Genomic DNA, 230,686 nt, shown 5'->3' on the forward strand with positions numbered 1-230,686 from the left:
TCCTAGAATTTGCAGTCCTGTTGAGATTGGAACGGTTTTCGATACCCCGATTTCCTTGACGCTATTGAATTGAAATAACTGCCCGAATGCCCAGCCTATCCCGGAAATGATGCCGACAATCCACACTAGACTGCTCCATTCCGGCGGATTGATGAAAGTCATCATGATGGCGAACAGTAATGAACCGATTGTAATGCCAAGTGTTTGATTATAAGAGTTGCCTCCGAGTTTTTCGGAAACAAGCACTAAGCTGCCCCATGTCAATGCAGGGAGTAGCGCAAAGAGAAAGCCTTCCACAAAATTTCATCTCCTAAACTAGAAAACAATGTTTCTATCAATATAAAATAGTTAGTAAGCTATTGAATGTAAGTATAGTTTTCCCTTTACACGGGAAAGAAAACATGGATTTAATTTACCAATTTGTCATTTTATTTTTCGGGATGGAAACAATGAAATAATAAGTGGTTTATGGTACTTTTAATTTAAAGAATAGTTAGGAGAAATACGATGACGACACTGAATGAATGGTTTGAAAAGGGGATTCCTGCTCAAGAATTTGTATCTTCGATGAAAGTTCATAAAGAAAACTTACAATCGATCCAGCAAGGTTTTTCCACTTCTGCAGAGGACCAAGACTTTTTTGATGCATTAAAGAAGAAGGAACTTCGAGTTATTGTCATTACTGAAGACTGGTGCGGGGACGCGATGATGAATATTCCTATTCTGCTGAATATATCTGAAGCGGCAAATATCGAAACTCGCATGATTTTACGAGATCAAAATCTTGAACTGATGGATCAATATTTAACGAATGGAACAGCGCGTTCGATTCCCATTTTTATATTCATTGATAAGGATGGTGAAGAAAAAGCTGTTTGGGGACCTCGTGCACCAAAGGTACAAGAGTTCGTAATGGAGTTAAGGTCTGACCTGCCTGCCAAGGATGATGAACGTTTCGAGGCAGAGCAAAAAGCAGTTATTAAAAAGATAACTGAGGCTTTTGCTGAAGAAAAACACCTGTGGGACGTAGTATACAGCAGTATCAAGGAAACATTGGGGAACTGCTGATTGCGGGTACATCACTTTTAGTCATGTCCCATAACGGGTGGTAAGCCCATTATGGAATTATTGGGCTGTTTCAAAACACGGACTGCAACCTGACTGGTTGGTGAATATACAGATATGTTTCCTAACGGTTTTTTCTATAATATTCGTTTTTGAGTCCAAGGTTTTGGAACAGCCTTTTCATTTTTATGATTCTGGAATAATTGTAACGCCGATTGTTCGAATAGGAGAGTCTTGTTTGGCACTTTGATTCGTTGCTTTGTAGTATTTTAACATTAGATCGTTCAATTCATTTTGGAAGTTAAGGAAGCTTTCATCATCAAGCTTTAGTTCTAAAAGGGAAAAGGTTGAACCATCTTCTGCGCAGTCTCTTTCTTCCAATTTAGTAAGATAGTTTTGATATTGGGTCATAAGGGATAATTGATAATAAGAAAAATAGTTCACCTTTTTTTCATTAGAGGATTTTTTCCATTCTTCCCCGCTAAGTCGTGCTTCTTCTTCATTTAAAACGTAGTATTTTTCGGAAACGGACCTCACTTTTTTTTCTTTTACTATGCGAATGACCCCTGAATCCAAAAGAACCTGTATATGTCTATATAATGTTGCTTGGGGTACATCTTTAATGATTTTTAACATTTCTAATGGTGTTAAACCATTTTCCCTATTTCTCATTAAAGCTTGGGTAATCTTTATTCTTACTGGGTGCATTAAAATTTCAGCTTTATTAATCATCGTATTCTCCTCACATTGGAAATTATAACTGGATAATTTTTAGTGAACTTTCCTGTTGGTCATGAATAATACGTTTAATTCTTCATATATTGTAATGTTTGAATCATTGTCATTTACATGAAAATGACACGGTTCGAAAAATAATAGTACCGAAATATTTTTTCTAAGTAAATAATAAGGTATTTTTTAATTATTTTAATTTTTAAAAAAATGTCTACATTTAATGAAAATTAATAAATATCGCTATATTTTTATTATTATTCATTATGATAATATTATCATTATAAATAACAATAAAAACTAAAACAATATTTTGTTAAGAAAAAAATAGGTGCAAAATTCCAAATTAGATGTTATCATTATCGATAATGATAATAATATTTCGTTACCAAAGGAGTGGTATATATGGAATTGCATTATGGATGGAACGAATTGAAAGATATTGATTTCATGTCTATTCTGCCGATCATTTTACCGGTAATTGCAATTGGAATGATTTTAGTGCTTATAGCATTAATTGATTTATACAGAAATCGAAAGACGAGGAAAAATGTTTTATTGTGGACACTCATCATTATTTTTGCAAATACTATCGGTCCAATTCTGTACTTCGTTATCGGTAGAAAGGACAGTGAAAGAATATGAAATTAGAAATTAAAAATGTTACAAAAAAATTCAAAGAAAAAACAGCGGTCAATAATTTTTCAATGGAATTGCAATCAGGGGAATGTGTTGGATTGATTGGGCCAAATGGGGCTGGTAAATCGACACTGATAAAAGTGATTGCAGATATTATAGATCCAAGTACGGGAGAAGTATTGCTTGATGGTAAGAAAATTTCAAAAATGAAAAAGGAAATAGGCTACTTACCACAATACCCTAACTTCTTTCAATGGATGACAGCCAAAGAAACCCTTACTTTCATGGGGCAGCTTTCGGGTATCAAGAGGGAAGAATTATTAAACGGCATCCCAGAGATATTGTCGAAAGTTGGGTTGAGCGGGGAAGAGAATTCAAAGGTACGGACTTTTTCGGGCGGAATGAAACAAAGGCTTGGTATTGCACAGGCGCTGTTACATAAACCGGCATTGATTGTCATGGATGAACCGGTTTCGGCATTAGATCCCATCGGCCGGAGAGAAGTGTTGAATATCATAAAAGAGATAAAGCAAGATACGACAATTTTATTATCGACGCATATATTAAGCGATGCAGAAGAAATATGTGAGAGGTTTGTCATTATAAAAAGCGGTAAAAAAATTGAGGACACAACGATGTCAGAATTATTGAACAGGAATAGCGGAAATAAAATCAATGTCGACATAACCTCTAAAAGTCAAAAATGGATTGAAAACGTTAAAAGCTTGAACTTCGTCAAAGGTGTAGAGGTAATGGGGAACAAATTAAAGATAGAAGTGGAGGATATTGAGTCAAACAAGAATATGCTACTGGCGAATGCTTTGGAGCATAATGTTGATCTTGTCAGGTTCGAAATAGATAACGATACATTGGAAGAGATATTCTTAAAATTGGTGGTGGAAAAATGAATAACTTTGCCGTTTTAGCTAAAAAGGAATTTGTTCAGATAGTACGTGAATTTAAAGTGATTTGGCTGCCGCTCGTATTTATATTTTTAGGAATAACTCAACCAGTTGTAAGCTATTATTTACCTTCAATATTAGAGGCACTGGGCGGGGGCCAAGGGATCACCATTGATCCAAGCATGGCTGCCCAAAAAGGCGGCGAAGTTCTTGCCAGTACTTTAGGGTCTCAATTTGATCAGTTAGGGGTCATGATCATCATCGTTTCCATGATGGGAGTCGTTCAATCCGATAAAGCAAATGGGATGCTTGCTTTCATACTTACAAGGCCTGTGACGGTTGGATCTTATATAAGCGGGAAAATCATTTCCAATTACCTGTTTGTTGCCTGCAGTGTGGCATTGGGATATTTGGTTTCATATCTGTATGTAGTTTTTTTGTTTACGAGTGTTGATTTTGGGGATTTAATAGTGGCTTTACTGTTCTATCTGCTATGGATCCTATTCATCGTTTCATTCACGACGATGATCAGTACCATTTTTAATAGCCAGGGTATCATTGCATTAATTTCGATAGTATTTCTCCTCGGCTGCAGAATCATAGTTGGATTAAGTCCGGTAATAGACAATGTGAATCCGGCAAGCATGAGTAAGCATGCCATGGAAGTACTGATTTTAGGCACAGTCAATTCACAAGCGGTTTGGGGTGCATTAGCTGCACTTGCATGGACGGCAGTAGCGATATTGATAACGAACATATGGATTTCTAAAAAGAAATTCAATAATGAATAAGTTGAGGATGGAAATGTGTTAATCATGAAGTGATGGGAGGATGATAACTTTGTTAAGCATCACAGATTTGGAGAAAAGCTACTCGGCCAAGAAGATTTTGAATGGTGTAAATCTAGAAATCAAAAAAGGGGAAACCTTAGGTTTTATAGGAGCAAATGGTGCAGGGAAAACCACGACGCTGAACATCATTACAGGCATTTTAGATTCAGAAAATGGAAAGGTTGAAATAAATGGCCTGACCAAAGAAGACGGCATAGAATATAAAAAACAATTTTTCTTCATTCCTGATACTATAAATGTGTTTAACAATGTTTCGGGATTTGATTGGATTCGTTTTTTGATGAACCTATATGGAAATGATGACAAAGAACGGTTGGGGAAATATATCAATCGGTTTGGGATGCAGGAGTCCATTAAAAAGCCAATGGGAAGTTATTCTTATGGAATGATGCATAAGATATCCCTGATAGCGGCTTTTACCATTAATCCCCCGATCATCATTATGGATGAACCATTGAACGGATTAGATCCAAACGCCGTTTTAGTTTTTAAGGGTTTAATCAAACAATATGTTGAAATGGGCGGTACAGTGTTTTTCTCGACGCATCTGCTGGATGTGGCAGAGAAAATTTGTAATACAGTGGCTATTTTAAAAGAGGGAAAAATCATCCTGCATGATGAGATACAAAATATAATAGGTGAAAGTTCATTAGAATCTACCTTTATGGAGGCTCAGGTATATGAAGGAAAAACTTCAGTTAACTAGATTTTTCGTTTCTTCCTTCTATAAAATGCCCAAGCAGACAATGTTGCAGGCTGTCCTGATAATAGCCATTTTTTATATGTTTTTGCAGCTGACTGTCGTTAACGCCTTTGTTTATTTTCTTGGAGATACCCAGGTCTTCCTGTTTTATAATTTAACGATTTCCAGCATTCTGGTCTTTGCGTTGGTTTGCTATTTGTCCACATCACAAATATTTTCTTATGATGAATTTAAAGTATTGGCACCTCTGCCACTCACCTATAAGGAAATATCAAGGGCCAAAGTGTTAAGTAGCTTATGGGTCCCGATCATCTTATCAATGATGATCCAAGTGCCAACATTAGGCTTCCTGATAGTCGATCTAAAGTTTATCGAAGCGATTAAATTAATCACGTTTTTACCAATTGTCAATGGTTTAACGGCCTTGTTCCTGCTTTTTATCCTATCGTGCATGAATAGGCATTATTATAGATTCAAAAGTAAAGTAGCATACTTAATGGTTAACATTGCTATCATCCTAACGCTTATGATTATTTCCATTGTATATTTTGCAGGAAAATCATCAGTTGCCATTTCAAAGGTCATCACGGAAATAGATTTGAATTCTTTTGAAGGGCTAAAAAACTCGTTGGAATTGTTGATGAGACATATATTTGAAACCGCAAATATGATTCCAGTGATCAAATGGATATTGGATGCTTTTGTATCAAATGAAATAACCGTTCAATTTTTCATTATTTATATTTCGATAATGGTAATAGGTTTCCTTTTGTATTCAATGATTATAGAGAACATTTCTGTTCATTACTTTAAAAATGGGATATTGGGAAACAACAAAACGAATATGAAAAACTCAAAGGTTAATATATCAAAAAATCAATGGAGTAACTATTTACAAAGAGAGTTATGGATCATTAAGTCTGAAGCATATTTTAAGATGCAAATCGCTTTAGGTCTTCTTTTGCCTCCGATCTTTTCACTTGTCATGTTATTGCTGATTCAGAATGAAGTATTCCCGAATAATTTGAATATAACGAAAGAGGGAGTCTTCGATAAATACTTTTCCTATTCGGTCCTTTTCTTATGTTGTATAAATAATATAAGCGGAACCCCATATTCAAGAGAAGGTAAATACCATTATTTACTGAAAAGCGTACCGTTTGATGAAAAATATGTGTATTTTTCTAAAGTGATATTTTCATCAATCATCAGTATTATAGCCGTGGTGATCAGCTTTTTGATATTTGCCCTATTTGGCTATTGGGAAATGGAAAATGCAGTCATGTTATTAATCACTTCTTGTTTGGTGGTTTGCTATAATCTTCTAACACCATTATATGATATGAAAAATCCTAGTATTGAATGGGAGAACCCATCTGCTGCAATTAAATCCAACCCCAATGTATTAATAAGCCTGCTTTATGGATTGCCATTATTGATCTTGGTAACAGCGATTCATTTTGGCTTGGTTTGGTTCAGTGTCCACCCCCTGATTGGAGCGCTAATGATTTTAGTGATCGCAATAGCGATCAATTCCATTTTGATTAATAGATTGAAATTAAATTTATGAAAGTCTTTATATTAGAAAAACATTTTCGTTTGATAAAGGAAGTACAGAAAATCGGCACTAAATAAATTTAAAAAAGGAGTGTCTTATTATGGGGAAGCACCATGATAAAGATTTTAAAATTTATGCTGCTCGATTAGTATTGGAAGAAGGCAGAAAGCCTAGAGAATTGGCCGAAGAACTTAACATATCCATACCTACATTAAGAAATTGGATCAATATCTATAAAGAAACAAATGAAGTTGGCTCGGCGGACTCCAGTAATGGTTTTTCAGGGCTCAGTATGAAAGAGGAAAAGGATAAAATAATTAAAGATCTACAGGAAGAGAATGAGATATTAAAAAAGGCCATGCACATTTTCATTAAACAACCAAAATGATTGAACAGTATTAAAGCCATATTTTATTTTTCACAAATTATAGTGAAAAATAAAATATGGCTTTTTTAATTAGAAAATTTCAAGTTGATTTTTTCATTCTAAATTTCACACGATAAGTCCTATGAAAATACTACTAAAGTAGAAAAATAATAAAAAATGGTAAAGTTATTATGTAATGTAGATAATTTACAAATTTTTAATGGACTCGGCAAAATTGTTGTGATAAAGTGTTATCGATAATGATAATAGGTAATATTTGACCCAAAAAATGAAATATTTGTTTAAAAAAAGAAATTTTAGAGGGAAAAAATGGAGAAAAAATGCGGATTTCTAGAAAAAAGAGGGGAGGAAAATTATAAATGATTGAATACTTTATGAATAAGAAAAAAATTTATAAATCTTATATCAAGTATTATGAAGCGAATTCAGTCAATTTGGACTATATTGATGATATTTTTAACGAAAAAGAATGGAATTATTTAAATTTGCAAAATGGTCCCAAAAGATCCATCGAAGCAAAGAAAAGTTTGTACTTTGGAAAAAAAGCAATTATGGAGTTTTTTGGTATTGGTTTGGATGAAATAAAAAATGTATCCCTGTTGAAAGGAGTCTTTGGACAGCCGGTCATTGTTACAAGCTTGTTCTTTTTAATGAACATAGGTATATCCATCACACATACGGATAAAACATTCGGAATATTGCTTTTTGATCAACTGCATCCAATGGGAATCGATATTGAGACTAAAACGAAGTCCGATTCTGAATTTTTAGAAACCTACTTAACGGAATCCGAGAAAAAAATGATCAAGGAAAGCGATGGTGTTTTAAGTAAAGAAGTTTTCTTTAGTGCAAAAGAAAGTCTATCAAAGATACTAAAAACAGGATTGACCTCTCCACTTGAAATCTATGAAATATCCAAGGTTGACATGGATCATGATAACATCTCACTTTTCTATAAAAATTTCACCCAATATAAATCAACGGTTGTACTCGTGAATGATGAAATAAGAAGTGTTACCTTTCCGATAAATTCTACGAAAATAATTGAGGGGGAATACCAATGGAATTAAAAATGGCAGCAAATGCTGAATTAAAAAACAAAAACAAATTAGTACAATATCTTTTTAAAAAAGAGGATAGAGTTCACAAGTTAATCATTTCGTTATTGATACTCAGTTTAATAGCAGGTATCGAAACGACGCTTTTGTTATATTCTGCAGATCAAAAAGGGATGAACGTATTAAATGGCATGTCCATTTCAGAGATCGGAGCCCTTAGTTTTGCCATTAACACAATTGTAATGGGAGCTCTTGGATTATTGGTTACATTCATCATTCAAATATTAATTGTGTGCCTATTATTTTTAGTTTTAAAAGAAAGACCGGTAAATATAAAAGGGGTTTGCCAAGCTGTCATAAATGCAGGGGTATGCATCGTGATTGGATCCGGTGTTAATGCAATCATCGCATTATTGGTTAAGAGCAAGGAAACGACATTCACTAGTTTATCCTTACTGGTGCATGATAAAAGCTCCATCCTTCACACATTCATGGCTGAGTTTGAGTTGTTTTACATTGTCAGTTTAATTCTATTCAGCTATAGTCTGGAAAAATTGGCGCTCATTAAGAGAAGAAATGCATGGATCATAACGATTGTAATCGCTTTGGTTTCTTTGGTTTTTCATATGTTGACAGTTGCATCAGGCACATATTTAAAATAATGGGGGAAAATGATGAATATGAATTCTTTAGCGAATTTATTTGAAGAAAGTGTCAGGAAATATGGAGACAATATTGCAGTAAGAAATAAGGGTATGCAATTTACATATAAAGAAACGAATATCTTAGCAAATAAAATGGCAATGTACATAAAGGACAAAGGGATAAATAAAGGAGACAATGTCGGAATCTATATTGAAAAATCCGAGCAGGTTTTATTTTTGATCATAGCCCTGCTTAAATCGGGTGTTACTTATGTACCTATCGACCCTAAAAGTCCTGATGAAAGAGTAAAGCATATAATAAAGAATTCAGAATTGAAGTTATTAATTGGGGATAAAAGCCGGATTAGCGACATTGGTTGTAATTATGTATCCATTGATGAAGTGATGGATAAATCAAAAGGTATGACAGGTGAGAATGTACATACTTTAATTGAACCAGAAGATCCAGCCTATATCATTTTTACATCGGGCTCAACAGGAAAGCCTAAAGGAGTTTGTGTTTCACATGAAAACGTCATGAACTTGTTTTATGGCTGCGACGATTTGTTCGAGTTTACTAATAAAGATAAATGGACATTTTTCCATTCCTACGCATTTGATTTCTCCGTATGGGAGATGTGGGGGGCTTGGATATATGGCGGAGAAGTTGTTGTGGTTTCATTTGAAGAAAGCAGAAATCCAATATCCTTTGTTGAGTTATTGATAAATACACAAACAACCGTTTTTAATTGTACGCCAAGCGCTTTCTTCGAAGTGAGTGGTGAGCTCATAAATCGTCAAAATGAATTAAGTTTAAAATACATTATTTTTGGAGGGGAAGCATTAAACTTCAAGAAATTGGCGCAGTGGTTTTCACCCGAAAATGGCAGGCTGCCAAAGCTAATAAATATGTATGGAATAACTGAAACCACCGTTCATGTAACCTACAAAGAAATCGCTAAGGGTGATGTTGAAAAAGGAATGACCAATATCGGAAAAGTCCTGCCTCATCTTGGGTTCAAAGTGATGAATCAAAATGGAGAAGAAGTAACTGGAGATGAAGAGGGCGAGTTATACGTTTCAGGAAAAGGTGTATCGCTTGGCTATTATAAAAACCCGATGATGAATGAGATGAAATTTACGGATATCGATAATGTCCGCTACTATAAGTCAGGGGATATAGTGAAACTGTTGGATGATGGTGATCTGCAATATATCTCCAGAAATGATGAGCAAGTGCAGCTAAGAGGTTTCAGGATTGAATTAGGGGAAATTGAGAGCGCGTATAATGAATTGCAAAACATCAAGAACGCAGTTGTTACGATGGATAAAGCGTTTAATGATGATATGCATTTATTTTTATACTATGTTGCTGATGAAGAATTAGCTGCTGATTATTTGAGGGAAAGTGTAAAAAGCTCATTGCCAGCGTATATGATACCAAGCTTTTTTATCAAGGTGGACAACATCCCCCTAACTGTAAATGGAAAACTGGATAAATCTTCATTACCAAAATTCATAATAAAAGACCGTGAAACTACACCGAATTTCAAGAATCCAGCAGATGAAACAATAAGCGAAAAAGTAAGGGAATTAGTGGTTAGCATCATAGGCAATGGGGTTATAAAAAATAATCAGTCGCTACTTGAAAGTGGAATGAACTCATTATCGATAATGAGATTGATTGTCAATATTAATAATCAATTTCATATTGAAATTGCTCCTTCCGTTTTATTGGAAAACGATACGATTATGAAATTATCCGAAGTCATAGAAGCTCGTCAAAAAGAAGAGGTAAAGCAAGATTATACACCTATCCATATCAATGCCAGAAATACATATCCTTTAACATATGAGCAAGAAAATTTGTGGTTCATTCATCAAACCAATGTAGACAAATCATTATATAACATCGTTTTTTCGTATGAAATAGCAGGTGAAGTGAATGAAGGAAACCTGGAATTATCGTTAGATAAGCTAAGCAATAAACATCAAATCTTAAAAAGTGTCATTAGGGAAGAAGCTGGAGCGGGCATCTTGGTTTTCGATGAGTCGATTCATCATGATATTAATTATTTCGATGTTTCGGATCTTCCTTTAGACATGCAGGAAGAAAAAATGAATCACTTTGTGAAGGAAGAAACGGAACGGCAATTTGATTTAGTAAATGGTCCCCTCCTATCAATGACGTTAGTGAAGAGGAATGAAAGTGAATATCAATTATTATGTAACATCCACCATATTATTTTTGATGGTTGGTCGATTCCATTATTGATCAATGATTGGTTTGCCATTTATGAGGAAATCGAGAATGGCGACCGAAATGATAGAGATAACCAATCAATCCAATATGGAGATTATGCTTTATGGCAAAAAAACTCACCAAATTATGTAACAGATAAAGATAATGAGTTCTGGAGTAATGAAATAACGGCATTACGGCAAAAGTCTTTTTTACAAAATGATCATCAAAAAACCGGAGAAGGTAAAAGCACGTCCGATATTATCAGCTTTTTGTTACCTAAAGAAATTCAAGACAACCTTAAAAGTCTTCATAAAAAAACGAAATCGACTTTGTTCATGAGTTTACTTACTGCCTATCAAACCTTTTTATCAGTTTACTTTGATGAAGAGGAAGTTGTCGTCGGCAGCCCTTTGGCGAAGAGAAACCATGTGGATACTGAACAATTGATAGGATATTTCGTCAACACTTTGCCCTTTAAATTACATGTATCCCAGGAAGATTCATTTGAAGGGATTTTGCGAAAAAACATAAAAAATATTGCAGGTGTTTTTGACCATCAAAATTTACCTGCTAAGGAGATTTTGAAATATTTATCGGCAGAAAGAACCATGGAAAATACGCCATTGTTCGATACAGTATTCGTCCTGCAAAATAACCAAAAAGAAAAGCTGGCATATAGGAATTTCAAGTTAAAACCGAAAAAAATCAATACCTTTAAAGCTAAATTTGATTTGGTTGTTCAGGCAGAAGAAATGGATGAGGATGAATTACTCATTTCGTTTGAATTCAACAAAGCATTATTCAGTAAAACGACTATTCAAAGGATGGCTAGTAATTTTCAGCATTGGCTGTTAGAGATTACAACCAAGGAAAGCAAGCGGATAAAGGACATTACCTACTTAGAGCCTGCACAGTTGCGATCATTAATCGAAATGGGGACAGGCAATGTAACTCAAGAAGTGGAAGATCATCGTTTTGAAGATGTAATAACCAGGTTTGAGAATAAAGTGAGTACAAATTTCAATGATGTTGCCATTGTCCATGGTGATGATCAAGTGACGTATAGCGAATTAAATGTCCGGGCAAATCAGGTGGCACAACGCTTATTCCTAAATCATGTAGGTGTAGAGGATAGAATTGGGATTTTTATGGATCGATCGATCAATATGGTTACGGCCATTTTAGCCATTTTGAAAGTTGGGGCGGCATATGTGCCTTTGGACCCTTCACAGCCAGTGTCACGGTTGAAACATATGATTGAGGATTCTCAAATCACATATTGTTTAAGTAATGAAGAAGGACTTCCAAAGTATCCCGGTGATGAAGAAAAACTTTTATGTATCGAAGACATACTAAAAGAACCAGAAATTGAATGCACAGTATTCGATTCAACAAAGATATCGGAAAGTGATCTGGCCTATATCATCTACACTTCAGGAACAACGGGAAAACCTAAAGGGGTCATGATTGAACATGGAGGGTTGGCCAACCTTTGTAATTGGCATATCAATTATTATTCAGTAGATGGAAAGGATGCAGCAGTACTGGTTTCGAATACATCTTTTGATGCTTCCGTTTGGGAGATATTCCCTTATCTGACGAATGGGAATAAACTCCTGATACTGGATTACTATGATTTATTGGATGTAGAGATCCTTTCGGAGAAGATGGAAAAGGAGAAGGTCACACTCGCGTTTTTTTCAACGGGGCTGCTCGAGCAATTATTTATTAACGATATGAAATTTCCAGAATCAATCAGAGCTATTTTGACAGGGGGAGATCGTTTAAAAACGATACCCGATCGTTTGAGCTTTGATTTATATAATAATTATGGTCCAACGGAGGGCACTGTCGTTGCAACAGCATATAAGGTACTTCCAAGTGATGATACAGTGATTCCGATCGGAAAGCCAATCTTAAATGCAGAAGCATACGTGTTCAATTCCAGGATGAAGCCTGTTCCCAAAGGTCAAATAGGCGAGCTGTATATCGGCGGGAAAGGCATTGCAAGGGGATATATAAATAATCCGGGGAAAAACGATGAAAGCTTCATTCAAAATCCGTTCAATCCCTCAAGGAAACTATATAAAACTGGAGATTTGGTTAAGTATGCCGAGGATGGAAATCTACTCTTTGCAGGCAGGGCTGATGACCAAGTGAAAATACGCGGATATCGTATCGAACTTGGGGAGGTAAGTGCAGTTCTAAATAAATGCCATGGTATAAAGGATTGCTTTATAGCGATAAAAGATGAATCTAAATCGAAGAAATTCATCATAGCCTATTATATCTCCGACAATGACCTTGAAGAAAATTATATCCGGGATTATATGAAGAATCATCTTCCCCATTATATGATTCCTTCTTATTTCATTAAAATGGAGTCTTTTCCGCTAACCGTTAACGGCAAAGTGGATGCGAAGAGCTTGCCGGATACAAAAATGAACCCGGAAGGAACTAACAGTAAAAGTGTCATGAATGGAACGGAACAAAAATTGTTAAAGATATGGAAAGAGGTACTGAATAATCAGGAAATAACCATCTTTGATAACTTTTTTGAATGTGGAGGAGATTCCATCCTAAGCATTCAAATTTGTTCACTTGCCAAGAAAGAAAATCTTCTCATCACATCAAAAAACATCTTTGAAAAACAAAGTATCGAAGAGCTGGCAAAGGTTGTGGAATTGACGGGCGATGTAACGATAAATCAGTCTGATGTTTTTGGAAAGGCACCATTTACACCTATTCAAAGTTGGTTTTTTACTCAACAAATAAATAATTTTAATCATTGGAATCAATCTGTAACGTTAAAGGGCTACCCGCAATTGAATGAGAAACGGCTGCAAAGAATCATGGCCTATATCGTCAGACATCATGATGGGCTCAGATCAAGGTTCAATAGAGAAGAATCATTTTCGCAGGTGGAAAAGCAAATCGGCCCGTCTGAAAATTGGACTTTGAATTACGTGAATCTATCAAACCTGAATAAGGACCAGCAGGGACGGGAAATAGCTAGACTCGGGATCGGTGCACAACAGGGCATCAACATTTCAAACGGACCACTAATGAAAATAGTATGCATCAATACTGGGCAAAACGAGCATGTAATCATTTGGATCATTCATCATTTACTTGTTGATGGGGTTTCCTGGAGAATCTTGATCGAAGATTTTGACCGGCTATATATTCAAGATATAAACAATCAGGAACTAAAACTGGATAATAAAACGACATCATATAAGGAATGGGCGAATAACCTCAATGAATATAAAAATAGCATTCCTTTAGGCATTAAAGAGTACTGGCTGAATGAACAAGAAACGGTATATGAAAATGCCCTGGTCAAAACAGGAAATGTTTACGATGGAAAATCATTTGAAATGAAGCTGAATAAAGAGATTACAAGCAAAATCTATAATGATATGACAAAAGCGTATAAAGCATCTATCGATGAAATATACTTATCCATTTTCGCAGCGCTAATCGGGAAATATTTCAATAAAAAAGATATTCATTTTACTTTGGAGGGACATGGCCGCGAAGAGTTATTTCCAGGTGTCGATCTGTCCAGGACAGTAGGCTGGTTTACGACCATGTGCCCGGTTTATATAGAAAATAAAGAATCGATTTCGAACACGATTCAAGGTACAAAGAAAAAGTTGAGGACCCTGCCTAATAAAGGGATTGAGTATGGGATCATAACCGAATTATGCGGCGAGACACATATGAAACAAAATAGGCCGATAATCAGTTTCAATAATCTAGGTAGATTTCACCAAAACAATGAATGGGCTGTAAAAGAGGTCACCTTTTTTAGTGAACAAGATATTCAACATAATTCCTATACCGAACATGAAGTCGATATCGAATTGCTTGTAGTGAATGAGGAGCAAACCATAAAAATAAACTATAACAGACATTTCGTAAGAGAAGATTTTGAGCAATATATGCAACTCAATATGCAGGAATTGTTACGGACATTGGAAGAAGAAACAAGGGGAAAACAGATGTACCGTCCGGAAGACTTTCCATTGGTGGATATGCCCGAAGAGGAACTTAACCAACTCTTGCACAACGAAACTGGCATTATTGATATTTATGAATTGACGGATTTGCAAAAAGGGATGTTGTACCATAGCTTGTTTGATAGTGAAAGCAGCCAGTATAAAGTGCAGCTCATTTTTGATATTAATGGTTTCCTGGACGTCGATAAATTAACCAATGCCATTGTGACAACTGCAGGGAAACATGACATTTTAAAAACCAAATTGTATTCAAGCAGAAAAGGGGTATTCTACCAACTGTTAATGAGTTCCATGGGTACCGAGATTGAATATGAAGAAATGATCGATCATCAAGAGAAGTTGGAAAAGCTGTTAGCTGATCAATATAAGATCATAGATATCGAGAATAATAAGCTGAATCGCTTCATGATCGTTAAGCTTGCGGAAAATCAATACCAGTTAATATGGACATTCCATCATATTATTATGGATGGCTGGAGTTACTCTATGGTGATTAATGACATTTTTGCTGCTTATCATTCAATAACACCAACATCATCCGTGAGTCCTTCATTTAAAAAGTATGTTGAATATATGAAAGATTATACAAGTAATAAGGAACTGCGGGACTATTGGGCAGGAAAGTTGGAAGGTGCTCGAAATTCCGGATCCAGTTTAATGGGAGGGCAAGAAGGCGAGGGGTACATTGAGGATAGCTATTTGAAAGTATTGGATGAGGAATTAAGTGATTCCATTCAACGATTCTGTCAGGAATACAAGATTACCATGAATACTTTCTTTCTAACCGTTTGGCTAGCCACTTTGAAAGAAGTAAAAGGTACGGAAAATGTATGCTGCGGCGTAGTGACATCCGGCAGGAATATCCCTATCCAAAATATTGAGGCAATGGTTGGTCCATTTATCAACACTGTGCCGTTCATCAAGCGTATAAGCCACGAAAAGACCTACATGGAAATACTGGATGAGGTTCAAAATGAATTTTTGGAATTAAGTGCCTATGAGAATACACCTTTATCAGAGATTTATGAGTGGGCTAATTTGGAAAACCAACTATTTGAATCATTATATGCCTTTGAAAACTATCCGATGAAACTAGCTAATAATGATGAAATCAATGTGAGTTTGAAAGAAGGACGGGAAACGACCCATTATCCAATCGTCATCATCATCACCCCTGGTTCAAGTGTTCAAATTAAATTTAATGAGGCAGCGGTCAATCCAAAGTTAAGGTCATCCGTACTTTCTATATTTAATCAAATCTTAAGTGAAATGCTGGAAAAATCGAAAGTGAAATGAGGGGAAATATATGGAGACAACAATTGCGGTGAAGGAAAGGTTAATTGAGGAAAAACTTATTGGATTTTGGAAAGAAATTTTAGAACAAGAGACAATAGATACAGATTCCAACTTCTTTGACTTAGGTGGGAATTCCCTTTTAGCAATGCAATTTATTCAAATGGTGAAGAATAACCTGGGAGTGAGATTACCAATCAAGGTGATGTTCGAACAATCCACCATAAAGGAACTATCAGTACTCATCAAACAATTGGACGATATGCATAGGTTAAGTTGAATGGAAAAGAATTGAGGTGTTTTTCTATGAAAAGGATGATCAGTGAAACGGAAGATAGGCTATTAAACATGATTTCAATTGTTATTGAACCTTTAAAACTATCACTAGTAGAGGACATGAATGAATCACTAAGGACAAATGAAAAAAAAGATGAGTTTTTGTCTTCGATAAAACAGGAGTTTGGTATTCAATTAACACCGGAAATCATTTCAAGTCAATGGAATATAGAAAAACTGGCAAGTTTTCTGGACATGCTCCTCGACATGAGGGAAGACGAGGTAAATAAGCCTTATAAACGTGGGAAAAGTGAAGGAATGCTTTCTCATAATCAAGATAGAATGTATCTGTTCGACAGCCTGGGTGAAAGGAAAATGCTCTATAATATGCCATTTAAATTCATTTTAAATGGCGTTGTGGACATTGATGACCTGCAACAGGCATTAGATTTCATGATTGAACGCCATGAAACTTTGCGAACTAATTTCAAAGGAGAAGAACATCAAATCCTTCAATTCTTATCAAAAAAAAGCCGAAACATGATTGCCTATGAAGACTGTCGGGGATTAGGTCCAGAAGTCAGCGATATAATGGTCACCTCCCATCTTACTGAAGAAATGGAAAGATGCTTCGACCTGGAAAATGATCATTTATTTAATATGAAACTATTTCGAGTTGATGAAGAAAAACATTATTTGGTATGCAATTTTCACCATATCATTTTTGATGGAGTATCGTTTGTCACCTTTTTCGAAGAGTTATTGGAGATTTATGAAAGAATTCAAACAGGCAGGGTTGGGGATATTCCCCCTTTGGACATGCAATATTTAGATTATGCTGTCTGGCATAAGGAGTGGGTCAAGGAAAGTACGCCAAGCCAAAGGAGGTTTTGGGAAAGTTATTTAGATCAAGAGGAAGAAGCATTAGAACTTCCGTTTGACTTTCAACGTCCAAAATCACCTTCTTACTCAGGCGAAAGACTGGAAATGGCCATAACGAATGAACTTCGTACATGGATTGACAGGGTTTTAAAGGAGAATGGTACGACTTTATATGCTTTTATGATGACTGCCTATCAAGTGTTTTTAAGTCGGTATACCGGAAAGAAGCAAATCATTGTCGGGAGTACCGTGGCAAACCGTGGCCAAGAAGAATTTGCCCGGACAGTTGGATGCTTTGTCAATACGCTGCCATTGAAGCTGACCGTTGATCCATCAGAATCATTTCATGAAATATTGAACCGGAATCGTAAAGTGATTTTGGATGTATTGGAACATCAGGCTTTTCCATTTGAAAAAATCGTTGAAATCATTAATCCAGACAGGGATCTCAGTCATTCCCCATTGTTCCAAACAGCTTTGGCAATGGAAGAAAGCTTTGATGGGAACTTTAGCAACGCATTCTTCACTCTTGAACAAGACAAATTCGAAATTCCTTATTCAAATTATGACCTGACTATAAAGGTGAAGGGTTCTCATGACATAATCCTGGAATTCGAGTATTCCGATGAACTTTTCAGGCGGGAAACAATTGAAAGACTCATGCTGAGTTTCGAAAAATGGTTATTCCAAATTTGCAGAAATGCGGATAAACCTATCTGTCATTTGGAGTATTTAGATGACAATCAAATGAATCAATTGTTATTTGAGTGGCAAGGTGAGGATTCGGATGCGCATCAAAATGAGACGATCACCTCCATATTCAAAAAAATCGTCAAGAAGCATTCAAACAAATTAGCCGTAGCTGATAATGGTCAGGCCATTACTTATTCGGAATTAGATCAAAGATCGAATGTGATTGCGAAATTGGTCAGAAATCATACCGAAAATGGTTCTAATAAGGTTGGCCTGCATGTAAACAGATCGATTGATATGGTAATCGGCATGTTGGGAATCATTAAAGCCGGGTGTGCATACGTTCCGCTTGATCCTATGATGCCAGCTGAAAGATTGGAATATATCGTCAATGATTCGAAAATGGATATATGCATTACGAATCAAATTGAGGCTCCTGCCATTAAAAAAATAGCTAAGGTGATTGATCTTGAATCCGTACATTACGTGGCTACCAAGTGCTGTAACGAATCTATTGCACCTTCCGATCTAGCTTACATAATCTATACTTCGGGAACGACAGGAAAACCAAAAGGTGTCATGTTATCCCATAGAGGCGTAGTGAATTTAATAATAAGCCAAAACAAGTACTTACAACTTGATGAGACCTCAAAGGTATTACAATTTGCCACTTTTAATTTTGACGCTTCTATTTATGAGATTTTTGGAAGCTTATTAAATGGTGCAGAGCTGCATATCGGGAATAATAAGGAGGAAATGTTTGATTTATTCGCATTGGAAAATCAAATCAAAAGTGAAAAGTTAACGCATCTAGTATTGCCGCCAGCAGTATTACAAGAGCTCAATATAGAGGGCTCCCATGTGAAATTCGTCGGTTCAGCCGGGTCTGAATGTCCATTAACCTTGCTGGATCGCTATCAAAGTATAAATTTCTATAATGCCTACGGTCCAACGGAATATTCAGTATGGACCACGATTGAAATGTTTAAAGCGTATGAAAACAATGGGACTACCAATAATAAAGTCTCGATAGGCAAACCCATCCTGAATACTGACGTTTATTTATTGAGTCCTGAGCAAAGACTCGTACCAATCGGTGCTGCAGGGGAAATATATATTGGTGGTGAAGGGTTAGCTGTTGGATATGTGAATAATGATGATTTAACAAAAGAAAAGTTCATTGAACATCCTTTTAAAGCTGGAAAGCGTTTGTATCGCAGCGGTGACCTTGCAAAATTCACGAGCGATGGTGAGTTGATTTTTCTGGGGCGTAAAGATAATCAAGTGAAAATCAGAGGTTTCCGTGTCGAAGTGGATGAGATTTCGGTCAACCTCAATGCGTATCCGCAAGTAAGTGACTCATTCATTAAGGTTCAGGATCAGCCAAACTTAAATAAACAAATAATCGCTTATTTCACATCCAAACAACAAGTTGATTACGATCACTTAAAAGCATTTTTAAAAGAGAGATTACCAAGCTACATGATTCCTTCATTCTTTATGCAAGTGGACAAATTTCCGTTAAATGCAAATGGGAAAATTGATTCAGCACTTCTTCCGGTACCCGTAACCAGAAGCAATACATTGGAAGAACCTGAGACGTTCAATGAGAAAGTGCTTCTTCAAATATTCAAAAGTGTCTTAGGGTTGGATGACATCAGTATCCGGGATAACTTTTTTGAACTTGGCGGCGATTCCATTCAGAGCATTCAAATATGTTCACTAGCAAGGAAGGAAAATATAATCATCAGTCCAAAATCAATTTTTGAAAATCAAACGGTAGCAGAGCTGGCAGCGATAGCGAAAACTGAAAACAAGGTCATGATTCAACCTATAGCCACTAGAGGGAATGTGGAACTGACCCCCATCCAAGAATGGTTCTTTGCGGAGCACACTGCTTCCATCAATCATTGGAACCAGTCCATTGTTTTTAGTAAAGATTCCTGTGCTCAAATGGAGGACATTGAAAAAATTCTATCACATATCGTGGAACATCATGATGGATTGTTAACCCTATTTGAAAAACGTGACGATAAATATATCGGGAATATAGACTCCGAACACAAAACATGGGAGTTAGTCTATAAGGATATACATCATTTGGATGAGGAAACGCGAATAAGGGTGAGAGATGAATGGGAAAGTAAGGCTCAAGGTTCATTGGACATAAGTAATGGACCGATCATGAAAATGCTTGTTTTAAAAGAACAGCCGAACAAGTATCGCTTCTTTTGGGTAATCCACCATCTATTGATTGATGCCGTTTCCTGGAGGATCTTACTTGAGGATTTCAATACCCTCCATGATCTCGCATTAAACAATCAAACAGGAAGGCTTGCTCATAAAACGTCATCATTCAAAGACTGGTCAAACTTCTTGAAGAAATACAATGAATCGTTGATGGACCCTGAAACACTCCGTTATTGGGAACACAAAACAAAAAGTGAAATAACGGATTTTAAGATAGCGGAAGACTTTATAGCTAAAGAAGAAAGAACGATGGAGAAATCATTCAGTGAGGAAGAAACTGAATTCTTGATCCAGGAATTATCAAGGCAATCAAAAGCGACTGTGGAAGAAGTATTGTTGTCATTAATCGCAAAGGGTTTGAAACAATCTTTTGAAGTGAAGAACTTCTGGTTGGAAGCAGAAGGGCATGGCAGGGAAATGGTGGATGAAACAATCGATGTTACTAGGACCGTTGGCTGGTTTACTGCGATGTATCCAATATTGCTGCATTCAGATGGGACGTTTGACGATACTTTAAAAAACACGAAGAATGCTATAAGGGAAATCCCGAATAAAGGTTTTGATTATGGAGTCATCAAGTATTTACGGCCTGGGGTCATTCAGGAGCCGGATATCTACGTTACTTTTAATTACTTAGGAAGATTGGATTCTCAATTTGAATCATCCAATAGCAGGGACTTTGGTGAGTTTGAAAATAAACCAAAATTGCATTTCCTGTCATTTATCCAGGATGGAAAACTAACCATAAAAATAATTTCAAAATTAGCCGAAGAAAAGATGAATCTAATAATGGAAGCTATTGGTGATGTTGTCATGGAAATCAAGGGAACTGAATTTGACCAAGGTTCTTTAATAGAAAGTGATTTCCCGGATGCGATGCTCACTGAGGAAGATTTGTTTCATATATTGAATTCTAACAAATAAGGTGATTACTGGTTTAATAGAATGATTGTGGTCAGCGGGTATGGATGACACGAAGATAATGGAATCGGGAGGCGCAAAATTGGAGAAATCTATTCAGAATATCTACTCATTAACTCCGCTTCAAGAAGGAATCCTTTATGAACTGGAAATGAACAATTCAACAGAGAACCTTTACATTTCTCAAATGCGAATCAGGATAACGGGCGCTCTTGAAGTAGATGCATTGTTCGAGGCGTGGAGTCAGGTTGTAGAACGACATGAAGCATTAAGAATGAAGGTCATCTCTAAAAATATTGAAAATAATGTTCAGGTTGTCTTCAATACAATGGAATATCAACCAGAATTGATCGATATGACAGAGTTGAGTGAGCATGAACAATTAATGGAAATTCAAAGAGTGACTTCCGAATCCCAGGAGATGGATGTGAATAACTCCAATTTGATGAAACTCCAGTTAGTGAAAATTGAAGAAAATCAGTTTAACTTGATTTGGACTCATCACCATATCATTTTGGATGGCTGGAGTACCAGTATAGTCATCGATGAACTCTTTGTTATTTACAGCCGAATTGTAGGAAAAGACTCCAAAGAACTTATTGAAAAGCCAAAGCAATATGGAGATTTTATCCGGTATATGAATAAAACAGATGCGGAAGATTTAAATCGTTTTTGGAAAGAGCTTGCAAAGGATATTGAGCAGCCGACGATCACATTTCCCGTCTTGAAACATGTGAAGGAAAACCACCAGGACAATGATCTCTTCTGGGAGCTGGATAAAACACAAAGTAAGCTTTTAAGAGAATTTGCCGCTAAAAACCATGTAACGCTTAATGTATTACTGCAGTTAATTTGGTCAATTGTCCTAAAGGAAATGTCCAATCAAAATCGAATCGTCTTTGGAATCGTCAGCTCTGGCAGGTCGAACAACTTATTCAAATCGGAAGAAATCGTTGGGATGCTCATTAATACGATTCCTATGATAGCTGAAATAAACGATACAGACAGCGTTACCGATTTACTGAAACGATTCCAGGAAACATTGAACAATATGCTGGATTACTCTCAAATTTCTTTAGTGGATATCAAACGGCATACGAAATTAAAGAAGGAAGATCCGATTTTCGAAACTTTATTTGTTTATGAAAATTATCCGGAAGCGAAAGATGAAGGCTTTAGCATTAACTGGGAGGTCGAAGGCGGAAAAGAGTCACATAGCTTTCCGTTATCGTTACAAGCCCAGGATAATAAAGAAACGATTACATGCAAATTGTACTTTAATACCTGCTTCTTACAGCGTTCACTAGTATATGATATCCAATCAGCCTTCATGCAGATTGCCCATCAAATTACTGAAGCTCAGCAAATTGATGAAATATATGTGGATATTCACTTTTCAAAACTAAAAAATAATGTGAGTAAAGACGATCAAGCAACGGATGCCCATTCGATGACATCCACATCCGTTAATCAAGGACTTAAAGAAATTTGGCAAGAGTTTTTCTTGAACAGCGATATTAATGGTGATTCTGATTTCTTTCAATTGGGCGGGCATTCGATAACAGCCATGAAAATGGTGTCTAAAATAAATAAAAGACTTGATGCGAATATGAAATTAGCTGATTTGTTTGAAAATCCTACATTGAAAATGCTAAATCATAAGATCTTTCCGGAAATGAGTACACCTCCAAGAAATGAAACGCAGGTCGTTTCATCTTTCGTGGAAAAGACATTTTTGGAAGTCTTATCAACAAGTCAAATCGATAAAGATGCCGATTTTTTTGAAATGGGCGGACACTCGATTTTAGCCATGAAGTTATTGACCAAATTAAACAAAGAATACAATCAAATTCTAACTTTGAAAAATATTTTTCAAAATTCAACAATCGATTCGTTGACAGACTTCATCATTAATGAAATTTCAGATCATGACAAAGAGCACATAGAAGCGCAACAAGAAAATCATGTTTTATCCAGTAACCAAGAGGCTTTATGGTTCAACGAAAAACTAAACGGTAAGACAGCCAATTATAATATCCCTCAGAAATATAAAATTACTGGAAGAGTGGATACTTCAATGCTGGAAAAAGCCTTAAATCAAGTCGTTACTAGACATGAGATTTTGAGGACCACCGTCCGTGAAAAAGCCGGTAAAGGCTATCAGGAAATCAGGGAAGATTTGTACATAAAAATAGATGAAATCGATCTCTCTGCGTTAAAGCCCGAACAGCAAAAGACTCGTATGCTGCAAATTGAAGACGATGTCCAATCAGAAATCTTTGAAATTGAAAAAGGTCCTCTCCTGACAGTGAAACTTGTTAAATTGAGTGAAAAGGATTTTGTTTTATTTGTGAATCTCCACCATTTCGTTTTTGACGGATGGTCAGTGAGTATATTTTTAGATGAATGGTTATCGTTTTATGACAGTGAAGTGAATGAAAAGGAACTTATCCTTGGAAATGACTTTAAACAATATAAGGATTTTGCATTAGAGCAGAAAAACTGGTTGGAAAATAACATGAAAGAAGAATCGCAATTTTGGGAAACAAACTTATCTGGGGAATTACCTAAATTGGAGCTTCCTTTAGATACGGTTCGTACAAAAGAAAATCGCAACGATGGCAGTAGTTTTATAGTGGAACTATCAAGGGAAGAGCTCCAGGGTTTAAAGCGGATGTCCCTGGAAAAAAACTCGACATTATTCATGACACTGCTAACGATGTACCAGTCTTTCCTAGCAAAATATACAGGCCAAAACGATATCATCGTTGGTAGTCCTTTGGCGAATAGAATGATTGAAGGGACAGAAAAATCGATAGGTTATTTTGTCAATACACTGCCCTTTAGATTAAAGCTGGGACATGAGGAAACATTTGAAGAGATACTTCAAAGAAATACAGGCCATATCATCGACATCTATGATCATCAGCAAATGACATTGGAGAAGATCGTTGAAGTCATTAACCCTGAAAGAAATTTAGCAAGCACTTCTTTATTTCAAACCGTCTTCATTTTACAAAATAATGCCAAAGCTGCATTGGAAAGTGAATACATAAAGATAACGCCTGAAGTATTAAAATCAAAGGCAGCAAAATTCGATTTGAGTTTAGCTGCAGAAGAATATGAAGATAAGCTATTATTCGCCTTTGAGTATAATTCAGGGATCTTCAATGAACAAACCATTCAATCATTAGCTGAAAATTTCCTGGAGTGGATCAGGAAGATTACTTATCAGCCTGAACAATCCATTGACAAGGTATCCGTCGTGAGTAAGAAGCAGGAGAAAGTATTATTGGAAGAATGGCAGGGAGAAACCATTCGCTTTGAGGGGATCAATGACACAATCCCACAAGCCTTCCATAAAATTGTTGAGCGATTTCCTGATAAGGTAGCCATTGTTGATGGTTCCAAAACCATTACATATCGCGAATTGAATGATAAGAGCAATCGGCTTTCACACTATTTACTAAGCAAAGGGATTTCTAAAGAAGAAAGAGTCGGAATTTATGTGAATCGATCAATTGATATGGTGACGGGGATGTTGGCAGTAATTAAAGCAGGTGCTGCGTATGTTCCATTGGATCCTCATTATCCTAATGAACGATTAAGCTACATGGTTGAAGATTCGTCCATTTCCTATTGCTTGAGTCACAAAGAACTCGGAAAGAGTGGTTTGATTGACCCATCCAAAATAATATATTTTGAAAATATTGAAAATGAATCGGATTTGTCAATGACAGAGAATCTTCACATTGCGGATCAGCGGGACTTAGCATATGTCATTTATACCTCTGGAACGACAGGCAGGCCAAAAGGAGTCATGTTGGAACATAGAGGAATCATTAACTTGGTTCATAACCAAAATAAAATGATGTGTTTAGATACATCAGCTAAAGTGCTGCAATTCGCTACGTTTAATTTTGATTCATCCGTCATAGAGATTTTCAGCACACTATTGTTCGGTGCGGAGCTGCATATAAGCGTAGATAAAGAAAATCAATTTGACATGAATAAACTTGTTGAACAAATTAAGCGTGAAGGAATTTCTCATATCATTTTACCGCCTGCTGTGTTGAAGGAACTGCCAATCAATGAATTGAGCACGATTAAAGTGTTGGGATCTGCAGGTTCTGAATGTCCAGTCGAGCTCGTTTCGAAGTTTAAGCATATATCGTTTTTCAATGGCTACGGGCCTACTGAATATTCGGTGTGTACAAGTTTTAAAATGTTTCCCCCCAATGAGGATGCAACAGATGAATTCGTTGTTTCAATTGGGAAGCCACTGACTAACACGGTTGCACTTGTGTTGGATGAAAACCGGAAACTAGTGCCGGCAGGAGCGGTTGGTGAACTTTATGTCGGAGGAATTGGGTTAGCGAGGGGATATCTGAATAATGAGAGCCTGACAAATGAAAGATTCATATCCAATCCATTCAACCCTGCTGAAAAAGTATACAGAACCGGGGATTTAGTTAAGCATAATAAAGCTGGGGAATTAGTTTATATAGGCAGAGCGGACGACCAAGTGAAAATAAGAGGATACCGTGTTGAACTATCGGAGGTTAATGTTTCATTACGAAAACTAGCAGAAATCAAAGATAGTTATGTAACGGCAATGGAAGATGGATTTGAGAATAAAAGGCTAATTGCTTATTATACGGTGAATGATGAGGTTTCGGTGGATTCAATCAGAAGAAGACTGAAAGAAACACTGCCTGCTTTCATGATTCCTGCTCATTTTATGCAACTGGATAAATTCCCTTTGACGCCGAATGGGAAAGTTGATCGGAAATCCCTGCCGAAATGGAAGGAACAGTTGGATGAGAGGAAGAAAAAAGTGCCGGATGTGCAAGAGCTGTCCAAAACTGAAACAGAGCTTCTGACAATATGGAGAGATGTATTAAACGATCCCGCTATAGGACCAGAAGATAACTTCTTTGAATGTGGTGGTGATTCAATCATCAGCATTCAAATATGCTCGGCTGCAAAAGAAAAAGATCTATTTATAACGCCTAAAGATTTATTTGAATACCAAACGGTCCGTGAGCTAGGGAATATTGTAAATGAGCTGGAACAAAAACAAGTGGTCCAAGAAAAAATATCAGGTTATGTTCCGTTGACGCCTATTCAATCTTGGTTTTTTAATGAAAATCATGACAATATCCATCATTGGAATCAGTCAGTCGTTTTGATGAAGGATCACGCATTGGCGACCGAACAATATAAACAAATCATCATGAAATTAGTTGATCAGCACGACATATTAAGGACATTATTTGAAAAACATGGTGATTCTTATATTGGCAATATATCAAATGCTGATACGGCATGCGGTTTTCATGAGTATCATGTTTCCAGTTTTACAGATGAAAATAGTCTGAAAGTAATTAAGGAGCTGGAAGAAAACGCCCAACAAAGTTTAAACATACACAACGGCCCCATGATGAAGTTCCTTCTATTCAGGAATCAAAAGGAGGTAAGGATTTTTTGGGTGATTCATCACCTTGTGGTTGATGGTGTTTCGTGGAGGATACTTCTTGATCATTTCGAAAGATGCTATCAACAGATAAAGAATGGACAAGAACCATCACTGCCTTTAAAAACGACTTCTTATAAACAATGGTCCGAGAAACTGAACGAATATCAGAACACTGGCCTCCCGGAAGATGCCGTTCAATATTGGGAAAAGGAAATGAATATTCCAGTTTCTCCGCTGACGCATAGCTTAGGAGAAACATGTGATTTTGAAAACATGTACAAAATACAAGTGGATGAGGACCAAACACAAAACCTCATTAAAACCACTTTAAGAAAACATAAAACGACGATTGATGAGGTTTTATTATCCGTTATTGCCCATTCAATTTCCAATATAATGGGAATTGATGAATTTTGGCTCGATTTAGAAGGTCATGGCAGAGAGGATATTGAAGATGATATTGATCTATCAAGGACAGTAGGGTGGTTCACCTCCATTTATCCAGTAAGGATTAAAGGAATGCCGTCTTTGGGCTCAACCTTGAGAAATACAAAAAACAGATTAAGAAGTGTGCCAAACAAAGGGTTTGACTTTGGAATCCTAAAGTATATTTCCACTCGGAATCATAACTATCCAGACAGCCTTGTGAGTTACAACTATCTAGGTCAATTTAATAACACTGGTGATATGGAACAAACCAATAGCAGCAATATCGATTTGAACTATACATTTCCATATAAGCTCAATTTTGTCGCCAGCATCGTAAACAATAGGCTCATGCTGAATATTATTGGCGATAGCAACAATGAAAACTACCAAATGATATGTAAAGAAGTTGAAGTACACTTAAACAATATTTTAAGTGGAAGCGCAGATTTGAATGACTCCATTGTCGAAACGGACTTTCAAGCTGAGAAGATAGTCGATGGAAGTACGATTACCCATTTCATTAATAAGTTTAATAACATTGAAGAGATTTACCCAGTGACATCACTTCAAGAAGGGATGTTATTCCATAGTGAAGTAACTCAAAGTCCTGAATATATTTCACAGCTATCCATTGATTTAATAGGTGATCTGGACTTGGACAAATTGGAAGAAGCATGGAATGAAACCTGTAGAAAATACGACGTTCTTAGATCCGTTTTCAGGCGCAATCAATTGGGGGACCGTTACCAAATCATCCTAAATGACATTTATTATGTGTTCAATCATGTGGATCTAACGATGTTTAGTGAGGACGAATCGGCATCCAAGATAGAAAATCTTTTAGAGCATAGCAAAAACAGACAAATGGATTTAGAGAATGGTCCGCTCATGAACATCACCTTGATCCAGCTATCGGATCATCGCTATAAATTCATATGGACACATCATCATGCTTTAATGGATGGCTGGAGCCTGCAAATCGTCATTAATCATTTTTTGAATAATTATCGAAACCCATCCAATATGGTAAAAGACAGTGATGAACATAAGATTGCCTATAAGCAAGTCATGAATCATGTCAGGAATATGAATAAACAGGATGAAGCAGCTTTTTGGAATGAAGAATTGAGGGATTTTGAACAAGTAAAAGCACTAATAGGTAAGAAAACGGATAAGGAAGCTTTTACAGCGGATAAAGTTATTGAATATAGCCTGCCTGAAGAGCTTACCGATAGATTAATAGAATTATCCAAGCGGCATAGAAAAACGATCAATACCGTTGTTCAAGGAGTTTGGAGCATCGTTCTATCGTGCCTAAGTGAGAGCGACTCAGTATGCTATGGGGTGACAAGCTCAGGAAGGAACCTCAGCATTCCGCATATTGAAAAAGCTGTAGGCTTATTGATCAATACTCTGCCATTCTCGTTGAAAATCGATTGGGAAGATGATTTGCAATCCTATCTTACTGCGATTCAAAACAAGCAATTACAAATGAGGGAGTATGAGTTCAGTTCACTTACGGATATAAAGCGATACGCTGAAATTCCTTGGGATAAGGAATTATTCCAACATATATTTGTATTCGAAAATTATCCGAGCACAGAATCGGCAGAGGATTCGCGAATCATGATCGAAAATTCAGTCGGAAGTGAATCGACCAATTTTGATCTTACGTTCTCTGCGGCTGTAATGCAATCCAAGCTGCATTATAAGATCATTTATAAAGACAGTAAATTCACCGAATATGAAATTTTACGTTTTATGGATTCCATGCAGGAAATATTCTTAAAACTAACAGAAAATGAAACACTGCCACCTATTGGAAAATTAATAAATCACTTGAAAGTTGGGGCCCGATGATAAGTAAATCGATGACGACGAATAAATTGATGTCAATAACTGAAGCTTTTAAAAAAATCGTGGAAGATAATCAATCAAAAGCGGCACTTTGCGAAAATGAACGTCAAATTACTTATAAAGAACTAGACATGCTTTCAGATAAGCTTGCCAAAAGGATCATAGATCTGGGGATTCAAGAAGAAACAATGATCGGTATTCCAAGCAAAAGGTCCATGGAACTGATCATAGGGATGCTTGCCATAATAAAGTCAGGCTGTTGCTATGTTCCAATCGACGAAAAGTACCCATTAAAAAGATTGGAATATATGCTTGCAGATACGGATATGAAGTTCTTCTTATCGTTTAATGGTCAAGAAGGGAAGCTCCGGGAATTGAATATTGAACCAATTCCATTTGAGATGAATGAACTAAGCAGGGACGGGCATATCCCCGTGAACCGTTCCTCGGAGAAGGGTCTCGCATACGTCATCTATACATCAGGTACGACTGGAAAGCCAAAAGGTGTAATGATAGAGCATAAAAGTGTAGTCAATTTAGTACTGAACTCTGAAATACTAGAAATTAACGAAAATAATAGAGTGGCCCAATTTTCCAACCCATGCTTTGACGCCGCAACCTTTGAAATATGGGGAGCTTTATTGAATGGAGCGACTTTATTCCTGATGCCGAATGAGTTCACTTCTTTTGATGATTGGAAAGAAGCGATATCGATTGGAAAGGTGGATGTAGCCTTTTTTACGACAGGTCTTTTCAATGCAATGGTAGATGAGGATCCATTAATTTTTGAAGGATTAAAGAAAATTGTGGTTGGCGGAGATAAGATCTCGGTTTCCCATGTGAGAAGATTGAAGCAAACAATCGGTCACTTCTCCTTGATTAATGGGTATGGACCAACTGAATGCACAACTTTTGCCATTTGTCATGAGGTCGAAGACAAAGATGCAGATGTTATTCCCATTGGAAAACCATTGAGCAATGTAGAAATCAAGATTCTATCTGAAGGACTAGTCGAGGTAGCAGATGGGGAAATAGGCGAAATCTACATTGGCGGTCAAGGGGTCATGAGAGGCTATTTAAATCAGCCGCAATTAACGGAGCAAGCGTTGATCAAGGGTGATTTGAATCAGACGAAGTGGTATAAAACAGGTGATCATGGCATCCGGTTACAAAATGGTGAGATTCTGTATAAAGGTCGGAAAGACAGTCAAGTGAAAATTCGCGGTTTTAGAATTGAACTGAATGAAATTCAAGACAAGCTTGATCAATACATGAAGATTGAAAGTTCAGTCGTTGCTGTTAAAAACATCAATGATGAAAATTATGTGATCGCTTATTACAAACATGAAGATAAAAAAGCGGAAAACGCTGAAAAGGATATTAAAGATTATCTGAACAATGAATTGCCGAAATATATGATTCCCCACTTTTTTGTAAGGGTGGATGATTTCCCGCTTAATGCCAACGGTAAAGTCGATAAAGAGAAATTATTGGAAATGGAGATCGTGCAAAATAAAACTTCCTTAGCCAATCAAGAAACTGGAAAGAAAAAAGAAGTATTGGAGATTTGGAGAAATGTATTGGGAAATCAAAGTCTAGGATTGGACGACAACTTCTTTGAACATGGAGGCCATTCCATTTTAGCTACCAAACTGGTCTATGTAATGAAGGAAACGGTACTTCCTGAAGCCACTTTACAAATCTTATTGGAAAATAATACAGTGAATAAATTTGTTGAAGCACTTGAAGTCGACTATTCTTGCAGCATGGAAGAGGTGATGGAAAAGGATTCCGTGCTCGATCGAGTATTGATGGAGAAAATAAGGGAAATATCCGCTAAACCCGTTCAAATTGAAAAAAATATGATGATTACAGGTGGAACAGGTTTTTTGGGAGCACACCTATTAAACAAATTATTACTGGAATTGGAAGATGTCAAAATCTATTGTTTGGTTAGATTTCCTTCAAGAAATAGATTGAAAGATACTTTAATGAAATATGGTCTTTGGCAGGATGAATTCGTAAGTCGAATCGTTGTCATTGAAGGGGATCTTAGTAAACATCATTTCGGTCTGGATGATGTGACATATGAGAAATTAAGCAATGATGTTTCTCATGTGTATCATGTCGGTGCTGAAACGAATTTCTTCGAGCCGTATAGCAAATCAAAAATATCGAATGTGGATGGTGTAGTGGAAGTCATTAAGTTTGCTTCATCATGCAATCGTAAAAACATTTATTATGCATCAACGCTTTCTGTCTTGACCGGAGAAAGGAAATGGGACGAGGAAGACGAATTGGTTTATTCCCCCGATTTAATGATCGGATACAGCCAGTCCAAATGGGTTGCCGAGAAATTGCTTCTACAAGCAAGGGAACTTGGACTGACAATCGATATTTTCCGATTAGGCAGGATTTCATCTAATTCAAATGGGGTTTGGAACGAGAAGGATATGTTGTACAAGGTTTTTGAATCATTTATTGAACAAAGGATTTTGCCATTTAAAGAGGAAATTCATTTCGAATTGATGCCAGTCGATTTTGTAAGTGAGTTTATTTACAAAATATCAAGATTGAAAGAGAATCAGAAGCTCGGGATCTATCATATGTTCAATGATCAGAGAGTTTCAAGTGAATTCGTGACCTCCTTCTTCGAAAAAAATGAAATACCTTACTCCAATATGGATTTGGAAGAGTGGTTACAATCTTTAAAAGAAAAGACACAATCTAACGAGATTCATTCATTAAGTGCTTTGTCCCAGTTAATAGATGAATCAACAAAATTAAAAGAGTCGGAAATCCTGCAAGGAAAAACCAAGAAGGAAATGGAACTGCTATCAATGAAAATGCCGGAAATCGATTCAAGGTATGTTGAAAGCTTTATGAAGTACATGTTGAAATAATGGATTGTAAGAGAAGGGGGATGGAAGGACTGAAGAAAACACTTTTTTGTTTCCCTTATGCTGGGGGAAGTGCATCTTTTTATAGAGAATGGAAATTTGAGGATGACGTGATAGAGGTTATTCCGCTGGAATACCCTGGACATGGCAGTAAATATAGTGAACCATTATGTGAACATATGACGGATTTGACGGATATATTATTGAAGGAAATGGAAACGAAACATCAAATGAATTCACTGGAAAACATCTCTTTGTTTGGACATAGCATGGGTGCGATCGTAGCCTATGAAATTGCGGCAAAATTAGAAGAAAGAGATGATAATAAAGTTGAACATTTATTCATTTCAAGTAAGTCATCCCCAGAATATAAAGTAGACCAAATCGATTGCTCTAATACAAAACATTTAAAACAATCGCTTGAAAAAATCGGGGGAACAAACAAGGAACTCCTGGAAACGGAAGATTTCATGAATATATTCCTTCCGATAATCCAGTCCGACTTGAATGTATTATCCAACTATCACCATGAAAAAAAACGCGATAAAAAGGTGGGAAACAAAGCCGTTTTGCTATTGGGATCGAATGATACCGTGACGAAGGAAAGTATCGAAAGCTGGAATGAATACATTGAACATATTGAAGGCTTGCATATATTAAAGGGTGATCATTTCTATATAAAGCAAAACCAGGATATCGTTTTAAAAATCATTCAAGAGTATGTACTCAATAATCGTTGTGGAGTCTTGATTTAAGAGAGCGGACTGACTGCCTTGCACCAAAACCTGCTCTAATGTAAGCATCCGTTCGGATACCAATGAAACCCAATCTTCATCTAAAAAAGGACTGATTTATTTCAGTCCTTTTTACTGTAGACAAATTTATAAAGCTCCAGTTATTTTCAGAAATCCACTCCCACGGCCGACTGTCTGCTAAGCTTCCTCGACAGAAGCACCTGTGGGGTCCCGGCTAGCCAGTTATTCGGCAGGAATGTCGCTAATTTCTTCGATCAATGATGGGTCCATCCTTATAAAAAAGTAAAAAACAATCGAACCTCCTTTTAGGAGTCCACACAAATCGGCGCAATTCGATTAAATGAGAAACATCGCTACTATTGTAGTCACTGCTAAACCAATGGTTACCGGAAGCAGATTCCGGCGGGCAAGTTCAAAGGGACTGACATTACATATGGCAGCTGCCGGAATCAGTGCCCATGGAATGAGGGTACCTCCGCCAACCCAAATCGCTGTTATTTGCCCGAGTGCAGTCAAGGTGGCGGTTCCTCCTCCGATTGCCGTGCCAAAGAGTTTAGCGACAGATCCCGCTAAAGAAATGCCTGAGAAGCCCGATCCATCCAAGCCGGTGATGGCACCGATGCCGGTTAATGTGACGGCGGCTATTTCTTTCGTTAAAGGAACGGAGGCGGCCAATGCGGCACCGAGGTCATTGACGATGCCGAGGGATGTTTTAGGTAAGTAGTCACCGATGATCTGATTGAATCCAGAATCACCTAAATAGAAGAATGCGGCGATCGGAATGACTGGTCCGAATACTTTGAAGCCAAATTGAAAACCCTGGATCAAATAGGCCGTTGATTTTTCAAGCCCTTGCTGCTTATGTGCGACAAGGGATAAAATCAGCAAAATGAAAACGGCTGTACCGCCAACCAACGCGGTGGCATCTCCGCCTTGCAACTTCAAAATCGACAATGCCACAACATCCAACAGAAAGGCGATCGGAATGAAGACGGCAAAAAATTTCTTTTGTCCCAGTGTAAGCAGATTTTCACTCATTGTTTGATCTTGGACAAATCCCACATTATCCGCCTTGATTCTTCCAAGCTTCATATCCCGCTTTAAAAGGATAAAGGCGGAGAGGGTGGTGACAACCCCCATCGTAATGACAAGGGGTATGCTCGCAGCGATGACATCACCGACTGGTATCGAAGCCGCATCACCCGTAAGTTTAGGGGCAGCCTGAATGATGAAATCCCCTGATAATGCGATTCCATGACCAAAAAGGTTCATCGCCATCGCCACGCCGAGTGCAGGTAAACCAGCCCGTAAGGCAACTGGGAGAAGGACTGCACCAAGTAAGGCAACGGCAGGTGATGGCCAGAAAAACCAGGATATCACCATCATGACGATTCCGATTACCCAAAAGGCGAGTGTAGGGTTCTTAATGAATTTCGCAAATGGTGCAATCATGACATCATTAATGCCCGACTTCGTCAAAACCGTACTCATGGCAACGATGATGGAAATGATTAAAATCGTTGCCATTAATTCCGTTATTGCGAAAATGAAGCTGTTGAATATCCCGCTTATGGAAGAGGCTAAACTGCCTGTAGCCACTAAAGCCAAAAGGAAAATCCCAATTATGCAGATGAGGGTAGTATCACGACGTTTTACCATAAACCCGATTATCAATGCAATAAAAACAACATAAATCCAATGGAGTGCCGTTAATTCCATCTCCATGATTCGTCCCCCTCATAAATGTGCCTAGTTACAGATTATGAAGGAGGTATGGGGTGGTGAGTTGTTTCAAAAATTTTAAAGGCTTATCTTATTTACAACTTATGATGTGAATATCGAATTTAAGAGGAGATTACATGGTGTATTTTTTCTTTGCTTAAGGCTTAATTGAAATAGGGGAATGTTGTATAAGATAATTCTACTGAATCAGTTATCATCCGTACAAAGTAAGTAAATGAACTTTACAAATCTTCCACAATTAGTTGATATGAGAGGCAAGTTAAAATCAAATGGTACTTACTCAAAGCGAACAAAATCAATTACTCACCGTGTATGGCATCATTCATTAACAAAAAAGAATTTGGGTGGATCTGATGCTGCAAGCTTTGCAGATTACCATGTAAATACACTCGGTTGGCCTGGATGTGGCTATACGTTTGTAATAGAGCCTAAGAATCTAATTAATACACCGAATGGTAAGAGGGCCAGGATTGTATATGCAAATGACATTAACCAAAGGACTTACCATGTTGGAAACAGCAATCAATTCTCACTTGGAATTTGTGTTGCTGGTGATTATCGCTATGACAAGATGGACGATGGCACACTTGCGAGTATTGCAGATCTACACGCTGCACTTGTTAAAGATGGGATTGGGAAATAGTATAAGGCCCATAATGAAATGCCAGGTTATAGTTGGAAAGCTTGTTGTCAGTATAACTACAGAGATGCTTTTGATTGGAAAGGTTCAAAAACTCCAGCCAAACCAGCACCGGCTCCTGATGTTTATACAATCCAAGAAGGCGATACTTTATGGAGCATTGCACATAAAGACGGTGCAGGCGGAGTTCAAGTTGAAGATTTAATTAAAGCGAATCCTGGTATTGATCCAACTAAATTAAAAATTGGTCAGAAAATCAATTTTGGAAATGCTAAAGAAATTATTGTACAACCTGATAAAAAAGAGGATGATGAATCTTCAAACAGTGGAGATGAAGTAGTTAAGTCCATTCAAATAACGTTAAATAGCCGTTATAATGCTGTTCTTATTGTGGATGGATTCAATGGCCCTAAAACCAAATCAGCACTAATCAAAGCTTTACAAACGGAACTCAATAAACAATTCAATAAAAAGCTTGTTGTGGATGGTAAATGGGGAGCTAAAACTAAGGCTGCCATTGTTACTGTTGAAAAGGTGCAAAAGGCAATCTCACATGGATCCTACAAGCTGCACTTTATTTGGAAGGATTTAACCCTGGATCACTAGATTCAACCTTTGGCAAAGGTACTGAGTCGGCATTGTATAAGTTTCAGCAGGCTAAAGTGATAACTGCAGATAAAAAGGCTGGTAAAGAATCTTTTAAACAATTGTTTTATGCATATTAAAAAAAGTAAATATGAAAGATAGCTGTCGACTTGGCGACAGCTATCCCTAAAACTTTTGATAACATTAATTTAATATAGCTATGTTAGTTCTTTCTTCTTGTAAAATGATATATCAAAAAAATTAATCCTATAATGATTGTCGCAATTGGATAAATCAGGTTATCCATAGTGAAAAAGTTTCTAAGAACTTCTTCATCCCCTACTAAAACATTAGAAGGAAAAGCCTGAGAAAATAAATTAATTAAGAGTAACATTAACAAAGCTATAATTATACAAAAAACTCCTAGGGCTAATAACATGTTGGATCCTCATTTCATTTTAAGTTTTGACTATATAATAATAACGTTTAAATTAGCTATTTACAAAATTGGAATATTATTGTTATTATAGTATAGAAATTAAAGAGGAGGAAAATATTGTTAAATTATTTAAGTTTTTGGTTTTATCAATTGGCTTGGTTCTATCATTATCTATGTTTAGTAATTCTGCTTCTGCTAGTGGGGTTGAAACTAAAGTTTCTACAGATAATAGAATGAGTGCTTATTCGTCACTCTGGTATTTAACATTTAATCAGGGGTATCAAAGTAAAGCTTACGGTTCATGGAAAAATGGAACAAGTGGATCAGGTCCTGCAAGTCTAACACTTGCTAAATCTGTTACAGTTGCTAATACATATTCTGGAACATTATCTATCCGAAGAAATATGATTATTTAGACTACAGATGGATTGTAATGTAAGTGATTTTCCTAATTACTGAAAGAAATCCTTCTCTTAACCGGAGAAGGATTTTTTCTGTCTTTAATAGGAACAAATGCTCGTGTATAAAGGAACAGGATTAGATTTACGCACGAGCTAAAACCTTTGATGGTGATGGTTCTTTAATCAAAACTAAATCGGCAAGTTACAAAGACGGACTCTATTGGAGTTAAAACATTGAACGGTTCAACATACTTCAGGAATGATTTTGCTATTGGTAGTAGAAAAATAATGAAGAGATATGCTCATTGCATATCTCTTTTAATTAGGGGAAGATTGGTTTTATGAAAAAATACTACATAGCTGCATTATCTGTTTTGATATTGCTTGGGGTTTTTTACTGGTTTTATGCTTCATCTCCACCTAAAGAATTAAGATTAAGCACGTCTAATAATGATGATATTGAAAAAGAAAGCAAAGAAACGAATGCGGCTGAGTATGGTTCGGTTGGGTATGGTTTGAAAGATTTGAATGGTAAACTTATCGATGAAGGAAGTGCACTTAATAGTAAAAACAATGAAGTGACAGTTGTTGCCTCAGTAGACAATGACATTGATGAGGACAGAAAGTATGCTTTACTTATTTTTGAAGATTATAAACAAGTAAATTTCAAAGCTGAAAATAAGGAGCAGGAAGTAGATAAATTTTTCTTTGATGCGAAACCTAACTCCTCCATAAACTTCAAAGTTTCTGTTCCCATTCGTTCCGATTCCAGTGAATTGACTTTTGTAATCGTTCAAAAGCCAGAGTATAAATTGAAGGAGCTCGACCTAAATAGGGCAGGGATTTTAGAACAAGTTTTAAGTATGCGGTATTCTATCAACAAAGCTGACAGCGGGAAAGATGCAAAAAAAGTAAAGCAAGTAAAACCTGATGCTATTGTAAAGGATGGATTCAATGAAAATATATCTATCACAAATAGTCAGGAAAAGTTGTAATCAATTATGACTGAAAAAGAAGGCAAGGAACTTAAGTTCTCTGCCGGAAATGAGACAAATGCTGAGATCAGATATGCAATCATAGCTTTAAAAGATTGGGAACAAGTTGCAGTTAGAGATAACACAGACGTCTTATATACCACTGTTCCACCAGAAACTAGACATCTTTTTGATTTTAATCTACCCGACGTTGAAAGAGAAAATAATTTCCAAATCATCGCCTTCCCATTTCCTTATGAAGTAAATGCTGATAATTATGAGAGTCAACAAACTTTTGGTTCCTTTAGAGTTGTGATTCAAGATAGAGAATAAGATTATCCACAGAGTCGATAGAACAGGAAAATTAAAGTAAATAGGAACTTATTCAATGCGCACGAAAACAATTATCCACCGTGTATAGCATCATTCATTAACAAAGAAGAATTTAGTATGGATAAAACAGTTAAATATACTGGATTTGCATTCGTATACACATATACCGATGCGTATGTACAAGTTGCTACTAAAACTAAAACTGGTACATTTAATAAATACGCATTTTAAGGAGTGGAAGACATTGCACAGTATTAATATAGTAAATGGTATAATTGATATCATTATTCTTGTTGTAGTGGTATTTATTATTGCGAAGATCGTAAAAACAGTCAGTAGAAAATTAAAGAAGAAAAAGTGATTGAAAGGTGAACTGAGAAGTTCGCCTTTTTTATTTATACGTTTTCATTAGTCTGAGCCCTTACTCATCTAGAGTAGGGGATAAATTATAACAAATTAAATAAATTTAGCTTATTCCGTAAGTAAGAAGTTTGTTGTGAGGAATTGACTATCAGGGTACAGCAATACTCAGATGGTTTAAACAGGGTGGGGAGATATCCCCCAATTGTATAAGGTGGGGCATGATTTTTATATTTTTTCATTTGGATTTTTAATATATTGTATTAATGATGACAGTAATATAAAAATGGCAACGATACTAACTATTATATGAACAAGTATAAATTCTCTTGTTGGATAGTAATTGTCAAAATTGGAAAAAGACCAAAATAAAAGGCTAATTGATAAAAGTATTGTTCCAATGAGTACTTTCAAAGTAAGACCCTCCTTTAATTCGAAAATTAAAATTATAACTAATATAGCACAAAAAAAACCGCTTATTTTCCTAATTTATGAAGATGCTTTTTACCGTTACACTGCCTTTATTCGTGTCTCCATCAATAGTAAGATAACGGGAAGATACTTCTCAACTAATGACATGATTCAAGGCTTATCTTCTTTATTTTCAACAATACTTCAAGTATCCTTAATTTGAATAGCTACTACTGTAAATGAGGGATAAGCCGTGAAGCAAATATATAGTGATGTCATACAATTTCGGGGTACACATTATGAGTTTGGATACATGCAAGGGGAGGAATTAAAAGATTCACTAACGGTAAGGAACCGTGAAGATCAATGGAAGATCAGGCAGCCGAGGTTTACGGTTGAAGAAGAAGAGGTCAAGAGAGCCATTACACAATTCGCCCCTGGAGTTTGGGAAGAATTACTCGGATTGCAAGAAGCGTTGAAATGGCCAATGGACCGCGTGCTGCAAGAGTTCGGTGGATACCGATTGGATTATGTCCGGTCGGGCTGTTCAATCATGACAGGCAATGATTATCTCATTCGCAATTATGATTACCACCCGAAGACTTATGAAGGACGCTATGTCTTATTCCAGCCAACCGATCAAGGGTATTCAAGTATCGGCCCTAGTCAGCGAGGGACTGGCCGGATGGATGGAATGAACGAAAAAGGGTTGGTGATAGGCTATAACTTCATGAATCGCAAGAACCCTGGTGATGGTTTCATCTGCTGCATGATTGGCAGACTGATTGTTGAATCTTGTGCGGACGTTCAGGAAGCGGTGGCGATGCTGAAGGAAATCCCGCATCGTCATTCTTTCACTTACGTCGTCTATGATAAAAGCGGAAGTACCTATATTGTGGAGACCTCCCCAAGAAATGTAGAGGTGCGCACGTCAAATGCCTGTACCAATCACTTTGAAATCATGAAAAATGAAAACCGTAACCATCTTATCGATTCGAAACGCCGATTGGAGATCATCCAAGATCATGAAGGGAAACTTTCTTCAGCCTACGATGCTTATCGGTTGTTTAATGATACCAATCAAGGTGTCTTCTCGGATTTATATAGCAGCTGGGCGGGAACGATTCATACATCCGCTTATTTACCTAAAGAGATGAAAGCTTGGATTGCCTTGGGAGGGAACCAAGAGCCGACTTCCGTAGATTTTGCGAAATGGCTCGAAGGGGAAGATGTTGATTTAGAACGAATCAAAGGTGTAATTGATACGGATATTCCTTTCGTGCACATGGATGAGGGAGCGAATTGGTTTCGGAATTGAACATCTTTAAGTAAAATTTCACCTACTTTGTTAAGGGCCCAATCCTTTGATTGGGCTTCTTTTGTTGTTCTACTTTTAGGAAAACCTGGTACTATTTATTAGTGAGTGTCACCGTAATATTATATGATAGAGTAACGGGCTTTGGATTGGGACAGGAAGCTGGATTTGTATGCCATACTTGTACAATAAGGGGATGAGAGAATGTTTTCGACAGCTATTGGATGGTTTCGGTTTATTACAATAATTGAGGGAATCTCATATGTTTTATTGCTTGCCATTGGTATGCCCATTAAGTACATATTGGATATTGGGGAAGCAACACTCATTTTAGGCAGCATCCATGGTTTCCTGTTTGTCGTGTTTGGGCTTTTATTACTTTATGTGAGCATCATATCAAAATGGTCCTTTTTAAAAATGGCGATGATTTTCATCGTTTCATTCATTCCATTTGGTAATTTTGTTATCGACCGCAGGCTTCTGAAGCAAAGTTAAATACTTTTACTTTAACGTCTTCCATAAGTGGAAGGCGTTTTTTTGATGGATTTAAGCTTGCTGTAAGGTTGGCACAAAGATGCTGTAAGAATGAGCATGTAAGATAAATGTATCAACCATACTGAAGAGGTGAAACAAATGGAACCATTATTAAAAGTGGAAAATATAAAAAAAACATATGGTAAATCAAGCGCTGCCTATACGGCGTTGGAAAATATATCTTTTGACATTCATGCAGGGGAGTTTGTAGGAATCATGGGACCTTCTGGAGCGGGGAAATCGACTTTGCTCAATATGTTGGCAACTATCGACTCGCCGACTGAGGGGAAAATTTATATGAATGATACGAGCATTCACGATATGAAAGGGGCGGAATTAACGGATTTCAGACGTGAAAATCTGGGTTTCATCTTCCAAGACTACAATTTGCTAGACTCATTGACTGTGAAGGAAAATATATTATTGCCACTGGCGATTGCGAAAATTCCAGCGAAAGAAATTACTGCATTGGTGAATCGTATTGCTAAAGTATTTGGGATTGAAGATTTATTAGCTAAATATCCATACCAAATCTCCGGTGGGCAAAAGCAAAGAACAGCTGCAGCCAGAGCGCTTGTGACAGAGCCGGCATTGATCCTGGCAGATGAGCCAACAGGTGCACTTGATTCAAAATCTGCAACAGGTCTGCTGGAAAGCTTAAGTGAACTAAATGAAAATAATAATTCCACCATCATGATGGTGACACATGATGCATATGCCGCAAGCTTCTGCCGGCGGATCATTTTCATCAAGGATGGTACACTTTCAACAGAAATTTATCGTCGTGGCCAATCACGTAAAGCTTTCTTCCAAGAAATCATGGATGTCCTTGCAACAATTGGAGGTGAGGTAGATGACGTTATTTAGTCTGGCGAGAAAAAATATTGCCCGGAACCTTTCCCAATATTTTTTATATATCGCATCCATGGTATTTAGCATTATCATCTACTTCACATTTGTAACATTGAAGTATAGTGATGCAGTTGCAGAACAAACGGCTTCATCACAGAAATTAGGTTCATTAATGAGTGGTGCGGCCGTCATCCTGATTTTTTTCGTTGCCATTTTTATTGCCTATTCCAATTCATTTTTCATGAAAAAGCGAAAAAAAGAAGTGGCATTATATGCATTGCTTGGCGTACGTAATCGCCAGATTGGCTTTATGCTCTTCTTTGAAAATCTATTGCTAGGCTTGGTTTCATTAGTTGTAGGGATTTTACTTGGATTTCTATGTTCAAAAGGGTTCATGACGATCTTGATCTATTTAATGGGCTATGATGTCATCGCACCTTTTACATTTTCAGGATCTGCAGCTTTGAACACCTCTATCGTATTTCTTATTATTTTCTTGGTGACATCATTCCAGGGCTATCGTTTAATATACCAATTTAAACTAATTGATCTTTTCCATGCATCGAAAAAGGGGGAAGCGGCTCCGAAGCCATCTATGATTGTAGCCTTTCTGGGAATTTTCCTGATGGTCATCGGATATTGGTTGGCGATGCAAGATCTTTTTACTTCTAAAGTGTGGGAAAAGATTGGATTTTTGATGACGGCACTCATTATTTTGACAACTGTTATTGCCGGTACATTTTTATTGTTTCATAGCGTGACAGGCTTTGTGTTAGCCGTGATCAAGAAAAATGAAAAATGGCTATGGAAAGGCCTGCATCTGATGACGGTCTCGCAATTGCTTTATCGCATTCGGGGGAATGCAAGGACATTGACCGTAATTGCGGTGTTAAGTGCTACAACGGTAACGGCTGGAGGTGCGGTCTATGGTCTTTATTACAACGCGAATGACCAAGTTATGACCGTTGATCCGAATACCTTCATGTATCAGCAAACGGATGTAAAAAGCGATCATCAAGTCACCGCCATATTGCCAGATACAAAGTATGATGAAAATGTTGAAGCACTATCTATCACATTTAATACGAAAGAACTTAGCGAGGAATCAGCATTCGATAACTCGGATAAAAGGATTTACACGGTAATCGATGAAAGAACATATAACAAATTGGCAGATGTACAAGGTAAGGAAGCATTGCATGTGAATCATGGCAAAGCAGTCATTTTAGATATTGGATATGACAAAAGATTCTCACCTGAATACAAGGACAAGACGATAAGGACAGAAGACAACACGGCGATAACATTCCAAAGCTTTAAAACACAAACGGTTTTAAATGCCAAAACAGCAGGCATTGCATTGGTTGTATCGAATGATCAATTTAAATCATTGCAAAAAGAAGGGGAAGCCCTGAACTATCGTGCTATCGGTGTTGATCAAGCCTCCGTGGATTTATCTGAAAAAATATCAAAACAAATACCTGAAGAAGCTCTATTTTCCAGTGCGCCTCAAGATTTTCAAGCAAGCATTGAAAGTGTAGGGTCATTGCTCTTTATCGGCAGTTTTCTTGGTCTGGTTTTTTTAGCGGCAACAGGCAGTATCATTTACTTTAAAGTTCTAACGGAAGCTGAGGAAGATAAATCACAATACAATATGCTTCATAAAATGGGCGTTAACGCAAAAGAAATGCGGAAATCCATTGCATCCCAAGTGTTTGTAATCTTTTTCGTCCCGCTGGCAGTCGGGCTATTGCACAGTGCGGTTGCGTTAAAAGCCTTCTCGAGGTTATTGATGATGAATCTGGCAAAACCTGTATTAATCTGGATGATCGCTTATACGATTATTTACGGTCTGTATTATATCTTAACGGTAGCTTCTTATAATCGTATTATCACACAAAATAATAAAACAGAAGGATGATCTAAATGAAGAAATTTTTTATGGTAGTTGGCATATTGTTCATACTTGGAGCGACAGGAGTATTCGCGCTTACTAAAATTGACTTTAATCGCATGAATACCGATAATTATTATTTGCAAATTACAGAGGATGGGGTGCAGCATGAAACCAAACTGGATGATGGTACAGTGATGACTTCCTATTCTTATAAACTTGACGCCAAAAATGCAGATGGTAAAACGATACCGCTTGAATTCACGGCACAAAAAAATCTTCGAAAAGATGCTTACTTAAAGATGTACGTGAAAAATGGTGATGAAGTTTCGTCATATGATGAAGTGAAAATTGAAGATATTCCAAAAAAGGCACAACCAAAATAAATAGGAAAGAAGGGCTGTCTGTTATGGACAGCCCTTTCTCTGTAGGAAAAATAAGTTATATAAGTATCGTGATGGTTGTTCCCTTATTTTCAATGCTAGTCAAATCCAGTTTACCTTTATGAGCCAGGATAATGTCCCTTGCAATGGCCATTCCTAAGCCGGTCCCATGTTTACTGGCAGTATTCGTACCTCGATAGTAGCGTTCAAAAACCTGATCCAAATCTTTGGAGGGAATACCGCGGCCATTATCGGCAATGGTAATCTGGGTATGATGTTCTGATTGTAGATGAATATCATCAATTTGTATTTTCACGACGACATTTTCATCATTATGTACGAGCGCATTGTAGATAAAGTTAAAAATTGCCCGTTTCAGTAAATTTTTATCGACTTTATGCATTGCTTTATCCACATTTGCCTCAAATTCGACCTGTCGATCACCAAATTGTGAATCATTTAAGAGCTCTATCGTCATTTCTCTTATAAACCCAACGATATCAACATCTTCAAATTGCAAGGGAAGTCGTTGGTTGCGTAAACGCATCGTTAAATTGAGATCATCCAACAGATTTTTCATATATACGGACTGTCTATTAATAATGGATGTAAACTCATACAATTCTTGTGGTGTTAATTCAGTGGCATTGTCTTTCATCAATTCTGTATAACCATGGATGGATGCAAGTGGTGTCTTCATGTCATGAGAAACATTGCTAATCCATTCCTCACGCATTTGGTCGAGTTGATCACGTTCTTTTTCATACTGATCTAACTTTACCGATAGTTCATTCATATTGTGAAATACATCTTCATAGACGCCTTTTGGTATACTCATCTTTTTAAAACGTCTTTCACGAAGCTGCTGAATTCCCTCTATTAAAGTGTTAAGTGGTGTCGTTAATCTTTTACCAAATAATAGTCCAATGACTAGGGCAATAATGATATCCACCGTTAAAAACAGTAAAAGTATGATGTTGAAGTACTTTAAAATGTGAACATAATTATAGGACAGTACATATCGGCCTATTCCTCGATCTTTAACCCCTACAAAATAGCTGAAATCATGAGCTTCGCCGGCAAAAACAGTCGTCTCTGCATCAATTTCTTTATACTTATACATTTGGACGATTTCAATTGGAGAATATACGGTTTGCAATTTTTGAGGTGTGTAATAGGCTGCAACTTGTTCACCCTTATTATTCAAAAATTGTATCCAGGCGTTCGTGCTCCGCAGTTTTTCCAGCCCTTCTTCATTTACCATTGGTTTGTCATCTATTAGTTCTACATATTGTGAAAAAGATCGGCTAAAGTTTTCCGCAGATTCCTCTTCCGTGTCGAAATGAACAAAGAGTAAGCATAAAAGTAAAATTGTATTTACGATTCCTACGATTACAACAATTGTCACAACGGATCCTAAAAAGCGCCGTGTCAATTTCCACTTCATCTTGTTTCACCCTTGGTCTGTAATTTATAACCAAGCCCTTTAACGGTTATTAGAAAAGATGGCTTTGAAGGATCTGCTTCGATTTTTTCGCGTAAACGGCGAATATGGACCATCACTGTATTATCAGAGCCAAAGAAATCATCGCCCCACACATGTTCAAACAAAGTTTCCTTGCTCAAGATCTGATTCGGATGATGCATAAAACAGCTCATCAGACCGATTTCTTTAGCTGTGAGCTCAAGGGTTTTGCCATCCTTTTTCACTTCATTTTCATTTGAACTAAGCTCAAATGGACCAATTTGCAATCTTTTCGGTGAGGTTTTTTCCTCTGTATAGCCCGCCCGCCTAAGCTGCGCCTTTACTCGATAGGCAACTTCTTTCGGACTGAATGGTTTGGTAATATAATCATCCCCTCCAATCGCCAACCCTAAAAGCTTATCAATTTCCTCATCCTTTGCCGACAAAAATAAAATGGGCACATTCGACACTTCACGAATTTGCTTGCATAAATCATAGCCTTCACCATCTGGCAGCATGATATCCAGCAAGACTAGTGATGGATCGAACTTTTGAAACTTTGCCCACCCATCCGCAATCGTCCCCGCCGTAATAATATTGGGGATACCTTCTTTATGTAAAACTGTCTCCATGAGACGTGCCAAATCTTCTTCATCGTCAATAATTAAAATCCACTGATCATTAGACATTCTTCTACCTCCCAAACATCAATCATACCCTACAGTATAGAGTACCTCTTAAGAAAAAATAAGGGGAGGAAAAGATTTCTAACGAACTCATGCCATTGATTTCACGAAACACAGTGAAAATAACGAAGTGCCATTACATGAGAAATGCCTAAAGAGTTGAGGATATTTATGCCTGGTTCTTATTTATTTAAGGGAGTTTCCGAAAGAAGGTCGTGCTTCATACTGATTTGGTAAAGGTTGTATGATAAACTGTTTAAAGAATTGCTAGGAAGATTATGCTAAGTAATGGGATTTTCGGAATTCGTTCCAATGTACGTAGCGAATGTGGAAGAATAAAAGGAGAAAAATATAATGGAAACAAAAAAGGTGTTACCCGTACTTTTTTTAGTGATGTTTTTAGTCATGGTCGGATTTGGGATCATCATTCCCGTCATTCCGTTCCTTGCTGAAAAGGTTGGTGGCAGTCCTACAGAGCTAGGCCTTTTAATGGCTGTTTATTCACTGATGCAATTATTTTTTGCCCCGATATGGGGACGTATATCTGACCGGATAGGGCGTAAGCCTGTCATGATTATCGGGATTGCTGGACTGGCCCTTTCGTTTTTCATCCAGGCTTCGGCAGATTCCTTATGGGTATTATTTGCAGCCAGAATCATTGGCGGGATTTTGTCATCGGCAAACATGCCAACCGCAATGGCTTATGTGGCTGACATCACGACGCCGGAAGATCGGGGAAAAGGGATGGGAATCATCGGGGCCGCCACAGGGCTTGGATTCATCTTTGGACCGGCGATTGGCGGGGTATTCTCCAAATCAAGTTTGAACTTGCCGTTTTACATTGCTGGAATATCCTCTTTGATTACTTTATTCTTAGTGATTGCAATACTGAAGGAATCACATACAGTAGAGAAGAGGGCCCAACAGTCAAAAAATAAAGAGTCCATGTGGAAAGCCTTTAGAGGGCCTCTTAAAACCATGTTCTTTTTGCAAATGATCGTCACCCTTTCAATGGCAGGACTAGAAACGACTTTCGCCTATTTTGCAGCCAAAAAGGCTGATATAAGTCTTGTGCAATTAGGCTATATCTTTATGATCATGGGGTTTGGGAGTGCGATCGTTCAAGGTGGATTAGTGGGCAGGATGACAAAGGAATATGGGGAAGGCGCGGTCATTCGAATGGGAATCATCGTCTCGGGAGTCGGTTTCATTCTCATCTTGTTTTCTTCCGGGTTCTGGACATCGGCGGTCTTCCTGACGATTTTCGGAGTGGGTAATGGGTTCATTCGGCCTGCCATTTCGGCACTGCTTACCAAAAGTTCCATGTCGGGCCATGGCAGTGTCACGGGATTGCTATCTTCCTTCGACTCGTTCGGCAGGATTGCCGGTCCTCCGATTGGCGGTTGGTTATATTCGATTTCGATTGATTTACCATTTATATCGGGTGCCATCCTTTCCGTTTTTGCTTTGATTCTTTTTCAGTTATACCATGCACGGACACAGACTAAACAGGTCCAAGCATCTCATTGATATAATGATGGGCAAAACCCCCCATTTCTAAAAATGGGGGGGCAGTTGCGAGCGGTGCCTGAATAGCACCGTTTTTTTATTGAATCATATTGAGGAATTTTCGTGTGCGCGCTTCTTTAGGGTTCGTGAAAATCTGCTCTGGTGTTCCCCGCTCCATTATTTTTCCTTCATCCATGAAAATGACTTCATCGGCGACTTCGCGGGCGAAACGCATTTCATGGGTTACCACGATCATTGTCATGCCTTCATCTTTCGCCAAGTCTTTCATGACCTGCAGGACGTCCCCCACTAGTTCGGGATCCAAAGCGGATGTGGGCTCATCGAATAGCATCACCTTAGGCTCCATGGCCAGGGCCCTTGCAATTCCGACCCGTTGCTGCTGTCCGCCGGACAATTGAAATGGATAAAAATCGATTTTTTCCCCTAAGCCCACTTTTGTAAGCAGGGCAGCCGCCGTTTCTTTCGCTTGATGTTTGGCTATGTTTTTTACAATGATGGGGCCTTCCATTACATTTTCCAATGCTGTTTTGTGAGGGAAGAGGTTATAGCTTTGGAAAACCATCCCTGTCAAACTGCGAAAAGAAGTAATCGAATTTTTTCTAACCGGTTTTTTGAAGTCCATTACCGTTTCATCGATTTCAATCGTCCCGTCCGTGGGCACCTCAAGGAGATTCAAACACCGAAGAAAGGTTGTTTTACCTGAACCGGAAGGACCGATCAATACAATGACTTTACCTTGCTCCACTTCCAAATCGATGCCCTTTAATACTTTAAGGTCACCAAATGATTTATGAAGATTCTTAATGTTGATCATTTTAAAATCCCCTTTAACTACTGCGGTTCTTATTTTGCTACATAACGATTAAGTCTCTCCTCTAAACTTCCTTGAATGAAAGATAGAATGGTGCACAAAATCCAATATAAAGCAGCTGCTTCCATGTAAAGTAGTAAAAATTCATAGTTTTTTGCAGCGATTTCCTGGGCTTTACGGAATAATTCCGTTACAAGAATGAGTGATGCAAGCGATGTATCTTTCAAAAGGCTAATGAACGTATTGGATAATGGGGGAATGGATACCCGTGATGCCTGCGGCAAAATGATCCGCTTTAACGCTTGGGTATATGACATCCCGATCGAATAGCCTGCTTCCCATTGCCCTTTTGGTATCGATAAAATGGCCGCTCTTATAATTTCCGAAGCGTATGCTCCAACACTTAGTGAGAATCCGATAATAGCCGATATGAAAGGATCGATGGTTACACCTAAATTTGGAAGTCCATAGAAAATGATAAATAATTGCACAAGTAATGGTGTCCCGCGGATGATCGACACATATACTCGCGCAATTATTTGAAGAATCCTCATGGAAGATAATCTAGCCAATGCTGTGAGTACAGCAAGAATAAGGCCGAGAACAAATGAAATTAGTGTTAGTGGAATCGTATATTGAATAGCTCCCTCTATCATTGGATAGAGGGAGGTTTGAGCGATGGAAACAAGCTGGTTCATACGCTCGGGGTCGGTGAAAATATTACTTAGGAGAAACATCTTCACCAAACCATTTATCCGAGATTTTCGCGTACGTGCCGTCGTCTTTCATTGCTTTAAGTGCTTTGTTTACTTCTTCCACTAATTTGCCGCTGTCTTTTCTGAACATTAAACCACTGGCAACTCCGGTTTCTTCCTCATCAGCCACTTTGATAGGTGCATCCGGGTGTTGCTTTTTATAATCAAGGTACGATAATTTGTCATTGATCGTCGCATCTACACGTTTAGAACCAATAAGCTGTACGGATTGAGAAAATCCTTCAATTCCTGTAACTTCAGCACCATGAGATTTGGCTAGATCATTGTAATTACTCGTTAAAGATTGTGCAGAGGTCTTGCCTTTCAAATCATCGAAGGATTTAATATCCGAATTATCTTTGTGTACAAGCAATACGGCCCCTGATTGAATATATGGGTCAGAGAAATCATATTTCTTTTGACGGTCTTCATCGATGCCCACTTGGTTTGCGATCATATCAAAACGTTTAGCATCCAAGCCTGCGAACATGCCGTCCCATTGTGTTTCCTTGAATTCAGCTTTCACTCCAAGGCGTTTTGCCACTTCTTTGGCAATTTCAACATCAAACCCCGTTAGTTTATCTGAATCATCGTGGAATGTGAAAGGTGGGTATGTACCTTCTGTTCCAACAGTTAATACGCCATCTTTTTTGACTTTATCATATAGACTTTCTTGTGATGAAGATTTATTGTCGGTATCGTTTGCCTCATTTTTGGTATTGGTACCACAAGCGGTAAGTACAACCGTGAAAGCTAACAATAGCGATAAAAGTGCAACCATCTTTTTCATTTGGGTAAACCTCCTAGTAATCTGATAGGGATTGATACTCTGTGATACTATACAAGAAAAGGAAAAAAGTCAATGAAAATAACTTACACCATTAGTGTTAATGAAACTTGGTGAATTATACGGATTTTCACGCATTGAGGTAAAATAATACTAAAAGAAAGGTGTATTCGTTATCCGAGAAAGGATTTTAAAGAAAGGGAAGTGATCATTAAGAATCAAGGTGAAAAAAAGCCCCATCCACGTCAATTATTAGCAAAGTGGAAAAGGGCGTTTTTGGGGCCGGCCAGAACTATTGCAGTATTCTTTTTAACTTAGTGTTTACCATGATTATTTATCCTCTACGCTGACGAATATAGGGTTTGAATAAAACCAAAGGTCTTTATAGTTACGATTGTTTATTTCTGAAAAACGCGTTTCGTTATCCTCGATTTCAGTCTTTTTATCGATCAGCGGTTCACCGTCCATCGTTTCTCCAGAGACATTTTCCCCTAGGTTCGTGCCGCGCAAACGGAAATATTGATCCTTATCGGCTTTGACTTTGTAAGTGATGGCATGAAAACCATCGCGATCGGTTTTCCAGTCTTTACTTGTAAAGCGTTTAACCACTTTTGTCGTATCATTGGTGGCTTTATTGTAAGCAGGTGTTCCAGGCTCTGCTTTCCCGGTTACTTCACCGGAAATCAGATCCACGTGATCTACCTTGACGGGGTCCCCGTTATTGTTCTTTTCGGGGCTCTTAAATCGGACGGTGATCTTGACCATCTGTCCTTCCTTCACTTTAAGGTCCCCGCCCATATCCACCGTATTGTTTCCGTTTTTAGCTTGGAATTCAAGGGCATCGATCAAATCACCAAAAACGGAGAAGGATTTTCCGGATCGCATGCCATCAAGGACAGATTTTATTGATGAGTCATTTACCCATGTATAATTCTTGGAATATTCTCCTGGCCAGTAACCGCTTGAGTATAGGCGGTTTTCACTGATTTCAAAATGGGAGTCCGAATTGGAAAAATTCCAGAACTTACGACCTTCCCCAAGTAGCGCATCCCATGCACCTCCTACCTTAGCAAGCATGTAATCGGAACCGCCATAGGTCCGGTTTTCCGGTGTTGTCAGATTTAAACCGCCTCTATCCGGCTCCAACTGGTTACCTGGCATACCTTCAAATCCGAACATGACATCCGGGGCGATATTGTTGAAGTCGCGAAAATCAGATATGCTGTACACCCTCTTTCTTGATGGATGGTTCAATATGGCATAACTTGTATTCTTATAATTTTTTTCGAGCCATGCCAATGCCGTTCGGGCATCCTCGGATGTTTTATTGGCTCTTTGATCCTGTGACTTCCAAATGACTACATCCTTAGGATCAAACATCTTTTCATCCTGGTTGGTGAACAGATATTCGAACTGATTGCCAGCTTTCAGACTTTTAGGCGAGCCCGGCTGATCTCCCAAAATGCCTATGCCGACATGCTCGTATGTGGGCATGTCCCATTCGAAGCCTGAAAAGATGACTTTATTTTTAAATTTGCCCTCTTTTTGCAGTTGTTTTATTTTTGGGGCTTGATATTGAAAGATTCCCTGAGACAACGGTATCGGCCCTCCTGGAATCAAATTACCTTCATCATCCCTTGAAGACATCCTCAAGTGATCGGAAATTCCCATCCAATCCATGCCATAATTATCAAATGCGTTATTCAGCAAGCTTTCAAGGCTCTGTGATCCCTCGGCATCATCGGACTGAGTGGTATGGGCATGATATTCCCCCTTCATCCATCTGCCTCCTGGATTTGTCTGATTGTCTTCTGCATCTTTTGCTGAAATCGCCGGAAGACCCTGAAAAAGGATGGCCAGGCTTAGAACCGATACTGTGAAAGTCCTGAACTTATTAATCATTTTACTGACACCCTCCATATATTGAAATAATATTGAACAAGCTAATTTTATTGTAAAAATATTAAGAATCCGTTTGGAGTGAGTATGGTTTATGTAAATGAATGAAATGATTGCTTCAATTATATGCTTTGGTGCAGTGACAGCGGTTGGAAGTTGAAGGGGAAGGGGGTAAGCAAAAAAAGGCTGTAGAGAAAATTTTCTTTCTCTACAGCCTGCGACACCTATTTTATCGTACATATTATTTAGCTTCGAGTAGATTGATATGATCTACAGTTTGATTTTCACCGACAATGAATTGCAGTTCATAATTCCCTGTCTTGTAAATGTAGTTGATTTCATTCGTACTGGAAATATGGCGAATTTCGTCAGCACTGCCGAGTTGATTTCCTAATACTTTAGGTGTGATGCTTCCTAGATTATGGTCCCGTTCCACATTTGTCCCGAAATATCGGATTTGTGAGATGGTCTTGTCAGCGTTATAGGCAAATGCAAAACCTGGATGCCCCATTTCTGCATGGTAATAGTCGAAAGTTTCATCTGTGTTACCTGGTTCTGGGGGAGAACCAAATGTCTCATATACTTCTTTTTGGGTGTTTTCATTAATTTTCAAACCCATGGCTGTATAAGGCATTTCTCCTGAAAAAGCTTTGTTGTAGATTTCATGTAAGGTGGTAAGAGCGTGATCCTTAGCTATGGCAGAAGCGGAATCCATTGTGGATGCAGCCTCAACAGGTTCTGTTGAAAACGATGCACCTGCCCCTAAAAGAGAACCGGTCAGAATAAAGGCGCTGACCATTTTGGCCGCCGGTTTTTTTGATAACATTTCTTATCCCTCCTCTATCATTACTTTTCCACAATTTTCTTGCATGAAACATTTTCTTGAAGATAATTGGATTGTTTGATCATGGTGGAGCATCAGGGGATTTATAAGCTGCATCTGCGGCAACAGTTGATTTAAAGTAAACATATCAAGTTGATCTCTAGAATCATGCTTAGCAAGCATCCTCATCACCACAAGTTTAAATACTTCCATTTAAAACAATAAAGAGTGCCTGAAGCGGAAATCAACATCCAAATCGTACAAGCAATAAAAACTGCAGTCCATGCAGACCGGTCCCCGCAGCTTGTAGGCGGAAAACAAATCTTTCATCAAATCAACCCTCAACTCCCGGGTATGGGTTCTAACTAAATGCTAATACAAAGTTGATTGGTGCGGAAGGTACGAGACTCCTGCGGGAAAAGCGTGTCTAGGGGAGACCCCGCAGGCTTAAGCCGAGGAGGCTCCCCGACTGCCCGCGGAAAGCGAGTGCCTGAAGCGGAAATCAACGTCCAAATCGTACCAGCAAAAAAAACTGCAGTCCATGCAGACCGGTCCCCGCAGCTTGTAGGCGGAAAACATATCTTTGATCAAATGATGTTCTCAAACCAACCTACAACTCCCGGGTATGGTTTCTAACTAAATGCTAATACAAAGTTGCTTGGTGCGAAAGGTACGAGAATCTGCGGGTAAAGCGTGTCTGGGGGAGACCCCGCAGGCTTAAGCCGAGGAGGCTCCCCGACCGCCCGCGGAAAGCGAGTGCCTGAAGCGGAAATCAACGTCCAAATCCGTACAAGCAAAAAAAACTGCAGACAAACACGATTTTCATCGAGTTGCCTACAGTGTGGTGCTTCAGGATGATGAAACACCTTTGAAAATGATTTGATTAATCCCAAACGCTTATTCTAGGGACTCCAGCAGTTCTTAAATAGTCCAATAATTGACCAGTATGTACAGACTCATGATAAGCGATTCTTAGCAACATGTCTCCTAAATCCCTGATATATCCAACATCAGAGCGATCAATTTTAATAGTGGATAAGTCGTCTTCGCTGAAGGACATGATTGTTTCCAAAAAATCACGCCTGTATGGTTCAGCAAAGTTTAATTCCGCTTCCACGGAGATAAGCGGCTGTTTTTCATATGGTGATTCATAAACTGGTAAGCTGCCTTGATTTTTAATGGATAAATGATAATAATGCTCACTATCAAGGACATGTCTAACCATTTCTAAACAGCTCATTGCCTTGTCGTCCGGTTTCCAATGGAGTGTGCCTTTAGGTATTGAAGTCCATAGTTTAATGTTTCTTCTTCTAACCTCTTCCAGATTTAAGATGATTAGTTCTATCGATTTCATTATATCTCCCCTTTTAGAAGGTATACACTCACTATACAGGAATGGGTTTATTTTGAAAATATAGAAAAATGTTATGACAGGGTAATGAATTATTGCGATTCCTTCCAATATAGTACCGCTCCAGTTTTATTCAAAAAGATAAACATATGATAGGTTCACTAGTGTTTACTGGTTGACCTTTTTAATGGGAACTCTACGATCAAGCCTAGGAATGACAAACGTTGCATACTGTTTTTTTAATAGAGTTGCCTTGAATATATGAAATGTTGCAGAAAAAAGAAGCATCGGAGAGTGGAGTAAGATTATAAGTAAGGTTGAAGAGACTGCAGGGAAAATGCCTATGAATCCGTGTAGAATTTACAGGCTTTCCTTCCCTAGTTATTCATTGCATGGAGGAACAGGGAATTCATATATCCCTATAATCCTATTCCCGCTTATTTGCATTGGTATCAGGAATTAAATTCCAGTTAATAGGGGGTGAAACAGAATGTATTTTGATCGATCTTTCTTCTTATTTACGCTATAAGCTTCAAGAGAACCTTCTTAAATCAGTGATTGAATTAGAATGTCATCATGATAAATAAAAATCGGTTTAAAACCAAGGGCTCTAAACTTTTGCAATGCTTCATGGTTATTTTTGTTCACGAAACCGGACACTACAAGGATTCCTTTATTTCCCACATATTCTACCAATTCGGGTAAAAGGGCTTGCAGAATTCCCTTTCCTCTATATTTTTTGTCAATGACTACATAATTAATATGAGCCACTTTATATAAATAAAGATTATAACAAATGAAACCCACTACTTTACCTTTATCATTACAAATCACAAGTACCTTGTGTGACTTTTGCAGAATTTCATTCACTTTATCGGAAGAAACCCGAAAATTTTTTACGGTGATATCCGTTAATTTCTTTATATCCTTTTTAGGTTTCCAGTCTCGAAAAAAATACATCATAACTTCTCCTTTATCTCTATTAGATATAACAGTTATTCACTAGACATATATAGCTGGTACATGTAAATACATAACACGGAATCCCTTTAGATCAGTCCAAAGGGATTCCATGTTAATCTCAAAAAAGCAACCTTCTAATTTTCAAATTCTTTGACAGAAGTGGGTTGCTTGATGGAAGTAGGTTCCTTAATTGAAGTACCTCTATTATTGTTTAATAAATTTTGTAAGACTTTTCTCAAGGCAGACCTAAGGCTGCTATTGCCAGTTCCGGAATTACCAGTTCCAGAATTAACAGCTCTTCTTAGCTTTTTGTTTGACACTGAAATCATCCCCTTTGTTTTATAAATTTCCACATTACTAATTTATGTGTAATTTTCCCTTTTGCTTGGACAAGTTCACCAATTATTGCACAGCGGCAGGAGTTGCTACCATTTAATGTAATAACATGGTGTGATTTATGTGAATTACTTCACATAGAATGCGCTCGTTATTATTCATACTATTAACTCATAAACGAAAGTGGTTGGTTATATGCGAGATGGGGGAGTGATGACCCCATATAGGAATTTGGTTAAATTCGGACTGGGAGGCCATAAAGGATCAGGAAATCAGAAATTCAGTTGGATACATATAGAAGATTGTCCATTTTCTAAGAAAGAATCAGGAGCTGAGCGGGGTGTTCAACTGTTCATCGCTGCATCCAGTTACAAATCGTGAATTGATGGCTCATTTGAGAAAGCTCATGAATATTCGGATTGGACTTCCCTGTCCAACTCCCATTCTTGAAATGGGGACCGAAACGGAATTGATATTAAAAAGACGGTGGGTCATACCTGAGAGATTGGAAAAGGCGGGGTATGCATTTAAATTCGATCATCTTGATGAGGCTCTCGAACAGATACTGATGAAGTCTTAAAATACTCGTGAAAGATTGCTATAATGATAGATAGAAAATCATTAATGGAGGGGAAAGGCAGAATGAATATGACTCCATCTGAAAAAGTCGGAAGATTCACAACAGGAATATTTTCAGAGTTGGCGGCCCGCAAGCAGGATGCAATGAAACGGGGGCAGGATGTTATCGATTTGAGTGTAGGAAGTCCGGATTTACCCCCGCCTGATTTTGTAGTGGATACGCTTGTGAAATATGCGCAGGATCTCAATTCTTACGGGTATACGTTAAAAGGTACGCCTGAATTCAATGAGGCAGTCCGGTATTTTTATCGGATGCGTTATGGAGTGGAGCTGGATGCAGAAAGGGAAGTCCTCCAACTGATGGGGTCACAGGATGGCCTTGCACACTTGGCAACGGCGATGATAAACCCTGGAGATTATGTACTGGTGCCAGATCCGGGATATCCAATTTATGAAGCGAGTGTGGAACTTGCCGGCGGAATCATTCATCCGATGCCGCTTACTGCCGAAAATGGATTCCTGCCGCAGCTCAACGAAATTCCGGATGAAATACTGAAAAAGACGAAAATGATGATCATCAGTTATCCAGGAAATCCTGTCACGGCCCTTGCTGATGAGACTTTCTTTTCGGACGTTATATCGTTTGCGAAAAAGAATGAAATAATGGTGGTTCACGATTTTGCTTATTCGGAATTGATTTTTGATGATCATCCGCAAATTAGTTTTATGTCCATTCCTGGTGCAAAGGAAGTGGGGATTGAATTTAACTCACTTTCCAAAACTTTTAATATGGCCGGCTGTCGCATTGGGTATGCAGTGGGCAATCAAGAGGCGCTGAACATCCTGGGAACGCTGAAATCACACATCGATTATGGGGTTTTTTATCCTATTCAAAAAGCTGCCGAAATGGCGCTAACTTCCAATCTTTCGCTGCTATCCGAACAGGTTAAGGAATACCAGTCCCGACGTGATGCCTTGATTTCAGGTCTTGCGGAAGGGGGATGGCATGTACCGAAAACAGCAGCTACGATGTTTATTTGGGCCCAAATTCCTGCTGGCTGGAAATCACGGGATTTTGCCTATGCATTGATTGAAAAAGCAGGGGTAACGGTCGTTCCAGGCGATGCTTTTGGGAAGCAGGGTGAAGGGTATGTCCGGATGGCCTTGGTCCAGCCGGCCGAGAGATTGACTGAAGCTGCTGAACGGATCGGAGTGTTTTTGCAGGAAAAAATGGAGTGTGAAAAATCTAGCATTTAATATATTCAGGTTTTAAGAACGTTCGATCACGGGCACGCTAAGGAATATATAGAGCCTGAGGAAGCTGTTACTTACTTGTTAAAGTGTGGCGCTCTCTAGTGTTTTTAAGAACTACTTTGAAGGTCCATCCTCTGATGGGCTTTTTTTATGTTTATGGGAAACTAGCGTGATAGATTATGAATGGAATTTCCGAACGTAAGAAGGACAAGCCGCATAAAATATAGCAGGTCCGCGACAATCTTCCATGAAGCGGACTTAATAGGATAGAGAGGGGGAAAAGCAATGATCAACTGGAAAGTGCGTCTTAAGAACCCTACGTTTATATTCACTGTACTCCTTCCTGGGCTTTTAATATTGGCGCAGATGGTTGCCGCGTTCATAAACAATTTCATTACTCCTATAGGCTTTACCATTACTGATGATGCATTGAACGGCGCTTTAGGCATCATTAACTTCATAGCGCTTACATTCTTTGGGGTCGGCGGTGTGGTCGATCATACAACTAAAGGTTTAAGTGACAGTGAAAATGCACGACAATACAAGGAACCTAAGTAATGGACACTATTCTTTCAGTTACTGAAAAGTAGAGTATACCAGATAGCCCCGTATTAGCTAGACAACGGCGTTATCTGGTTATTTTTTTTGCAGGGATGACGATCGCCGAAAATGATTTGGTCTAAAAACCGTAATGTAACATACATTTAAAATTGTGGTTCATTTTCAGTTTGGGGAGGAAAAAGGATGAGTTATCGTTTACCAGTTTCAAAATGGTTTGCAGCCATAGTTTTAGTAGGGGCATTATTGACGGCATTCATATTCAGTCCGGCTAATGCTTCAGCCTCTATCAATTATGGTGATGAAGTTGCCGCTTTGGCAAAGAAGCAGGTGGGAAGCAAATATAAATATGGGGGGACGACCCCTAAAGGGTTTGATGCTAGCGGTCTTACCCAATATGTATATAAAAATGCCGCCACAGAAATGAAGATTCCAAGAACGAGTGCGGACCAGTATAAAACCGGAAAGGCCGTGAAGCAAAAAGATTTGAAAGCGGGCGATTTGGTCTTCTATGCGACAGGTAAGAAAGGGCAGGTCTCTTTTGTAGGAATCTATTATGGAAATGGCACATTTGTCGGGACCACCACCAAAGGGGTTAAAGTGGTCAAAATGAGTGATGAATATTGGAAAGAAAAATATATAGGGGCAAAACGGGTCATTAAGTAACAATCTGAATTCCACATGATAATAGTCCAGAAAACAAAAGAGCATCGAAAAACCGATGCTCTTTTTGCTAGTCATATCCGGGGGCCATTCATTCAATGATGATATCGGTTAAAACAACATGGCCATTACGAACTTTTACGACGGCCACTGAAGGATTGGCCAATGCTTCCTTCTCCATTTCCTTTGCCTTTTCTTCGGATGCGAAATAATTGTCCAGACCGTATCTGATCTGAATGGTTTTAGCATTTTGCAGGTCATAAGGGACTTCCAGTTCCCCTTTTAGGTACACGCCTTCGCTGGGTTTTTCTTTCGTTACGTAATCGACAACATATAGTCCATCCTTATTTTGTTTTAAACGTACATATACCTTTTTATAATCACCCATATTCCTTATATTGAACTCGGTTTTAATCGAGTCATCGACTTGCGACGGCTTTACTGATTCAATTTCGTATTTCAAAGCCACATAGCTTCCCCTAAACAAATCAGTCGGGTCGACCGGGGCTGTTTTGATTTTGATTACATCTCCTGTCATTGTTGTCCAGACCGGGGGAAATGCCAAGATTAACAAAATCAAGACTGGAATGGAAAATACGATGAGTGGCCGGAATGATGGATTACTCATTGAGTTCCCCTCCTTTTTTTCGTTGGTTTTCAAAGAAGAAGCCAAAACCGATGAGCATGATTCCACCGATGATGAATGTAAGCGATTTTGGCAGGAAGTCAAAGGAGTAGATGTAATATCTGAAAATCAGTGCACATAATATCACGATGCTGGTCAAACTGCCTTTTAGAATCAGATAAAGCAGAAAAACGAAATAAGCTATAGGAAACCAGATTGAAAAATCAAAGGTAAGGAAGAGTGCGGTTAAACCATGTAAGATATGCCCTTGTATGTGTGTGATGTTTTGTAATTTTGCTCTTACCGGAATATAGGCAAGCACGATACCCAGTACAAACAAGATGGAAAGGACAATCGTATTCGAATTTTCAAACCCTAGTTTCGGCACGAATTCCATAAGAAATAAGGCAATTGTATTGATGGCTAAAGCGTTAATGAAAAAGGTCAGATAATTAGGGTAATCGAATTTCTTTAACAGAATGTATAAAGCCGGTAGAAACACAAGAATGGCAAGCGGATAAGATGTTTCATCAACAAATATACTTCCATTCAAATAAATGAAAAGCAGGAAAGATGTAAAAAGGAGGATGAAAACATCCTTCAAATAGTATCCAATGAATACCGTTCCAATCGCCCATAATAAAAAGGAATTGTTGAAATTGATGCTAATGTTAAACATCTGCTCGACTAGAAATATCCCTGCACCAAAGATCAGGATACCTGCATAATGCAGACTTCGTGACGTTTTGGGAAAGCGTGCCTGCACCTTCACGCCAGCAAAGTTCACTCCGATTAGGCATGCAATGATAAGCAGGAATTTAACCGCTTTACTTAAATAGATCCAGTTGCTGGCTACGAAGGTCAATACGCCTAAACCTAAAAGAAGTGCCCCAATGGATAATAGAATCGTGATGAAGTTCAAATTGCCTTTTACATCATAGGAACCTAACATCCTCACTTTCTCTTGCCGGGAGATGACTCCTTCCTTTTCAAGGTAATTAAATTCATGTTCAAGAAAATCGAATTGCTTCTTTGTTATTGCTTTGTTGGCCAAAGTAACTCCTCCTTCCACATTTTACTATTATACATCGTATTCTCTTGCGGCTTTGAATATAATGCTAATTTTCTTCTACCCTTATTAGAATGCGTGTAAGACATAAAAATATTTATAGTACCTTGCAATGAACAGTACCATGTGGTAAATTATTCACATAAGATGTATTGTTCGGTGTTCAGTACTGTTTATTAAACTATACTGAAAAACTCTTGGAAGGAGTGAAGGTGCTATGAATGTACAATTTAAGAAAGGTGTCCTGGAACTGTGTGTTCTGGTGTTACTGGATAAGCAGGATCGCTATGGGTATGAACTTGTACAGAAGATTTCGGATCAAATTGAAATATCGGAAGGGTCGGTATATCCACTTTTAAGACGATTGACGAAGGAAGAGTATTTTACGACATATTTGCAAGAATCAACAGAAGGGCCTCCGCGCAAATATTATACATTAACCGAAAAAGGACGGAGATACCTTCAAGAACTGCTGATGGAATGGAATGAATTTTCCAATGGGGTCAACCAATTAATCAAGGAAGGTGTGAACCAATGAATAAAGAACAATTTTTAAAACAATTGAATGCCTCTTTAACCAGACTTTCCTTAGAGGAACGGGAAGATATCCTTCAAGATTACGAAGAGTATTTCGAAATTGGAATGGAAGAAGGGAAGTCAGAGCAGGAAATCTCCAAATCCCTTGGGAATCCTAAACAGATCTCCAAGGAACTGATGGCAACCTATCATCTTGGTCAGGTTGAACAAACGACTTCTGCAGGTAATGTTATGCGGGCAGTTTGGGCAGTCATTGGTTTGGGGTTCTTTAATTTAGTGATCGTTTTGGGACCATTTATAGCCTTGATCGGAGTTGTCATTGCAGGGTGGGTTTCGGCGATAGGGTTCATTCTTGCTCCGCTTGGCGCTCTGTTTAACCTTGTGTTAGGTAACTTTCAATTATTCGATCTTTTCTTCGCATTGGGACTATGCGGGATTGGCATTTTCATTGCCATGGGAATGTTTGTCGCTACGAGTGCTTTAACTAAAGGATTCATTCGCTATTTAAAATTTAACGCTTCCCTTGTGAAAGGCGGTTTGAAAAATGATTAATGTAAAAAAATTATCGATCATTGCACTTGTATTGTTATTGATCGGGGTAATAGGAAGTCTGTTTACGTTTTCCCAAATGACGAATAAGGAAACGACTACAGAGGAAAAAACGATTTCGGAAATCGTGACGGACATTCAGATCGACGCTGACAATGCAGCTGTGGAGATTGTGCCAACGAAGGATAAGGAGACCAGGATAGAGTTGGTTTCAAAAGGGATGGATGTTTCCAAGTTGGATTTCACTGCAGATGTGGAAGGGAAGAAGCTTTCGGTACAATTAAAGGATCGACGTACGTTTAGCTTTGGTTTTCATATTCAATCCTTACATTTAAAGGTGTATGTGCCTGATGAATCTTATAAATCCTTTGTCGCCGAATCCGATAATGGAAAATTGCAAATATCAGGATTGAAAAGTGAAAATCTAAATGTGAAATCTCAAAATGGCCGGGTAGAATTAAATGATATAATAACCGAAAAAGTTGAAGTGAAATCTGCTAATGGAAAAGTAGAGCTTAATAATGTGGAGGGAAAACTAGTTGGTTCATCGAATAACGGTAAAATCACATTAGTCACGAAAGACTTGGATAGGCAGATCGAACTCGAAAGTAATAATGGTAAAATCATGATCAAAACGGAGAATGAACCGACGAATACAACTTTCGACGTTCATGTTGACAATGGGAGAGTGGATATCCTTGGTAAGTATGAGGGCGATACTGTCATTGGCAAAGGTGAAAATCTAGTTAAATTGGAAACGAATAATGGGAAAATCGAGATAACGAAATAGTCGTGAAGCATGAAAAGCCGATCCAATTGGGATTGGCTTTTTTCAGTTATGCATCCCCTTTACTTAAGGAGATAAGGAAAAACATTTAAAGTTTTTCCTTTGAGATGTTTTTGGAATTTAATAAGATAGGGTGTAGAACCATCCTTCACTTGCAGAATGGTTGTTTCAGGGGATGTTTTATGAAAATTTGAATGTAAGGAAAATCCATTATGCTGGAGGGATGCGTTTCAGCTAAGAGCCGTTACGGATGAATAGAGGCAATGGTTTAATGCATTACAGCATGGAGAATCTAAATTATTGGTTCGCATACGGAAGGTAAGTGGACGGAAATGATCATGAAAGTTAAAGGGGGAGCCCTATGTCATATTGGGCTTTTATTTATATATATATATTTAGGTACACGAAATAAATCATTCGCTTATTTTAACCAATTTTAGTAAACTGGCAATGACTATTATAATTAGAAGGTGAAGGAATATGAGGGAAACCTTAGTGGGTGAACGGGTAAGAGGGACTGATAAAATCTGGACACGTGATTTCATCATGATCTGTTTGGCAAATATGTGCATCTTCATGGGTTTTCAAATGACGATGCCGACCCTCCCGTTGTTTGTGGAACAGCTTGGCGGTGATGATCGTCTTGTGGGGGCTGTCCTTGGAATCTTCACTTTTTCGGCCTTGCTTGTCCGGCCAATTGCCGGAAGATTATTGGAGACGAAAGGAAGGCGCATCGTTTTTCTTGCTGGGTTAGCCATTTTTGCATTGTCAGTGGGTTCCTTCGGTTTCATGGGGAGCATCGGCTTGTTATTCATGATGCGGATTGTACAGGGCGTCGGCTGGGGATTTTCTTCAACGGCTTCAGGAACGATTGCTTCCGATATAATCCCTGCGAAACGGCGGGGTGAGGGGATGGGGTATTACGGATTATCGGGTAACTTAGCACTGGCATTCGGGCCATCATTGGGTCTTTTCCTAGTTACGGTACTTCCGTTTCAAGAGTTGTTTTTGATCTGCTCTTTATTAGGATTGCTTGCCATCATTGCAGCATCACTTATTCGGTATCAAAAAGTGGAAAGTGATCCTTCGGCGGCTGTAAGAGCCAAAAGGTTTGATATTTATGAAAAAAGTGCCCTTCAGCCATCTTTGCTCATTTTCTTCATCTCCGTTACATTTGGTGGAATTGCAACCTTCCTTCCCCTGTATACAGCGGAAAAAGGTGTAGATGGAATTCAGTGGTACTTTTTAGTATATGCAATGGCCCTTATGGTCACGAGATTATTCGCGGGCCGACTATATGACAGAAGGGGACATCGAGCAGTATTCGTGCCTTCAACGGTACTCATCATGGCTGGAATGCTGCTGCTTGCATGGATGCCGAGTGAAGCAGTACTTTACATTGCGGCAGTGCTTTATGGATTTGGATTCGGTTCTGTTCAGCCGGCGCTGCAGGCATGGTCGATTGAAAAGACGGCACCCAATCGGAAGGCGATGGCGAATGCCACATACTTTTCATTTTTCGATCTTGGCGTGGGCATAGGTGCCATCGTGTTCGGGCAGATTGGCTTCCTCTTCGGATATAGGAGCATCTATATCACGGCAGCCGCCTCGATTTTCATTTCGATGATCGTTTATTTATTCATCATCAGGAGCGTGGATAAAGGAAAATCAATATAAGGATGTTGAATGGCTTCAATGGAAGTCATTCTTTTTTTTGAGTCAGCAGGAACACGCTTGGTGCATTATCCTAAATATTTTAAAAATGGAAAAACTTTGTTATTATCGAAAAGAGATTATACATAAGCTGGTAGAAGGTCTATTTGAAGGAAGGGGAAGCTTGGAATGAATGACTCTTCAAATGAAGAAATGACATTAGAAAGAAGGAAGCGTATTTTCCAAGAAGAGCTGGATGTTTTATGGGAAAGGCGGCTCATCCCTAAATCAGAATATATCCGGATTAGCAGGGCTTACAATCGGCATTTCCAATTAGCCCTCCATAAACAAAAGCGCTTAGAGCAAGAAAAGAAGAAATCCACCCATGGAACTGAAACGATAATCGGTGAAAATGCCGATAAGAGGATTCAGGATAGCCTGATCGAAGAATCTTCATTCCAATTAAGGGAATCCAGTGGATTGAATGAAGTGCCTACTGAATCTGGTTTCGAGGAGAGCCTTGAACCTGTCAAGGAGAGCAATGTTAGGAAACCGGTTATTCAAAAGCAGGCCATCAAGCGGGAGAAACCGGTAAAACCGGCAAAGCCGAAGAAAACACCTGAACAAATCAGGGAACGGAATATTTCTGTCATCCTGCTCACTGGGGTCATATTGCTTCTGTTTGGCGGGTTGATTTTAGCAACCACTTCATGGGGGGATCTGAATGCGGTCTTGAAAGTTCTCTTCATTGGAATGGTTTCCGTCATTTTTGCAGGGATGGCCTTCATCGCGTCGAAGCTGAAAATTAAACAAACCGCTTTTGCATTCCTGACGCTAGCGGGGCTGTTCATTCCGATTACGATATTATCAGCTTCATATTATCGGATTTTTGGAGAGTACCTTTCACTTAATGGTGATGGGCGGGGGCTTCTGGGGTTTCTTGGGGGATTACTTTGCTTAGCCATTTATTGTAAGATTGCTGACTACTTCAAGTCGAAAATATTCATTTTCATTTCAATATTCACTTTTGCCATTACCTGCTATTTCGGATTGGCTTTTGTGACGCCAACTATCGAGTGGATGTTTTTGGCGATTGGCATTCTTAATTTAATATTAGTATGGAATATGGAGCAATTGAAAAATCAAAAAGCCTTAACGCTATTCAAACCATTCATTTTTCAATTCATCCAGTTTAAGCTCATCGTGGAAGCCTTTGTGATCCTGACGTTATTTTCAAGCAACTTGGTGTATTCGCTAACGTTGATGGTCTTTTCTGTTTTGTTTTTAATTTTTTCGGTCAAATTCAAAAAAAAATATTATGAAATGGCTTTTAGCGCCATTTTCACGTATGGATATATCCATCTAGTTTATAACACGTTTATAAGTGAATACATGATCATTGCATTTGCACTTGTTCCAATCATTTTTACTATGCTATCGAAATATCTGGCTAAAGTCAAAAGGACTAACCTTTCGAAGAACTTCATGATTACCAGTTTGATTGAGAGCGGGATCGTTTTCTTATATAGTAACGCGATGGTGTACCAGGATAACTATGCGCAAATATTCATCGCGCTCATGTTAGTATCCGCCCAGCTTGCTTATGTTTCCCTTCATTCAGGAAATTCAAGCTTAACGTACCCGGCTGTTGTTGTTTTCGACTTAGCGTTCCTATATCTTTTCTTTGCCTTGCCAATCTCTTTTTCTACCATTTTAAATCTGTTATTTGTTGTTCAGGTCATTCAATATCTTGGAGTATATCTATATAACCGTCACCCAAGGTACAGCCTGTTTAAGAAGAGTATCTTACTTATCTCCCCAATGATCATGCTAGTGATCCTGACCAGTAAATTGAGCGAAATGGCTTGGCTTGCTGTTAGTGCAGAGCTCGCCATGATCTCTGGGCTTTTCTTCATCACCTATATAAAAGACGAATCAAAGCATATGAAGGAAAACGCCATATACGGATTTCCGATCACTTTCATACTGGCTTTGGTTGCTTTCTATCCATATTTGACGGAAAGTTTAGAATGGGTTCGGTCAAATATCCCGCTCAGCGTCTATTTAATGGGTGTTTCACTGATTTCCATCGGTGCAGCTTACACATTTAAAAAGGGATATCATAAATTGTTTCCAGTTTTTGCGTATAGCGGACAGATTCTTTCCTTCCTTTCCTTGATATCGATTCCCTTCGATTCAATGAATCCTTTGGAGGTAAGCGGAGTGATTGCCGCAGCTACTGCAATAAACAGCTGGTCCGTCCATATACATCGGAAGCAAATATTCTGGGTGCCTGTCGTGATTACAAGTGCCGGCCTATATGCCTCACTCTACGATGTTTTTGATTTTGCTTCAATGGAGCTGAGGATTGCGTTCGTGTTGCTCGGCCCCATTATCTTTTTCCTTTTAGGAGAATGGCTTGGGAAATATTCAAAAAATGGGAAATTGTACTTCCAATATACGAGTCACCTTGCCAATTTACTGGCGATTCCCGTTGGATATTTGCTCATCTTCCATACGGAAAGTTCTCCGTTCCTTTATGTTGCACAAATCTTGATTTATATTTTGAGTGCTTTAAGGGCACATGTGAAATGGGAAAAATACGTTTTTACTTACCTAGGGTTTTCGACCCTTTTCCTACAGGTCCATTTATTTGTGGTAAACATCGAGCAAATAGTATTCATTACATCAATATGCATGATGATTACAGCAGGACTCATAACCATTCTGTGGGGGTTATCCAATAAGAATTGGAAAGGCATCATGGAGTATTACCTTATTCCATTCATTCATTTAGGGATAAGCATATCCATTTTGGAAACGGCGATCCGGGACTTTCCACTTAACCGCGAGTTAGTCTGGGTAGGAGTGATGACTGTACAGCTCTTGTTTGCCTGGTATCTGCTCATTCAAAGGAACTGGCGGAACTATGTTGCCGCTCCTCTAAGCCTGGCGTTCATCTTCTATAATTTGTATGTAAATACATTGCCTCTGGTTATGGCGTTTATCGTATTGCTTGTATGTATGGTTGAGATGTTGATGGCTAGCAGACACCTTTTCAAAGGATTGCTCAACGAAGAGGGAACGAAGAGAGTCATTGATTATTATCGGATTTTTGGCTTGCTATATCTATGTACTCTGAATCTGGAAGTGTTTACGAGTGACTCAGATTCTGTGATTTTGGAGATTTTTGTTTCCCTGCTGTTGCCTAGCTACTTCATCCTGATAGGAAGATTCACAATCTATAAGAAAGAAAAAAGCATTTACTCGGGAATAGCGGCCATTATCGGCCTTTTCCCGTTCATCAATATCATCGATTATGCCCATACACTTCCAATCGTCATGAGTTTGGCTGTTCTTTTTGGCTGTATGGCAGGAATGTTGTTGTTAAGCAGGCTGTATTCCAGCGGATTACTCAAGAAAAACGGATCAGGCATCATCAGCTTTGATCCTTTCAGGATTTATGGTTTATTCTTTTTGATCGATATGAATGCAGAGGTTTTTAATGATACTAAACATCAGTTACTCCAAGTCTTTGTATCGCTGCTGTTAACCGCTTATTTCATTTTCCTGAGAAGCTTGACAGCGGAAAAGCTAGAAAGGAAAATCTATTCCAATATTGCTGCACTAGTCAGTCTGTATCCCTTCCTGATCATAGTTGGCTATGCCGACAGCTTATCTGTTGTAATGGGCTTGCTATTCCTTTTTGGCTGTATGTCAGGGATGCTGCTTTTAAGCTGGCGTTATTTCGATGGTTTAATCAAAAAGGAAGAAACAGGAATTACCTTCGATGCATACAGGATATATGGCCTGCTGTTTTTACTGGCCATGAATAGGGGAATCCTAGCAACTGAAACATCAAGCCAGTTACTTCAGGTTTTCGTCTCGCTCTTGATCACGGTTTACTTCATCTTGATTGGAAGTTTCTCAAAGGATGTAAAAGAAAAGGGCATCTACGTTTGGCTGACGGGAGTTCTCAGTTTGTATCCGTATTGGATCATCATCATGTACGCGGACACATTACAGCCTTTCGTTGGAACGGCAGTCCTTCTTGGATGTACGGCCATAATGGTCTTGCTAAGCAAGAAATACTTTAAAGGCTTGCTTGATAAAGGCGGGGCAGGACAATTGGATTTTTACAGAGTCTATGGTCTGCTGTTTCTTATTGCCATGAACATGGATGTTTTGACGGGGGGACCGACACATTTCATTTTGGAAATCATCGCGGCACTTCTGATTCCGGCCTATTTCATTTTGATGAGAAGCACGACGACAGGCATGCTGGAAAGAAAATCCCAGATGGCAGCAGCGATTTTGTTCAGCCTATATCCGTATTGGGTCATTGTCGATCAGCTCACGATCCCTCCTGTATTTGAGGAGGAGGTGAATATTCTGCCGCTGTTCATTGTCAGCACCACTCTGCTGAGGAAAATATTTGTTAAAGGCAAAATCACACAATATATCGAAAGCGGGATTGTTTTCCTATTGTTTTTAGCCCTGATCATTGATGCAATGGCAGGAAACACCTTATATGATGCCCTCATTATCGGAACCGTGTCATTGGCAGCAATGCTCTTTGGATTCATGATGAAATACAAATCCTATTTCATCGCTGGGACTGGGACGATTTTATTCAATGTCTATATGAATACCAATTCGATGTGGAGCGAGATGCCATGGTGGCTATATTTAATCATCGGCGGAGGGCTGCTTATCGGAATTGCATCTTTCTTTGAATGGAAAAAACAAAAAGACAACCGGACATCGAAGGAGGTTCTTGAGAAAAATAAACAAAGGATCAAGAATTGGTTCAATCGGTGGAATTAATGAAGAAGGAAATGGATTCCGTCAGATACCAAAGCTCAAAACCTTGGACGAAAATTCAAAGGGGTTCGGAATTTATTAATTCCGAACCCCTTTTGCCTGTAAATCGAGAGCACTTAAAAGCTCTCTTTCCCTGCTTCTATTTTTTTTATTTCCTCATCCCAATCATGAATTTCTATTTCCCACTGATCTATATTAGTTTGCAAAACATTAATTAAAAATGGTGAAAGGACATTTCTGTATTTTTCCAGTTCTTGAATCAATTTCACTCGATCTTCAGTTAAACCTTGTACTAATTTTTTTTTACTTTCCAAATTTGCATATACAAAAACTGGCCTGAATTTTCGAATCTCATTATCATCCATATCAGTTGTAACTCCTTTAAAATCGAGTAAAAACTAAGCACGATCAATCAGTTCATCTAATGCTTGTGTATACAAAAACGCTTGGATTTCTCTAAGCGAAAAGCTCAAGACGAACAAGAACTGCATGAAGAACAGCTGGAAGAGGAATCAGAACTGCTGTCATGGGAACCGGTATGGCCACCATGATCGGCATGGCCGGATCCGGAGGAAACTGTGTTCGATTCATTCCCGAATATATCTTTAAATTCGCTGTCAAAATCATCGGTGCTTGCATAAGTGAAATAGGCAGAAGCTGCGTAGTCAGTCTGATCGTACGTTTTCCGCCCATTCAATTCTGTCATGGGGCGATTTTCTTTAAATTGGGAAGTGAAAGCTTCAAAGGTCCGTTCCGCCTGTATACTGGTCGGTTTCCGCATATATTTCTCTTTTAACTGCTCCAGCTCCAACGTTTCAAAATCACGGAGATGTGTTAGCCCTTTATCATGTTTGAAAAATTTGCCCCATTTTTGAATGGAATGGGAGTCCACCGTAAATAGCTGTACATAGTAAAAGTCAAAAAGAGTGCGCTCATCGGGTTTGAAAACGGGTTCTGAATGAGGATGGTGCTGAATCGTCCTACCGATGAAAACCTGGCAAAACTCATCATATTCCTGACTATAGTTCAGCATGATATGCCATAACTCATCAATGACTGAATTAAACATTTCAACTTTTCCAAACACTGCAGCCATAATCAAATAGCGTTTCAATTCACGCCAGGCCTGATTGACCTTTAACTGTGAGTACCGTGGATGCTTCAGGCGGAATTCAGTATTGACCTTTTCCATATAATCGAAATCCAGTGCTTTATTAAGCTTTTCTATCAATGCTTCTGAAACGACTTCAGTTGCATGAAGATTTAAAGTTTCTTCACGGTATTTACGGAATTCATTTTGATAGCGTTCCATTTTAGCCGGTTCACTTAGCCCTTTAACGAAATTGACAAGTAAAACAGCAAAAATTGCCGCAAGAATGACATAAAAGAAGGTCATTTTTGTCCACTCCTCTTAATCTATGGATATATTGCTTTAACATTATCTTACATGTTAATGGAAGGGATTGTAAGTTGTTTTATCTAAAATGTTCCATTGGCTGAAATTAATTAATCTCGTGAGGTTGCAGGACAATCCCCTGAATCGGGTATCGTCCTTTCCTTGGCATGTAAGGGATTTTCATTTAAAAATCAAGCGCTTCAAATAATGCCTCATATCTAGTATAGTTAGAGGGGAAAAGGGGTGAAGGCATGTACTTGACAGTAAAAGAGACTGCGGAATATCTATCGATGCCGGAATCTTATATAGAAGGTTTGATCATTCAAAATAAAATTCGCACCGTTCATGATGGTGAGCAGCATTTGATTTTTAAAGATCAGTTTAATATGCATCTTGAACAGATGGAGAAATATAAGAAGGATTTAGCGGATTATTATAACGAACCCATCCCCGAAGATATCGATGTGAAGGATGAAGATTAGCATCTGTCCATTTAGCAGATGCTGAGTTTCAAAAAGGAGGAAGGTACGAGAACTCCTGCTTAGAAAAGCGCGGTTTAGGGGAGGCCCCTGCAGGCTCAAGCCGGGGAGGCTCCGCGACCGCCCGCGGAAATCAACGCCCAAATTGTACAGCCATAACAAAAGCTGAGGCCATAGCCTCAGCTTTTGTTTGTAGATAGAAGGGGGCTGGAAAACATATCTTTCATTGAAGTTCCCGAACCAATTGACCCAAAGTAACACCTTCAATTCCAAAGGTATGGTTCTAGCTCAATTTTATACAATCGTACAAGCCAAAGCGGAGGCAAATGGGGGTCGGAAAACGTAACGTACCTTTCATCAAAAGAAGTTCCCGAATCATTTGCCCCAAAACAACACCTTCAACTCCATAGGTAGGTTCGTTCTAAATTTAAGAACAGAGTTGATTGAAGTGAAAGGTACGAGACTCCTGCGGGGAAAGCGTGTCTAGGGGAGACCCCACAGGCGCAAGCCGAGGAGGCTCCCCGACCGCGCCCGCGGAAAGCGAGTGCCTGGAGCGGAAATCAACGTCCAAATAGTACAAACCAATAAAAAACCTTAGACATACTCGATTTTCATTGAGTTTGTCCAAGGTCTGGCATCTGCCGATTTGTCAGATGTTTTTTCATGCAGAAATGGCTGTCAAAGTAATGGTCGAATTTCCGAAAAAGGTCTTTAAATACGTCTGCATCATGGGCCTTACTGATCATTCAAATAATTTTGTTGTCAATGCAAGGTAATTGTAGTAGAATTCCTCAATTCCGTGTAAAATGAAAGGTAGATGGAATTATCACGGCAGAATGGTAGTTAGGAGATAGGTAAGTGGTAAAAGAGTATTTGCAAAGCGAAGGTTTTTCAAGGTTAATTACATTAATTGTGTTAGTCCTCTTTTTAATAAGCATCGGCAGTATGGTTAATATCGTGTTATTCACATTTGTTTTCACTTTCCTGATGGGAAGGCTGGAGCAATTTATCATGATTCGGCTGAATAAAGTGGTGCATATCAACTCTAAGGTTGTCATAAGCTTTTTATATGTAGTCGTCATTTCTTGTTTAGCCATCGTACTTTATAAATATCTACCGGTCATTACGCTACAATTCACGGAATTAGTGACACAGATCGTTTTCTTCTTTCAACATCCACCAGATAGCAGGGTCATTCAATATGCCATTAATATAATGAACGAGCTGGAATCGCCGCTCGATCTTCAAAAACAGATGAATACACTCTATCTTTATATATCCGATTTCGGTAAACTGGCATTTCAAATTTTCATTTCCATGTTGCTTAGTCTATTTTTCTTATTGGAAAAAGATAAAATCATTCGCTTCACTTCTAAATTCAAGCGCGCCAAATTCAAGTCTTTCTTTATAAACTTAAGCCACTTTGGCGTCAAATTCATCAATTCATTCGGGAAGGTGATCGAGGTCCAGTTCTTGATAGCCATTACGAATGCCGTCCTATCCGTAACTTTCTTATGGATTCTTGGCTTCCCGCAGTTGCTTGGTCTAGGAATCATGATTTTCTTCCTTGGTTTGATTCCGGTTGCAGGGGTCATCATCTCCCTCATCCCGCTTAGCATGATTGCCTATAGCATCGGCGGCATGCCCAAAGTGATTGCTGTATTAATCATGATTGTTGTGATCCATGCAATTGAAAGCTATATTTTAAATCCGAAATTCATGTCGGCAAAAACGAATCTTCCAACATTTTTCACCTTCATCATCCTATTGTTTTCCGAGCATTTCCTTGGAATATGGGGATTGATCATCGGAATACCGATATTTATCTTCCTGTTGGATATGTTGGATATTGAAGAGGGGAATACGGAAGTACCATAATAATCATTTGAGCAGCGGCCGCTAATATGGCCGCTGCTTATTTTTGTTCCATTAAATCTTTTGAACGGTGGCACTATCTGTTTTCAATATAATATCCATTAATTCGAGTGAAGGGAAGAAAGTTGCCTCTTTCCCCATTAGAGCACAGTTGCGTTTTTAAGTTACCGAGTTAATTGATTAAAATTTTATTTTACTAAAGTTATTTATCGACTTTTTATTGCATAAAAAAACAAATAAACGTATAATATTCTTAAAAGAATAAACTGAAAGTTCTCTAAAGTTAGATTTATCTGTTTTTTTAAAAAAAAGAGAGTTTACGAGAGAGAAGAGGGGATTATTTTGAAAAAGGTTTCTTTTTTAGTGTTTGCCATGGTTGCTTCTTTGTTACTAGTCATGACAGGATGCGGGAAGGATAAGGAAGTCTCGACAACTGGTAAAGAAGAAGAGTCAAATGGGAAAACACTCAGGATCGTGACTGACGCCAACTATGCTCCATTTGAATATCTTGAAGGCGATAAGATTGTAGGATTCGATGTTGATTTCATCAATGCCGTTGCAAAAGAAGCGGGATATGAAGTTAAATTGGAAAGTGTTGGCTGGGATCCGATTTTTGTTGAAATCGAAGGTAAGAGAGCGGATGTCGCCATATCTGCGATTACAGTGAATGACGAAAGAAAACAATCTTATGACTTCTCGGTTCCGTATTTCTTATCCACAAACAAAATTCTCGTTCCTGAGGATAGTGATATAAAATCTGGAGATGAATTGAAAGGAAACGTCATTGCCGTTCAGACCGGTACTACTGGACAGGAAGCGGTAGAGAAACTCCTTGGAAAGAATCACAAGGATATCAAAAAATTCGAAAATAATAACCTGGCCATTCAGGAATTACTGAAGGGCGGAGCATCGGCTGTCGTCGCTGATAATACGGTTGTTGAAGAATATGTGAAAAATAACCCCGATCAAAAACTGAAAGTCGTTGAAGACAGCAAAAGTTTCAATGAGGAGTTTTATGGTCTTATGTTCCCAAAAGGCAGTGAATTGAAATCGGAGTTCGATAAAGCCGTGAATGCCATTTATGAAAATGGGAAATATGCAGAAATTTATAAAGAGTGGTTTGGCACTGACCCAGATATTGAAACGTTGAAAGCACAACAATAAAACAAATGGATAGTAAAAGATTGCGTAACTTTACGTATGAAGTTACGCAGTTTTTTTGGCCTTTAGGAGGGGAACGAAATGAGTTTTCGCTGGGATATTATTTTTGAGTATGCTCCTTTCTTATTAAAAGGGACATTGCTTACTATTGGGCTTTCGGTTTCCTCCATCCTGATCGGAACTTTTTTGGGGTTATTGATCGGTTTAGGGAAAATCATGAAAAACAAAGTGCTTGCCTTTCCATTTTACGGTTATGTCACGGTTTTTCGCGGAACACCGCTTTTAGTTCAAATCTTTTTAATCCATTTTGGAATCGTGCCCTTTTTTACCGGGGAAACGAATGCAGTAACCGCCGGTGTCATTGCTTTATCGTTAAATGCAGCCGCGTATATCGCAGAAATATTCCGGGCGGGCATTCAATCCATCGATAAAGGGCAAATGGAAGGGGCGCGTTCATTGGGGATGACCCATGCCCAAACAATGATACATGTTGTATTGCCACAAGCTTTCAAACGAATGATTCCTCCGTTAGGAAATGAATTCATCGTATTATTGAAGGATTCATCCCTGCTTTGTGTCATTGCTGCCCCGGAATTAATGTACTGGGGGAAAGCGATGGGGAGCCAGTACTTTAAAGTGTGGGAGCCATACTTGGCTTGTGCCTTCATCTATCTATTCCTGACCCTCATTTTAAGTTTCGTATTAAATAGACTCGAAAGAAGGTTGAAAACAGAATGATAAAGGTGGAGAATCTAAAGAAGTCATTTGGCGAAAATGATGTATTGAAAAATATCAATGCAATCGTTTCCCCTCGGGAAGTAGTCGTGGTAATTGGTCCTTCTGGATCGGGTAAATCCACTTTTCTCAGATGCATCAATCAACTTGAAACGATTACGGGGGGCCATATTTTCATTGAAGGGCTTGATACGACAGACAAGAAGGTCAATATCAATAAAGTCCGGACGGAAGTTGGCATGGTATTTCAGCATTTTAACTTATTTCCGCATAAGACTGTTCTTGAGAATATAATGCTGGCGCCTATAAAGGTCCGCAAGATATCCAAAGAGCAGGCTTCCCAAAGAGGGATGGAACTGCTTAAGAAAGTGGGACTTGCAGAGAAAGCGAACGCATATCCGGATTCATTATCAGGTGGACAAAAGCAACGCGTCGCAATTGCAAGGGCGTTGGCGATGGAACCCAAAATCATGCTATTCGACGAGCCCACTTCCGCCCTGGATCCGGAAATGGTCGGTGAAGTCCTTGAGGTCATGAAGCAACTGGCCAAGGAAGGCATGACCATGGTAGTTGTGACCCATGAGATGGGATTTGCAAAAGAAGTTGGAGATCGCGTGATCTTCATGGACGAAGGTTATATTATTGAAGAAAATATTCCTAGTGAGATTTTTAATAATCCCCAGCAGGAAAGAACTAAAGCCTTTTTGAGTAAAGTCCTTTAATTACACGTAAAGAAAAAAACCTTCCATTATGGGAGGTTTTTTTTCGGGGCATATCAGGGGGCTTCATTTTATGCATGAAGCTCCTAAAAGCGATTCAGGGCTTTTACCGAGCACAAGCATACTGATTTTTGCATATCCAATATTTTTACTTTGGGAGAAGGTCTGAAGTAATACCTGGATATTCGGATCATCCTTTAACTTTTGAACTTCCTCAATATATAATTCGATAACGGAGGGCATAACGAATTCAGGGGTGTATTCGTTAGGGTTTTCATCCATGATTAATGTGCCCATAAATTGATATTTAAATTGGAGAGCCCGTGTTAAGGCAACGACATGGAGCAGTTTATTAAATAGTTCGGGGTATGAATATTTAATTTTCTCCAGAGCTGCTTCTGATGCCTGTAACTCATCGACATTAGATAAAGTGATCATGAATATCTCCTTTTTAGAACATATGGAATCCATCAGCATTCAACGTGCTTTTTACTCATACTAGTCTACCCCCGCCGTAACTCATTGTAAAATGGTTAGATGTTATCACGTGCATAACCCAAATCTATGATAGTGCTTTCATCAATCTTGCTGGATAATCCACTACTTATGGGACAATGCTTCCCTAGTATATTTCAGCCATTCTTTTGCAGCGTATGAAAGGTAATGGTCCTTACTCCATATAAATCCTAAATTCCAGCTAATGGAGGGGTTTCTAACCTTGATTGTCTTTACGCGATCATCATGACGGCATAAACTTTCAGGTAATAGAGCAACGCCAAGTTTACAATAAACCATTTCCTCAATAAAATCCCATCGTGAACTTTCCGTGACGATATGTGGAGAAAAACCAGCTTCACTACAGGATGAAATGATGAGATCTCGAAGGACGTAATCTTTATTGAATAAGATGAAAGATTCCTTTTCCAGGTCGGCCAAATCAATTTCTTCCACACAAGCATGGGGGTGGGAGGGATGAACTATCAAGTTGATGTCTTCTTCCAAAAAAGCAAAATGGTGAAAAAGCGCGTTGTTGGTTGGCAGGACTATTACGCCTATATCGATTAAATCATTTTGGACGGATTCTTCTATTTTCTTTGAACCATCCTCCACTAATTGAAAGGTGATATTGGGATAGTCCTGGTGAAAACGGCTAAGAATTCGGGGGAAGAAAGAAGCGTCGATGATCGGCGGCAGCCCGATGCGTATATGTCCCTTTTTTAAACCTAATAAATTGTCCATTTCCGTTTCTAAATTGTGAAAGGCCTTATCGATCAATTTTGCCTGGTCTAAGACAACCCTGCCTGCATCGGTCAAGATCAGTTGCTTACGTGAACGATCAAAAAGCTCAACACCTAGCTCGGTTTCCAGGTTTTTAATCATCTTGCTGATGGTCGGCTGTGTAATGAATAAATGATCGGCAGCCCGAGTGAAGCTATTGAAATTGGCAACCTCTATAAAGTATTGCAAATGTTTAATATCCATTGCGTCACCTGTTATCCTCGTTTGAAATTAGTTTCATTTTACCCGTAAACGGAAGTGTTTGTAAAACATGATAAGTTTGGAGTTCATGCACGCATAAATAAGCTGGATTCCAAAGGGGAACCCAGCCTATGAAGGGGCTGGCCATAACTGCCGTAAATTTCATTTGACCAACAAGACAGGAACTGGAGAATGTTGAACGATATAGTGGCTCACGCTGCCCAGGAATTCCTTGAAGCCGCTCAATCCGCGGCTGCCCATGATAATAAGGTCACAATTCTCGGATTTTACATGTTCCAATAAAGTCGTGATGGCTGAACCTTCTACGACAAATGTTGGGGATGCATTCGGGATTTCGGATAAAAGGGCTTCCGCTTTTTTAATCACTTCCTTGCCATACTTAAGCATGGATTCTTCAATTTCCTGAAAAGCACTGCCATATATACTTGGCTTGATTGGCAGTGTAACAGCGTGAAGCACCTGGATTTCGATAGCGGGATCCAGCTTTGCTAATTCAATCGCTTTTTCTAAAGACTTTAGTGCCAACTCAGATTCATCATAAGCAACTAATATTTTTGAACATAGCATTAATCGATCATTCCCTTCTATAAAAAGAATATACCCATAGTATATCAATATAAATCTTCCATGCAGATTCATATATTATAAATTTTGTGAATATTTCATTGAAGTTTACGTTAACGTTAATGTTAGAATAAAGGTAAATAATCCCTTTGCAAAGTGTGGTTTTAACATGTATACCATTTCTGAGTTAGCAAAAGAATTCGAATTGACGACAAGGACCCTCCGTTATTATGAGGAACTGGGTATGCTTAGGCCAATGCGTACCGAAACGGGAAAAAGAGTTTATGGAAAGAAAGAATATGCACAGCTCAAAATCATAATGCGCGGTAAGAAGTATGGTTTTTCGTTAGTGGAAATAAAGGATATAGTCCTTTTATTCGATAAGGATAGGACAGGCATTAAGCAATTGGAAAAAACGATTGAAACTGCAGGACAGAAGTTAATCGAACTTAATGAACGAATTAAAGAGCTGGATGGTTTGAAGCAGGATTTTGAACAGGTAATCAAAGGCTTTACCGAAACCCTTCTTGAGTTGAAAATGAGCGATAAAACAGGCAAGCGGTGAAATTAATCTTGAAAATAGGTTTTGATGATAGTGAAAGATGAATATATATTCTAGAAACAGATGGGGTGAGAATTTGGAAATTCAAGAAACCATTGCAGTTGTGACAGGCGGGGCTTCAGGTCTGGGAGCGGCGACAGTAAGAAACATCATTAAAAAAGGTGGAAAAGCGGTCATATTCGACCTCTCGGAAGAAAATGGCGCTAAAATGGCTCAGGAGTTGGGCGATTCGGTCCTGTTTATTAAAACGGATGTAACTAGTGAAGATAGCGTATCTGTAGCATTGGATGAAGGAATAAAAAAATTCGGTAGCATCAATACTGTCATCAACTGTGCAGGCATTGCCATTGCAGAGAAGGTCATAGGCAGGAAAGGCATACATGAATTGAAAGCGTTCTCAAAAGTCGTGCAAATCAATTTGGTCGGTACATTTAACGTAATCCGGCTTGCAGCTGAAAAAATGGTCGAAAATGAACCGAATCAAGAGGGGGAGCGTGGAGTCATCATCAATACAGCTTCGGTCGCTGCCTTTGAAGGACAAATCGGACAAGCCGCATATAGTGCCTCCAAGGGAGGGATTGTCGGTATGACTCTGCCAATCGCAAGGGAGCTTGCCATCAAAGGGATACGTGTCGTATCGATTGCACCGGGTCTATTCCATACACCGATGTTCGATTCATTACCTGAAGAAGCCAGGACGTCATTAGGGAAAACCGTGCCATTCCCATCAAGGCTCGGGTATCCAGAAGAGTACGCTAAACTAACGGAAAGCATCATAACGAATCCAATGCTGAATGGGGAAACAATCAGACTGGATGGGGCCATTAGAATGTCACCAAGGTAAGTTGTCAATCAAACCATTGTAAATCTAGAAAAAGAGCCTCCGACAAAGGAATGGAGAGGAGATAAAACAGATGAAGCATCCGTACCTAAGTGAAGAACATGAAATTTTCCGTATGTCCTTCCGAAAGTTTTTAGAGAAAGAAGCAGTTCCCCACTATGAACGTTGGGAAGAAGAGAGGATCATTCCCCGGTCTTTTTGGGTGAAAATGGGGGAACAGGGTTTTTTATGTCCGGACCTTGAAGAAGATTATGGGGGTTCCGGGGTAGATTGGGGCTTTGCCGTTATCATTAATGAAGAATTGGAAAGAGTTGGTTCTGGGTTCATTGGTTTCGGACTTCACAGTGATATCACCGTACCGTATATTTCCGCCTACGGAAATGAGTCGCAGAAACAGCGCTGGCTCCGAAAATGTACGACAGGGGAAATCATTACAGCCATTGCCATGACAGAGCCTGGTACAGGTTCGGATTTGGCCAATATTAAAACGACTGCCATTTTGGATGGAGATCATTACATATTAAATGGTCAAAAGACATTCATCACAAATGGCATTCATTCGGATTTGATCATTGTTGCCTGTAAAACGGATCCCAGCGCCGTTCCGAAACATAAAGGCGTTAGCTTAGTCGTGGTCGAAAGGGATACACCCGGATTTTCCAGGGGAAGAAAACTGAAGAAACTTGGCTTGCACAGTCAGGATACAGCAGAACTCATCTTCGAGGATTGCCGTGTTCCAAAGGAAAACCTGCTTGGTGAAGAAGGCAAGGGGTTTATTTATTTAATGGAAAAACTGCAGCAGGAACGCCTTGTGGTGGCAATTTGTGCTCAAACCGCGTCTGAGGATATGCTGGCCGATACGATTGAGTATGTGAAGGGCAGGGAAGCGTTCGGAAAACCTGTAAGTCAGTTTCAAAATACTCAATTCAAAATCGCGGAAATGGCTACGGAGATAAAAATGGGGCGTGCTTTCCTAGATCAATTGATCACCAAACATATGGCTGGTGAACAGGTTGTAACGGAAGTTTCGATGGCAAAATGGCGTTTGACGGAGACTGCCAGAAAAATATCCATTGAATGCATGCAGCTCCATGGCGGCTATGGATATATGGAGGAATACAAAATTGCCAGAAGGTATCGGGATGTTCCGGTAGCAAGCATCTATGCCGGCACAAATGAAATCATGAAGAAAATCATCGCTAAGAATCTGGGCCTATAGTAAAGATGAGAAGGGAAGAGAGTATATGCGGGAAGTGGTTATCGTTGAAGGAATTCGCACGCCGGTAGGCAGAAGGAACGGTGTCTTGAAAGACGTTCGCCCTGATGATCTGGCAGGGGAAGTATTGAAGAAGCTGATTGAAAAGGCGGGCATCGATCCTGCTATTGTCGATGATGTCATTTTAGGTTGTGTTTCACAGTCGGGCGAACAGGCCGGTGATATAGCACGGGTTGCCGCACTGATAGCCGGATTTCCGATTGAAGTGCCGGGAACGACGATTGACCGTCAATGCGGATCAAGTCAGCAGGCAGTCCATTTTGCTTCCCAGGCCATCCTGTCGGGTGATATGGATGTGGTAGTGGCAGGTGGAGTGGAAAACATGTCACGAGTTCCCATGGGGTCAAATCTTCAAGGTGCTGTAACAAGCCAAAAGTATATGGACCTTTACGAGGTGATCAACCAAGGTTTATCAGCTGAAAGAATCGCAGACAAGTGGGGAATAACACGTGAAGATTGTGATCGGTTTTCCGTTGAAAGTCATGCCAAGGCAATACGTGCTCAAAAAGAAGGACATTTTAACCGTGAACTGATATCAGTAATGGGTACTGATAAAGAAGGAAATCAAATCGAAGTTACGGAAGATCAAGGCCCAAGGGGCGGAACTACGCTTGAAGTGCTGGCTGGATTGAAACCGGCATTTCAAGAAGGCGGTTTAATCCATGCAGGGAATTCTAGTCAGATCAGTGACGGTGCTGCCGCTTTATTATTGATGGAACGCAGTAAAGCAGAAGAACTTGGATTGAAACCGCGCTTTAAAGTGCATACACGGGTTGTTGTCGGGTCGGATCCCACCCTGATGCTAACGGGACCGATTCCCGCCACCCAAAAAGCTTTGGAAAAAGCGGGTCTTACAATTGATGATATCGATATCTTTGAAGTGAACGAGGCTTTCGCTCCTGTACCGATTGCATGGCTAAAAGAAACGGGGGCAGACCCAAAGAAGCTGAATCCAAATGGCGGGGCGATTGCATTGGGGCATCCTCTTGGCGGCAGCGGGGCCCGTTTGATGGTGTCCATGATCCATGAATTAGAAAGGACGGGCGGCCGTTATGGGCTGCAAACGATGTGTGAAGGCCACGGCATGGCGAATGCCACCATCATTGAAAGAATGGACTGAAGCGGGACTATCCATTTATGAATATTCGTAATTCGCACGAAAGTAAAAGCTGAAAAAGGGATGAAGTCGACCATCGGCAGGCTTTGCTGAATTCTTCCTGTTGATGGTGGTTACTTGAGGAGGAGAATGATTTGTCAGTAACGATTAAAAATATCTTTGATCAGACGGTTCAGAAATTCCCCATTAAAGAAGCTATCTACGACGTGAGAAGAAATATCCGCTATACGTACATCCAATGGAATGAACAGGTGAATAGGTTGGCGGCGGCCCTTCAAGCGGAAGGGGTGCGAAAAGGGGACAGGGTATCTACTTACCTTTACAACAATGAAGAGCTTGCAACAGCGTTCTTTGCCTGTGCAAAAATCGGTGCAATCTTCAATCCGATCAACTTCCGTTTAATGCCGGAAGAGTTGGCCTTCATTTTGAACGACGCTGCTCCAAAGGTCGTTCTATTCGAACGCGAATTGGAAACGAACGTCGCCGCGGTTGAAAAGCGATTTCCGGAAACGGCCTTCTGGTATATAGATGAGGATGTGCCTGGGTATGCCAAAGGTTACCGCCAAAAATTGGCCAGTATCTCCTCAAAACCAGATGAAGTTGAAGTTCACGAAGATGACATTTATGCCATCATGTATACGAGCGGAACTACCGGACGTCCCAAAGGGGTCATTCACCTTCATAAAGACATGGTCAAACAAGCCGAGATTTTAATAGAGGCCATGAAGTATGAACGCTCTGATATCGGTTTGATTACTGCACCGATGTTTCATTGTGCTGAATTGCACTGCTCTTTTTTACCTCGTGTACAGGTCGGTGCAGCTAATGTCATATTACATCAGTTTCATCCCAAAAAGGTCATGGAACTGATTGAATCCGAGGGGGTCACCAAGTTTTTTGCTGCACCTACGATGTGGAACATGCTCATTCAGGAAAAATTGGAGGAGTATAAATTCCAGAGCTTGAAGTTAGGGCTTTATGGAGCAGCCCCCATGGCTCCATCCCTTGTACGTGCCTGTCAGGAGAAACTCGGCATCCAGTTCATCCAGGCCTATGGAATGACTGAAATGGGGCCGGCCATAACTCTCCTATTGGAGGAAGATCAAATTAGGAAAGCGGGTTCTGCCGGCAAGGCATGTTCCGAACATGAAATCATCATTGCCCGTCCGAATGACGATGGGCCATCAGATCCCGAGGATATGCTGGAACCTGGGGAAACAGGGGAAATCCTTGTAAAGGGTCCGTGTATCATGCAGGGTTACTTTCAAAAAGATAGAGAGACCGAAAAGGCGCTTTACAAAGGCTGGTACCATTCCGGTGACATCGGTTTCCTAGATGAAGATGGATATCTGTGGGTCAAGGACCGTGTGGACGACATGATTATTTCTGGAGGGGAAAATATTTATCCGCGTGAAGTGGAAGATACACTATATGAGCATCAAGGAGTTCTCGACTGTGCGGTACTTGGTCAGCCAGATGATCAATGGGGGGAAACGGTAACGGCATTCATCGTAGCCAAAGACCCAATGCTTGCCGAAAGCGATTTAGAAACTTGGTGTAAGAACAGTAATAGTTTGGCGAACTATAAACGTCCAAGGAGATATATCTTCTGTAATGAGCTGCCTCGGAACGCAAGTGGGAAGATACAAAAGTTCTTGCTTCGTAAACAGTTGGAAGAAAATGTTGATGGCAAAGGTTTGGGGAACCTTCTTTAAATGCCGGGGTCAGCAGCCGATGAAATACCAAGATAGGGTTTAGAATTGCTGGAAAAAGATTTGGATAAATTATTTTATAAATAATAACCTTGTGGAACAAATGAAGGAGAGAGAATAGTTATCCACAACGAAAATGTAGCGTGTTAGCCCAATCTCTCCTTTATCCACATAATCCACAGGGTTATCCAGAAATAACATTATTTTCATGTTGATAAGGTGAGTTAATGGACTTATTTTTTGTCAGTATTTTCAGAATATATCCACAATATACACAGGGTTGTGGATAAGCTATGTAAATAAAGAGGACCAAGGGGCTAACTTACAGCCCCTTGGGTTGGTTTATTCTGCTTATCGGCGATTATGAGCACGGCGGTCAGCCGCATTTGCACGGGCTTGTGCCTCGATATCTTCCTGGTCAGCCAGTTCGGAAGAATATTCAACGTCAAGTCCGTCACTTTTCAGGTTTTTGGGAACCTGAGGAAGTTTCTGTGTGTTCTTATCTCGATTATGGTGTATGTTATTTCGTCCCATGTTATCGCCCCCTGGAATATAAATAAGCTGGAGATGAATTTCACTAATCATCTCCAGCTTATTTTGTGTTGAGTGGCTGTTCAAAATGTAAGGGAAAAAACTCCAAACCTAACGACGGGATTTCTTCTCGGTATATCCACCAGCTCGATCTGCTTTTTTAAATTCGCGAGCATAAAGGATCGCTTGTGTACTAGTTAAGTTACTTTTTTCTTTATCGTGTTTTTTGAGCAATTAGATCATCTCCATTCACTTAATATCCCTATTTTTTCCTAAAATGACCCTTTCATACGTGGGAATCTTCTTTTAAGATATTTTGTAAGGCTTCTTTAAGGGTTGGAAAGGAGAAGGTGAATCCTTCTTCTTTAAGTTTAGTGGGAAGGACATTTTGCCCTTCAAGTACAAGGATGCTCATTTCCCCCAACAATTTCTTGAGGAAGAAAGGGGGGACAGTTAACCAATGGGGCCGGTGCAGGACAGTTCCTATTGTTTTTCCGAATGTATCCATCTGGACGGGGTTCGGTGCTGTAAAATTGACTGGACCTTCTATCCTAGCATCATTCATGCTAAAGATGATTGCACGGACCGCGTCATGGATATGAATCCAGGAAAGCCACTGATTCCCTTTGCCAATCTTTCCTCCGCCAAATAGTTTATAGGGGAAGGCCATCATTGGCAGTGCTCCGTCTTTTTCTCCAAGAATCACCCCGAATCTTGTTAAGATCAACCTTTTACTGTAAGAGCGTGATTTAGCCGCTTCCTTTTCCCATAGTTGAACAGTACGGGCCAAGAAATCATCACCAATGGATTCAGAGGTTTCGGTAAAGGTCTCATCGTCCGAAATACCATAATATCCGATTGCACTTGCATTAATGATGACGGACACTTTGGAGGGCAGTATGGAAATGATCCGGTTCATCTCTTTGGAAGCCTCGATCCTGCTTTCGACAATCCGGCGCTTTCGTTCAGGTGTCCAACGGCCGCTGTTCAGAGATTCACCAGCAAGGTTAATGAACACATCGAGCCCCTCCAAGTGCATTTCCGGCGTTGCCTCCTCGGTCAACCAGCCGATATATGTCAAATTAGTCTGTTTCTTAAATTTTTCGGGATGACGGGTCAAAATATATATATCATGATTTTCTTTTGATAATTCATCAATTAGGGCTGTGCCGACAAAACCGCTTCCACCAGCAATGGCTATTTTCATGAAAACCACTTCCTTTCCCTGTCTTTCCTTCACTTTAACATGCCCATGTTCTTTTTTCATTTTTAGGCATGCTATATATAGAAATGATAAACGTAAAGGGGTAAAGTAGGTGTGGGGGGTGGATTTATGCCAAACATAACAAAAATAACAACCCAAAAGAAACGTAAAGATCGTTATAACATCTTCGTTGACGAAAAATATGCCTTCAGTGTAGACGAAGAAGTGCTATTGAAATTTCAGTTGAAAAAGGGTATGGAACTTGATGACCTGCTTTTGGCCGAAATACAATTCCATGATGAAATCCAAAAAGCATTTACCGATGCACTTAATTATTTATCATACCGGATGCGCTCGGAATCGGAAATTCGCCTTTATTTAAAAAAGAAGGAAACGGAAGAGCCGATCATTAAGGAAGCGATACATAAACTATACAGCTTTAACTATTTAGACGACCTTGAATTTTCCAAGGCTTACGTGCGGACCCATGTGAATGGAGGGAATAAAGGGCCCACTACCCTTAAGCTTGAGCTTAAGGAAAAAGGGGTGCAAGAGAAGTTGATTGTCGAGGCATTGAAGGAATACCCTTATGACATTCAAATTGAACATGCAAGGAATCTGGCTGGAAAAGCGGTCAAAAAGGAAAAAAACATTTCCGAACGAGCTTTAAGGCTGAAGGTTGAACAAACCTTGTTACGGAAAGGTTTCCCAAGAGATGTCATCCATGAAGCACTTGAAGATGTGACGGTGGAAAAGGATGAGGATGAACAATGGGATTCCCTTTGCCACCATGCCGAAAAAATGCAACGCCGATATAAAAACCATGAAGGCTTTGAATATGAACAAAAAATGAAGCAGGCATTATACCGAAAAGGTTTTCCAATAGAATTGATTGAGCGTTATCTTTCCAATCCTGATGGTGATTAAGTGCATCAATAGCCAAATCACAAAATTTTGTTTAATATAGAAGTAAATTAATTATTTCATTTGAGGAGTCATATATATGAGCGACGTAAGATACAGCAAGCTATCTGCCTATGAACTGCAACAGGAAATCGCAGCGTTGACTGAAAAAGCGAGAAAAGCAGAGCAATTGGGAATGGTTAATGAATATTCAGTATTGGAACGAAAAGTGACGATGGCCAAGGCCTATTTGTTAAATCCTGATGATTTCAAAAAAGGTGAAATATATCAAATTGACGGAGATCCCGGTGTCTATTTCAAAATTGATTATATGAACGGCGTATTCGCTTGGGGTTACCGCTTGGGCGGTAGCGGTAAGGAAGAAGCACTCCCGATTTCAATGCTGAAATAAAAAGGAACCGGGGAAGTACCCGGTTCCTTCTGATGTACCTTTTAATTCGATCGCTCGTTTGAAGCTTTCATTCTTTCTTGAGGGTGTGTATTAATACTTCCATCTGCACGCTTTGAAGCATATCTTGCCTTTGCACGAGGCTCGCCTTGGAATTTGTTATTGTTTTGGTTGGGGAATCCTTTTTGTTTATTTCGCAAATTTTTTCTCCTCCAAGCATCAGATTAAGAAAGAAGCGTTTCCGCTTACAACTAGTATGGGTATGGGACAGTATAGTTCATTCTGTAAAAATATTGGCAATGAGGTGGTTCTAATGAATGATTACCATGAAAGATTAACCAAGATACTGCTTGAGAAAAATGAACACATCACGTATGAGCAAGCTTTGACTTGGGTGGAATTATTATGGGAAGATTTCGAAGCGACCTATGCAAAGGCTGGGCATGAATATGCCGGTGAAGAAATGACATCGCGCGTTGTAAGGACCTGGATTGATAACTACGGTGAGCAATTCCACGAATTCATTGCAAAGAACCCTAAATATCAGCAGTTATTAAATCAGCAGAATCGACTGCATTAAAAAAGCTGATTCCAGAGGAGTTCCCTGGAATCAGCTCTTTTTCAATATACTATAAAATAATATTCAATTTCTTCTGCAGCTTCGCTTCACTAAAGATCCAGCCGGTATAAGAATTCAAGATATTCAATTCGCTGTCTAAATGGACCACTGCCACAAACGGGTAATATCCATTGCTGCGATATCTTAGATCGATAAAACGGACTTCGTAATATTCTTTTATCTGTTCGATTTCGAATCGGTAAACCGGAGAAAAGGACAGAAAGGCTGCCAAGTTGATATCCTTCTTGGCGGCTTCGAGAATTTCACTTTCAGGCAATGGCACCCGATCGAACGTATCAAGAATCTTCACATATCCATTATCGGCTCGTGCCACATAATAATTCTTTTCGGTAATCACCGCAATTTTCCAGCGGTGAAAACGCATCGTCGGTGATAAAAGAATTTTCCTTGCTCCAGGAATTTGCTGTTTGACCACTCTTTTTATAAAAGCTTGTTCCCTGAACCTGGAAATGTAATAAATGACGAGTATCCCGTAAATGGAAAGAAATAAATAGCCTGGAGGAAATCCGAAGCCCCATAATATCAGGCCTGCAACATGTATTCCAAAAATGAATGGATCGAATGTATTGATGACCCCTAAAGCTACCCATTTTGACGAAATCGGCCTAAGAGCCTGGGTCCCGTAAGCATTGAATATATCCACGAATACGTGAAGGAATACGGCTAAAAAGGTCCAAAGCCAAAGATGAAGGTAATTTGCTTCAGGTATGATGGCGAAAATTGCTCCGCTAATAATCAAGGGCCAAAGTAAAACAGCGGGAATGGAATGCGTGATTCCACGGTGGTTGCGTATATATACAGCGTTATTCCTTAATTTTAAAACGGTGTCAATGTCCGGAGCTTGTGATCCCAATATCGTACCTGCTATGACTGCACTTGCAGTAACTGGGCTCTGCGCAATGACGGGATCTAATGTGGCAAGACCTCCAAGAGCAATTCCCATGACAAAGTGAGTACCTGTATCCAAAAAACTAACCTCCCTGCCACAATTTGAAAAAAATGGTCTTCTTTCATCATACCGTATTTATATATTAACCATCAAATGAATATAATTTTGATTTATTTCAAGTGACCCGTTACAAATAAATGGATATGAACATGATATTAAAAAAAGAATGGCCTACTATAGGTATTCCCAATTTTGATTAGAGTGTAACATCTTTGGAGGAACTGATGTGAAAGAAATAACGATCCCGACAATAGAAAAAATAAAAATCGATGAATTTCAAAAAGATTTGGTTTCCTGGTTTCTCGAAGAACAAAGAGAATTGCCATGGAGGGAAAATAAGGACCCTTACCGCGTTTGGGTTTCTGAAATAATGCTGCAGCAAACGAGAGTGGATACGGTGATTCCTTTTTTCAACCGGTTCATCGAATGGTTCCCGACACTCGAGGACTTTGCCAATGCAGATGAAGAGAAGGTCCTGAAAGCTTGGGAAGGGCTGGGATATTACTCGCGTGTAAGGAATCTGCATAGTGCCGTTCAGGAAGTGAAGGCATCCTACAATGGGATTGTACCGGATGATCCCGAGGAAATCTCCAAATTGAAAGGTGTCGGCCCATATACTGCCGGTGCGATTCTAAGTATCGCATACGGCAAGCCGGAGCCAGCCGTTGATGGAAACGTCATGCGTGTTTTATCAAGGATATTAATGATATATGAAGACATAGCAAAGCCAAAGACAAGAAAAACATTCGAAGCTGCCGTCAGGAAGCTGATCGATCATGAACATACCTCTGCCTTCAATCAAGCCTTGATGGAACTTGGAGCATTAATCTGCACACCTGGTAAGCCTGCCTGCCTATTATGCCCCGTTCAAAGTCATTGTCTAGCATTTGAAGCAGGGGTTCAGTCGGAATTGCCGGTAAAAATCCAAAAGAAAAAAACAAGGGATGTACCAATTGTAGCCGCCGTTTTAACGAATGGAAAAGGTGAATTTTTAATTCACAAGCGAGCGTCAGAAGGATTGCTAGCTAATCTTTGGGAATATCCGAATTTCGAAAACCATACATCCCTCTTGCATAAGAGGGAATTCTTCGAGAGTCGGTTTAAGGAAATGTATGGCGTCAAACCGGAAATCACTGAATCACTTGTGAGAATTGAACATGTTTTCTCACATCTCGTTTGGAAAATGGACACGTATATCGGCGTGGTCAAAGAGGACATCGATGAAGAGACGCTAAAAGAACAGCAACTTAAGTGGGTGAGTGAAGCAGAGATGGAGCAGTTGGCATTTCCGGTCTCCCACCAAAAAATGATAAAGGCGTATAAAGAAAAAGGAGTGCATTGAATAAGCGAATGAAATCGTGATATATGCATAAAAGAGGATATCCGATAAGATATCCTCTTCCTTTTGTTGATTTTCAAAGCAATAACCGTATAAAATCATTCGTAACTGGTTTTCGTTCCATGAGTATAATCGGCTTCTTGCCTGTTAAGTCCGCCTCTATTTTCAATTTCTTTGACGATTTCGCTATGGATACTCTGTCCTTCTTGGTTTAAATAAGGTACCATTTGTTGAAGGGAGTGATGAAAATAGGCAAGTTCACTATTTTCCCAATCCGATTTTTTCATCATCGACAACTCAGTCATATCACGTCCAACATACATAACAGTAACACCCCTTAAAAAATGATTTTTATTACTCGGTGTTTACTCAGAAAGGATGAATAAACGAATGGAACAAAAAGTGGCACTCGTTACAGGTAGCAGTAAAGGTTTAGGCAGAAGCACGGCAATAAAGCTTGCAGAGGAAGGTTACGACCTCGTTATTAATTATGCCCGGAGCAAGTCGAAAGCATTAGAAGTGGCAGCCGAAATTGAAGCGTTGGGGCGAAAAGCCCTTGTAGTCAAGGCAAATGTCGGTGATGTTGCGAAAGTGAAAAGCATGTTCGAGGAAATCGATGCTTATTACGGACGTTTGGATATTTTCATCAATAATGCGGCCTCTGGTGTCCAGCGTCCATTGATGGAGCTGGAGGAATCCCATTGGAATTGGACCATGGACATTAATACAAAAGCCCTCCTTTTCTGCGCACAGGAAGCGGCGAAATTAATGGAGAGGAACGGCGGGGGGAAAATCGTCAGCATCAGTTCACTAGGATCCATTCGCTATTTGAAAAATTATACAGCTGTTGGAGTTTCCAAAGCTGCGCTTGAAGCCCTGACAAGATATTTAGCGGTCGAATTGGCTGCTAAAAATATTTGTGTCAATGCCGTTTCAGGCGGTGTGATCGATACGGATGCCCTGAAGTCTTTCCCGAATCGGGATGAAATGCTTGCTGAAGCGGCAGAACAGACTCCCGCTGGACGCATGGTCGAGGTGGAAGATATGGTGAATACCATCCTGTTTTTAATTTCCGATGGGGCCAGGATGATTCGTGGACAAACCGTAATAGTTGATGGAGGCATTTCATTGCTTGTTTGATGTAACTGGAAAAATTTAAATGATTTTTGTTGGATAGCACTCCTGGATAATGGTTATCTTATTATTTGTGGAGGTGATATCAATGGCTAAAAACAACATGAATAAATCACAAGCAGGTACTAATGTTCAACAAGTGAGACAACAAAACGCGCAATCTCAACAAGGCCAAGGCCAATACGGTACAGAGTTTGCTTCTGAAACTAACGTTCAAGAAGTGAGACAACAAAACGCGCAATCTCAACAGAAAAAAGGCCAAGGTCAAGCACAAGGCCAATACGGTACAGAGTTTGCTTCTGAAACTAACGTTCAAGAAGTGAAACAACAAAACCAAAAATCTCAAAGCAATAAAAGCCAAGGCTAATTGCGATGAAAAGCATCCTTCTTATGAAGGGTGCCTTTTTTTTTGCCTTCCATTGGATTCGACAAATGTTTCGTCGTGTTTACATTTTATGTCAAAGGAGAAAGCTGATAAAAATAGAATATACATACTATAGAAAAAATACAGATTAGGAAGGTGCATTCATGGAGGAATTTAACCGGCTTATAAACAACCAGTTGAAAACGATGGATAAGCTTTTACTTTTACAATCCGAAATCGAAAGATGCCAAGATATAGAGAAGCAACTCCTTGCCCTTGAAGAGGAGAGTGAAGCGGTCACCATTCAGGAAGAGATTCAACTTAAAAAGCAGGAATTGAAAAGTATCCATGATATGTTCGAAAAGCAAACGGAAGAAGTCATCCGTTATTTTCAGCAAGGACAGGCAGCCATACGATAAATAACCGGCTAATTTCTTAGATGAAATGGGTGGATGGTCAGACTTTTTCGACTTATTTACACATTTTCACTGGGAGATTAGCCACTTTTGTTTTAAATTTATAAATAAATCGCTATAATATAGGAATATAGGGTAAATGGAAAAAAGTATATATTTTAAATACACACAACAACTGCAAACGGAATAGGGCACAGTACGCTGTCAGGGTGTCTATAGAAAGTAGGGAGAGATAAATGGGGATTGTTCCTGCCGAAGGAGGAAAAATCCAAATCCATAGCTATAAACATAATGGACATATCCATCGTATCTGGGAAGAGACAACCGTTTTAAAAGGGACCCAAAATCTGGTGATAGCAGCGAATGACCGTACTATGGTAACGGAATCAGATGGAAGGACCTGGATTACGAGAGAGCCGGCGATTTGCTATTTTCATTCAAAGTATTGGTTTAATGTTATTGGTATGTTGAGAGAGGACGGGGTTTATTATTATTGCAATATCAGTTCGCCGTTCACATACGATTCGGGAGCATTGAAATACATTGATTATGACCTGGACATTAAAGTATTCCCAGATATGACGTTTAATTTGCTGGATGAGGATGAATATGAAAGGCATCGGAAAGAAATGAATTACCCGGATGCCATCGATTCAATATTGAAACAGAACGTAGACTATTTGATTTATATGATACGCCAGCGAAAAGGACCATTCTCCGCAGAGTTTATTGATAGTTGGTATGAACGCTTTTTAACCTATCGATGATAGAAAAGGCCTGCTGCATAATTGGCAGGCTTTTTCATTGTGTATCGTATCTACACCATCTGATTCAATCTTTCAAGGCGCAGGAACCATTAAACCTCCTACAAATGTTTATGAAAGTGATCCTTTTGATAGTTAATTACCGAAAAGGAAAATATAATTGAATAGTGCATATAAGATTCCCAATTGACCGTTATGGGCTTTTTTAGCATTTGGATTTATTGATTAAGAAAAGGAGGAATTCCGTGGGGAGCATTAAGAGATATTTGCAATTCGTCAAACCATATAAATGGCAGATAATCGGAACGGTACTGATTGGACTGCTAAAGTTCGCGATTCCGCTTTTGCTTCCATTGCTCAGTAAGTATATAGTGGATGACATCATCGGAAACGGTGATCTGTCCAAAGCCGTGAAGTCCGAACGCCTTATATGGGCGATGGCCATCATGATATTCATTTTTGTTGCAGTTAGACCGCCGATTGAGTATTACAGACAATATTTCGCTCAATGGACCGGAACGAAAATCTTATATGATATTCGTAATGATTTATTTACTCATATACAGAAACTGAGTTTTAAATATTATTCCAATACAAGGGTGGGCGAGGTCATTTCAAGGATGATCACGGACGTGGAACAAACGAAGAACTTTGTCATCACGGGTTTAATGAACCTTTGGCTCGATATCGCAACGATCATCATAGTGATAGTCATCATGTTTACGATGGATGTGAAATTAACCATTGTATCCATCATCATGCTTCCATTTTACGCATTTTCGATTAAGCATTTCTTTGGCAAGCTGAGAACGTATACAAGGATTCGGTCCCAAGCCTTAGCAGATGTACAGAGTCACCTTCATGAACGGGTTTCAGGGATGTCAGTCATCAAAAGCTTTGCGATAGAAGACCGGGAACAGGAATTGTTTGCGAAGCAGAACAAGAATTTCCTCGATAAGGCCTTAAAGCATACGAGCTGGAATGCCAAGTCATTTGCTGTCGTGAATACGATCACGGATATTGCCCCCTTGCTCGTGATAGGATTTGCCGGTTATCAGGTCATTCATGAACAATTGTCACTGGGTACCATGGTTGCTTTCGTCGGTTTCATTGACCGGCTATATAATCCCCTCAGACGTTTAGTTAACTCTTCGACGACAATGACCCAGACATTGGCGTCCATGGACAGGGTTTTTGAGTTTGTGGATGAGAAGTATGATATCGATGATGAACCAGGGGCGAAAGAGCTGAAGCATGTGGATGGCCGAATAACCTTTCAGGATGTATCGTTTGCTTATGACGAGAAAGAGGCACCCGTTTTGAAACATATAAACTTGGATGTTAAACCAGGGGAAACCATTGCACTTGTCGGTATGAGCGGCGGCGGGAAATCCTCGATCGTCAGTTTGATTTCCCGTTTCTATGATGTGACGGAGGGAAGGGTATTATTGGATGGGACGGATATCCGTAAATATCAAGTCCGCAGCCTAAGAGATAAAATAGGAATGGTACTACAGGATAATATCTTATTTAGTGAATCGGTTAAGGCCAACATCCTTATGGGACGACCTGATGCAAGTGATGAAGAAGTATTTGAAGCGGCAAAGGCGGCGAATGCCCATGACTTCATCATGGGTCTAAAAGAAGGATATGAAACGAAAGTAGGGGAGCGGGGAGTTAAATTATCCGGGGGCCAAAAGCAACGGGTGGCCATTGCGAGGGTATTTTTGAAAAACCCGCCAATCCTTGTACTCGACGAAGCCACCTCCGCATTGGATTTGGAAAGTGAACACTTTATCCAGGAGGCGCTGGATATTTTGGCGAAAAACCGGACCACGATCATCGTCGCCCATCGGTTATCAACCATCACCCATGCCGATCGGATCATTCATATCGATAATGGGGAAATTACGGAAATGGGAACACACGAAGAACTTATGAAAAAGCAAGGGCATTACTACAACCTATTTCAAGTACAACAATTGGATTCTTAAGGAATAAAAGATAAAAAAGAAGACCATTCCGCTAAAGGAATGGCCTTCTTTTTTATTCTGATACGAACTTGTGCATGCACGTTATGAAATCCTTTTTTCATGCAGCGTTTTTTTTCCAGGAAGGAAATGCGGCAGATGCTTTATTCCCTCAGGCAAGGCGATGCCGACGATGATCAAGCACATCCCGAACCATTGCAGTGACGTTACCTGTTCATTCAAGAAGATGACGGAAACGACCATCGCTGAAGGCAGTTCCGCAGCACAAAGAATCGTTCCAAGCCCGACCCCCACTTTCGGTAAACTGACAGCAAAGAAAAAGAAAGGAACTAAAACACCCAATGTGCCGAGCAGCAGACCGTAGTACCATAGGTTCGTTTGGACAAGATTCGTTACAAGTGTGACGGGGTTAGTTGTGAATACAGCAGTCAGCATACCACCCGTTGCAATGAAAAACAGCCGTTTCATGGAAGATTCCCCAACAGCGAATTGAGAGTTGCAGTACATATACAGCGCAAAAAGCAATGCAGACAATAGTCCGAACAATACGCCTTTTAGGCTTAGGCCAGATAGAGGCTGACCGAAGATTGCCCCTGCCAATAATGTACCGATGAAAAGAACGAAAATGGCAAAGAGTTTATTTTTATCCGGGCGTCTTTTATTTAAGAAGCTTTCAATTAGGACGCCTATCCAGGTAAATTGAAATAAAAAGACTACGGCAATCGAAGCGGGAAGCTCGGATACGGAAACGGCATATGCCTTTCCGACGAAAGTGGACATCATGCCCGTGATTAAAAGTAATCCGGCACTCTTCCATGAAACTTTATATTTAAACGAAAAGAGAAATATAACGGAGACAATCAGCCAACCGACAAGATATTGACTGCCGACCAGTTCTCCAGAAGAATGGCCATCCATGAATCCAAACTTCATCATGGTGGATAAAGTGCCATATGAAATCGAACCGATTAAGACCATTATGGAATACTTCAAAAGTTGCATATTTTTCACCCCTATAAAAATAAAAATCGCCACCTGCCAAAAAGGCAAGTGACGAACGAAAAAAGGAAATCCTTTTAAAATTCCGTCTCTCAACAAAAGCTGAGTTTAACAAATTGTATGCGTTGCATTACCTTAGCTTAAAGTCTTTGTGAATATTTGTCAACCAGAAAATAAAGTTAAAGACTGCACGTCGATCACTAAGTTGAGGGTGGCCGCAAAGGTAGGAGAAGATCCTTCAATGGCATATAAAACAAAACCCCCAAATGGCAAATTAGCCTAATGGGGGGGTGTTTTAATCGCCATTCTGTCGGAAGTCCTCCAATGTACCACGGTATTCCTTGTCTTTCATTTTGCGAATATCAGGCTTTTTTTCTGCAGTTGGCTCATCATTTGGTTTTTGTTTATGAAGCTTGGAAAGAGCCAAACGATAATCCTGATCTTTCATTTTCAATTCATCATTGTCTGTAGGGGAGATGATTTCGGTAATGGAATCATCTGCAGTCGGGAAAGCGGACTCTTCCGACGAATTCTCTTCCTCGACTGCAGTCGGCTTACCTTCAGGTGATAAGGCTTTGATATTGAATGTGATCAAGCCCGTAACCGCTAATATGGCAACGATGATAATTAGAATTATGCCCATTGAATCAAGCCTCCTAGAGCCCGTTTATGAATGAACGGGTGACATGGGCTACCCGTTTTCCTAATGCTTCTCCAAGCTTCAAGTCATTTTTGGTGATATTGTCATCCACACCGGGCGGACAGCTTATCCCTACTCCATAGTAGGAACCATATAAGGCATTTTCCGGGACAGTGCCGGGCAAGCCGACAATGATCATGCCTTGATGAAGCATAGGGGTGATTAAGTTCAGCATGGTAGCCTCGAGTCCGCCATGTACGGTGGCCGTGGTACAGAACACAGCACCCACTTTATTGATCAGCGCACCTTCCGCCCAAAGATACCCAAGTTTATCGATCCATGTTTTCAAACTCGAACTGATGGTTCCGAAATGACCGGGACAGCCCCAAATGATCGCATCCATTTCCTGAAGCTTATAAACATCCGCCTCGTTTACATGGTCAATGAGAACCTCAGCCCCAGGAACCGCAGCGGCTCCTTGAGCTATTGATTCGGCAAGTGCTTTCGTATGGTTACCTTCACTGTCGTAAACAACATAGATCTTCATTTTAATTCCTCCATTTAATTAAACCGATTTTTTTACTGGCGAAGGAAGCAAAGGTACATCCAAAGGTTCTTGTTTAGCTTGTTTCATTGCTTTATCCTTCCGAACGTCGCGCAAAAATAGTGAGAGAACGATGCCTGCAATTGCGAAGCCTGTTGCCCAAAAGAATGCATCATTGATTCCCATCACATTTGCTTGTCCCTGGATTTGAGAAGAAATCAGCGACATGGCAGTTTCCTGTGCCTGTTCACTAGTTTGATTCATCGAAGTCATGATGGATTGAACGATAGTTTGGAAATTCTGAACAAAACCGGGATCACTTGTACTCATTTCCGTTCCTAAAGCAGTTCCATGGAAAGAAGCACGGGTTGTATAAATGGTCGTCACGAAGCTCGTACCAATGGCTCCGGTCACTTGTTTCAGCGTATTGCTCATTGCCGTACCATGTGTATTCAAATGCTTAGGTAGCTGATTCATCCCAGCAGTCATGATCGGCATCATCAGTAAAGACATTCCAAGTGCGCGGATGGCATAGATGATGACCAAAGTCGAATAGGTTGTTTCCGTAGTCAATTTAGCGAATTCGAAGGTTGTGACGGCAGTGATCGCCAACCCAATTAGTGCTAATGGACGAGGTCCGATTTTGTCAAATAATGCTCCTGAAATGGGTGACATCACCATCATCACAAGGGCTCCGGGTAGCATCAACAGGCCGGATTGAACTGGTGTGAAGCCTCTTAAAGTCTGCAAATATATAGGCAATAAGAATATCCCGGTAAACATGGCCACTGTGACGATTGCAGAAATGATATTGGATAATACGAACATGTCATACTTAAATACACGGAAGTCGAGCATAGGTGTTTCCGATTTTAGCTGTTGAACAACAAAAAGCGTCAAAAGGATCAGCCCAATGATGATCGTTCCCAGAACAATTGGATCCGTCCAGCTTTTGGAACCTGCTTCACTGACACCGTATAGTAATGATGCAACACCTAGCAAGGATAGAGAGGCACCCAGCAAATCCAATTTGATTTTCCTTGGTTCCGCTACATTACGCATACTTAAAAAGGCGAGTGTCATGACGATCATGCCTAATGGCACCATTGCGTAGAACATGACCCGCCAGCTATATTCCTGAATGACCCAACCTGATAAAGTCGGGCCGATTGCAGGGGCAAACATAATGGCAAGTCCAAAGATCCCCATCCCTTTCCCGCGCATTTCCGGAGGGAAGATGAAAAGAATGATCGTCATGACCAAAGGCTGCAGGATTCCGCCGCCAGCGGCCTGAATCAGCCGGCCTGTAAGGATGACGGGGAAATTTGGTGCGATGCCGCAGATGAATGTCCCGACGGTGAATAGAAACATGGCAGCCAGGAATAAAATGCGCGTGCCAAACCGTTCTATTAAAAAAGCGGAAAGTGGGATCAAGGCTCCATTCACGAGCATGAATCCAGTTGATAACCATTGAATCGTAGTCGCAGCTACATTGAATTCTGCCATCATCCTTGGCATGGCGACACTAAGCAGGGTTTGATTCAAAATGACCATGAACAAACCTAGCATTAGGATAATTAACATGGGGGCAAACTGTTTCATTCCCTTGTTTTCATTTACTGTGATGGTTTGAGAAGCCATGTAAAGAAAAGCCTCCTTTCTGTATAACTGTGTAGCCGGTTTATTTAGTCGAAATTTTCACTTCTGCGTTCATTCCAGGCAGAACTTTATCGGATGGTGCTTTGATGGAAATTTTCACTGGTACTTTTTGAGTGACTTTCGTATAGTTCCCGCTGCTGTTTTGATTGCCCATCACTGAAAAGACAGACGTTGTAGCATAACCGATCTGTTCCAATGTACCTTCGAAGACCGTATCGGGATCTCCATCGATGATAATATCGACGCTGTCACCTTTTTCGATATCCTTCAATTTATTTTCTTCAATATTAGCCGTTATGGACAGATCTTCCATATTGATGGTTTGAGCTAGCGTTTGACCTGCTTGAACAAGCTGCTCATCATGCACTTGTGTTTTAACGATCGTACCTTGTGCTGCGGTTTTTACCGCTTCTTTACCGTCTAAGGTGGTTACATTGGCAACTTTGTCATCCTTACTTACACTGTCTCCTTCGTGTAAGTCCCAATCTGCTAGTTTACCGGCAGCGGGGGCAACGATGGTATATAGCTCACCTGACACTTTCGCTTCATCCGTTTTAATGAAATTCGTGCTTTCATAATAGTAATAAGCCCCACCGGCCAATGCCGCTATTATAATAACCAAACCAATGACATTGATTAAAACTAAACGTCCTCTATTCACTTGTTTCGCCTCCAAAAATATATTGATGATGTGTTCCTTTTTTTTGATTTACGTTCATTAGCTAGAAATGAAATAACCTCCTATTCTAATGTTTATTTATTAATTTTAATAAATATTAATTTTTATAAGTATTAATATTATTAAGTAAAGAGTTTACCAGTTTAATTATTTTTTGTCATGTAATTTATTCGGAAAAATGGTGGGAAATAAATACAGTGAAATAGTAAAAATTTGAATTTTTTTTAGTTTTAAGGATATATGGAAAGTAAAGTTGACATTGGAATGCCATTTAATTAAATTTAAGAGGTAGGATTGTCCTATATAAGGAGTGAGAAGGCTGGAATTTAAATGGGAAGTAACTAATAGTATAGAGATGCAGATTTTTCGGATTAGGAAGAAGCTTAGGGCCATCGTAGCAAAAAATCTTCAGCCTTATGGATTAACATCGCCCCAGTTTTTCATTTTATTGATATTGAAAAAAGAGGGGTCGATTAAATCGACCCAGCTGGCTGACTTCTTAACCGTAAAGCCAAGTGCGATTACAGTATTTGTAGATAAGCTGGTGGAAATGGATTATGTGAAACGGCAGCCCTCTGATAAGGATCGCAGGGTCATCAACCTAGAATTGAAAGAGGCTGGGGAAGCGATTTTGGGGAGAGTCCTTGCGGATCATAACAAATTGATGGGCAAGAACTTCAATTCATTCTCGGAAGATGAGCTGCAGGATCTTTTGAAGAAATTGGATACGATTGAAAAGGCTGCTGATAAGAACCTTTTGGATGATTGAATGAGGGCATGCTCTAAATAGAGACGAAAAAAAGACGGTTCCCGGGAACCGTCTTTTTTAATCTTCTTCGTACTGGACAGATATTTCGTTATCTTCCTTATGGAACGACTGGAAGCTGACGATCAGCTTTTCAAGGTGTTCCAATTGTTCGTCATATTCTATGACTGCAGAAATCAATGGTACAAGGCGGGCAGAGAGGTGGCCTAGGTTATCATGCATTTCGTCCACTTGATTCTGCTGTTCGAAAAAATGGGCGAGCAGCTCTTTACGACTTAAACAATCCTGGTCCCAATCTTCAATCTCCTCGATTGACTTGATTTTTTCGATATGCAGTAATATCAACTGCTCATGCTTGCGGATCAATGAATCAAGCTGCTGTAAGATGCTCCGTTGGAAATCTTCAGGCATTTGATATACTTCATTCTCGAATTTATGGATTCTCTTCAAGGTTTCAAACGCTTTTTTCGTCGTTATGATCATTTGCCGATAAACGACAAGCTTTCTTGCTTTAGCAACACTGTTCTTCTTGAAATATTCCCGTTCCTCTTTGTACATGGAATAGATATGTTCCAAATCGAGTAACTCCGCCTTCAACCGGCTGATGTCCTTTTTCAATAAAGTGTGTTCTGTAGCATGTCTTGTGCTGATTCTGATCCATTTCAAGATGTCTTCCGTTACATCTGTAATGCGTGTATAAAGCTTTGCTTCGTACTTTGGAGGAATGAAAACAAGATTCACGATAAACGAAGAAACGATTCCAAGCAAAACGGATGAGAGACGAATAAAGGCAAAATTAAGGAATTCCCCGTCCTGGCTTTCCATGATGGCAATGACCGTCACGATGGAAAGGACAATCGTTTTATCCATTTTCAGTTTTAAATTGATGGTTATGACAACCATTACGGCAAGACCGATTATAAAAATATCATTTCCGAACAACAAAACGAAGGAGACAGCAACCAATGCGCCAATGATATTTCCTTGAATTTGCTCCAATACCGTTTGATATGAACGGTAAATGGTCGGCTGTATTGCAAAAATTGCAGCAATCCCAGAAAGGACAGGAGCAGGAAGGTTAAGCAGTTCCGATAGGTAAAGCGCTAAAACAATTGCTATTCCTGTTTTGAGAATGCGGGCACCAAACTTCATATATGGGTTAATCCTTTCTTTGTGTTGTAATGGGTCTGGCAAGAAAAGGCTCTATTAATATATAGGCCTTTGCTTAAAATTGTATTCTAACTTATTTGTTAGTACTTTACACTAAAATAAGATGATGTAAACAAAAAGTAATATACAGGATTTTCCTAAGAGATACAATAGTTAAAATCAAGTTTAATATATAAAGAAACGTTAGGCAATTTCTTGATTGCTTTCAGCATTGTTTTTCAATCGTTTGAAGACGATCCCAGAGGTATATGACGGGAAAAGGCTGATGCTCGAAATGAAGAGCATCAGCCTTTTTTAATATATATTTTCGGCATCACTCCGTGGATACAGCAGGATCCGCCTGTTCTTTAACTGGAACGACCTGAAGGAAATGCTCTCCAGGATTCTGAAGCAGTGTCTCTAAAGAGGCCGCTTCTTCGGTTTGGCCATGGTCTTTCAAGAGGGCCGTGTATTTGCCAAGGAGTTCAGCCACATCCTGCAGGCCTTTTGCAGATAGGGACTCAATGGATATCTTTGCCCCTTTCGCAACCCGTTTCTTAATGACCTCTTTGGTTAATCCAGATTCAGGCTGTTGCCGTAAATAAACGACACCCCCTGTCATCCCTGCGCAAATCCATGGACCGGGATCACCTAGAACTAAACCTCTTCCATTTGTCATGTATTCAAAAGCGAATCCCTTAATATTGGATGTTACCGCTATATTCCCGTGTTCCTTTTTAGGAAGCGGTTGTTTCAATAATCCGCCAATGATCATATCCGCTCCGGAAAGCCGGATTCCCGCCCTGGCATCGGCATCACCCTGGGCAATTAGGAGACCATGCTGTGCACCGTAACCAAAGCCCTTACCGACAGAGCCATTGTAGAACTTCCCATCTTTTCCTGGAGATTTAAAGATGGCAATGTTACCGCCAATCGATGTTTTACCGATACCATCCTGGGCACCGCCATTCACGCTGATTGAAATTCCTTCCGTATTGTATGCCCCAAGTCCATTACCCGGAATGGAACCATCCTGGTAGGATAGGTGAACGGGAGGAAGTTTTTTGTATGACCCATCCAATCTGCCCCTAACGCGGTGACAGGAGACCCTGCTGCCGAGTACACGCTGCTCGGATGTAATCGAGCTATAGCTGCGGGATTGCTGCAGTTCATCTACATGCGAATCAAGATATTCTGCGCCAACGGCTACCTGCATGGAGCCTTCATTCAAATATGCCGCCGCTTCCTTATGCGAGAACGGTGTTATATCCAGATTTTTTAATAAATAGGTTAAATCCAATGATTGTTGACCTTTAACTTGCTGCAGCAAATCAGAACGCCCGACGATATCCTGAAGATTCTTCACCCCAAGTGATCCGGTCAAAGATTTGAGTTCTTTTGCAAATGCACTGAACATATTCGTTAACCCCTGTACGGCTAAATCAAATTTACGTGGAACAAAACGGCGCAGCCCGTGTTCTTTCGCCTGAGCTTCCGATTCAATTTGGGTGGCGATGCCCACATGGCAAGTATCAAGGTGACATCCGCGGCACGTTGTGCAGCCGACTGCAATCATCGAAAGGGTCCCAAAGCCTACACGATTTGCCCCAAGCAGCATTACCTTCAAAACATCCATCGAGCTTTTTAACCCACCGTCAGCCCAAATTTCAACGTTCTGCCGGATACCTGATTCAAGCAGTGCATTATGGGCCGCTTTCACACCTATCTCAACTGGCAGGCCGACATGTGAGAGAGCATGGATTCTGGCAGCACCCGTTCCGCCATCAAAACCGGAAAGCGTTATGATATCGGCCCCTGCTTTTGCGACGCCGACAGCAATCGTACCGATGTTTGGAACAACTGGTACTTTGACGGCAACTTTTGCCTTGTCATTTGCCGTTTTTAGCTCATGGATCATCTGGGCCAAATCTTCAATTGAGTATATATCATGGTTATTGGAAGGGGAGATCAAGTCGGAACCGATTGTAGCATTTCGGGCTTCTGCGATTTTCGCTGTGACCTTGGAACCGGGAAGGTGACCGCCTTCACCGGGTTTTGCCCCTTGACCAATTTTAATTTCCAATAGATTTGAAGAGTTCAGGAGTTCTGCATTGACACCGAAACGTCCGGAAGCTATTTGCTGTCCGCGGGATTTCGGGTACTTGCCCAGCATATCCTTTATTTCCCCGCCTTCGCCATTCATGCTGATCATGCCTAGCCTCTCGGCAGCTTCTGCATAGGCCCGGAAAGCAATCTCATTTTGTGATCCAAAGGACATGGAGGCTATGACGAACGGCAATTCCTGTTCACCGACCGAAAGGCTGACTTCTTCAGAAGGGACGGAAGCATCTGAAGTTTTTAATGATGTCAAGTGGCGGATCGTCGTCGGATTGGATTCTTCCTGTTCAGTGATCTTTTCGCGATAAGCATCATAGTCCCCTGTTGAAGCAACTTCCCCGATAGATTTCCAGATTCTAGGGAATAGATGGAAGGTCTTCCCCATCCGTTCTCTTTCATTGTCGTAATCCTCTGCACGCTGGATGGCATCTGCCTTGATTTTATCAAAATTATAGTCAAGATCATTGGATCCGAAGAAATTAGCCACATTTAGATATTTCGCGATTTCCTCATGTAAACCGATGCTTGAGAAAAGTCTTCCATAGCCGCGCAGCTCATGAATGCCAATGGTTGAGATGACCTTCTCAAGCCCTTTCGTCAAGGAGTTATATAGATTGGTAACCCCCTTATGGTCATCTGAAGATAAGGAAAGGAACATATAATAGGGGCTGATTAAGTTGGCCCCAAGACCATAAGAAACGATGATATCATGCAGTGACCTTAGCGATGCTGAACGTAAAAGGATGGAACAATCACGACGCTTGCCTGTACGGACCAACGCTTGGTCGACGGCTGAAGTGACCAGGTGTGGATCAAGCCAAAGGTTGCCGTTTTGATGGGCAAGGGCATCATCCAGAACGAGAAGCGTTTTTCCTTCATCCACAGCATTGACACTTTCATCCGTAATCCTGGTCAGGGCATCCGTGATGTTTTCATCCTCTTTGAATGTGCTTGAAATGATGTGCACGAGTTTTTGATCTTGGTTATATTTAATGAACTGGTCATAGCTTGGCTGCGATACGATGGATGAGCACTCATAACCCGTTGATCCTTCGATCAATAAGGGAGTCAGCAGCTCCGTCACCTTTCCTGCCTTATTCGCTTCGAATAGGGAAGGGCGCTTTCCTATGATCGTCCTTGTTGAGAAGTGCTCGGTTTCCCGGTCCCGGTCGATCGCCGGGTTGGTTACAACGGCCACGCTTTCCTTGATGAAATCAGCAATGTTGGTCCGTTGGGGATTAAGTGCTGCCAGCGGCGCATCATGACCAAGTGAACGAATTGGCTCAGCGCCTTTTTCGGCCATCTGTTCCACTAATTGGACATGCTCCCTTTCCCACCCAAAGGCTTTATACTGACCATTATGAATGGCTTGCGTGTTTGTCATGGAGACAACCTTTTCAAAAGCCTGTGGCTGTAAGCGGACTCGGTCATTGGAAAGGACGAAACGATCATTGAATAGTTCAAACACTTTATCCTGGTAATCCTTGTATGTGTACAATTCAATTCGGTCGCCGTTCCATTTCAAACCGATTTTTTCCCCTGGACCCATCGGTTTCGGATCTCCGGTATATTCACTGGAAGGAATGATTCCTGGTTCGGAAGTGAACATATAGGATGATTCCGTTTCAATATTCCAAAGCGGTCGCAAGCCTAGAGAGTCGACAGAGAATACGGCTTCATCGCCGAAACGGGAGATGATGCCTGCAGGACCTTGTGCAAAATGACCCCATGCTTCCCTTAAATACGTATATAAGTCTTGTAAGTGCTCGGGATATTCCTTGATTTCATTGATGATTGGCGGAAACATAAGATCGACAGCTTCGAATAAAGAGTAGCCATGACGGCAGATGAAAGTTTCGATCGTCTTGTTTAAATCCTGAGAGTCGCTTCCATCTTTAGCGATGGGAACTCCGATCATTTTCGCTTCATCACGCAATTTGGCGATGGTATTGATTTCGCCATTATGACCAAGCACGCTGAAAGGCTGGACCCGGAAGAAGCTTGATAGAGTATTGGTTGAAAAACGATTATGTCCCAGTGTCATGGTGGAGGCAGCCAAAGGATCGGCAAGATCAAGATAATAGGCAGGGAGCGTATCCCCCGCACCCATCACTTTGTATACCGCATGATGCTGGCTTAAAGAGGCAACATGGATGAAATCGCTTTTTTCGATGTCGGAAGTCAGCTCAAAAAGAACATTTGAAAGCTCCTGGTTGTTATTGATGGTTGAGGAACAGGCAAATTGCCAGAACACTGGGTCTTCTTGAATGGCAATCGGTCCCAATGCCTCGGAACGGTAGGCTTTATCCGTTTCGAATATCAATGAGAGACCATGTTGGAGCAGTTTCTCCTTAACTTCGACCTTTAAGTCGTTCGCTTCTGTTTTTTTGCTTAGAAATAAGTGGCCGACTATGAAGGTATCTTGATCGACGATGCCTGAATCGACATTTGCCGCTTCAAGTTTCTTTTTCCAAAGAGCCCGGGGAATATCGATATGGATGCCGGCGCCATCGCCCTCACCATTGATGAAGCCGCAGCGATGGTTCATTTTAACCAGGGCGTCGATACAGGCAAAGATGTTTTCGTTAGTAGGGATCTTCTTTTTTTCGATGCAGGAAACGATTCCGCAGGCATCATGTTCTTCCTTGTGAAATTCTTTGAATGTAGCAGGTGTCCATTGTTGGGCCATATTTGTGGCTTGAATAAGGGTTACCCTTATTCTCTGCCTTTCACCTCCTGTAGCATATGTTTAATGGGGGAAATATTAGTAAACCCGAACAATAGTCCAAGTTTTGATAGATTGAAAGAAAGTGTATAAATGTATATAAATGTATCCATATCATATCATTTAAATATTCAGAAATCAATTTTTTATACAATGGGATGGATGCTGTGATTGATGGGATTTTTTTGAGGATTGGCTTCAAATGCTAATATTAAAGATTTGTTACAGGGAAATAAGAAACCCTCAAGATAGATGTACATCCTGAGGGTGTATAAAAAATGCATAATTATGCTGATTCAATTTATTAAATTAGGTTTTTGAATGCATGTTCAACCGCTTTTAGAGTATAAGCGATATCATCATCCGTGTGAGCGATTGTCAAAAACCAGGCTTCGTATTTGGACGGTGCCAAATTGATTCCCTGATTGAGCATGAGTTTGAAGAACTTGGCGAACATTTCGCCATCCGTATTTTCCGCCTGCTCATAGTTTTCAATTTTTTCAGTCGTGAAATAAATCGTCAATGCCCCTTTAAGGCGGTTGATGGTGATCGGAACATTATATTGGCCAGCCGCTTTCAGGATACCTTCTTCAAGGATTTTCCCCAGGCGGTCAAGTTCTTCGTAAAGCCCCTCTTCTTTAAGTACCTCTAAGCAAGCTATCCCGGAAAGCATGGAAGCCGGATTTCCTGCCATCGTACCAGCTTGGTAGGCTGGTCCCAGAGGTGCGACAGAATCCATGATCTCTTTTTTACCGCCATAAGCACCAATGGGAAGCCCGCCCCCGATGATTTTTCCAAGCGCGGTCAAATCGGGTTGAATTCCCAAGTAGTCCTGTGCCCCTCCATACATGAATCGGAACGCTGTGATGACCTCGTCGAAAATGACGAGTGATCCGGCTTCATGAGATAATGAAATGACTTCTTCCAGGAAGCCAGGACTTGGTTCCACGATTCCAAAGTTGCCGACGATCGGTTCTACCAACACGCCTGCAATTTCATTGCCCCATTTATCAAGTGCTTCTTTAAATGAATCGATATCATTGAAAGGTACCGTTATGACTTCTTGTGCAATGCTTTTTGGAACGCCTGCAGAGTCCGGTGTACCTAGAGTGGACGGGCCGGAGCCTGCAGCGACGAGAACAAGGTCGGAGTGTCCATGGTAACAGCCTGCAAACTTGATGATCTTATCGCGCCCTGTGTAAGCGCGGGCAACACGGATGGTGGACATGACTGATTCGGTGCCTGAATTGGTGAAGCGGACTTTATCCATGGATGGTATGGCTTCTTTCAGCATTTTGGCAAATTTGACTTCATGTTTTGTCGGAGTGCCGTATAAAACGCCGGATTCCGCTGCTTTAACGATAGCCTCCGTAATATGTGGATGCGCATGCCCTGTGATGATCGGGCCATATGCAGCTAAATAATCGATATATTTATTGCCATCAACATCCCAGAAATAAGCCCCTTTGGCATGATCCATCGCAACTGGCGAACCGCCGCCTACAGCTTTGTAAGAACGGGATGGGCTGTTAACCCCGCCAACGATATGTTCCAATGCCTCTTTATGTAAAAGCTCCGAATTTCTAAAATCCAATCTTAAAACCTCCTATAAATATAAACATATTTCCCCTTAATCATAGCACTTTTCTCTCCGGAAATCTGGGGTGGAAGGCTAGGAAATGTGATTCGTACCCTGGTGGAAACGCATCACCCCCAGAAGAATCAGGATTCCGGGCCAACATTTTTTTTGGGGGATCCCAAAACTCCTGTTATGAAAGTGAGGATGGCCAAGATGGTGTCAGGATTTTCGATGTCGAAGGATTGGCGGTTCATTTCGCCCTGGGCTTGGTAATAGATCAGCTGCCCGGTTCCTTTCTCTTCATTAATGCGAAGGTGGAAACTGATGGGTGTGCTTTCGATCGACCCGCTGGAATCCCTTTGGATGACCTGGCATAATAATTCACCGTACTCATCTTCATAAAGGAAGTCATATCGAAGGTCGAAAACGACCTTTTCAATTTGGGATAATAATAATTTTTTGATATTCATAGCATACTCGTCTCCTTTATATATGTATCTGGTACAACGGCCATTTCCTCCCTGAAAATGGAATATGGCATCCAAGCATTTTTATTGTCTAAAAAGGTTGGTTTGGATAAACTAATTCATTAGGACAAGAGATTACGGAGGATGTAACAGGATGAGTGATGCAATTCAAGTGAAACAGCTTCGGAAGGAATTTAAGTCGGCATCAAGCCGTTCAGGGCTAAAGGGTGCCTTCCGGGATTTACTTACCAGAAATTATAAGGTCGTCCCTGCCGTCAATGATATCAATTTTACTGTAAAAAAGGGTGAGATGGTAGCTTATATCGGGGAAAATGGTGCAGGGAAATCGACCACGATCAAAATGCTGACAGGTATTTTGGAACCGACAGCAGGCGAAATCACGGTCAATGGCATGAATCCACATAAAGAGAGGGAAAAGTTCACTCAGACTATCGGAGTCGTATTCGGTCAGCGCTCACAGCTTTGGTGGGATATTGCGGTTCAAGAATCGTTTAGGCTGTTAAAAAAGGTCTATAAGGTAACGGATGAACAATATAACGATCATATGGAACATGTCATCAAGACGCTTGATATCGGTCCTTTGCTGGACAAACCAGTGCGTAAACTCTCGCTTGGTCAGCGAATGCGCTGCGAGCTTGCGGCAGCCTTGATCCACAATCCGCCTTTGCTGTTCCTGGATGAGCCGACAATTGGACTTGATGTGCTCGTGAAAATGAAGATTCGTGAGTTCCTGAAAGAAATCAATGAGAAATATAATACGACAATCCTTTTGACCACCCATGATTTAGGGGACATTGAAGCATTATGTGAGCGTGTAATCATGCTGGATGAAGGGCAAATCATCTATGATGGGGAATTGCAGAGTTTGAAAGATAACTGGGCTGAGGAAAAACAGATCCATTTTCAATTCATCGAGCCGATCGCATTGAAGGAATTGCAATCATTACCGCTCCCATTTACCGCTAACTGGGTTCATGATGAGAAAAATCAAACATACATTGCCTTGTTGAAAGAAGAAAGTGATCATATTTCACAGCTTGTTTCAGCTGTCGTATCTCATTTTAAAATAAAGGACATCAAAATTCATGAAACGTCCATTGAAGAAATTGTTCGCAACATTTACGAAGAAGGCACTGTCTGACTCTCTTATCATTAAGAAACAACGTGTCTATCAAGAAGGGGGAGGGCTATGGGGAAGTATCTTGCCATGATCCGCATGCGTTTTTTAATGATGCTTGCGTATCGAACGGATTATTATACTGGCATTTTAATTTATAGCATTAATATCGGTGCTTATTATTTCTTATGGAATGCGATATATGGAGAAAAAAGCTCCATCGAAGGACTTTCAAGCATGCAGATGACAACCTATGTTGCGGTTGCATGGATGGCGCGCGCTTTTTATTTCAATAATATTGACCGCGAAATCGCCACTGAGATTAAAGACGGCAAGGTTGCCATTGAGATGATCCGGCCTTATAACTATTTAGGCATGAAAACGATGCAAGGACTTGGGGAAGGGATATTCCGTTTTTTCTTCTTCTCGATTCCGGGAATGCTGCTGGTAGCTTTCATTTTTCCTATTGAATTGCCGCGCGATCCGGCTGTATGGGGGATCTTCGGCATTTCCTTGCTGTTCAGTTTCATCATCAATACACAAATTAATTTATTGACGGGAATCACTACCTTTTTCTTATATAATAATGCCGGATTAATCCGCGCTAAAAGGGTTATCATTGATTTATTTTCCGGTCTGCTGCTGCCCATCAGTTTCTATCCTATATGGGCGCAGGAAGTGATGAAATATTTACCCTTTCAAGGGATCAGCTATGTACCAAGCATGATTTTTACGAACGGTTACAGTTCAGGCGAAATTGGCATGGCGCTTTTACAGCAGTTAATTTGGTGCATCATTCTCATAATACCGATTCAGCTTTTATGGATAGTCGCAAAAAAACAGCTGATTATTCAAGGAGGTTGACGGGATGTTTTATGTATCGATGTTTTTTCAATATGTGAGTCAATATATGAAGACAAGACTGCAATATAGAGCCGATTTCTTCATGGAAATCCTATCAGATCTGCTGAATCAGGTCGTGAATCTGGTATTTATCTTGGTCGTTTTCGGACATACGCAATTTTTAAGCGGCTGGAGCCGTGAAGAAATCATATTCATTTATGGATTCTTCCTTATCCCTTTCGCCCTTTTTTCGGCCTTTTTCAACATCTGGGATTTTAATGACCGCTATATCGTCAAAGGTGAAATGGACCGGATATTAACAAGACCGATACATAGCCTGTTTCAAGTCATTTTAGAAAGAATCGAGCTTGAAGCGTTATTTGGTGTTGTGACCGGTTTGATCATTATATTCTATTCGGCGATTTCATTGGATCTTCAGCTTGCGTGGTATGACCCGATTCTTTTCATCATTTTTGCAATAGGCGGGGCACTTGCCTATGCAGCCATATTCGTTGCGATAGCAAGCATTGGGTTCTGGTCGGATGCGAAAACATCCATCATGCCAATGATGTACAATATCGGGAACTACGGGCGCTATCCTGTTGATATTTATAATAAGGTCATCCGTTTTGTCCTTACATGGGTGCTGCCATTCGCGTTTGTCGGTGTCTATCCGGCATCTTATTTCCTAAGAAAAGAAGAGTGGTATGCATATGCATTTGCCACACCTGTAATTGGAGTTGCCTTTTTCGTGATATCCGTTTTCATATGGAATCAGGGAGTGAAGAGATACCGCGGGGCAGGGAACTGAAAGAACCCCTTCAACAGCATTCATGTTGAAGGGGTTTTTGTTTAGTTCCGTTTTTTCTTTCTTTCGATATATCTTGCTTGGGCTTGAACATATTGCTGTTTTTCCTCTTCCGTCTCCGGAATGACCTGAGGTACGTTTGTCGGCTTACCGTCTTCATCAATGGCAAGCATCGTTAAAAAAGCGCGTGCCGTAAGCTGTTTTTCCCCTGTTAATAGGTTCTCTCGCTCCACTTTCACGTATACCTCCATTGATGTGCGATGAGCACAGGTGACATAAGCTTCAAGGTTGATCGCGTCCCCTGTTTTGATGGGGGCCAAAAAATCAAAAGAGTCGCTTGAAGCAGTCACAACGGGTTTTCGACAATGTCGCATAGCGGAAATGCAAGCTATTTTATCAACATAGGCCATTACTTTTCCGCCAAAGATGGTATTATGATGATTTGTATCCGGTGGAAAAACAAGGTCGGTTAAAAAAGTCCGTGACTGCTGTGTTGGATGGGCAGCGTTCTTTTCAATCATTTGCCTGCTGGTTTACTAAAAGGTTTTTACGGACGACTTTTGCTGCTTCGACCATGTTTTTCAGGGAAGCGACGGTTTCCGGGATACCCCTTGTTTTCAGGCCGCAGTCGGGATTGATCCAAAACTGGTCTTTATCCAATACCTTGATGCCCCGTTCAATCATATCGACCATTTCTTCCACTGCCGGCACACGCGGGCTGTGAATATCATACACCCCCAGGCCAATGCCTTTTTCATATGTTTTTTCCTCGAATGCGGAAGCGAGCTCCCCATGACTGCGGGATGTTTCGATGGAAATTACATCGGCATCGAGGGAGGAGATGACATCCATGAAACTGTTGAAGTCGCAATAGCACATATGCGTGTGAATTTGGGTTGTATCCTCCACGCTAGATGTGGATATCAAGAATGAATTCACTGCCCAGTTCAAATACTCGTCGCGATCGCTTTTTTTCAATGGCAGACCTTCTCTAAGTGCAGGCTCATCAACCTGAATCATTTTAATTCCAGCAGATTCCAAGGCAATGACTTCTTTTTCTAAAGCGAGCGCCAGCTGAAAGCAAACATCCTCCCTGGAAATATCATCACGGACAAAGGACCAGTTCAAAATCGTAACAGGACCTGTCAGCATTCCCTTCACCGTCTTCTTCGTCAGTGATTGTGCGTATACACTTTCCCTGACTGTCATCGGTTCGATGAAATGGATGTCGCCGTAGATGACTGGCGGTTTCACGCAGCGGGATCCATAGGATTGTACCCAACCCTTTTCTAAAAAGACGAATCCGCCTAATTTATGACCGAAGTATTCAACCATATCCGTCCGTTCGAATTCCCCATGAACGAGAACATCCAAACCGATTTCTTCTTGGATTTCGATCCACCTGCCGATTTCTTCGTTAACGAATGTTTCATATTGCTTGGCTGTCCATTCTCCTCTATTGAATTTCCCGCGTGCTTGTTTAACTTCAAATGTCTGCGGAAAGCTGCCGATCGTAGTCGAAGGGAGAAAAGGCAATTTGAAAAATTCCTGTTGTTTTTGGTAACGGTCTTTAAATGGAAGCTGACGGCCGGCGGTCCTGTTTTTAACCTTTTCGACATTGGATTGTACAGACCGGTGATTTCGGACATTTGAATTGGCTAACGTTTGAATCGTAAATTTATTGACATCGACTTTTTCGGCGATTGCTTCAATGCCTTGATTATTCCCTTTGACCAAAAGTGTGATTTCCTCAAGTTTCTCATCAGCGAAAGCAAGGGCCTCTTTCACTTCTTTTGAAAGGGCGGTTTCATTACGAACGGTCACCGGGACATGAAGCAGGGAGCAAGAGGGCTGTAGCCAGATTTGGTCCTCGGCTACCTGTTTCTTAAGTGTCTCGATCAATTCGATTTTTTTGGATAAATCGGATAGCCAAATGTTTTTTCCGTCAATCACACCCGCTGCAAGCACTTTGTCCTTTGGGAAGCCGAACGCCTCAAGATTACTTAAATTCCTCCCTTTATCATGTACAAAATCAAGACCGATTCCTTGGACTTTTAATTCGATGACTTCTTGATAGTGTTCCACGGCATCAAAGTATGTTTGTAGCATGATGTTAAGGTTTGGTGCTGCTTCATTCAGTTTATCATAGAGGTAAGTAACGGTTTGCATATCATCTTTGGAAATGGATGAAACAAGGGAAGGTTCGTCCATTTGAACCCACTTCACGCCTTCTTGCTCCAACTCCCGCAGGATTTGCGTGTATAGGGGAAGCAGTCTCAGGATGATGCCAGGGATTTCCTGTTTATTGAAGCCTTTTGAAAGGGAGAGGAAAGTATAAGGTCCGATCAAAACGGGCTTCGTTTCGATCCCTAGCTTTTCCTTGGCTTCCCGATATGCTGTAAGTGGTTTATTTTCTGTTAAAGTAAGCTGTGCCAGTTTTAATTCAGGGACAATATAGTGATAGTTTGTATTGAACCATTTCGTCATTTCTGAAGCGACTTCATCATTGTTTCCCCGGGCCATTGAATAATAAACGGAAAGGGGGACACTTCCGCCTTCATAAGCTGAATAACGTTCAGGAACAAGACCGAACATGACGGACATATCGAGCATTTGATCATAGAAAGTGAAGTCGTTGACAGGGATGATATCAATGCCCCGTTGCTGCTGTTTTTGTAAGTTGCCTATACGGATTGCCTTTAGTTGTGCCGTAAATTCCGCTTCATCGATTTTACCTGACCAGTATGCTTCCAATGTACGTTTCCATTCACGATTTTCCCCGATTCGAGGGTAACCCAAACTGCTGCTCTTCAAAATTCCCATCCTCCTACATTCAATTAATCGAACAAAAAAAGCATTCCTAACCGTCAAAAAAGAAAGTTAGAAATGCTTAAAATAAAGAGGCATGCAAAATGCCCCTTACAATTATAAGGTCCCTAACACCTCCCTATTTCCCGTAGGTTAAAACAGTGTTGTCGAAATAGGCAGGTCTCCTGACTTAGGGAATATCATTAGCGGCTGGCCTTCCCAATCCGTTGATCAGTGGCATATTGATTGACGCTAACATTCCCATTACAGTGGCGGGACCGTGCCGGAATTACACCGGACTTCCCTTTTAATCCTAATGAAATTAGGAACCTATTTCCACATATGAAATTTTGCAAAACCTGCCTTGTTAACTGTTTGCAGGTCAAATATTTATAAAATAAAAACTATTATAAAAATTTAGACAATCTTAACATATCCGACCAAAAGGGTCAACATGGAAAAAGGATTAGGGAAAGTTTCCGTTTAATGCGTTTGTCGGTGATAAGGCTGATTCCTAAAAAGAATATATTGTTTGGACAGGGAGTATGTATAGAGGAAGTGGCGTTTTGAAATGGGGCGTGGGGGATGACTTTCTACATCTTGATTGCAGGGATCATTTTTTGCATGGTGATGAGCATTCGTACGTTATTTCTTGTTGAGTCGGGAGGAAAGAAATTTTCTCTTGAGGATATGCTGTGGCTTGGCAATTTATATGCGACGATATTAGTTGGATTTGCACTGATTTATTTATTATACGAGCTTCAGAATCATTCGGTGATTCTTGATATGGGCAATCGGTTGGATGGGACTTTCTATGAGCAATTGAAGACTTCTTTTTATTTTAGTGCGATGACGATGTTTTCTGTAGGGTATGGAGATATAGCCCCAATTGGCATGGGAAGGATGATAGCTACCATTCAGGCCTTCATTGGGTATACACTGCCGGCAGCGTTCGTGATTCGTACGGTGATCGATCTGGAGCAGAAAGATAGGAAGGATAAATGAAAGTTGTGTTTCTTTCGATTATTGGGTACTCTTACCATAATGAAAGAAATGGAGGGTTCAATATGACTGTTAAAATTGGCGAAAAAGCACCTGATTTCAAACTCCCTGCAAACAATGGTGAAATGGTTTCCCTATCGGATTTTAAGGGGAAAAACATTGTTTTATATTTTTACCCAAAAGACATGACGCCAGGTTGCACGACGGAGGCCTGTGATTTCCGGGACCATAATGAGCAATTCGAGGAATTGAACGCGGTCATCCTTGGTATCAGCCCAGATCCAGCGGCACGTCATGAAAAATTCATCGAAAAACATGGATTGCCTTTTCTGCTGCTGGCTGACGAAAATCATGAAGTGGCTGAATCATTTGATGTTTGGCAATTGAAAAAGAACTTCGGCAAGGAGTATATGGGCATTGAACGTTCAACTTTCCTGATTGATAAGGCTGGAAATGTAGTCAAAGAATGGCGAAAAGTAAAGGTTAAAGGCCACGTCGAAGAAGCGCTTGAAACTCTTCGCGAACTCGAAAAATAAGGGATAGGCAGATGAAGGATGAGAGGATAACGAAGCTTGCAGCCAGGCTGGTTCATCATTCGATACAATTACAGCCTAAAGAGAGAATCCTCATACGGGGGCATATCAACACGAAACCATTATTGAAAGAGTTGATTGATGAAATATACAGAGTGGGTGCTTATCCATATGTGGAACTCGAGGACGATGAGATAAGCCGCCACCTGTTACTAGGGAATGTGAAGGAGCAGCTTGACACAGCTTCGCAATGGGCCTTGAAGAAATATACGGATATCGATGCGGTCATCATCATCACTGGGGAAGAAAACAATGCGGAAATGACTGATGTTCCCATCGAGAGGCACCGTCTTCAAGGGGAGGCCATGAATTCCCCTACACTTTTTTATGTAAACAACCGACGTTGGGTCTTACTTAATTATCCCACCAAGGCAGCAGCGCAAAAAGCCGGCATGACCTTCAATAGGTACGAAGACTTTCTTTTGAACGTATGCACAATGGATTACGGGAAAATGGAGACGGCTTTGAAGCCGTTAAAACAATTGATGCAACGTACTGACAAAGTCAGGATTGTTTCACCAAGGACAGATTTGACCTTTTCCATCAAAGGCATGCCAGCCGTCATATGTGCCGGAAAAAAGAATTTACCGGATGGGGAAGTATTTACGGCACCCATAAAAGATAGTCTTAATGGAAGGATATCCTTCAACACACCCACAACCTATGAAGGAATCACCTTTAGTGACATAGAATTGAACTTGAAAAAGGGGAAAATCATTAAAGCGACTTCCAATCGTGACCCTGAAATGAACCAAATTCTGAATATTGATGAAGGGTCCCGGTTTATAGGGGAGTTCGCTATTGGAATCAATCCATACATATTGGAACCTATGGACGATATTTTGTTCGATGAGAAAATAAGCGGGAGCCTGCACTTGGCTCTCGGACTTGCCTATGATGAAGCGGATAATGGAAACCGGTCATCGATACATTGGGATATGGTCTTGATCCAGCGTCCGGAATATGGGGGCGGTGACATCTATTTCGACGACGTCCTGATCAGAAGGGATGGCTTTTTTGTTTTGCCGGAATTACATGCATTAAACCCAAATTCTTTAAAATAAAGCCTTTTTTAATAAGGATGAGGCTTTTGTCCAACTCAAAAAGGGGACACCCGAATATGCTTTATTAAGGGAATACCTCCTCAGAGAAAGTTGCGCGGGACACATAGAGCCCGTGTTTTTTTATGTTAATTAAAAGGGGGAGATATACATGTTAATACTTTCGACTGTCATTCCGAATGAAGGTATCCAAATGAAAATGATGAAAGCTTTTCCTGATTTGAACTTCATTTATCAAAAAGGATGGAAAGATGGGCCGCTTCGTGAAGCGGAAATCTTAATTACATATGGTGAAGATTTAACTGAAGAAATCATTGAGAAAGCAGCGAACTTGAAATGGATCATGGTCATGAGTGCAGGGATGGAACTAATGCCATTTAAAGCCATCGAGGAACGAGGCATTATGGTGACCAACGCAAGAGGCATACATAAAATCCCGATGGCCGAGTATACGATAGGGATGCTTTTGCAATATGAAAAGAAATTGAAGCTGCTTATGAAGAATGAAAAGGAAGAATTGTGGGATAGAAAGATTGAAGTAGGGGAATTGAATGGCAAGACCATGCTCGTATTGGGTGTAGGTGCAATAGGAGGGGAAGTGGCTCGTCTTGGGAAAGCCTTTGGCATGAAGACGATAGGAGTGAACCGGAGCGGGAAACCGGTGGGATCCATTGATCACCTGTATGACCTGGATCATTTATTGGAAGCCATACCGGGAGCCGATTATATAGTATCCGTCCTGCCAAGTACGGATGAAACGAAGGGCCTTCTGCAAAAAGAACACTTCAAAGCCATGAAAGAATCTGCAGTATTCGTGAATATTGGCCGCGGCGACCTGATTAAAGATGAAGTGCTGATCGAAGCCCTGGATGCCGGGGAATTGTCTCATGCCATCTTGGATGTATTTGATCCGGAGCCTTTAGGAAAAGGGCATCCGTTTTGGAGGATGGAGAATGTTACAGTCACACCGCATCTTTCAAGTAAAAGCGGAGAATATTTACCAAGGACCTTTGCCATATTCGAAAAAAATATGCGTGAATACCTGAAAGCTGGAAAAGACTTCACCAACGTAATCGACTTATCTAGGGGATACTAAGTTCAATGCAAAAATGGGAAAGAATCAAGTCTTCATGAATAAACTAAAAAAGAATGGTTAAGCCATTGAATTATTGACAAATTCAACTTATAAAAGGTACACTATTTATAAACATTATAATTTAAGAATGCATACTTAATGAGAAAAAGAGGTGGATGACGGTGTCTGAAGTTCAGTTAAAAGAAGCGTTGGATTCCTTAAAAGATACCGGTGTAAGAATAACTCCTCAACGCCATGCGATACTTGAGTATTTGATAAGCTGCATGTCCCACCCTACCGCTGATGATATATATAAAGCGCTGGAAGGCAAGTTTCCGAATATGAGTGTGGCAACGGTTTATAACAACCTGCGTGTGTTCCGTGAGGTAGGTTTGGTAAAAGAACTTACGTATGGGGATTCTTCGGCAAGGTTTGATTTTGTGACGACGAATCATTATCATGTAATTTGCCAAACTTGCGGTAAAATTGTGGACTTCGATTATCCTGCATTGGATGAAGTCGAGCATTTCGCAGCACAAGTCACTGGTTTCAATGTTAGTCACCATCGGATGGAAATCTACGGCGACTGTATGGATTGTGCGAAAAAAGAATCGCATTAAAAAAAGTTCCTCCACTTGGTTGGAACTTTTTTTCATGTTTATGAAGAAATGATACAATTGTTAAAGACTTCGTGAAAGGGAATTCAGCTAATCGACTTAATCATGCAGGCTTTTCCGGTTATATTTTTCATTGAATTCTTCGCCTTCCAACTTTTTGTCAAGTGTCAATGGTTCTTCACAATGCATGCAAATATCTACACGTCCTAGTATTTTTGTAGGTTTGCTGCAGTTAGGGCAGACAACCTGGATCGATTTTGTAGAAAGCATTCCAATCCAGAAATAAACCCCTGTGCTTGCGATTATGAATAAAAGGCCCAGCCCCATGAAAATCGTCATGACAACAGGATGTGTTTTGAAGAAAAGCCCAAGGTACATTACGATAAAGCCAATGAAAATCAAACTCAAAGCAAAAGTGCGTATTTTATTGATTTTGCTAGAATATTTAGCCATGGATTGTCCCTCCTAAAATATAACTTTAACTATAACATAAACAATGGATGGAACAAAAAAGAAATAAAGGATACATATTACTTTTGAATTGAAATGGTTTGGGGTAAGGGAACTAAGCAGGAATTTGAAGAGTTTTGTCGAAAATCTAAAAAAAAGGTTTTGGAGGAATTTATGATGGAAGATATCCTTCGCCCGATTTATCAAGAGCGAGCAAGTTTAAAATCTACACTTGGAATCTTGTTAGTAGAAAAAAGAGATGATAATAGCCCGATTACCGATACGTTTGACTACATCCTTTTTGTAATTGCAGACGAAGCAGAAGAGGCCGTGTTTTTAAAACACTACACATACCTGGATAAAAAGGCGGCCCTGCATATCGTAAAGGAAGACCAATTAAAAGAATGGCTCCTATTAGGCACGAACCGCAAAGTGGTTGACTGGATATATAACGGGAAGGTCCTTTTTGACCGGAACGAATATCTGGACCGTTTGAAAACCGAAATCCGGGAGTTCCCCTTCTATGGAAGGAAGTTAAAGATGGGGATGGAGTTCGCGAAGTTAATTCGCAGGTACATGGATGGGAAAAGCTTCTTTGAAAAAGGCCATCATCTTGAGGCATACAATCATATCGTTCATTCCCTGCATCATTTGGCCCGTTTGGAGATAATAGAACAGGGCTTTTATCCGGAGGTTACTGTCTGGAACCAAGTGAAGCATATGGAACCTGAAATTTACAAGCTGTATAAAGAATTGATCAGCAGTGAGGAAACGCTCGAAAAAAGATTGGAGCTTTTATTCCTTGCGAGCGAATTTCTTATATATTCGAGGACGAATGCAGGTTCACAGCATTTGGTCGAAATAATGGGAATGAAAGAAGATCCGTGGACGATTGCAGAGCTTATGGAGCATCCGGAAGTTAAGTTTTATTCAGTAGACCTAGGCGTTTTATTGGAATATTTGATAGAGAAGAAGGTAATCGATGTCATCAAAGCGGAGACAAAAGGGCACGAGGTATATCATCGGTTTTATCGTGTATCAAAAAACTTTTAAAAAAATGCATTTTTATTGTTGACCAATAATAATATAGGTGTTATATTAATACATGTCGCTGCGGGACATCAGCTTTCGCAGCTTCATCAAAACAAAAAAAATAAAAAACATGTTGACAACAGAGTTGAAAACATGATAAGATGTAAAAGTCGCTTACGAAGTAGACGACATCGAAATTGCTCTTTGAAAACTGAACAAAACAAAGCGCCAACGTTAAATTTTAAGTGAGCACACACTATCAAAAAAGCAAATGAGCAAGTCAAACATTTCTTCGGAGAGTTTGATCCTGGCTCAGGACGAACGCTGGCGGCGTGCCTAATACATGCAAGTCGAGCGAATCGACGGGAGCTTGCTCCCTGAGATTAGCGGCGGACGGGTGAGTAACACGTGGGCAACCTGCCTATAAGACTGGGATAACTTCGGGAAACCGGAGCTAATACCGGATACGTTCTTTTCTCGCATGAGAGAAGATGGAAAGACGGTTTACGCTGTCACTTATAGATGGGCCCGCGGCGCATTAGCTAGTTGGTGAGGTAATGGCTCACCAAGGCGACGATGCGTAGCCGACCTGAGAGGGTGATCGGCCACACTGGGACTGAGACACGGCCCAGACTCCTACGGGAGGCAGCAGTAGGGAATCTTCCGCAATGGACGAAAGTCTGACGGAGCAACGCCGCGTGAACGAAGAAGGCCTTCGGGTCGTAAAGTTCTGTTGTTAGGGAAGAACAAGTACCAGAGTAACTGCTGGTACCTTGACGGTACCTAACCAGAAAGCCACGGCTAACTACGTGCCAGCAGCCGCGGTAATACGTAGGTGGCAAGCGTTGTCCGGAATTATTGGGCGTAAAGCGCGCGCAGGTGGTTCCTTAAGTCTGATGTGAAAGCCCACGGCTCAACCGTGGAGGGTCATTGGAAACTGGGGAACTTGAGTGCAGAAGAGGAAAGTGGAATTCCAAGTGTAGCGGTGAAATGCGTAGAGATTTGGAGGAACACCAGTGGCGAAGGCGACTTTCTGGTCTGTAACTGACACTGAGGCGCGAAAGCGTGGGGAGCAAACAGGATTAGATACCCTGGTAGTCCACGCCGTAAACGATGAGTGCTAAGTGTTAGAGGGTTTCCGCCCTTTAGTGCTGCAGCTAACGCATTAAGCACTCCGCCTGGGGAGTACGGCCGCAAGGCTGAAACTCAAAGGAATTGACGGGGGCCCGCACAAGCGGTGGAGCATGTGGTTTAATTCGAAGCAACGCGAAGAACCTTACCAGGTCTTGACATCCTCTGACAACCCTAGAGATAGGGCTTTCCCCTTCGGGGGACAGAGTGACAGGTGGTGCATGGTTGTCGTCAGCTCGTGTCGTGAGATGTTGGGTTAAGTCCCGCAACGAGCGCAACCCTTGATCTTAGTTGCCAGCATTCAGTTGGGCACTCTAAGGTGACTGCCGGTGACAAACCGGAGGAAGGTGGGGATGACGTCAAATCATCATGCCCCTTATGACCTGGGCTACACACGTGCTACAATGGATGGTACAAAGGGCTGCAAACCTGCGAAGGTAAGCGAATCCCATAAAGCCATTCTCAGTTCGGATTGCAGGCTGCAACTCGCCTGCATGAAGCCGGAATCGCTAGTAATCGCGGATCAGCATGCCGCGGTGAATACGTTCCCGGGCCTTGTACACACCGCCCGTCACACCACGAGAGTTTGTAACACCCGAAGTCGGTGAGGTAACCTTCATGGAGCCAGCCGCCTAAGGTGGGACAGATGATTGGGGTGAAGTCGTAACAAGGTAGCCGTATCGGAAGGTGCGGCTGGATCACCTCCTTTCTAAGGATAATTACGAGAGCGCTTTTGTTTTGTTCAGTTTTGAATGAGTAATTCATTCAAATAGGAAAGACGAACATCACGATGTGATGGATAACTTTCTGCTTTGTTCCTTGAAAACTAGATAATAGATAGAAGGCAATTAATTTTTTTCAAAGCATCTGTAAGATCTTTTTTAACGGTTAAGTTAGAAAGGGCGCACGGTGGATGCCTTGGCACTAGGAGCCGATGAAGGACGGGACTAACACCGATATGCTTCGGGGAGCTGTAAGTAAGCTTTGATCCGGAGATTTCCGAATGGGGAAACCCACTGTTCGTAATGGAACAGTATCTTTACCTGAATACATAGGGTACTGAAGGCAGACCCGGGGAACTGAAACATCTAAGTACCCGGAGGAAGAGAAAGCAAACGCGATTTCCTGAGTAGCGGCGAGCGAAACGGAATTAGCCCAAACCAAGAGGCTTGCCTCTTGGGGTTGTAGGACACTCAACATGGAGTTACAAAGGAACGGGGTAAATGAAGCGACCTGGAAAGGTCCGTCGAAGAAGGTAAAAACCCTGTAGTTGAAACTTCGTTCCCTCCTGAGTGGATCCTGAGTACGGCGGGACACGAGAAATCCCGTCGGAAGCAGGGAGGACCATCTCCCAAGGCTAAATACTCCCTAGTGACCGATAGTGAACCAGTACCGTGAGGGAAAGGTGAAAAGCACCCCGGAAGGGGAGTGAAATAGATCCTGAAACCGTGTGCCTACAAGTAGTCAAAGCCCGTTAATGGGTAATGGCGTGCCTTTTGTAGAATGAACCGGCGAGTTACGATTTCATGCGAGGTTAAGTTGATGAGACGGAGCCGCAGCGAAAGCGAGTCTGAATAGGGCGAATGAGTATGAGGTCGTAGACCCGAAACCAGGTGATCTACCCATGTCCAGGGTGAAGTTCAGGTAACACTGAATGGAGGCCCGAACCCACGCACGTTGAAAAGTGCGGGGATGAGGTGTGGGTAGCGGAGAAATTCCAATCGAACCTGGAGATAGCTGGTTCTCTCCGAAATAGCTTTAGGGCTAGCCTCAAGATGAGAGTATTGGAGGTAGAGCACTGATTGGACTAGGGGCCCCCAACGGGTTACCGAATTCAGTCAAACTCCGAATGCCAAATACTTATTCTTGGGAGTCAGACTGCGAGTGATAAGATCCGTAGTCGAAAGGGAAACAGCCCAGACCACCAGCTAAGGTCCCAAAGTATACGTTAAGTGGAAAAGGATGTGGAGTTGCTTAGACAACCAGGATGTTGGCTTAGAAGCAGCCACCATTTAAAGAGTGCGTAATAGCTCACTGGTCGAGTGACTCCGCGCCGAAAATGTACCGGGGCTAAACGTATCACCGAAGCTGTGGATTGACACCGTATGGTGTCGATGGTAGGAGAGCGTTCTAAGGGCGTTGAAGTCAGACCGGAAGGACTGGTGGAGCGCTTAGAAGTGAGAATGCCGGTATGAGTAGCGAAAGAAGGGTGAGAATCCCTTCCACCGAATGCCTAAGGTTTCCTGAGGAAGGCTCGTCCGCTCAGGGTTAGTCGGGACCTAAGCCGAGGCCGAAAGGCGTAGGCGATGGACAACAGGTTGATATTCCTGTACCACCTATACATCGTTTGAACGATGGGGGGACGCAGAAGGATAGGGTAAGCGCGCTGTTGGATATGCGCGTCCAAGCAGTTAGGCCGGAAACGAGGCAAATCCCGTTTCCATTAAGGCGGAGCTGTGATGGCGAGGGAAATATAGTACCGAAGTTCCTGATTCCACGCTGCCAAGAAAAGCCTCTAGTGAGATGTAAGGTGCCCGTACCGCAAACCGACACAGGTAGGCGAGGAGAGAATCCTAAGGTGTGCGAGAGAACTCTCGTTAAGGAACTCGGCAAAATGACCCCGTAACTTCGGGAGAAGGGGTGCTTTTTAGGGTGAATAGCCCAGAAAAGCCGCAGTGAATAGGCCCAGGCGACTGTTTAGCAAAAACACAGGTCTCTGCGAAGCCGCAAGGCGAAGTATAGGGGCTGACACCTGCCCGGTGCTGGAAGGTTAAGGGGAGAGGTTAGCGCAAGCGAAGCTTTGAACCGAAGCCCCAGTAAACGGCGGCCGTAACTATAACGGTCCTAAGGTAGCGAAATTCCTTGTCGGGTAAGTTCCGACCCGCACGAAAGGTGTAACGATCTGGGCACTGTCTCAACGAGAGACTCGGTGAAATTATAGTACCTGTGAAGATGCAGGTTACCCGCGACAGGACGGAAAGACCCCGTGGAGCTTTACTGCAGCCTGATATTGAATTTTGGTACAGCTTGTACAGGATAGGTAGGAGCCTGAGAAGCCGGAGCGCCAGCTTCGGTGGAGGCGTTGGTGGGATACTACCCTGGCTGTATTGAAATTCTAACCCGCGCCCCTTATCGGGGTGGGAGACAGTGTCAGGTGGGCAGTTTGACTGGGGCGGTCGCCTCCTAAAGAGTAACGGAGGCGCCCAAAGGTTCCCTCAGAATGGTTGGAAATCATTCGTAGAGTGTAAAGGCACAAGGGAGCTTGACTGCGAGACCTACAAGTCGAGCAGGGACGAAAGTCGGGCTTAGTGATCCGGTGGTTCCGCATGGAAGGGCCATCGCTCAACGGATAAAAGCTACCCCGGGGATAACAGGCTTATCTCCCCCAAGAGTCCACATCGACGGGGAGGTTTGGCACCTCGATGTCGGCTCATCGCATCCTGGGGCTGTAGTCGGTCCCAAGGGTTGGGCTGTTCGCCCATTAAAGCGGTACGCGAGCTGGGTTCAGAACGTCGTGAGACAGTTCGGTCCCTATCCGTCGCGGGCGCAGGAAATTTGAGAGGAGCTGTCCTTAGTACGAGAGGACCGGGATGGACGCACCGCTGGTGTACCAGTTGTCTTGCCAAAGGCATAGCTGGGTAGCTACGTGCGGACGGGATAAGTGCTGAAAGCATCTAAGCATGAAGCCCCCCTCAAGATGAGATTTCCCATGGCGCAAGCTAGTAAGATCCCTGAAAGATGATCAGGTTGATAGGTCAGAGGTGGAAGCATGGTGACATGTGGAGCTGACTGATACTAATAGATCGAGGACTTAACCAACGCTTTTTAAAAAATGAAATACCTTCTTATTATCTAGTTTTGAAGGAATGAAAATTTCTTCTTGCATTTTCTCAAAAAGACGTTATAATAATATATGTCTTGAAAAAATGTTAACATTGTTTGGTGACGATAGCGAAGAGGTCACACCCGTTCCCATTCCGAACACGGCAGTTAAGCTCTTCAGCGCCGATGGTAGTTGGGGGTTTCCCCCTGTGAGAGTAGGACGTCGCCAAGCTTATATTGTTCCGCAGTAGCTCAGTGGTAGAGCATTCGGCTGTTAACCGAACGGTCGTAGGTTCGAGTCCTACCTGCGGAGCCATTATTGGAGAGCTGTCCGAGTGGCCGAAGGAGCACGATTGGAAATCGTGTAGACGGGTAACCCTGTCTCAAGGGTTCAAATCCCTTGCTCTCCGCCATTTATACCTGGCCCGTTGGTCAAGCGGTTAAGACACCGCCCTTTCACGGCGGTAACACGGGTTCGAATCCCGTACGGGTCACCATTTAGACAACATATTGGAGGATTAGCTCAGCTGGGAGAGCATCTGCCTTACAAGCAGAGGGTCGGCGGTTCGATCCCGTCATCCTCCACCATTTTTAATAAGATCAGGTTGTTTCTGCATAAAGGATTGATTATTCAGCCCATTGAAACGCTTAACACGAAAACTTGATGCAAAATAGTAACATTATTATCGTCGCGGGGTGGAGCAGTCCGGTAGCTCGTCGGGCTCATAACCCGAAGGTCGCAGGTTCAAATCCTGTCCCCGCAATCTATGGTCCCGTGGTGTAGCGGTTAACATGCCTGCCTGTCACGCAGGAGATCGCGGGTTCGATTCCCGTCGGGACCGCCATTTTTATTGTTTGGCTCAGTAGCTCAGTCGGTAGAGCAAAGGACTGAAAATCCTTGTGTCGGCGGTTCGATTCCGTCCTGAGCCACCATAGTAGTGCCGGTGTAGCTCAACTGGTAGAGCAACTGACTTGTAATCAGTAGGTTGGGGGTTCAAGTCCTCTTGCCGGCACCATGTTTCATCCATATGCGGAGGGGTAGCGAAGTGGCTAAACGCGGCGGACTGTAAATCCGCTCCTTCGGGTTCGGCAGTTCGAATCTGCCCCCCTCCACCATTTTATTACAGGGGTATAGTTTAAAGGTAGAACAGAGGTCTCCAAAACCTCCAGTGTGGGTTCGAGTCCTACTACCCCTGCCAATTTAAATTATATAATGGCGATTGTGGCGAAGTGGTTAACGCACCTGATTGTGGTTCAGGCATTCGTGGGTTCGATTCCCATCAGTCGCCCCATTTTAAAAAATATGATATAATGATTACAACGTTAATGGGCTATAGCCAAGCGGTAAGGCAACGGATTTTGATTCCGTCATGCGAAGGTTCGATCCCTTCTAGCCCAGCCATATGCGAAAGTAGTTCAGTGGTAGAATACAACCTTGCCAAGGTTGGGGTCGCGGGTTCGAATCCCGTCTTTCGCTCCAAAAAACGTTGGCGGCATAGCCAAGCGGTAAGGCAGAGGTCTGCAAAACCTTTACCACCGGTTCGATTCCGGTTGCCGCCTCCAACATACATGCCGGTGTGGCGGAATTGGCAGACGCGCACGACTCAAAATCGTGTTCCTCTGGAGTGCCGGTTCGACCCCGGCCACCGGTATCAAAAATGCTTATAGAAAAAAGGTCTCAACTTAAATGTTGAGGCCTTTTTTCTTTGTCTTTAATACGACAAAAATAATCCAGAATCGTGTGCGTAGGAGGTCTTAATGATGAGAAGGCGTAAAGAATTAACGGAAGATGAACTAAGAATTATAAAGAAGAAGATTTCAGATGAAGAAGTATATTGAAGCCTTTTTTAAGGACTGCTATTTAAGAAACTTAAGACCAGCGACGATTGAATACTACAAAAATGAATTTCATGGAGCAAAGAAGATTATTAATAAGCAGCTCGTTGAATGGGTACAAAAGGACGTAGAAAGCTTAATTCTCCAGAGTAAGGAATTAATGAAAGTTACTACTATTAATACCCGATTGAGAGCTCTAAGAGCATTCTATAACTTTTTATGTAAGAACAAACTTATCGATAAGAACCCAATGAAGAACATCAAATTATTAAGGGATAGACAAAAGACAATTGAAACTTTGGACAATAAAGAAATTGAGAAACTTATAAGGACAATTAGAAAAGAAAAAACGTTTATATCCTTTAGAGATGAAGTAATCATACTTGTTTTCCTAGATACTGGAGTTAGATTGTCTGAACTTGTAGGCATTGAAGCAGATGATGTTAGAGGGAACATTATCATTATTAGAAGAACAAAGAATCTCTTTGAAAGAATGGTTTATTTATCTGAAACGACACAAGAGCAGCTAAGCAGATATATAAAGATAAGAGGAGACGTTGAGACGACCAAACTGTTCATAAGCCAGGATAATAAAGAATTAAAAATAAATTAATTTCTGAATATAGATTAAAAGGATTGAGTAAAGAAGTTTGTTACAGGGTCTTAAAAGAGGTCCATGCTTCAATTGGCTTTTATATAAGGTGTTTTCTAAGCAAGTTCTAAAGTAAGCTCCAAAGTTATCTATATCAGGATTTGCTTCAAATTGATCCCTATGAGATATTTGAAGGAAGATTAAATGATTCCAATGTTCAATTAATTAACTGGTAAGATTTATATAATCCCTAGAAGTCTCAGGATGCTCTGTATTCCAATAACTTTTATATAGAATTTTTATATAGGGAATAGTTTAATGGCCAATTCAGAGTGATTATTAATCCCATCAAATCAATTTAGATTTAGATGATTTTGAGGATTAATAACTTATGCTCTATTTTTTTATTATAAGATAAAAATTTTATATCTATCTATATGGTTACTTAATAGTTTAAGATTATTTGTTAATAGTTTATGTTAATATAATAATGGTTAGCTTATCCATAAAAGGATGTAACTGAAATGAGTGATAATCGAACTATGACTCGGAGGAACTTACAATGAACAAATTTAGATGGTCAATGGTTGGACTTATAACAGCTGCAGCAGTTATCTCAGTGGTAATGACAATTTATCAGAATGCTAAAAATTATGAAGAAAGGCGGGAATCTAGAAATACTCCTGGGGAAATTTTGAATAAGGATGATGAAGAAGCAGAAATGGAAGAACAAACTGCAGCAATTGGCGGAGTTGAAGATTCAACTGGTCTTAGTCCTAATTCAACTCAAGACGAAGTCATTGAGGTTATGCATCACATGACACATCAAAAAGTTATTTCTGAAGACAAATGGGGATCAGTTCAGATGACTTCTGAAAACATTAACGAAGTTTACGAAATAGTGAAAGGCAGCGATTTCTCTCTTAAAAGTTATTTGTTAAGGATCGTAACTGGTTGGAAAGAAGGAAACTTTGAAAACGTTGATCAAGATCATAACTTCTTTTGGGAATATCAAGGAGGAACTGTTGGAAAAGCTACTGGAGTCCTTAACTCGGATGAAGAAGCAGAATTTATCGATAATAACTTTTAACAAAAACGAGCCCATCAAGGCTTATTTTTTATTTTAAAATCAATATTTTATTAACCAAAACAAAAAGGACCTGGGTGGTCCTTTTGTAGCTTGTCCGCAGCAAGGACATCAAATTTCAAATTTCTTTGTTGTGATGAAGTTCATAATTTAGCAAAATTTATTGGATATGATCTTCAGCTTGGAGCAAAGAAAGAAGAAACGAACTTATATAAAGCTTTAGAAAAGATTGTTTGTGACCGTAGACGATACCCCGTTAACTAAACGCTAGGTACAATCACGAATACACGATTACGGAGAGCAGGCGGGTATAAAAGATGTACGTTGCAGACCGCATACGTTCCGACATACCTTTGCAAAGATGAGCGTTAAGAATGGCACCGGGATATTCGAGCTTCAGCAGATACTCGGACATACTACGTTTGAAATGGTCCGGACATACGTTAACCTATTCGCGGAAGATTTGAAAGAGCAGCACCGGAAGTTTTCTCCATTAAATACGTTAAAGAAACGAAACTACTAATTAAGCGTCACTTCGGGTGGCGTTTTTTTCTTTTCTTCACGGGGTTAAAAAACCCGAAATACGCAGCGAATAACGTCTTGCTCCAACTACACAGGGACGGAGAGATACAACGCTCGACCGCCTTTATTCCGTATTGCTATTTCGGTCCAAACGTACAGATGAAACAACAATCGCAGAAAGTAGGTCATTTTTTGGCGATATTAAACGTCTATAAAGAGATGCTGAAGCTTGGCGACCTGGAATCGTTTTTAGTTTAGCCGAAGTACGGACGGAAAAAGGACGGATGCTGCGAGCCGGACATATACGTACACTTTCGGCGCACTCCGTTTTTTATCGAGGTACAGAAAACAGTTTACAGCTCTAAGCAGATGGATGAGAAACTCGACCGATATTGTCTGTTATACGAAAATGGTGTTATCGATAATCCGTTCCCGCACGTCCTTATACTTTCGGATCAGCGCTATGCAATCGACGGAAATTATCCGTTTAAGGTCTTTCAAAGCGAATCATTTACGGAGTTCATGAGTTCGTTAAGGAGCGAACCAGCGCCAAGCAGGTCGAGTGAAGGCGGAGTGCGAATCGTTGTTAAATAAAAAGGCTCTGTTAAAGGATGTTGTTGATTTTCTTGATGAACTAACTGGGCAGTTTAGTTGAACAAGGAAAGATGGTCCAATGATTTGCATAAGACGCATATTGCGAAACTAGCTCAGCAATTCATCCAGAGAGAAACTTAATTCCGGAACAAGGTCGGAACGCTGGTAAAAGCTATATTTTTCTATTTAGTTACAACTATAAGGACAAACGGTCACGCAATATTAAAAAACAAAAATATATTATTTAGAAGGAGGTGAATTTTATGTCATCTAATTCTAATTTTTGCTGTCCTCTCTGTTTTAATAGGATCTGTTGTTGTCCCCCTGTTCATCAAGGACCTCCGGGTCCTCCAGGTCTCCAAGGAGTTCCAGGAATTCCAGGGCCCCGAGGACTACGAGGACCTCTAGGACCTCCAGGACCTCCAGGACCTCCAGGACCTCCAGGACCTCCAGGACCTCCAGGACCTCTAGGACCTCAAGGGCCTCAAGGGCCTTCAGGACCTCCAGGACCTCCAGGACCACAAGGGCCTCCAGGAGAAGATGCAGGTTGTCTATGTGATTGCTGTGTTTTTCCTATGCAGAACGTTTTACAACAACTTGTTGGGCAAACTGTAATTCTTGGCACTATTGCAGATGCACCAAATGTACCTCCTCTCTTTTTTTTATTCACTATTATTCAAGTGAATGATTTTTTAGTTACTGTTACAGATGGAGTGACAACCTTTAGTGTAAATATTTCTGATGTAACAGGGGTAGGATTTTTACCTCCAGGACCAATTATCAATTTGTTGCCACCTGTTGATTCTGGGTGCGAATGTGAGTGTCGTGAACGACCAATTAGACAATTGCTGGATACACTTATCGGTTCTACAGTGAATCTTTTAGCAAGTAATGGTTCTATTGCAGCAGATTTTAACGTGGAACAAACAGGTCTTGGCATAGTGTTAGGTACTTTACCAATAAGTCCTGAAACAATCGTTAGATTTGCAATTTCAACTTGCAAAATTACGGCTGTAGGGCAGACTAGTTGATCAACCTTAATCTTTAACAAAGTCTAATAAAAAAGAGGAAGTCGGGGGATTATTCCGCATCCTCTTTCTTTTCGATAAATTCAACTACCTCACTTATTGAGCAATCCAAGTATTCGCCGATAAATAAAATATTGGAGGCGATTATATGAAAAACGCTAAAAAAATTACCGTAACTTACTTATTTGAGGGAAGATTTATCCATCAGAAAATACACCTGGCCTTCTTTTATCAGGCAATAAAGTTTTCGTGACTCACGAAAGGTTAGCTGTTTATAAAGCAACTCCTACAAGCGATCTGAACGTTTATCTCGTTAATTTGGACGAAAATGACAAGGATTATTTAATGAATTCGGGTCCAGTCATGGAAGCTATAGGCGTTTGAAACCGAAAAGGTAAATAAACGGCGCGGCAACGCCGGAATTAAGACAGGATCACGGCAATGACCATCGAACGGAACGCCTGTCATGCGGCAACGTGGCGGGCAATGAAAAAGAACGGTTCAGGGCAATTTAGGCGGGCCCAAGAGCCGTTTTTTATATATTGAAGGCGGGAAATTTCGAAAAAGCTACGAAGTTTCCGTTCCTAATGCCTATTATTTTTTAGGGAGTTGCACTAGCATCTATTATGTCTACATGCACTTAGTGTTGCAACAAAATATAGTTAGGACCACGAGGACAGCGTACATTTTGGTTAGCTGTCTTTTTTATGGCAAAAGAGAACATTAAATCTAGATACAGTCTATATTATCCTTATTCAAGGGAACTATATAACCAATTAACTTAATGATGTCAGGAGCAGGGGGATTAATAATGAAAGTACTGTCGATGATCCAGCCTTGGGCAAGCTTATTTGTCCTTAGGGAATCCGAATATGAAACAAGGACTTGGAGAACGCATTATCGGGGTCCTCTTGCTATTCATACGAGCAAAAAAGTAGATAAGCCCGCCTGTAGACTGGATGGAGTTGCCGAGCTGCTGGCTAAGCATGGGTATACAGAAGATAATCTGCCGACCGGAATGATAATTGGAGTCTGCAAGCTGAAAAACTGTTTGAAAATAGAAGAAAACAATGGAAACTGGGCGGTCTTAGAAGATAGTCGGGTTATTTCAGGGAATGACTTGTTTTTAGGGGATTACAGAGTTGGCGGCTATGCCTGGGAAATTGAGGACATGCGGATGCTCGATGAATATATTCCTGCAAAAGGGCAGCTTGGGCTGTGGGAGTTTAGCGGAAAAATATAAGTATCAAACCATAGTGGCACTGAATCTGGAAATTCTATGCTTGTGGTTCTCTTTGGGGTTGCCATTTGATTAGGAATTTACTGTTTTTTTGGTGGTTTTTCATAGTTCTGAGACTAATTTTTGCTTGTTTCCCCATTGCGCGGTTCAAAAAGAGGGAGAAATATGATGGTTTTTAAGGGATATCGGTTTCCGCAAATGGGGAATTTAACATTTTTTTAGCCCGACTCAAAATCGTGTTCCTCTGGAGTGCCGGTTCGACCCCGGCCACCGGTATCACCAATAGCGAAGGATTGCTATTACAAAAAGCTTCACACTTAATTGTGTGAAGCTTTTTTGTGTTCATGACACTACAAGATCAAATGATTTTCCATCACTCAAGAATGAAGGAAAAGTGAAACGAAGGAGCAAACAAACATCATGGGAGTGATTAAGGGTATTAGGATATCATGTGATACACTGTGACAGACGCCTATTGAAGCCACAAAACGATACATGAATTCTCCATTAAGGAGCACGTTTGTTACTACGATTAAAAAAAAAACGAATGGTCAAAGAGTATTAACTCTGCCATTCGTTTCGTTAACTTTGATAAATGATTTAGAATTCAATATTCATAGCATTCAAGTCTGCTTCGGTATAGCCAGAAGCGGAGAGTGCGATTTCAATTTTTTCAGCAGCCTTATAATCAAATAATTTGAATTTAGACATTAATGCGAAGGCATTTTGATTTTCGATCGCCAAGGCAACAGCCTCCACGTCTTGCAGTAACTTCAGGTCTTCGATGTAGAATTGAGCGGTTCTCATAGCTAAATACTCATTCGTTGTAGTCGAACTGTAGAAAAGCCTTGTTAAAGTGGCGATTGCGTTAGGAACGAAAATCTTATTCATAATTACCCCTCCACTATTCATAATATTCTGTCACCCGAGTCATTACTAGTATGAGTCACTCTAAAAATGTTGTCAATCTTTATCTTTTGAGCATTTTTACTCACCAGTTGAAAGTAGGTATATATTGAAATTGAGTAATAAAATATCTGAGACTTTTCCAAAGGCAAAAATCATTGCACCGGGTGCACGACGTAGGCGAAAGAATGAAGTTTTTTTACGAAACGAACCAAATTATATCTACCATGTTGATTCAAGCTCGATCGTTAGATCTCAGGCTCGATCATAACCAGTTTGATTATATACTTCTTCTATTTACTTTATTCAACGCCATTTTATTAGAAATTCTTTCAATGATGAGATCGTTTCTGTGCTCGAAAATTTTAAAGGGCTTAGGAATCAACAGATCCTTATAAACTGTAAAGAAGGCGGGCTCCCACATTCCGCAGCTCTCCAGATGAAACACTATCAGCCACAATTATTTGCATGGTTCTCGTAGCTGTCATTCGTTTGTCTGGATGCTTCAGTTGTAGCTGCTGTTGTATCGCTCGGAAAAGTTCATTATTTTCTGGACGGTTGGCGTTATAGATTTCTTGTAAACTTTTTGATTTTCCCATGACCTTTCCTACTTTCCATCAAGTGTGAAATACATATAAAAGCTTATGCAATAATATTCGTATGTTCTATATTTCCGTCTGATCGCTTCTAATTCCTTCTTTTTTCAATTAAATCTTTAAAGAACAGAGAAGGTTGCCCCTTTTTTTTTTACAAGGCGTTAGCCCACCTGTCTTACAGCTTGACCTTTGTTATATATGTTGTTGTTTTTCTTTATTCTTTAAAAAAGAACCTGTGCATTAATCAGGAGGGAGGTATAGGAAGACCTTATAAAGGGTGAATTAAATTTAGTAAATAATAAATGGAGGAGCATATAAAAATTTCTTTAAAGAATTATTATATAAGAAATCCAAGACCAGGAAAGTAGCCGTAGCAGTATTTTTAATAATATCGATGGAATATGGCAATAAATAAAAAAACACTATCAAAGAATACTTCACAAAACAAATTTTCTAAGGGGCGGAATTGTGAACAATATGGGATGTCAATGCAGGTCCAATGACGAATTACAGCAACTGGTTGATGAGGCAAAAAAATATACGAGTAACGGAACAGTGGCAAACTATATACCGGCTCTTGAAAAGGCGAATCCTGAGGATTTGTCTGTTGCTATTTACTATCCTGACGGGAAAGGATATTGTGCGGGGAATGTAAGCTGTAAAATGACCCTTCAAAGCATATCAAAAGTTTTGACACTTGCTCTTGTATTAATGGAAAAAGGGGAGGATCATGTTTTTTCCTATGTAGGAAAGGAACCCACTGGGGATCCTTTTAATTCGATTTCCAAGCTAGAGACAAACAAGCCATCCAAGCCTTTAAACCCCATGATCAATGCAGGAGCATTGACTGTGACTCACATGATTGAGGGTGCCAGTGTAACCGAGCGATTTCAGCGTATTTTACATTTTATCCGGGAGTTGACGCAAAATCCGAATATCGGCTTTAATGAAGATGTTGCCCGGTCAGAATATAATACAGCAGACTTGAATAGGTCGTTAAGCTATTTTTTAAAGCAGCATCAAGTAATAAATGAGGATGTGGAGGAGTTAATCGAATTGTATTCGAAGCAGTGTGCCATTGAAATGGACAGTCAGGATTTAGCGAGGATAGGCTGTGTGCTTGCCATGAATGGGAAAGATTTGCTGACGGGAAAGCAAATCATCCCAGGGGACATTGCCCGTATTTGCAAGACATTCATGGTTACCTGCGGCATGTATAACGCATCAGGTGAATTTGCCATTAATGTTGGCATACCGGCTAAAAGCGGTGTGTCAGGGGGAATCATGGGGGCCGTCCCCGGAAAATGCGGGATTGGAATTTATGGTGCAGCGCTGGATGAGAAGGGGAACAGCGTTGCCGGGATAAAAATCTTGGAAATGATGGCGAAAAAGTATTCCTTAAGTATGTTTAATTTGTAAACATGGAAACCAGTACCGAGTCAGTCGGATGTTAATTGAGTTCAGTGTAAAGCCTTAAGGAAACAAATTTTACTTTCAAGGCAAAAAAAAGACCTTTGCACATAAGGGCAAGGTCTTAGGACTATTTCATAACAAGTTAGAGAAAAGGGATACTTTTTTATATAAAGCATTTACCTCTTTATTTCGATGTTCCCCGATTTCATTTTTTAGCTGGCCTTCCATATCGGTCATTAGATCAGCTAACTTCAATGCCTTTTGCCTGTCGGTAATATTGCTGCGAATGATAGATTCATATTTTGCATTGTATTCAGTCAGTGACATTTCTTCCGTCCTCCCATAGTGTAAAGTCATATAAGCTGCCCTCTGTTCCTTCATCAGCAACCCCAATGTACTTAAGTGTAATTACAGGGTGTGAATGGTTAAGGATCATTTGTAACTCAGCGAGGTTCTTACTTCGTTTATAGTGCCAGTACCCGAATGTTTTCCGCATGGTATGTGTACCGACGCCCTCGATGTCCACCATGTCAGCTGCTTTATTAAGCTGTCTGTAAGCTTGTATCATACTTATTGGCTTATCTCCCTTGCGTGAGGGGAATAGCCATTCACCATCAATGGTGGCTATATAGGTGGCCAATTCATTACATATGGTATTAAGCTGTATCATTCTTGGCTTTTTTGTTTTCCCTTCCTTGATGATGACCTCCATCTTGCCTTCAATGTCCTTTATCTTCAGCGATAATAGATCAGTCACCCGTAAGCCGGTATTGATGCCTAACAAGAACAATATGTAGTCTCTCTCGCTGCAATGTCTTTTCAATGACCATTTCATATCATCTAATTTTTCCGATGATCTGATTGGTTGAACGTCTATTAAATGTTCTTTTGGCAAAAGTGATCACCCTTATTTCACGCCAATGGAATCAGTATTTTGAATGTATACTTTTAAGAGTAACACTGAAAAAGGAGGGAAGTCAATTTGAGGGGTATATTGATATTTTTTGGACTGTCCATTTTATAGGGTTCGGAGTATTTTTAGTTGTTTATTGAATAATGGCAATAAAAACTTCTGGAACTTGATATAATGAAAATAGTAATATTTTTCTAAACTAGTGTTATTGATGGCTATTTAATAGATGAATTAATTCATTCTGAATGTAATATGCTTTAGCAGGATTGGGGAAACCACCATGAAGAGAGTTTTGGCTATATTGAAAAAATCACACCCTATAATGTCAAGGTTGATTACCATGGCAATTATGGTTTTGGTTTTTTACTGCATGTTCATGTTCGCAGACCTGGATAATGAAAAGTCAGACAGCGAGCGTCATAACGAGCGGTCGGTGAATTTTGAAGAGATGAGCGATCAAGAGTCTGAAGAAAAGCCAGCAGGTTCTATGGTGAACTATTGTAAAGATAGCGCTAATGAGAGTCGCTCCTCCAGTTGGTTTGGTATGGAAGTAAACGAAATGGAACCTAGCGAATACACGGTCGAATGCATTGAACACTTGGAATAGCAGCGGAGTTCCTATGAACAAATTAAGGATTCACACCAAGGACATCAGGTACGTTACATCCAAGCGTCTGGCTGGCTTATTGGAATGGAGCGGAATGCACGGGAGTAATGGTCTACACTGAAATGATTGGTGACGAACCGGGTACACAGCGGGGGAAGCCCATATTAGCCTGTTTGGATCTTAACCAAATAGGTTTTTAGTATGAAAGGAAATCCAATGGAAAAAATGGAATAGAATAATGAAGCATGAAGGAAAATTTTTCACCCCCATATCTTTTTCTCTTTCTGAAACGTTTAGAGGATAGAGGGTGTTGAAGGAGTGAGAAAAATGATAAATAAATTGAGGGAAGATATTTCTGAAGAAAAGGATAACGGTACAATTTTGCGTGAAGTTTATCCTGAATTGATTCGGTTTTGCCGATTTCTGACCCAAAATAATTGGGATGGGGATGATTTGGCTCAGGAAACGATATTGAAGGCAATGCAGGGCTATGGGAAAAAAACGGTGATAACCACAGCTTTATTGAAGACGATAGCACGACATTCCTGGATTGATACGATACGAAAAAGGAAAAAAGAATCTTTAGACGATCTGTTGGATACCGAACAACTGGGGGCAGTTGGGGGAAATGTCTTTGAAACGGTTGAATATATAATAAAATCCCTTACCCCGAAACAAGCGGTAGTGTTCATATTAAAGGAAGGATTCCTCTACCGGTCAAAAGAAATCTCAGATTACTTGAACACCACGGAAACGGCTGTAAAGGCAATCTTGAACCGTGTGAAGAAGCGTTTTGAGAATGACGTTGAGGATCGTAGGTTGTCTTGCGTGGAAGTTTGGCAGGATGAGGAGGAGCAGCGTCTCATGTCCCTGATGACACAGGCTTTAAAAGCCCAAAATCCTGATATCCTCATTAAAAGCATCCCATCTTTCAAATCCCTGAACAGTGAGTCGATGATTCCTAAACTGATGAATCGTTCGAATCTTTCCAAATCAAGCTTCACTCCTTCAAACACACTCTCAATGGCTGCATAGCCAATATTATTGTTAGGAGGAAGAAGAGATATGACCACCATTCCATATGTAATTGAGCAATCCAGCAAGGGTGAGCGCTCGTACGATATTTATTCCAGACTTCTAAAAGACCGTATCATCATGATTGGGGAAGAAATCACCGATCATTTAGCCAATAGTGTGGTTGCCCAATTGTTATTCTTGGCAGCAGATGCACCTGATAAAGAAATTACCATCTTCATAAACAGTCCCGGGGGATCGACCAGTGCCGGTTTCGCCATTTATGATACGATGCAATATATTAAGCCTGATATCCGGACTGTATGTACGGGGATGGCCGCATCATTCGGTGCCATGCTTTTATTGGCGGGTACGAAAGGGAAAAGGTGCGCTTTGCCAAATAGTGAAATCATGCTTCATCAACCGCTTGGTGGGGCGAGGGGGCAAGCAACGGAAATCGAAATTTCTGCCCGAAGGATTTTGAAGCTAAAGGATCATATCAATCAAATCATCTCCGAAAGGACCGGTCAGCCTATCGAAAAGGTGGCGAAGGACACAGATCGCGATTACTTCTTAAGTGCAAATGAGGCGAAGGATTACGGTATAATCGATGAAATAATCGTTCAGGATAATTAATTCTGATAAAGACGCTGGCTGTACTAAAACGAAAAGAAACTGCCGATATTAGATTGGCAGTTTTTTTTACCTTTTTACATCACTCCATCTATTTATCCACAAAACCCCATACCTTGTTTCAATACTATTCCAAATCCACTACCTTAGCTTCACAATGCCCGGCACCCGGTATTATCAATTTGTCTTTGTATACTGTTGCTGCATTATATGTGTCATCCAGTATGCAATAAGTGACGAATGAATCTTCTGGAAAAAATGGAATGGTATGTTGGGTAATTATCGATATCTGGGTTTGGATTTCTTCCTTTTCTGGATAGTCCATCCATTTAATATGTTAAAATAAATAGTATCTGACATTATTAATCTTGGAGGAAGTTTTTATGAAGAAACCGCAAAAGGTTTTACTTATTAGTGGAATCTCTGCTGCTGCATTATTCGGGGTGGGGGTTGCTCCTTTAAAATCATGGAGAACTCCAATGAGTACGAAAAGGCTCAACTCGTAATGGAGGCCAGGGAAGCCAAAGAACAAATTGAAAGAGAAAGAGAAGATGAAAAAATCGAAGCCAAAAGGGAAGCGAAAGCTAAAGTTGCCGAACTTGAAGCGAAAACGGCGATATATGATGGGATTGAATTTGAAACGGGACTTGATGAGGGCTCAACCGAAACGGAAGTCATGGACGTCATGCATAAAATGACTCATCAAAAGGTTCGCTCGCAAGATAAATGGGGAGCTATACCGATGTCCCCTAAGATTATAGAAGAAGTTTATAAAATAGTGGATTCAAGTGATTTTCAGCATAGAGATAGATTGCTGTCCATCGCTGCCCGGTGGCGAGACTTTGATTTTAGCACGATCGTTCAGGACCATAACTTCTTTTGGGAAGATAAAGAAGGCACCGTTGGAAAAGCCCATGGAACATTAAGTCGGGCAGAAGAGGTTGAATTCATTGAAGTTAATTTTAAATGAGGGGACAAAGTACTGAAAATGCCAAAGGGCGAGTTGGCTAGTCCTGCTCAATAAAGAAAACACTCAAACTTCCTGCAATAAGGCCGTTTGAATGTTTTCATTCGCTTATGGGGCAGTCAAGTAATGGAAGCTTACCTTCGATACAGGAGTTTTATTTCTTAACAATTAGTCTGCTGGACTCGTTCTCCTTGTTTACGGGAACGTCTTTTCCTACTGTGACCCTGCGAACGACGCGGTGCTGGTCCCCGTAATCGGCAATAGCGTAATGCTGCGTGGCTAGGTTATCCCAAATGGCCACGTCGCCTTCACTCCATTGCCAACGCACGGTATTTTCTAAGCGCGTGACGTATGAATCGAAGATGCTTAATAATCTTTCGGATTCACTTGTTGTATAGCCTTCCACTCTACCAGCAAAGCCACCTAATAACAAATGCCTTTTTCCGGTTTCGGCGTGTACGTGAACGACTGGGTGCCTTGTTTTATAAATGGTCGATTCGAATATATCACGATATTTCTTTTTAACCTCATCATCAATGTTTTCGGCTGGTTTGAATTGAGCATAATCATATTCATTTGTATGGATTGCCCATAGTCCGTCCGCTAATTTCTTCAATCCATCCGGCAGGTCCTCATATGCTTCATTCGTATTGGCCCAAACTGTATCTCCGCCAACATCAGGGATGGTCACCCCTCTTAAAACAGAGTATTTAGGAACCTCTGGAACGAAAGTGACATCAGTGTGCCAATGGTTTGCTTTAGCACCGCGTTCGGAGTCAAGCTCGAAAATATAGTTAGTATTGTCTTTGACCGGTACTGTAGGATGTGCATAAGGTTCACCCAATAGTTTGGCAAATGCTTCTTGGCTGGCATCGTCCAAATGATTTTGACCTTTGAAGAATATGACTTTATGATCGTTTAACGCTTGTTTGATTTCATTGAAAATAGTTAAATCCAAGTCTCCGCTTAATTGCACTCCTTGAATTTCCGCTCCAATCCTTCCTGCTACCGGTACCACTTTCAATTGTTGTGTTTTAGTTTCCGTCATAATCAATCTCCTCCTGTAAGGTTAGTTTTTTATTTTTTAAAGGCTTCATCAATGTATTCATTGTTGATCTGATTTTTAAAATTAAATGATTTCTTGATATAACCCACACCAGCTAAAGTATCGATGGATTCTTGTTGTGCTTTGATGGCATCTTCGGTAAAGAAGATATTTGGTTTTTCGGCAGTTATTATTGTCTTTACGGTGCTCACTGGCAATTTAGTTTCTTTGGAATAAATTTCAGATGCTTCATCTGGATTTTCAATTTGCCAGTCGGCTGCTTTTTTATAAACCTTTAAATAGGCCTCGACAATTTCAGGATGCTCTTCGGCAAAGCCCTTACGTGCAATGATTGCACCAGGAGCTAATATTTTTCCTTTTACTTTAAGTGCGATAGCATTTCCTTTATCAATATTATTAAGGTAATAAGGGTTCCATATTGCCCAGGCGTCCAATTTTTTGGTTTCAAAAGCCGCTTGAGCATCATCTGGTTGCAAATTGATGAGTTTAATGTCATCAGTCGTTAAGCCATGGGCTTTCAATGCCTTGATTAAATACACATGACCCGTTGTCCCCGAGGCAACACCGACCGTTTTTCCTTTTAAGTCTTCAATCTGCTTTATATTACCTTCCGCTTGAGCCAGGATCCGGACAGATGACTCACCCCGGCCTGTTTGTGCAATCACTTCGAATGGCAGATTCTTATCAATGCCGGCAATCAGTGCACCATCCCCTAAAAAAGACAGGTCAACCCGATTGGAAGCAAGGGATTCCAAAAGCGGGGGACCACTCTGGAATTCACTCCATTCGATTTGGGCATCCAATTTAGAAAACTCTTCGTTGAACAATCCCTTTTCCTTTGCAATGACCAATGGTCCCATCTTGCCATTTAAGGCAATATGAACTTTCAGTGGATCACTTTTCCCGGAAGCTTTGCCGGCATCGGAATTACAGCCTGCCAATACAGCGATGCTAATGATGGCAAGTAGTACTGCGGTTAGATGTTTACGATATTCCTTCATGAATTCCCTCCTTTTTTTACAGCTATACACATCTGGATAGTCAGACTAATGACAAAAAAGAGATTCAACGAAGAGTTTGCTTGCTTACTCTTCATTGAATCTCCGGTAGTCCAGTTGATTCACATGACCTTTATTTAATTGGCTCCAGTGTGAAGCGGATTTGTGTATGAATGCATCTTAACAGCTGTTAGAATTATCTGTCAATTATTTTTTTACGATTAATCCGATAAAATAAATTGGTATTAGGTGTTGATTATAAATAATCGATAAGTTAATATAAAATGAAATATTGAATCGACTAGTTAACTAGAGATTCAGCAAAGGGACAATTTGTGCCTTATTGCTGGATCTCTATTTTTTTTATTTGAGAAAGGGTGAGGGGATTGGTTGCGACATTAGAAATTAATCAGGTAAGCAAAACATTTAAGAATGAGAATGAAAGTGTCCATGTTTTGGATCATTTAAATCTGACCGTCAACAATGGTGAGTTCGTAACCATCATTGGTCCGAGCGGCTGTGGGAAAAGCACATTATTAAAGTTGATCGCAGGACTTGATTCAGACTTTGATGGCACGATCATGGCAGGGGATCTTAAGGTTAGCGCCCCATCTAAAGACCGTGGTTTCATTTTTCAGGAGCACCGATTATTTCCATGGCTAAACGTGGAGAAGAATATTGCAGGTAACCTTCTATTAAAGAAACCGGACATTCGAAAAAGGGTGGATGATTTGATATCACTTGTTAAACTAAAAGGTTTTGAGAAGGCGTATCCACGCCAATTATCCGGAGGAATGTCACAGCGTGTTGCCATTGCCAGGGCCTTATTGCGTAATCCTGATGTTTTATTGCTGGATGAGCCATTCGGTGCATTGGATGCATTCACGCGAACGCATCTTCAAGAGGCTTTACTGGAAATATGGGAGAGGAATAAGACAACGATGGTACTTGTCACCCATGATATTGATGAATCCATCTTTTTATCGAGGAAGGTGGTCGTCATGGATGCAAAGCCTGGACGGATTAAAGCTATCGTTCCGATTGATTTGCCATACCCAAGAACCCGAACAAGCAAAGCGTTCCAGGAATTCAGGTCCGTCATATTAACACAACTTGAACATCATCCAGCAGAGGTGGAAGATTGGAGCATTTAATTGAATTTTTGAAAAAGGAAGGATGAAAATTATGTCTACACAGACCGTTGCAAAAAACAGGCACCTTGTCATAAGGGAAACGACAAAACAATCCAAACTTGCCAAATCGGCATTGCGGGGTTCGGTCCTTCCCGTTGTCGTGTTGATTGCATGGCAAGCATTAGGTTCGGTTGGCATCCTGCCTGCCCAATTGTTCTCATCCCCTTTATTGATCGTCATGACGTTCATTGATCTCGTCCAGTCGGGGGAAATGGGCATGCATTTACAGATCAGTTTAACACGGGCTTTTCTTGGCTTTGCCTTAGGTGGGTTTTTAGGCTTATTGTTTGGTGTCATCGTTGGGATGCAAAAAAAATCCGAAGAGTATCTTAACCCAAGCATTCAAATGTTACGAACGGTTCCTTTACTCGCGATCACGCCTTTATTCATTATGTGGTTCGGGTTTGGTGAACTATCAAAAGTGCTGCTTATTGCTTTAGGTGCTTTTTTTCCTCTATATCTACAAACTTTTTTGGGTCTTCGGAATGTGGATAAAAAACTCTACGATGTTGCCCTAATCTTGGAGTTTAGCCGTCGGGAACAAATAACGAAGCTCATGATTCCGGCAGCATTGCCTAACATATTACTTGGTATCCGTTTAGCCTTAAGTGCGGCTTGGATGTGCCTGGTCGTCGCTGAATTGCTTGGTGCGGATAGAGGGGTCGGCTTCATGATCCAGGATGCCCGTTCATTCATGCAAACGGACGTCGTATTCGTAGGCATCATCATATTTGCCCTCGCTGGTAAAATCTCAGACTCGTTTGTCCGCCTTTTAGAAAATCATTTGCTGAAATGGCAAGATAGCTTTAAAGCGTAATTGAAAAAGGATGACCGCCCGGTGATGGGTGGTCATCCTTTTTCTTATTAGGTATGTATGTTTAATCTATTTTATTATATAAGGGCAAATAAATGGTGAACGATGTTCCTTTGTTCACTTCGCTCTGTACCACGATTTTCCCTTTGTATTTTTGAACGATGGAATAACAAACGGTCAGGCCGATACCAGTTCCCCTATCTTTAAGCGAGTAAAATGGGGTGCCAAGTATTTCAAGCTGCTCTTTTGATAAACCTATTCCTGTATCCGTTATTCGTATTTTTGCCATAGTGCGTTCCTGCTCTGTTTCCACCTTGATGAATCCGGGTTTGTTCATTGACTCAATTCCATTTTTCATGATATTGACCAGTATCTGTTTAAGCTCGATGGGATTCATGTTAATGTGCAGGTCGTCACGGAAATCGAGAAGAAAGCCGATGTTGCGATTATTGGCAAAACTGGTCAATAGGTCGGAAATCTTTTGGATTTCATCATTTAAAGGAATGACCTGTACATTATCCGTTTGCGGTTTAGCTAAAGACAAATAGTCATTGATAATCACTTGTGTATATTCAAGTTCCGTAAGCATGGTCTGTACATAAAATTTTTCCGTTTCATTCAGTTCCTTCTCTTGATCTAATAGCTGGGCAAACCCTTTAACGACTGTAATCGGATTACGTATCTCATGTGCAATGGTGGCAGCTAGCTGTCCGACTGAGTTCAATTGCTTGGCCTGCTGTATTTCCTTATGAAATGCATTATTGGATTCCATCCTATTATTGGTTCCTATGAATACGAATACCAATATGATTTGTATAGCGATGAAATTAAGCGTGTTGCCGAAACTATCCAAAGCGACATATTCATAAGTGTGTTGAAGATCCGTTTTTGAAATGATCAAGATGGAAGCGGGACCTAATAAGATATTTAAACTGGCCACAATATAAAACCCGATCTTATCAAAGAGAAAAATGGGAAACAAGGGTGCTATAGCGAATAAGGCCAGCATGATGGCAGTATCCGGGAATATCCAAAACTTGCTATAAAAATAAACAGTAATTAAGAAAATGAATAGGGTTTTATAAAAATTGACTTCTGTTTTTAAGAAAAATAACAGAGAAATTATCATCCCCGATATTAAAATGACCTGTAATGTCATCTCGTAGGGATTATCTTTCCAACTTATAGGTGATACAGAAATCCCAACTAATAGTAAAAAGGATATCATTGCCATGAAAGCCTTCAGTATAAATCGGTGTTTGTTTTGATAATATTGATAATTTTTTAACATAATTCCCCTTAGTATTAATATTCTGTTTGCTTAATAGTAATATGATACTAGTTTTTTGTAAATCAGAAAAAGATAGATTTTGTCATCGATAACCTTTCTATCTATATTATGGAAAGGGAAAGGTGTGTCAACATCGATGTGTACTTTCCAATATATGAGATTTATCGTCTGAAAGTTTGGTTTATTATAGGTATGGAAGATTTAAATTGTTTGAATAAGAAGCATGACTTGCATAAAAGCGGAGGGTTTAGAAATATTTAGTTATAATCATTGGACGATCGTTTTTTTCTACTATTCCAATATGTACATGCCAAGAAATATTTTATATTTTTTTAGAAAAAGAGGCTTTTAGGAGGCTTCTTATCATTAATCAAACAATATAGTTTTCATTCAACTTTTTGGTTGGGTAGAACGAACTGCATGAATGCCCTGTTTTTGATAGGTTATTTTAACCATTTTAACTACTATATTATTTCTTTACATTATATTCGCTGTAGATTCACATTCCCCTTTTAAAATAATGGTAATAATAGGAGGGAGAGAGGGAAATGAAAACGAATCTAAAGAAATTCGGTCTTTGTATGATGAGTGCGGCCTTTATATTGCAGGCTACTTCAATGGGGGCCTCCGCTGCAAATGGAAATCATTCCAATTCATCTATTCATGAGAAGAAAATTGTGAATGTCGCACATAGGGGAGCTTCTGGTTATGCACCTGAACATACCATTCCCGCTTATCAAATGGGAGAACAAATGAAAGGCGACTACATAGAAATCGATCTTCAAATGACCAAGGATGGTAGATTGGTAGCAATGCATGATGAAAAAGTGGATCGTACAACGAATGGTACTGGACTTGTGAAGGATTTAACGCTGGCAGAAATTAAGAAACTGGACGCCGGTACTTGGTTCAATGAAAAATATCCACAATTGGCAAAAGAGGGATATGAAGGGTTAAAGGTCCCTACTCTTGAAGAAGTCTTTAAGAAGTTTGGAAAGAAGGCCAATTACTATATCGAAACAAAGTCCCCTGATGTGTATCCAGGGATGGAAGAAGAACTTCTGCAGGTTCTGGAAGAATATAAAATGGTGGATTCGAAGGGCCGTACAAACAATGTATTAATACAATCGTTCAGTAAAGAAAGCCTTATGAAGGTTCATGACTTGAATCCAAAGTTACCTCTTGTGCAACTTTTTTCATACAAGACCCAAGCAACCATTTCCGATGAAGAATTGGAATCCATAAAGGAATATGCAGTTGGCGTTGGCCCAAACTTCAGTAAAGTTGACGGACAATATGTGAAGATGGTTCGAAACCATGACCTCCAATTCCATCCATATACAGTAAATGAAAGAGCCGATATGAAAAAGGCGCTTGAGTGGGGTGCAACGGGGCTGTTTACGAATTATCCCGATGTGTTCAACGAGGTACTAAGTGAGTATAAGCACAAAGATAATGGAAATAAAGTTACTAAATAAATGGTTTCAAATGTGAGTTCCGGTTTCCGGAGCTTTTTTTTGTATCCAGGTGCAGCATAATGGGCGATTAATTCTTGGGGAAATTAGATGTCCATAGGCTTAGTAGTCTTTCGGACGGGTATATAAAATAAATCAAGAAAATTTTAGGAGGTTGATTATGAAGGCTGTAACTTTTCAAGGAGCAAAAGATATACAGGTAAAACAGGTTGAAGATCCGAAACTTCAGGAAAAGGATGATATTATCGTCCGGGTTACTTCAACAGCTATATGCGGGTCCGACCTCCATATATATCAGGGGGCTTTGCCGACGCATAAAGATTATGTCATTGGCCATGAACCGATGGGCATCGTCGAAGAAGTGGGTCCGGAAGTGACAAAGGTGAAAAAAGGAGACAGGGTTGTCCTGCCTTTCAACATTTCTTGCGGGCACTGTTATTATTGTGAACATGATATGGAGAGTCAATGTGATAATTCCAACCCTAATGAAGCGGTGGATACAGGCGGGTACTTTGGTTTTACGGAACGATATGGGAACTATCCAGGCGGGCAGGCAGAATATTTAAGGGTACCATATGGAAACTTCATGCCGTTTGTCATCCCAGAGTCATGCGAACTAGAAGATGAGTCGCTTTTGTTCATGTCCGATGTGCTGCCAACCGCATATTGGAGTGTAGAGAACTCTGGCGTCAATAAAGATGATACGGTAGCGATATTGGGCTGTGGACCGATTGGATTGATGGCTCAGAAGTTCGCTTGGATGAAAGGAGCAAAAAGGGTAATTGCCATCGACAATCTACCTTATAGACTCAATAAGGCTAAACGGATGAATAAGGTAGAGGCGTATAACTTCGATGAATATAACGATATGGGCAGCTACATTAAGGAAATCACTTCAGGCGGGGCCGATGTAGTCATAGATTGTGTGGGAATGGATGGGAAGAAATCGACGATAGAGGCGATTGAGCAAAAGCTGAAACTTCAGGGTGGAACGTTAAGTGCGATCGAGATTGCCCTTAACGCCGTACGTAAATTCGGCACGATTCAACTGACTGGCGTATACGGTTCGAAATATAATATGTTCCCATTAGGCAATATATTTGAGCGGAACATTAACCTGAAAATGGGACAAGCACCAGTCATTCACTACATGCCAAAGCTTTTTGATGAAATCACGGCTGGAAAGTTCGACCCCACGGAAATCATATCTCATAAAGTCCCTCTCGAAAAAGCGAGTGAGGCTTATCAAATCTTTAACGATCATGAAGATGAATGTATTAAAGTGGTGCTAAAGCCGTAATCTGAAGCTCATAAAAAGTCCAATGCATGGAGTTGCATTGGACTTTTTGGTTATGTTCATAAATAGTTAATGGTGTATTATGGATAAACGTATAAAAGAGGTTTGAAATATGAATGATAGTTATGCCTTTGAACCGAAGAAATCAGGTTTACACTGATTTTTTTACTATAATGGGTGGATTCGTTTCAGGGGAATCCGGAAATGTGACGACTGACCCTTCAATTGATGAAGGAGAATATGCCAAGTGAACTTGAATAAGGGTTTTTGGTAAGGAAATGGAGTATTTATATTATATAATGATAGTGACAAAAGGAGGATGTTCAGATGGTATATAACTCGGCAGCAGAACTTTGTGAAGGGTTTGGTTATCCGCCCGTTCACGTTAAATTGACGATAGAGATCATCGATAAAAGATTGGGACCTGTAAAGGCAGAAGCGGAGATTGCCATCAAGCCTGTTAAGGCAAAGGGATATCTGGAAGTATTGGTGGAAGAATTGGAATCGGAGCATATCTTTGCCGATGAAAATGGCAGTATCTATGGCAGCTTCGGCATCGATCAAAGCATCCAGATATATGATGAAGTCCTGACTACCATTCCGTTCGAAGAGATAATGGGAAATGCAAATTGGAAAGAGACAGTTGAGGAATCCATCACGGCGGATAAACTAAAGGAACAACTGGGAAAATCCCTAAATGATTATCAATTCAGTGATTTGAGCGGGAAATATAAATTCAGGAAAAGATGTACGATAACAGAACTCCAATTCATAGATTAAACGAAAGGAGAAGGCGATATGCTTTCTCTTTTTTACATATGGCCATAATATTTTTCCTTATGATAATCAAATTCTTGCAGTGACACAATCTGTGAGAACCTTTAACCATACACAAGGGGCGCTCAGTTAATGGTTTCAACTTGCATTTATTATATTGCTTTACATAGGTTAATATATTGTTAAGGGCTTTTATAAGAAATAGAAACGAATATTTTAAAAGATAAAAAGGAGAATATATGAAAATTGGTTTGGTACGGCATTTTAAGGTGGCACATGAATTTCCTACTGGGAAAGCTGTGACGGCGGATGATATGAAGCAATGGTTTGTGGACTATGATGCAGCGGATATTATTTATGGAACGACTTTATTTGGCGTGGAGGAATGGCAGGAATGTTATTGCAGTGATATGTCGAGAGCCGTCAAGACAGCGGAACACATCTTTCCAGGCACGGTTCATCGGATGGAGGAGCTGCGGGAAATACCTTCTCCCCCTCTGAGAGGAAGGATTAAGCTGCCGTTCATCCTTTGGGCCATCTGGATTCGCTGCTGCTCGGTGATCAACAAGCAGACAAGGGCGGAAATTAAGTTTGCTGAGCAAAGAATCAATAAAGTATTGGATGAAGTCTTTGCAAAGGGGGAAAGGAATGTTCTGATCGTGAGTCATGCCGCCCTCATGGTATATATGAGGAAAGAGCTGATCCGACGGGGGTTCACCGGTCCAAAGTTCAAGATTGCCAGTAATGGAAAACTGTATGTATTTGAAAGCGGAAAAGGGAAATGAATATATGGTTCCCACCGGAAAAGGTAAGCCATTTTGCGAAGAAAGAGACATGCATTTTCCGAATAGTTATTCTTTTTTTATTGGTTGTGGTTTATTATTGTAATAGTGTAATTTTTACGAATTCAATATTGGGGAAAGAGGGGTGGACATTTTGCTGAAGGCAGTTTTTTTTGATTTAGATGATACATTACTATGGGATCAGAAAAGTGTAAAAGAGGCTTTTGTGGCCACATGCGAAGTTGCCAAGGAGAAATATGGTCTGAATGTCGACGAGTTTGAAGAAGCGGTGCGGAAGGAAGCACGTGATCTTTATTCTTCTTACGATACATATGCATTCACTCAAATGATCGGAATCAACCCATTTGAGGGACTATGGGGGGATTTTCGGGATGATCATGATGAATTCCGGAAGATGGCCGGGATTGTACCGGCTTATCGGAAAGAAGCGTGGACGAGGGGCTTGAAGGCATTAGGGATCGATGACCCGGAATTTGGGCTTGAACTGGCAGAACGTTTCCCGGCCGAAAGACGCAAAAAGCCATTTATCTATGAAGAAACATTCCGTGTTCTGGATGAATTAAAAGGGAAGTACAAATTGCTATTGCTTACGAACGGATCTCCTGAGCTGCAAAATACCAAACTTGAAATAACGCCTGAACTGGTTCCTTATTTCGACCAAATCGTGATTTCAGGCGCATTTGGACGAGGTAAACCGGATGCCTCCATTTTTGAGCATGCTTTGGAAATCATGGAGCTAGATAAGGATGAAGTATTGATGGTCGGCGATAATTTAATGACCGATATCCTTGGAGCATCACGGGTAGGCATAAAGTCGGTTTGGATAAATCGCCATGATAAGAAACGGAATGAAGTGATTCCAACCTACGAAATCACGCATTTAGAGGAGCTTTTTCCTATCCTTGGGAGCCTGGGGAATTAATTGGCGGTCCTCCTCCAAATAACAAATTTTAGATGATTGCAGAGAAAATACTAGGTCTTTTAAATTATTTACAGAATGAAAAGGGTGAGATATAGTTACCCTGTAATCAATTAAATTATTCAGACTAGGGGTGTCCAATAAAAGTTGGGCTGAGAGAGAAGCGCTTAAGCTTCTTAACCCTCAGGACCTGATCTGGTTCATACCAGCGTGGGGAAGTTAGAATCTACTTAACGATGACCTTTCAACTGGTCATTTCTGTAGTCATACTAACGTTAGCCGGGTCTTAAATATGAGACCTGGCTTTTTCGTGCGAAATGGATTGGATTTTGTCCTTTTTAAATGAACTTAAAAAGGAGAAATGAAATCATGAAGAGTAATTCAGTAAATGACATGAACGTTTCAATTATGTCCAGTTTTGCCGGAAGTAAAAAAGTGTATGTTGAGGGATCTAGACCCGATATTAAAGTACCTATGCGTGAAATTGAGCTAAGTCCGACGACAGGGGTATTCGGCGAAGAGGAGAATCCGCCTTTACGTGTATATGATACAAGCGGCTTCTATACGGATTCAGAATATCCGATTGATATTCATAAAGGCCTTGCCCCGATTAGACGCAGCTGGGTTCTGGAACGGGAAGATGTTGAAGAGTATGAAGGGCGTGAAATAAAGCCGGAAGATAACGGATATAGAAAAGTGGAGTCACAATCCAATGCCGAAGTTTTTCCGGGATTGAAAAGAAAACCATTGCGTGCGGTGAAAGGGAAAAACGTAACCCAGCTCCATTATGCCCGCAAAGGGATCATTACTCCAGAAATGGAGTTCATTTCGATCAGGGAAAATGTAGCCCCTGAGTTTGTAAGGGAAGAGGTAGCTAGCGGGCGGGCTATCATTCCGGCAAATATTAACCATCCTGAAAGTGAGCCCATGATCATCGGACGTAATTTTCACGTAAAGATAAATGCGAATATTGGAAATTCAGCTGTCAGTTCATCGATCGAAGCTGAAGTGGAGAAAATGACTTGGGCTACACGATGGGGTGCAGACAACATAATGGATCTTTCCACAGGAAAGAATATTCACACGACGCGGGAATGGATTATCAGGAATTCACCTGTGCCTGTTGGGACGGTTCCGATATATCAAGCATTGGAAAAAGTGAATGGGGTCGCGGAAGATTTAAATTGGGAAGTATTCCGGGATACATTAATCGAGCAGGCTGAGCAAGGTGTCGATTACTTCACCATACACGCTGGTGTGCTTTTGCGATACATCCCAATGACAGCAAAGCGAGTTACGGGGATTGTATCCCGGGGAGGCTCCATCATGGCACAATGGTGCTTGGCCCACCACCAAGAAAGCTTTCTCTATACACACTTTGAAGAGATTTGTGAAATCATGAAGACGTATGATGTTTCTTTCTCATTAGGTGACGGTCTCCGTCCGGGATCCATTGCAGATGCAAACGATGAGGCACAATTTGCGGAATTGGAAACACTTGGGGAATTGACGAAGATTGCTTGGAAGCACGATGTTCAAGTCATGGTGGAGGGACCCGGTCACGTACCGATGCATTTGATTAAAGAAAATATGGATAAACAGCTGGAAGTCTGTCAAGAAGCACCATTCTATACCCTGGGACCATTGACGACGGACATAGCTCCTGGATACGACCATATCACTTCTGCGATTGGTGCTGCCATGATTGGATGGTTTGGAACGGCCATGCTTTGCTATGTGACACCGAAAGAGCATTTGGGACTTCCGAATAAAGAGGATGTTCGGGTAGGGGTCATTACTTATAAAATTGCAGCACACGCAGCTGATCTTGCAAAAGGCCATCCGCAGGCAAGAAAACGGGATGATGCCCTTTCGAAGGCTAGATTCGAATTTCGTTGGAGAGATCAATTCAATCTTTCCCTTGATCCTGAAAGGGCGGTTGAATATCACGATGAAACTCTTCCGGCAGAAGGTGCCAAAACAGCCCATTTCTGTTCAATGTGCGGACCGAAATTCTGCAGTATGAGAATCTCTCAGGACATCCGTGATTTGGCGAAGGAAAAGGGTCTGGGCTTTGAGTCGGTAATTGATGAAGGGCTTAAAGAAAAAGCGAATGAATTTAGGAAAACGGATGGGGAAATCTATCAATGATTCCGACGAGAGGGAGAATTCGATGAATCGGGTAATCCAGATAAAAGTTGAAATGAAACAGTTGGAAACTCAATTGGAGCAGCTGAAAAGGGAGCTGAATATTTTTCGGGAGAATTGCAACCATGAATTTGTGAAAAATGATTATAGTCAACAATGTACAAAGTGCCACTTGATCGAAAGTCTTCAATGGTAATGATTCCTTAATCGTCCTTTTGGAATGAATCCCTTAATCATGTTGATTCGATTACAAAACATGATTAAGGGGATCTATCATTACTATTTACATACTTGTTTTATTGATATGAAGGGGAGGAGGGACAAGCCATCCTTTTTCCTTATTCAATCTTAGGAAGTCAGCACCCAATGCAGCTTTGTTGGTATGGAATTGCGCAAACATCTGTGCAATATCTTCGCGGATGCATTGACCCATCATTTGGCTGCAAGCAACTAATCCTGCATTAATATCGATTGATACTGAAGCGGAGATTTCAGGATCTTGAAGACGTGCCCCGACGGGAATATCCTCCAAATTAGCTTTAGGCCTTTCAGGTGGTGAGGGAGGTAGTCCTACGTTATTTTCTTTTAATAATGATTCAAGTTGGTCATGTTCCTGTTTCCCTTGATCGATCACTTCAACAAGCAATTTATACAGGTCCTTGTCGCCAGTATGATTAAGCATGGTTTGATGACAGGCAATCAACCCTTTTGTAGTTGTTAGAAATGCCCATGTTCCAAAAACCTCTCCGTAATGCATAGGCTCATCTTTCGGATTTCCGCTTAAAATTCCCATAACCATCCTCCTTGAAATTCATTAACGAATTTAAGTTACCCTGAATTCATCCAAGCATGCATCGTTGGTGTTTGGGAAATGTTAGAGGGCTTTTAATGCTTACCCTTTTATTCCTTGCAGCCATTCTTGATAACATTCATCACACAGCATTTCGTTTCTATCCGTGTCAGTAATTTGAAATGTTACTATATGGATTTTTTTTTCTTCCGTGACATCACTACAATAGAAGCATTGATGTGTCATTAGAAATCCTCCCATGTATATAAAGTGTTTATAGTTTAAAGCGCCACGGTTTTTTATACAGAAAAAATGATGCAGCAGTTTATTGGTCTTCTTGGAAGAGTTTAGATTGAATAATCCGGTTGGGGTTTAACATACTAAACGTGTTCGCTTGATTGATAAAATGAGGAGGGAAATACAATGCAAAACCAATATCAACAAGGTCAAGTACACCAGAACATGCAAACGGGTGCTATCCCCCCACAATTGAATCACGGTGGTCACGAAGTATTCGATGTACATGAAGTGCTGTCGGGAGCGATCGGTACTTTAAACACGTATACTCTTTTGCGTCAGCATGTCCAAGATCAGGAATTACTCGACATTCTGGATCGTCAATATCAGTTCATCCAAGATGAATATAATATTTCATTGGAGTGCTTCCAAACGGGCCAGGATCCTTCTAAACCAACTCAGAGCTACAAAATGAATCAAGGTAACGATTTTATATATGGATTGACACCAACTCAGCCAAAAAAACCTTTGCAATCCGTATCGGAAATTACGGATGAATGCATTTCAGGCTTGATGCTTGCGGCTGTTAAGTCTGCGGCATCCATGAAGGCGATGGCAGCGCTTGAAATAACGAATCCGGTGGTTCGCCGCGTATTTGCAGATTCCGTTCCGAACTGCATTGAAATGGCCTATGAGATTTCGATATATCAAAACAAACATCATTATTACCAAGTTCCGCAGCTTGCACAGCAGGATATGCAACAAATGATGAATTCGTATGCCCCCGCACAAGGAAATAACAACAACATGAGTCATTAAAAGCAGTTATTAATAACATAAAGAAGGGATAGGACTGATTCTCCTATCCCTTCTTTATCATTGTTTCATCTGATTTATTTCCTGAATGCATTCCTGGATGAGGGTAACAGCCTGACTCATGGTTGCTCCTCCGCCAAATGCCGCGGTCACACCAATGGCTTCAAGAATTTCTTGTTCGGAACAGCCTTGATCAAGACATCCTTTTGTATGATAGATAATACAGTATTCATCTTGTGAATATAAGCTTATTCCTAGTGCGATAAGCTGTTTTTCTTTCTTGGACAATTGACCTTCTTTAAAGCACTCTTCCGTAAACGAATTGAATTTCTCAGCAAGATCTGGCATTTTATGCGTAAAGACACCGATTCCAGCTTTATAATCACGAAGAGCATTTTCAGTAGAATTGTTCGCTTCATATTCCATTTTTCATTCAGCTCCATCCAAAATTTTTTCATCAAAAATTAGTATGAGCTAAATGTTGGACGATTAAACAGAAACGCAGGAGTTTACCGAAGTAATCATGGAACCGCCTTCCTACAAGGCTAGTGACCCCTTGGGCCGGGTGGCTTTGAACCATTGATAGCAAAGGATGCATATAAGTGCAACGTCAATCGCATCACCAGCATAGTACATTAACATTCCGCCATTTTCCGCTTGTACCTTGGTGACTCCGCTTGGCGGGTGGGCAAAAATATATTTAGAAAGGATATCATGGCCGGCCAGTGAAATTGTAAATACGATAGCTCGAAACATGAAGCTGAACCTGTGGGGTGCAGGGTCCATATAAATCATAGACGCAGTGAATAGATAGCCCGCTATGAACACGTGAAAATGCACTAATGCATGCAGAAGGGCATTCTGATGCATCAACCGGTACAGACCAGTCGTATAAAGGATCCAAAGCCCTCCAATATTAAGCGCAGAGGCAGTGATTGGATTGCTTAAAAATCGCAGCGGCCAACTTTTCAACACCTTTGAAAGGCGTCTTGCTGATTGTACATCAAGTGTTCGCAGTGCAAGCGTAATGGGTGCAGCAAGCACGAGCAGGATGGGTGCAATCATTCCAAGCAGTAAATGACCAACCATATGCGCCGTGAAGTCCATATGCGCACGATTGGCTATTGGGCCTATGATTGCAGAGGCTGCACAGAGAGTGCCAAGAATCCAAAAGAAGGTACGGTATAATGGCCATTTTTTATAGCGGCGGTTCGAAATGATGACAGCTGCGATATAAATCACTAAACCCGGCATGAGTAGCATCAATAAAATCGGTTCAAAACCAGTTCCGTTATCATGAATATGTCCATTACTGTGCATTGCTGGCGTCTTCTATCATTTTAAGTAAGCTGCGCCTTGTTTGAATGACGAGGGTAATGCCAATCAAGATCATGATTGTAGCGGCAATGTTCCAAGTCAAGTCGTATGGGAAAATATCGACATTGTAACGGATTTGATGGAGGCGCATGAGCTTGTGCTGGAGTATTCCGTCATATAACTGGAAAGAACCTGCCCCGAGCAAAACTCCCCCTATCCACCTTTTCAGCCATAACCCCTTTCGACGGCGAAGGTCAGCGAACATGAATAACGACCCGACCGTTGCGAACCAGCTTAGGGCATGAAATAAACCATCCGAGATAAGCCCGATACTGGTTGTGGATTTGTCATAGAAATGATGCCAATGTAATAGTTGATGAAAGATGGCTTCATCGATGAATGCAACCAATCCGATCCCGAATAGAAAACCGGACCATAGGTTACGAGCGGAATAAGTATAACGTAATTCTGAAATGGATTGATCTCTTTGATTTCGGGGCTTGAAATCCATTTTTCATCCTCCTTTTTCCTATATATGGTTCTTTCTACTTTACCCTGTATTTTATAGTTATAGACAGGTAGATGGACCTTTTATATATCTTATTTATTGAGCGATTCATAGCACAAAGAAAATCCTTGGCTTATTAGTTCAGTCATCAATGTTAATGGTATGTAAATTTCTTCTAATTATTGTTCATTATAACTGAATTATGGTTTTAAGCATGTACAGGCGGGTAATAAAAAACCGTACATCATAAAAAAAAGGAGGAGTTAATATGTTTCGCCATCAAAAAGAATTGCAATTTGAAGTTAAGGTAGATCGACCAGATCCGATGCTTGCCCGTCAAATTCAGGAAGTGTTAGGTGGACAGTTTGGGGAAATGACTGTCATGATGCAATACCTTTTTCAGGGATTTAACTGCCGTGGAGAAGAAAAATACAAAGATATGCTGATGGATATCGGTACAGAGGAAATTGGACATGTAGAGATGCTTTGTTCACTCATTAGTCAATTGCTTGATGGCGCTTCTCCGGAAGATCAAGCAGAAGCCGCAAAAGATCCTGCTACAGCAGCGATCATGGGTGGTATCAATCCCCAGCATTTGCTCGTAAGCGGTCTTGGCGGACTGCCAACCAACTCGAATGGGGTGCCTTGGAACGGATCTTATATCGTAGCCAGCGGAAATTTATTAGCAGACATGCGATCCAATCTGCATGCTGAAAGCCAAGGACGCCTTCAAGTGGCCCGTTTATATCATATGACAAAAGATGAAGGGGTACGTGCTACCTTCCGTAAAATGTTAGCCCGTGATCGTTACCACCAATATCAATGGATGGCGGCCATTGCAGAACTTGAAGAAAAAAATGGCGTGGTTGTTCCCGCATCATTCCCACCGGAAGCGGAAATGGAATCTCAACCGGAAGCGTACGAATTCTGGAACTTATCGGAAGGTAATGAATCGGCAGATGGCCTATGGGCAACAGGAAGCGCCCCAGATGGTACGGGAGATTTTGTTTATGTAGCTGAACCAGTCGCAAAAGGACAGATTCCTAACCCTAAGGTTCCGGCAGCACAATTGCATCATGACCTGGATAGAAGTCAATCGCTTAATAAAAGATAATATAAACTTTTCAAAAAAAGCTCGATGGCCCCGAAAGGGACATCGACTTTTTTTATTCTGCCTTGTTTGCCAAAACCTAATTATTTGCTTGTGGATATTTTTTGGAGTAGGATAGTTTCCATCTTCAAGACAAACCATTTTAAAAGGATGGTCACTAATTTAATGGTAAGGAGTGGGGCAAATGAAAGCAGTAGTGGTTAAAGAACCGGGTGGTGCAGAACAATTACTATTTAAAGATTTTTCAAAGCCCGTGCCCGGTAAAGGGGAAATATTAATAAAGGTTAAAGCGTCTGCGATAAATAGAACGGATATTGTTTCCCGGGAAGGGAAATCCGGTTATATGGCCAATCCAATATTGGGGATTGAAGTTTCCGGGGAAGTGGTGGAAACAGGGGAAGGAGCAAATATACAATCGGGGACGAGGGTGATGGGCCTTGTAAACGGCGGCGGTTATGCTCAATATGCTTTGATGCCGGCTGATCGTGCAATGAAGATACCGGATAACCTGTCATTTGAAGAAGCGGCAGCGATTCCTGAAGTATTCTTGACTGCGTACCAAACCTTGTTTTGGTTAGGTGAATTGACGGATCAAGAAACGGTATTGATTCATGCTGGCGGAAGCGGTGTAGGCACTGCAGCTATCCAACTGGCAAAAAAACTGACAAAAGCGAAAATCATCACTACAGCCGGCTCAAAGGAAAAATTGGATTTCTGTCACTCACTAGGAGCGGATATCTGTATCAACTATAAAGAACAAGCTTTTGATGAGGAAATCCTGAAAGCTACAAATAATCAAGGAGTGGATGTTATCCTGGATTTCATCGGTGCTTCTTACTGGGAGAAAAACCTTAAAAGCATAAAAACTGATGGACGATGGGTACTGATAGGCATTCTAGGCGGAACTGTAGTCGAGAAAGTGAACCTGATGGAACTTCTCTTAAAAAGAGTTCAATTAAAAGGCACTCTACTGACTCCCCGGAGTGATGAATATAAAAAAGAGTTAACGGAAGAATTAGTTAAAAAGGCAATGCCGTTGTTCCGCAAAAATGAAATCAAGGCAATCGTGGACCATGTCTTCCCTTTTGAAGAGGTACAAAGGGCGCATGAACATATGGAAGCCAATAAGAATGTAGGTAAAATAATCTTACAGGTAAATGAATGATTAAAGAAAAACTGCCTCGGTGCATGAATGGGGGAGGTTGCCCAGGATTAAGACAAGATTGGGCGACCTCTTTTCAGGTGATAAGCAAAAGGTGGAGCTGATGGCAGATTGATTGAAGGATGAAATATGGACAAAGTATAATGAATATATACAAAGTCAAGATACGCTTCGCCGGTATCTGTCTAAGGGGGGGAATCTTAATGAATGAACTGAATGCATTATTCAGGAAAAGAATAGGGCTCCAGGAAGCTGTGAAACTGACATTTGAAAAATTAGACGAAATTCTCGATAAGACAGCGAAAACCATTCCTTTTGAAAACTTATCAATCATGGCATCCCATCTGAGTGATATCAATAAAGCGAATATCATGAACAAAGTCCTCCTGAGGAATGAGGGGGGATTATGCTATGAATTGAATTCAGCCCTTTATTTTTTCCTGTTGGAAAATGACTTTGATGTATCTTTGGTTCGTGGTGTCATCTATAATCAGGGGTGGATGACCATAGGAAGGACACATGTCACCATTCTATTGAACCATGAGGGCCAAACCTATTTGATCGATACGGGTTTTGGCGGGAATCTGCCATTAAAACCAGTTCCGTTGAACGGAGAAACGGTCGTTTCCCGAAATGGCGAATTCAGGATAAAAAAAGAAAGTACTAACCACGGAGATCATATCCTTGAATTAAAACTGAAACATAAAGATCGCGATTGGAGAATAGGCTATGCTTTCGATTCTTCACAACCCGTGGGAAATGTAGCGGAACTTAATGAGGTCCAAACGATCATCAGGGAAAATCCCCAATCGCCATTCAATAAACATCCATTAATCACCCGTTTGACAAACAGCGGGAACATCACTTTAACCGATACTTCCTTTACACAGTGGGAAAATGGAAAAATGACGAAAGAAGAAATAGATGGAACACGATTTAAAGAGTTAATGAAACAGCACTTCGATAGATAGTATAAAAAAATCTGAATATCAAAGGCATCCTTATCGAAAGATTGGCCATTCTAGACAGTTTTTTATAGAATGGTCTTTCCATAGGATGTCATGGATATGCAAGACTTAGAAAACTATTACTATATTAATTTGCGACACTCCTGCCGAATAGTTGGCCGGTAGAGAACCCGCTGAATGCTTTATGGCGGAAAAGTAGCGAATTTCTGAGAACACTTGAAAACTGTAGGCAAACTGTCTTACTACGAATTTGTCTACAGTCTGAAACATCCATTATGGATGTTTTACTATTTATTCAATACATTCGAATTCAGTGGGGTGAGAAGGATATGGAGAAGAAGAACCGATTGGTTTTTACTAGATCGAATGCAGCTGCTAAACGAAAATTCGATGAAGCCATCACCATTTTGGAATATAGTGTAATGCTTGTTGAATTCTTTGGATTACAAGAATTCAACAATATAATTGCCGGACAGTTAAGGCTGATTCTATGTGAAACGAAAAATACGCGCATAAAGCGGGAAAAGGTCACAATTGACCAATCCTTAATAAAGAAAATCAATCCTAACCCGAAATTGTATCCCATTAAAGACTCCAATCAAATGAGCAATGATCATGATCATATTACGGAAGAACTCTTCGATTATACTAAACAAAGGATTGAGCTAAAGCTTTGGAGAAATCAAATTATCTATAAAATCGACATCGAAGGAAAAACCCAGGAAATTAAAGTCATTGATTTTATTAAGGAAACAGCTAATAAAATTGGCGGTGCACATGCTGAATCAAGTTTCCCTAATAAGTCCATTATTTCTGATGGACATACGAAAATCATGTTAATAGGTATAGCGAAAGGGTTATTCAAATCCATAGGCAGGGATTATAAAAAACATGCCTCCCTGAACCTTTCACATATCATGCAAAAAATCGAACAATCAACTTTGGAAGACTAGACAGAGGAAGGACTTTTGACCAAGTCCTTCTTGCTTGATTTCCAAGCACGATCCGGCAGGAATGAATACCTCAAATACCCTCTCTATCACTAAACCATTCTTTTTCCTCGTTAAACCACGCTCGATGGCATGCTGTTCACTTTTATCCAGACCTTTAATATGATCGCCATCAGGTTACATTCAGTCACGAGTGTACTCCATATTTTCTGCATATTTAATTGGTAAGATGGATGTAATCATAAAGGAGGTTTTATTCAATATGAAAATAAGAACAAAATTGCCTATCATCTTATCATTATTTGCAGCCCTGTTTTTAGTCCTTGGAGCATGTTCCAACAGCGATGATAAAAACAAAGAAGAGAAAGAAGTAAAGGAACATAGTGAAATGGACATGAACCATTCTAGCTCGGATGATGTTCCGGAGGGATTAAAACCGGCAGAAAATCCAACCTATGAAGTTGGAAGTCAAGCGATTATCGAATCAGGTCATATGGAAAGCATGAAAGGGGCGGAAGCAACAATAGTGGGTGCCTTTGATACGACTGCTTATGCAATTTCGTATACGCCTGCAACTGGCGGAGAAAAAGTGGAAAATCATAAATGGATCATTCACGAAGAAATCAAAGATGCAGGTGAAGTGGCGTATGAACCCGGAGCGGAGGTCACAGTAAATGCTTCTCATATGGAAGGGATGAACGGGGCAGTCGCTGAAGTTGAATCTGCCGAAAAAACGACTGTTTATATGGTCGATTTCACACCGACTACGGGAGGAGAAAAAGTGAAGAACCATAAATGGGTAACCGAAAGCGAATTATCAGCGCCTAAATGATTTAACATCATGAGTTCAAAAACAGAAGAAAAAAGGATTGGAAACTCCTTCTTCTGACTAGGAGGCTTGGCAGAAAGTCGGCGGAAAGGGAGCGGATTTCGAAAAAGGGTATGTGTAATGATTTCCACTCCAGGCACTCGCTTTCCGCGGGCGGTCCGGGAGCCTACTCGGCGTTCGCCTGCGTGGTCTCCCTGGCCACGCTTTTCCCGCAGGAGTCTCGTACCTTCCGTTCCAATCTACTGGAATTTTATAAAAGTAATATTGTATGGAAACTGGCTCTTTTCCAATTCGTCTACAGTCTGGCTGTTCCATTAATTTTTTGACAAAAGGGAGTTCGAATTGGTCCCACCCCGAACCATGAAATTAAAACAAGATTAGATTTTCATTAATGTTTTTTTCTATAATCCTTATGGGATTGAAGAAATTGCGACTGGTGAATAACTGGCTAGCCGAGATCCCACAGGCGCTTCTGCCTATGAGGCTTGGCAGAAAGTCGGCGGAAAGGGAGCGGGATTCCGAAAGGGGGGATGTGTAATGATTTCCACTCCAGGCACTCGCTTTCCGCGGGCGGTCCGGGAGCCTACTCGGCGTTCGCCTGCGTGGTCTCCCTGGCCACGCTTTTCCCGCAGGAGTCTCGTACCTTCCGTTCCAATCAACGGGAATTTTATAAAATAAATATTGTAGGGAAACTGGCTCTTTTCCAATTCGTTTACAGTTTGGCTTTTCCATCATTTTTTTGACAAAAGGGAGTTCGGATTGGTCCCACCCCGAACCATGAAATTAAAACAAGATTAGATTTTCATTGGTGTTTTTTTCCTGTAATTCTCATTGGATTAAAGAGATTTGCGACACTCCAGCCCAATAACTGGCTAGCCGGAGACCCCACAGGCGCTTCTGCCTAGGAGGCTTGGCAGAAAGTCGGAGGAAAGGGAGCGGATTTCTGAAATCAACAGAACCATTCAAATAAAAAATGCAGGTAAACTTGATTTTCATTGAGCTTATCCACAGTCTGAAGGAGTGGTAAACAAATCCATTCCTTTTTTGTGTGAATGAATTTTCTTGAAAATTACTTTACTTGGAGTGTAAAACATTAGTTTCTGTTAATATGGCTTTATCTGAAATATGAAAATGGGGTGCAAGTATGATGGCTGGATTAATTATTAGACCTTTTATGGAAAGTGACCTTGAGGCGCTGAGCAATTATTGTTTACCTATAGAACAAGCAATCTATACTTCTATACCTTTAAAAGTTATCGAAGACTTCAGGAAGGATAAATATAATCTCCCCATGGTCATTTATTTAGATGAGGATTTGATTGGTTGTTTTGCCTTAAATACGGATAAAGCGGGAAATCAATATACAAATAATGAGAATGCGATCCTTCTTAAATCATTCTCCTTGGATTTGCGCCATCAAAAAAAGGGGCTAGCTTTTAAGGCGTTAAAAGTGCTGCCTGATATGATCAAACTAAGTCATCCAGATAAAGATGAGATTATTCTAACGGTGCATCATTCGAATGTCCCTGCGATAAATTTGTATAAGAAAATTGGATTCATTGACAAAGGATACAGATTTAACGGGGAAGAAGGGGAGGAATTCATTTTCCACTTTGCTTTGGATTAAGGGGAATTTAGCTAACTTCTGGAATGCTTTGTCCCGATAGGAAAAGCATGTAATTAAACGACAGTATACAGTCAGCTTAAATATGATGAAGTGGTTAAACGCAAAAATAAGCATCAAAACGATGCTTATTTTTTTGAAGATATTCCAAACGATATGATTAAGAATTCATGGAATCCATCCTATAATTTCTAAAATCGTCAGAAGAATCTCAAAGACAATGAGAATTACAATGATCCATTCAACGAATAGTCCCCTGATTGAATGGCTGATGTTAGAAAATCCATCCATGATGTTATATAAAATTTCGGTTTTACTTTTCAAGATTTTGTACCGATCATTCAATTCAAAAAATTCAAGCATTCTATCATAAAATTCGCCGGCAATGCTGCTTGTCCATGTAATATCAGGTTTATCCAGAATCATGATATATGCCAGGGTATTGTACTCGTGACGTACGATTTTTGCCGTAGTCCTCGCTAGTTCCTTGTTACCGATTCTGAGCTTGCCTTTTTCCAGTCGGTCAATCATGGCTTCAAGCTTGTCGTGGATTTTTCCTAGTTGCTCCTCCGTCTTTTCAAGTGCCACCGATTTTGCGAGAATGGTGGAAATTAATTCAGGGTAGAAAAATTCATATTTAGGAACAACTACATATTCGTCTGTCAAATTGATGTTTTCAGTTTCACTGAAGTGAAGGCTGTAATCATCCGTATATCTATCTACATTGACGAGATCAATGTCGGGCTCGAATGAATGGATAAAGGAGGAAAATGCCTTGATCTCATCCTCATGTGAGTAATTGATGAAAACGATGCTGCCAAAGGAAAAAACCAGCACCTGCTGCGATTCGTCCACATTTTTATAAAGGATGGAACGTAGAATATCGCCTTTAAGAATTAAAGGCTCTTCCCAGGTGAATTTTTTGGGGATGCCGCAATGAATGGCGATTTTGTTCAAATCGATTTCATTAGTGATTGCACATGCTTTAAAGGTAATTGCCTCCATCTATATCACTCTCTTCAGCAAATTGGTCTTTTTTCGATTTTATTCTATTCTTACAAAAACATGCTTGAATAATTCTGGAAGTAGAAAAAAGTCAACTGAATAGGATAAAGGAAGTGATCAACAGAAAAATATGATTTTACTGTATTTAAATAACTAATATTCCATAAATTTCTTCGGAAGGTATATGGATAAAAGATGAAAGTTTTGTAGAGATGTCATGAACATAAATCCCGCAATCCAGCAATATATTCGTATGTTTATTCAATAAAACAGGTATTTGCCTGCTCTCACTTTGGCCAACAAACAACGTTTGATTTCTAACGGCTAAACCGCGGGTATAACCAAGGCATTTAAAAATATCTTCCTCATTTCTTTTTACTAGGAATTCACCTGAAACACAATAAAACATCTTATTATCATAATGAAGTACGCTGTGAGGCTGGAGTAATTTATCATGACAAATCTTAACCACTTTTCTTTCCTGTAAAGAATATTCCAGAATCACACCTTGGTAAGTTTTATTAGCGAAAGAGAGGGAATTTTTCCTTGGAGGATATGAAAACATTGATACATATAGCTTATCATTTGCTATATACAGATCGTTGACGTGGCAAACATCGTCATTTTCAGGTGAAAATCTAATTTCATCGATTCTTTCCAAATTGTTTTTCAAATTATAAATACCAATTGAATTAGTTTTGGTTTCAATAATATAAGCTTTATCATTATCTATTGCTACACCATGTAAATCTAATTCTGTAGATAAAGCCTTATTCATTATAACATTTAGGTTTTCATCCAAAATGAAGATTCCGTGAGAATTTGAAATTACGACAAAAGAGCTTCCGTATTTTGTAATGCCTGTACATCCAACATTTAAAATCTTTTTTATTTCAGGTTGTTGTTGTTTGAAATGGACTAAATAAAGACCACCTTTATGATTGCAGCATGAAATTAATAATTGACAATCATCTATGGGTATCATGTAGATTTCACCTCTTTTTCTTATATAGTATGAATTTTAATTGTAATAGTGTGGACAAGTTATGGAGGATGATAGTGGACATTTTATAACGGTTTAACAGGATTGTTCGTTTTGAAATGGGCTTTAGGCCCTAAACTCCCAAACCCTATTAATAGTATGAAAATATAATAGTTTATAGGTAAGAGGGCGATTCCGCAAACTGGATCGTCCTTCTTTATTTTGCTTGTTAATACTTACTTAAACTTTACAAAAACATATAAAAGTTCATGAAAACTTTACTTTTATTTACAGAATTCTCACATTGATGTCAATATTCAGTAATACATGTTTGTTATAATCGATTGACGGTTTTAAAAGTGGTTGGAAAAGGGTCTTTTAAAAATCCTTCATTTACAGATAAGTAGCAGGCTGATTGAAGATGACTGAACAGTAGGAGTGAACAAAAATGGAGGAATCTATAAATCTATATGAGCTTACATTTAGTGAAAAAGATAGATATGTGATCATTACGAATGCTTATCCACATGAAGATCAGCTATATCGGAATGGGTTTATCCACCGAAGAGTCAAGGCTTATCTGGATGAGGGTTTGAAGGTGGATGTCTTTGTTTTGCATCCTGCCTATAAAAAAGCGGAAAAGTATACGTATGAAGATGTGCCTGTTTATCGAGGAACTGAACAGCATTTGCGCATTTTCTTAAATCATAAAATACATAAAAAAGCGCTCATTCATTTTGTTAATCCAAAAATGGTGCAAGCGATAAAAGAAACGAACACGGATTTACCGATTATCACCTGGATACATGGATTTGAAACGGAGGCATGGCATAGAAGATGGTTTAATTTTCTTGAAAGCCCTGAAAGCTTGAGGAAGATACTTGAAATGTCGGACGATTATTATGTATCACAGCTTTCTTTTATGAATTGGTTTTATCAAACGACTGAATTGGATACAACCTTTGTTCATATATCCAAATGGTTCAAAGAGCATATAGCGGAATGTGATGCAAGAGCAGAATCGAAAAATTCAATAATCATTCCTAATGTCATAGATGACAATCTGTTTACCTTTATTGAAAAGCCAGCTGAAATGCGGACAAAAGTCCTTTCAATCAGGCCATACGCTTCACGAAAATACGCCAATGACCTATCGGTGAAAGCAGTGCTGGAACTATCGAAGAGACCATACTTCGATAAGTTGGAATTTGCATTTTATGGCGATGGAAAATTGTTCGATCAAACCGTTGAGCCAATCCGGGATTTTGGGAATGTAACGATTCATAAAGGTTTCCTTTCTCAGGAGAAAATCGCTGCATTACATAAGGAGTATGGAATTTTCCTTTGCCCGACCCGTTTGGATTCTCAAGGGGTTTCCATGTGTGAGGCAATGTCGAGCGGACTAGTGCCGATTTCAACAGATATTACGGCAATCCCGGAATTCGTTAAACATGACGTTTCTGGCCTTCTAACAAAACCTGAGTCTCCTACCGATATTGCCGATGCAATAGAGCGCTTATATTACAACTCGGACGTATTTTTAAGAGTGTCAAAACAAGCTTCTCAGTCGATTCGGGAAAAATGCGCTGTAGATGTTGTTATAAAAAGAGAATTGGAGATCATCAAAGGTTAATGGAGGGGAGTTTTTTCAATATGGACGAGCGAAACGAATATTGGAAAACGATGTATGAGGAACTCGAATTACAAATGAAAGACATGATGTCCATGACATTGGAGCTCATAGAGAGCAACGGCATGGAAAAACAAAAAACCATTGAGAAAGTTACAAAAGAAAATAATAGGCTGCGAGAAGAATTAGAAAAAAGTAAGATGGCCCAAATGGAAAATATTAAGCTTAACAAAGAAATACGAAGACTTAAGTTGTTAGAACATAAATTCAACGTTACGTATGCAGGGAAATTCACATTAAAATATCTTGCGCTTAAATCATCTATTAAAGAACAAATAAAGAAATAAAAATTCATATCAGATTTCAGTCATTGGAGTGAAAACTTTGAATTCACATGAACTAGTTGAAAACAGAAAAATGAAGGTACTTCTATTTGGCTTTATAGACATGAATTCAATGGATGGATCTGCAGTATTTTTATCTTCCTTAGCATCGACCATTGCGTTAGATTCCAACATCGAAGTTGACTTACTTTTAGCTAGTCCGGTCAAACGTGATATCTTAATTCAGCCACTTGAGAAATTTGATAATATAACCATTCTCAATCCTTTTGTAGATCCTTTTTTTAATGCCGCCGGTGATGAATGGGTAAAAAAAGGTGTCATTGATTTCGATATAGCTGAAATGCTCATTTCTCATTATTGGAGTCAAAAGGAATATGATTGGCTATTTGTCAGAAGCATTGAGACTGTTGAAAAAATCGCAAAGCATAAGCAGATCATAAAGAATACATTAGTTTATGCTACAGGATTGACTCACATAGGTCAGGATGTTAATGAAGAGAAATTCGAGAGCATCAAAAATATATATGATCAGTGTGCGTATTTCTTATGTCAAACAGAAGAGATGTGCGAATTTGTCATCGAAATTCTTAATTTGAATAAAGAAAAAAACAAAGTTTCCCTGCTTACCCCGATGATACCAAACGTTGAATCAGCGGAAGGGCAGACCCGGTTAAAAAACAAGCTTGTATATACAGGGAAATTCGACCCGGATTGGAAGACCATTCCCATTATTACTGCTTTTAAAGAATTAAAACGTGAGATCCCGAATCTATCACTTGATGTGGCGGGGGATAAATTCAAATGGGTTAAAGATGATTCTCAGTTTAAGGAAGAGGCGGCATACCTCCTTAAAAATACGGATGGGCTTACATGGTACGGTGCTTTGACAAGGGAGAATGCCCAACAATTAATCGTGAATAGTGATATTGGGATAACCTGGAGAAGTGAGGAAATGGACAGCAGTCTGGAACTGTCTACAAAGCTATTGGAGTATGGGATTTTAAGGAAGGCTGTAATAATGAATCCAACCAAAATGCATATGAAGCTTTTTGGCGAAGATTACCCGTTATATGCTGTTACAGAGAAGGATTTCCGAGACGCTGTCAAATTAGCATTATGTAATAAGGATATATATGAGTTTGCGGCCCAACGAATGTATCAAGTTAGCAGGCAGTTTTTATTTTCGGAAGCAATAAAAAAACTGCAAGGACCATTATGGAGCAAGCGCATTACCGATTATGTGAATGAAAGTGCGAATATGTTTTATATTGATGAAGATGACTTTGATGAACTGATTAGGCATACATCATTAAAAAAAGTGAAAATATTGCCTGCGGAGTTTAATGTTGACGAAGTTTTCACTTATATTGTCAAAAACATACCTGAAGAAATAAAACGAGTCGAAAAACTGTTTAAACTGTCTGGGTATGGTCAAATCATTTCAGCAGAAAAAGCTGGATGTTATACATTTCTCCACATCCATAAAAGGTATGGAAACTTTGAACGAAATTTTCAAAATAACGTCCCTTATCTAAAAACGATAGGATTTGAAACCTTTGGCAATCCAAAGCTAAAACCAAAAGATGTGGAGATTTCAATCAAAGAACGGGCAGTTGTTGATAAAGAAAAATATGATATGAAAGGGAAAAATAAGGAATTAGCTAAAGAAGTAAAGCAATTAAAAAAACTGAACAAAATTCAACTTAAACAAATTACTAAGCTAGAAAAACAAAATCAAGCACTTGGACGTAAATATGATTCACTTTCAAAGTCGAAAATGGGTAAAATGACATTCAAGTATTGGGATTTAAGAAAAAGGCTTAACTTTTAATAAGAAGGTAAGCCTGCAATAGAATGGTAGACACTTCTTAACTCTATATCAGTCAAAGGAAAGCTCCTGAATGCTTCTGGCTTACAGGGGCCTTTGTCAATTATATCGAGTAAAAGGAGCAGGGATTCTTGCAAACTTTTTATGTGTGTTTTCGATTAAAGCTGCATCAGGTTATTATTCTATGAAAATTAAAACTTGGTAGTAAGCTCAATAAAGAATCATGGAATTTAAAAAAACTACCCTTTCAGCATGTATCCTAATAGACCCCTTATTCATTAATGGTGTTATAATATTCTGAAAAAGGGGGGAGAGATGATGGAGGAGAATGTGCTAAAAGCGATTCAAGATGATTATCCAGATGCATTTGCATGGTGTTATGGATGCGGTCGCTTGAACAAAGATGGTCATCATTTTCGAACAGGTTGGCAAGACGAGCAAACAAGGACTATCTATACACCACGTCCAGAGCATATTGCAATTCCAGGATTTGTTTATGGCGGCTTGATTGCCTCTTTAATTGATTGTCACGGAACAGGTTCCGCTGCATTGGCTTTACACCGTAAAAACGGTCATGAAGTTGGAGATGGAGTGGAACCACCCAGGTTCGTGACTGCGTCACTGAATGTGGAGTTCGTAAAGCCAACCCCAAATGATGTGCCATTAATGGCCGTTGGGACGATTCATGAAATTCACCCTAAGAAATGGAGAATCGAAACAGAGGTATTTGCACTCGATAAACTTTGCGCCCGTGGAGAGGTAATCGCTGTGGTGATGCCAAGTACTTTTACAAGCAAAGAGTGATCTTTATTAATGTAAACGCATCGAATCCGGAATTAGATGTACTATCAAAGGGCCGTCCAATTATTTGGACGGTTATTTAGTGTATCTGAGTATACATTTCAAGCATGTTATCGTAATAAAGTGCATGTAGCCAGAAATTACAAGCCAAATATTAAGATATTAATATACTTACATTAAAAGCAAAGGAAGGTTCCGTGGATGAAAATAAACGTAGAGATAGATGAGGAGATCAAGGCGATAGAGGTGCTTATCCGCAATCGTGAATGGAATGAGGAAGTGCAGGAATTGATGGAGCGCTTGAAGGAGAGGAAAAGACCGTATTTTGTCGGCAGAAAAGGAGAAATGCAGCATGTTTTTCCGGGCAGAAGAAATCATCTGTTTGTTCACTGAGCAAGGTTCGATAATGGTAAGGACGAAACAGGGATTTTCGAAATGAAAGAAAGGTTATATGAACTGGAAAGGGAACTTCCTGGTGCTTTTCTGGTGAGTTTGGGACAATTACTCGTGAGTTTGGAGTAATTACTCGAGAGTTTGGAGCGAATACTCGTGAGTTTGATGCTATTACTCGTGAATTTGGAGCGAATACTCGTGAGTTTGATGCTTTTACTCGTGAATTTGATGTTTTTACTCGTGAGTTTGGAGCAAATACTCGTGAATTTGGAGCGAATACTCGTGAGTTTGATGCTTTTACTCGTGAGTTTGGAGCGAATACTCGTGAAACACAGAAACGAACATGCTTTTTTTCATTGTCATTACGATGCATCTTGAATTCAAAGAAGAGTTCGTTGTATTGACCTGCCAGCTTCATGATACTTTTATGAACTGATTTAGGTTCAATTGTAAAAGCTGCAAAACGGTGATTTAACTCCATTATGAGGGCCATAAAGAATAATGGGAACAGATGCCATGAATCCTCTGGAATTTCGATGAAAGCCCTTATACCTGCTCGATCTACAGTCATTTCATTTCATTTTTCCTGAGGTATTCATCCTTGCCTTGGAATGTAAATAAAGAGACACCGCTCCCTGTTGTATCGGAGTCTCTTAATATTTTATCAATTTTGTATCATTATCATTTCATCGTAGATTAAGTTTTGTCTAATCTCAGTTGCTGTTTGTATGGATATTTGCTCATCTTCAACCATTTGTGCAATGATATCACGTTCGATTTGCATCGCATTCAACTGAAATTGACTTACCATCTCTTCAAAGCGTCTTGCTTCTTTTTCACTTAATGTTCCGAACGGATTCAAATAACGATTATATCTTTGGATGACAAGCATGACTTCATGGCGGTTTTCAGGTGCAGTTTGTTGTTTGATCAATAAAATGGCTTCCTTTGAAGCTTCTTTTTGTGCTTTACGAAACTCCCTGATCAGGTCCGCATTTTTAACGATGGAGTCCTCTAATTTCGCTTCCCATTTCTTATCCCATTTGACATTGATCTTTTTCTTGAAAAGAATAGCCTGCAAATTGATCCAAGCCCTTTTCAGGGAGGATTTTTGCATATAATTCGAGGTTCTTGAAAGATACACTTTATATAGTTCAAAGGCTGTTTCAGATATAGTCCCTTTTTCGACTAATCCAGAAACGACTTCCAATTCCTTATTGGCTCCTAGCTCCACTAATTCGCGTATTGTCCGATCATCCGGTCGATTCGTTATTCCCCGTTCCAAATCTATCAGTTGTTCATTTAAATCATCCATTACTTGATGGACCGCTTTCTGATTCTCGATGGTTGCTTCTTTGCTCAGTTGATTGATCGTTTTATTTAAAACAATTTTATAAGCCTCCTCAGAGGTTAGACGCTCATCTTTGAATTCAATCGGTGTCTTTACCAGTAATGGCAAGAGAACCGTAGCCAAGGTAACGCTTAACAATATAACGCAAGCTGCGATAAACAAGACTGTATTACGCATCGGGAATAAAGTGTCATCCCGCATGAAATATGGTATGGATAAAGCTGTAGCTAATGTAATAGTTCCATGAATGCCGCAAACGGATGTCAAAAATGCAAATCGGGATCTTGAAACATTCTCCTCATCGGTGTCATTGCTATCTTCTGGATGAACCCTGGACATAATGAATTGCTCTAATGGATTCACTCTGTTTTTCGTAAAAGTATTATGCAGGATGTATACCCATATAAAACGGATCACCAATAATAAAAGAACGATCAAGACACTTATCCCAAAAAGAATGCCCCTATTTAAGTTGGACTCAATTTCCTGATAAACACTCGGCAACATAAATCCTAACAAAGCAAATACAAGTCCATTCAAGACATAACCTAATACAGACCATGTATTAGTTGATACAATTTGCAATTTAGTCGTGGAACTCTGAAGGCGATCCCGCTCGATGCCATGAATGACACCTGCAGCAACCACTGCCAAGATTCCGGAAACATGGAATTCTTCAGCTGCCATATAGATGGCAAAAGGCGTAAGTAGTTCAATGACAATAGACATTGGGATTTCTTCAAGTCCATGAACCCGTAAAAATAATCGTAATTTAACGATTAAATAGCCCAATAGGATCCCTATAAAGATGCCGCCTAAAGCTACAAATATAAAATTAAGCGATGCATCTTTTATAGAAAACACTCCAGTTAAGGCAGCTGCCAGGGCAACTTTAAAAGCGACGATTCCGGCAGCATCATTGAAAAGTGATTCACCCTCAAGGATGGGCATCATGTTTCCAGGCAATTTCAATCCTTTTGTAATCGATTGTACCGCTACCGCATCCGTAGGAGTAATTGTTGCGGCTAAAGCAAAAGCCACAGCCATCGGCATATCAGGTATTAACCAGTGAATGAAAAAGCCTCCTGCAAAAACCGTCACAAATACTAACCCAAAGGCCAATAACAGAATTGGCTTACGCAATTCTAGCATTTCTTTACGAGACGTATTTTTTCCTTCTGTAAAAAGCAGCGGAGCAATGACACAGATCATAAATAATTCTGAATGAAAATCAAATGATAATTGCAATGGTAATAATGAGAACACTGCTCCCATGGATATTTGATATATCGGAAGTGGGATACGAGGCCATATAGCATTTAATATTGTAGCGATTATTGTGGACACCAATAATCCGAGCAATGTGATTAAGAATGACATAGAATCTCCCTTATCTTCTAATGTTTTAGTCTGATTGCCCATGCAATATAAAAAAGGTATTTAAAACAATATCCTTTCTTTAAAAAAGTAACCCCTACTTTATGGTCCTGTGTAGCTTATTCAAAAAACAATACTTCGCCAGAGACAGTATTTTCGACAATAGCCTCGGTTTTTGATATACCCCTTAGTTATTAATTACAAACAGGATATCACAAGAGTTTACGGTTTATTCAAAATCAACTTATGACATGGCTTTTCCATGAAAATTAGTTCATGTCGGAAACAGGATTTTCTGTATAAAATACCCTTAATGAAGAAACATAGAAAAATGGAGTTAGAGCGACCTGCAAAAAAATGGGGGGATTCAGCTTGATTCGTAATGTGGGCAAATTGTTAAGAAAAACGAAAGAAAAAAAATCCCTGATGCAAAATGATTACCTGGATTCAAAGCCTTCAGATTCACTTGATGTGAATTTCAATCAAAATGTAGAAACACTTCGTTCTGTTTATGATAATTGCTCGGATGTCATGTTCCGCTCGTTCTTACTTTTCGGAAAGACGCGGGCGATGCTCATTTACATTGCGGGACTCTCAGACATCGAGGCGATTGAGCAATATGTGCTATCTCCACTCATGCAGGAGTCAACAAAAGTACCACAACCATTAAATGAGTTTATTGAACATAAAATGCCCGTTCCTAAAGTGGTAAAAGTGAATATGTTGGCGGATTGCATTGAATCGATTTCCTCTGGAAACCCAATCCTTCTATATGAAGGGGGAAGCGGTGGATTTTCTCTAGGATTGTCCAAATGGGAAAAGCGGGCGATTGAAGAACCTGTGGCAGAGGGGGGAGTTAGGGGGTCACGAGAGGGATTTATTGAATCTCTGGAAGTAAATACGTCCCAATTGCGACGTATTATTAAAAGTCCTGCCCTTAAAATACAATCAATGAAGATTGGAACTCTTACCAGGACGAATGTTTCAATTGCTTATATTGATGGCCTTGCGGATAAAACACTGATTGAAGAGATTACAACTCGGTTGGAACGAATTAAAATAGACGGAATTTTAGAAAGCGAGTACATCGAGGAAATGATCGAGGACAATCCGTTTTCACCTTTCCCTCAGATCATGTCGACAGAACGGCCGGATGTAGCCTGTGCCAGCTTGCTGGAGGGACGAGCTGTCATTCTTGTTGAAGGAACCCCTTTTACATTAATTGCACCAATAACCTTCTTTTCTTTGATTCAATCACAAGAGGATTATGCTCAACGTTTATGGGCAGGCACTTTTATCCGTTGGTTACGATATTTTTTTATGGGATTATCCCTTTTGCTTCCATCACTTTATGTTGCTATTTTGACATTCCATCATGAGGCGGTCCCAACCGCACTCCTGTTAAGCGTAGCGGCATCCCGGGAATCGGTCCCTTTTCCTGCAATTGTAGAGGCATTGGCTATGGAAATTACGTTTGAAGCACTAAGAGAGGCAGGGGTTCGCTTGCCGAAGCAGGTAGGTTCCGCTGTCAGCATTGTTGGAGCGCTAGTTATTGGTCAAGCTTCCGTACAAGCGGGATTGGTTTCAGCCCCAATGGTCATTGTCGTTGCAATTACGGGAATCGCTTCTTTTATGATGCCTCGCTATATTGCCGGAATTGCTTTCCGGATGCTGCGTTTCCCAATGATGCTGCTTGCCGGTACCTTAGGACTGCTTGGCATCATGATGGGAATCATCGCCATAGTCATTCACTTATGCAGTTTGCGGTCCTTTGGCGTTCCATACTTAGCGCCACTGGCGCCGTTAAAAGGTCAGGAGCTGAAAGATGTGCTGTGGAGAGCTCCTTGGTGGAAGATGGATACACGCCCGCATCTAACAGGGGATTCTAATGTATACCGTCAAGCCCCGGAACAGAGTCCAAATCCAAAAAGGGGGAGTGAAACGGAGTGAATAATGTCTGGAGGCGAAAAAGGATATTGGAGAAAGGAAAGAGGCGTCATTTCATTAAACATGTCCTTCTTTTGCTTGTTATTTGTGGAACAACCACTTTTCTAAGCGGTTGTTGGGATCGAATAGAAATCACTGATTTGGCGATTGTCACAGCCGCCGCCATCGATAAGAAGGGTAATGATCAAATCGAACTATCCGTCCAGGTCTTTATTCCAAGTTCAATAACTAGTGGAGGCGGTCAAGGAGGGAGCAGTCAGGGGGGGAGTGGGGCTACGACAATGGTGAGATATGAAAAAGGCGCCAATATTTCAGATGCATTGTCCAAGCTGCAAAGCAAGCTTCCGCGAAAAGTATTTTGGGGACATTGTAAAGTTTTTGTATTCGGTGAAAAGTTAGCGAAGGAAGGAATTCAAGAGCAGCTGGATTTTCTGCTGCGCCATCCGCAGCCAAGAGAGAAAGCAAATGTGTATGTCAGCAAAGGGGATGCAAAGCCTATCCTTGAATCTTTGCCACCCCTGGAAAACTATTCAGGGGAAGTGCTTAGAGAACTATCTGATTTACATATCGGGATGCTGGTCACACTGCAGGATTTAGATGAAATGTTAACCGGTAGGCCTCAGGCGGCCGCAATTCCAATCGTTAAAATATTGCCGCCGGGGAAAGGGCAAACGAAATTACAGGGAATTCCTTACATTGTCGGGACAGCCGTGTTCAAAAAAGATAAAATGACTGGAACAATGACTGAAAAGGAAACTAGAGGGCTATTGTGGTTAAGGGATGAAGTGGAATCATACACCGTGACCTTCCAACCCAAAGGGGTGAAAGGGAAGATATCTTTAAGTCCAGTGTCAGCCAAAGTCAAGATCATTCCGCAAATCATCAATGATAAATGGAAATTATTGGTGAAAATAAGCACGGATGGAGCTGTTATACAAAATGGAACGAATTTAAACCTTTCAAATCCTAAGTCTCTAAAAGCAGCAGAACGAGCATATCAAAAAGATATAGAAAATCGCATTAGGATGGCTTTTCTGCATATTCAGCATAAGAAATCAGACATTTTAGGATTGGGTAAAGATTTCTATCGGAAATATCCTAAACAGTTTAATAAGGTAGATAACCACTGGGATGAGATATTCGCGGAAATGGATGTGGAGGTCGATGTTGCGGCCCATATTCGAAGACAGGGCTATATAAACAAACCGGCGGGGTTGTCTGAAAATGAGGTGAAGGACAAGTGAGATGGGGGGCTTTTATTTGTACAACCGTGATCGTAGCTTTAATCATTTTGTATGAATGGCCGAAAATGAAACAAAATCCTAAAAAAGATAAAGTGGCATTTCTTACACTGCTCCTCACTGGCTTGATTCTATCCATGTTCAATCTCCCACAGATGTCAGGGCCAACTCAATGGGTGGAAATTCTTTTCAGGCCATTTGGAGAGTTTATGGAAAAGTGAGTCTATTAGTGGGTGTTGCGGGATTAATTTCATTCTATTAAGAAAGGAGGGAGTAGATGGAAAAAGGGAAAATTTCATCTCTGCAGATGGCATTCATGTTGTATCCGGCGATTGTGGCAACGGCTATTCTCGGGGTTCCCAGTATCACAGCCAAATATGCCAAAACTGATTTATGGCTGTCCCCCATTTTTGCTGCGCTCATAGGATATCTGACGGTGTATATCGCTTATAAACTGCACCAACTTTATCCAAAACAAACGGTGATCCAATTCAGTGAAAAGATCATTGGTCGGATTCCGGGGAAAATTTTCGGTTTTTTACTCTTGTTTTTTTATATCCAGAACACAGGGCTAATCGTTAGAGGCTACGCAGAATTTGTTGTGGGCTCTTTTCTGGTACGTACCCCGATTAGTGTGATCATGGTATCGATGATGCTTCTATGTGCGTTCATCGTACGAGGGGGGATAGAAGTGTTGGGGCGAGCTGCCCAATTGTTTGTACCTGTTTTCATTTTTCCAATCTTTATCTTAATCATTTTACTGATTCCTGATCTTGAATTCAAGAATATATTCCCGGTATTGGCGGATGGTATAATGCCCCCAATCAAGGGTGCGATTGTACCGGGTGGCTGGTTCAGCGAGTTTTTCCTGATGATTTTTCTTCTTCCTTTTTTGGTAGATATGAAAAAAGGGATGAAGTCCGGTATGATGTCTGTGTTTGCCGTGATGATGACGTTGATTGTGGTGAATCTTACGGTTCTTTTTGTACTTGGGTCAACAACATCCACAAAGCTTTACCCCTTGATGAATGCATCTCGATACATCAGTTTTGCCGACTTTTTTGAACATGTAGAATCCGCCGCCATGGCGGTATGGATAGTGGGGGCGTTTGTGAAAATTTCCGTTTTTTATTATGTATCTGCTTTAGGTACAGCGCAGTGGCTGAATCTCTCCGACTACCGACCTGTTGTATGGCCGATAGGGATTTTGATTGTTGTATTCAGTCTTTGGTCGTTGCCTAACTCGATAGATGTTAGCCGTAATGATATCAACGTCTTCCCGTTACAAGGAATTTTGATGCAAACGATTATTCCTCTGTTATTGTTGTTGATTGCTGTTGTAAGGAAAAGAAATCGTAAAGGAACCGAAACCGGCTGAATGGATTGAAACTCTTTTTTTAGCCGATTGAAGAGTTTATGAAAAAGTAAAACGATCAGTGGGCTTTGTGATTTCGAATTTCCATACTATCACGGAAAGGAGGAAGATGATGGAGAAAGGGAAAATTTCATCTTTACAGATGGCATTCATGATGTATCCAACGATTGTGGCAACGGCTGTTCTCGGTGTTCCAAGCATCACAGCGAAATATGCTAAAACTGATTTATGGCTTTCCCCCATTTTGGCGTCCCTCATCGGCTATGTGACGGTTTATATCACTTATAAACTGCACAAACTTTATCCGAAACAAACGGTTATCCAATTCAGTGAACAGATCATTGGTCGGATTCCGGGGAAAATTCTCGGTTTTTTATTCTTGTTTTTTTATATCCCGATCACAGGGCAAATTCTAAGAAGTTACGGAGAATTCATTGTCGACTCTTTTCTGGTCAAAACCCCGATTAGCGTGATCATGGCGTTGATGGTACTCCTTTGTGCCTTTATCGTACGCGGAGGGATAGAGGTGATGGGGAGAGCTGCCCAATTATTGGTTCCCGTTTTTATCTTTCCAATCCTAATTTTAATCGTCCTCCTGGGCCCTGATCTTGAATTTAAGAATATATTCCCGATATTGGGGAATGGAATTATGCCTCCAATCAAGGGCTCGATTGTACCGGGTGGATGGTTCAGCGAGTTTTTTCTGATGATTTTTCTCCTCCCTTTTTTAACCGATATGAAAAAAGGGATGAAATCCGGGATGATGTCTGTTTTTGCCGTGATGATTACGTTAATTGTGGTGAATCTTATGGTTCTTTTTATACTCGGGTCAACAACATCAACAAAGAATTATCCCGTGATGAATGTATCTCGGTACATCAGTTTGGCCGACTTTTTTGAACATCTGGAGTCCGCCATCATGGCCGTATGGATAGTAGGAGCGTTTGTGAAAATTTCCGTGTTTTATTATGCGGCTGCTTTGGGTACAGCGCAGTGGCTGAATCTCTCCGACTATCGTCCTGTTGTATGGCCGATAGGGATATTGATTGTAGAATTCAGCTTTTGGTCGTATCCTAGCTCCATGGATGTCAGTCGATATGATGTCATCGCCTTTCCATTTCATGGAATTCTGATGCAAACGATTATTCCTCTGTTATTGTTGGTGATTGCTATGATCAGTAAAAGAATTAGAAAGAGAAAGGGAAGCAAATCAAGCTAACCTTTTCTGCCGATTTTTTGATATTTAATTTAAAAGGAGCTCTATCTCAATGTTAAAACAAAGTTGATTGAAAGGTATGAGACCCCTGCTTAGAAATGCGCTTCCATGGGAGAACCCGCAGACGCAATAGCACCGAGGGCCCTACGTTCCAATCAACGGCCAAATTTAAAAACTTATAAAATGTAGAAAGACTCAATTATTATAAAGTTTGTCTACAGTCTGCAACCATTCCGTTTCCGAATGGTTTTTTTGCTGCGGGTTGAAAACTGGAAATCATCAGATGTACTTTGCAGCAAGTTAAAAATAATTAACAATTTTTTTCAAACCGTTTGGAAGTTTGTCCCGTTATCTATAGTACAAAGGCTTTTTAGAAGGGGGAGAAGAAAGACTTGAAAAAGGTCATTTTTGTAGGGTGGATATCATTGATGCTAGTACTGTTAGGATTTTCACCGGAAATGGCTCCGAAACGGGGGCAAGCTGTCAACGATGTCGTAAAAGTATATGGACCAGGAGGACCTTTTGGGCCTATCAAGGAAGTGGCGGAACGATTCACCAAAGAAACGGGGATAAAAGTTGAAGTAACAGCGGGACCCGAAGAAAAATGGATTGATCAAGCCAAACAGGATGCGGATATTATTTACGGAGGGTCCGAGTATATGCTAACAGAATTCATGCATGATCATCCGGAGGTCCTTGATGGAAAAAACCGTACAGAATTGTACGCACGGTCAGCTGGAATTCTGGTTAGAAAAGGAAACCCAAAGAATATCCAGTCATTGGAGGATCTAACGAAGAAGGGCGTAAAGATTGTGGATGTTAATGGAGCCGGGCAACTGGGGCTATGGGAAGATTTAGCTGGAAGAAAAGGATTGATTCCTGGAATTAGCAGGAATATTGACATTTCAGTGAAGTCCAGTGCAGAAGCTATTAATTTATGGAAGACAAATTCAAAATTGGACGCCTGGATTACATATGAATCCTGGCATTACAGTCTGGCGGATGTGACGGACCTGGTTCAACTCCCTGAGGAAGACAAGCTCTATAGAGGGACCCCGGTAAGCATAACAAGTAAGAGTGGAAACAAGAAAAAGGCAAAACAATTCATTGCTTATCTTAAAACGGAAGAATCCCATCAAGTGTTTCAAAAATGGGGATGGAAGTAAAATTTATGAGGAGTGAGAGTATATGAAAAAGTGGATGGTATTTTCAGTTTTTATGATGGTCTTAGTATTGGCGGCATGTGGAAATGAAGCGAAGGATTCACCCGAAAAGGATCAAGCTGTTAGTGGTACTGCCGATGAAAAAGCGGTAACCCTAAAATTATTGGAAAGTGAACCATTAGGCGAATACCTGGCTGATTCCAAGGGAATGGCACTTTACTATTTCAAGAATGATAAATCAGGAAAAAGTAATTGCATGGGTGATTGTCTGAAAAAATGGCCGCCGTTCATGGAAAGCGATTTTGCTGTCCCTAAAGGATTTGAGGAAAATGACTTTGGAACCATTCAAAGGGAAGATACAGGGGAAGAGCAGGTGACGTACAAAGGATTTCCACTCTACTATTTTGCGAATGATAAGGCAGCGGGAGATGTCAATGGTGAAGGTGTGAAAAATGTTTGGTATATTGTGAATAATAAGACTATTTTTCCGAAATAAGAAAAAGGGGCGATCAGTGATGGTCGTTCCTGTTACACATTTTTTCCAAATTTACATGTGAGGAGTTGCAGGTGCGATTGAAAGAAAAACTTGATAAGGAATTGATGGCATTAGTCATGAAAAAGCATCGTCCTGCTCTGGAAGAACTTTATGACCGCTATATTAAATTAATCTATGGTTATATTTTTAAGTTCACAAATGGAAATGCTGAAAAAACAAAGGAGATTGTGCAGTTGGTCTTTTTAAAGCTCTGGACCACAAAAAGCAGTTACAATCCCGAAAAGGGGCACTTTGTCAGCTGGCTTTTGACCGTTACACGAAATGTGTGTGTGGATTATGTCCGTAAAGACAGCGTTCATATCCGGAATAACAAACACATGGACATGAGTCATCCAATAGACATAGAAGATCCTAATAATGATATAGAAAATGGGCTATTGCACAGTGAAATTGCCAAGGCAAAAAATAAGTTAAGCAAGCCGCAAAAAAGGCTGATTGATTTACTGTATTGGAAAGGGTACTCGTTAACGGAAATTGCCAAAATTGAAAATGAACCGGTTGGTACCATCAAGAGCAGACTTCACCAGTCGCTTAAATTGTTGAAAAAGCATTTGGAAGTAGGTGGTTTGTAAATGAATACAGAGTGCGTTAACCTGCTTTCATTTTTATCGGGTGAACTGGGAGAAAAAGAAAAAAAGGCATTCACGGAACACTTAATGCACTGCTCTGAATGCACTAGGGAGTATGAACAAATGACAGAAGCCTGGAATTCATTGAAATGGGATTTTGAAGAAATGGAACCTTCATCTTCCCTGAAATCAGAGGTTATGGATTTTGTCTTTAAGACTGACGATGAAGTTCCGGTGAGAAGGGAAAAGAATTGGAGTGTTTTTTTCTTTAAGCAGTTTACACCAGTCACTTCAGGTCTCTTGCTGGCTGCACTGGTTTTGGCGTTTGTGCTGTTATATTCCAATATTCAACTGAAAAAAGAACTTGCAGCTATCAATCTGCCAATGGAGGTTAAAACGTCGCTATCTTTGCAGCCTGCCGATAAGACCGCTGTAAATATGAATACGGACGGTGCTGCATACATTTTGCAACAAGGTGAAGAAAGAAGGTTAATCGTTCAGATTCAGAATTTGCCTAGTCTTCAGAAGTCCGAGGTGTATCAGGTGTGGTTACTGAAAGATGGAAAACGGACAAATGCAGGAACTTTCAAGCCTGATGAAGCCGGCACAGGATCATTGACATACAAACTGTCCATTAATGATAAATTCAATCAAATTGGCATCACAAAAGAACCGGATGCAAATAGTACAAAGCCGAGAGGCGAAAAAATAGTAGGATCTTCTTAAAAATAAGGGACTTTCCCGCAAAGGGGAAGTCTCTTATTTTTTTGTTCATACCTGAATTTAATAGCTAAGTGATTTAAACAAGAAGAAGTCGCCGCGATTAACAATGGGAGCTCATTTGAATTGGAATATAAGTGTTTACCATTCACCATGATCACTAGCAACGAATAACCAGCATGTCGGGTGGGGGAAAATGGACTTGTTTAAAGTTAAACAAGCATTGTCATTTCCATGGTACCTATTTATTCATTAAGTCCCCACAGTACTCCCGGATCAACGCTGAGGCTTTCGTTTGGCTGATAGAGAGGTCCTTCGCGATTTTCCTTGATGATTTATATGTTTGGTAAGATTTCCTGATCAATATCCGTTTCGTTTCATCAAGTGCTTTATCGAGTGAAGTGGGGAGATCAATCTGTGTGACCTGTTCAACGTTCTCGGTTATCATTTCAGGCAAGTCGGACATCAGGATAACGGAGTCACTTATTAAGACCAACCGTTCAATCAAGTTTTCGAGCTGGCGTACATTGCCGGGCCATGAATAATGAATTAATAGGTTCAAGCATTCTTCCGAAATGACTTTATTTTCATGATACCTTTCATTGAACTTATTTAAAAAATTGTACGTAAGGGGAATGATATCTTCTTTACGTTCTCGCAATTTTTCCAAGCTTGCAGTATGTATGTACCATGAATTTGCATAATTAATACGTAATTAAAGGAAATGTGTTAAGTTGGACTAAAATGATTATGGGGGCAGCGATGAAATACGAAATTATTTTATTTGATGTTGATGATACTTTGCTAGACTTTGGAATATCGGAAAAGAATGCGCTGCATGAAGCCTTTTTAGAGTTTGGTTTGCCAACAGGGGCGGAGGATTATGCGGGATGCTACCAAGAAATCAGTAAGGTATTATGGAGGGATTTGGAACAGGGGCATATAGATTTAACCATTCTGGGAGTGGAAAGGTTCAAGCGGTTGTTCCTGAAGCATGGGCTTGATATGGATGCGGATGCGTTCAGCCGTGCGTACCTGGGACATTTGGGAAAGGAAATACATCTTCTGCCCGGGGCTATAGAAGTTTGCGAGAAGCTTGGAGGATGCCGGCTTGCTATTATAACAAATGGCTTCACGGCAGTGCAGACAGCAAGGATCGGCGGGTCAGCCCTTTGCAACACCTTTGAGACCTTGATAGTTTCCCAAGAGGCTGGGTTTCAGAAGCCTGATAGAGGGATTTTTGATTATGCATTTTCCAAGATAAAGATCACAGATAAATCGAAAGCGTTGATAGTGGGTGACTCCTTGACTTCAGATATACAGGGCGGCTTGAATTATGGAATGGATACATGCTGGTACAATCCCCATCAAAAGGATAATGATCTGGGAATCAAGCCCACCTATGAAATCCGGACGCTCACTGATCTTTTGGAGATTGTAGGAAGTAAACAAGTATAGGGTGGTATATGCATTGTAAAAAAACAGAGGCCGCTTGTCCGAGTGATAGACGTGCAGCCTCTGTTATTACTCATGCAAGAGATTTTAGAATCAGTTCAAATCCAGCTTATGTGGTTTGAGTGTTTGATCCTTTTCTTTTCTTCTGCTGAAATGCGGGGATAATATACAAAGCGCCAGGGAAATCGCGAGACCTGCCATCATGAATCCGCCAAATACCAAAGGGGATGGGCCATATGATTCTGCCATGGCGGTCCAGATGAGCGGACCGAAACCCGCAATGGCTGCCGCGACCTGATAACCGACGGATAATCCAGTATAACGGACCTTGGCTGGAAAGAGCTCCGAGAATAATGTCCCTTGTGTGGAAAAAATGGCTCCCCAGATGACACCGAGTACAACTGCCTGCATCATGTAGAACCAGCCAACCCCACGCCCAATCATTGTGAAATATGGGATGGCCAAGACGAAAAGGAGAGTCAGGCCCCCAAAATAGATGATTTTTCGATCAATGAAATCTGAAATGTAACCAATGACAGGAATGGTAATCAGCATTGTAGCGCAGCCAATCGTTAAACCGGTAAGAGCTGAATCTTGGGAATAACCAAAATACAGCGTAGTAAAGACGAGAACATAGGACATGATGAATACATTGAAGAAGCCGTCCCCAATTTTTAGTCCGATCACTTGCAGCACACTTCTCCAATCGTGTTTCAACGTTTCAATAATGGGAACTTTCGCAAGATCGCCGCTATCTTTCTGCGCTTTAAATTCCGGCGTTTCTTCAATGCCACTCCTTACCCAAATTGCCAACCCGATCAGTACACCGCTTAAAAGGAATGGAATCCGCCAACCCCAAGATAAAAATTGGGCATCGGTTGTCAAGGAGCTGATGAGGGTTAGGCTGAACGAGCCGGCAACCAAGCCGATGGGGACCCCTAGTTGGGGAATGGATCCATATAACCCACGAACACCTTTAGGAGCAGATTCCGTTGCCAATAGGATGGCTCCGCCCCATTCACCTCCCAAGGAAATTCCTTGAATCAACCTCAGCACCACCAAGATGGCGGGGGCGGCCAACCCAACCTGGGCATAAGTGGGCAGAACACCGATTAGCATTGAACTCCCTCCCATACCAATAAGGGTGAACATGAGTGCTGCCTTCCGTCCGATGCGATCACCCATATGCCCGAACAGGATGCTGCCGATTGGACGGGCTGCATAACCAGCCCCGAATGTGACAAAGGCGAGAAGAAGTGAAATCGCTGGATCATGATTGGGAAAGAATAGCGTCGTAAAAACCAGGCCCGTTGCTGTTCCGTATAAATAGAAATCGTACCACTCAATAACGGAACCCGCTAAACTTGCGAAAAGAACTCGACTTTTTTTCATGATAAATGCTCCTTTAATGCAAAGTTTTTCATCAAAATTGTTTTCAACGATAAATAAAGCCGAAATGAACAAAAATGATGGTAAATGAATATAAGTAAAAAACTGGATTATTTAGATTATTTTAGAGGGCCTATCCATACCGGTCAATATATTTCTGACTTTTCTGAAAAAATGAAGCAAATAACTTAGCTCCCTTCACCTGTATTGGCATATAATTAATTCTAAAGTAATGGAAATAAATGATCCGATCTTCCCGGGTAAAATGACTAAGTGGATAAAAAGAAAATATGTTACTGATTAGAAAACCGAATATTTAGAAATTTTGTGTATAGAAGAGTGGCAAAGTGGAAATCATGTGGATAAGGAAATGAAAAATGAAAAAGAGGAAAGGATAAGATTTTAATAAATAATAATAATCTCCAAGTTATTTAGTATAATAGAAAAAAGGTTAAGGAGTTGGTTTCGTATGGAGAAGCAATTGCCAGGAACATCGCTTGAACCTGAAGAGATGGCTGAAATGGTTTTAAAAAAGGCCCTTAGTGATTACCGGAAAGCACAAATCGAAAAAGAAATCGATGACTCATTAAGAAATCGTGATAAGGAAGAGTTCCTACGTTTAACTGAAATATTGAAGGGCATTTCCTGAAATTTTATTCTCTGTGAACAAGACAAGTAGTTAGGATATGGAATGTACAATGAATAGCCAGCAAAGCTGATAACCATAAATATGCCGATGAAAAAACTTCATTTACCTGGAACATACTAAGTAAATAGCAATCTATAGAATTATAATATTTTACATTGTAAGCGCTTTCTTGTATAATCAAATAAAGAAACGATGGAGAGAAGAGTGTAAGTGCGCTAATGGCGGGATTCACAGGTATTAGTTGCTGAAAAGTTCATGCACCGGGATAAAAACTTAAAGGGGGAAAAGTTATGAAAAAGAATGGAGTGTCTTTAGTTGAATTTGTTCAGGAGGATCGATTCGAACTCAGCTCCTACATTACTTCTTTATTTAACAAACTGAATGACTATGTTCCCAAAAGTCTTAAAGATAAAAGGTGAGTGACAATAAAAAAAGGATCAGGAAGATATGCAAGACTTCCTGATCCTTTTTTTATTTTGTTTTTGGTAATCAGAATTTTAAGTAGTGCACTTAAGTAAAAGTCTCATTAATTGACAATGAGAATCGTTATCGAATAAAATGATTCAATACAAGTATATCGATTGGAGTTGTTCATATTGTTCGTTCAGATGAGAAAAATGGTGGTAAAGGAAGGTAATGCAGAACAAGTAGTAAAACGGTTCAGCGGGGAAGGGATCATAGAAAAGCAGAAAGGATTCATCGATTTAAGTGTAATGGTGAAAAAAGTGCGACGCGGGGATGAAGAGGTCATCATTATTATCAATTGGGAGTCTGAGGCGCATTGGAAGCAGTGGGAAAAGAGTGAAGCCCATATCGCAGGCCATAAAGCAAACCTAGGGAAACCAAAGCCTGAATATATCGTCAGTTCGGAAGGATCATTATATGAAGTGAAGGCGATTAAAAAGGCAGTGAAATAACTGACCTTAAACTAGCCTGTTTTAAATTCCGTACAAATAAGTAACTGGGTGGAATATCCCATTTCTCAAACATCTTGTTAGCATAAGGATACGGAAAGGTTACCGTTCACATATAATAGCTTACCTTCACTAAAATTCAGGCTCCCATTATGGGTGCCTCTTTTTATTGATGAAATCTCGGGATAGGTTATGTAATTCCAAGTCTGTTGATATAGTACAATATCATTTTTGCTGGGGGGAATTCATATCGGGATTTCCTTATAAAGTACATGAAGTCGATTCATCTAGAATCATTACTGCCCACAATGAAAGGCGGTACCATGAAAAGAAAAAATTCATTCTGCAAGATGCGTTGATCCATCCGCGAATCTTTGGAGCAGCTGGTGCCACAGGAGTAAAAGGAATAACCGGATCAATCAGGGCCAGGGGAAAGCGACAGGAGAAGCGGGAGCAACAGGATCTACAGGAGCGGGAATCCAAAATTTGGATCATGTACAGTGTGGCAGGAGCTTCACGGAGATCATCCGTTTGAATTAAAAAGCTGTAACATTATAATATGGAAACGTGATATTGTGAATCCCATTCAACTTGAATGTGGATTTTTTTGATGGCCTTTATATTGAAATAATGGGCGATAATCTTCATACGTTTCACTTCGAATTGCCGGCAAATATTAAAAAGCGCCCTTAGCTTGAACAGCATCTATGGCTAAAGGCCAAGGACCATTCATGGATTACGGGGGATTTCAGTCCAGATTACAAATACTGTTTGTATTTCTTTAATTTATAGATGACTGTTGGCTGGCTGACGCCTAAATGTTCTGCCATTTCGTATGTGGTTTTACATTTTTTCCATGCTTTTGCAATTAGTTGCCTTTCAACCTTTTCCAGTGTCTTTTTTAAATCGAAATTCTCTTCACAATCCTGTTCGATTGCAAGGAAGTTGGAGTCTTCAGGCTGTTCAATTTGCCCTGTGATGGATTGCGGAAGGTGTTCGGGAAATATAATTGGCTCTTCGATGGTCAGGATTAACCGTTCAATTAAGTTTTCTAATTCCCGTATATTTCCGGGCCAATGGTAATGGGTTAAAACTTCATATGTCGATGGATGGATTTTTTTGTATTTCTGGTATTTATCATTGGTTTTTTCTAAGTAATGCTGAATTAGGAGAGGGATATCTTCTTTACGTTCATGCAATGCCGGAATTTGGATGGGAATCACATTCAAACGATAAAATAAGTCCAATCTAAACTTACCTTGACTTACCATCTCCTTCAAATCTTGATTAGTCGCTGCAACTAGGCGGAAGTTAATATGGTTTTCTTTTTTTCCACCGATGCGCTTTATCTTTTTCTCCTGTAGTACATTCAGTAATTTAGCTTGCATGGCAAGTGGGAGTTCCCCAATTTCATCCAAGAAAAGAGTACCGCTGTCAGCCTGCTCGATCAGGCCTTGCCTCCCTTGCTTATTTGCCCCTGTAAATGATCCCGGCTCATAGCCGAATATTTCTGATTCAAACAAACTTTCAGGTATGGTGCTGCAATTCACTTCGATAAAGGGTTCTTTCTTTCGGTTGCTTTGGTCATGAACAGCACGGGCAAAAGTGCTTTTCCCTACGCCGGAAGGTCCTAATAAGAGAATCGTGGCATCGGTTTTTGAAACATTATGGATCGTTTTTAAAATATGCTTCGTTTCATTACTTCTGGCAATCAGATAATGGTTATCCAGTTCTTTTTCTCTTAAATCCTCAACTTCCGTTTGATAGCCTTTAACTTTTCGTTGTAATTGTTCAAATTGATCCTGCAATTGCAGGATCTCGGTTTGATCCTGACCATAGCTTATTACCCTAACGAGGTGTCCTTCCTTATTAAAAATGGGATAGCCAGTAGACATGACAACATGACCCGTTTTTGTTTCTTGCATTATGCGTTTCGCTTTCTTTTCCTTTAAAACAATCGCATTGATGGAAGGTGCAAGAAGGCCCTCGCTTTCTAATTGATAGACGGAGGTACCGATATAAGAGTCACTTTTCATACCATAAATCTCCCAAAGCTTTGGGTTGGAATATAAAATGATTCCATCTTGATCGGTAATGAGAATGTTATTATTCGATGTTTCAATAATTTTATTTAGTTCTTCCTCCAGCATATCATCGTACATACGTTACGCTCCTTTGGGTTTTGGGATGCTGCTTAATTAAAATATAAATCAAAAAGTCTAAATAATCAAAATTTAAATCAGGAAATAAGAAAATGATTAAGTTTTTAATCATTTGATGAAACAAAATAATGAAAAGCCTTATATACCGCAGCGAAATAGTTGGCCTGAATCTTGCTTATGTAAAAGGTAAGAAGAGAATTTCCAAACAAGGGTGTTATGAATATCCATTCTATTAGAAAAGATGGAAGTTTGTATGACATCTGCAAATGCAATGGATTGAAAAAATTAATAGTAGAATTAGAATTTAGGAGGATGTTACATGAAGAAGTATCAACCGAAAGACTCATTCAAATCACCCCGTTTTTGTGGAGTGCGTACGTTTATGCGGCTCCCATTTGTTGAACAGATAGATGAAAATATGGATTTTGTCATTACGGGAATTCCATTTGATTCCGGGCAATCATTTAGGACGGGTGCGAGATTCGGTCCAGAAGCCATTCGCGATTTTTCAATCCTTTTACGTCCTTATAATCCAGAACAAGATATTAATATTTTTGACTATATATCAGGAATTGATTATGGCGATGTTCCGATCATCCCGGGGTATATTTCGGAAACATATAAAAAGATCGAAGAAGAGCTTACTCCCGTCATTGAAAAAGGGATCATTCCGATTTCATTGGGAGGCGATCATTCCATTACACTAGGGGAGTTACGTGCAATCGTAAAAAAACATGGACCCGTTGCCCTGCTTCAGTTCGATGCTCACTCTGACACTTGGGATAGTTATTTTGATCAAAAGTATAATCACGGAACCGTCTTTCGCCGCGCAATAGAAGAGGGGCTCATCGATGTATCGCGATCTCTTCAAATTGGTATGAGGGGCGGTCTGTACGGACCCGAAGATCTTCAGGATGCCCGGGATTTAGGTTTGGGAGTTTACACGACAAACGATTATAAGCGTATCGGGGTCGAAAAGATGCTAAGGGTCATTCATGAGCGTGTTGCGAATGGTCCGGTGTTTTTATCTTTTGACATTGATTTTTTAGATCCGGTCTATGCTCCGGGGACGGGGACTCCAGAAGTTTCCGGTGCCAGCATTGATGATGCTTTAGCCTTGGTGAGAGGATTGACGAATATAGATTTTGTTGGATTCGATCTTGTTGAGGTTTTACCATCATACGATCACGGACAAATCACGGCTGCCGCAGCCGCTAATATTGTCTATGAATTCATCACACTCATCGCACTCGCAAAAAAAGGGAAAATGGAGAAGAAAGAGAGAGTAGGAGATTTGGAAACGCAGCTTAATAATTAGTTTCCTCATTTAACTGTAGAGAAGGAAGGAAGCGGTAAAGTCCTTTCTTCCCTCTTTACAAAGCGATAAGAACAATACAAGCCCAAAAGGAGATGTGTACATGCATATTTTGGATATATCGATCATGATTCTATATTTTTCTGTTTTAATCATTGTGGGAGTAATCGGATCCAAACGGGCAAAAACAGCAGATGATTTCATTGTGGCAGGACGCAATCTTGGTCATTTTATGTATTTATCCTGTTTAGCTGCTGTTATATTAGGGGGGGCTTCCACTCTAGGAACAGCAAAGTTAGGTTATCAGTTTGGGATATCCGGTATTTGGCTAGTGGTGATGATCGGGCTCGGCATTATCGCTATTGGGCTGTTTTTAACAAATAAGATATTTAATTTAAAAGTATTGACCATCAGTGAAATGCTTGAGAAGCGCTACAACTCTCAAACAAGATTGATCAGTGCCCTTGTCTCTGTTATCTATACATTCATGCTGACTGTAACGCAAGTGATCGGGATGGGGACAATTTTACATGTTTTGGCTGGTTGGAATTTAACGGTTTCCATGATAGTCGGGGGCGGGATCGTTTTATTTTATACAATATTAGGAGGTATGTGGTCAGTCACCATGACTGATGTCGTGCAATTCGTCATCATGACGATCGGTATTTTCTTTATCATGCTTCCGATGAGCATCTCTAAGGCAGGAGGGTGGGGCTCTCTTAAAGGAAATCTCCCGGCATCACATTTTGAGTTAGGAAATATTGGCGGAGAGACGATTTTTCAATATTTCCTATTATTTACCCTCGGGGTAGTCGTTGGCCAAGATATTTGGCAGCGTTTATTCACCGCACGAACCAAAGCTGTTTCTCGTGGCGGAACGATTGGAGCGGGGTTATATAGTGTTTTTTATGCGATTGCAATCAGTATCATTGGAATGTGCGCCTTTATTATCCTTCCTGATTTAGGCGATCCCCAAAATGCATTTACCAGTATAGCGATGGTAACTTTACCTGCTGGTCTATTGGGGGTTGTCATTGCGAGTGTGGTATCTGCCCTTATGTCCACAGCTTCAGGTACTTTGCTTGCTTCGTCCACTTTAGTTGTTAATGACATCATTAAAAAATATATTGGTCCAAAAATGAGTGAACGACAATTTTTAAAAACATCCCGAATTACAACTTTAACGATTGGTGTATTGACCATAATCGTTTCGATTTGGATTCAAGATATTTTAGTTGCATTGGATGTAGCTTACGCAATTTTATCCGGAGCTGTGTTCTTTCCGATCATCCTTGGTTTCTTTTGGAAAAGGGTCACGGCTACAGCGGCATTTTACTCGATTCTCGCCAGCATGATCGTTATCATTGTCGGATTGGTGATTAATGGACCTTCCTCCACTCAACCAATTCTGTACGGGCTCGCTACTAGTTTTGTCGTCATTACTACGATCACTCTCCTAAGTTCCAATAATGATCATATAAATGAAAGTGAAGTAAAGCAAGATATAAAGGGCAAAGCTGACATGGATACCATGGCTAATTAATGTTTCAGCAAAAAACGGAAAAAGATTCGAGGAGGAACGAAATATGACAAAGACAATTTCCCTGCAACCGGCAACATTCAATACAATGGAAGAAGAACGCATTCACAGGAAGGAACGCTTGGCAGCTTCATTCCGCCTTTTTTCAAAGTTTGGTTTCGATGAAGGGATAGCAGGCCATATTACGGTCCGTGATCCTAAATATACAGACCATTTCTGGGTCAATCCGTTTGGGATGCATTTTAGTCAAATTTCCGTTTCGGATCTTATATTGGTTAATCATAAAGGTGATATTGTAGAGGGTGAACATTCTATTAATGGTGCTGCCTTTGCCATTCATTCTGAAATTCATAAAGCACGGCCGGATGCGATTGCTGCGGCACATGCTCATTCGGTCTATGGAAAAACATGGTCTTCCTTAGGGAGACTGTTAGATCCGATTACGCAAGATGCCTGCCAATTTTACAATGATCATGCATTATTTGATGATTTTACTGGTGTCGTTTATGCATCCGAAGAAGGTAAACGCATTGCTAAGGCTTTAGGTCAATTCAAAGCTGTCATCCTCCGCAATCATGGATTGTTAACGGTCGGCCAATCTGTAGATTCAGCTGCTTGGTGGTTCATAACGATGGAACGTTCATGCCAAGCACAGATAATGGCTGAATCTGTAGGTAAGCCGATTTTTATAGAAGAAGAGTATGCCAAATTGACTGCAGAACAAACGGGAAATGAATATGAGGGATGGCTGAGTTTCCAGCCTCTGTGGGAAAGGATCAGAAAAGAGCAACCAGATTTCTTGAAGTGACCATGAAGCACGGCATGGTATAATCCCAACGGATTGCCTTCCCGTAAAAGAGGGAAAAAGGAATCGTATGTTCTTGAGGAGGTTTTATAATGTCCGCTTCTAAGAAAGCAGCACCTTCACTTTATATCAGGGTCGATATACCGGAAAAATACATCAATCAGTTTAAGGAGATTTGTTCGGAAGTTGTTGTCGAGCCATGGGAATTCGGCGAACCCGAACCACAGCCAACAGTTGATTTAACAAAGTTTGATGTCTTATATACGCTGGGGCTTCATGATAATCTTAACATTATAAAAAAAGCTCCAAAGATTAAATGGGTCCATTCAGACAGTGCTGGAGTGGAGGCCATGCTGAATGAAGATATAAAAAACAGCGATGTCATCATCACCAATGTCAAAGGCTGCACATCTGTCCCGATAGCCGAGCATACAATTGCGATGCTATCTTCGTTAGCAAGAGGCGTACCGACAATGATCAGAAATCAAATAAACAAAACGTGGGTTGAAATTCCAGTGAAAGATCTTGAAAATGCGAAAGTGGGGATAATTGGGTATGGTGATATTGGCCATGAGATAGCCAATAGATGTAAAGCGCTGGGTATGACCGTTATTGGGTGCCGCCGGAATCCCACCAAGAGGAACACCGAATATGAACCTGCTGATTTGATAATGGGAATGGATCAAGTGGATGAGGTCCTTTCCATGTCCGACTTTGTCGTCTTGGCCCTTCCGTTTACAAAAGATACTTCATACTTTTTCAATAAAGAACGCTTAAATAAAATGAAAAAAGGCAGTTATGTAATTAATGTCGGCCGAGGTAATACGATTGTCGATGAAGATTTAATTCATTCCTTGAGCAATGGGCACATAGCAGGAGCGGCTCTGGATGTGTTTGAAGTAGAACCTTTACCTAAGGACCACCCATTTTGGCAGCTGGAAAACGTCATGGTATCCCCACATAATGCTTACAACTCTTCCAAGCACCTAGATCGTGTGATGGAATTATTCCTTAGAAATTTAAAGCTTTTTTCTGATGGTAAACCCCTAATGAACGTTGTAGAAAAAAAACTTGGTTATTAACAGCGATCGGTCTTTTGAAAAGAAATTCGAATGGAGTACAAGGGCAGACCCTGATTGGGTTTGCTTATTTTTGTTTAAAAGCCGCTGCTTCATCTTTTTCTTGTATAGGACAATCTCTGATCAGGAAAAGCTGGATATAAGGAGGCGATGTATGAATGGGTACTTTCGAAGTTATTTCCCTGATGCTAAGCTTTGGCATGTTTGTAATTGCTATTCTTGATTTCAAAAATCATGACAAAAATCCTTGAAGATATTGAGGCAGGCCGATGTGTTTGATTAATAATGGAAGCGTTTTAAAAAATTCCGGGTTATTTAAAGAAGGTATTGATTTTCTCGATTTTTTAAACTTGCAGAGAACACCATTATGAGGTGTTCTTTTTTGTTTTGTTTCCAATGAGTTTTAATCGATATTCCATGCATACATAAGTATCATCTTTGACAAAACAATGATATACAAGTATAGTCTCTAATAGACCGGTTGATATAATTTCAAGGAGTGATCCAGCTATGGCAGAGAAACGAAACTCGAAAGACATTCTTATTGAAACTGCTTCCAGACTTTTTCGTATACGTGGATATTACGGTGTGGGGCTTAAGGACATTATTGAGGAAAGTGGTATCCCAAAAGGTTCGCTGTATCATTATTTTCCGAAAGGTAAAGAAGAATTGGCGATTGAGGCGATTATTCATACAAAGGAATTCGTGATAGATGAAATTAAACGGGGGTTTGATGAAATTGAAGACCCTATTAAAGCCATTCAGTCTCATATTTTTCATTTATCCGAGGTTTTTGGTCATAGTGAAAATCTATTAGGACTGCCAATCGGGACGATTGCAGCGGAAACATATACGACGAGTGAGCAGATAAGAATGGCATGTCAAGAAGCGATGGAAGATTGGCAATCCATTTATGTGAAGAAATTACTCGAAGCGGACTTCAGTGAGAAACGGGCAAAAGAATTGAGTATCGTAATTAATGCTTTGATTGAAGGGGGTATCCTTTTATCCTTAACGGCGAAAAACGGGGAACCTCTTCAAGCCATTGCGGAACAGATACCATTATTGCTGATAAATAAATAAGTCATGCGGAAAAATTATCTTAAGCTTAGGTCGAACAGTTAGTAATTGGAGGAATTATTTTATGTCAGCAGATGCAACACAGCAACAAAACCCAGTCATTAGGACGACCCCTATATTAATTGCATTTTTAATTGCAGGGTTCATCGGGTTATTCAGCGAGACGGCATTAAACATGGCGCTGGGAGATCTAATTCAAGAATTCAATGTCAGTCCTTCAACCGTGCAATGGCTAACAACGGGTTACCTATTGACATTGGGGATATTGGTTCCCGTTTCGGGACTCTTGATTCAGTGGTTCAATACTCGTCAATTATTCATTGCCTCAATGGTGTTCTCCATCATTGGGACGCTCATTGCAGCAATTGCACCCGGGTTCGGCATCTTGATGCTAGCCCGTGTCATCCAGGCAATCGGAACGGGTCTTTTATTGCCTCTCATGTTCAATACCATTTTATTGATTTTTCCTATTCATAAAAGGGGAGCGACGATGGGATTGATGGGGCTGGTGATCATGTTTGCCCCAGCCATCGGACCGACAGTTTCAGGCTTGATTATTGAAAATCTAAAATGGAACTACATTTTCTGGGTGTCTTTGCCGTTCTTTGTGATCGCTTTACTATTCGGTCTCAAGTATATGCAAAACGTTTCAATAATCACCAAACCTAAAATCGATGTACCATCCATTATTTTATCGACCATTGGTTTTGGGGGAATTGTTTATGGCTTTAGTATTGTCGGAGAGCAAGGATGGAGCAATGCGATCGTTTTATCCTCGATCATTGTTGGACTTATAGCGTTATTCCTGTTTGCTGTGAGGCAATTCAATATGGATAAACCAATGATTGACTTGCGCGTTTTTAAATACCCGATGTTCACGTTAGGGTTAATAACCGTCTTCATCACCTTCATGATCATCATGTCATCCATGATTCTCTTACCGCTATACCTGCAAACCGGGCTTGCATTAGCTGCGTTTTCTGCTGGGCTGGTACTATTGCCGGGTGGAGTGCTTAATGGTATCATGTCTCCGGTTACGGGGCGCATTTTTGATAAGTTCGGTCCAAGAGGGTTAGTGGTTCCAGGCTTCATTATCATGATTGTCATGTTATGGACTTTAACGAACGTAACGACTGAAACGACGATCATAATGGTAATCGTCATGCACTCCCTCCTTATGATTGGTGTTTCGATGGTCATGATGCCGGCCCAGACAAATGGCCTGAATCAACTGCCAAAAAATCTTTATCCAGATGGAACGGCTCTAATGAATACATTGCAACAAGTATCGGGGGCCATCGGTACAACCGTTGCCATTACGATCATGTCAGCATCCCAAAAAAATTATATGGCAAATGCAGAAGATCCGTTCGATCCGTCTGCCATTAGCGGTTCATTGACTGCAGGAGTTCAAGATGCCTTTATTTTCGGCCTTGTCCTTGCAATCATTGGTTTGATCGTATCGTTTTTTATCAGAACAGCACGAGACTAATAAGATAAATTAGCCAGCAGGGAATGGAGCTTCTCTGTCTGGCTTTTTTACTGGTCTTTATTACCATATTTCATCGAAAACGAAAAAATCAGAGTGAATTATTTGAAAACTAACCACTTATCGGATAATCTTACACAATGAAAGTTACTAAAATTCAGCTCAGGTAAAGCGGTTAACAGGAGGAACTCAAATGAAAACAATAAAAACCAAAATGTTTGAACCTGTAACAATAGGTGCATGGAACTTAAAAACAAGAACGGCAATGGCTCCTATGACTCGGTCGTTTGCCGATAACGAAACTGGTGTTGTGAATGACCTGACCGTAGAATATTACCGAAAACGGGCTCAAGATGGAATCGGACTTATCATTACTGAAGGTGTAGTGATTTCACCAAGAGCAAAGGGCAATCCTGGAGTTCCCGGTATATATACTCAAGAGCAAATCGACGGGTGGAAAAAAGTAACGGAAGCAGTACATGCTGAAGGCGGAACGATTATTGCGCAAATCTGGCATGTGGGCCGTGCAAGCCACCATGAAATTGCAGGAGGACTTCCTCCGCAGGCTCCGTCACCTATCGCTGCAGAAGGTAAGGTTTCACGATTCGGCAAACCTTTTGACACTCCTGAAGAAATGACAGAGACGGATATTGCAGAAGTTGTGAACCAATATAAACAAGCTGCAAAGAATGCAATGATTGCTGGTTTTGACGGCGTTGAAATTCATGGTGCACATGGCTACTTAATAGACCAGTTCAATTCTGACACCTCCAATAAAAGGACCGATCGGTACGGTGGTGATTTAAAACAGCGTCTGACATTTATGAAGGAAGTGCTAAAAGCAGTTATTGATGCGGTAGGAGCAGAACGTACCCTTATTCGTTTCTCGGCTTTGAAAATTGACCAGCCGTCTTATATGTGGGAAGACCCTGAAAAAGCGATCCAAACATTTATTGAAGCGTTCAATGAAACAGGAGTCAAAATGATTCACCCATCCACGATGGAATTTACCAAACCGATTGCAAGAGGATTGACCATGCATGAATTGGTACGCAGCCACTGGGATGGAATCATAGTCGGTGTGGGCGGGCTTGATCCTGAAACAGCGGAAGCAGCACTGGAAAAAGGCATCATTGACGTTGCGGCGATTGGCCGTCCGCTTATAGCCAACCCGGATTATCTGGCACGAATTAAGAAAGATGAAAAACTTGTTGATTACGAGGTAAAGAAACATTTAGGGCATCTGATTTAATAGAGATAAAATGTAAGGCTGGCTTGTTCTTTGACAGGACATCGCAGCAACCATACTTCATTTTCTAAAACTGATGCGATTCTTCTTCAAGAAGGGTCGCCTTTTCTTATGAACATAAAAGGGGAGAGTGGATGGTATATCGATGGAACGTATCATGGTTATCGGAGTGTCCGCGGGTGTCGGGAAATCTACTTTTGCAAGAAGGCTTGGAGATCATTTGAATATCGAGGTATATCATTTGGATACATTCTACTGGAGGCCTGGCTGGGTGGAGGCTCCTTTAGAGGATTTTATTTCTGCTCAAAAGGAAGTAGTGAGTCATGACAAGTGGATCATGGAAGGCAACTATAGTCATTCTTTTAACCTGCGTTCGGAGCTAGCCGATACGATTATTTATTTAGAACTTCCTCTCCGTTTGCCTTTACCGTGTGATAAAACGCTGGTTGTCTAATCTAGGTAAAACAAGGACCGATATGGCTAAAGGCTGCCATGAAAAACTAGACTGGGAGTTTATCAAATTTATCATATCCACTTACTTTCCTCGCAAGAAAGAAATGAAAATCAAATTGGCAGATCTTCAAAAGAGTGACCCTGAAAAGGTGATAGTTATGTTAAAAAGTAAGCCCGATATTGAAAGATATTTGTGGAATATGAAGGGATAAGCTTCTTACCATTAACCTTTATGAATCTTAGAGATTTTCGAAACTGGGTCTTTCCTGATCTTAACGGCGAGCTCATAAGCACAAATGGAAAAGGGATCTTCCAATCGAAGATCCCTGAGACTTTAGAAAAATTCGAAGAAATCGAGTTTGGCTGCGAACAATTTACGATTACGGCAACTCAGTAATCTAGTCTTCATCTTTTTACTAAAGGTTTTACATTTTGCGGGATAGGGGAGATATAGCTTTTTCCTTGTAATCGTTCTTTTAGTTCCGTTTTTGCCTTTTCAATTAATTCCGGATTTTGAAGTACTTCTACTGCAGTTGCCGCAATAACCTTGCCGGCATGAAGCATTCCTTTATGGGCAATGGATGTTGATCCCAGTGTAACCCACTGCCAGCTATGCAAAGGTGACCCAAGAACAAAACAAGCCGTTGTGCATTGGGCAGTAGGAACAATCCAGCTAACATCTCCCACATCCGATGAACCTGTTAATGGCGCTTGGAGGCCCTCAATGGGTTCTAACCAATTTGCCAGTGCATCATCTTGATTATCTTTAAATGGATTGATTGTACTGTTCCTTTCTTGTTCGGTTAAGGTGGCGCGGATTTCTTTGGCAAGCTGTTTTTCATCATCATCGTGTTGTGGAATGCCTAATTCTTGAAAATTCTTATACATGACGGAATCTAACACAGTGTTTTGGATAACATTGGAACAGGCTTTGTCAAAAACGATTTCCAATTCAGTTCCTGTCATCAGGGCAGCGCCTTTAGCAATATTACAAACTCTTAAGTAAATATCTTGGACTTGTGAAACTTCTGGAGCTCGTAATAAATAAAGAACTTCAGCATCTTGTTGGACAACATTAGGAGATAATCCACCTGAATTCGTTATTGCATAATGGACTCTTGCTTCCTGGATAATATGCTCTCTTAAATAGTTCACGCCAACATTCATAAGTTCTACGGCATCTAAAGCACTCCGTCCCAAATGTGGTGATGCTGCTGCATGGGAGCTTTTGCCTTTAAACTTATAATACACTTGGAAATTGGAAAGTGAATCCATCGACATGACGCCGTTAACATCCAGTGGATGCCAACAAAATGCAAAATCAACGTCATCGAACAAACCTTCTCTGACCATGAAGGTTTTGCCTGATCCGCCTTCTTCTCCAGGACATCCATAATAACGAACTGTCCCATTTATATGATTCTCTTCCATATAATCCTTCACTGCAACAGCTGCAGCTAAAGATCCCGTACCAAGTAAATTGTGACCGCAGCCATGGCCATTTTCACCTTGTACTAGTGGCTCCTGTTTAGCCGTAGCCGCTTTTTGACTCATACCTGACAATGCATCGAACTCTCCCATGATTGCCACAATAGGTTTACCGGTTCCAAAGCTGCCGATGAATGCCGTTTCTATGTTTCCAACACCATTTTCAACAGAAAATCCTTCGCTTTCTAATGTTTTGCATAGCAATTCAGCAGATTGATATTCTTCGAAACGTGTTTCTGCAAAATTCCATATACAGTCACTGACTTCAATGAATTTTTCTTTTTTTTGTTCAATGATTTCCGATAGTCTATTTACATATGTCATTTTTCACTCTTTCCTTCCTATATATATATATATATATATATATATACTGAAAAACTATTTTAAAAGCCGTCTAGCAATAAGATTCAAAAGTTCTACACTCCTTGGTAATACCTCTTCTTGAATATCAAATTTAGGGTGGTGATGTGGTGCAGGAATATCAGTCCCAATAATCATATATGTCCCTTTCCCGCCATTATCCTGTACTCTTCGAATCATGAAACTTGCATCTTCGCTTCCCGCAGAACCGGATTTCCTGCATGCTTCGATTGTTGAAAAACCATCTACATTCCTGGCTTCTTCCATGGCCAGTTCGACAAGTTCTTGATCACAGCGAATCGTAATTGCTTGTCCTATAATTTCAATTTCATGTTCAAGCTCGTGCATACCTGCACTATGAGCCACGATATTTCGAACACGTTTCTCCATTTCAGCATTTGCTTCTTCGGTTACAGATCGGGTTTCAATGATCATTTTTGCATGCGCTGGAATAATATTAGCGGCTGTTCCTCCATTAAGAACACCTACGTTCACACGGGTCGAGCCTGAACTGAATCTAGGAATGGCATGAATATTTAACAATGCGGTGGCTGCTCCCAATAATGCATTTTTACCTTTTTCAGGAGAAGCACCTGCATGAGAAGATACCCCATGAAAATGTGCAGCCATTTTCGTACTTGCTAAAAATCCGGAAGACCCACCGTGAAATTCTCCTAGAGGGACATCTGTGCCAAGGTGCAGACAATATATATGATCCACATCATCCAAAATTCCTTTTTGTACAATTGAATAGGCACCGCGTACGCCCTCTTCAGCTGGTTGAAAAATAAGCTTTACGGTTCCTGCGAAATTGCCATCCGCTAATTTTTCAGCAAGTCCTAAGCCAATGGCTGTATGGCCATCGTGTGCACAGGCATGCATATTTCCTTCATATTTTGAACGAAAACCGTTTATTTGCGGGAAGTGGTCAGAATCAGTACTTTCCGTAACAGGCAATGCATCCATATCAAAGCGGAAAGCTACGGTTGGGCCAGCCATTTTTCCTTTTAATACACCAATGACGGCAGTATATCCACCCTCCATTTCTTGGAGGATCTTTGGATTGGCACCATCTTGTAATGCTCTATTAAATGTTTCCTCTAATACTTCGATAGGGGGGACTCCACGGCGAGAATCACCATCTAAAGCATCTTTTCCAAATATCACGTTATACTTCAGGGAAGTTAGTGCTTCCACTACCTTTGAAGCAGTACGAAATTCCGTAAAGCCAACTTCCGGGTGTTGATGAAGATCACGTCTTAAAGAAATAATATCCAATTCGTTTCACTCCTAATTTTATTTGATGATAATTCGTATCATACGATTTAGTGTCTATATCAAGCTGCCCAGCCCCTCAAGTCGCTTAAGGGACATACGGGGCGCTTGGGACTTTTCAAATTACGGTAATTTCGGATATACTCCGGGACCAATTGGGAGGCCAAGGAAATACCAAACCACAACCAATAATGTCCAAATGATGAAGATGATAATCGGATAAGGCAAAATAAGAGAATAATAAGTTCCTAGTTTTGCATCTTTTCGATACTCTTGTAAGAAACTTAAGAATAGTGGGACAAATGGAGATACAGGTGCCAATGGCAGTACAGATGAATCTGCTACCCTGAACAACATTTGGGCGAAGGCAGGATGATAGCCTAATACCATGAACATTGGGACAAAAACGGGTGCCAATATAGACCATATTGCCGATCCGCTGGCAATGAACATGGAAAGAAGTCCAGATAAGAACATTAGCCCTATTAGGACAGGTGCACCTTCTATGTTTAGCTGTTCCAACAGATCTGTGATGGATAAAGCCAAAAACTTACCCATATTACTCCAGTTAAAGCAAGCGACAAACTGGGAAAGCGGGAAAACCATAATAATGAATCCGGCCATGCCTTTAATTGGGTCTACCAATAATTCCGGAATGTCATTTTGTTTCTTGATTGCTCCCACCTTAACTCCATAAGTAATGGAAACTGTAAAAAAGAAGAGTAAGATGATTGCGACAATTCCGGACATGAATGGAGAAGGGAGGATGGCTCCGGTTTCTGGATTTCGCAATAGGGCTCCTTCTGGAACGACTAGAATGGCCATAACAGCTATAAAAATCAATGCTGAAATACCTGTAGCCAGGAGTGCTTTGTTTTGTTGCTTCGTTAATTGCTCCAATTTTTTATGTTTACCGCCACCTTCATACTTTCCTAAACGCGGCTCAACAAATTTATCTGTAATCAAGGATATAACTACCGTGAGTACGATAACGGAAGGCGCCATAAAGAACCAGTTATCCGTAACATTAACGGTCAAATTTGCATTCATACCTTTCGCTACTTCCGAACTGATTCCTGAAAGCAAGACATCTGTTGTGACGATTAATAAGTTGGCAGTGAAACCTGAACCAACCCCAGCAATGGCAGCGAGCAAGCCTGCAACAGGGTGCCGTCCCACAGCAAGGAAAATCAAAGCTCCAAGGGGAGGCATGATGACAAGCGCAGCATCAGAAGAAACATGACTGAAGAAGGCAACAAATACAACTAAATAACTTGCGTATTTCCCTGAGACCTTTAACGACATTTTCCGAATCAAAACTTCTAACAAACCGACCTTTTCAGCGAGTCCCACTCCCAGCATTAGGGCTAAAATAGATCCCAATGGTAAAAACCCTGAAAAGTTTTTAATCATATTCGGCAAAATCCATTGGATGCCTTCACGGCTTAAAAGGTTTTGAACTTCCACTTTCTCTCCACTAATGGGGTCCGATGCCGAAACATGGAAAACGGATAAGAGAGCGGTTACAACAAATAAAAAGGCAATCATATAAATAAATAAGATAAAGGGGTGGGGGATTTTGTTTCCTATTCGCTCTACTCTATTGAAAAAACCACCCGTTTTCTGATTTTGAAGATTAGTTGTATCTTTGATTACTTTTTGTTCCATTACATTCTCCTCCTAAACCTTCTTCCATTTGTAGTTTGTGCGTTTTGCACCATTCCATTTATAAACTTTTCTCTTAACCTGCCTTAAACTCAAATTAGCGTCTTTCATCCTTTGTGAACTTTCATTAATCTCTTCCAAATATACTGCTTTTTATTTAACGAATATTTAGCGCTATTTTCGTTAAATGTATTATATAATTAAGAATAATCTATTTCAATAAAATTTTCTGAATAAAGGGAAATTATTTTCTGGTAATTGTTGTGAAGTAAACAATGGAATGCGAAATCATTGAATGATTAAATCCTGCCATTCTTGAACTTATGATAGATAAATAAACCATATTAAGCAGCACCGTTTATTCATGTCAAACGGTGCTTTACCATGCTTGTATATTTGGATATCATTTTTATTCCCTGTTAGGGTTGGTTATTTTGGTATAATAAAACGAATAGTATGATGTAGGGGTGAAATAAACTTGTATAAAATTGGGGTTGTTGGTCCACTTTCATCTTTAAAGAAAATTCGGGATGTTACTAATGAATTTGAACATGAAATTGATTTTATTGATTTTCCATATGAAGATGCACGTGAGGTAACGGATATTATAAAAAAACATCAAAGTACAGTAAATGGTTGGTTTTTCTCTGGACCGGTACCCTATAGAATAGCAAAAGGAATGTTGGATTCAGAGGCTAATTTTACATATTGTCCCCCTGTAGGATCTAGTCTATATCGATGTTTATTACAAATGTCTGCAGATCAAAAACATTTTTTCGATAAGTTGTCCATCGATATGATTCGATTGGAAGACTTTTTTCTTCATGAGTCGCTGCAAGAGCTGGGGATTTCCACTGAACATATTTATGTAAAAACATTTGATGAACAATATGATTATCAAGAAATTGTCCAATTTCATCTTCAGTTGTGGAGGGAAGGGGAGGTACATGGTGTCCTTACCGTTTTACAATCTGTTTATGAGGCCTTGAAGAAGGAAAGTGTTCCTGTCTACAAAATTAATATGACCAAAATGGAAATTCGGCAAGCGGTCAAGATTTTAATTGAAAAGGCAAAAAGTACTTATTTCAAGGATAGCCAGATAGGTGTCGAAATCATTGAAATTGATCAGTTTGATCAATTTGTTGACGAGGTTAATATTCGTTACCATCTGCAGCATTTGGAGCTTAAGATTAAACAAACATTACTTACATTTTGCGAAAAATTAGATGGATCCCTCATCGAAAATGGAAACGGACGCTATCAAATATTTAGTTCACGAAAGGCCATTGAACGGGAAATTGGCAGCTTGCGAAGTACTGTTCAACAACTGGCCCTTGAGATGGATGTTTCTGTCGCAGTCGGCATTGGTTTTGGTGAAACGGCAGCATCGGCAGAAATCAATGCCCGCAAGGCGATCCGTCATTCAAAAAAGAAAGAAAGTTCTGGAATTGTTGTTATCCAGGAAGATGGTGTAATGATCGAATCCGTAGGTCAAGAAGAACAATTGGCATACACCTTCCGTTCCAATGATAAAGAACTGCTGGATAAATTGAATCAGGCTAACATTAGTGTGAAAACGTATAAAAAGATAGAAGCATTGATCGATCGTATGGGCTGGGATGGCTTCACTTCCTCGGATTTAGCTTCCCATTTATCCATGACCGTTCGAAATGCCCAGAGAATCATGAGTGGTTTGAGTGAAAGCGGTTTAGTGGAGTATAAAGGAGAAGAACTTCAATCACCTCGGGGAAGACCTCGTAAAATTTATATGTTAAAGAAGTAACACCTTGATGTTCTTCGTATTCACGTAAATGAAATTCGGTTTCCGGTGAGATTATTGTGCCAATATCCCAATTAGAACATAAAGTAAAGGAACCCATTTAATTAATTCCTCCTTAAAACAAATAAGGAGAAGTTTCTATTATCAAATTGTGGTCATCAATCAAATTGTGATTCTGATAACGGTGTTGGTGGATTTGGTGGAGGTTTCGCTTTTATAGTCGTATTATTTATACTCTTGATCATTGTTGGAGCTACTCGTTATGGTAGCTGTAATGGCGCGGTCCAAGGATATGGCGGTTTCTGTTAAAAGCTCACCCGCTGTAACGAACAGAGTAAATAAGGCTAGTTTAAGGAGGATGATCTTTGTTTAAACAGGGGTCATTCTTTTTAATTCCATTGATATCTGTATTGATTGTGGTATATTTCACGTTTTAGATCCCCGGTGGCGAAGAAACATCGTGATTCTTTTGGTTGATTTACAAACTTGCAGGTGCATAACAGGATCGAAGGGTATTATCCTAAGTTTCTAACACGCGAAATATCTATTTCTATACCAAGGCAAAGACTAAAAAATTCTATCGTCTGTACTGCAGGAAAGGGATGGATATCTGAATGATAGCCCATTCTCCACCCATCTTCCTGCATAAAATAATTAAGCCCGATAGATTGTGAGGGAGGTAATTGCTTGGGTGAAAAAAAAGGATCAAACGCCTCTTCCAATAACCAATCTCACTGTTTTGAACCATTTATAAGCCCCAACCCCATTACTTCATTAAATCCTGTTCAACGCTTTCCTAAAATTGATAAAACAGCATTTGTCAGTCAGTTTTCCAGTGTCATAGGTGATGTTACCATTCGTAACAATGTCTATGTATCGCCTAATGTAAGTATACGTGCGGATGAAGGAACTCCTTTTTATATAGGATCCAATTCAAATATACAGGACGGAGTAATTTTACATGGATTATTCAATAAAAGGATTTTAGTTGGGACAAATGGCTATTCAATATTCATTGGAAATGAAGTGACCATTGCTCATGGTGCGATTGTCCATGGGCCTTGTTATATTGCAGATAAGGTATTTGTTAGTTTTAAATCCATTGTTTATACGGCAATTGTAGGAAGAGGCGCATTTATTTCTTATAATGCAGTAGTAACAAATGGCGTTCGAATACCGCCTGGTAGGTTTGTACCGCCAGGAGCTAATATTGATTCACAAGAAAAAGCGGATGCACTTTCAACAGTACCTAAAGATAGTAAGGAATTTGCACATGAAGTTCAACGGGTCAATCATGAATTCCCCGCATCTTACCACCTGTTATTTGGGAAAAATCGTTGCTCCTGCGGATTTGCCTATGACCAGTAATAAGTATGGCTGGATTGGGTCATTCGTAGAGGATTCCAGAAATGCGAAGCTGTCATTGAGGCAGCTTTTTTATTGTTATGGGCGGACATTATAATCGTACCTAAGAGAGGATGTTCTGAATAAAAGTTGTTAACAAAATAATAAACTTAAAGAGATGATGTGACTGGAAGGCGGCTCTATCCCCTTCTTTGTTTTGCATTCATATTAGGGGTTTATAACAATATTTCTTCAAAACACCTATTTTAAAAAACATAATTAAACTATTAAATAACTTTAGTATCCTACTTTAAGGTACATAGAGTGGTGAATCATTAACTATATTTATCCGTGCAGTGATTATAGATGAATAACGAATACAACGTATTTTTCCTTCATGTTGCATGATAAAATGAGACATAAGAGAAAAAAATTTGGCGTGGGTATGAATACAACTATATATTAAAGCATTGGCTACCACATTTTTCTTTTTGCTGCTGATATGATCAAGAGGTAACAAAAAAAATAAAAACAAGGGCTCATACAAATTGAAACAATAGTTAGACAGCAGAAGAATTAGGATTACATATCATGACTTGGATTAAACCAGGATATTCTACAAATAACAATGAATCTATTACAGATGGTAAAGGAAGTCGATTACTGGATGTATAAAATCGGACTTGTCGGTCTAAAAACTTCTATAGAACAAATTTTAGCCGCGGCAGAAGAATATAAACATGAGTTGGAATTCATCTCTTTGCCCTATGTAAGGACCGAAGAGGTAGAGAATATTGTAAAGGAACATGATTCACATGTACATGCATGGCTTTTTTCTGGTCCACTTCCCTATGAAATTGCGGGAAAAACACTATGTACAGATAAAATAATGGTCCATGTCCCAGCTACGGAATCTGGTTTTTATAAATCCTTTTTAGAGATGATCTATGAACAAGGGAAAATCATTGAGTATCTAAGTATCGATACTATGTCCTCAAATAATATTAGCGAAGAAGCTTTGTCACAGTTGAATATAAAAACCCAAAAGATTTATACGAAAGTGTTTGAGACAGATGTTGATACGGATGAATTGGTACATTTTCACTTGGATTTATGGAATGCGGGAAAGACAGAAGGCGCTTTTTCTTGTTTTCCTTCCGTGTGTGAAGCTTTAAGGGAATTTGGCATTCCAGCCTACCGTATGTCGATGAGTAAGATGGAAGTGAGGCAAACTCTTCGAATTCTTTCTGAAAAAGTAAAGGCATCCTACTTTAAGGATACACAAATCGGAGTCGAAATCATTGAAGTCGAATATTTTAATAAAGTGGCAGAGGAAATGAAAACTCCATATCATTTACAGTACTTGGAGCTTAGGCTAAAAGAAATGTTGATTCAACTTGGTGAAAAAATAAATGGTTCCTTTTCAGAGAAAGGGAATGGAAGATACATGATTTTTAGTTCTCGCGGCGCAATTGAACGAGAAATCATTACGCTCGAAGAAACGATTGAAAAATTGGCTTTTGAAGCAGATACAACCGTTGCAGTTGGAATTGGCTTCGGCGAGACTGCCTATTCAGCGGAAATCAATGCTTTTCGTGCTATTCAACATTCAAAAGAGATGAAAAAGCGAGAAATTGTGATTATTCAAGATGATGGCAAAATAATCGAATCACCAGGCAAAAAGAAAGAACTGCAATATGATACCCGTACCCATAATAAACCCCTTATAGAAAAGTTGAAAAACGGAAATATCAGTGTTAAAACGTATAAGAAGATATCGGCGCTTGTTCAAAGAATGGGCTGGAGTGATTTTACTACAAAGGACTTAGCGACACATCTAGAGATGACAGAGCGCAATGTACGGCGAATTGTTGCGGATATGTGCGAAGTTGATTTGGCACAATGCGTTGGTGAAGAGGCTAATGCCACCCGAGGAAGGCCGAGTAAGATTTATCAATTATTATGAATTACAGGCACCCATAATTTGGGTGCTTTTTTAGTGTGGGATAAACGGTTTTGAATTTTCGAAAAATATTGTAATGAAGACTGTATGAGATTATACTCTATTTAAGGAATTTTTTCCTTAAACTAACCTAAATTAAAAGTTGCTGTTTAAAATCAAACGAAAAGGGGTTGTAGCGTATGTCTCAAACCATAATGATTCATGATTTGATCGAGGCCGTTAAAGATGAAGTGATTGCTTGGAGAAGATATTTACATAAGTATCCGGAGCTGTCCTTTCAGGAGGAAAAAACAGCACAATTTGTTTATGAAAAGCTGCAAACTTTTGGTGAATTGGAAATTTCACGTCCGACAAAAACGAGTATTATGGCTCGTTTGATCGGTCAGCAGCCTGGGAAGGTCATTGCACTTCGGGCAGATATGGATGCGCTTCCAATTGTAGAAGAAAACGATTTTGACTTTGTGTCACAGAATTCAGGAGTCATGCATGCTTGCGGACATGATGGGCATACGGCGATGCTGCTCGGAACAGCAAAAATCTTTACACAGATAAAGGAGCAAATTAAAGGGGAGGTGCGTTTTTTATTTCAACATGCTGAGGAACTGCCGCCAGGTGGAGCTCAAGAAATGGTGAGGGCTGGTGCCCTTGATGGGGTTGATATGATCATTGGCACCCATCTCTTGTCGACTCTTCTTTTAGGGAAAATTGGTTTGGGTTACGGTCCGATAATGGCTGGGGCCGATACTTTTAACATCACCTTGGTGGGTAAAGGGGGGCACGCCTCACAACCTGAACTTACCGTCGATCCCATTGCAATTGGAACACAGGTGGTATCGAATCTCCAGCACATTGTTTCGCGGTATCGTGATGCCCAGGATGCTCTGGTGATTTCAGTGACTCAGTTCCATGGGGGAAGTGCGATTAATGTTATTCCAAGTAAGGTAAGCATTGGTGGATCAGTTCGAAGCTTTAATCCACAGCTGCAGGTAGAAATCCCGAATTTTATCGAACGGATAGTAAAAGGGATTACTGAAGCACATGGAGCTACATATGAATTCGATTATCAGTTTGGTTATGCTCCTACCATTAATGATGAAGAAGTTACCCGATTGATGGACGAAACGGTTTGTGAAGTATTTGGTGAAGAAAGTCGAGAGATTTTAAAGCCGATTATGGGAAGTGAAGACTTCTCTGCTTTTCAAGAAGTAGTTCCAGGAACTTATATTGGAATAGGGGCTCGTAATGAAGAAAAAGGGATTATATATCCTCACCATCATCCTAAATTTACAGTCGATGAACAGGCTTTACAAAATGGGGTGAAGTTATATGTTCATGGGACTTTAAAAATGTTAAATCTAACATACTAGGGGGCTAAGAGAATGAAAAAAATATATTGGCTCGGAATTATCCCGTTTCTTGGTTTTATCGTAGGCGCTTTGTTTACAAATAAAGTGACTCCCTATGTTCTGGGTATGCCATTTTTTCACTTTTGGATTGTACTCTGGTCTGTGCTAACTACAGGTATAATGTGGGTTATTTATCTACTGGATCCTGCTAATCAGAAGGGGGATTCAAGATGAATATTGCCGTTCTTTTCATCCTGTTTTTTTTCGTCATTTCCGTTTTGATCGGTATCCAGGCTAAAAAAGGGAAAGAAATGAATTTGGAACAATGGTCGGTTGGAGGCCGCGGAATGGGAGCCCTTTTGATTTTCCTTTTATCCGCAGGTGAAATGTATACTACCTTTACCTTTTTAGGTGCAAGTGGCTCAGCTTATGGGGAAGGTGGTTCCATCTTTAGTATTGTCACATATGGCTGTCTGGCTACAGTCATCTCCTATTGGACATTTCCGGCAATCTGGAGGTATGCAAAGAAGCATCAATTAGTTTCCCAATCTGATTTTTTTGTAAAAAAATATCAAAGTCCCTATCTTGGTGTACTTGTTGCGGTTATAGGTGTTATAGCTTGTACTTGCTACTTGGTCCTGCAATTGAAGGGATTAGGATATATCGTGTTTGCAACATCATATGGGGCAATCTCTTCTACAGCTGCCATTTGGGTTGGAGCAATAGGTGTTACGATTTTTGTAATGGTTTCCGGTATTCATGGCTCAGCCAGGACAGCTATTTTGAAGGATATTCTCATTCTGGGCATTATCGTATTTCTAGGGGTTTATTTCCCCATGCATTATTATGGCGGGCTTCAGCCTATGTATGAGGCCATTGAACAGGCAAAGCCGAACTTTACCATACTCCCAGATCAAGGAATGAGCGTATCGTGGTATATATCGACCGTTATATTAAGCTCTATTGGATTTTATATGTGGCCGCACGGGTTTTCTCCTATTTATGCTGCCTCTAGCGAGAAAGCCTTAAGAAAAAATGCAATCCTAATGCCATTGTACCAATTGATTTTATTGTTTGCCTTTTTTGTTGGATTCGCCGCTATCTTACAGACACCAGGATTAAAAGGAAGCGACGCCGATCTGATCTTGCTGCAGTTTTCTAAACAGGATTTTGATCCATGGTTTGTGGGCTTAATCGGTGGTACAGGCGTGTTAGCCGCTCTAGTTCCATGTTCCATGCTGTTGATGTCTATATCAACGTTGCTTTCGAAAAATGTATATAGCGTATTCACTCCATCAGCAACGGAAAAACAGATTGCAAAACTGGTAAAATACATGGTTCCGCTTATTTCTCTTTTAGGAATATACTTGACCTTTCAGGGTGGAAATACCCTCTTTAGTCTCGCGTTAATCGCCTATAATTTCATCACACAACTAGCTCCTGCCTTTTTCGCCAGTTTGATGAGAAATAATATTGTAACCAAACATGGAGCATTTGCCGGGATTATAACAGGAGGAGTGCTAGTTTCCATCATGGAACTGGGGAATATAAAAATTGGTCAACTGTTTCCTTATATTCCTCAGGCAATAAAAGACCTGAATGTTGGTATTATCGCCCTATTTGTTAACATTGTTGTTTTAGTGGTGGTCAGTTTGATGACAAAAAACTTTACTTATACTCATCAAGATACTGATGATTTGGAGACATCAACACTAGAGCAGAAGATCTAATGCAAAAAGAATCAAATAGCTAACTCAACATGATTTTTCACATTCACATCCGGTTTAAATATGTAAAACGAATTCCTTCCAATTAAAACTTTCCTGGGGTCAGTTTTGCAGCACTCCATTTTCAGTTTGGAACGCTTTTACTGAATTGGGCTTTTTGGAATCAAAGTTGGTCCAGTGTACACAGGATAATTCAATGATCGCTAGAAGGGGATCTTTTGAGAATTGTTCTTTTTAACAATGAATAGTGCCTGCAATGAAACAAACCGGTCTGAATATGACCGGTTTGTTTCATTAGTTACTCTGATTTAGAGCTCTGATCTTTATTTCTTTTATTTCCTTTGCTGTTGTCCCCACTAACAGGGGTTTGACCGTGTAATTCCGGCGAATTTTGGTTATGGCTGCCTTTATTGAATTTTTTTGTCATGTCTCACATCTCCTTTCTTTTTTCAAATACAGTTTGTCCTTTTTTGGAGAACTTATGTTTCTCACTTGAAAGGAACAACTTTGTAATATTTTTCATTCACGGCTAGTAAGGCAGCTCAGTAGGGAGGATAGGTAGAATAATCATTACCTGTTGAAAAAAGCTCAGCCCTATGGAGTTACAGAGGACTGAGTTAATGTCTTAAAACGCTTGTCGGGCATCCAGTTTATCAATCTGGAACCGTAAGGGGAATTGCCATTTCGCCTTTGAGGGATCTTGCACAGACAAGGCGTACAAATTGGCTGTTATGACGGTTGAAAGTGCTAATAATGAAGATAAAATACTCGTATGGGAATGTTCGTAGGATCTTTTAGCATAGTTCATTCAAGAGGTTTTAATTACATAATTCTTACTTTATTTTTAAAAAGCTTGCAGTAGTAGTTTGTAGCTCTGAAAAAAAGAACAGTATATACAGATAACTGATTTCAAGGATACATGTGGCATTCTTTTTTAAAGCATGCATGAGTGATCTTTCCTTTCTTATTGTAATTTCATCAATTATACTAATGAATTTATACAAAATCTTCCTCTTTGTTAGATTACCTGCCATTGTTTTTCTGGATGTACGATTTTGTTGAAACAGGATTGTTCACCATGGCCAACTGATGCCATGTATATGAAGGAGGCTATTTTACGTGGCTCAATAAACACTTGTTATTTTAGTAAGGGGCATCATTCTTTAACCAAAGTACGGAATATGTACTTAAGTGATTACTTTTATCCACGCAAAATGACAGTCCATAAGTTCCTGTTCCATTTACGGTGATCAAATTAGGTAGGAAGTCGCAACGTTGCTTTTCTGATCTCAGGGTTTTAGGATCATTACTCGATCAGGTCAATAGAGGAATGCTCTTACTCTTCATTACTTACATATATTCAAAAAATGAAGAAAAATTCGATGCCCGGTTGATTTAGATGCCCTGACTTAATGACATATAAGCTCAGGCATTTTCTTGTATTTCTCAAGATTTAACTGTTATCAACGAGGCGGTCCATCACCATAAATCAGGTTATAAAACACCAAAATCCTCCTTTTGATCTCATGTAACACTGGCCATGCCAGGTGTTCAGAAAATGACGAATCATGACATTGCCATATTAAGAATGAAAGCTCTAATGTGAGTGGTAATGAGCAAGAAGTTGTATTTTTTTAACATTCGTTGAATTCTGAAAACTATCGTGTTAAAATTTGGTAGCACCAGCAATCATATTACGTATTTACATATTAATAGGGCCCTATTATTCAGAAGATTGCTAGATTTTTTCACATCTAGACTTTAGTGATTTACTGCGTAAAAATAAAATCAATAGAATTGGAGCTAAGTTAATGGGTGTAGATACTAATGCAAGTACGAAGAATAAATTAAAAGTTGATTATGTGTTTACAGATGCAGAGAATCAACTTCTTACAAATAAATTTTTGGAGTTAAAATGTAATCCTTATGAAGATTACACTTCCTTTCGTTCAGAAATCGAAAACATTGTCGATAACGATGTTGAAATAGAAGATATTGTGGAAAAAATAAAAGCTGCCGGTAATAGGATTTGGAAGGAAGAACCTTACTTATACCTACAAAACTGCCCTATAGATAAAGATGTTCCTATTTTTGACCATGAATCACCAGTTCAATCAAAAAGGGAGCTTAAAAAAACATATGTTGGGGAAGGTTTTCTTCAATTCTATGCTCAAGTCATGGAAATGCCAGCTATTGGATATATAAATGTAAATGATGGCGATGTCTTTCAAGATATCTATCCCATGAAATCTTTATCAGAAACACAATCACAAAAAGCACTGGTGGCTTTAGGATTCCATAAAGATTTAGCAAATCATTTCGTTCGGCCTGATTTTGTGAATATGTTATCAATGAGGGCCTATGAAGGAAATCAAATCTTTACAACATTCGTCAAAAATATTGATTTAATTCAGAAACTTGATCCTTCTGATTTAAATTTGATGCGTCAAGAACTCTTCTATACACCTTTTGATGATTTATCGACATATGGTAATCGTACTGAATTAGGGCGTGCAAAAAATCACGCCATCCTATTGAATGAAGAAGAATTTGATATTGCATATTTTGAAAATCGGACAGTGGGTCTTACGGAAGAAGCCCAGGGAGTTGTAGATAAAATAAAAGTTTTACTACATGAATTAAAGGCTCCGCACCTACTAAAGGCGGGTGAATTCATTTCCTTGTCAAACAATCATTCTATTCATGGTAAGGATGTTGAAGAAATCACGGATGTGGAAAAGCAAAGAACTCGTTGGATAATGAAAACCGTTAATTTGTGGAGTTTAGAAGAACATAAAGAGCATTATGTAGATGGTACAGATTGCATTGTAAACGGATAAATAATAAATCTGTCGGGAGTTAGCTCCCGACAGATTTGATTCCTCTAAAAGTTTTGAATTTTATAATACATACTAAGTTGCCCAAAGGAGGACAGCGTTATTGATTTGCCAATACGCTAAATTATTATGAATAATAGGTTTCTTCAAAATGCTTTTGAACTTATGGTAACTATATATCCCAATAACATTGCAATAAAAGATAAAGATATGGTTATAACATATAAGGAATTGGATACTTGGGCAAATGCTCTCGCCCATTTGCTTGCAAAAAAGGGTATTAACGAAGGAGACCGGGTCGCCATTGCAGCAGAAAGATCCATTTCATTAATAGCTGCCATGCTTGCAACGCTAAAAGCGGGTGCTGCTTACGTACCACTTGACCCTTCTTATCCATTAGACAGATTAAGGTATTGTATTGAAAAAGCAGAAGTCAATGTATTAATGACTGACGGTTCCGTTAAGGATTTAGCCTTTAATCGGAATTCAATAGATTTAAGAGAGCATTCTAAAATTAGGGCGGAAGATCCTCCAATGGTTCTGATTAATAATGAAACACCTGCCTATATCATTTTCACATCGGGCTCTACAGGACGACCAAAAGGGGTAGTTATTCCGCATCGTGCCATTGTCAATCATATGCAATGGATGCAAAAAGAATTTTCTTGGACTGAAGATGATATATTTTTACAAAAAACTGCATCGGGATTCGATGCTTCTGTTTGGGAGATATTTGCACCACTATCGTCTGGTGGTACTATGGTTATCGGTTCATCCAACCCATTTGATATTGCAACTGATATCAAAAGGCATAAAGTAACAGTTGTACAGTTTGTACCAACTGTACTTAAATTACTGTCAGAACAGGAGTCATTATCCAATTTCACATCCTTGCGCCTATTGTTTTGCGGTGGTGAGTCATTGCAAACATCATTAGTAAATAAAATCCAAACGAATTTACCAATACCGATTATAAATCTATATGGTCCTACTGAAGCAGCTATTGATACTACTTATAGAGTTTGTTTGCCAGGTGAAAATCACCTTTTTAGAGAAATCGATTTGGGACAGCCAATCGATAATGCTTCAGTACATGTTGTGGATGAAGAGTTGAATTTATTAGGTACTGGATGCGAAGGGGAACTACTGATTTCCGGTGAGGGTCTAGCCTTGGGTTATTTTGGTCTTCCCGATGCTACAAAAGAAAAGTTTGTTATATGTCCTTCTACAGGTCAATTGTCTTACCTCTCTGGAGATCTTGTTCATATTAGAGAAGATGGTCATTACGAATTTCGAGGTCGTAAAGATTTACAAATAAAGTTAAGAGGACTTCGTATTGAACTTGGTGAAATTGAAGAAACCATACGAGAAGTATCCTTCGTTAAAGACATAGTAGTAGAGGTTCGTGAAGAAGTCGAAGAACAATGGCTTGTAGCTTATATACGTTGTGATACTGAGTCTTGGGATGAGATTGGGTTGAGAAGCTATATTGAAAAACGTTTGCCTTCCTATATGATTCCTAATTTTTTTGTCCAGATGGATCGTTTCCCTTATTTAGAGAATGGGAAAATGAATCGACGGCAATTATCTTTAGTACCTTTTAGAAGTAATAATGATTTTGGCGGAATTCATGATAAATGGGAGCAAGTCATTGCGAATATTTGGGAAGATGTCTTAGGAGAAAAAGTTCATTCTGCTACAACTGCATTTGCCTCAGCAGGAGGGCATTCTTTACTGGCAATTCGACTCGCAAACCTTCTTTCCGCGGAGTTTCAACTTTCGTTAACACATGGATTTGTCTTCTTGTATCCAACAATTCGAAAACAAGCAGATTATCTGAAAAAGAATATTTCAAAGAATGGCAAGAATACTGTAGAACCTAAGAAATTGGAAAAGATAAACCAAAAATTTGATGCTAATCTTGAAGCCCCATTATCGTTGGGACAACAGGGAATACTATTCTTTGAACAAGAAAAAGGAGCATCTCAATATCATATAGCGTTTCTGTTAAACTTTGAAAAAGGTAAAACTACAAAAATAAAAAAAGCAATTTCCTATTTACGAAGAAGACATCCGATTTTATCATCACGAATTATATTAACTAACAATGGTGAATATATACAGAAATATGACAGTACGCTGAATTCCGAAATAAGTGAACGTTCAGTTGAGGAAACGGGCTTAAGAGAAGAAATTCAAACTGAAGCAGAAAGGAAGTTTGAATTAAATAAGGGAGGATTTCGTGCCTCATTATTTAGTACTGACAAGGCGGAATATTTATTATTAACTTTCCATCATCTAATAGTTGATGGTTGGTCCTCTCAGTTATTTGTAGATGAGTTGCATGAACTTATTGGAACCGATCTAGTGGAAAATACGGAAATGAATGCTGCATTCTTCCAATTTGCACATCATCAAAACTCAATGGATTTTAGTGAGGGTCTTAAATTTTGGAAGGAGTATCTAGAACAGATTCCAAATCAATCAAGATTCTCAACAAGTATGATGAAGGGGAGTACCCAAACAATAAATGGTAATCATATAAAGTTTTCGCTGCCAAAAGAACTAGAGCAAAAGATACTTTCTTTTTGTCAGAATACATCAATTACAGAATTCTCCATTCATCTAGCAATGGCAGCTTATGTCCTTGCCAGAATGAGTGGTCAACGGGATATTTGCATGGGGGTACCAGTAGCAAATAGAACCTACGAACAGGATTTTGAAGCGATTGGGAATTATGTTAATGTTGTTCCGTTTAGAATAAACTTTACTGAGGATGCTACATTAAAAAGTATTTCCGAAAAAATTGCACAGGATTATGCCGAGATAATAAAGTACGAGCATATTCCCATTGAAAAAATTATTCCTGCTGTTCTGAAGAGTAGAAGTAGTGACTATCGGCCCCTATTTCAAGTTATGTTTGTATATAATAGATTTTTGAAAAAACAACCCTATACTCAATTTAAGATGGAATCGGTTTTAAGTGATACTTCCAAATGCGATCTTAGTTTCATCATAGAACATGATGGAGAGAATTCAACATTCACAATAGAATACTGTAACGATTTGTTTACGGATCATGTAATCTCGGAAGTGAAGCAAGAATGGATCTCTCAAATGCAAAGAATAGCTGATGAAACCACTAAATTTGAAATCCAGGAAAATAGTATTGAAGCTACAACATTGAAAAATGACAAAAACTATCATGCGGATAAAGAAACATTAATGAAAGTTCAGAACATATGGAAGGATATCTTCAGAAACTCAGACGACAATATAAATAGTAACTTTTTTGAAATAGGTGGACATTCGTTATTGGCCATGAAATTTATTGCTCTACTAAATAAGCAATTCGAGCTAACTTTGCCAGTATCTATTGTATTTGATTATCCCACTATACAAGGAATAGCTCATGTTATAACAAACTCCATTAAACCTAATGGCGTAGTACACGTCTCACCAGCTGAGAACCGTCAAAAAATATGGTTTATTCACCCAGCTGGCGGAGCACTTTGGTGTTATAAAGAAATGGCTGCGGAATTAAATGAAATGTTTGACGTCTGGGGAATTGAAAGTGCGGAGATTCCTGAAAGTGATAAATATGAAGATGATTTATTAAATATGGCTAAACGATATGCTTCTTATATTCTATCTGTTCAACATGAAGGGCCATATTATATTACGGGTTATTCGTTCGGTGGTAATGTGGCTTATGAAATAGCTCGTTCCTTTGAGGCTGAAGGAAGAGACGTTGGTTTATTAACATTATTAGACTGTCATTTCAGTAAAGCTCGTGATTTCGACAAAATGGAGTTTGTTAAATCATATGCATTAAAGTTTACAAATGGAGCTAATGATAAGTTTAATCCGGATGAGTTAACCCATATGGACAAAGGGGGACTATTGGAATTCCTTTTAAAATTAGGAAAAGATGGCGGTCATCTCCATATGGACGCGGAAGTTGAGGATGTTAAGAGCGGCTTGGGAATTTGGGAAGCAAATAATGTCGCTATTCATCGTTACAATATATCAGGAGCTTTTTATGGAAAAGTTCTGTTTATACGAGCTGAAGAAAATGAGCAGGATACCACTGTGGGTTGGGAAAATTACTTGGCTGGGGAACTAACAGTGCGTTCAGTTCCAGCTCAACATTTTACGATCTATAAATCTCCAAATGCTGAAAATGTTGCTAAGATTATTATGGAACAAGTGGCATCTATAAGGTATGTATAAATCTAAGGAAAAAGGGTTTTTAGTATGAAAAAAAATCATATGCGTTGGAGATTTTTTGCTGAGGGTATTCAAAACACTTTATTTTATATGCTATTTCCATTTATTGTTTTATATTTAAACGATGCCTGGAACCCTTACCTAGCATCTTTTGCTTTAGCCATAATTTCAGTATTGGGTGTAATATCAGGTATTTGGGGTGGGATCTTTGCAGATAGGATAGGAAGAAAACCTATGATGATATCTTCAAGTATAGGTTTTCTGGTTGCGACTATATTATTTATCATTGGAAGAATAGCTGGAAGCAATATAATGGTGTTTGGCAGCTTCGGTTTAATGAGTATAGCTTATTCTTCATATATACCCGCAGGAAGAGCTTATATATCTGATTGGCTCGATGAAAAGGAACAAAAAAAAGCTTATGTATTCACCTACCAGATATTTAATGTTGCGGTGACGCTTGGTCCACTTATAGGAAGTTTTATATTTGATTCCATGCCTATTTGGTTTATTGGAACATCCTTGGTATCTGTACTGACTTTAGTATATATATCACTATGGAAAACTCCGGAATTTCAGGTTAATAGAAAATTAGGTAATGAAGAAAGAATGAATGCAAATGGTAAGTTTACAAAAGCAGTAGTGCTTATAGGAAAAGATAAACGCCTTTTAATTTTTGTTGTTGCCAGTGTATTTGCAGCTCAAGCTTTCATGCAGTTAGAAATATTGCTTCCGTCAACTTTACTAGATCGTTTATCTGAAAGTACATCAATATTCGGTTTTACAATTAATGCTTCTCAAAACTATGCTTCTTTGTTAATGACGAATGGGATTTTGGTCATTATTTTAGGCAGCATGGCGGCTAGACTTTCTTCAAAGTATAGCACCCGTTTTGGGTTTGTTGGTTCCAGTATTTTGTATGCTTTCTCCATGGTTATCTTTGGTTTTTCTCAAAACTATATAGGTTTTTTTATAGGAGTCTTAATCCTTACAGTAGCTGAATTACTTGTTGTTAGTACACAGGATTCTTACATTGCTGGCATTGCGCCTGCTAACCAAAAAGCACAGTACTTTGCTGCGGCAAATATACGCTATTCAATAAGTCGAATATTTGCTCCACAGTTACTAGCATTTGTACCATTGATTCGGCATGAGGGAGCTTTTCTGGTCGCTGCTTTTTCTTCCTTAATAAGCGCTTTCCTATTTTTCATGCTCTTTCAAAAAAGTATATTAGCTTATAATTCAAAAGTTGGACAGAGTATATCGGAGAAAATATAAAAAAAGGCAGAAATATTCTGCCTTCGGAATGTAGACAAACTCGATGGAATTTGAGTTTGTCTACATTTTTTTCGGTAGCACATTTTGAACTTTGATTTCCACTCCAGGCACTCGCTTTTCCCGCAGGCGTCTAGCACCTTACGTTCCACTCAACATTGTTTTGCCATCTAGATAAAATGCCTAAAGTCTTCATTTTTTTAAAAAGAATGAATAAAGCTTGAGGTGATGAAGATGCTTTATTAATATGATTCCATTCAGCGAGGCGTAAAAAAATTGAAGAAGTTGAAAACAAATAGGGCTTACCGTTAAAGTGTTTTCAACTCATTCATTAAACTATTCAATTCTATAATATCGATATTATCAGGGAATTCAAAGTGATTTTCATTTCCGTTATTAATACAAACACTTATGGGATACCCAGGTCCAAGATGATACAACTTAAAACGATAGTCATACGTATTTCCAATTTTTAAACCTAGTGATTTTATTTTTGAAAATTCCTCAGTTGGTATTTCTAAACTATAACGATTCCTTCTATTCAAGATTGAAAAAGTATTTGGGGGAACCAAAAAACCTGAACCTATACATTTTAACCAGCTTTCCTTCAGCGTCCACATTTTAAAGAAAATTTCGATTTGATTAGCTTTGGGTGATTTAATTAAATACATTAGTTCTTCACTGCTAAAAGTACTTTTGGCAATTTCATAGATGTTGAAATCTTTGACCTCTTCTATATCAACGCCTATGGAATCATTATGAATGCCAACAACAACCCAATCACCCGAATGGGAAATATTAAAGTGAATTCTTCCTCCTGCTAGATGGGGTTTCCCATTTTCACCTAAGACAAATTGGATATTTTGAAATGGATCTTTTAAACTGTCACTTATGCACCACTTAGCTAATAGCTCCCCAAATAAAGAACGGTATTTATCCTTTATCTTTTGTAATTTGTGTATGCTCAATTGTCTTTGTCGAGAACACAAATTGAGCATTTCTTCATAAGTATTTTCATTCAAATCAATTGGTAATTTTAAAGCGATAATTTTCAATTTTGATCTCCTTATTTACCTTAATATTGTGGGCACGAGAATCATTTGAGTGATCTTTGCAAACCCGGGGGAGACACAATTCTCAATTTCTGGTGATGTCATTTTTATTTAAAAATTCAATGATTCCACTCACCAATCCAGAGGATAATGGCAGTTCAGGATTTGTATAGGTTGCTAAATTTCCTGCTCGATCTGCAGGGGCTTCTTTCAATACATGATTCATCTTTTCGATTATAAGTAATTCTGAATCGCCTTTTTCCTCATGTAAAGCTTTTGCATTAGTTGCCGGCACTTGAATGTCTCTATTGCCGTTTACGATTAGAACAGGGATATTCAGTTCCTTTACTGATTCTAGCGGGTTATATTGAATCCAAGAAATCATGTAAGGCTGAACAGAGGGGCGGAATACACTTTGCAGATCAGCACTGACAGTCTCGACTTGTTTTCCTTGTTTTAGCTTTGCCAGAATATCTTTGGATTCCGTTAATAACGCCGGTGCAAGCTGCTCTTCAAGCTGTTTGATGAGAACTTGGTCAATAGGTTCACCTGCACCCGCCAATGAAATGAATATGTCTGTTTCTGTTTTCTTTGCGGCTGCCATTCCAATTAACGAGCCTTCGCTATGGCCGATGATGCCGACTTTGGAAAAACGGCCATCCTTTTTGGCAAATTGGATCCAGGCAGCTGCATCATCAATATACTGTTCAAATCTCAGGTCCTCTTCTTTTCCTGCCAATTGCAAATTTTCACCAATTCCGCGCTTATCATACCGGATGCTTGCAATCCCTTTTTCAGCAAGACTTTCGGCTAACATTTTCAAACTATTATTTTTTCCGGGATTTGCAATGGTGTTACCATCTTTATCGGTCGGCCCGGAACCCGCAATTATAATCATCACAGGAAAAGGCCCTTCATGTTTTGGTGTTTCTAAAAGGCCTTTAATGGTTCCGTTCTTTAAGTCGGCCTGCACGATTTCACCTGATTCTTTTTCTTCAACTGCCTGATCGGATTTCTTGAGCAATTCAAAGGGGAAGGCTTGCCCTTTTTGAACGAATGTTCCTGAAATCTTATCCTGATTTACTTTCCCATCAAACGTAATTTGCTGGTTTTGGATTTTCATATCAAAAAACAAGTCTGATTCACTTAACCTTACACTTGTTAAGGGGAATTCATTCAACCCTTGTACAGGAATACTTATCGTTCCATCTTTCTTCGTAAAATGAACAATGATTGGAAGCGGTTGATTTGGGATCTTAATATCTCCTTCCCATCTGCCTTCAATAGCGTTCAATGAGCTCACTTCCTTCGATTTCTCTTCCACCTGTACCTCGTCCTTGGTTCTGCAACCAGCCATTAATAAAGCAGCACTTACGATAATACATATAATCGAAAAAATTTTTTTCATTTGAGCCAGTTCCTTTCTTAAAATAATTAGACTCAGTCATTGGATATCCGTCTTCATTATAAGTAAGTTTCAATATGTAATTCCAATATTTTCCTTTGTAGTTGCGTGTATTTCTCCGTTGTATCCTTTTAAATAGGGTGGCAATTGTGGCTGTTAAGAGGAATTCTTAAAAAATATCGAAGGGACATTCAATCAGGCATAATAACCGGGAGAGCAAAAGTCGGTGTTTTTTTTAGGTAACTTTTTTGGGGATGGATATCAGGTCAAAGTTAGAATTATTTGAATTAACCATTGACATCTAAATGAAACTCTTTTAGAGTGGATGTGTAAATTAAATATCCTCGTTAGGTGAGGCTCCTGTGTAGGAGATACGCTACTGCCCAAAAATGTCGAAAGACGCCAATGGGTCAACAGAAACCATCGACATAAGGTGGTTTTTAATGTAGCTGGCTTTGTCCTATGCCACACAGTGCTAAAGCTCTACGAATGGAGGAACTGGATTTATGCTTGTATTTGTCATTCAGTCATATACGGCTGTTTGTATTTGTCATCCAGACAATGTACGCATATATACCGTATTTAACACCTTCATTTGTAATGGAGGTGTTTTTATTTTTTCCTGGAGGTGAGGGATTTGGATAACTATTCACGACGACATACTCGTGAATGGAAACAAGATTTTGGAAGGGGAATAATAATATTTTTTTTACTTTTAATATTTAAGGGAAATATTTTTTGGCTCCCCTAAAAAGGAGTGAAGATCAAATGACTTTACAGATCATAAAGGTATTAAAAGAAGGAAAAAAGAAAGAATTTCAAGCGATATTGGATGAACTCCAACCATATGACATTGCGCGTATTTTTGAGGGGCTCCCAGAAAAACATCATACACGCTTCTTGTTGTTACTCGATTCAGAACAAATCGCTGAACTGATTCAAGAAGTTGAGAAAGTCCATCAATTAAAAATCCTTAGTAAATTGGGAATAGAAAAATCCGGCCATGTAATGGATTTAATGGATAATGATGATCTAGCTTCATTGTTAGAGGACCTATCCCCTGGAAAAATCGAAGAACTTCTTTCTGGCATGAAAAAAGAAGAATCAAAAATCGTTCAAAATATCATGAATTATCCCCCTGAAACGGCAGGGAGAATCATGACAAACCGTTTTGTATGGATCCCCCAACATTATTCGGTGCGTGAAGCAGTTGAAAAACTGAAAATCTTTGCGGAGTTTTCGGAAACGATCAACTATCTTTATGTAATAGATAATGATAAAAAATTAGTAGGTGTTGTCTCTTATCGGGATTTAATAATAAATAATGAATCTGAAAAAATTCAAGATATTATGTACAGCCGGGTTATCTCCGTTTCTGCAGATGAAGACCAAGAAGAGGTGGCTCGTGTTATCGAGCGGTATGATTTTTTAGCAATTCCAGTAGTTGAAAAAAATAATGAGTTATTAGGAATTGTAACCGTCGATGATATTATTGATGTTGTCATTAAGGAAGCGAATGAAGATATTGAAAAATTATCGGCATCCGGTAAAGCTATAGACTTTGACACGAAGGCGCATGTGGCCGCATATCGTCGGCTGCCCTGGCTTATTTTACTTTTATTCATCGGATTAGTGTCCGGAACCATTATAAGCGGTTTTGAAGAAACCTTGTCCAAAGTTGTTGCACTTGCCTTCTTTATGCCGATGATCGCAGGGATGACTGGAAATACAGGCACTCAATCTTTAGCTGTTGTTGTAAGAGGCCTAATCACTAGCGATACGGATAAAGGAGCCGTGACCAGGCTCATTATACGGGAACTGAAAGTTGGCTTGATAATAGGCATCACCTGCGGAATATTAATTTCCATCATAGCTTATGTTTGGCAGGGAAATCCCGTTTTGGGATTAGTGGTTGGAAGTTCATTGGTGATGACCCTGATTATCGGGACTTTAGCTGGGACCATTATTCCTTTGATATTATATAAATTCAACATCGATCCCGCAGTTGCGTCTGGTCCGCTAATTACAACACTGAATGATATACTCTCGTTACTAATTTACTTTGGAATTGCAACGATGTTCATTTCAAAATTGATGTAGACTATCCATGAAATAGTTCATAAGAAGAAGGGGCAGTAGCCCTGTAACGGAAAATAAAAAAAGAGTATTTCAAGCTGCGGCCTTTTCCCGGTATCCAATCGGGGAAAGGCCGTTAAATTTTTCTGGTGAGCGAAACGTTTATTAAAATGAAAAACATGGGACATAATAGGCTGTAGCAAGTTTGAGGTTTTCAGGAAAGGATACATAAATAGTGTTATGGAAGCAATAGCCAATCATATTCTTTGACCTATGAACTTCATCAGTGATACGCTTCTTTTCGAAATTACGTATTCAAACCAAGGAGGAACAATGATGACACAAACCAAACAACAAATAATCACCCTGGCAAATCGCCCGAAAGGTATGCCTTCGAAAGGGGATTTTAACTTTGTTGAGAGTGAAGTTCCCACACCGAAGGATAATGAGATTTTAGTGCGTACACTATATTTATCTGTCGATCCATACATGCGTGGCAGAATGCAAGATACCAAATCATATATAGCTCCATTTGAATTGAATAAGGTCATCACGGGGGGCGTTGTTGCTGAAGTTGTTGAGTCGAAATCAAATTCCTTCAAACAAGGGGACGTCGTTGTTGGGAATATCGACTGGGCAGAATACACAGTTGTCACTGAAAAGGAAATCCGTGTGATTGATCCCAAGGTGGCTCCGGTCACAACTCATTTGGGGATTCTTGGAATGACCGGTTTAACTGCTTATTTTGGTTTGCTTGATATTGGTAAACCTCAAGAAGGTGAAACGGTAGTCGTTTCAGGAGCAGCTGGAGCAGTTGGTTCAGTAGTCGGACAAATTGCTAAGATTAAAGGTGCGAAGGTTGTTGGCATCGCTGGTTCGGATGAAAAACTTGAGTACTTAACAAAAGAGCTCGGGTTTGATGGAGCCGTAAATTATAAAAGTGATAGTTTTGCGACAGATTTAGCCAATGCTGTTCCTGATGGAGTCGATGTTTATTTCGATAATGTGGGCGGCGAGGTGTCCGATGCTGTTTTTACACTTTTGAATGCGAATGCCCGAATTCCATTATGCGGGGCGATTTCCTCATATAACGCGGAAGGAAAAGATCTAGGACCGCGTCTGCAATCGGCAATGATCAAAACCAGTGCACTAATGAAAGGTTTCACAGTTGGAAATTATGCTGCTAGATTCCAGGAGGGTGCTACGGAATTAGGTAAGTGGCTTCAAGAAGGAAAGCTGAAGTATGAAGAAACGATTATTGAAGGGTTCGAAAACACACCGGATGCATTTTTAGGTCTGTTTAAAGGAACGAACCTCGGAAAACAGCTTGTAAAAGTTGCGGAACCCGAATTCGCTCAACTATAAGTTTTATGGAAATATAGCTGAGGAAGGTTCTTCGTTGTGATTTTTAAGGAGCAATAACAAAATCGGCCTTTTTTCGATATTCAATCGGGAAAAGGCCGATTTCCTTTCTAGTAAAATATATTAGTGGTATCTCTTAAACCATTTGAAGGATAAGCCATGACGATAGCGGCAGATAAAGGTCGACCACTTACGAATAAAGAGTTCCTGAAATGGAAGGATACTCAAAAATCCGCCAGGTAATTTTGGACCTGCAAGTAGCGCTTCAGTTTTGCGGAGAAGCAACTGGATAACCAATCCAGGAAGGGAGTTCATATATGACTCCCTTCCTTTTAAGGTCGCCCCTGTTAAAAGGAGGAAATTGGCAGGATAATAGAAAAGTCTGTAAAAATGCTTGTTTTCATTATAAAATGGACTTATAAACAGAAAGGTGATGAACCATGTCAAACGTTGCTAAATTTCGTGATTTTTTAACTAGTGAGAAAATCTATATGAATGAGTTGAATGAAGATGGCACCACCTTTTTTAGAGCCGAGCAAAAGTTAAAGGACGGGTGGAAGGTCCTTTTAGTATTTGCTTTCAATCAAGATGAAAATGTGGCGGACTTATTTTGCTTTAATGTCGCCGAGTTGAAGAACCCTGAAAAGAAACAGGATGTACATACACTGTTGAATGAATTTAATGCTAATTTCAGGTATTCCAAACTGTATGAAGAAAATGGGACCATTTCGATTCGTTATTCATACTCCATTGAGGGGGATATCGTACCGGATCTGGCGTTCAGGAAGTTAATCATGCTGCTTGAAACGGCACAGCAGGTTTATCCGCGTTTAATGGAAGTCATTTGGTCTTAAATCATCATATAGGATGAAAAAAGTTCTCTGAATCAGAGGACTTTTTAACATACTTACTAGAGTGAATGAATATATTAACGTTACAATACGCTAATTATTAATTTTTTTTAAAAACCTATTGCATTTTTTCACATTAAACTATATAATTAATTTTGTTGATTGGTAATTCGACAAACTTCTACAAGAATATGCGGGTGTAGTTTAGTGGTAAAACCTCAGCCTTCCAAGCTGATGATGAGGGTTCGATTCCCTTCACCCGCTCCAATACATACTCATAACGTAGGGTTTCGTTACCTGGAGAACGAAGCTTTGCGTTTTAATATTATTACAAGAATTCTACTGTTTACAGTGGGATTTTTTTATTGTCCAAATTCCCTGCATTTATCGAAGCGGTAATACAGTAGTCATACCCGAAAAATTTTTGATTCATCCTTCATCCGGGAGTGCGGGGATTTCGATGCAGCACAAACTTAGTCAATATGATTAACTACGTTAGTAGAATCAGTTTGAATAAGTTTGTGCTTTTTTGTTAAAGGGGATGAGAAAGGCGTACCAGGCTTATGTAGCATCGATGATTATCAATCGAAAGGCAGAAAGTAACCATTGCAAATCGGCTGCCGGGACCCCGGAGACGTTTGCTTTGATGAGGCTTGGCAGACAGTCGGTGGAAAGGGAGCGGATTTCTGGAATCGACTGGAATGAAATATTAAGAAAAAACCGTAGGCTGGACATCCCGAACCAAGTTTAAGACGATGTGATCCTTGAGTTTTTTTACATTAATCCTTAAAAGATGGAAGAAATATGCGACACTCCTGCCGAGTAACTGGCTAGCCGAGATCCCGGAGACGTTTACGTCGAGGAGGCTTGGCAGACAGTCGGCGGAAAGGGAGCGGATTTCTGGAATCGACTGGAATGTAATTTAAGAAAAAACCGTAGGCTGGATTCATCCCGAACCAAGTTTAAGACGAGGTGATCCTTGAGTTTTTTTACATTAATCCTTAAAGGATGGAAGAAATATGCGACACTCCTGCCGAGTAACTGCCTAGTCGAGACCCCGGAGACGTTTACGTCGAGGAGGCTTGGCAGACAGTCGGCGGAAAGGGAGCGGATTTCTGGAATCGACTGGAATGTAATTTAAGAAAAAACCGTAGGCTGGATTCATCCCGAACCAAGTTTAAGACGAGGTGATCCTTGAGTTTTTTTACATTAATCCTTAAAGGATGGAAGAAATATGTGACACTCCTGCCGAGTAACTGGCTAGCCGAGACCCAGGAGACGTTTACGTCGAGGAGGCTTGGCAGACAGTCGGCGGAAAGGGAGCTGATTTCTGGAATCGACTGGAATGAAATATTAAGAAAAAACCGTAGGCTGGACATCCCGAACCAAGTTTAAGACGAGGTGATCCTTGAGGTTTTTTACATTAATCCTTAAAGGATGGAAGAAATATGCGACACTCCTGCCGAGTAACTGGCTAGTCGAGACCCCGGAGACGTTTACGTCGAGGAGGCTTGGCAGACAGTCGGCGGAAAGGGAGCAGATTTCTGGAATCGACTGGAATGTAATTTAAGAAAAAACCGTAGGCTGGATTCATCCCGAACCAAGTTTAAGACGAGGTGATCCTTGAGTTTTTTTACATTAATCCTTAAAGGATGGAAGAAATATGTGACACTCCTGCCGAGTAACTGGCTAGCCGAGACCCAGGAGACGTTTACGTCGAGGAGGCTTGGCAGACAGTCGGCGGAAAGGGAGCTGATTTCTGGAATCGACTGGAATGAAATATTAAGAAAAAACCGTAGGCTGGACATCCCGAACCAAGTTTAAGACGAGGTGATCCTTGAGGTTTTTTACATTAATCCTTAAAGGATGGAAGAAATATGCGACACTCCTGCCGAGTAACTGGCTAGTCGAGACCCCGGAGACGTTTACGTCGAGGAGGCTTGGCAGACAGTCGGCGGAAAGGGAGCAGATTTCTGGAATCGACTGAAAAGAAATTTTTAAGAACCTTTTTCACTGGTTTTATTAAGTGGAACAATAATGAAAAAACCCCTTCCGATTGTGGAAAGGGTTTATTTCCGTAATTATCCTTCCATAATCGAGTAAGTCCCTTCACCACCGTGGATTTCAAGGAACATATCCATCAAGGATTTCGTTAGCTGATTTGCTTCCGTGGTTGAAGTATTGGGTTGTAAATAAATGATTTGGATGGCTTTTTTCGTTTCCTCAGTGACTTTCGTGCGTTCTGAATCAACGTAGGGACTTCCGAATGCGCCAGCATGATCGGCTGAGGTAATCATATTTTCCATGGAATTGAAGCGGCCGTTCAAACCGTCATACCCATCTGCCCCCTCGCCAATCTTGATCGAGATGTCTCCCATTAATTTTTCAGCATCATAAATGCCGATCGGAACTTCATATAACAATGAGAAGAAGTTATTCAAATCGATGGCCGAATGGATGGGCGTCAAGTAATTCTGTTTTTTCACGCGGCGGTATAGGGCTTCCACGGAGGGACGATACCGTGATGGGTTTGTTCCTGTAGCCTTGAAAATTTCCCGCCACACTTTAATGCCGGAAAAGTCGGTCAATTCCTTTTCTTCAAGGTCGAAGAAAAGAGCTTCCTGAAATAGTTGAAGTCTTCCTTTCACCATTTGCGGGGAGGGACCGACTTCGATGTTTTCATATGTAATGACCCCGACTTTAAATTCAGGGATTTTACTGCTAAGATTAGCTGATACGGTAATTTCCAACCGTTTCACCTCCAAAAATGATTGCAATTAGTTTATCATAGATAGCAATGGTTTGAAATGGATTCAAGCTTCAATGGGAATACTGAATGAACGTAGGTGATTAATATGGATATGAACTCATTCAAGCAAGAAGTGATTTTATATAGTAAGGAAATCGGCATCGATAAAATCGGCTTTACTTCGGCTACGGCTTTCACCGAACTGAAAGGTCGGCTGATACGTCAACAGGAACTGGATTACCAGTCAGGGTTTGAAGAAGCCGATATAGAAAAAAGGGTAAGGCCTGAATTGATATTCGATAAACCGCAATCCATCATTTCGATTGCGCTTGCTTATCCTTCGAAATTGAAGGATGCTCCGCAAAGTACAAAAAGTGAACGCCGCGGGATCTTTTGCCGGGCGTCTTGGGGAACGGATTATCATACCGTTCTTCGTAATAAATTGCAGTTACTTGAGAATTTCATTAAAGATAAAGTGCCCGGGGCAATGATGAAGTCCATGGTTGATACGGGTGAGTTATCAGATAGGGCAGTGGCTGAGCGTGCAGGTATTGGCTGGAGTGCAAAAAACAGTATGATCATCACACCGGAGTTCGGGTCTTATGTATACTTGGGAGATATGATCACCAACCTGCCATTTGAACCGGATCAACCGATGGAAGATCAATGCGGGACATGCAATAAATGTGTCGATGTTTGCCCGACTGGAGCGCTCGTTCAGGGCGGGCAGCTAAATTCCAAGCGTTGCATTGCGTTCTTGACACAGACAAAAGGTTTCCTTCCGGATGAGTTCAGGACGAAAATAGGCAATCGTTTGTATGGATGTGATACATGCCAGACCGTTTGTCCGAAAAACAAAGGAATGGATTTTCATTTTCATGAAGAAATGGAACCCGATCCCGAGCTGGCGAAACCGCTGTTAAAACCCCTGCTTACAATTTCAAATCGGGACTTCAAAGAGACATACGGCCATGTATCTGGCTCTTGGCGCGGTAAAAAACCAATCCAACGAAATGCCATTTTAGCATTGGCCCATTTCAAAGATGAAACGGCATTGCCTCTATTGATACAGGTCATGAAGAATGATCCGCGACCTGTCATCAGGGGGACGGCGGCCTGGGCAGTTGGGAAAATTGGCCGGGAGCAGGCTGTTTCCGCATTGGAAGAAGCACGAATGAAGGAAAAGGATGAAGAGGTATTGGCGGAAATTGAGAAAGGACTGCAGTTTACCTTGGAAACAAAATAATATTTAAAATGCAGCCGCCTCGTAAATATAACGGGGCGGCTTTTTTGCTTAGGCTCTTTTCGTAAAGATTGGTTGTTTTTAAAACGAAACTATTTAAGGTTGATTGGAGCGGAAGTGCGAGACTCCTGCGGGAGCAGCGGGACAGGTGAGACCCCACAGGCGTTTACGCCGAGGAGGCTCACCGCCCGCCCCGCGGAAAGCGAGCATCTGGAGGGGAAATCAACCACACCGCACTACTTGGTAAATAGCAACAAAGTATGTGAAAACAGCCTTTGCTTAAGATATTCCGGTTCCTTCAAGGAAAATCTTTATAAAAAGTTTCATTATGGTTAAGGATTGAAACTCCCACATTTATGAAGTTGTGTTTTTGTCCATGCCTCGTACATACACATTAGCATAGATGGTAAGAAGGAGGGCATGAACTTGAGGGAACAATTGCAACGCCTTTTACAAGAAAGAGTGGAGTTTTATACTACAGATGATCTGGAACGGGGTGAAAGGAAGTTACATTTGAAGAAGAAAATGTTGAGGAACCGCGCCGCCGAAATTGTTCGGGTGAATGCGGCAGGCAAGGTACATTCGAAGAGAAAGGAAGACAGGGATACAGTCCTTACTTATCATGTCCATCTGCAATATTTATTGAAACAGGAGGATTCATTTTATATAGAAGAAGAAATGGAAGAAAGGGAGGCACGGTTTCGAAATGGGTATATAGTGGATGAAAATGAGTTGATTCCCAGCTTTGAAACCGAAGAGGCACCGCCAAAATGTGATCCAGGCGCAGATCGTCTCGCATATAGGTATGATCGAATGAAGGCCGTTCAATATGCCGAGCGTTGGTGGAATGAATTCAATCCGGCTTATTATAAATTCACCGATGATTGTACGAATTACATTTCACAATGTTTACATGCAGGGGGAATACCGATGTGGGGGGCGCCAAATAAAAATAAGGGCTGGTGGATAAGGGGGAAAAGCTGGAGTTATACATGGACGACAGCTCATTCTTTATATCATCTGCTTAAAGCCGGGAATGCCATCAGGACAAAGCAGGTGGAGTCGGCCAAGGAATTGAATTTGGGCGATATCCTCTGCATAGATTTCGAAGGGGACGGACGGTTCGACCATAACTTGATTGTAACGGCGAAGGATCAGGACGGGATGCCGCTTGTGAATGCACATACGATGAACAGCCGTCACCGATATTGGACGTATGAGGATTCAACAAGATATACACCGAACATCGTTTATAAATTCTTTGTGATTTTGGATGGAGGGTGATAGGTTTTTAGTCTTTTTTGTTTAATGCTATAATTAAGATGAAGTTCAAACTAGAGGTGAAAATGAAGTGTCAATACATGTAGTTTTATATCAACCACAGATTCCAGCAAATACAGGAAATATCGCAAGAACATGTGCAGGGACGGATACGTCTTTACATCTCATTCGCCCGCTCGGTTTCTCGACGGATGACAAACAGCTCAAACGGGCCGGGCTCGATTACTGGGAAAATGTAAAGATCCATTATTATGATTCGTTAGAAGAGTTTTTTGAAAGAAACGCCGGCGGCGAATTTTATTACTTGACGAAATTTGGGGAGCAGCCGCATTCCAGCTTCGATTACAGTGATCAAGAAAGTGAGATATTCTTCATTTTTGGCCGTGAAACGACGGGTCTCCCGAAAGATCTGATCCAAGAAAATATGGATCGGTGCCTGCGGATTCCAATGACGGATAAAGTACGTTCCCTTAATCTGTCGAATACGGCAGCCATCTTGGTTTATGAAGCACTTAGACAGCAAAATTACCGTGAATTGGATTTGAAAACAAAAGGTTAAGTTTCATCAATACTGTCATCGGGGGCATTTTAGCCCCGATGATGGATACTTTACATATTCTTTAGGGGTGGGAGCATTGAATAACATTATTGAGAAGATTTTAGATCACCGTTCCATTCGTTCCTTTGAGGACAAGTTATTGTCTGGGGAGCAAATCAATACGATTGTGGAATGTGCCCAAGCTGCATCGACTTCAAGTTATATTCAAGCGTATTCAATCATAGGGGTAACCGACCCGGAAAAGAAAGCCAAGCTTGCCGAACTTGCCGGACCACAGTCATATGTAGAGAAGAATGGACATCTATTCGTCTTTTGCGCCGATTTATATCGTCAGGATATGGTTTCCGAAATGGAAAACACGGACCTGTCCGAATCAATTGAAAGTACCGAGAAATTCATGGTTGCCTGTATTGACGCGGCTCTAGCGGCCCAAAATGCAGCATTGGCGGCAGAATCGATGGATCTAGGCATTTGCTATATAGGCGGGATCCGCAATAATCTCCCGGAAGTGTCAGCGATTTTGAATATACCGCATCGTGTTATACCATTATTCGCTCTAGCGGTCGGATATCCGAAAAACCGTTCGGATAAAAAGCCGCGCTTGCCGTTGTCCAACATTTATCATGAAAATGGATATCAGGAGGATAAGCAAGAGTTCATCGGACAACTTGAAGAGTATAATGAAACGATTTCCAGTTATTATGAGCTTCGGACTAAAGGTAAACGAAAAGACACCTGGACCGGGCAAATGGCAGGAATGCTTGGAAAGAAAAGCAGGCTGTACATGAAGGATTATGTTGAGAAGCAAGGATTTAAGAAACATTGATTAATGAAAATGGCCTATTAGGAATATTCTTGCCAAAGTGCTGAGTATGAGGCAAACAGTACAGATCCCGGGAACGTCTCCGGGATCTTTATTGTTTTCATTGTCAGTCGGTAATACGGACCGGCCCCAAAAATACTGTCAGAAATTCTTCTTATATGACCATGAAATTACCATTGACAATATATTTAGATAGAATTATAGTAATTAAGTAGTGGATAATGATAATCATTTTCATTTGAGTTTTTACTTACCTATTTTTTTCAGTAAATGGAGGTTAAAAAATGGTTCGCCTATATACAGAGAATTTGAATATTGGTTATGGTGAACGTTTAATTGTAAAAGATCTCAGTGTGGAAATACCAGATAAAAAAATCACAACGATCATCGGTTCAAATGGATGTGGGAAATCGACACTTTTGAAAGCGATCACCAGAATCATTCCAAATCAATCAGGTACGGTTGTTTTAGATGGGGTTAATATCTCAAAAGAAAGCACTAAGATTCTTGCAAGAAAAATGGCCATACTTCCGCAGACACCCGAGAGTGCAAGCGGTTTGACGGTTGGGGAGCTCGTATCATATGGGCGCTTTCCCTATCAAAAAGGTTTTGGGCGCCTGACCCAGAAAGACTATGATGTGATTGATTGGGCACTTGAAGTGACCGGCACGAAAGACTTCAAGTTCCGTCCCGTGGATGCTCTTTCAGGAGGTCAGCGCCAGCGTGTTTGGATTGCGATGGCCCTTGCCCAGGAAACGGAAATCATCTTCCTTGATGAGCCGACCACCTATTTGGATATGGCCCATCAGCTGGAGGTTCTGGAATTATTACAGAGGCTGAATGTAGAACAGGGACGTACAATTGTCATGGTTCTTCATGATTTAAACCAAGCTGCTCGCTTTGCCGACTATATCATTGCCTTAAAGGACGGGGAAATAGTCAAAGCAGGAGATTGTGAAGAAGTCATCACTCATGAAGTTCTTAAGGAAGTATTCCATATTGATGCGGTAATCGGACGAGATCAACGAACGAACAAACCAATGTGCAGCACATACAACTTACTAAAAGGAGATTTGACAACAAATGAAAAAGATAATGTTTCCGTTTATACTGCTGTTAGTGTTAATTATTAGCGCTTGTGGTAACGAGTCAGCCGAAAAAGAAAAAAGCTCCGCTTCCAAAAAAGAAAAATCAGGTACCATCACCTATCAATCTGAAAATGGTCCTGTTGAAGTTCCCGCAGATCCTCAGCGTGTTTTAGTACTATCATCTTTCGCAGGTAACGTAATGGCTTTGGATGTTAACCTTGTAGGGGTTGATTCCTGGTCTAAAATGAACCCGAATTTTAAAGAGTTAAAAGATGTGGAAGAAGTGACGGACGAAAACCTGGAAAAGATCATCGAGTTGAATCCGGATTTAATCATTGGTTTATCCACGATTAAAAATGTCGATAAATTAAAGGAAATTGCTCCAACCGTAACTTATACATACGGAAAAGTTGACTATTTAACACAACATGTAGAAATCGGTAAACTTTTGAATAAAGAAAAAGAAGCTCAAGCATGGGTGGATGATTTCAAAAAACGGGCAAAAACGACTGGTGATGAAATTAAAGCCAAAATTGGAGAAGATGCTACCGTTTCAGTTTTCGAAAAGTTTGACAAACAGTTCTATGTATACGGTGATAATTGGGGACGTGGAACGGAAATCCTTTATCAAGAAATGAAATTGGGTATGCCTGAAAAGGTAAAAGAAGTGGCACTGAAAGATGGTTACTTTGCCTTATCATTAGAAGTCCTTAAAGACTATGCAGGTGATTATGTGATTTTGAGCAATAACAAAGATCAGGACAATTCATTCCAACAAACTGAAACGTTTAAAAACATACCTGCCGTTAAAAACAATAAACTGTATGAAGCTGATGCAAAAAAATTCTACTTCAATGATCCAATCACATTAGATTACCAATTAGACTTCTTTTCCAAAAGTTTTCTTGGAAAATAATACTGCGAGGGAGAGGGATTCCAATTCCTCTCCTTTTATTCTATAAAAAAAGAAATGAGAGAGACAGATGACTAATGAAAATCAACGTTTCATCCCATTTATAAGTAAACTGATCATAGCGATCGTCGCCTTTATAGGCATGTTCATTATTTCAATGGCATTTGGTGCGGCTGATGTTACCGTTAAAGACGTCTGGCAAGCACTGACATCAAATGCTGTCGGTGAAAAGATTTCAATCATTCGGGAAATCCGCTTCCCTCGTGAAGTGGGGGCAATCTTTGTGGGTGCAGCCCTTGCCGTTTCTGGGGCCATCATGCAGGGAATGACAAGAAATCCACTTGCCGATCCCGGGTTGCTTGGATTGACGGCAGGAGCCAATGCAGGTCTCGCCATCACTTTGGCATTCATTCCAAATGCTAATAATTTAGGGATCATGATTGCGTGTTTTATAGGTTCCGCTGTCGGGGCAACCATGGTTTTCGGAATCGGTACGATGAAAAAGGGAGGATTTTCACCATTAAGGATCGTATTGGCTGGTGCTGCAGTCTCTGCATTCCTATTTGCCGTTTCGCAAGGGGTCGGCATATATTTCAAGGTATCAAAAGATGTATCGATGTGGACAGCTGGCGGGAATATCGGAACTTCATGGGAGCAGCTTCGTGTAATCGTTCCGT

At 40.1% G+C, this 230,686-nt stretch carries 205 protein-coding genes, 16 tRNA genes, 3 rRNA genes, 5 pseudogenes and 3 riboswitches (2 of these 232 only partly in view); of the genes and pseudogenes, 164 read left to right on the plus strand and 65 right to left on the minus strand.

All coding sequences use genetic code 11. The annotated features are described in order from the left end of the window. Positions 1-297 carry the beginning of a GRP family sugar transporter gene (locus ACJ9PY_RS03365; protein ID WP_098864676.1) on the minus strand. Its footprint begins 555 nt before the window's first position, so only the first 297 of its 852 coding nucleotides appear in the window; its start codon is at positions 295-297; the stop codon falls past the left edge of the window. A 210-nt stretch (positions 298-507) separates the two neighbouring features. Between ACJ9PY_RS03365 and ACJ9PY_RS03370 the strand changes: the two genes are divergently transcribed. Beyond that, positions 508-1,068: a thioredoxin family protein gene (locus ACJ9PY_RS03370; RefSeq protein WP_411739479.1), complete on the plus strand. Its 561-nt coding sequence runs from the start codon at positions 508-510 to the stop codon at positions 1,066-1,068. 183 nt (positions 1,069-1,251) lie between these two features. Here ACJ9PY_RS03370 and ACJ9PY_RS03375 read toward each other — a convergent pair whose 3' ends face one another. Next, positions 1,252-1,797, minus strand: coding sequence for a helix-turn-helix domain-containing protein (locus ACJ9PY_RS03375; protein ID WP_034305549.1), 546 nt, complete (start codon positions 1,795-1,797; stop codon positions 1,252-1,254). A gap of 405 nt (positions 1,798-2,202) precedes the next feature. Between ACJ9PY_RS03375 and ACJ9PY_RS03380 the strand changes: the two genes are divergently transcribed. The 14 genes from ACJ9PY_RS03380 to ACJ9PY_RS03445 all read left to right on the plus strand — a co-directional run bounded on the left by ACJ9PY_RS03380 (position 2,203) and on the right by ACJ9PY_RS03445 (position 32,545). Next, positions 2,203-2,442 carry a PLD nuclease N-terminal domain-containing protein gene (locus ACJ9PY_RS03380; protein WP_034305547.1) on the plus strand — a complete coding sequence of 80 codons (240 nt, stop codon included), beginning with the start codon at positions 2,203-2,205 and terminating at the stop codon, positions 2,440-2,442. Continuing rightward, entirely contained in the window at positions 2,439-3,344 is a 906-nt protein-coding gene (locus tag ACJ9PY_RS03385; RefSeq protein ID WP_400450463.1) for an ATP-binding cassette domain-containing protein, read from the plus strand. The genes ACJ9PY_RS03380 and ACJ9PY_RS03385 overlap by 4 nt, the downstream gene beginning before the upstream one ends. Then, positions 3,341-4,129: an ABC transporter permease gene (locus ACJ9PY_RS03390; protein ID WP_411739480.1), complete on the plus strand. Its 789-nt coding sequence runs from the start codon at positions 3,341-3,343 to the stop codon at positions 4,127-4,129. Before ACJ9PY_RS03385 ends, ACJ9PY_RS03390 begins: the two co-directional genes overlap by 4 nt. Before the next feature lie 49 nt (positions 4,130-4,178). Further along, positions 4,179-4,895 (plus strand): ABC transporter ATP-binding protein, encoded by a 717-nt coding sequence (locus ACJ9PY_RS03395; RefSeq protein WP_170946889.1) that lies wholly within the window; start codon positions 4,179-4,181, stop codon positions 4,893-4,895. Next, complete coding sequence (locus ACJ9PY_RS03400) at positions 4,870-6,462, plus strand: hypothetical protein (RefSeq protein WP_411739481.1); 1,593 nt, start codon at positions 4,870-4,872, stop codon at positions 6,460-6,462. Before ACJ9PY_RS03395 ends, ACJ9PY_RS03400 begins: the two co-directional genes overlap by 26 nt. 88 nt (positions 6,463-6,550) lie before the next feature. Next, positions 6,551-6,838, plus strand: a complete 288-nt coding sequence (locus ACJ9PY_RS03405; protein WP_034305533.1) for a transposase — start codon at positions 6,551-6,553, stop codon at positions 6,836-6,838. A gap of 359 nt (positions 6,839-7,197) precedes the next feature. After that, positions 7,198-7,908, plus strand: a complete 711-nt coding sequence (locus ACJ9PY_RS03410; RefSeq protein ID WP_095678637.1) for a 4'-phosphopantetheinyl transferase family protein — start codon at positions 7,198-7,200, stop codon at positions 7,906-7,908. Further along, positions 7,899-8,558, plus strand: coding sequence for a hypothetical protein (locus ACJ9PY_RS03415; RefSeq protein WP_095678636.1), 660 nt, complete (start codon positions 7,899-7,901; stop codon positions 8,556-8,558). Before ACJ9PY_RS03410 ends, ACJ9PY_RS03415 begins: the two co-directional genes overlap by 10 nt. Positions 8,559-8,576: 18 nt before the next feature. Then, a complete protein-coding gene (locus ACJ9PY_RS03420; RefSeq protein ID WP_411739482.1) occupies positions 8,577-16,106 on the plus strand; it encodes an amino acid adenylation domain-containing protein in 7,530 nt (2,509 codons plus the stop codon). 10 nt (positions 16,107-16,116) lie between these two features. After that, positions 16,117-16,383, plus strand: coding sequence for a phosphopantetheine-binding protein (locus tag ACJ9PY_RS03425; RefSeq protein WP_230134683.1), 267 nt, complete (start codon positions 16,117-16,119; stop codon positions 16,381-16,383). Positions 16,384-16,409: 26 nt separating this feature from the next. Further along, positions 16,410-21,128, plus strand: a complete 4,719-nt coding sequence (locus tag ACJ9PY_RS03430) for an amino acid adenylation domain-containing protein (protein WP_411739483.1) — start codon at positions 16,410-16,412, stop codon at positions 21,126-21,128. 79 nt (positions 21,129-21,207) lie between these two features. After that, the gene (locus ACJ9PY_RS03435; RefSeq protein ID WP_411739484.1) at positions 21,208-28,893 is read left to right on the plus strand and encodes an amino acid adenylation domain-containing protein; all 7,686 of its coding nucleotides are present in this window, start codon (positions 21,208-21,210) and stop codon (positions 28,891-28,893) included. Beyond that, positions 28,890-31,793 carry a non-ribosomal peptide synthetase gene (locus tag ACJ9PY_RS03440; protein WP_411739485.1) on the plus strand — a complete coding sequence of 968 codons (2,904 nt, stop codon included), beginning with the start codon at positions 28,890-28,892 and terminating at the stop codon, positions 31,791-31,793. The genes ACJ9PY_RS03435 and ACJ9PY_RS03440 overlap by 4 nt, the downstream gene beginning before the upstream one ends. Before the next feature lie 20 nt (positions 31,794-31,813). Beyond that, positions 31,814-32,545 (plus strand): thioesterase II family protein, encoded by a 732-nt coding sequence (locus ACJ9PY_RS03445; RefSeq protein ID WP_411739486.1) that lies wholly within the window; start codon positions 31,814-31,816, stop codon positions 32,543-32,545. 336 nt (positions 32,546-32,881) lie between these two features. Here the strand turns inward: ACJ9PY_RS03445 and ACJ9PY_RS03450 are convergent, their stop codons facing one another. Then, positions 32,882-34,270 carry a hypothetical protein gene (locus ACJ9PY_RS03450; protein WP_411739487.1) on the minus strand — a complete coding sequence of 463 codons (1,389 nt, stop codon included), beginning with the start codon at positions 34,268-34,270 and terminating at the stop codon, positions 32,882-32,884. Between the two features lie 265 nt (positions 34,271-34,535). Here ACJ9PY_RS03450 and ACJ9PY_RS03455 point away from each other — a divergent pair, with 265 nt between their 5' ends. Genes ACJ9PY_RS03455 through ACJ9PY_RS03465 form a run of 3 tightly spaced genes read left to right on the plus strand, consistent with a single transcriptional unit; the run spans position 34,536 to position 35,653 of the window. After that, on the plus strand, positions 34,536-34,931 hold the full coding sequence (locus tag ACJ9PY_RS03455) for an N-acetylmuramoyl-L-alanine amidase (RefSeq protein ID WP_230300421.1): 396 nt from the start codon (positions 34,536-34,538) through the stop codon (positions 34,929-34,931). Positions 34,932-34,949: 18 nt separating this feature from the next. After that, positions 34,950-35,534 carry a LysM peptidoglycan-binding domain-containing protein gene (locus ACJ9PY_RS03460; RefSeq protein ID WP_369316015.1) on the plus strand — a complete coding sequence of 195 codons (585 nt, stop codon included), beginning with the start codon at positions 34,950-34,952 and terminating at the stop codon, positions 35,532-35,534. Further along, positions 35,507-35,653 carry a peptidoglycan-binding domain-containing protein gene (locus ACJ9PY_RS03465; protein WP_369316016.1) on the plus strand — a complete coding sequence of 49 codons (147 nt, stop codon included), beginning with the start codon at positions 35,507-35,509 and terminating at the stop codon, positions 35,651-35,653. Before ACJ9PY_RS03460 ends, ACJ9PY_RS03465 begins: the two co-directional genes overlap by 28 nt. A gap of 83 nt (positions 35,654-35,736) precedes the next feature. On the opposite strand, the gene ACJ9PY_RS03470 is transcribed toward ACJ9PY_RS03465, so the two are convergent. Continuing rightward, positions 35,737-35,952, minus strand: coding sequence for a hypothetical protein (locus tag ACJ9PY_RS03470; protein WP_309519425.1), 216 nt, complete (start codon positions 35,950-35,952; stop codon positions 35,737-35,739). 68 nt (positions 35,953-36,020) lie between these two features. Between ACJ9PY_RS03470 and ACJ9PY_RS03475 the strand changes: the two genes are divergently transcribed. From ACJ9PY_RS03475 to ACJ9PY_RS03510, 8 genes are all read left to right on the plus strand, one after another. Then, a complete protein-coding gene (locus ACJ9PY_RS03475; RefSeq protein ID WP_411739488.1) occupies positions 36,021-36,368 on the plus strand; it encodes a hypothetical protein in 348 nt (115 codons plus the stop codon). A 326-nt stretch (positions 36,369-36,694) separates the two neighbouring features. Further along, entirely contained in the window at positions 36,695-37,348 is a 654-nt protein-coding gene (locus ACJ9PY_RS03480) for a hypothetical protein (RefSeq protein ID WP_411739489.1), read from the plus strand. A gap of 6 nt (positions 37,349-37,354) precedes the next feature. Further along, on the plus strand, positions 37,355-37,660 hold the full coding sequence (locus ACJ9PY_RS03485) for a hypothetical protein (RefSeq protein WP_411739490.1): 306 nt from the start codon (positions 37,355-37,357) through the stop codon (positions 37,658-37,660). A gap of 1,024 nt (positions 37,661-38,684) precedes the next feature. Then, entirely contained in the window at positions 38,685-39,749 is a 1,065-nt protein-coding gene (locus ACJ9PY_RS03490) for a C45 family autoproteolytic acyltransferase/hydolase (RefSeq protein ID WP_411739491.1), read from the plus strand. Positions 39,750-39,950: 201 nt separating this feature from the next. Then, a complete protein-coding gene (locus ACJ9PY_RS03495) occupies positions 39,951-40,241 on the plus strand; it encodes a DUF3817 domain-containing protein (RefSeq protein WP_034305497.1) in 291 nt (96 codons plus the stop codon). 138 nt (positions 40,242-40,379) lie between these two features. After that, entirely contained in the window at positions 40,380-41,147 is a 768-nt protein-coding gene (locus ACJ9PY_RS03500; protein ID WP_034305495.1) for an ABC transporter ATP-binding protein, read from the plus strand. Beyond that, positions 41,134-43,053 carry an ABC transporter permease gene (locus tag ACJ9PY_RS03505; RefSeq protein ID WP_411739492.1) on the plus strand — a complete coding sequence of 640 codons (1,920 nt, stop codon included), beginning with the start codon at positions 41,134-41,136 and terminating at the stop codon, positions 43,051-43,053. Before ACJ9PY_RS03500 ends, ACJ9PY_RS03505 begins: the two co-directional genes overlap by 14 nt. Before the next feature lie 5 nt (positions 43,054-43,058). Then, positions 43,059-43,412 (plus strand): YxeA family protein, encoded by a 354-nt coding sequence (locus tag ACJ9PY_RS03510; protein WP_411739493.1) that lies wholly within the window; start codon positions 43,059-43,061, stop codon positions 43,410-43,412. Between the two features lie 55 nt (positions 43,413-43,467). Here the strand turns inward: ACJ9PY_RS03510 and ACJ9PY_RS03515 are convergent, their stop codons facing one another. Beyond that, positions 43,468-44,856, minus strand: coding sequence for a sensor histidine kinase (locus ACJ9PY_RS03515; protein WP_411739494.1), 1,389 nt, complete (start codon positions 44,854-44,856; stop codon positions 43,468-43,470). Then, complete coding sequence (locus ACJ9PY_RS03520; RefSeq protein ID WP_063577367.1) at positions 44,853-45,563, minus strand: response regulator transcription factor; 711 nt, start codon at positions 45,561-45,563, stop codon at positions 44,853-44,855. Before ACJ9PY_RS03520 ends, ACJ9PY_RS03515 begins: the two co-directional genes overlap by 4 nt. Before the next feature lie 351 nt (positions 45,564-45,914). Here ACJ9PY_RS03520 and ACJ9PY_RS03525 point away from each other — a divergent pair, with 351 nt between their 5' ends. Beyond that, positions 45,915-47,090 (plus strand): MFS transporter, encoded by a 1,176-nt coding sequence (locus ACJ9PY_RS03525; protein ID WP_411739495.1) that lies wholly within the window; start codon positions 45,915-45,917, stop codon positions 47,088-47,090. Positions 47,091-47,166: 76 nt separating this feature from the next. Here ACJ9PY_RS03525 and ACJ9PY_RS03530 read toward each other — a convergent pair whose 3' ends face one another. The 5 genes from ACJ9PY_RS03530 to ACJ9PY_RS03550 form a co-directional block, all read right to left on the minus strand. Further along, on the minus strand, positions 47,167-47,904 hold the full coding sequence (locus ACJ9PY_RS03530) for an amino acid ABC transporter ATP-binding protein (RefSeq protein WP_411739496.1): 738 nt from the start codon (positions 47,902-47,904) through the stop codon (positions 47,167-47,169). A 29-nt stretch (positions 47,905-47,933) separates the two neighbouring features. Continuing rightward, complete coding sequence (locus ACJ9PY_RS03535; RefSeq protein ID WP_411740230.1) at positions 47,934-48,638, minus strand: amino acid ABC transporter permease; 705 nt, start codon at positions 48,636-48,638, stop codon at positions 47,934-47,936. Beyond that, positions 48,622-49,446 (minus strand): amino acid ABC transporter substrate-binding protein, encoded by an 825-nt coding sequence (locus tag ACJ9PY_RS03540; RefSeq protein ID WP_369316020.1) that lies wholly within the window; start codon positions 49,444-49,446, stop codon positions 48,622-48,624. The genes ACJ9PY_RS03535 and ACJ9PY_RS03540 overlap by 17 nt, the downstream gene beginning before the upstream one ends. Before the next feature lie 327 nt (positions 49,447-49,773). Further along, positions 49,774-51,345: an S-layer protein gene (locus ACJ9PY_RS03545; RefSeq protein WP_411739497.1), complete on the minus strand. Its 1,572-nt coding sequence runs from the start codon at positions 51,343-51,345 to the stop codon at positions 49,774-49,776. A gap of 238 nt (positions 51,346-51,583) precedes the next feature. Then, complete coding sequence (locus ACJ9PY_RS03550; RefSeq protein ID WP_268563741.1) at positions 51,584-52,168, minus strand: YjgB family protein; 585 nt, start codon at positions 52,166-52,168, stop codon at positions 51,584-51,586. Between the two features lie 420 nt (positions 52,169-52,588). Here ACJ9PY_RS03550 and ACJ9PY_RS03555 point away from each other — a divergent pair, with 420 nt between their 5' ends. Then, the gene (locus ACJ9PY_RS03555; protein ID WP_411739498.1) at positions 52,589-52,801 is read left to right on the plus strand and encodes a hypothetical protein; all 213 of its coding nucleotides are present in this window, start codon (positions 52,589-52,591) and stop codon (positions 52,799-52,801) included. A gap of 247 nt (positions 52,802-53,048) precedes the next feature. On the opposite strand, the gene ACJ9PY_RS03560 is transcribed toward ACJ9PY_RS03555, so the two are convergent. The 3 genes from ACJ9PY_RS03560 to ACJ9PY_RS03570 form a co-directional block, all read right to left on the minus strand. Next, positions 53,049-53,519: a DinB family protein gene (locus ACJ9PY_RS03560; protein WP_095679880.1), complete on the minus strand. Its 471-nt coding sequence runs from the start codon at positions 53,517-53,519 to the stop codon at positions 53,049-53,051. A 543-nt stretch (positions 53,520-54,062) separates the two neighbouring features. Further along, positions 54,063-54,479: an N-acetyltransferase family protein gene (locus ACJ9PY_RS03565; RefSeq protein ID WP_411739499.1), complete on the minus strand. Its 417-nt coding sequence runs from the start codon at positions 54,477-54,479 to the stop codon at positions 54,063-54,065. Positions 54,480-54,613: 134 nt separating this feature from the next. Continuing rightward, entirely contained in the window at positions 54,614-54,799 is a 186-nt protein-coding gene (locus tag ACJ9PY_RS03570) for a hypothetical protein (protein WP_411739500.1), read from the minus strand. A 217-nt stretch (positions 54,800-55,016) separates the two neighbouring features. On the opposite strand from ACJ9PY_RS03570, the pseudogene ACJ9PY_RS03575 reads away from it, so the two are divergent. From ACJ9PY_RS03575 to ACJ9PY_RS03590, 4 genes and pseudogenes are all read left to right on the plus strand, one after another. Continuing rightward, positions 55,017-55,395: pseudogene (locus tag ACJ9PY_RS03575) on the plus strand (DUF1731 domain-containing protein); the annotation flags it as partial. A 62-nt stretch (positions 55,396-55,457) separates the two neighbouring features. After that, positions 55,458-56,651 (plus strand): LL-diaminopimelate aminotransferase, encoded by a 1,194-nt coding sequence (locus tag ACJ9PY_RS03580; RefSeq protein WP_411739501.1) that lies wholly within the window; start codon positions 55,458-55,460, stop codon positions 56,649-56,651. Between the two features lie 282 nt (positions 56,652-56,933). After that, complete coding sequence (locus tag ACJ9PY_RS03585; RefSeq protein WP_063577356.1) at positions 56,934-57,206, plus strand: phage holin; 273 nt, start codon at positions 56,934-56,936, stop codon at positions 57,204-57,206. 186 nt (positions 57,207-57,392) lie between these two features. Next, complete coding sequence (locus ACJ9PY_RS03590; RefSeq protein ID WP_034305456.1) at positions 57,393-57,872, plus strand: C40 family peptidase; 480 nt, start codon at positions 57,393-57,395, stop codon at positions 57,870-57,872. Between the two features lie 88 nt (positions 57,873-57,960). On the opposite strand, the gene ACJ9PY_RS03595 is transcribed toward ACJ9PY_RS03590, so the two are convergent. Both ACJ9PY_RS03595 and ACJ9PY_RS03600 read right to left on the minus strand, forming a co-directional pair. After that, positions 57,961-58,497 carry a GDYXXLXY domain-containing protein gene (locus tag ACJ9PY_RS03595; protein WP_411739502.1) on the minus strand — a complete coding sequence of 179 codons (537 nt, stop codon included), beginning with the start codon at positions 58,495-58,497 and terminating at the stop codon, positions 57,961-57,963. Further along, positions 58,490-59,548, minus strand: coding sequence for a DUF2157 domain-containing protein (locus tag ACJ9PY_RS03600; protein WP_411739503.1), 1,059 nt, complete (start codon positions 59,546-59,548; stop codon positions 58,490-58,492). The genes ACJ9PY_RS03595 and ACJ9PY_RS03600 overlap by 8 nt, the downstream gene beginning before the upstream one ends. Positions 59,549-59,780: 232 nt before the next feature. Between ACJ9PY_RS03600 and ACJ9PY_RS03605 the strand changes: the two genes are divergently transcribed. From ACJ9PY_RS03605 to ACJ9PY_RS03625, 5 genes are all read left to right on the plus strand, one after another. Then, the gene (locus ACJ9PY_RS03605) at positions 59,781-60,101 is read left to right on the plus strand and encodes a PadR family transcriptional regulator (protein WP_034305446.1); all 321 of its coding nucleotides are present in this window, start codon (positions 59,781-59,783) and stop codon (positions 60,099-60,101) included. Continuing rightward, on the plus strand, positions 60,098-60,652 hold the full coding sequence (locus ACJ9PY_RS03610; RefSeq protein WP_063577354.1) for a DUF1700 domain-containing protein: 555 nt from the start codon (positions 60,098-60,100) through the stop codon (positions 60,650-60,652). The genes ACJ9PY_RS03605 and ACJ9PY_RS03610 overlap by 4 nt, the downstream gene beginning before the upstream one ends. Next, a complete protein-coding gene (locus ACJ9PY_RS03615) occupies positions 60,645-61,439 on the plus strand; it encodes a DUF4097 family beta strand repeat-containing protein (RefSeq protein ID WP_063577353.1) in 795 nt (264 codons plus the stop codon). The genes ACJ9PY_RS03610 and ACJ9PY_RS03615 overlap by 8 nt, the downstream gene beginning before the upstream one ends. Before the next feature lie 477 nt (positions 61,440-61,916). Then, entirely contained in the window at positions 61,917-63,113 is a 1,197-nt protein-coding gene (locus tag ACJ9PY_RS03620; RefSeq protein WP_411739504.1) for an MFS transporter, read from the plus strand. Between the two features lie 165 nt (positions 63,114-63,278). Continuing rightward, positions 63,279-67,916, plus strand: coding sequence for a hypothetical protein (locus tag ACJ9PY_RS03625; RefSeq protein WP_411739505.1), 4,638 nt, complete (start codon positions 63,279-63,281; stop codon positions 67,914-67,916). A 113-nt stretch (positions 67,917-68,029) separates the two neighbouring features. Here the strand turns inward: ACJ9PY_RS03625 and ACJ9PY_RS03630 are convergent, their stop codons facing one another. Both ACJ9PY_RS03630 and ACJ9PY_RS03635 read right to left on the minus strand, forming a co-directional pair. Continuing rightward, positions 68,030-68,278, minus strand: a complete 249-nt coding sequence (locus ACJ9PY_RS03630) for a hypothetical protein (protein ID WP_411739506.1) — start codon at positions 68,276-68,278, stop codon at positions 68,030-68,032. A 104-nt stretch (positions 68,279-68,382) separates the two neighbouring features. Next, entirely contained in the window at positions 68,383-69,309 is a 927-nt protein-coding gene (locus tag ACJ9PY_RS03635; protein WP_411739507.1) for a hypothetical protein, read from the minus strand. A 251-nt stretch (positions 69,310-69,560) separates the two neighbouring features. On the opposite strand from ACJ9PY_RS03635, the gene ACJ9PY_RS03640 reads away from it, so the two are divergent. From ACJ9PY_RS03640 to ACJ9PY_RS03660, 5 genes are all read left to right on the plus strand, one after another. Next, the gene (locus tag ACJ9PY_RS03640) at positions 69,561-69,791 is read left to right on the plus strand and encodes an excisionase family DNA-binding protein (protein WP_034305425.1); all 231 of its coding nucleotides are present in this window, start codon (positions 69,561-69,563) and stop codon (positions 69,789-69,791) included. Positions 69,792-70,646: 855 nt separating this feature from the next. Further along, on the plus strand, positions 70,647-71,666 hold the full coding sequence (locus tag ACJ9PY_RS03645; protein WP_063577349.1) for an AI-2E family transporter: 1,020 nt from the start codon (positions 70,647-70,649) through the stop codon (positions 71,664-71,666). Between the two features lie 339 nt (positions 71,667-72,005). Beyond that, positions 72,006-72,827: a basic amino acid ABC transporter substrate-binding protein gene (locus ACJ9PY_RS03650; protein ID WP_034305421.1), complete on the plus strand. Its 822-nt coding sequence runs from the start codon at positions 72,006-72,008 to the stop codon at positions 72,825-72,827. Between the two features lie 78 nt (positions 72,828-72,905). Next, complete coding sequence (locus tag ACJ9PY_RS03655) at positions 72,906-73,562, plus strand: amino acid ABC transporter permease (protein ID WP_054397812.1); 657 nt, start codon at positions 72,906-72,908, stop codon at positions 73,560-73,562. Then, a complete protein-coding gene (locus ACJ9PY_RS03660) occupies positions 73,559-74,281 on the plus strand; it encodes an amino acid ABC transporter ATP-binding protein (RefSeq protein WP_048685484.1) in 723 nt (240 codons plus the stop codon). The genes ACJ9PY_RS03655 and ACJ9PY_RS03660 overlap by 4 nt, the downstream gene beginning before the upstream one ends. A gap of 63 nt (positions 74,282-74,344) precedes the next feature. On the opposite strand, the gene ACJ9PY_RS03665 is transcribed toward ACJ9PY_RS03660, so the two are convergent. The 3 genes from ACJ9PY_RS03665 to ACJ9PY_RS03675 form a co-directional block, all read right to left on the minus strand. Then, entirely contained in the window at positions 74,345-74,716 is a 372-nt protein-coding gene (locus tag ACJ9PY_RS03665; RefSeq protein ID WP_034305408.1) for a hypothetical protein, read from the minus strand. A gap of 162 nt (positions 74,717-74,878) precedes the next feature. Continuing rightward, on the minus strand, positions 74,879-75,760 hold the full coding sequence (gene cidR / locus ACJ9PY_RS03670) for a cidABC operon transcriptional activator CidR (protein ID WP_063577348.1): 882 nt from the start codon (positions 75,758-75,760) through the stop codon (positions 74,879-74,881). A gap of 159 nt (positions 75,761-75,919) precedes the next feature. Next, complete coding sequence (locus tag ACJ9PY_RS03675; RefSeq protein WP_411739508.1) at positions 75,920-76,393, minus strand: universal stress protein; 474 nt, start codon at positions 76,391-76,393, stop codon at positions 75,920-75,922. A gap of 118 nt (positions 76,394-76,511) precedes the next feature. On the opposite strand from ACJ9PY_RS03675, the gene ACJ9PY_RS03680 reads away from it, so the two are divergent. The 5 genes from ACJ9PY_RS03680 (at position 76,512) to ACJ9PY_RS03700 (ending at position 81,853) form a co-directional block, all read left to right on the plus strand. After that, on the plus strand, positions 76,512-76,907 hold the full coding sequence (locus ACJ9PY_RS03680) for a MerR family transcriptional regulator (protein WP_063577347.1): 396 nt from the start codon (positions 76,512-76,514) through the stop codon (positions 76,905-76,907). A 73-nt stretch (positions 76,908-76,980) separates the two neighbouring features. Then, on the plus strand, positions 76,981-77,748 hold the full coding sequence (locus ACJ9PY_RS03685; protein WP_048685468.1) for a 3-hydroxyacyl-CoA dehydrogenase: 768 nt from the start codon (positions 76,981-76,983) through the stop codon (positions 77,746-77,748). Between the two features lie 70 nt (positions 77,749-77,818). Next, entirely contained in the window at positions 77,819-78,964 is a 1,146-nt protein-coding gene (locus tag ACJ9PY_RS03690; RefSeq protein WP_063577345.1) for an acyl-CoA dehydrogenase family protein, read from the plus strand. 25 nt (positions 78,965-78,989) lie between these two features. Beyond that, a complete protein-coding gene (locus ACJ9PY_RS03695; RefSeq protein ID WP_063577344.1) occupies positions 78,990-80,141 on the plus strand; it encodes a thiolase family protein in 1,152 nt (383 codons plus the stop codon). A gap of 131 nt (positions 80,142-80,272) precedes the next feature. Next, on the plus strand, positions 80,273-81,853 hold the full coding sequence (locus tag ACJ9PY_RS03700) for a fatty acid--CoA ligase (protein WP_098187155.1): 1,581 nt from the start codon (positions 80,273-80,275) through the stop codon (positions 81,851-81,853). Positions 81,854-82,201: 348 nt separating this feature from the next. Here the strand turns inward: ACJ9PY_RS03700 and ACJ9PY_RS03705 are convergent, their stop codons facing one another. The 3 genes from ACJ9PY_RS03705 to ACJ9PY_RS03715 form a co-directional block, all read right to left on the minus strand. Next, positions 82,202-82,384 carry a YfhD family protein gene (locus ACJ9PY_RS03705; protein ID WP_057278714.1) on the minus strand — a complete coding sequence of 61 codons (183 nt, stop codon included), beginning with the start codon at positions 82,382-82,384 and terminating at the stop codon, positions 82,202-82,204. Between the two features lie 108 nt (positions 82,385-82,492). Next, the gene (locus ACJ9PY_RS03710) at positions 82,493-82,615 is read right to left on the minus strand and encodes a YfhE family protein (RefSeq protein ID WP_081088510.1); all 123 of its coding nucleotides are present in this window, start codon (positions 82,613-82,615) and stop codon (positions 82,493-82,495) included. Between the two features lie 52 nt (positions 82,616-82,667). Further along, positions 82,668-83,588 (minus strand): TIGR01777 family oxidoreductase, encoded by a 921-nt coding sequence (locus ACJ9PY_RS03715; protein WP_057278744.1) that lies wholly within the window; start codon positions 83,586-83,588, stop codon positions 82,668-82,670. Positions 83,589-83,714: 126 nt separating this feature from the next. Between ACJ9PY_RS03715 and recX the strand changes: the two genes are divergently transcribed. Together recX and ACJ9PY_RS03725 are read left to right on the plus strand one after the other, a co-directional pair. Next, positions 83,715-84,512 (plus strand): recombination regulator RecX, encoded by a 798-nt coding sequence (gene recX, locus ACJ9PY_RS03720; RefSeq protein WP_098864213.1) that lies wholly within the window; start codon positions 83,715-83,717, stop codon positions 84,510-84,512. A 76-nt stretch (positions 84,513-84,588) separates the two neighbouring features. Further along, entirely contained in the window at positions 84,589-84,900 is a 312-nt protein-coding gene (locus tag ACJ9PY_RS03725; RefSeq protein WP_034305394.1) for a YfhH family protein, read from the plus strand. 41 nt (positions 84,901-84,941) lie between these two features. Here the strand turns inward: ACJ9PY_RS03725 and ACJ9PY_RS03730 are convergent, their stop codons facing one another. Further along, positions 84,942-85,097, minus strand: a complete 156-nt coding sequence (locus ACJ9PY_RS03730) for a small, acid-soluble spore protein K (RefSeq protein ID WP_034305387.1) — start codon at positions 85,095-85,097, stop codon at positions 84,942-84,944. Between the two features lie 113 nt (positions 85,098-85,210). On the opposite strand from ACJ9PY_RS03730, the gene ACJ9PY_RS03735 reads away from it, so the two are divergent. After that, positions 85,211-85,477 (plus strand): YfhJ family protein, encoded by a 267-nt coding sequence (locus ACJ9PY_RS03735; RefSeq protein ID WP_034305384.1) that lies wholly within the window; start codon positions 85,211-85,213, stop codon positions 85,475-85,477. A gap of 49 nt (positions 85,478-85,526) precedes the next feature. Here the strand turns inward: ACJ9PY_RS03735 and ACJ9PY_RS03740 are convergent, their stop codons facing one another. Further along, a complete protein-coding gene (locus ACJ9PY_RS03740; protein ID WP_048685454.1) occupies positions 85,527-86,504 on the minus strand; it encodes a metal-dependent hydrolase in 978 nt (325 codons plus the stop codon). 208 nt (positions 86,505-86,712) lie between these two features. Here ACJ9PY_RS03740 and mutY point away from each other — a divergent pair, with 208 nt between their 5' ends. Beyond that, entirely contained in the window at positions 86,713-87,828 is a 1,116-nt protein-coding gene (gene mutY / locus ACJ9PY_RS03745) for an A/G-specific adenine glycosylase (protein ID WP_411739509.1), read from the plus strand. 95 nt (positions 87,829-87,923) lie between these two features. On the opposite strand, the gene ACJ9PY_RS03750 is transcribed toward mutY, so the two are convergent. Next, positions 87,924-88,148 carry a hypothetical protein gene (locus tag ACJ9PY_RS03750; RefSeq protein ID WP_034305377.1) on the minus strand — a complete coding sequence of 75 codons (225 nt, stop codon included), beginning with the start codon at positions 88,146-88,148 and terminating at the stop codon, positions 87,924-87,926. Between the two features lie 67 nt (positions 88,149-88,215). On the opposite strand from ACJ9PY_RS03750, the gene fabL reads away from it, so the two are divergent. The 5 genes from fabL (at position 88,216) to ACJ9PY_RS03775 (ending at position 92,497) form a co-directional block, all read left to right on the plus strand. Then, the gene (fabL, locus tag ACJ9PY_RS03755) at positions 88,216-88,965 is read left to right on the plus strand and encodes an enoyl-[acyl-carrier-protein] reductase FabL (protein ID WP_057278719.1); all 750 of its coding nucleotides are present in this window, start codon (positions 88,216-88,218) and stop codon (positions 88,963-88,965) included. 82 nt (positions 88,966-89,047) lie between these two features. Beyond that, positions 89,048-89,326: a gamma-type small acid-soluble spore protein gene (locus ACJ9PY_RS03760; RefSeq protein WP_034305369.1), complete on the plus strand. Its 279-nt coding sequence runs from the start codon at positions 89,048-89,050 to the stop codon at positions 89,324-89,326. 161 nt (positions 89,327-89,487) lie between these two features. Continuing rightward, positions 89,488-89,742 carry a YgaB family protein gene (locus ACJ9PY_RS03765; RefSeq protein ID WP_063577340.1) on the plus strand — a complete coding sequence of 85 codons (255 nt, stop codon included), beginning with the start codon at positions 89,488-89,490 and terminating at the stop codon, positions 89,740-89,742. 233 nt (positions 89,743-89,975) lie between these two features. Next, complete coding sequence (locus ACJ9PY_RS03770) at positions 89,976-90,506, plus strand: DUF402 domain-containing protein (RefSeq protein ID WP_048685440.1); 531 nt, start codon at positions 89,976-89,978, stop codon at positions 90,504-90,506. A 242-nt stretch (positions 90,507-90,748) separates the two neighbouring features. Then, positions 90,749-92,497, plus strand: coding sequence for an ABC transporter ATP-binding protein (locus tag ACJ9PY_RS03775; protein ID WP_134784203.1), 1,749 nt, complete (start codon positions 90,749-90,751; stop codon positions 92,495-92,497). 81 nt (positions 92,498-92,578) lie between these two features. Here the strand turns inward: ACJ9PY_RS03775 and ACJ9PY_RS03780 are convergent, their stop codons facing one another. From ACJ9PY_RS03780 to ACJ9PY_RS03800, 5 genes are all read right to left on the minus strand, one after another. Next, the gene (locus ACJ9PY_RS03780) at positions 92,579-93,496 is read right to left on the minus strand and encodes an EamA family transporter (protein WP_411739510.1); all 918 of its coding nucleotides are present in this window, start codon (positions 93,494-93,496) and stop codon (positions 92,579-92,581) included. Positions 93,497-93,788: 292 nt separating this feature from the next. Then, positions 93,789-94,136 (minus strand): hypothetical protein, encoded by a 348-nt coding sequence (locus tag ACJ9PY_RS03785; RefSeq protein ID WP_057278720.1) that lies wholly within the window; start codon positions 94,134-94,136, stop codon positions 93,789-93,791. A 13-nt stretch (positions 94,137-94,149) separates the two neighbouring features. Next, the gene (locus tag ACJ9PY_RS03790; RefSeq protein ID WP_034305357.1) at positions 94,150-94,680 is read right to left on the minus strand and encodes an NAD(P)H-dependent oxidoreductase; all 531 of its coding nucleotides are present in this window, start codon (positions 94,678-94,680) and stop codon (positions 94,150-94,152) included. Between the two features lie 18 nt (positions 94,681-94,698). Next, positions 94,699-96,303: a DHA2 family efflux MFS transporter permease subunit gene (locus tag ACJ9PY_RS03795; RefSeq protein WP_371748515.1), complete on the minus strand. Its 1,605-nt coding sequence runs from the start codon at positions 96,301-96,303 to the stop codon at positions 94,699-94,701. A gap of 55 nt (positions 96,304-96,358) precedes the next feature. Beyond that, a complete protein-coding gene (locus ACJ9PY_RS03800; protein WP_057278723.1) occupies positions 96,359-96,997 on the minus strand; it encodes an HlyD family efflux transporter periplasmic adaptor subunit in 639 nt (212 codons plus the stop codon). 328 nt (positions 96,998-97,325) lie between these two features. Here ACJ9PY_RS03800 and ACJ9PY_RS03805 point away from each other — a divergent pair, with 328 nt between their 5' ends. After that, positions 97,326-97,784, plus strand: a complete 459-nt coding sequence (locus ACJ9PY_RS03805; RefSeq protein WP_082196714.1) for a MarR family winged helix-turn-helix transcriptional regulator — start codon at positions 97,326-97,328, stop codon at positions 97,782-97,784. A gap of 57 nt (positions 97,785-97,841) precedes the next feature. On the opposite strand, the gene ACJ9PY_RS03810 is transcribed toward ACJ9PY_RS03805, so the two are convergent. The 4 genes from ACJ9PY_RS03810 to ACJ9PY_RS03825 form a co-directional block, all read right to left on the minus strand. Continuing rightward, positions 97,842-98,933 carry an FUSC family protein gene (locus ACJ9PY_RS03810; protein WP_034305350.1) on the minus strand — a complete coding sequence of 364 codons (1,092 nt, stop codon included), beginning with the start codon at positions 98,931-98,933 and terminating at the stop codon, positions 97,842-97,844. 331 nt (positions 98,934-99,264) lie between these two features. Then, the gene (locus ACJ9PY_RS03815) at positions 99,265-103,737 is read right to left on the minus strand and encodes a glutamate synthase-related protein (protein ID WP_411739511.1); all 4,473 of its coding nucleotides are present in this window, start codon (positions 103,735-103,737) and stop codon (positions 99,265-99,267) included. Positions 103,738-104,077: 340 nt separating this feature from the next. Continuing rightward, entirely contained in the window at positions 104,078-105,367 is a 1,290-nt protein-coding gene (locus tag ACJ9PY_RS03820) for a glutamate-1-semialdehyde 2,1-aminomutase (RefSeq protein WP_411739512.1), read from the minus strand. A 128-nt stretch (positions 105,368-105,495) separates the two neighbouring features. Beyond that, a complete protein-coding gene (locus tag ACJ9PY_RS03825) occupies positions 105,496-105,822 on the minus strand; it encodes a hypothetical protein (protein ID WP_072272419.1) in 327 nt (108 codons plus the stop codon). Positions 105,823-105,973: 151 nt separating this feature from the next. On the opposite strand from ACJ9PY_RS03825, the gene ACJ9PY_RS03830 reads away from it, so the two are divergent. The 3 genes from ACJ9PY_RS03830 to ACJ9PY_RS03840 are packed head-to-tail and all read left to right on the plus strand — an operon-like array spanning position 105,974 to position 108,611. Continuing rightward, positions 105,974-106,981 (plus strand): ATP-binding cassette domain-containing protein, encoded by a 1,008-nt coding sequence (locus ACJ9PY_RS03830; protein WP_063577335.1) that lies wholly within the window; start codon positions 105,974-105,976, stop codon positions 106,979-106,981. A 48-nt stretch (positions 106,982-107,029) separates the two neighbouring features. Further along, on the plus strand, positions 107,030-107,821 hold the full coding sequence (locus ACJ9PY_RS03835) for an ABC transporter permease (protein WP_057278729.1): 792 nt from the start codon (positions 107,030-107,032) through the stop codon (positions 107,819-107,821). Positions 107,822-107,825: 4 nt separating this feature from the next. Then, positions 107,826-108,611: an ABC transporter permease gene (locus ACJ9PY_RS03840; RefSeq protein WP_053533803.1), complete on the plus strand. Its 786-nt coding sequence runs from the start codon at positions 107,826-107,828 to the stop codon at positions 108,609-108,611. A gap of 41 nt (positions 108,612-108,652) precedes the next feature. Here the strand turns inward: ACJ9PY_RS03840 and ACJ9PY_RS03845 are convergent, their stop codons facing one another. Together ACJ9PY_RS03845 and metE are read right to left on the minus strand one after the other, a co-directional pair. Further along, on the minus strand, positions 108,653-109,129 hold the full coding sequence (locus tag ACJ9PY_RS03845; protein ID WP_106028011.1) for an acyl-CoA thioesterase: 477 nt from the start codon (positions 109,127-109,129) through the stop codon (positions 108,653-108,655). Then, positions 109,122-111,431 carry a 5-methyltetrahydropteroyltriglutamate--homocysteine S-methyltransferase gene (gene metE, locus ACJ9PY_RS03850; RefSeq protein WP_411739513.1) on the minus strand — a complete coding sequence of 770 codons (2,310 nt, stop codon included), beginning with the start codon at positions 111,429-111,431 and terminating at the stop codon, positions 109,122-109,124. The genes ACJ9PY_RS03845 and metE overlap by 8 nt, the downstream gene beginning before the upstream one ends. Before the next feature lie 142 nt (positions 111,432-111,573). After that, positions 111,574-111,765, minus strand: a riboswitch (cobalamin riboswitch). Between the two features lie 236 nt (positions 111,766-112,001). On the opposite strand from metE, the gene ACJ9PY_RS03855 reads away from it, so the two are divergent. From ACJ9PY_RS03855 to perR, 5 genes are all read left to right on the plus strand, one after another. Next, positions 112,002-112,421: a potassium channel family protein gene (locus ACJ9PY_RS03855; protein ID WP_034305333.1), complete on the plus strand. Its 420-nt coding sequence runs from the start codon at positions 112,002-112,004 to the stop codon at positions 112,419-112,421. A gap of 62 nt (positions 112,422-112,483) precedes the next feature. Then, positions 112,484-112,954 carry a thioredoxin-dependent thiol peroxidase gene (gene bcp / locus ACJ9PY_RS03860; RefSeq protein ID WP_411739514.1) on the plus strand — a complete coding sequence of 157 codons (471 nt, stop codon included), beginning with the start codon at positions 112,484-112,486 and terminating at the stop codon, positions 112,952-112,954. A gap of 11 nt (positions 112,955-112,965) precedes the next feature. Then, the gene (locus ACJ9PY_RS03865) at positions 112,966-114,075 is read left to right on the plus strand and encodes an aminopeptidase (protein ID WP_063577333.1); all 1,110 of its coding nucleotides are present in this window, start codon (positions 112,966-112,968) and stop codon (positions 114,073-114,075) included. A 148-nt stretch (positions 114,076-114,223) separates the two neighbouring features. Continuing rightward, positions 114,224-115,168, plus strand: a complete 945-nt coding sequence (locus ACJ9PY_RS03870) for a D-2-hydroxyacid dehydrogenase (protein ID WP_063577332.1) — start codon at positions 114,224-114,226, stop codon at positions 115,166-115,168. A 155-nt stretch (positions 115,169-115,323) separates the two neighbouring features. Further along, positions 115,324-115,767, plus strand: coding sequence for a peroxide-responsive transcriptional repressor PerR (gene perR / locus ACJ9PY_RS03875; protein ID WP_034305329.1), 444 nt, complete (start codon positions 115,324-115,326; stop codon positions 115,765-115,767). Positions 115,768-115,863: 96 nt separating this feature from the next. Here perR and ACJ9PY_RS03880 read toward each other — a convergent pair whose 3' ends face one another. Further along, positions 115,864-116,217 carry a YgzB family protein gene (locus ACJ9PY_RS03880; RefSeq protein ID WP_034305326.1) on the minus strand — a complete coding sequence of 118 codons (354 nt, stop codon included), beginning with the start codon at positions 116,215-116,217 and terminating at the stop codon, positions 115,864-115,866. 174 nt (positions 116,218-116,391) lie between these two features. On the opposite strand from ACJ9PY_RS03880, the gene ACJ9PY_RS03885 reads away from it, so the two are divergent. The 24 genes and pseudogenes from ACJ9PY_RS03885 (at position 116,392) to ACJ9PY_RS04000 (ending at position 129,101) form a co-directional block, all read left to right on the plus strand. Beyond that, positions 116,392-117,267 (plus strand): nucleotidyltransferase-like protein, encoded by an 876-nt coding sequence (locus tag ACJ9PY_RS03885; RefSeq protein WP_063577331.1) that lies wholly within the window; start codon positions 116,392-116,394, stop codon positions 117,265-117,267. A 268-nt stretch (positions 117,268-117,535) separates the two neighbouring features. Further along, positions 117,536-119,086: ribosomal RNA gene (locus ACJ9PY_RS03890) — 16S ribosomal RNA — on the plus strand. Between the two features lie 177 nt (positions 119,087-119,263). Then, positions 119,264-122,196 (plus strand): 23S ribosomal RNA (locus tag ACJ9PY_RS03895). A 119-nt stretch (positions 122,197-122,315) separates the two neighbouring features. Then, positions 122,316-122,431: ribosomal RNA gene (gene rrf, locus ACJ9PY_RS03900) — 5S ribosomal RNA — on the plus strand. The 16S, 23S and 5S rRNA genes sit together here with 15 tRNA genes alongside, the layout of an rRNA operon. Before the next feature lie 9 nt (positions 122,432-122,440). Further along, a tRNA-Asn gene (locus ACJ9PY_RS03905) sits at positions 122,441-122,515 on the plus strand. A gap of 5 nt (positions 122,516-122,520) precedes the next feature. Further along, positions 122,521-122,612 (plus strand) — tRNA-Ser (locus ACJ9PY_RS03910). A gap of 9 nt (positions 122,613-122,621) precedes the next feature. Continuing rightward, positions 122,622-122,696: transfer RNA gene (locus tag ACJ9PY_RS03915), tRNA-Glu, on the plus strand. 15 nt (positions 122,697-122,711) lie between these two features. Beyond that, positions 122,712-122,787 (plus strand) — tRNA-Val (locus tag ACJ9PY_RS03920). A gap of 102 nt (positions 122,788-122,889) precedes the next feature. Next, positions 122,890-122,963 (plus strand) — tRNA-Met (locus ACJ9PY_RS03925). A 5-nt stretch (positions 122,964-122,968) separates the two neighbouring features. Then, positions 122,969-123,044, plus strand: a tRNA-Asp gene (locus ACJ9PY_RS03930). Between the two features lie 12 nt (positions 123,045-123,056). Beyond that, positions 123,057-123,132: transfer RNA gene (locus ACJ9PY_RS03935), tRNA-Phe, on the plus strand. A 7-nt stretch (positions 123,133-123,139) separates the two neighbouring features. Then, a tRNA-Thr gene (locus tag ACJ9PY_RS03940) sits at positions 123,140-123,215 on the plus strand. Positions 123,216-123,231: 16 nt separating this feature from the next. Beyond that, positions 123,232-123,315: transfer RNA gene (locus ACJ9PY_RS03945), tRNA-Tyr, on the plus strand. 9 nt (positions 123,316-123,324) lie between these two features. Continuing rightward, a tRNA-Trp gene (locus ACJ9PY_RS03950) sits at positions 123,325-123,398 on the plus strand. A 17-nt stretch (positions 123,399-123,415) separates the two neighbouring features. Then, positions 123,416-123,491: transfer RNA gene (locus ACJ9PY_RS03955), tRNA-His, on the plus strand. Between the two features lie 35 nt (positions 123,492-123,526). After that, a tRNA-Gln gene (locus ACJ9PY_RS03960) sits at positions 123,527-123,601 on the plus strand. Positions 123,602-123,604: 3 nt separating this feature from the next. After that, positions 123,605-123,679 (plus strand) — tRNA-Gly (locus ACJ9PY_RS03965). A 9-nt stretch (positions 123,680-123,688) separates the two neighbouring features. Beyond that, positions 123,689-123,762 (plus strand) — tRNA-Cys (locus ACJ9PY_RS03970). An 8-nt stretch (positions 123,763-123,770) separates the two neighbouring features. After that, positions 123,771-123,851, plus strand: a tRNA-Leu gene (locus tag ACJ9PY_RS03975). A gap of 170 nt (positions 123,852-124,021) precedes the next feature. After that, positions 124,022-124,648, plus strand: coding sequence for a tyrosine-type recombinase/integrase (locus ACJ9PY_RS03980; protein WP_250161012.1), 627 nt, complete (start codon positions 124,022-124,024; stop codon positions 124,646-124,648). A gap of 541 nt (positions 124,649-125,189) precedes the next feature. Beyond that, complete coding sequence (locus ACJ9PY_RS03985) at positions 125,190-125,717, plus strand: DUF6241 domain-containing protein (RefSeq protein ID WP_098864908.1); 528 nt, start codon at positions 125,190-125,192, stop codon at positions 125,715-125,717. A gap of 226 nt (positions 125,718-125,943) precedes the next feature. Then, positions 125,944-126,237, plus strand: a pseudogene (locus tag ACJ9PY_RS03990) (tyrosine-type recombinase/integrase); the annotation flags it as partial. A 928-nt stretch (positions 126,238-127,165) separates the two neighbouring features. Then, positions 127,166-127,861: pseudogene (locus tag ACJ9PY_RS03995) on the plus strand (hypothetical protein); the annotation flags it as partial. Between the two features lie 808 nt (positions 127,862-128,669). After that, positions 128,670-129,101, plus strand: coding sequence for an ASCH domain-containing protein (locus ACJ9PY_RS04000; RefSeq protein WP_098864910.1), 432 nt, complete (start codon positions 128,670-128,672; stop codon positions 129,099-129,101). 597 nt (positions 129,102-129,698) lie between these two features. Here ACJ9PY_RS04000 and ACJ9PY_RS04005 read toward each other — a convergent pair. Beyond that, entirely contained in the window at positions 129,699-129,989 is a 291-nt protein-coding gene (locus ACJ9PY_RS04005; protein WP_034305321.1) for a hypothetical protein, read from the minus strand. Between the two features lie 407 nt (positions 129,990-130,396). After that, positions 130,397-130,603, minus strand: a complete 207-nt coding sequence (locus tag ACJ9PY_RS04010) for a hypothetical protein (RefSeq protein ID WP_098186839.1) — start codon at positions 130,601-130,603, stop codon at positions 130,397-130,399. A gap of 474 nt (positions 130,604-131,077) precedes the next feature. Between ACJ9PY_RS04010 and glsA the strand changes: the two genes are divergently transcribed. Next, on the plus strand, positions 131,078-132,019 hold the full coding sequence (gene glsA, locus ACJ9PY_RS04015) for a glutaminase A (RefSeq protein WP_411740231.1): 942 nt from the start codon (positions 131,078-131,080) through the stop codon (positions 132,017-132,019). Between the two features lie 126 nt (positions 132,020-132,145). Here the strand turns inward: glsA and ACJ9PY_RS04020 are convergent, their stop codons facing one another. Both ACJ9PY_RS04020 and ACJ9PY_RS04025 read right to left on the minus strand, forming a co-directional pair. Further along, positions 132,146-132,340: a hypothetical protein gene (locus ACJ9PY_RS04020; RefSeq protein WP_241637776.1), complete on the minus strand. Its 195-nt coding sequence runs from the start codon at positions 132,338-132,340 to the stop codon at positions 132,146-132,148. After that, the gene (locus ACJ9PY_RS04025; protein ID WP_411740232.1) at positions 132,327-132,848 is read right to left on the minus strand and encodes a tyrosine-type recombinase/integrase; all 522 of its coding nucleotides are present in this window, start codon (positions 132,846-132,848) and stop codon (positions 132,327-132,329) included. The genes ACJ9PY_RS04020 and ACJ9PY_RS04025 overlap by 14 nt, the downstream gene beginning before the upstream one ends. Before the next feature lie 418 nt (positions 132,849-133,266). Here ACJ9PY_RS04025 and ACJ9PY_RS04030 point away from each other — a divergent pair, with 418 nt between their 5' ends. The 3 genes from ACJ9PY_RS04030 (at position 133,267) to clpP (ending at position 135,183) form a co-directional block, all read left to right on the plus strand. Further along, positions 133,267-133,533: a hypothetical protein gene (locus ACJ9PY_RS04030; protein ID WP_369315815.1), complete on the plus strand. Its 267-nt coding sequence runs from the start codon at positions 133,267-133,269 to the stop codon at positions 133,531-133,533. A 327-nt stretch (positions 133,534-133,860) separates the two neighbouring features. Beyond that, positions 133,861-134,568 carry a sigma factor gene (locus tag ACJ9PY_RS04035; RefSeq protein ID WP_057275541.1) on the plus strand — a complete coding sequence of 236 codons (708 nt, stop codon included), beginning with the start codon at positions 133,861-133,863 and terminating at the stop codon, positions 134,566-134,568. A 30-nt stretch (positions 134,569-134,598) separates the two neighbouring features. After that, a complete protein-coding gene (clpP, locus tag ACJ9PY_RS04040; RefSeq protein ID WP_034305312.1) occupies positions 134,599-135,183 on the plus strand; it encodes an ATP-dependent Clp endopeptidase proteolytic subunit ClpP in 585 nt (194 codons plus the stop codon). Between the two features lie 124 nt (positions 135,184-135,307). Here the strand turns inward: clpP and ACJ9PY_RS04045 are convergent. Then, positions 135,308-135,427: pseudogene (locus tag ACJ9PY_RS04045) on the minus strand (alpha/beta hydrolase); the annotation flags it as partial. Between the two features lie 136 nt (positions 135,428-135,563). Between ACJ9PY_RS04045 and ACJ9PY_RS04050 the strand changes: the two are divergent. Together ACJ9PY_RS04050 and ACJ9PY_RS04055 are read left to right on the plus strand one after the other, a co-directional pair. Next, positions 135,564-135,686, plus strand: a complete 123-nt coding sequence (locus tag ACJ9PY_RS04050; protein WP_411739515.1) for a hypothetical protein — start codon at positions 135,564-135,566, stop codon at positions 135,684-135,686. Further along, positions 135,686-136,150: a DUF6241 domain-containing protein gene (locus tag ACJ9PY_RS04055; protein ID WP_411739516.1), complete on the plus strand. Its 465-nt coding sequence runs from the start codon at positions 135,686-135,688 to the stop codon at positions 136,148-136,150. Before ACJ9PY_RS04050 ends, ACJ9PY_RS04055 begins: the two co-directional genes overlap by 1 nt. Positions 136,151-136,301: 151 nt before the next feature. On the opposite strand, the gene ACJ9PY_RS04060 is transcribed toward ACJ9PY_RS04055, so the two are convergent. Beyond that, positions 136,302-137,195, minus strand: coding sequence for a TauD/TfdA dioxygenase family protein (locus tag ACJ9PY_RS04060; protein ID WP_063577321.1), 894 nt, complete (start codon positions 137,193-137,195; stop codon positions 136,302-136,304). A gap of 29 nt (positions 137,196-137,224) precedes the next feature. Next, positions 137,225-138,214, minus strand: a complete 990-nt coding sequence (locus tag ACJ9PY_RS04065) for an ABC transporter substrate-binding protein (RefSeq protein WP_411739517.1) — start codon at positions 138,212-138,214, stop codon at positions 137,225-137,227. Positions 138,215-138,597: 383 nt separating this feature from the next. On the opposite strand from ACJ9PY_RS04065, the gene ACJ9PY_RS04070 reads away from it, so the two are divergent. Then, a complete protein-coding gene (locus ACJ9PY_RS04070; RefSeq protein WP_186442084.1) occupies positions 138,598-139,365 on the plus strand; it encodes an ABC transporter ATP-binding protein in 768 nt (255 codons plus the stop codon). A gap of 22 nt (positions 139,366-139,387) precedes the next feature. After that, positions 139,388-140,221: an ABC transporter permease gene (locus tag ACJ9PY_RS04075; protein WP_411739518.1), complete on the plus strand. Its 834-nt coding sequence runs from the start codon at positions 139,388-139,390 to the stop codon at positions 140,219-140,221. Positions 140,222-140,282: 61 nt separating this feature from the next. On the opposite strand, the gene ACJ9PY_RS04080 is transcribed toward ACJ9PY_RS04075, so the two are convergent. Then, complete coding sequence (locus ACJ9PY_RS04080) at positions 140,283-141,452, minus strand: sensor histidine kinase (RefSeq protein WP_176548602.1); 1,170 nt, start codon at positions 141,450-141,452, stop codon at positions 140,283-140,285. Positions 141,453-142,057: 605 nt separating this feature from the next. On the opposite strand from ACJ9PY_RS04080, the gene ACJ9PY_RS04085 reads away from it, so the two are divergent. The 7 genes from ACJ9PY_RS04085 to ACJ9PY_RS04115 all read left to right on the plus strand — a co-directional run bounded on the left by ACJ9PY_RS04085 (position 142,058) and on the right by ACJ9PY_RS04115 (position 149,124). After that, entirely contained in the window at positions 142,058-142,987 is a 930-nt protein-coding gene (locus ACJ9PY_RS04085) for a glycerophosphodiester phosphodiesterase (protein ID WP_411739519.1), read from the plus strand. A 157-nt stretch (positions 142,988-143,144) separates the two neighbouring features. After that, positions 143,145-144,284 carry a zinc-dependent alcohol dehydrogenase gene (locus ACJ9PY_RS04090; protein ID WP_411739520.1) on the plus strand — a complete coding sequence of 380 codons (1,140 nt, stop codon included), beginning with the start codon at positions 143,145-143,147 and terminating at the stop codon, positions 144,282-144,284. Positions 144,285-144,608: 324 nt separating this feature from the next. Continuing rightward, the gene (locus ACJ9PY_RS04095) at positions 144,609-145,061 is read left to right on the plus strand and encodes a hypothetical protein (RefSeq protein ID WP_063577316.1); all 453 of its coding nucleotides are present in this window, start codon (positions 144,609-144,611) and stop codon (positions 145,059-145,061) included. Between the two features lie 236 nt (positions 145,062-145,297). Continuing rightward, positions 145,298-145,843, plus strand: a complete 546-nt coding sequence (locus tag ACJ9PY_RS04100; RefSeq protein WP_278089241.1) for a histidine phosphatase family protein — start codon at positions 145,298-145,300, stop codon at positions 145,841-145,843. Positions 145,844-145,994: 151 nt separating this feature from the next. Beyond that, positions 145,995-146,783 (plus strand): HAD family hydrolase, encoded by a 789-nt coding sequence (locus ACJ9PY_RS04105; RefSeq protein ID WP_411739521.1) that lies wholly within the window; start codon positions 145,995-145,997, stop codon positions 146,781-146,783. 116 nt (positions 146,784-146,899) lie between these two features. Continuing rightward, positions 146,900-147,014: riboswitch (TPP riboswitch) on the plus strand. A 135-nt stretch (positions 147,015-147,149) separates the two neighbouring features. After that, positions 147,150-148,931, plus strand: coding sequence for a phosphomethylpyrimidine synthase ThiC (thiC, locus tag ACJ9PY_RS04110; protein ID WP_411739522.1), 1,782 nt, complete (start codon positions 147,150-147,152; stop codon positions 148,929-148,931). Positions 148,932-148,953: 22 nt separating this feature from the next. Beyond that, the gene (locus ACJ9PY_RS04115) at positions 148,954-149,124 is read left to right on the plus strand and encodes a hypothetical protein (protein ID WP_153246124.1); all 171 of its coding nucleotides are present in this window, start codon (positions 148,954-148,956) and stop codon (positions 149,122-149,124) included. 87 nt (positions 149,125-149,211) lie between these two features. On the opposite strand, the gene ACJ9PY_RS04120 is transcribed toward ACJ9PY_RS04115, so the two are convergent. Beyond that, on the minus strand, positions 149,212-149,721 hold the full coding sequence (locus ACJ9PY_RS04120) for a DUF3231 family protein (RefSeq protein ID WP_411739523.1): 510 nt from the start codon (positions 149,719-149,721) through the stop codon (positions 149,212-149,214). A 99-nt stretch (positions 149,722-149,820) separates the two neighbouring features. Next, positions 149,821-149,964, minus strand: a complete 144-nt coding sequence (locus tag ACJ9PY_RS04125) for a hypothetical protein (RefSeq protein ID WP_176548603.1) — start codon at positions 149,962-149,964, stop codon at positions 149,821-149,823. A gap of 177 nt (positions 149,965-150,141) precedes the next feature. Here ACJ9PY_RS04125 and ACJ9PY_RS04130 point away from each other — a divergent pair, with 177 nt between their 5' ends. Then, positions 150,142-150,774, plus strand: coding sequence for a spore coat protein (locus tag ACJ9PY_RS04130; protein ID WP_063577311.1), 633 nt, complete (start codon positions 150,142-150,144; stop codon positions 150,772-150,774). A gap of 57 nt (positions 150,775-150,831) precedes the next feature. Here the strand turns inward: ACJ9PY_RS04130 and ACJ9PY_RS04135 are convergent, their stop codons facing one another. The 3 genes from ACJ9PY_RS04135 to ACJ9PY_RS04145 all read right to left on the minus strand — a co-directional run bounded on the left by ACJ9PY_RS04135 (position 150,832) and on the right by ACJ9PY_RS04145 (position 152,599). Next, positions 150,832-151,197: a carboxymuconolactone decarboxylase family protein gene (locus ACJ9PY_RS04135; protein ID WP_098864922.1), complete on the minus strand. Its 366-nt coding sequence runs from the start codon at positions 151,195-151,197 to the stop codon at positions 150,832-150,834. A gap of 111 nt (positions 151,198-151,308) precedes the next feature. Beyond that, positions 151,309-152,034: a cytochrome c oxidase assembly protein gene (locus ACJ9PY_RS04140; protein WP_400450941.1), complete on the minus strand. Its 726-nt coding sequence runs from the start codon at positions 152,032-152,034 to the stop codon at positions 151,309-151,311. Between the two features lie 46 nt (positions 152,035-152,080). Next, positions 152,081-152,599, minus strand: a complete 519-nt coding sequence (locus tag ACJ9PY_RS04145) for a DUF2243 domain-containing protein (protein WP_411739524.1) — start codon at positions 152,597-152,599, stop codon at positions 152,081-152,083. Between the two features lie 265 nt (positions 152,600-152,864). Here ACJ9PY_RS04145 and ACJ9PY_RS04150 point away from each other — a divergent pair, with 265 nt between their 5' ends. From ACJ9PY_RS04150 to ACJ9PY_RS04175, 6 genes are all read left to right on the plus strand, one after another. Further along, a complete protein-coding gene (locus ACJ9PY_RS04150; RefSeq protein ID WP_034305265.1) occupies positions 152,865-153,710 on the plus strand; it encodes a manganese catalase family protein in 846 nt (281 codons plus the stop codon). Between the two features lie 181 nt (positions 153,711-153,891). Beyond that, positions 153,892-154,872: an NAD(P)H-quinone oxidoreductase gene (locus ACJ9PY_RS04155; protein ID WP_411739525.1), complete on the plus strand. Its 981-nt coding sequence runs from the start codon at positions 153,892-153,894 to the stop codon at positions 154,870-154,872. 200 nt (positions 154,873-155,072) lie between these two features. Next, positions 155,073-155,840: an arylamine N-acetyltransferase family protein gene (locus tag ACJ9PY_RS04160; protein WP_411739526.1), complete on the plus strand. Its 768-nt coding sequence runs from the start codon at positions 155,073-155,075 to the stop codon at positions 155,838-155,840. Positions 155,841-156,166: 326 nt separating this feature from the next. Continuing rightward, complete coding sequence (locus ACJ9PY_RS04165; protein WP_057275559.1) at positions 156,167-156,790, plus strand: hypothetical protein; 624 nt, start codon at positions 156,167-156,169, stop codon at positions 156,788-156,790. 259 nt (positions 156,791-157,049) lie between these two features. Beyond that, on the plus strand, positions 157,050-157,619 hold the full coding sequence (locus tag ACJ9PY_RS04170; RefSeq protein ID WP_063577306.1) for a YdhK family protein: 570 nt from the start codon (positions 157,050-157,052) through the stop codon (positions 157,617-157,619). Between the two features lie 1,141 nt (positions 157,620-158,760). Continuing rightward, positions 158,761-159,243 (plus strand): GNAT family N-acetyltransferase, encoded by a 483-nt coding sequence (locus ACJ9PY_RS04175; protein WP_411739527.1) that lies wholly within the window; start codon positions 158,761-158,763, stop codon positions 159,241-159,243. Positions 159,244-159,408: 165 nt separating this feature from the next. Here the strand turns inward: ACJ9PY_RS04175 and ACJ9PY_RS04180 are convergent, their stop codons facing one another. Both ACJ9PY_RS04180 and ACJ9PY_RS04185 read right to left on the minus strand, forming a co-directional pair. Further along, positions 159,409-160,245 (minus strand): RMD1 family protein, encoded by an 837-nt coding sequence (locus ACJ9PY_RS04180; RefSeq protein ID WP_098185620.1) that lies wholly within the window; start codon positions 160,243-160,245, stop codon positions 159,409-159,411. A 145-nt stretch (positions 160,246-160,390) separates the two neighbouring features. After that, positions 160,391-161,230 carry a DUF4915 domain-containing protein gene (locus tag ACJ9PY_RS04185; protein ID WP_283930007.1) on the minus strand — a complete coding sequence of 280 codons (840 nt, stop codon included), beginning with the start codon at positions 161,228-161,230 and terminating at the stop codon, positions 160,391-160,393. A 445-nt stretch (positions 161,231-161,675) separates the two neighbouring features. On the opposite strand from ACJ9PY_RS04185, the gene ACJ9PY_RS04190 reads away from it, so the two are divergent. The 6 genes from ACJ9PY_RS04190 to ACJ9PY_RS04215 all read left to right on the plus strand — a co-directional run bounded on the left by ACJ9PY_RS04190 (position 161,676) and on the right by ACJ9PY_RS04215 (position 166,601). Then, positions 161,676-162,860 (plus strand): glycosyltransferase family 4 protein, encoded by a 1,185-nt coding sequence (locus ACJ9PY_RS04190; RefSeq protein WP_063577302.1) that lies wholly within the window; start codon positions 161,676-161,678, stop codon positions 162,858-162,860. Positions 162,861-162,880: 20 nt separating this feature from the next. Next, positions 162,881-163,204, plus strand: coding sequence for a hypothetical protein (locus tag ACJ9PY_RS04195; RefSeq protein ID WP_134402175.1), 324 nt, complete (start codon positions 162,881-162,883; stop codon positions 163,202-163,204). A gap of 37 nt (positions 163,205-163,241) precedes the next feature. Further along, positions 163,242-165,032: a hypothetical protein gene (locus ACJ9PY_RS04200; RefSeq protein ID WP_411739528.1), complete on the plus strand. Its 1,791-nt coding sequence runs from the start codon at positions 163,242-163,244 to the stop codon at positions 165,030-165,032. A 315-nt stretch (positions 165,033-165,347) separates the two neighbouring features. Then, positions 165,348-165,833, plus strand: a complete 486-nt coding sequence (locus ACJ9PY_RS04205) for a PaaI family thioesterase (RefSeq protein WP_063577300.1) — start codon at positions 165,348-165,350, stop codon at positions 165,831-165,833. A gap of 198 nt (positions 165,834-166,031) precedes the next feature. Beyond that, positions 166,032-166,223: a hypothetical protein gene (locus ACJ9PY_RS04210; RefSeq protein WP_411739529.1), complete on the plus strand. Its 192-nt coding sequence runs from the start codon at positions 166,032-166,034 to the stop codon at positions 166,221-166,223. Positions 166,224-166,379: 156 nt separating this feature from the next. Continuing rightward, positions 166,380-166,601 carry a hypothetical protein gene (locus tag ACJ9PY_RS04215; protein ID WP_411739530.1) on the plus strand — a complete coding sequence of 74 codons (222 nt, stop codon included), beginning with the start codon at positions 166,380-166,382 and terminating at the stop codon, positions 166,599-166,601. A 286-nt stretch (positions 166,602-166,887) separates the two neighbouring features. Here the strand turns inward: ACJ9PY_RS04215 and ACJ9PY_RS04220 are convergent, their stop codons facing one another. After that, positions 166,888-168,954 carry a Na+/H+ antiporter gene (locus ACJ9PY_RS04220; RefSeq protein ID WP_411739531.1) on the minus strand — a complete coding sequence of 689 codons (2,067 nt, stop codon included), beginning with the start codon at positions 168,952-168,954 and terminating at the stop codon, positions 166,888-166,890. A 423-nt stretch (positions 168,955-169,377) separates the two neighbouring features. Between ACJ9PY_RS04220 and ACJ9PY_RS04225 the strand changes: the two genes are divergently transcribed. The 9 genes from ACJ9PY_RS04225 to ACJ9PY_RS04265 all read left to right on the plus strand — a co-directional run bounded on the left by ACJ9PY_RS04225 (position 169,378) and on the right by ACJ9PY_RS04265 (position 177,744). Next, positions 169,378-170,901, plus strand: a complete 1,524-nt coding sequence (locus ACJ9PY_RS04225; protein WP_411740233.1) for a spore germination protein — start codon at positions 169,378-169,380, stop codon at positions 170,899-170,901. Beyond that, the gene (locus ACJ9PY_RS04230; RefSeq protein WP_411739532.1) at positions 170,898-172,142 is read left to right on the plus strand and encodes a Ger(x)C family spore germination protein; all 1,245 of its coding nucleotides are present in this window, start codon (positions 170,898-170,900) and stop codon (positions 172,140-172,142) included. Before ACJ9PY_RS04225 ends, ACJ9PY_RS04230 begins: the two co-directional genes overlap by 4 nt. Further along, a complete protein-coding gene (locus tag ACJ9PY_RS04235; protein WP_063577296.1) occupies positions 172,139-172,360 on the plus strand; it encodes a hypothetical protein in 222 nt (73 codons plus the stop codon). Before ACJ9PY_RS04230 ends, ACJ9PY_RS04235 begins: the two co-directional genes overlap by 4 nt. Positions 172,361-172,416: 56 nt before the next feature. After that, positions 172,417-173,517 carry a GerAB/ArcD/ProY family transporter gene (locus ACJ9PY_RS04240; RefSeq protein WP_411739533.1) on the plus strand — a complete coding sequence of 367 codons (1,101 nt, stop codon included), beginning with the start codon at positions 172,417-172,419 and terminating at the stop codon, positions 173,515-173,517. A 109-nt stretch (positions 173,518-173,626) separates the two neighbouring features. Then, positions 173,627-174,733 (plus strand): GerAB/ArcD/ProY family transporter, encoded by a 1,107-nt coding sequence (locus tag ACJ9PY_RS04245; RefSeq protein WP_411739534.1) that lies wholly within the window; start codon positions 173,627-173,629, stop codon positions 174,731-174,733. 389 nt (positions 174,734-175,122) lie between these two features. Next, positions 175,123-175,896, plus strand: a complete 774-nt coding sequence (locus ACJ9PY_RS04250; protein ID WP_411739535.1) for an extracellular solute-binding protein — start codon at positions 175,123-175,125, stop codon at positions 175,894-175,896. A 22-nt stretch (positions 175,897-175,918) separates the two neighbouring features. Beyond that, positions 175,919-176,389, plus strand: coding sequence for a hypothetical protein (locus ACJ9PY_RS04255; protein ID WP_403187095.1), 471 nt, complete (start codon positions 175,919-175,921; stop codon positions 176,387-176,389). Positions 176,390-176,466: 77 nt separating this feature from the next. Then, positions 176,467-177,021: an RNA polymerase sigma factor gene (locus ACJ9PY_RS04260; RefSeq protein ID WP_063577292.1), complete on the plus strand. Its 555-nt coding sequence runs from the start codon at positions 176,467-176,469 to the stop codon at positions 177,019-177,021. Next, complete coding sequence (locus ACJ9PY_RS04265; RefSeq protein ID WP_411739536.1) at positions 177,022-177,744, plus strand: anti-sigma factor domain-containing protein; 723 nt, start codon at positions 177,022-177,024, stop codon at positions 177,742-177,744. A gap of 235 nt (positions 177,745-177,979) precedes the next feature. Here the strand turns inward: ACJ9PY_RS04265 and ACJ9PY_RS04270 are convergent, their stop codons facing one another. Next, positions 177,980-178,399: a hypothetical protein gene (locus ACJ9PY_RS04270; RefSeq protein WP_411739537.1), complete on the minus strand. Its 420-nt coding sequence runs from the start codon at positions 178,397-178,399 to the stop codon at positions 177,980-177,982. Between the two features lie 101 nt (positions 178,400-178,500). On the opposite strand from ACJ9PY_RS04270, the gene ACJ9PY_RS04275 reads away from it, so the two are divergent. After that, positions 178,501-179,196, plus strand: coding sequence for a YjjG family noncanonical pyrimidine nucleotidase (locus tag ACJ9PY_RS04275; RefSeq protein ID WP_411739538.1), 696 nt, complete (start codon positions 178,501-178,503; stop codon positions 179,194-179,196). A 90-nt stretch (positions 179,197-179,286) separates the two neighbouring features. Here ACJ9PY_RS04275 and ACJ9PY_RS04280 read toward each other — a convergent pair whose 3' ends face one another. Next, on the minus strand, positions 179,287-180,585 hold the full coding sequence (locus ACJ9PY_RS04280; RefSeq protein ID WP_048684312.1) for an MFS transporter: 1,299 nt from the start codon (positions 180,583-180,585) through the stop codon (positions 179,287-179,289). Between the two features lie 466 nt (positions 180,586-181,051). On the opposite strand from ACJ9PY_RS04280, the gene ACJ9PY_RS04285 reads away from it, so the two are divergent. The 3 genes from ACJ9PY_RS04285 to ACJ9PY_RS04295 all read left to right on the plus strand — a co-directional run bounded on the left by ACJ9PY_RS04285 (position 181,052) and on the right by ACJ9PY_RS04295 (position 182,680). Further along, on the plus strand, positions 181,052-181,231 hold the full coding sequence (locus ACJ9PY_RS04285; RefSeq protein WP_034315231.1) for an IDEAL domain-containing protein: 180 nt from the start codon (positions 181,052-181,054) through the stop codon (positions 181,229-181,231). Positions 181,232-181,827: 596 nt separating this feature from the next. Further along, on the plus strand, positions 181,828-182,148 hold the full coding sequence (locus ACJ9PY_RS04290; RefSeq protein ID WP_411739539.1) for an antibiotic biosynthesis monooxygenase family protein: 321 nt from the start codon (positions 181,828-181,830) through the stop codon (positions 182,146-182,148). 166 nt (positions 182,149-182,314) lie between these two features. Beyond that, positions 182,315-182,680, plus strand: a complete 366-nt coding sequence (locus ACJ9PY_RS04295; protein ID WP_411739540.1) for a hypothetical protein — start codon at positions 182,315-182,317, stop codon at positions 182,678-182,680. Positions 182,681-182,903: 223 nt separating this feature from the next. Here ACJ9PY_RS04295 and ACJ9PY_RS04300 read toward each other — a convergent pair whose 3' ends face one another. Further along, a complete protein-coding gene (locus ACJ9PY_RS04300) occupies positions 182,904-184,307 on the minus strand; it encodes a sigma-54 interaction domain-containing protein (RefSeq protein ID WP_369315836.1) in 1,404 nt (467 codons plus the stop codon). A gap of 319 nt (positions 184,308-184,626) precedes the next feature. On the opposite strand from ACJ9PY_RS04300, the gene speB reads away from it, so the two are divergent. The 9 genes from speB to ACJ9PY_RS04345 all read left to right on the plus strand — a co-directional run bounded on the left by speB (position 184,627) and on the right by ACJ9PY_RS04345 (position 193,318). Next, the gene (speB, locus tag ACJ9PY_RS04305; protein ID WP_063577278.1) at positions 184,627-185,625 is read left to right on the plus strand and encodes an agmatinase; all 999 of its coding nucleotides are present in this window, start codon (positions 184,627-184,629) and stop codon (positions 185,623-185,625) included. A 100-nt stretch (positions 185,626-185,725) separates the two neighbouring features. After that, positions 185,726-187,165 carry a sodium:solute symporter gene (locus ACJ9PY_RS04310; RefSeq protein ID WP_268936498.1) on the plus strand — a complete coding sequence of 480 codons (1,440 nt, stop codon included), beginning with the start codon at positions 185,726-185,728 and terminating at the stop codon, positions 187,163-187,165. Then, positions 187,161-187,970, plus strand: a complete 810-nt coding sequence (locus tag ACJ9PY_RS04315) for a class II aldolase/adducin family protein (protein WP_411740234.1) — start codon at positions 187,161-187,163, stop codon at positions 187,968-187,970. The genes ACJ9PY_RS04310 and ACJ9PY_RS04315 overlap by 5 nt, the downstream gene beginning before the upstream one ends. Before the next feature lie 89 nt (positions 187,971-188,059). Next, positions 188,060-189,049 carry a D-2-hydroxyacid dehydrogenase gene (locus ACJ9PY_RS04320; protein WP_411739541.1) on the plus strand — a complete coding sequence of 330 codons (990 nt, stop codon included), beginning with the start codon at positions 188,060-188,062 and terminating at the stop codon, positions 189,047-189,049. 155 nt (positions 189,050-189,204) lie between these two features. Further along, entirely contained in the window at positions 189,205-189,297 is a 93-nt protein-coding gene (locus tag ACJ9PY_RS04325; protein WP_220126990.1) for a putative holin-like toxin, read from the plus strand. Positions 189,298-189,556: 259 nt separating this feature from the next. Then, positions 189,557-190,129 (plus strand): TetR/AcrR family transcriptional regulator, encoded by a 573-nt coding sequence (locus ACJ9PY_RS04330; protein ID WP_063577274.1) that lies wholly within the window; start codon positions 189,557-189,559, stop codon positions 190,127-190,129. A gap of 61 nt (positions 190,130-190,190) precedes the next feature. Continuing rightward, positions 190,191-191,618 carry an MDR family MFS transporter gene (locus ACJ9PY_RS04335; protein ID WP_053533881.1) on the plus strand — a complete coding sequence of 476 codons (1,428 nt, stop codon included), beginning with the start codon at positions 190,191-190,193 and terminating at the stop codon, positions 191,616-191,618. 190 nt (positions 191,619-191,808) lie between these two features. Next, positions 191,809-192,867: an alkene reductase gene (locus ACJ9PY_RS04340; protein WP_057275595.1), complete on the plus strand. Its 1,059-nt coding sequence runs from the start codon at positions 191,809-191,811 to the stop codon at positions 192,865-192,867. A gap of 142 nt (positions 192,868-193,009) precedes the next feature. Beyond that, positions 193,010-193,318: a hypothetical protein gene (locus ACJ9PY_RS04345; protein WP_411739542.1), complete on the plus strand. Its 309-nt coding sequence runs from the start codon at positions 193,010-193,012 to the stop codon at positions 193,316-193,318. Between the two features lie 404 nt (positions 193,319-193,722). Here ACJ9PY_RS04345 and ACJ9PY_RS04350 read toward each other — a convergent pair whose 3' ends face one another. From ACJ9PY_RS04350 to ACJ9PY_RS04360, 3 genes are all read right to left on the minus strand, one after another. After that, a complete protein-coding gene (locus ACJ9PY_RS04350) occupies positions 193,723-195,129 on the minus strand; it encodes a M20 family metallopeptidase (RefSeq protein ID WP_411739543.1) in 1,407 nt (468 codons plus the stop codon). A 54-nt stretch (positions 195,130-195,183) separates the two neighbouring features. Beyond that, positions 195,184-196,443: an amidohydrolase gene (locus tag ACJ9PY_RS04355; RefSeq protein WP_057275598.1), complete on the minus strand. Its 1,260-nt coding sequence runs from the start codon at positions 196,441-196,443 to the stop codon at positions 195,184-195,186. Positions 196,444-196,563: 120 nt separating this feature from the next. Next, positions 196,564-198,108, minus strand: coding sequence for an AbgT family transporter (locus ACJ9PY_RS04360; RefSeq protein WP_411739544.1), 1,545 nt, complete (start codon positions 198,106-198,108; stop codon positions 196,564-196,566). A gap of 475 nt (positions 198,109-198,583) precedes the next feature. Between ACJ9PY_RS04360 and ACJ9PY_RS04365 the strand changes: the two genes are divergently transcribed. The 7 genes and pseudogenes from ACJ9PY_RS04365 to ACJ9PY_RS04395 all read left to right on the plus strand — a co-directional run bounded on the left by ACJ9PY_RS04365 (position 198,584) and on the right by ACJ9PY_RS04395 (position 206,268). After that, complete coding sequence (locus ACJ9PY_RS04365) at positions 198,584-199,888, plus strand: hypothetical protein (RefSeq protein WP_098185642.1); 1,305 nt, start codon at positions 198,584-198,586, stop codon at positions 199,886-199,888. 192 nt (positions 199,889-200,080) lie between these two features. Then, positions 200,081-200,194 (plus strand): annotated as a pseudogene (locus tag ACJ9PY_RS04370) (YjcZ family sporulation protein); the annotation flags it as partial. Between the two features lie 378 nt (positions 200,195-200,572). Next, a complete protein-coding gene (locus tag ACJ9PY_RS04375; protein ID WP_411739545.1) occupies positions 200,573-201,253 on the plus strand; it encodes a carbonate dehydratase in 681 nt (226 codons plus the stop codon). Between the two features lie 643 nt (positions 201,254-201,896). Further along, positions 201,897-203,195, plus strand: a complete 1,299-nt coding sequence (locus tag ACJ9PY_RS04380; RefSeq protein ID WP_411740235.1) for a hypothetical protein — start codon at positions 201,897-201,899, stop codon at positions 203,193-203,195. A 176-nt stretch (positions 203,196-203,371) separates the two neighbouring features. Then, positions 203,372-204,559 (plus strand): amidohydrolase, encoded by a 1,188-nt coding sequence (locus ACJ9PY_RS04385; protein WP_411739546.1) that lies wholly within the window; start codon positions 203,372-203,374, stop codon positions 204,557-204,559. Between the two features lie 12 nt (positions 204,560-204,571). Beyond that, a complete protein-coding gene (locus ACJ9PY_RS04390; RefSeq protein WP_053533885.1) occupies positions 204,572-204,772 on the plus strand; it encodes a DUF3311 domain-containing protein in 201 nt (66 codons plus the stop codon). Continuing rightward, the gene (locus tag ACJ9PY_RS04395; protein ID WP_411739547.1) at positions 204,769-206,268 is read left to right on the plus strand and encodes a sodium:solute symporter family protein; all 1,500 of its coding nucleotides are present in this window, start codon (positions 204,769-204,771) and stop codon (positions 206,266-206,268) included. Before ACJ9PY_RS04390 ends, ACJ9PY_RS04395 begins: the two co-directional genes overlap by 4 nt. A gap of 295 nt (positions 206,269-206,563) precedes the next feature. Here the strand turns inward: ACJ9PY_RS04395 and ACJ9PY_RS04400 are convergent, their stop codons facing one another. Continuing rightward, complete coding sequence (locus ACJ9PY_RS04400) at positions 206,564-206,692, minus strand: hypothetical protein (RefSeq protein WP_411739548.1); 129 nt, start codon at positions 206,690-206,692, stop codon at positions 206,564-206,566. Between the two features lie 1,384 nt (positions 206,693-208,076). Here ACJ9PY_RS04400 and ACJ9PY_RS04405 point away from each other — a divergent pair. The 3 genes from ACJ9PY_RS04405 to ACJ9PY_RS04415 all read left to right on the plus strand — a co-directional run bounded on the left by ACJ9PY_RS04405 (position 208,077) and on the right by ACJ9PY_RS04415 (position 214,610). After that, a complete protein-coding gene (locus ACJ9PY_RS04405; protein ID WP_063577264.1) occupies positions 208,077-209,105 on the plus strand; it encodes a hypothetical protein in 1,029 nt (342 codons plus the stop codon). A 126-nt stretch (positions 209,106-209,231) separates the two neighbouring features. Continuing rightward, positions 209,232-213,335 (plus strand): amino acid adenylation domain-containing protein, encoded by a 4,104-nt coding sequence (locus tag ACJ9PY_RS04410; protein WP_411739549.1) that lies wholly within the window; start codon positions 209,232-209,234, stop codon positions 213,333-213,335. A gap of 24 nt (positions 213,336-213,359) precedes the next feature. Then, entirely contained in the window at positions 213,360-214,610 is a 1,251-nt protein-coding gene (locus ACJ9PY_RS04415; protein ID WP_034315204.1) for an MFS transporter, read from the plus strand. 305 nt (positions 214,611-214,915) lie between these two features. On the opposite strand, the gene ACJ9PY_RS04420 is transcribed toward ACJ9PY_RS04415, so the two are convergent. Continuing rightward, complete coding sequence (locus ACJ9PY_RS04420) at positions 214,916-215,662, minus strand: 4'-phosphopantetheinyl transferase family protein (RefSeq protein ID WP_411739550.1); 747 nt, start codon at positions 215,660-215,662, stop codon at positions 214,916-214,918. Between the two features lie 82 nt (positions 215,663-215,744). Continuing rightward, positions 215,745-217,067, minus strand: a complete 1,323-nt coding sequence (locus ACJ9PY_RS04425; protein ID WP_411739551.1) for an alpha/beta hydrolase family protein — start codon at positions 217,065-217,067, stop codon at positions 215,745-215,747. A 333-nt stretch (positions 217,068-217,400) separates the two neighbouring features. Then, a riboswitch (M-box (ykoK) riboswitch) is annotated at positions 217,401-217,566 on the plus strand. Between the two features lie 266 nt (positions 217,567-217,832). Here ACJ9PY_RS04425 and mgtE point away from each other — a divergent pair. The 8 genes from mgtE (at position 217,833) to ACJ9PY_RS04465 (ending at position 223,177) form a co-directional block, all read left to right on the plus strand. Further along, on the plus strand, positions 217,833-219,164 hold the full coding sequence (gene mgtE / locus ACJ9PY_RS04430; RefSeq protein ID WP_411739552.1) for a magnesium transporter: 1,332 nt from the start codon (positions 217,833-217,835) through the stop codon (positions 219,162-219,164). Between the two features lie 312 nt (positions 219,165-219,476). Continuing rightward, a complete protein-coding gene (locus tag ACJ9PY_RS04435) occupies positions 219,477-220,505 on the plus strand; it encodes an NADP-dependent oxidoreductase (protein WP_048684398.1) in 1,029 nt (342 codons plus the stop codon). Between the two features lie 437 nt (positions 220,506-220,942). Beyond that, positions 220,943-221,356, plus strand: a complete 414-nt coding sequence (locus ACJ9PY_RS04440) for a YbjN domain-containing protein (RefSeq protein WP_053533892.1) — start codon at positions 220,943-220,945, stop codon at positions 221,354-221,356. A 190-nt stretch (positions 221,357-221,546) separates the two neighbouring features. Then, positions 221,547-221,620: transfer RNA gene (locus ACJ9PY_RS04445), tRNA-Gly, on the plus strand. Positions 221,621-221,894: 274 nt separating this feature from the next. After that, complete coding sequence (locus tag ACJ9PY_RS04450; protein WP_411739553.1) at positions 221,895-222,104, plus strand: hypothetical protein; 210 nt, start codon at positions 221,895-221,897, stop codon at positions 222,102-222,104. Between the two features lie 228 nt (positions 222,105-222,332). After that, positions 222,333-222,494 carry a hypothetical protein gene (locus ACJ9PY_RS04455; RefSeq protein ID WP_411739554.1) on the plus strand — a complete coding sequence of 54 codons (162 nt, stop codon included), beginning with the start codon at positions 222,333-222,335 and terminating at the stop codon, positions 222,492-222,494. Positions 222,495-222,547: 53 nt separating this feature from the next. Continuing rightward, positions 222,548-222,748 (plus strand): hypothetical protein, encoded by a 201-nt coding sequence (locus ACJ9PY_RS04460; RefSeq protein WP_411739555.1) that lies wholly within the window; start codon positions 222,548-222,550, stop codon positions 222,746-222,748. Between the two features lie 228 nt (positions 222,749-222,976). Further along, the gene (locus ACJ9PY_RS04465) at positions 222,977-223,177 is read left to right on the plus strand and encodes a hypothetical protein (RefSeq protein ID WP_411739555.1); all 201 of its coding nucleotides are present in this window, start codon (positions 222,977-222,979) and stop codon (positions 223,175-223,177) included. A gap of 257 nt (positions 223,178-223,434) precedes the next feature. Here ACJ9PY_RS04465 and ACJ9PY_RS04470 read toward each other — a convergent pair whose 3' ends face one another. Continuing rightward, entirely contained in the window at positions 223,435-224,103 is a 669-nt protein-coding gene (locus ACJ9PY_RS04470) for a phenylalanine--tRNA ligase beta subunit-related protein (RefSeq protein ID WP_063577256.1), read from the minus strand. Between the two features lie 105 nt (positions 224,104-224,208). Here ACJ9PY_RS04470 and queG point away from each other — a divergent pair, with 105 nt between their 5' ends. The 7 genes from queG to ACJ9PY_RS04505 form a co-directional block, all read left to right on the plus strand. Beyond that, positions 224,209-225,348 (plus strand): tRNA epoxyqueuosine(34) reductase QueG, encoded by a 1,140-nt coding sequence (queG, locus tag ACJ9PY_RS04475; protein WP_034315181.1) that lies wholly within the window; start codon positions 224,209-224,211, stop codon positions 225,346-225,348. Positions 225,349-225,771: 423 nt separating this feature from the next. Beyond that, positions 225,772-226,629: an amidase domain-containing protein gene (locus ACJ9PY_RS04480; RefSeq protein ID WP_057275620.1), complete on the plus strand. Its 858-nt coding sequence runs from the start codon at positions 225,772-225,774 to the stop codon at positions 226,627-226,629. A gap of 67 nt (positions 226,630-226,696) precedes the next feature. Beyond that, positions 226,697-227,185 (plus strand): tRNA (uridine(34)/cytosine(34)/5-carboxymethylaminomethyluridine(34)-2'-O)-methyltransferase TrmL, encoded by a 489-nt coding sequence (gene trmL, locus ACJ9PY_RS04485; protein WP_034315177.1) that lies wholly within the window; start codon positions 226,697-226,699, stop codon positions 227,183-227,185. A gap of 76 nt (positions 227,186-227,261) precedes the next feature. Then, positions 227,262-228,011, plus strand: a complete 750-nt coding sequence (gene nfsA, locus ACJ9PY_RS04490; protein ID WP_063577254.1) for an oxygen-insensitive NADPH nitroreductase — start codon at positions 227,262-227,264, stop codon at positions 228,009-228,011. A gap of 281 nt (positions 228,012-228,292) precedes the next feature. Next, entirely contained in the window at positions 228,293-229,141 is an 849-nt protein-coding gene (locus tag ACJ9PY_RS04495) for an ABC transporter ATP-binding protein (protein WP_057275622.1), read from the plus strand. Then, positions 229,092-230,012 carry an iron-hydroxamate ABC transporter substrate-binding protein gene (locus ACJ9PY_RS04500; protein ID WP_098864968.1) on the plus strand — a complete coding sequence of 307 codons (921 nt, stop codon included), beginning with the start codon at positions 229,092-229,094 and terminating at the stop codon, positions 230,010-230,012. Before ACJ9PY_RS04495 ends, ACJ9PY_RS04500 begins: the two co-directional genes overlap by 50 nt. A 67-nt stretch (positions 230,013-230,079) precedes the next feature. Continuing rightward, positions 230,080-230,686, plus strand: the 5' portion of a protein-coding gene (locus ACJ9PY_RS04505; protein ID WP_145504877.1) for a FecCD family ABC transporter permease. 404 nt of this gene lie beyond the right edge of the window; 607 of the gene's 1,011 nt are visible here — the first part of the coding sequence; the start codon lies at positions 230,080-230,082; its stop codon lies off the right edge, out of view.

Origin of the sequence: Peribacillus sp. S4, assembly GCF_046715815.1 — a bacterium.
Classification (GTDB): Bacteria; Bacillota; Bacilli; order Bacillales; family DSM-1321; genus Peribacillus; species Peribacillus frigoritolerans.

Bases quoted from the DNA above. Each gene is read 5' to 3' on its own strand.
- ACJ9PY_RS04180 (WP_098185620.1), bottom strand. From the start codon at position 160,245: ATGGAGGCAATTACCTTTAAAGCATGTGCAATCACTAATGAAATCGAT.
- ACJ9PY_RS03525 (WP_411739495.1), top strand. From the start codon at position 45,915: ATGGAAACAAAAAAGGTGTTACCCGTACTTTTTTTAGTGATGTTTTTA.
- glsA (WP_411740231.1), top strand. From the start codon at position 131,078: ATGGGATGTCAATGCAGGTCCAATGACGAATTACAGCAACTGGTTGAT.
- ACJ9PY_RS04150 (WP_034305265.1), top strand. From the start codon at position 152,865: ATGTTTCGCCATCAAAAAGAATTGCAATTTGAAGTTAAGGTAGATCGA.
- ACJ9PY_RS03480 (WP_411739489.1), top strand. From the start codon at position 36,695: ATGAAAAAATACTACATAGCTGCATTATCTGTTTTGATATTGCTTGGG.
- ACJ9PY_RS03640 (WP_034305425.1), top strand. From the start codon at position 69,561: ATGTACTTGACAGTAAAAGAGACTGCGGAATATCTATCGATGCCGGAA.
- ACJ9PY_RS03845 (WP_106028011.1), bottom strand. From the start codon at position 109,129: ATGATTGAAAAGAACGCTGCCCATCCAACACAGCAGTCACGGACTTTT.
- ACJ9PY_RS04075 (WP_411739518.1), top strand. From the start codon at position 139,388: ATGAAAATTATGTCTACACAGACCGTTGCAAAAAACAGGCACCTTGTC.
- ACJ9PY_RS03840 (WP_053533803.1), top strand. From the start codon at position 107,826: ATGTTTTATGTATCGATGTTTTTTCAATATGTGAGTCAATATATGAAG.
- ACJ9PY_RS04030 (WP_369315815.1), top strand. From the start codon at position 133,267: ATGGCAATTATGGTTTTGGTTTTTTACTGCATGTTCATGTTCGCAGAC.
- ACJ9PY_RS04340 (WP_057275595.1), top strand. From the start codon at position 191,809: ATGAAAACAATAAAAACCAAAATGTTTGAACCTGTAACAATAGGTGCA.
- ACJ9PY_RS03855 (WP_034305333.1), top strand. From the start codon at position 112,002: ATGACTTTCTACATCTTGATTGCAGGGATCATTTTTTGCATGGTGATG.
- ACJ9PY_RS03695 (WP_063577344.1), top strand. From the start codon at position 78,990: ATGCGGGAAGTGGTTATCGTTGAAGGAATTCGCACGCCGGTAGGCAGA.
- ACJ9PY_RS03460 (WP_369316015.1), top strand. From the start codon at position 34,950: ATGCCAGGTTATAGTTGGAAAGCTTGTTGTCAGTATAACTACAGAGAT.
- ACJ9PY_RS03780 (WP_411739510.1), bottom strand. From the start codon at position 93,496: ATGCAACTTTTGAAGTATTCCATAATGGTCTTAATCGGTTCGATTTCA.
- ACJ9PY_RS04395 (WP_411739547.1), top strand. From the start codon at position 204,769: ATGAATATTGCCGTTCTTTTCATCCTGTTTTTTTTCGTCATTTCCGTT.
- ACJ9PY_RS04400 (WP_411739548.1), bottom strand. From the start codon at position 206,692: ATGACAAAAAAATTCAATAAAGGCAGCCATAACCAAAATTCGCCGGAA.
- ACJ9PY_RS04065 (WP_411739517.1), bottom strand. From the start codon at position 138,214: ATGAAGGAATATCGTAAACATCTAACCGCAGTACTACTTGCCATCATT.
- ACJ9PY_RS03450 (WP_411739487.1), bottom strand. From the start codon at position 34,270: ATGGAGATGGAATTAACGGCACTCCATTGGATTTATGTTGTTTTTATT.
- ACJ9PY_RS03445 (WP_411739486.1), top strand. From the start codon at position 31,814: ATGGAAGGACTGAAGAAAACACTTTTTTGTTTCCCTTATGCTGGGGGA.
- ACJ9PY_RS04450 (WP_411739553.1), top strand. From the start codon at position 221,895: ATGAGAAAGGCGTACCAGGCTTATGTAGCATCGATGATTATCAATCGA.
- ACJ9PY_RS04280 (WP_048684312.1), bottom strand. From the start codon at position 180,585: ATGAAAAAAAGTCGAGTTCTTTTCGCAAGTTTAGCGGGTTCCGTTATT.
- ACJ9PY_RS04020 (WP_241637776.1), bottom strand. From the start codon at position 132,340: ATGTCACTGACTGAATACAATGCAAAATATGAATCTATCATTCGCAGC.
- ACJ9PY_RS03415 (WP_095678636.1), top strand. From the start codon at position 7,899: ATGGAATTAAAAATGGCAGCAAATGCTGAATTAAAAAACAAAAACAAA.
- ACJ9PY_RS03385 (WP_400450463.1), top strand. From the start codon at position 2,439: ATGAAATTAGAAATTAAAAATGTTACAAAAAAATTCAAAGAAAAAACA.
- ACJ9PY_RS03880 (WP_034305326.1), bottom strand. From the start codon at position 116,217: ATGGCTAAATATTCTAGCAAAATCAATAAAATACGCACTTTTGCTTTG.
- ACJ9PY_RS04190 (WP_063577302.1), top strand. From the start codon at position 161,676: ATGGAGGAATCTATAAATCTATATGAGCTTACATTTAGTGAAAAAGAT.
- ACJ9PY_RS04135 (WP_098864922.1), bottom strand. From the start codon at position 151,197: ATGGAATATGAAGCGAACAATTCTACTGAAAATGCTCTTCGTGATTAT.
- ACJ9PY_RS04165 (WP_057275559.1), top strand. From the start codon at position 156,167: ATGGAGAAGAAGAACCGATTGGTTTTTACTAGATCGAATGCAGCTGCT.
- ACJ9PY_RS04410 (WP_411739549.1), top strand. From the start codon at position 209,232: ATGAATAATAGGTTTCTTCAAAATGCTTTTGAACTTATGGTAACTATA.
- ACJ9PY_RS03550 (WP_268563741.1), bottom strand. From the start codon at position 52,168: ATGTTATCAAAAAAACCGGCGGCCAAAATGGTCAGCGCCTTTATTCTG.
- ACJ9PY_RS03760 (WP_034305369.1), top strand. From the start codon at position 89,048: ATGGCTAAAAACAACATGAATAAATCACAAGCAGGTACTAATGTTCAA.
- ACJ9PY_RS03375 (WP_034305549.1), bottom strand. From the start codon at position 1,797: ATGATTAATAAAGCTGAAATTTTAATGCACCCAGTAAGAATAAAGATT.
- ACJ9PY_RS04330 (WP_063577274.1), top strand. From the start codon at position 189,557: ATGGCAGAGAAACGAAACTCGAAAGACATTCTTATTGAAACTGCTTCC.
- ACJ9PY_RS04050 (WP_411739515.1), top strand. From the start codon at position 135,564: ATGAAGAAACCGCAAAAGGTTTTACTTATTAGTGGAATCTCTGCTGCT.
- ACJ9PY_RS04285 (WP_034315231.1), top strand. From the start codon at position 181,052: ATGGAGAAGCAATTGCCAGGAACATCGCTTGAACCTGAAGAGATGGCT.
- fabL (WP_057278719.1), top strand. From the start codon at position 88,216: ATGGAACAAAAAGTGGCACTCGTTACAGGTAGCAGTAAAGGTTTAGGC.
- ACJ9PY_RS03515 (WP_411739494.1), bottom strand. From the start codon at position 44,856: ATGAAGTGGAAATTGACACGGCGCTTTTTAGGATCCGTTGTGACAATT.
- ACJ9PY_RS03410 (WP_095678637.1), top strand. From the start codon at position 7,198: ATGATTGAATACTTTATGAATAAGAAAAAAATTTATAAATCTTATATC.
- ACJ9PY_RS04000 (WP_098864910.1), top strand. From the start codon at position 128,670: ATGAAAGTACTGTCGATGATCCAGCCTTGGGCAAGCTTATTTGTCCTT.
- ACJ9PY_RS04220 (WP_411739531.1), bottom strand. From the start codon at position 168,954: ATGTCATTCTTAATCACATTGCTCGGATTATTGGTGTCCACAATAATC.
- ACJ9PY_RS03765 (WP_063577340.1), top strand. From the start codon at position 89,488: ATGGAGGAATTTAACCGGCTTATAAACAACCAGTTGAAAACGATGGAT.
- ACJ9PY_RS03405 (WP_034305533.1), top strand. From the start codon at position 6,551: ATGGGGAAGCACCATGATAAAGATTTTAAAATTTATGCTGCTCGATTA.
- ACJ9PY_RS04195 (WP_134402175.1), top strand. From the start codon at position 162,881: ATGGACGAGCGAAACGAATATTGGAAAACGATGTATGAGGAACTCGAA.
- ACJ9PY_RS03590 (WP_034305456.1), top strand. From the start codon at position 57,393: ATGAGTTATCGTTTACCAGTTTCAAAATGGTTTGCAGCCATAGTTTTA.
- ACJ9PY_RS03440 (WP_411739485.1), top strand. From the start codon at position 28,890: ATGATAAGTAAATCGATGACGACGAATAAATTGATGTCAATAACTGAA.
- ACJ9PY_RS04385 (WP_411739546.1), top strand. From the start codon at position 203,372: ATGTCTCAAACCATAATGATTCATGATTTGATCGAGGCCGTTAAAGAT.
- ACJ9PY_RS04085 (WP_411739519.1), top strand. From the start codon at position 142,058: ATGAAAACGAATCTAAAGAAATTCGGTCTTTGTATGATGAGTGCGGCC.
- ACJ9PY_RS04010 (WP_098186839.1), bottom strand. From the start codon at position 130,603: ATGGGAAAATCAAAAAGTTTACAAGAAATCTATAACGCCAACCGTCCA.
- cidR (WP_063577348.1), bottom strand. From the start codon at position 75,760: ATGGATATTAAACATTTGCAATACTTTATAGAGGTTGCCAATTTCAAT.
- ACJ9PY_RS03620 (WP_411739504.1), top strand. From the start codon at position 61,917: ATGAGGGAAACCTTAGTGGGTGAACGGGTAAGAGGGACTGATAAAATC.
- ACJ9PY_RS04035 (WP_057275541.1), top strand. From the start codon at position 133,861: ATGATAAATAAATTGAGGGAAGATATTTCTGAAGAAAAGGATAACGGT.
- ACJ9PY_RS04175 (WP_411739527.1), top strand. From the start codon at position 158,761: ATGATGGCTGGATTAATTATTAGACCTTTTATGGAAAGTGACCTTGAG.
- ACJ9PY_RS04080 (WP_176548602.1), bottom strand. From the start codon at position 141,452: ATGGCAATGATATCCTTTTTACTATTAGTTGGGATTTCTGTATCACCT.
- ACJ9PY_RS04335 (WP_053533881.1), top strand. From the start codon at position 190,191: ATGTCAGCAGATGCAACACAGCAACAAAACCCAGTCATTAGGACGACC.
- ACJ9PY_RS03705 (WP_057278714.1), bottom strand. From the start codon at position 82,384: ATGGGACGAAATAACATACACCATAATCGAGATAAGAACACACAGAAA.
- ACJ9PY_RS04155 (WP_411739525.1), top strand. From the start codon at position 153,892: ATGAAAGCAGTAGTGGTTAAAGAACCGGGTGGTGCAGAACAATTACTA.
- ACJ9PY_RS03400 (WP_411739481.1), top strand. From the start codon at position 4,870: ATGAAGGAAAAACTTCAGTTAACTAGATTTTTCGTTTCTTCCTTCTAT.
- ACJ9PY_RS03505 (WP_411739492.1), top strand. From the start codon at position 41,134: ATGACGTTATTTAGTCTGGCGAGAAAAAATATTGCCCGGAACCTTTCC.
- ACJ9PY_RS04300 (WP_369315836.1), bottom strand. From the start codon at position 184,307: ATGTACGATGATATGCTGGAGGAAGAACTAAATAAAATTATTGAAACA.
- ACJ9PY_RS04360 (WP_411739544.1), bottom strand. From the start codon at position 198,108: ATGGAACAAAAAGTAATCAAAGATACAACTAATCTTCAAAATCAGAAA.
- ACJ9PY_RS03715 (WP_057278744.1), bottom strand. From the start codon at position 83,588: ATGAAAATAGCCATTGCTGGTGGAAGCGGTTTTGTCGGCACAGCCCTA.
- ACJ9PY_RS03825 (WP_072272419.1), bottom strand. From the start codon at position 105,822: ATGAATATCAAAAAATTATTATTATCCCAAATTGAAAAGGTCGTTTTC.
- ACJ9PY_RS04100 (WP_278089241.1), top strand. From the start codon at position 145,298: ATGAAAATTGGTTTGGTACGGCATTTTAAGGTGGCACATGAATTTCCT.
- ACJ9PY_RS04310 (WP_268936498.1), top strand. From the start codon at position 185,726: ATGCATATTTTGGATATATCGATCATGATTCTATATTTTTCTGTTTTA.
- ACJ9PY_RS03680 (WP_063577347.1), top strand. From the start codon at position 76,512: ATGTATACCATTTCTGAGTTAGCAAAAGAATTCGAATTGACGACAAGG.
- ACJ9PY_RS04160 (WP_411739526.1), top strand. From the start codon at position 155,073: ATGAATGAACTGAATGCATTATTCAGGAAAAGAATAGGGCTCCAGGAA.
- ACJ9PY_RS04170 (WP_063577306.1), top strand. From the start codon at position 157,050: ATGAAAATAAGAACAAAATTGCCTATCATCTTATCATTATTTGCAGCC.
- ACJ9PY_RS04440 (WP_053533892.1), top strand. From the start codon at position 220,943: ATGTCAAACGTTGCTAAATTTCGTGATTTTTTAACTAGTGAGAAAATC.
- ACJ9PY_RS04025 (WP_411740232.1), bottom strand. From the start codon at position 132,848: ATGAAATGGTCATTGAAAAGACATTGCAGCGAGAGAGACTACATATTG.
- ACJ9PY_RS04275 (WP_411739538.1), top strand. From the start codon at position 178,501: ATGAAATACGAAATTATTTTATTTGATGTTGATGATACTTTGCTAGAC.
- ACJ9PY_RS03635 (WP_411739507.1), bottom strand. From the start codon at position 69,309: ATGACCTTCTTTTATGTCATTCTTGCGGCAATTTTTGCTGTTTTACTT.
- ACJ9PY_RS03980 (WP_250161012.1), top strand. From the start codon at position 124,022: ATGAAGAAGTATATTGAAGCCTTTTTTAAGGACTGCTATTTAAGAAAC.
- ACJ9PY_RS04255 (WP_403187095.1), top strand. From the start codon at position 175,919: ATGAAAAAGTGGATGGTATTTTCAGTTTTTATGATGGTCTTAGTATTG.
- ACJ9PY_RS04145 (WP_411739524.1), bottom strand. From the start codon at position 152,599: ATGGATTTCAAGCCCCGAAATCAAAGAGATCAATCCATTTCAGAATTA.
- ACJ9PY_RS03605 (WP_034305446.1), top strand. From the start codon at position 59,781: ATGAATGTACAATTTAAGAAAGGTGTCCTGGAACTGTGTGTTCTGGTG.
- thiC (WP_411739522.1), top strand. From the start codon at position 147,150: ATGAAGAGTAATTCAGTAAATGACATGAACGTTTCAATTATGTCCAGT.
- ACJ9PY_RS04380 (WP_411740235.1), top strand. From the start codon at position 201,897: ATGTATAAAATCGGACTTGTCGGTCTAAAAACTTCTATAGAACAAATT.
- ACJ9PY_RS03660 (WP_048685484.1), top strand. From the start codon at position 73,559: ATGATAAAGGTGGAGAATCTAAAGAAGTCATTTGGCGAAAATGATGTA.
- ACJ9PY_RS04245 (WP_411739534.1), top strand. From the start codon at position 173,627: ATGGAGAAAGGGAAAATTTCATCTTTACAGATGGCATTCATGATGTAT.
- ACJ9PY_RS04325 (WP_220126990.1), top strand. From the start codon at position 189,205: ATGGGTACTTTCGAAGTTATTTCCCTGATGCTAAGCTTTGGCATGTTT.
- ACJ9PY_RS04060 (WP_063577321.1), bottom strand. From the start codon at position 137,195: ATGACGGAAACTAAAACACAACAATTGAAAGTGGTACCGGTAGCAGGA.
- ACJ9PY_RS03425 (WP_230134683.1), top strand. From the start codon at position 16,117: ATGGAGACAACAATTGCGGTGAAGGAAAGGTTAATTGAGGAAAAACTT.
- recX (WP_098864213.1), top strand. From the start codon at position 83,715: ATGCCAAACATAACAAAAATAACAACCCAAAAGAAACGTAAAGATCGT.
- ACJ9PY_RS03770 (WP_048685440.1), top strand. From the start codon at position 89,976: ATGGGGATTGTTCCTGCCGAAGGAGGAAAAATCCAAATCCATAGCTAT.
- ACJ9PY_RS03380 (WP_034305547.1), top strand. From the start codon at position 2,203: ATGGAATTGCATTATGGATGGAACGAATTGAAAGATATTGATTTCATG.
- ACJ9PY_RS03470 (WP_309519425.1), bottom strand. From the start codon at position 35,952: ATGTTATTAGCCCTAGGAGTTTTTTGTATAATTATAGCTTTGTTAATG.
- ACJ9PY_RS03630 (WP_411739506.1), bottom strand. From the start codon at position 68,278: ATGGATGATAATGAGATTCGAAAATTCAGGCCAGTTTTTGTATATGCA.
- ACJ9PY_RS03870 (WP_063577332.1), top strand. From the start codon at position 114,224: ATGTTAATACTTTCGACTGTCATTCCGAATGAAGGTATCCAAATGAAA.
- clpP (WP_034305312.1), top strand. From the start codon at position 134,599: ATGACCACCATTCCATATGTAATTGAGCAATCCAGCAAGGGTGAGCGC.
- ACJ9PY_RS03500 (WP_034305495.1), top strand. From the start codon at position 40,380: ATGGAACCATTATTAAAAGTGGAAAATATAAAAAAAACATATGGTAAA.
- bcp (WP_411739514.1), top strand. From the start codon at position 112,484: ATGACTGTTAAAATTGGCGAAAAAGCACCTGATTTCAAACTCCCTGCA.
- ACJ9PY_RS04320 (WP_411739541.1), top strand. From the start codon at position 188,060: ATGTCCGCTTCTAAGAAAGCAGCACCTTCACTTTATATCAGGGTCGAT.
- ACJ9PY_RS04125 (WP_176548603.1), bottom strand. From the start codon at position 149,964: ATGACACATCAATGCTTCTATTGTAGTGATGTCACGGAAGAAAAAAAA.
- ACJ9PY_RS04350 (WP_411739543.1), bottom strand. From the start codon at position 195,129: ATGACATATGTAAATAGACTATCGGAAATCATTGAACAAAAAAAAGAA.
- ACJ9PY_RS04405 (WP_063577264.1), top strand. From the start codon at position 208,077: ATGGGTGTAGATACTAATGCAAGTACGAAGAATAAATTAAAAGTTGAT.
- ACJ9PY_RS04140 (WP_400450941.1), bottom strand. From the start codon at position 152,034: ATGCTACTCATGCCGGGTTTAGTGATTTATATCGCAGCTGTCATCATT.
- mgtE (WP_411739552.1), top strand. From the start codon at position 217,833: ATGACTTTACAGATCATAAAGGTATTAAAAGAAGGAAAAAAGAAAGAA.
- ACJ9PY_RS03615 (WP_063577353.1), top strand. From the start codon at position 60,645: ATGATTAATGTAAAAAAATTATCGATCATTGCACTTGTATTGTTATTG.
- ACJ9PY_RS03785 (WP_057278720.1), bottom strand. From the start codon at position 94,136: ATGGGCATAATTCTAATTATCATCGTTGCCATATTAGCGGTTACGGGC.
- ACJ9PY_RS04495 (WP_057275622.1), top strand. From the start codon at position 228,293: ATGGTTCGCCTATATACAGAGAATTTGAATATTGGTTATGGTGAACGT.
- ACJ9PY_RS04055 (WP_411739516.1), top strand. From the start codon at position 135,686: ATGGAGGCCAGGGAAGCCAAAGAACAAATTGAAAGAGAAAGAGAAGAT.
- ACJ9PY_RS03665 (WP_034305408.1), bottom strand. From the start codon at position 74,716: ATGATCACTTTATCTAATGTCGATGAGTTACAGGCATCAGAAGCAGCT.
- ACJ9PY_RS04185 (WP_283930007.1), bottom strand. From the start codon at position 161,230: ATGATACCCATAGATGATTGTCAATTATTAATTTCATGCTGCAATCAT.
- ACJ9PY_RS03690 (WP_063577345.1), top strand. From the start codon at position 77,819: ATGAAGCATCCGTACCTAAGTGAAGAACATGAAATTTTCCGTATGTCC.
- ACJ9PY_RS03495 (WP_034305497.1), top strand. From the start codon at position 39,951: ATGTTTTCGACAGCTATTGGATGGTTTCGGTTTATTACAATAATTGAG.
- ACJ9PY_RS03815 (WP_411739511.1), bottom strand. From the start codon at position 103,737: ATGGCCCAACAATGGACACCTGCTACATTCAAAGAATTTCACAAGGAA.
- ACJ9PY_RS04240 (WP_411739533.1), top strand. From the start codon at position 172,417: ATGGAAAAAGGGAAAATTTCATCTCTGCAGATGGCATTCATGTTGTAT.
- metE (WP_411739513.1), bottom strand. From the start codon at position 111,431: ATGGGAATTTTGAAGAGCAGCAGTTTGGGTTACCCTCGAATCGGGGAA.
- ACJ9PY_RS03610 (WP_063577354.1), top strand. From the start codon at position 60,098: ATGAATAAAGAACAATTTTTAAAACAATTGAATGCCTCTTTAACCAGA.
- ACJ9PY_RS04390 (WP_053533885.1), top strand. From the start codon at position 204,572: ATGAAAAAAATATATTGGCTCGGAATTATCCCGTTTCTTGGTTTTATC.
- ACJ9PY_RS04435 (WP_048684398.1), top strand. From the start codon at position 219,477: ATGACACAAACCAAACAACAAATAATCACCCTGGCAAATCGCCCGAAA.
- ACJ9PY_RS04210 (WP_411739529.1), top strand. From the start codon at position 166,032: ATGAAAATAAACGTAGAGATAGATGAGGAGATCAAGGCGATAGAGGTG.
- ACJ9PY_RS03565 (WP_411739499.1), bottom strand. From the start codon at position 54,479: ATGATGTATTTTTTTCGAGACTGGAAACCTAAAAAGGATATAAAGAAA.
- ACJ9PY_RS03595 (WP_411739502.1), bottom strand. From the start codon at position 58,497: ATGAGTAATCCATCATTCCGGCCACTCATCGTATTTTCCATTCCAGTC.
- ACJ9PY_RS03510 (WP_411739493.1), top strand. From the start codon at position 43,059: ATGAAGAAATTTTTTATGGTAGTTGGCATATTGTTCATACTTGGAGCG.
- ACJ9PY_RS03885 (WP_063577331.1), top strand. From the start codon at position 116,392: ATGGAAGATATCCTTCGCCCGATTTATCAAGAGCGAGCAAGTTTAAAA.
- ACJ9PY_RS04005 (WP_034305321.1), bottom strand. From the start codon at position 129,989: ATGAATAAGATTTTCGTTCCTAACGCAATCGCCACTTTAACAAGGCTT.
- ACJ9PY_RS03655 (WP_054397812.1), top strand. From the start codon at position 72,906: ATGAGTTTTCGCTGGGATATTATTTTTGAGTATGCTCCTTTCTTATTA.
- ACJ9PY_RS04205 (WP_063577300.1), top strand. From the start codon at position 165,348: ATGGAGGAGAATGTGCTAAAAGCGATTCAAGATGATTATCCAGATGCA.
- ACJ9PY_RS03540 (WP_369316020.1), bottom strand. From the start codon at position 49,446: ATGAAAAAGATGGTTGCACTTTTATCGCTATTGTTAGCTTTCACGGTT.
- ACJ9PY_RS03390 (WP_411739480.1), top strand. From the start codon at position 3,341: ATGAATAACTTTGCCGTTTTAGCTAAAAAGGAATTTGTTCAGATAGTA.
- ACJ9PY_RS03725 (WP_034305394.1), top strand. From the start codon at position 84,589: ATGAGCGACGTAAGATACAGCAAGCTATCTGCCTATGAACTGCAACAG.
- ACJ9PY_RS03485 (WP_411739490.1), top strand. From the start codon at position 37,355: ATGACTGAAAAAGAAGGCAAGGAACTTAAGTTCTCTGCCGGAAATGAG.
- ACJ9PY_RS03835 (WP_057278729.1), top strand. From the start codon at position 107,030: ATGGGGAAGTATCTTGCCATGATCCGCATGCGTTTTTTAATGATGCTT.
- ACJ9PY_RS03420 (WP_411739482.1), top strand. From the start codon at position 8,577: ATGAATTCTTTAGCGAATTTATTTGAAGAAAGTGTCAGGAAATATGGA.
- ACJ9PY_RS04345 (WP_411739542.1), top strand. From the start codon at position 193,010: ATGGAACGTATCATGGTTATCGGAGTGTCCGCGGGTGTCGGGAAATCT.
- ACJ9PY_RS04120 (WP_411739523.1), bottom strand. From the start codon at position 149,721: ATGGGAATTTTAAGCGGAAATCCGAAAGATGAGCCTATGCATTACGGA.
- ACJ9PY_RS03585 (WP_063577356.1), top strand. From the start codon at position 56,934: ATGATCAACTGGAAAGTGCGTCTTAAGAACCCTACGTTTATATTCACT.
- speB (WP_063577278.1), top strand. From the start codon at position 184,627: ATGAAGAAGTATCAACCGAAAGACTCATTCAAATCACCCCGTTTTTGT.
- ACJ9PY_RS04095 (WP_063577316.1), top strand. From the start codon at position 144,609: ATGGTATATAACTCGGCAGCAGAACTTTGTGAAGGGTTTGGTTATCCG.
- ACJ9PY_RS03750 (WP_034305377.1), bottom strand. From the start codon at position 88,148: ATGTATGTTGGACGTGATATGACTGAGTTGTCGATGATGAAAAAATCG.
- ACJ9PY_RS03810 (WP_034305350.1), bottom strand. From the start codon at position 98,933: ATGAAGTTTGGTGCCCGCATTCTCAAAACAGGAATAGCAATTGTTTTA.
- ACJ9PY_RS04415 (WP_034315204.1), top strand. From the start codon at position 213,360: ATGAAAAAAAATCATATGCGTTGGAGATTTTTTGCTGAGGGTATTCAA.
- ACJ9PY_RS03430 (WP_411739483.1), top strand. From the start codon at position 16,410: ATGAAAAGGATGATCAGTGAAACGGAAGATAGGCTATTAAACATGATT.
- perR (WP_034305329.1), top strand. From the start codon at position 115,324: ATGACGGTGTCTGAAGTTCAGTTAAAAGAAGCGTTGGATTCCTTAAAA.
- ACJ9PY_RS03985 (WP_098864908.1), top strand. From the start codon at position 125,190: ATGAACAAATTTAGATGGTCAATGGTTGGACTTATAACAGCTGCAGCA.
- ACJ9PY_RS03625 (WP_411739505.1), top strand. From the start codon at position 63,279: ATGAATGACTCTTCAAATGAAGAAATGACATTAGAAAGAAGGAAGCGT.
- ACJ9PY_RS03535 (WP_411740230.1), bottom strand. From the start codon at position 48,638: ATGTTTCTCCTAAGTAATATTTTCACCGACCCCGAGCGTATGAACCAG.
- ACJ9PY_RS03735 (WP_034305384.1), top strand. From the start codon at position 85,211: ATGAATGATTACCATGAAAGATTAACCAAGATACTGCTTGAGAAAAAT.
- ACJ9PY_RS03865 (WP_063577333.1), top strand. From the start codon at position 112,966: ATGAAGGATGAGAGGATAACGAAGCTTGCAGCCAGGCTGGTTCATCAT.
- ACJ9PY_RS04225 (WP_411740233.1), top strand. From the start codon at position 169,378: ATGCAAAATGATTACCTGGATTCAAAGCCTTCAGATTCACTTGATGTG.
- ACJ9PY_RS03530 (WP_411739496.1), bottom strand. From the start codon at position 47,904: ATGATCAACATTAAGAATCTTCATAAATCATTTGGTGACCTTAAAGTA.
- ACJ9PY_RS04265 (WP_411739536.1), top strand. From the start codon at position 177,022: ATGAATACAGAGTGCGTTAACCTGCTTTCATTTTTATCGGGTGAACTG.
- ACJ9PY_RS03455 (WP_230300421.1), top strand. From the start codon at position 34,536: ATGAGAGGCAAGTTAAAATCAAATGGTACTTACTCAAAGCGAACAAAA.
- ACJ9PY_RS03520 (WP_063577367.1), bottom strand. From the start codon at position 45,563: ATGTCTAATGATCAGTGGATTTTAATTATTGACGATGAAGAAGATTTG.
- ACJ9PY_RS03580 (WP_411739501.1), top strand. From the start codon at position 55,458: ATGAATATGACTCCATCTGAAAAAGTCGGAAGATTCACAACAGGAATA.
- ACJ9PY_RS04130 (WP_063577311.1), top strand. From the start codon at position 150,142: ATGCAAAACCAATATCAACAAGGTCAAGTACACCAGAACATGCAAACG.
- ACJ9PY_RS03560 (WP_095679880.1), bottom strand. From the start codon at position 53,519: ATGAAATCGATAGAACTAATCATCTTAAATCTGGAAGAGGTTAGAAGA.
- ACJ9PY_RS04500 (WP_098864968.1), top strand. From the start codon at position 229,092: ATGAAAAAGATAATGTTTCCGTTTATACTGCTGTTAGTGTTAATTATT.
- ACJ9PY_RS04425 (WP_411739551.1), bottom strand. From the start codon at position 217,067: ATGAAAAAAATTTTTTCGATTATATGTATTATCGTAAGTGCTGCTTTA.
- ACJ9PY_RS03545 (WP_411739497.1), bottom strand. From the start codon at position 51,345: ATGATTAATAAGTTCAGGACTTTCACAGTATCGGTTCTAAGCCTGGCC.
- queG (WP_034315181.1), top strand. From the start codon at position 224,209: ATGGATATGAACTCATTCAAGCAAGAAGTGATTTTATATAGTAAGGAA.
- ACJ9PY_RS04115 (WP_153246124.1), top strand. From the start codon at position 148,954: ATGAATCGGGTAATCCAGATAAAAGTTGAAATGAAACAGTTGGAAACT.
- ACJ9PY_RS03830 (WP_063577335.1), top strand. From the start codon at position 105,974: ATGAGTGATGCAATTCAAGTGAAACAGCTTCGGAAGGAATTTAAGTCG.
- ACJ9PY_RS04090 (WP_411739520.1), top strand. From the start codon at position 143,145: ATGAAGGCTGTAACTTTTCAAGGAGCAAAAGATATACAGGTAAAACAG.
- ACJ9PY_RS03370 (WP_411739479.1), top strand. From the start codon at position 508: ATGACGACACTGAATGAATGGTTTGAAAAGGGGATTCCTGCTCAAGAA.
- ACJ9PY_RS03790 (WP_034305357.1), bottom strand. From the start codon at position 94,680: ATGAAGATCTATGTTGTTTACGACAGTGAAGGTAACCATACGAAAGCA.